The 230,686-nt window shown below is 54.4% G+C and carries 197 protein-coding genes (2 of these 197 only partly in view); 91 read left to right on the top strand and 106 right to left on the bottom strand.

The window, feature by feature from the left end:
• Together cysC and DTL42_RS12825 are read left to right on the top strand one after the other, a co-directional pair.
• A protein-coding gene (gene cysC, locus DTL42_RS12830) for an adenylyl-sulfate kinase (protein ID WP_114369115.1) crosses the window boundary here: on the top strand, nt 1-513 show its 3' portion. It extends 156 nt beyond the left edge of the window; only the last 513 of its 669 coding nucleotides appear in the window; the start codon falls outside the window, past its left edge; the stop codon is at nt 511-513.
• Between the two features lie 181 nt (nt 514-694).
• Nucleotides 695-916: a BON domain-containing protein gene (locus tag DTL42_RS12825; protein WP_114369114.1), complete on the top strand. Its 222-nt coding sequence runs from the start codon at nt 695-697 to the stop codon at nt 914-916.
• Nucleotides 917-923: 7 nt separating this feature from the next.
• Here DTL42_RS12825 and waaF read toward each other — a convergent pair whose 3' ends face one another.
• The 10 genes from waaF to DTL42_RS12775 form a co-directional block, all read right to left on the bottom strand.
• Nucleotides 924-1,991 carry a lipopolysaccharide heptosyltransferase II gene (gene waaF, locus DTL42_RS12820; protein WP_114369113.1) on the bottom strand — a complete coding sequence of 356 codons (1,068 nt, stop codon included), beginning with the start codon at nt 1,989-1,991 and terminating at the stop codon, nt 924-926.
• Between the two features lie 9 nt (nt 1,992-2,000).
• The gene (rfaE2, locus tag DTL42_RS12815) at nt 2,001-3,503 is read right to left on the bottom strand and encodes a D-glycero-beta-D-manno-heptose 1-phosphate adenylyltransferase (protein WP_234824191.1); all 1,503 of its coding nucleotides are present in this window, start codon (nt 3,501-3,503) and stop codon (nt 2,001-2,003) included.
• Between the two features lie 140 nt (nt 3,504-3,643).
• Nucleotides 3,644-4,009, bottom strand: a complete 366-nt coding sequence (locus tag DTL42_RS12810) for an amidohydrolase (protein ID WP_114369111.1) — start codon at nt 4,007-4,009, stop codon at nt 3,644-3,646.
• Nucleotides 4,010-4,023: 14 nt separating this feature from the next.
• Complete coding sequence (locus DTL42_RS12805) at nt 4,024-4,608, bottom strand: hypothetical protein (RefSeq protein WP_114369110.1); 585 nt, start codon at nt 4,606-4,608, stop codon at nt 4,024-4,026.
• A 112-nt stretch (nt 4,609-4,720) separates the two neighbouring features.
• The gene (locus DTL42_RS12800; protein WP_114369109.1) at nt 4,721-8,281 is read right to left on the bottom strand and encodes an ABC transporter permease; all 3,561 of its coding nucleotides are present in this window, start codon (nt 8,279-8,281) and stop codon (nt 4,721-4,723) included.
• Between the two features lie 21 nt (nt 8,282-8,302).
• On the bottom strand, nt 8,303-8,995 hold the full coding sequence (locus DTL42_RS12795) for an ABC transporter ATP-binding protein (protein ID WP_114369108.1): 693 nt from the start codon (nt 8,993-8,995) through the stop codon (nt 8,303-8,305).
• Between the two features lie 6 nt (nt 8,996-9,001).
• Complete coding sequence (locus DTL42_RS12790) at nt 9,002-9,946, bottom strand: prenyltransferase/squalene oxidase repeat-containing protein (RefSeq protein ID WP_114369107.1); 945 nt, start codon at nt 9,944-9,946, stop codon at nt 9,002-9,004.
• 25 nt (nt 9,947-9,971) lie between these two features.
• The gene (locus DTL42_RS12785) at nt 9,972-10,391 is read right to left on the bottom strand and encodes an acyl-CoA thioesterase (RefSeq protein WP_114369106.1); all 420 of its coding nucleotides are present in this window, start codon (nt 10,389-10,391) and stop codon (nt 9,972-9,974) included.
• Nucleotides 10,392-10,641: 250 nt separating this feature from the next.
• Complete coding sequence (gene rpsR, locus DTL42_RS26780) at nt 10,642-10,911, bottom strand: 30S ribosomal protein S18 (RefSeq protein ID WP_105329446.1); 270 nt, start codon at nt 10,909-10,911, stop codon at nt 10,642-10,644.
• 208 nt (nt 10,912-11,119) lie between these two features.
• Complete coding sequence (locus DTL42_RS12775; RefSeq protein WP_234824190.1) at nt 11,120-15,544, bottom strand: PVC-type heme-binding CxxCH protein; 4,425 nt, start codon at nt 15,542-15,544, stop codon at nt 11,120-11,122.
• Between the two features lie 341 nt (nt 15,545-15,885).
• Here DTL42_RS12775 and nagB point away from each other — a divergent pair, with 341 nt between their 5' ends.
• Nucleotides 15,886-17,775, top strand: coding sequence for a glucosamine-6-phosphate deaminase (gene nagB / locus DTL42_RS12770; protein WP_199590129.1), 1,890 nt, complete (start codon nt 15,886-15,888; stop codon nt 17,773-17,775).
• Here nagB and DTL42_RS27150 read toward each other — a convergent pair.
• Both DTL42_RS27150 and DTL42_RS26775 read right to left on the bottom strand, forming a co-directional pair.
• Complete coding sequence (locus DTL42_RS27150) at nt 17,772-18,017, bottom strand: helix-turn-helix domain-containing protein (RefSeq protein WP_199590128.1); 246 nt, start codon at nt 18,015-18,017, stop codon at nt 17,772-17,774. The two genes, nagB and DTL42_RS27150, sit on opposite strands and share 4 nt — an antisense overlap.
• Before the next feature lie 262 nt (nt 18,018-18,279).
• Entirely contained in the window at nt 18,280-18,468 is a 189-nt protein-coding gene (locus DTL42_RS26775) for a Flp family type IVb pilin (protein ID WP_234824189.1), read from the bottom strand.
• A 246-nt stretch (nt 18,469-18,714) separates the two neighbouring features.
• Here DTL42_RS26775 and lexA point away from each other — a divergent pair, with 246 nt between their 5' ends.
• Nucleotides 18,715-19,326: a transcriptional repressor LexA gene (lexA, locus tag DTL42_RS12755; protein WP_114369104.1), complete on the top strand. Its 612-nt coding sequence runs from the start codon at nt 18,715-18,717 to the stop codon at nt 19,324-19,326.
• 134 nt (nt 19,327-19,460) lie between these two features.
• Here the strand turns inward: lexA and DTL42_RS12750 are convergent, their stop codons facing one another.
• The 4 genes from DTL42_RS12750 to DTL42_RS12735 form a co-directional block, all read right to left on the bottom strand.
• Complete coding sequence (locus tag DTL42_RS12750) at nt 19,461-20,852, bottom strand: sigma-54-dependent transcriptional regulator (protein ID WP_425305522.1); 1,392 nt, start codon at nt 20,850-20,852, stop codon at nt 19,461-19,463.
• Nucleotides 20,827-22,416, bottom strand: a complete 1,590-nt coding sequence (locus tag DTL42_RS12745) for a sensor histidine kinase (RefSeq protein ID WP_114369103.1) — start codon at nt 22,414-22,416, stop codon at nt 20,827-20,829. Before DTL42_RS12745 ends, DTL42_RS12750 begins: the two co-directional genes overlap by 26 nt.
• A 236-nt stretch (nt 22,417-22,652) precedes the next feature.
• Nucleotides 22,653-24,026 carry a DUF1552 domain-containing protein gene (locus DTL42_RS12740; RefSeq protein ID WP_114369102.1) on the bottom strand — a complete coding sequence of 458 codons (1,374 nt, stop codon included), beginning with the start codon at nt 24,024-24,026 and terminating at the stop codon, nt 22,653-22,655.
• Nucleotides 24,027-24,098: 72 nt separating this feature from the next.
• Complete coding sequence (locus DTL42_RS12735) at nt 24,099-26,066, bottom strand: DUF1592 domain-containing protein (protein ID WP_114369101.1); 1,968 nt, start codon at nt 26,064-26,066, stop codon at nt 24,099-24,101.
• 299 nt (nt 26,067-26,365) lie between these two features.
• On the opposite strand from DTL42_RS12735, the gene DTL42_RS12730 reads away from it, so the two are divergent.
• From DTL42_RS12730 to DTL42_RS12715, 4 genes are read left to right on the top strand one after another with little or no spacing between them, the layout of a single operon-like run.
• The gene (locus tag DTL42_RS12730) at nt 26,366-27,112 is read left to right on the top strand and encodes an ABC transporter ATP-binding protein (RefSeq protein WP_234824188.1); all 747 of its coding nucleotides are present in this window, start codon (nt 26,366-26,368) and stop codon (nt 27,110-27,112) included.
• Entirely contained in the window at nt 27,109-27,888 is a 780-nt protein-coding gene (locus tag DTL42_RS12725) for an ABC transporter permease (protein WP_114369100.1), read from the top strand. The genes DTL42_RS12730 and DTL42_RS12725 overlap by 4 nt, the downstream gene beginning before the upstream one ends.
• A gap of 2 nt (nt 27,889-27,890) precedes the next feature.
• Nucleotides 27,891-28,862 carry an ABC transporter substrate-binding protein gene (locus DTL42_RS12720; protein ID WP_114369099.1) on the top strand — a complete coding sequence of 324 codons (972 nt, stop codon included), beginning with the start codon at nt 27,891-27,893 and terminating at the stop codon, nt 28,860-28,862.
• A complete protein-coding gene (locus DTL42_RS12715; protein ID WP_158545353.1) occupies nt 28,859-29,503 on the top strand; it encodes a histidine phosphatase family protein in 645 nt (214 codons plus the stop codon). The genes DTL42_RS12720 and DTL42_RS12715 overlap by 4 nt, the downstream gene beginning before the upstream one ends.
• Here the strand turns inward: DTL42_RS12715 and lpxK are convergent.
• The 3 genes from lpxK to DTL42_RS12700 all read right to left on the bottom strand — a co-directional run bounded on the left by lpxK (nt 29,497) and on the right by DTL42_RS12700 (nt 33,550).
• Nucleotides 29,497-30,579, bottom strand: coding sequence for a tetraacyldisaccharide 4'-kinase (gene lpxK / locus DTL42_RS12710; RefSeq protein WP_114369097.1), 1,083 nt, complete (start codon nt 30,577-30,579; stop codon nt 29,497-29,499). The two genes, DTL42_RS12715 and lpxK, sit on opposite strands and share 7 nt — an antisense overlap.
• Before the next feature lie 80 nt (nt 30,580-30,659).
• A complete protein-coding gene (locus DTL42_RS12705; protein ID WP_114369096.1) occupies nt 30,660-31,760 on the bottom strand; it encodes an isocitrate/isopropylmalate dehydrogenase family protein in 1,101 nt (366 codons plus the stop codon).
• A 518-nt stretch (nt 31,761-32,278) separates the two neighbouring features.
• Nucleotides 32,279-33,550, bottom strand: coding sequence for a PQQ-binding-like beta-propeller repeat protein (locus DTL42_RS12700; protein ID WP_114369095.1), 1,272 nt, complete (start codon nt 33,548-33,550; stop codon nt 32,279-32,281).
• 200 nt (nt 33,551-33,750) lie between these two features.
• On the opposite strand from DTL42_RS12700, the gene DTL42_RS12695 reads away from it, so the two are divergent.
• From DTL42_RS12695 to DTL42_RS12680, 4 genes are all read left to right on the top strand, one after another.
• Nucleotides 33,751-34,041 carry a DUF4236 domain-containing protein gene (locus tag DTL42_RS12695; RefSeq protein ID WP_114369094.1) on the top strand — a complete coding sequence of 97 codons (291 nt, stop codon included), beginning with the start codon at nt 33,751-33,753 and terminating at the stop codon, nt 34,039-34,041.
• A gap of 13 nt (nt 34,042-34,054) precedes the next feature.
• Nucleotides 34,055-34,351: a hypothetical protein gene (locus DTL42_RS12690; RefSeq protein ID WP_114369093.1), complete on the top strand. Its 297-nt coding sequence runs from the start codon at nt 34,055-34,057 to the stop codon at nt 34,349-34,351.
• A 218-nt stretch (nt 34,352-34,569) separates the two neighbouring features.
• On the top strand, nt 34,570-35,583 hold the full coding sequence (locus DTL42_RS12685; RefSeq protein WP_114369092.1) for a sugar phosphate isomerase/epimerase family protein: 1,014 nt from the start codon (nt 34,570-34,572) through the stop codon (nt 35,581-35,583).
• 103 nt (nt 35,584-35,686) lie between these two features.
• Nucleotides 35,687-35,920 carry a hypothetical protein gene (locus DTL42_RS12680; RefSeq protein WP_114369091.1) on the top strand — a complete coding sequence of 78 codons (234 nt, stop codon included), beginning with the start codon at nt 35,687-35,689 and terminating at the stop codon, nt 35,918-35,920.
• 130 nt (nt 35,921-36,050) lie between these two features.
• On the opposite strand, the gene DTL42_RS12675 is transcribed toward DTL42_RS12680, so the two are convergent.
• From DTL42_RS12675 to DTL42_RS12665, 3 genes are all read right to left on the bottom strand, one after another.
• The gene (locus DTL42_RS12675) at nt 36,051-38,039 is read right to left on the bottom strand and encodes a HAMP domain-containing methyl-accepting chemotaxis protein (RefSeq protein WP_114369090.1); all 1,989 of its coding nucleotides are present in this window, start codon (nt 38,037-38,039) and stop codon (nt 36,051-36,053) included.
• Between the two features lie 327 nt (nt 38,040-38,366).
• Nucleotides 38,367-39,557: an LptF/LptG family permease gene (locus DTL42_RS12670; RefSeq protein WP_114369089.1), complete on the bottom strand. Its 1,191-nt coding sequence runs from the start codon at nt 39,555-39,557 to the stop codon at nt 38,367-38,369.
• Nucleotides 39,558-39,653: 96 nt separating this feature from the next.
• Nucleotides 39,654-40,934 carry a PP2C family protein-serine/threonine phosphatase gene (locus DTL42_RS12665; protein ID WP_158545352.1) on the bottom strand — a complete coding sequence of 427 codons (1,281 nt, stop codon included), beginning with the start codon at nt 40,932-40,934 and terminating at the stop codon, nt 39,654-39,656.
• A 454-nt stretch (nt 40,935-41,388) separates the two neighbouring features.
• Between DTL42_RS12665 and DTL42_RS12660 the strand changes: the two genes are divergently transcribed.
• From DTL42_RS12660 to DTL42_RS12650, 3 genes are all read left to right on the top strand, one after another.
• Nucleotides 41,389-42,018, top strand: a complete 630-nt coding sequence (locus DTL42_RS12660; protein ID WP_114369087.1) for a PEGA domain-containing protein — start codon at nt 41,389-41,391, stop codon at nt 42,016-42,018.
• Nucleotides 42,019-42,277: 259 nt separating this feature from the next.
• A complete protein-coding gene (locus DTL42_RS12655; protein ID WP_114369086.1) occupies nt 42,278-43,270 on the top strand; it encodes a DUF1559 domain-containing protein in 993 nt (330 codons plus the stop codon).
• 90 nt (nt 43,271-43,360) lie between these two features.
• On the top strand, nt 43,361-43,813 hold the full coding sequence (locus DTL42_RS12650; protein ID WP_114369085.1) for a carboxypeptidase-like regulatory domain-containing protein: 453 nt from the start codon (nt 43,361-43,363) through the stop codon (nt 43,811-43,813).
• 213 nt (nt 43,814-44,026) lie between these two features.
• On the opposite strand, the gene DTL42_RS12645 is transcribed toward DTL42_RS12650, so the two are convergent.
• From DTL42_RS12645 to DTL42_RS12635, 3 genes are read right to left on the bottom strand one after another with little or no spacing between them, the layout of a single operon-like run.
• Complete coding sequence (locus tag DTL42_RS12645) at nt 44,027-45,103, bottom strand: MlaD family protein (RefSeq protein ID WP_114369084.1); 1,077 nt, start codon at nt 45,101-45,103, stop codon at nt 44,027-44,029.
• A gap of 18 nt (nt 45,104-45,121) precedes the next feature.
• Nucleotides 45,122-45,949 carry an ABC transporter ATP-binding protein gene (locus DTL42_RS12640; RefSeq protein WP_114369083.1) on the bottom strand — a complete coding sequence of 276 codons (828 nt, stop codon included), beginning with the start codon at nt 45,947-45,949 and terminating at the stop codon, nt 45,122-45,124.
• Nucleotides 45,950-45,952: 3 nt separating this feature from the next.
• Complete coding sequence (locus DTL42_RS12635) at nt 45,953-46,801, bottom strand: MlaE family ABC transporter permease (protein WP_114369223.1); 849 nt, start codon at nt 46,799-46,801, stop codon at nt 45,953-45,955.
• Between the two features lie 423 nt (nt 46,802-47,224).
• Between DTL42_RS12635 and DTL42_RS12630 the strand changes: the two genes are divergently transcribed.
• Complete coding sequence (locus DTL42_RS12630) at nt 47,225-47,683, top strand: hypothetical protein (protein WP_114369082.1); 459 nt, start codon at nt 47,225-47,227, stop codon at nt 47,681-47,683.
• A gap of 60 nt (nt 47,684-47,743) precedes the next feature.
• Here the strand turns inward: DTL42_RS12630 and DTL42_RS12625 are convergent, their stop codons facing one another.
• Complete coding sequence (locus tag DTL42_RS12625) at nt 47,744-48,244, bottom strand: fasciclin domain-containing protein (protein WP_114369081.1); 501 nt, start codon at nt 48,242-48,244, stop codon at nt 47,744-47,746.
• A 187-nt stretch (nt 48,245-48,431) separates the two neighbouring features.
• Between DTL42_RS12625 and DTL42_RS12620 the strand changes: the two genes are divergently transcribed.
• Nucleotides 48,432-49,145 (top strand): DUF1559 domain-containing protein, encoded by a 714-nt coding sequence (locus DTL42_RS12620; RefSeq protein WP_114369080.1) that lies wholly within the window; start codon nt 48,432-48,434, stop codon nt 49,143-49,145.
• Nucleotides 49,146-49,168: 23 nt separating this feature from the next.
• On the opposite strand, the gene DTL42_RS12615 is transcribed toward DTL42_RS12620, so the two are convergent.
• The gene (locus DTL42_RS12615; protein ID WP_114369079.1) at nt 49,169-50,305 is read right to left on the bottom strand and encodes an aspartyl protease family protein; all 1,137 of its coding nucleotides are present in this window, start codon (nt 50,303-50,305) and stop codon (nt 49,169-49,171) included.
• Nucleotides 50,306-50,566: 261 nt separating this feature from the next.
• Here DTL42_RS12615 and DTL42_RS12610 point away from each other — a divergent pair, with 261 nt between their 5' ends.
• Complete coding sequence (locus DTL42_RS12610) at nt 50,567-51,280, top strand: carbonic anhydrase (RefSeq protein ID WP_114369078.1); 714 nt, start codon at nt 50,567-50,569, stop codon at nt 51,278-51,280.
• A gap of 32 nt (nt 51,281-51,312) precedes the next feature.
• Here the strand turns inward: DTL42_RS12610 and DTL42_RS12605 are convergent, their stop codons facing one another.
• Nucleotides 51,313-51,753: a GNAT family N-acetyltransferase gene (locus tag DTL42_RS12605; protein WP_114369077.1), complete on the bottom strand. Its 441-nt coding sequence runs from the start codon at nt 51,751-51,753 to the stop codon at nt 51,313-51,315.
• A 109-nt stretch (nt 51,754-51,862) separates the two neighbouring features.
• Here DTL42_RS12605 and DTL42_RS12600 point away from each other — a divergent pair, with 109 nt between their 5' ends.
• The 4 genes from DTL42_RS12600 to DTL42_RS12590 all read left to right on the top strand — a co-directional run bounded on the left by DTL42_RS12600 (nt 51,863) and on the right by DTL42_RS12590 (nt 55,300).
• Nucleotides 51,863-52,636, top strand: coding sequence for a class I SAM-dependent methyltransferase (locus tag DTL42_RS12600; RefSeq protein WP_114369076.1), 774 nt, complete (start codon nt 51,863-51,865; stop codon nt 52,634-52,636).
• Nucleotides 52,637-52,687: 51 nt separating this feature from the next.
• Nucleotides 52,688-52,873, top strand: a complete 186-nt coding sequence (locus tag DTL42_RS26005; RefSeq protein WP_147274261.1) for a hypothetical protein — start codon at nt 52,688-52,690, stop codon at nt 52,871-52,873.
• A gap of 340 nt (nt 52,874-53,213) precedes the next feature.
• The gene (locus DTL42_RS12595; protein WP_114369075.1) at nt 53,214-53,621 is read left to right on the top strand and encodes a BlaI/MecI/CopY family transcriptional regulator; all 408 of its coding nucleotides are present in this window, start codon (nt 53,214-53,216) and stop codon (nt 53,619-53,621) included.
• Complete coding sequence (locus DTL42_RS12590) at nt 53,618-55,300, top strand: M56 family metallopeptidase (RefSeq protein WP_114369074.1); 1,683 nt, start codon at nt 53,618-53,620, stop codon at nt 55,298-55,300. The genes DTL42_RS12595 and DTL42_RS12590 overlap by 4 nt, the downstream gene beginning before the upstream one ends.
• Nucleotides 55,301-55,457: 157 nt before the next feature.
• On the opposite strand, the gene DTL42_RS12585 is transcribed toward DTL42_RS12590, so the two are convergent.
• From DTL42_RS12585 to DTL42_RS12570, 4 genes are all read right to left on the bottom strand, one after another.
• Nucleotides 55,458-55,655 carry a hypothetical protein gene (locus DTL42_RS12585; protein WP_114369073.1) on the bottom strand — a complete coding sequence of 66 codons (198 nt, stop codon included), beginning with the start codon at nt 55,653-55,655 and terminating at the stop codon, nt 55,458-55,460.
• 310 nt (nt 55,656-55,965) lie between these two features.
• Nucleotides 55,966-56,547 carry a hypothetical protein gene (locus DTL42_RS12580; protein ID WP_158545351.1) on the bottom strand — a complete coding sequence of 194 codons (582 nt, stop codon included), beginning with the start codon at nt 56,545-56,547 and terminating at the stop codon, nt 55,966-55,968.
• Between the two features lie 66 nt (nt 56,548-56,613).
• Nucleotides 56,614-57,201, bottom strand: a complete 588-nt coding sequence (locus DTL42_RS12575; protein WP_114369071.1) for a hypothetical protein — start codon at nt 57,199-57,201, stop codon at nt 56,614-56,616.
• Nucleotides 57,202-57,422: 221 nt separating this feature from the next.
• Entirely contained in the window at nt 57,423-58,502 is a 1,080-nt protein-coding gene (locus tag DTL42_RS12570) for a thiamine phosphate synthase (RefSeq protein WP_234824187.1), read from the bottom strand.
• Nucleotides 58,503-58,760: 258 nt separating this feature from the next.
• Between DTL42_RS12570 and DTL42_RS12565 the strand changes: the two genes are divergently transcribed.
• The 5 genes from DTL42_RS12565 (at nt 58,761) to DTL42_RS12545 (ending at nt 67,425) form a co-directional block, all read left to right on the top strand.
• Nucleotides 58,761-59,384 (top strand): tetratricopeptide repeat protein, encoded by a 624-nt coding sequence (locus DTL42_RS12565; protein ID WP_114369070.1) that lies wholly within the window; start codon nt 58,761-58,763, stop codon nt 59,382-59,384.
• Between the two features lie 71 nt (nt 59,385-59,455).
• Nucleotides 59,456-62,035: an ATP-dependent Clp protease ATP-binding subunit gene (locus tag DTL42_RS12560; protein WP_114369221.1), complete on the top strand. Its 2,580-nt coding sequence runs from the start codon at nt 59,456-59,458 to the stop codon at nt 62,033-62,035.
• A 439-nt stretch (nt 62,036-62,474) separates the two neighbouring features.
• Nucleotides 62,475-63,545 carry an HlyD family secretion protein gene (locus DTL42_RS12555; protein WP_114369069.1) on the top strand — a complete coding sequence of 357 codons (1,071 nt, stop codon included), beginning with the start codon at nt 62,475-62,477 and terminating at the stop codon, nt 63,543-63,545.
• Complete coding sequence (rbbA, locus tag DTL42_RS12550; protein ID WP_114369068.1) at nt 63,542-66,301, top strand: ribosome-associated ATPase/putative transporter RbbA; 2,760 nt, start codon at nt 63,542-63,544, stop codon at nt 66,299-66,301. The genes DTL42_RS12555 and rbbA overlap by 4 nt, the downstream gene beginning before the upstream one ends.
• Nucleotides 66,302-66,303: 2 nt before the next feature.
• Entirely contained in the window at nt 66,304-67,425 is a 1,122-nt protein-coding gene (locus tag DTL42_RS12545; protein ID WP_114369067.1) for an ABC transporter permease, read from the top strand.
• A 14-nt stretch (nt 67,426-67,439) separates the two neighbouring features.
• On the opposite strand, the gene DTL42_RS12540 is transcribed toward DTL42_RS12545, so the two are convergent.
• Entirely contained in the window at nt 67,440-68,198 is a 759-nt protein-coding gene (locus DTL42_RS12540; protein ID WP_114369066.1) for a suppressor of fused domain protein, read from the bottom strand.
• 343 nt (nt 68,199-68,541) lie between these two features.
• Nucleotides 68,542-69,606, bottom strand: a complete 1,065-nt coding sequence (locus DTL42_RS12535; RefSeq protein ID WP_114369065.1) for a hypothetical protein — start codon at nt 69,604-69,606, stop codon at nt 68,542-68,544.
• 289 nt (nt 69,607-69,895) lie between these two features.
• Here DTL42_RS12535 and DTL42_RS12530 point away from each other — a divergent pair, with 289 nt between their 5' ends.
• Nucleotides 69,896-70,351, top strand: a complete 456-nt coding sequence (locus tag DTL42_RS12530; protein ID WP_114369064.1) for a nucleoside deaminase — start codon at nt 69,896-69,898, stop codon at nt 70,349-70,351.
• Between the two features lie 102 nt (nt 70,352-70,453).
• Nucleotides 70,454-71,113 (top strand): hypothetical protein, encoded by a 660-nt coding sequence (locus DTL42_RS12525; RefSeq protein ID WP_114369063.1) that lies wholly within the window; start codon nt 70,454-70,456, stop codon nt 71,111-71,113.
• A gap of 155 nt (nt 71,114-71,268) precedes the next feature.
• Here DTL42_RS12525 and DTL42_RS12520 read toward each other — a convergent pair whose 3' ends face one another.
• A complete protein-coding gene (locus DTL42_RS12520) occupies nt 71,269-71,790 on the bottom strand; it encodes a hypothetical protein (RefSeq protein WP_114369062.1) in 522 nt (173 codons plus the stop codon).
• Nucleotides 71,791-71,859: 69 nt separating this feature from the next.
• Nucleotides 71,860-72,243: a preQ(1) synthase gene (queF, locus tag DTL42_RS12515; protein ID WP_234824186.1), complete on the bottom strand. Its 384-nt coding sequence runs from the start codon at nt 72,241-72,243 to the stop codon at nt 71,860-71,862.
• Nucleotides 72,244-72,533: 290 nt separating this feature from the next.
• On the opposite strand from queF, the gene DTL42_RS12510 reads away from it, so the two are divergent.
• Complete coding sequence (locus DTL42_RS12510; RefSeq protein ID WP_114369220.1) at nt 72,534-73,220, top strand: 7-carboxy-7-deazaguanine synthase QueE; 687 nt, start codon at nt 72,534-72,536, stop codon at nt 73,218-73,220.
• Nucleotides 73,221-73,245: 25 nt separating this feature from the next.
• Here DTL42_RS12510 and DTL42_RS12505 read toward each other — a convergent pair whose 3' ends face one another.
• On the bottom strand, nt 73,246-75,615 hold the full coding sequence (locus DTL42_RS12505; protein WP_114369060.1) for an FHA domain-containing protein: 2,370 nt from the start codon (nt 75,613-75,615) through the stop codon (nt 73,246-73,248).
• 597 nt (nt 75,616-76,212) lie between these two features.
• Between DTL42_RS12505 and DTL42_RS12495 the strand changes: the two genes are divergently transcribed.
• Nucleotides 76,213-76,617, top strand: a complete 405-nt coding sequence (locus DTL42_RS12495; RefSeq protein ID WP_105329373.1) for a TraR/DksA family transcriptional regulator — start codon at nt 76,213-76,215, stop codon at nt 76,615-76,617.
• A gap of 154 nt (nt 76,618-76,771) precedes the next feature.
• Nucleotides 76,772-77,869, top strand: coding sequence for a S1C family serine protease (locus tag DTL42_RS12490; protein ID WP_114369219.1), 1,098 nt, complete (start codon nt 76,772-76,774; stop codon nt 77,867-77,869).
• A gap of 99 nt (nt 77,870-77,968) precedes the next feature.
• On the opposite strand, the gene DTL42_RS12485 is transcribed toward DTL42_RS12490, so the two are convergent.
• The 4 genes from DTL42_RS12485 to DTL42_RS12470 all read right to left on the bottom strand — a co-directional run bounded on the left by DTL42_RS12485 (nt 77,969) and on the right by DTL42_RS12470 (nt 82,404).
• Nucleotides 77,969-79,207 carry an MFS transporter gene (locus tag DTL42_RS12485; RefSeq protein ID WP_114369058.1) on the bottom strand — a complete coding sequence of 413 codons (1,239 nt, stop codon included), beginning with the start codon at nt 79,205-79,207 and terminating at the stop codon, nt 77,969-77,971.
• Nucleotides 79,208-79,465: 258 nt separating this feature from the next.
• On the bottom strand, nt 79,466-80,005 hold the full coding sequence (locus DTL42_RS12480; RefSeq protein ID WP_114369057.1) for a DUF6790 family protein: 540 nt from the start codon (nt 80,003-80,005) through the stop codon (nt 79,466-79,468).
• A gap of 55 nt (nt 80,006-80,060) precedes the next feature.
• Entirely contained in the window at nt 80,061-81,425 is a 1,365-nt protein-coding gene (locus DTL42_RS12475) for an APC family permease (protein WP_114369056.1), read from the bottom strand.
• Between the two features lie 31 nt (nt 81,426-81,456).
• A complete protein-coding gene (locus DTL42_RS12470; protein WP_114369055.1) occupies nt 81,457-82,404 on the bottom strand; it encodes a nucleoside hydrolase in 948 nt (315 codons plus the stop codon).
• Nucleotides 82,405-82,644: 240 nt separating this feature from the next.
• Here DTL42_RS12470 and trpD point away from each other — a divergent pair, with 240 nt between their 5' ends.
• The 8 genes from trpD to trmB all read left to right on the top strand — a co-directional run bounded on the left by trpD (nt 82,645) and on the right by trmB (nt 91,059).
• Nucleotides 82,645-83,658 carry an anthranilate phosphoribosyltransferase gene (gene trpD / locus DTL42_RS12465; RefSeq protein WP_114369054.1) on the top strand — a complete coding sequence of 338 codons (1,014 nt, stop codon included), beginning with the start codon at nt 82,645-82,647 and terminating at the stop codon, nt 83,656-83,658.
• Complete coding sequence (locus DTL42_RS12460) at nt 83,655-84,857, top strand: MFS transporter (RefSeq protein ID WP_114369053.1); 1,203 nt, start codon at nt 83,655-83,657, stop codon at nt 84,855-84,857. The genes trpD and DTL42_RS12460 overlap by 4 nt, the downstream gene beginning before the upstream one ends.
• 163 nt (nt 84,858-85,020) lie before the next feature.
• Entirely contained in the window at nt 85,021-85,416 is a 396-nt protein-coding gene (locus tag DTL42_RS12455; protein ID WP_114369052.1) for an STAS domain-containing protein, read from the top strand.
• A gap of 320 nt (nt 85,417-85,736) precedes the next feature.
• Complete coding sequence (locus DTL42_RS12450; RefSeq protein WP_114369051.1) at nt 85,737-88,577, top strand: MMPL family transporter; 2,841 nt, start codon at nt 85,737-85,739, stop codon at nt 88,575-88,577.
• Nucleotides 88,578-88,763: 186 nt separating this feature from the next.
• Nucleotides 88,764-88,862: a 50S ribosomal protein bL37 gene (locus DTL42_RS27145; protein ID WP_425305521.1), complete on the top strand. Its 99-nt coding sequence runs from the start codon at nt 88,764-88,766 to the stop codon at nt 88,860-88,862.
• Nucleotides 88,863-88,975: 113 nt separating this feature from the next.
• Nucleotides 88,976-89,470, top strand: coding sequence for a 3-hydroxyacyl-ACP dehydratase FabZ family protein (locus DTL42_RS12445; RefSeq protein ID WP_114369218.1), 495 nt, complete (start codon nt 88,976-88,978; stop codon nt 89,468-89,470).
• Between the two features lie 66 nt (nt 89,471-89,536).
• A complete protein-coding gene (locus DTL42_RS12440) occupies nt 89,537-90,394 on the top strand; it encodes a rhomboid family intramembrane serine protease (RefSeq protein WP_114369050.1) in 858 nt (285 codons plus the stop codon).
• Between the two features lie 20 nt (nt 90,395-90,414).
• Complete coding sequence (gene trmB, locus DTL42_RS12435; protein ID WP_114369049.1) at nt 90,415-91,059, top strand: tRNA (guanosine(46)-N7)-methyltransferase TrmB; 645 nt, start codon at nt 90,415-90,417, stop codon at nt 91,057-91,059.
• Nucleotides 91,060-91,062: 3 nt separating this feature from the next.
• Here the strand turns inward: trmB and DTL42_RS12430 are convergent, their stop codons facing one another.
• Entirely contained in the window at nt 91,063-92,679 is a 1,617-nt protein-coding gene (locus DTL42_RS12430; protein ID WP_114369048.1) for an amidophosphoribosyltransferase, read from the bottom strand.
• Between the two features lie 259 nt (nt 92,680-92,938).
• Here DTL42_RS12430 and proB point away from each other — a divergent pair, with 259 nt between their 5' ends.
• Nucleotides 92,939-94,081, top strand: a complete 1,143-nt coding sequence (gene proB / locus DTL42_RS12425; RefSeq protein WP_114369047.1) for a glutamate 5-kinase — start codon at nt 92,939-92,941, stop codon at nt 94,079-94,081.
• Nucleotides 94,082-94,155: 74 nt separating this feature from the next.
• Here proB and DTL42_RS26770 read toward each other — a convergent pair whose 3' ends face one another.
• Nucleotides 94,156-96,177: a sodium:solute symporter family protein gene (locus tag DTL42_RS26770; protein ID WP_114369046.1), complete on the bottom strand. Its 2,022-nt coding sequence runs from the start codon at nt 96,175-96,177 to the stop codon at nt 94,156-94,158.
• Complete coding sequence (locus tag DTL42_RS12415) at nt 96,177-96,401, bottom strand: DUF3311 domain-containing protein (protein WP_114369045.1); 225 nt, start codon at nt 96,399-96,401, stop codon at nt 96,177-96,179. The genes DTL42_RS26770 and DTL42_RS12415 overlap by 1 nt, the downstream gene beginning before the upstream one ends.
• A 308-nt stretch (nt 96,402-96,709) precedes the next feature.
• On the opposite strand from DTL42_RS12415, the gene DTL42_RS12410 reads away from it, so the two are divergent.
• Nucleotides 96,710-98,104 (top strand): FAD-dependent oxidoreductase, encoded by a 1,395-nt coding sequence (locus DTL42_RS12410; protein ID WP_114369044.1) that lies wholly within the window; start codon nt 96,710-96,712, stop codon nt 98,102-98,104.
• A 125-nt stretch (nt 98,105-98,229) separates the two neighbouring features.
• Here DTL42_RS12410 and DTL42_RS12405 read toward each other — a convergent pair whose 3' ends face one another.
• The 3 genes from DTL42_RS12405 to DTL42_RS12395 form a co-directional block, all read right to left on the bottom strand.
• Nucleotides 98,230-98,775 carry a hypothetical protein gene (locus tag DTL42_RS12405; protein WP_234824185.1) on the bottom strand — a complete coding sequence of 182 codons (546 nt, stop codon included), beginning with the start codon at nt 98,773-98,775 and terminating at the stop codon, nt 98,230-98,232.
• A 130-nt stretch (nt 98,776-98,905) separates the two neighbouring features.
• On the bottom strand, nt 98,906-100,753 hold the full coding sequence (locus DTL42_RS12400) for a polyprenyl synthetase family protein (protein WP_114369042.1): 1,848 nt from the start codon (nt 100,751-100,753) through the stop codon (nt 98,906-98,908).
• Between the two features lie 17 nt (nt 100,754-100,770).
• Nucleotides 100,771-102,633: a prenyltransferase/squalene oxidase repeat-containing protein gene (locus DTL42_RS12395; protein WP_114369041.1), complete on the bottom strand. Its 1,863-nt coding sequence runs from the start codon at nt 102,631-102,633 to the stop codon at nt 100,771-100,773.
• Nucleotides 102,634-102,901: 268 nt separating this feature from the next.
• On the opposite strand from DTL42_RS12395, the gene DTL42_RS12390 reads away from it, so the two are divergent.
• Nucleotides 102,902-104,203: a radical SAM protein gene (locus DTL42_RS12390; RefSeq protein ID WP_199590127.1), complete on the top strand. Its 1,302-nt coding sequence runs from the start codon at nt 102,902-102,904 to the stop codon at nt 104,201-104,203.
• A 103-nt stretch (nt 104,204-104,306) separates the two neighbouring features.
• Nucleotides 104,307-105,197 (top strand): tyrosine-protein phosphatase, encoded by an 891-nt coding sequence (locus DTL42_RS12385; RefSeq protein ID WP_114369040.1) that lies wholly within the window; start codon nt 104,307-104,309, stop codon nt 105,195-105,197.
• Here the strand turns inward: DTL42_RS12385 and DTL42_RS12380 are convergent.
• The 8 genes from DTL42_RS12380 to DTL42_RS12345 all read right to left on the bottom strand — a co-directional run bounded on the left by DTL42_RS12380 (nt 105,194) and on the right by DTL42_RS12345 (nt 113,948).
• Nucleotides 105,194-106,276 carry an ATP-binding protein gene (locus tag DTL42_RS12380; protein WP_114369039.1) on the bottom strand — a complete coding sequence of 361 codons (1,083 nt, stop codon included), beginning with the start codon at nt 106,274-106,276 and terminating at the stop codon, nt 105,194-105,196. The genes DTL42_RS12385 and DTL42_RS12380 overlap by 4 nt on opposite strands.
• 4 nt (nt 106,277-106,280) lie before the next feature.
• The gene (locus DTL42_RS12375; RefSeq protein ID WP_114369038.1) at nt 106,281-106,736 is read right to left on the bottom strand and encodes a glycine cleavage system protein H; all 456 of its coding nucleotides are present in this window, start codon (nt 106,734-106,736) and stop codon (nt 106,281-106,283) included.
• Nucleotides 106,733-108,043, bottom strand: coding sequence for a coproporphyrinogen-III oxidase family protein (locus tag DTL42_RS12370; RefSeq protein ID WP_114369037.1), 1,311 nt, complete (start codon nt 108,041-108,043; stop codon nt 106,733-106,735). Before DTL42_RS12370 ends, DTL42_RS12375 begins: the two co-directional genes overlap by 4 nt.
• Before the next feature lie 84 nt (nt 108,044-108,127).
• Entirely contained in the window at nt 108,128-109,252 is a 1,125-nt protein-coding gene (locus tag DTL42_RS12365; RefSeq protein WP_114369036.1) for a PQQ-binding-like beta-propeller repeat protein, read from the bottom strand.
• Nucleotides 109,253-109,332: 80 nt separating this feature from the next.
• The gene (locus DTL42_RS12360) at nt 109,333-110,490 is read right to left on the bottom strand and encodes an iron-containing alcohol dehydrogenase (protein WP_114369035.1); all 1,158 of its coding nucleotides are present in this window, start codon (nt 110,488-110,490) and stop codon (nt 109,333-109,335) included.
• Between the two features lie 164 nt (nt 110,491-110,654).
• Entirely contained in the window at nt 110,655-112,097 is a 1,443-nt protein-coding gene (locus DTL42_RS12355; protein ID WP_114369034.1) for an aldehyde dehydrogenase family protein, read from the bottom strand.
• A gap of 50 nt (nt 112,098-112,147) precedes the next feature.
• Nucleotides 112,148-113,275 carry a hypothetical protein gene (locus DTL42_RS12350; RefSeq protein WP_114369033.1) on the bottom strand — a complete coding sequence of 376 codons (1,128 nt, stop codon included), beginning with the start codon at nt 113,273-113,275 and terminating at the stop codon, nt 112,148-112,150.
• Between the two features lie 208 nt (nt 113,276-113,483).
• Complete coding sequence (locus DTL42_RS12345) at nt 113,484-113,948, bottom strand: hypothetical protein (protein WP_234824184.1); 465 nt, start codon at nt 113,946-113,948, stop codon at nt 113,484-113,486.
• Between the two features lie 229 nt (nt 113,949-114,177).
• Here DTL42_RS12345 and DTL42_RS12340 point away from each other — a divergent pair, with 229 nt between their 5' ends.
• Nucleotides 114,178-114,759 (top strand): hypothetical protein, encoded by a 582-nt coding sequence (locus tag DTL42_RS12340; RefSeq protein ID WP_114369031.1) that lies wholly within the window; start codon nt 114,178-114,180, stop codon nt 114,757-114,759.
• Nucleotides 114,760-114,840: 81 nt separating this feature from the next.
• Nucleotides 114,841-116,610: a DEAD/DEAH box helicase gene (locus DTL42_RS12335; RefSeq protein WP_114369030.1), complete on the top strand. Its 1,770-nt coding sequence runs from the start codon at nt 114,841-114,843 to the stop codon at nt 116,608-116,610.
• Between the two features lie 43 nt (nt 116,611-116,653).
• Here the strand turns inward: DTL42_RS12335 and DTL42_RS12330 are convergent, their stop codons facing one another.
• The 7 genes from DTL42_RS12330 to mnmG form a co-directional block, all read right to left on the bottom strand.
• Entirely contained in the window at nt 116,654-116,977 is a 324-nt protein-coding gene (locus DTL42_RS12330) for a hypothetical protein (protein WP_114369029.1), read from the bottom strand.
• Between the two features lie 172 nt (nt 116,978-117,149).
• Nucleotides 117,150-118,001 (bottom strand): hypothetical protein, encoded by an 852-nt coding sequence (locus DTL42_RS12325; protein WP_147274260.1) that lies wholly within the window; start codon nt 117,999-118,001, stop codon nt 117,150-117,152.
• Between the two features lie 310 nt (nt 118,002-118,311).
• On the bottom strand, nt 118,312-120,006 hold the full coding sequence (locus DTL42_RS12320; protein ID WP_114369027.1) for a Na+/H+ antiporter NhaC family protein: 1,695 nt from the start codon (nt 120,004-120,006) through the stop codon (nt 118,312-118,314).
• A gap of 20 nt (nt 120,007-120,026) precedes the next feature.
• On the bottom strand, nt 120,027-120,758 hold the full coding sequence (locus DTL42_RS12315; RefSeq protein WP_114369026.1) for a sensor histidine kinase: 732 nt from the start codon (nt 120,756-120,758) through the stop codon (nt 120,027-120,029).
• A 94-nt stretch (nt 120,759-120,852) separates the two neighbouring features.
• On the bottom strand, nt 120,853-121,425 hold the full coding sequence (locus DTL42_RS12310; protein WP_114369025.1) for a hypothetical protein: 573 nt from the start codon (nt 121,423-121,425) through the stop codon (nt 120,853-120,855).
• A gap of 305 nt (nt 121,426-121,730) precedes the next feature.
• On the bottom strand, nt 121,731-122,309 hold the full coding sequence (locus tag DTL42_RS12305; RefSeq protein ID WP_105350268.1) for a response regulator: 579 nt from the start codon (nt 122,307-122,309) through the stop codon (nt 121,731-121,733).
• A gap of 428 nt (nt 122,310-122,737) precedes the next feature.
• Nucleotides 122,738-124,576 (bottom strand): tRNA uridine-5-carboxymethylaminomethyl(34) synthesis enzyme MnmG, encoded by a 1,839-nt coding sequence (gene mnmG, locus DTL42_RS12300; RefSeq protein WP_114369024.1) that lies wholly within the window; start codon nt 124,574-124,576, stop codon nt 122,738-122,740.
• Nucleotides 124,577-124,758: 182 nt separating this feature from the next.
• Here mnmG and DTL42_RS12295 point away from each other — a divergent pair, with 182 nt between their 5' ends.
• Nucleotides 124,759-125,631 (top strand): hypothetical protein, encoded by an 873-nt coding sequence (locus DTL42_RS12295; RefSeq protein ID WP_114369023.1) that lies wholly within the window; start codon nt 124,759-124,761, stop codon nt 125,629-125,631.
• Between the two features lie 13 nt (nt 125,632-125,644).
• Here the strand turns inward: DTL42_RS12295 and DTL42_RS12290 are convergent, their stop codons facing one another.
• From DTL42_RS12290 to hpnC, 4 genes are all read right to left on the bottom strand, one after another.
• Nucleotides 125,645-126,043, bottom strand: coding sequence for a hypothetical protein (locus DTL42_RS12290; protein WP_114369022.1), 399 nt, complete (start codon nt 126,041-126,043; stop codon nt 125,645-125,647).
• A gap of 83 nt (nt 126,044-126,126) precedes the next feature.
• Nucleotides 126,127-127,557: a hydroxysqualene dehydroxylase HpnE gene (hpnE, locus tag DTL42_RS12285; RefSeq protein ID WP_114369021.1), complete on the bottom strand. Its 1,431-nt coding sequence runs from the start codon at nt 127,555-127,557 to the stop codon at nt 126,127-126,129.
• Nucleotides 127,554-128,441 (bottom strand): phytoene/squalene synthase family protein, encoded by an 888-nt coding sequence (locus tag DTL42_RS12280; RefSeq protein ID WP_114369020.1) that lies wholly within the window; start codon nt 128,439-128,441, stop codon nt 127,554-127,556. The genes hpnE and DTL42_RS12280 overlap by 4 nt, the downstream gene beginning before the upstream one ends.
• Entirely contained in the window at nt 128,438-129,388 is a 951-nt protein-coding gene (gene hpnC / locus DTL42_RS12275) for a squalene synthase HpnC (RefSeq protein ID WP_114369019.1), read from the bottom strand. Before hpnC ends, DTL42_RS12280 begins: the two co-directional genes overlap by 4 nt.
• Before the next feature lie 253 nt (nt 129,389-129,641).
• On the opposite strand from hpnC, the gene ispH reads away from it, so the two are divergent.
• Nucleotides 129,642-130,580 carry a 4-hydroxy-3-methylbut-2-enyl diphosphate reductase gene (gene ispH, locus DTL42_RS12270; RefSeq protein ID WP_114369018.1) on the top strand — a complete coding sequence of 313 codons (939 nt, stop codon included), beginning with the start codon at nt 129,642-129,644 and terminating at the stop codon, nt 130,578-130,580.
• Between the two features lie 24 nt (nt 130,581-130,604).
• Here the strand turns inward: ispH and DTL42_RS12265 are convergent, their stop codons facing one another.
• The gene (locus DTL42_RS12265; RefSeq protein ID WP_114369017.1) at nt 130,605-131,828 is read right to left on the bottom strand and encodes a 3-keto-disaccharide hydrolase; all 1,224 of its coding nucleotides are present in this window, start codon (nt 131,826-131,828) and stop codon (nt 130,605-130,607) included.
• Nucleotides 131,829-132,014: 186 nt separating this feature from the next.
• On the opposite strand from DTL42_RS12265, the gene DTL42_RS12260 reads away from it, so the two are divergent.
• Nucleotides 132,015-133,931 (top strand): cation:proton antiporter, encoded by a 1,917-nt coding sequence (locus DTL42_RS12260; RefSeq protein ID WP_114369016.1) that lies wholly within the window; start codon nt 132,015-132,017, stop codon nt 133,929-133,931.
• Here DTL42_RS12260 and DTL42_RS12255 read toward each other — a convergent pair.
• The 3 genes from DTL42_RS12255 to DTL42_RS12245 all read right to left on the bottom strand — a co-directional run bounded on the left by DTL42_RS12255 (nt 133,885) and on the right by DTL42_RS12245 (nt 137,277).
• Nucleotides 133,885-134,283, bottom strand: a complete 399-nt coding sequence (locus DTL42_RS12255; RefSeq protein WP_114369015.1) for a hypothetical protein — start codon at nt 134,281-134,283, stop codon at nt 133,885-133,887. The genes DTL42_RS12260 and DTL42_RS12255 overlap by 47 nt on opposite strands.
• A 77-nt stretch (nt 134,284-134,360) precedes the next feature.
• Entirely contained in the window at nt 134,361-135,932 is a 1,572-nt protein-coding gene (locus tag DTL42_RS12250; RefSeq protein ID WP_114369014.1) for a PulJ/GspJ family protein, read from the bottom strand.
• A gap of 364 nt (nt 135,933-136,296) precedes the next feature.
• On the bottom strand, nt 136,297-137,277 hold the full coding sequence (locus tag DTL42_RS12245) for an NAD-dependent epimerase/dehydratase family protein (protein WP_114369013.1): 981 nt from the start codon (nt 137,275-137,277) through the stop codon (nt 136,297-136,299).
• A 437-nt stretch (nt 137,278-137,714) separates the two neighbouring features.
• Here DTL42_RS12245 and DTL42_RS12240 point away from each other — a divergent pair, with 437 nt between their 5' ends.
• The 4 genes from DTL42_RS12240 (at nt 137,715) to DTL42_RS12225 (ending at nt 145,686) form a co-directional block, all read left to right on the top strand.
• Complete coding sequence (locus DTL42_RS12240; RefSeq protein WP_158545350.1) at nt 137,715-140,915, top strand: tetratricopeptide repeat protein; 3,201 nt, start codon at nt 137,715-137,717, stop codon at nt 140,913-140,915.
• Between the two features lie 29 nt (nt 140,916-140,944).
• Nucleotides 140,945-141,868 (top strand): MotA/TolQ/ExbB proton channel family protein, encoded by a 924-nt coding sequence (locus tag DTL42_RS12235; RefSeq protein WP_114369011.1) that lies wholly within the window; start codon nt 140,945-140,947, stop codon nt 141,866-141,868.
• 77 nt (nt 141,869-141,945) lie between these two features.
• Nucleotides 141,946-142,368 carry an ExbD/TolR family protein gene (locus tag DTL42_RS12230; RefSeq protein WP_114369010.1) on the top strand — a complete coding sequence of 141 codons (423 nt, stop codon included), beginning with the start codon at nt 141,946-141,948 and terminating at the stop codon, nt 142,366-142,368.
• Nucleotides 142,369-142,407: 39 nt separating this feature from the next.
• A complete protein-coding gene (locus DTL42_RS12225; RefSeq protein ID WP_114369009.1) occupies nt 142,408-145,686 on the top strand; it encodes a prenyltransferase/squalene oxidase repeat-containing protein in 3,279 nt (1,092 codons plus the stop codon).
• Between the two features lie 30 nt (nt 145,687-145,716).
• Here the strand turns inward: DTL42_RS12225 and DTL42_RS12220 are convergent, their stop codons facing one another.
• Nucleotides 145,717-145,965 carry a winged helix-turn-helix domain-containing protein gene (locus DTL42_RS12220; protein WP_199590126.1) on the bottom strand — a complete coding sequence of 83 codons (249 nt, stop codon included), beginning with the start codon at nt 145,963-145,965 and terminating at the stop codon, nt 145,717-145,719.
• A gap of 116 nt (nt 145,966-146,081) precedes the next feature.
• Nucleotides 146,082-146,507, bottom strand: coding sequence for a hypothetical protein (locus DTL42_RS12215; RefSeq protein WP_114369008.1), 426 nt, complete (start codon nt 146,505-146,507; stop codon nt 146,082-146,084).
• Nucleotides 146,508-146,766: 259 nt separating this feature from the next.
• Here DTL42_RS12215 and DTL42_RS12210 point away from each other — a divergent pair, with 259 nt between their 5' ends.
• Together DTL42_RS12210 and DTL42_RS12205 are read left to right on the top strand one after the other, a co-directional pair.
• Nucleotides 146,767-147,633 (top strand): tetratricopeptide repeat protein, encoded by an 867-nt coding sequence (locus DTL42_RS12210; protein WP_158545349.1) that lies wholly within the window; start codon nt 146,767-146,769, stop codon nt 147,631-147,633.
• Nucleotides 147,634-147,819: 186 nt separating this feature from the next.
• The gene (locus tag DTL42_RS12205) at nt 147,820-148,053 is read left to right on the top strand and encodes a hypothetical protein (protein ID WP_199590125.1); all 234 of its coding nucleotides are present in this window, start codon (nt 147,820-147,822) and stop codon (nt 148,051-148,053) included.
• Nucleotides 148,054-148,091: 38 nt separating this feature from the next.
• On the opposite strand, the gene DTL42_RS12200 is transcribed toward DTL42_RS12205, so the two are convergent.
• Entirely contained in the window at nt 148,092-149,171 is a 1,080-nt protein-coding gene (locus DTL42_RS12200; RefSeq protein ID WP_114369005.1) for an App1 family protein, read from the bottom strand.
• 321 nt (nt 149,172-149,492) lie between these two features.
• Between DTL42_RS12200 and DTL42_RS12195 the strand changes: the two genes are divergently transcribed.
• Both DTL42_RS12195 and DTL42_RS12190 read left to right on the top strand, forming a co-directional pair.
• Nucleotides 149,493-150,932 carry a YeiH family protein gene (locus DTL42_RS12195; protein ID WP_114369004.1) on the top strand — a complete coding sequence of 480 codons (1,440 nt, stop codon included), beginning with the start codon at nt 149,493-149,495 and terminating at the stop codon, nt 150,930-150,932.
• Nucleotides 150,919-151,134, top strand: coding sequence for a hypothetical protein (locus tag DTL42_RS12190; protein ID WP_114369003.1), 216 nt, complete (start codon nt 150,919-150,921; stop codon nt 151,132-151,134). Before DTL42_RS12195 ends, DTL42_RS12190 begins: the two co-directional genes overlap by 14 nt.
• A 1-nt stretch (nt 151,135) precedes the next feature.
• Here DTL42_RS12190 and DTL42_RS12185 read toward each other — a convergent pair whose 3' ends face one another.
• The 3 genes from DTL42_RS12185 to DTL42_RS12175 all read right to left on the bottom strand — a co-directional run bounded on the left by DTL42_RS12185 (nt 151,136) and on the right by DTL42_RS12175 (nt 153,962).
• Nucleotides 151,136-152,149, bottom strand: coding sequence for a cytochrome-c peroxidase (locus DTL42_RS12185; RefSeq protein WP_114369002.1), 1,014 nt, complete (start codon nt 152,147-152,149; stop codon nt 151,136-151,138).
• A gap of 75 nt (nt 152,150-152,224) precedes the next feature.
• Nucleotides 152,225-153,007: a deoxyribose-phosphate aldolase gene (gene deoC / locus DTL42_RS12180; RefSeq protein ID WP_114369001.1), complete on the bottom strand. Its 783-nt coding sequence runs from the start codon at nt 153,005-153,007 to the stop codon at nt 152,225-152,227.
• A 7-nt stretch (nt 153,008-153,014) separates the two neighbouring features.
• Nucleotides 153,015-153,962, bottom strand: a complete 948-nt coding sequence (locus tag DTL42_RS12175; RefSeq protein ID WP_234824183.1) for a sugar phosphate isomerase/epimerase family protein — start codon at nt 153,960-153,962, stop codon at nt 153,015-153,017.
• A 357-nt stretch (nt 153,963-154,319) separates the two neighbouring features.
• Between DTL42_RS12175 and pgi the strand changes: the two genes are divergently transcribed.
• Both pgi and DTL42_RS12165 read left to right on the top strand, forming a co-directional pair.
• The gene (gene pgi, locus DTL42_RS12170) at nt 154,320-155,963 is read left to right on the top strand and encodes a glucose-6-phosphate isomerase (RefSeq protein WP_114369000.1); all 1,644 of its coding nucleotides are present in this window, start codon (nt 154,320-154,322) and stop codon (nt 155,961-155,963) included.
• Entirely contained in the window at nt 155,960-156,847 is an 888-nt protein-coding gene (locus tag DTL42_RS12165) for a fructose bisphosphate aldolase (protein WP_114368999.1), read from the top strand. Before pgi ends, DTL42_RS12165 begins: the two co-directional genes overlap by 4 nt.
• A 140-nt stretch (nt 156,848-156,987) precedes the next feature.
• Here DTL42_RS12165 and DTL42_RS12160 read toward each other — a convergent pair whose 3' ends face one another.
• The 8 genes from DTL42_RS12160 to DTL42_RS12125 form a co-directional block, all read right to left on the bottom strand.
• Complete coding sequence (locus tag DTL42_RS12160) at nt 156,988-158,433, bottom strand: YcjF family protein (protein WP_114368998.1); 1,446 nt, start codon at nt 158,431-158,433, stop codon at nt 156,988-156,990.
• Complete coding sequence (locus tag DTL42_RS12155; RefSeq protein ID WP_158545348.1) at nt 158,417-159,973, bottom strand: YcjF family protein; 1,557 nt, start codon at nt 159,971-159,973, stop codon at nt 158,417-158,419. The genes DTL42_RS12160 and DTL42_RS12155 overlap by 17 nt, the downstream gene beginning before the upstream one ends.
• A gap of 245 nt (nt 159,974-160,218) precedes the next feature.
• Entirely contained in the window at nt 160,219-160,710 is a 492-nt protein-coding gene (locus DTL42_RS12150; protein ID WP_114368996.1) for a Spy/CpxP family protein refolding chaperone, read from the bottom strand.
• Between the two features lie 70 nt (nt 160,711-160,780).
• Complete coding sequence (locus DTL42_RS12145; RefSeq protein WP_114368995.1) at nt 160,781-162,082, bottom strand: DUF1501 domain-containing protein; 1,302 nt, start codon at nt 162,080-162,082, stop codon at nt 160,781-160,783.
• Nucleotides 162,083-162,167: 85 nt separating this feature from the next.
• Nucleotides 162,168-164,921, bottom strand: coding sequence for a DUF1549 domain-containing protein (locus DTL42_RS12140; protein ID WP_114368994.1), 2,754 nt, complete (start codon nt 164,919-164,921; stop codon nt 162,168-162,170).
• Nucleotides 164,922-165,015: 94 nt separating this feature from the next.
• Nucleotides 165,016-165,693: a hypothetical protein gene (locus DTL42_RS12135; protein WP_114368993.1), complete on the bottom strand. Its 678-nt coding sequence runs from the start codon at nt 165,691-165,693 to the stop codon at nt 165,016-165,018.
• 49 nt (nt 165,694-165,742) lie between these two features.
• Nucleotides 165,743-166,351 (bottom strand): hypothetical protein, encoded by a 609-nt coding sequence (locus DTL42_RS12130; protein ID WP_114368992.1) that lies wholly within the window; start codon nt 166,349-166,351, stop codon nt 165,743-165,745.
• Between the two features lie 20 nt (nt 166,352-166,371).
• Nucleotides 166,372-166,902, bottom strand: coding sequence for an RNA polymerase sigma factor (locus DTL42_RS12125; protein WP_114368991.1), 531 nt, complete (start codon nt 166,900-166,902; stop codon nt 166,372-166,374).
• Between the two features lie 273 nt (nt 166,903-167,175).
• On the opposite strand from DTL42_RS12125, the gene DTL42_RS12120 reads away from it, so the two are divergent.
• The 4 genes from DTL42_RS12120 to DTL42_RS12105 are packed head-to-tail and all read left to right on the top strand — an operon-like array spanning nt 167,176 to nt 172,278.
• Nucleotides 167,176-169,062: an ABC transporter permease subunit gene (locus DTL42_RS12120; RefSeq protein WP_114368990.1), complete on the top strand. Its 1,887-nt coding sequence runs from the start codon at nt 167,176-167,178 to the stop codon at nt 169,060-169,062.
• Nucleotides 169,063-169,120: 58 nt separating this feature from the next.
• Nucleotides 169,121-170,377 (top strand): CNNM domain-containing protein, encoded by a 1,257-nt coding sequence (locus tag DTL42_RS12115; RefSeq protein ID WP_114368989.1) that lies wholly within the window; start codon nt 169,121-169,123, stop codon nt 170,375-170,377.
• A gap of 4 nt (nt 170,378-170,381) precedes the next feature.
• Nucleotides 170,382-171,359 carry a CNNM domain-containing protein gene (locus tag DTL42_RS12110; RefSeq protein ID WP_114368988.1) on the top strand — a complete coding sequence of 326 codons (978 nt, stop codon included), beginning with the start codon at nt 170,382-170,384 and terminating at the stop codon, nt 171,357-171,359.
• Between the two features lie 22 nt (nt 171,360-171,381).
• Nucleotides 171,382-172,278 carry an extracellular catalytic domain type 1 short-chain-length polyhydroxyalkanoate depolymerase gene (locus DTL42_RS12105; protein ID WP_114368987.1) on the top strand — a complete coding sequence of 299 codons (897 nt, stop codon included), beginning with the start codon at nt 171,382-171,384 and terminating at the stop codon, nt 172,276-172,278.
• Nucleotides 172,279-172,353: 75 nt separating this feature from the next.
• Here DTL42_RS12105 and DTL42_RS12100 read toward each other — a convergent pair whose 3' ends face one another.
• Together DTL42_RS12100 and DTL42_RS12095 are read right to left on the bottom strand one after the other, a co-directional pair.
• Complete coding sequence (locus DTL42_RS12100) at nt 172,354-172,752, bottom strand: hypothetical protein (protein ID WP_147274259.1); 399 nt, start codon at nt 172,750-172,752, stop codon at nt 172,354-172,356.
• 455 nt (nt 172,753-173,207) lie between these two features.
• Nucleotides 173,208-173,774 (bottom strand): hypothetical protein, encoded by a 567-nt coding sequence (locus tag DTL42_RS12095; RefSeq protein WP_114368985.1) that lies wholly within the window; start codon nt 173,772-173,774, stop codon nt 173,208-173,210.
• 211 nt (nt 173,775-173,985) lie between these two features.
• Between DTL42_RS12095 and DTL42_RS12090 the strand changes: the two genes are divergently transcribed.
• Entirely contained in the window at nt 173,986-174,966 is a 981-nt protein-coding gene (locus DTL42_RS12090) for a hypothetical protein (protein ID WP_114368984.1), read from the top strand.
• Nucleotides 174,967-175,133: 167 nt separating this feature from the next.
• Nucleotides 175,134-176,705: a serine/threonine protein kinase gene (locus DTL42_RS12085; protein WP_114368983.1), complete on the top strand. Its 1,572-nt coding sequence runs from the start codon at nt 175,134-175,136 to the stop codon at nt 176,703-176,705.
• Nucleotides 176,706-176,715: 10 nt separating this feature from the next.
• Here DTL42_RS12085 and DTL42_RS12080 read toward each other — a convergent pair whose 3' ends face one another.
• The gene (locus tag DTL42_RS12080; RefSeq protein ID WP_114368982.1) at nt 176,716-177,786 is read right to left on the bottom strand and encodes a peptidase M42; all 1,071 of its coding nucleotides are present in this window, start codon (nt 177,784-177,786) and stop codon (nt 176,716-176,718) included.
• Nucleotides 177,787-177,990: 204 nt separating this feature from the next.
• Here DTL42_RS12080 and DTL42_RS12075 point away from each other — a divergent pair, with 204 nt between their 5' ends.
• Complete coding sequence (locus DTL42_RS12075; protein WP_158545347.1) at nt 177,991-179,088, top strand: tetratricopeptide repeat protein; 1,098 nt, start codon at nt 177,991-177,993, stop codon at nt 179,086-179,088.
• A 189-nt stretch (nt 179,089-179,277) separates the two neighbouring features.
• Nucleotides 179,278-179,778, top strand: a complete 501-nt coding sequence (locus DTL42_RS12070) for a hypothetical protein (RefSeq protein WP_114368980.1) — start codon at nt 179,278-179,280, stop codon at nt 179,776-179,778.
• Between the two features lie 90 nt (nt 179,779-179,868).
• Here DTL42_RS12070 and DTL42_RS12065 read toward each other — a convergent pair whose 3' ends face one another.
• The 3 genes from DTL42_RS12065 to DTL42_RS12055 all read right to left on the bottom strand — a co-directional run bounded on the left by DTL42_RS12065 (nt 179,869) and on the right by DTL42_RS12055 (nt 184,737).
• Entirely contained in the window at nt 179,869-181,794 is a 1,926-nt protein-coding gene (locus DTL42_RS12065) for a c-type cytochrome domain-containing protein (protein WP_114368979.1), read from the bottom strand.
• Nucleotides 181,795-181,993: 199 nt separating this feature from the next.
• Complete coding sequence (locus tag DTL42_RS12060) at nt 181,994-182,707, bottom strand: hypothetical protein (protein WP_199590124.1); 714 nt, start codon at nt 182,705-182,707, stop codon at nt 181,994-181,996.
• Between the two features lie 389 nt (nt 182,708-183,096).
• The gene (locus DTL42_RS12055) at nt 183,097-184,737 is read right to left on the bottom strand and encodes a serine/threonine-protein kinase (RefSeq protein WP_114368978.1); all 1,641 of its coding nucleotides are present in this window, start codon (nt 184,735-184,737) and stop codon (nt 183,097-183,099) included.
• Nucleotides 184,738-184,997: 260 nt separating this feature from the next.
• On the opposite strand from DTL42_RS12055, the gene DTL42_RS12050 reads away from it, so the two are divergent.
• Both DTL42_RS12050 and thiO read left to right on the top strand, forming a co-directional pair.
• Nucleotides 184,998-185,282, top strand: a complete 285-nt coding sequence (locus DTL42_RS12050) for a glutaredoxin family protein (protein WP_114368977.1) — start codon at nt 184,998-185,000, stop codon at nt 185,280-185,282.
• A gap of 59 nt (nt 185,283-185,341) precedes the next feature.
• Nucleotides 185,342-186,493: a glycine oxidase ThiO gene (gene thiO / locus DTL42_RS12045; RefSeq protein WP_158545346.1), complete on the top strand. Its 1,152-nt coding sequence runs from the start codon at nt 185,342-185,344 to the stop codon at nt 186,491-186,493.
• A 77-nt stretch (nt 186,494-186,570) separates the two neighbouring features.
• Here the strand turns inward: thiO and DTL42_RS12040 are convergent, their stop codons facing one another.
• Nucleotides 186,571-187,701: a protein-glutamate methylesterase/protein-glutamine glutaminase gene (locus tag DTL42_RS12040; RefSeq protein WP_114368975.1), complete on the bottom strand. Its 1,131-nt coding sequence runs from the start codon at nt 187,699-187,701 to the stop codon at nt 186,571-186,573.
• Nucleotides 187,702-187,923: 222 nt separating this feature from the next.
• Between DTL42_RS12040 and DTL42_RS12035 the strand changes: the two genes are divergently transcribed.
• Both DTL42_RS12035 and DTL42_RS12030 read left to right on the top strand, forming a co-directional pair.
• Nucleotides 187,924-189,231 carry an FAD-dependent oxidoreductase gene (locus tag DTL42_RS12035; protein WP_158545345.1) on the top strand — a complete coding sequence of 436 codons (1,308 nt, stop codon included), beginning with the start codon at nt 187,924-187,926 and terminating at the stop codon, nt 189,229-189,231.
• A 277-nt stretch (nt 189,232-189,508) separates the two neighbouring features.
• Nucleotides 189,509-190,534 carry a hypothetical protein gene (locus tag DTL42_RS12030; protein ID WP_114368973.1) on the top strand — a complete coding sequence of 342 codons (1,026 nt, stop codon included), beginning with the start codon at nt 189,509-189,511 and terminating at the stop codon, nt 190,532-190,534.
• 11 nt (nt 190,535-190,545) lie between these two features.
• Here DTL42_RS12030 and DTL42_RS12025 read toward each other — a convergent pair whose 3' ends face one another.
• From DTL42_RS12025 to DTL42_RS12010, 4 genes are read right to left on the bottom strand one after another with little or no spacing between them, the layout of a single operon-like run.
• The gene (locus DTL42_RS12025; RefSeq protein WP_147274258.1) at nt 190,546-192,069 is read right to left on the bottom strand and encodes a glycosyltransferase family 39 protein; all 1,524 of its coding nucleotides are present in this window, start codon (nt 192,067-192,069) and stop codon (nt 190,546-190,548) included.
• 49 nt (nt 192,070-192,118) lie between these two features.
• On the bottom strand, nt 192,119-192,940 hold the full coding sequence (locus DTL42_RS12020) for an ExeA family protein (RefSeq protein ID WP_114368971.1): 822 nt from the start codon (nt 192,938-192,940) through the stop codon (nt 192,119-192,121).
• A 33-nt stretch (nt 192,941-192,973) separates the two neighbouring features.
• On the bottom strand, nt 192,974-194,233 hold the full coding sequence (locus DTL42_RS12015; protein WP_114368970.1) for a hypothetical protein: 1,260 nt from the start codon (nt 194,231-194,233) through the stop codon (nt 192,974-192,976).
• Nucleotides 194,233-195,600: a hypothetical protein gene (locus tag DTL42_RS12010; protein WP_114368969.1), complete on the bottom strand. Its 1,368-nt coding sequence runs from the start codon at nt 195,598-195,600 to the stop codon at nt 194,233-194,235. The genes DTL42_RS12015 and DTL42_RS12010 overlap by 1 nt, the downstream gene beginning before the upstream one ends.
• A 320-nt stretch (nt 195,601-195,920) precedes the next feature.
• Here DTL42_RS12010 and metH point away from each other — a divergent pair, with 320 nt between their 5' ends.
• Entirely contained in the window at nt 195,921-199,631 is a 3,711-nt protein-coding gene (gene metH / locus DTL42_RS12005; RefSeq protein WP_114368968.1) for a methionine synthase, read from the top strand.
• 22 nt (nt 199,632-199,653) lie between these two features.
• On the opposite strand, the gene DTL42_RS12000 is transcribed toward metH, so the two are convergent.
• From DTL42_RS12000 to DTL42_RS11990, 3 genes are all read right to left on the bottom strand, one after another.
• Nucleotides 199,654-200,484, bottom strand: a complete 831-nt coding sequence (locus DTL42_RS12000) for a CBS domain-containing protein (RefSeq protein WP_114368967.1) — start codon at nt 200,482-200,484, stop codon at nt 199,654-199,656.
• 492 nt (nt 200,485-200,976) lie between these two features.
• A complete protein-coding gene (locus DTL42_RS11995; RefSeq protein WP_114368966.1) occupies nt 200,977-202,059 on the bottom strand; it encodes a leucine-rich repeat domain-containing protein in 1,083 nt (360 codons plus the stop codon).
• An 83-nt stretch (nt 202,060-202,142) separates the two neighbouring features.
• A complete protein-coding gene (locus DTL42_RS11990) occupies nt 202,143-203,396 on the bottom strand; it encodes an NAD(P)/FAD-dependent oxidoreductase (protein WP_234824180.1) in 1,254 nt (417 codons plus the stop codon).
• Nucleotides 203,397-203,591: 195 nt separating this feature from the next.
• On the opposite strand from DTL42_RS11990, the gene DTL42_RS11985 reads away from it, so the two are divergent.
• The 5 genes from DTL42_RS11985 to DTL42_RS11965 all read left to right on the top strand — a co-directional run bounded on the left by DTL42_RS11985 (nt 203,592) and on the right by DTL42_RS11965 (nt 209,515).
• Nucleotides 203,592-204,947: a c-type cytochrome gene (locus tag DTL42_RS11985; RefSeq protein WP_114368965.1), complete on the top strand. Its 1,356-nt coding sequence runs from the start codon at nt 203,592-203,594 to the stop codon at nt 204,945-204,947.
• Between the two features lie 175 nt (nt 204,948-205,122).
• Nucleotides 205,123-206,457 (top strand): phosphomethylpyrimidine synthase ThiC, encoded by a 1,335-nt coding sequence (gene thiC / locus DTL42_RS11980; RefSeq protein WP_114368964.1) that lies wholly within the window; start codon nt 205,123-205,125, stop codon nt 206,455-206,457.
• 155 nt (nt 206,458-206,612) lie between these two features.
• The gene (locus DTL42_RS11975; RefSeq protein ID WP_158545344.1) at nt 206,613-207,935 is read left to right on the top strand and encodes an MFS transporter; all 1,323 of its coding nucleotides are present in this window, start codon (nt 206,613-206,615) and stop codon (nt 207,933-207,935) included.
• Nucleotides 207,936-207,947: 12 nt separating this feature from the next.
• Nucleotides 207,948-208,553: a D-sedoheptulose-7-phosphate isomerase gene (locus tag DTL42_RS11970; RefSeq protein ID WP_114368962.1), complete on the top strand. Its 606-nt coding sequence runs from the start codon at nt 207,948-207,950 to the stop codon at nt 208,551-208,553.
• On the top strand, nt 208,553-209,515 hold the full coding sequence (locus DTL42_RS11965) for an ROK family protein (protein WP_114368961.1): 963 nt from the start codon (nt 208,553-208,555) through the stop codon (nt 209,513-209,515). The genes DTL42_RS11970 and DTL42_RS11965 overlap by 1 nt, the downstream gene beginning before the upstream one ends.
• 7 nt (nt 209,516-209,522) lie before the next feature.
• Here DTL42_RS11965 and DTL42_RS11960 read toward each other — a convergent pair whose 3' ends face one another.
• From DTL42_RS11960 to DTL42_RS11950, 3 genes are all read right to left on the bottom strand, one after another.
• Entirely contained in the window at nt 209,523-209,882 is a 360-nt protein-coding gene (locus DTL42_RS11960; RefSeq protein ID WP_114368960.1) for a hypothetical protein, read from the bottom strand.
• 143 nt (nt 209,883-210,025) lie between these two features.
• Nucleotides 210,026-211,384: a PAS domain-containing methyl-accepting chemotaxis protein gene (locus tag DTL42_RS11955; RefSeq protein ID WP_114368959.1), complete on the bottom strand. Its 1,359-nt coding sequence runs from the start codon at nt 211,382-211,384 to the stop codon at nt 210,026-210,028.
• Nucleotides 211,385-211,609: 225 nt separating this feature from the next.
• Nucleotides 211,610-212,989 carry a sulfatase gene (locus tag DTL42_RS11950; protein WP_114368958.1) on the bottom strand — a complete coding sequence of 460 codons (1,380 nt, stop codon included), beginning with the start codon at nt 212,987-212,989 and terminating at the stop codon, nt 211,610-211,612.
• Nucleotides 212,990-213,486: 497 nt separating this feature from the next.
• Here DTL42_RS11950 and DTL42_RS11945 point away from each other — a divergent pair, with 497 nt between their 5' ends.
• Entirely contained in the window at nt 213,487-214,443 is a 957-nt protein-coding gene (locus DTL42_RS11945; protein ID WP_158545343.1) for a DUF1559 domain-containing protein, read from the top strand.
• Between the two features lie 62 nt (nt 214,444-214,505).
• A complete protein-coding gene (locus DTL42_RS11940; protein WP_114368956.1) occupies nt 214,506-214,982 on the top strand; it encodes a hypothetical protein in 477 nt (158 codons plus the stop codon).
• 117 nt (nt 214,983-215,099) lie between these two features.
• On the opposite strand, the gene DTL42_RS11935 is transcribed toward DTL42_RS11940, so the two are convergent.
• The 4 genes from DTL42_RS11935 to thrC form a co-directional block, all read right to left on the bottom strand.
• Entirely contained in the window at nt 215,100-215,753 is a 654-nt protein-coding gene (locus DTL42_RS11935) for a hypothetical protein (RefSeq protein WP_234824179.1), read from the bottom strand.
• Between the two features lie 852 nt (nt 215,754-216,605).
• Entirely contained in the window at nt 216,606-217,325 is a 720-nt protein-coding gene (locus DTL42_RS11930) for a DUF6338 family protein (protein ID WP_114368954.1), read from the bottom strand.
• 85 nt (nt 217,326-217,410) lie between these two features.
• Entirely contained in the window at nt 217,411-218,205 is a 795-nt protein-coding gene (gene dapB, locus DTL42_RS11925; protein WP_114368953.1) for a 4-hydroxy-tetrahydrodipicolinate reductase, read from the bottom strand.
• A 219-nt stretch (nt 218,206-218,424) separates the two neighbouring features.
• Nucleotides 218,425-219,825: a threonine synthase gene (thrC, locus tag DTL42_RS11920; RefSeq protein ID WP_114368952.1), complete on the bottom strand. Its 1,401-nt coding sequence runs from the start codon at nt 219,823-219,825 to the stop codon at nt 218,425-218,427.
• A gap of 452 nt (nt 219,826-220,277) precedes the next feature.
• Between thrC and DTL42_RS11915 the strand changes: the two genes are divergently transcribed.
• The 9 genes from DTL42_RS11915 to gatB all read left to right on the top strand — a co-directional run bounded on the left by DTL42_RS11915 (nt 220,278) and on the right by gatB (nt 228,191).
• Entirely contained in the window at nt 220,278-220,688 is a 411-nt protein-coding gene (locus tag DTL42_RS11915) for a TraR/DksA family transcriptional regulator (protein ID WP_114368951.1), read from the top strand.
• A complete protein-coding gene (gene lspA / locus DTL42_RS11910) occupies nt 220,681-221,229 on the top strand; it encodes a signal peptidase II (protein ID WP_158545342.1) in 549 nt (182 codons plus the stop codon). Before DTL42_RS11915 ends, lspA begins: the two co-directional genes overlap by 8 nt.
• A gap of 592 nt (nt 221,230-221,821) precedes the next feature.
• Entirely contained in the window at nt 221,822-222,328 is a 507-nt protein-coding gene (locus tag DTL42_RS11905) for an RrF2 family transcriptional regulator (protein WP_114368949.1), read from the top strand.
• Between the two features lie 86 nt (nt 222,329-222,414).
• The gene (hisN, locus tag DTL42_RS11900; protein ID WP_234824178.1) at nt 222,415-223,233 is read left to right on the top strand and encodes a histidinol-phosphatase; all 819 of its coding nucleotides are present in this window, start codon (nt 222,415-222,417) and stop codon (nt 223,231-223,233) included.
• Nucleotides 223,234-223,365: 132 nt separating this feature from the next.
• The gene (rpmB, locus tag DTL42_RS11895) at nt 223,366-223,641 is read left to right on the top strand and encodes a 50S ribosomal protein L28 (RefSeq protein ID WP_105350374.1); all 276 of its coding nucleotides are present in this window, start codon (nt 223,366-223,368) and stop codon (nt 223,639-223,641) included.
• A 70-nt stretch (nt 223,642-223,711) separates the two neighbouring features.
• Entirely contained in the window at nt 223,712-224,005 is a 294-nt protein-coding gene (gene gatC, locus DTL42_RS11890; RefSeq protein WP_114368947.1) for an Asp-tRNA(Asn)/Glu-tRNA(Gln) amidotransferase subunit GatC, read from the top strand.
• Between the two features lie 306 nt (nt 224,006-224,311).
• Nucleotides 224,312-225,850: an Asp-tRNA(Asn)/Glu-tRNA(Gln) amidotransferase subunit GatA gene (gene gatA / locus DTL42_RS11885; RefSeq protein WP_114368946.1), complete on the top strand. Its 1,539-nt coding sequence runs from the start codon at nt 224,312-224,314 to the stop codon at nt 225,848-225,850.
• A gap of 220 nt (nt 225,851-226,070) precedes the next feature.
• Nucleotides 226,071-226,523 carry an IS200/IS605 family transposase gene (tnpA, locus tag DTL42_RS11880; protein WP_114368945.1) on the top strand — a complete coding sequence of 151 codons (453 nt, stop codon included), beginning with the start codon at nt 226,071-226,073 and terminating at the stop codon, nt 226,521-226,523.
• Between the two features lie 195 nt (nt 226,524-226,718).
• Nucleotides 226,719-228,191: an Asp-tRNA(Asn)/Glu-tRNA(Gln) amidotransferase subunit GatB gene (gene gatB / locus DTL42_RS11875; protein ID WP_114368944.1), complete on the top strand. Its 1,473-nt coding sequence runs from the start codon at nt 226,719-226,721 to the stop codon at nt 228,189-228,191.
• Between the two features lie 8 nt (nt 228,192-228,199).
• On the opposite strand, the gene DTL42_RS11870 is transcribed toward gatB, so the two are convergent.
• On the bottom strand, nt 228,200-228,613 hold the full coding sequence (locus DTL42_RS11870) for a hypothetical protein (RefSeq protein WP_114368943.1): 414 nt from the start codon (nt 228,611-228,613) through the stop codon (nt 228,200-228,202).
• 146 nt (nt 228,614-228,759) lie between these two features.
• Here DTL42_RS11870 and DTL42_RS11865 point away from each other — a divergent pair, with 146 nt between their 5' ends.
• From DTL42_RS11865 to DTL42_RS11855, 3 genes are all read left to right on the top strand, one after another.
• On the top strand, nt 228,760-229,575 hold the full coding sequence (locus tag DTL42_RS11865) for an SAM hydrolase/SAM-dependent halogenase family protein (protein ID WP_114368942.1): 816 nt from the start codon (nt 228,760-228,762) through the stop codon (nt 229,573-229,575).
• A 110-nt stretch (nt 229,576-229,685) separates the two neighbouring features.
• Entirely contained in the window at nt 229,686-229,973 is a 288-nt protein-coding gene (locus DTL42_RS11860; RefSeq protein WP_114368941.1) for an SAM hydroxide adenosyltransferase, read from the top strand.
• Between the two features lie 16 nt (nt 229,974-229,989).
• On the top strand, nt 229,990-230,686 hold the 5' end (the start) of the coding sequence (locus DTL42_RS11855; RefSeq protein ID WP_147274257.1) for an APC family permease. Its footprint extends 803 nt past the window's final position; 697 of the gene's 1,500 nt are visible here — the first part of the coding sequence; its start codon is at nt 229,990-229,992; its stop codon lies beyond the right edge, outside the window.

Genomic DNA, 230,686 nt, shown 5'->3' with positions numbered 1-230,686 from the left:
TTGGGGATTCACACGTTTCTCTTAGATGGCGATAACGTGCGGCATGGACTTAATGCTAGCACAAAAATTCTCGAACAATCGTACGAACCAGAGTTCGCCAAGCGGTTTGGCTTGGGGTTTGGCGCGGAAGATCGCACCGAGAACATTCGCCGTATCGGGGCCGTGGCCGAGCTGTTCTGCCAGGCAGGTGTCTTGGTGCTGACTGCGTTTGTGAGTCCCTATCGATCTGATCGCGAGGCAGTCCGGAAGATCGTTGAAGCAAGCGGCGGCACGGGGGATTTTATCGAGGTGTTTGTTGATACGCCGTTAGATGTATGCGAACAACGCGATCCTAAAGGGCTATACAAGAAGGCTCGTGCTGGCGAGCTGAAGGGGTTTACGGGGATTGATGACCCGTACGAAGCACCGGCCAGCCCGGAGGTGCATCTTGCCGGTGGCGAGGCCTCTCCAGACCAACTGGCCGATCAAGTGATTGCCTGCTTGCGTGAACTTGGCAAGCTGCCAAAGGTTTAGCTTGACCATTTCCTGACCACCTTCTACAACTACCGATAGCACCGCTGTCCATGAGGAACATGCCGCAAAGGAAATGCCGCAGCGTCTAGCTTTCAAGTTTACGAGTCTTCCTGCTTGTAGACTTCATCTGCGTTTTATGCCGAGAGGGATGAAACCCGGCTTGGTTACAAGAGGATATAGGATGATTAGTTCCTCGGAGAAAGATATTCGTTCGCGCGTTGTAACGGCCTTGGAAGAAAGTTCGATTCAACGACTACGCTTCATTCAGGTTGAATTTGAAGACAACACCATCTGTCTTCGCGGCGAGGTAGGTTCGTTCTACCACAAGCAGCTTGTCCAAGAACTTGTTCGCGCAATTGATGGCGAAGTAAAAGTTCGTAACGATGTGACCGTGGACGCGTAGGTTTGCCTTAGGCTGCTTTGGCTTGATCCGCTTCCCACGACAACTGCTGCTGGGCGGTTTTCAGAACGTGCTCGACCGATACCTCGCGCATGCAGCGATGATGCTTCAAGGGGCATTCTCTTTGCGCACATGGGCTACATTCGATTCCTGCCCCTACGATCAATTCGTGCGGGTTGTAGTTTTCAGCCCACTTCGGATCGGTAGGCCCGAAAATAGCCACCGAGGGAACATTAAAAGCGGCTGCAAAATGTCTTGGCCCAGAATCGGTTGTGATCATCAGCGACGCGTGGCGAATGACCGCTTTGCTGAGACCAATCGAAGGTGTCTCAGCGGCTAGGCTCCGCACCATCGGGTGATTCACTTCCCGTTCAATCTGAGCGACAGCCTCGCGCTCGCTGGGGCCGCAGATCAGCAGCACGGCATTGCGTGTGTCTTGCACTAGGCGACGGGCGAGTTCGGTGTAGTATTCCTTCGGCCAATGTTTGGCGCCGCCGTAGGCTCCACCGGTGTTAAAGGCGATCACCCGTTTATCGAAGAAACGGAAGTCGCGCCAAATACGTCGCGCGATCGAATCATCGGCAGGCGTCGTCGCCAGTTGGCATTGTCGCGAGCGAACTTCGTACCCGGCAAGTTCTGCCAAGGCTACGTAGTAGTCGACTGCCGAGACCGGCACTCGCTTGCCAAGTTGTGTTGGCGGAGAAAGCTTGTGCGTTAACAGAGGTCCACGTCCGTAGCGTTTATAACCGATACGCTGCTTCGCCCCGCCCAGCCAAGCCAGCCCAGCGGAACTGAGCGAGTTGGGCAGCAGAATGGCCTGATCGAAACGTTGTTGGCGAAACGTCTTCACCACGTTCCAAAAACGTTGGCTGGGATCGCTTGCTTTTTTGTTCCATAAGATGACATCATCTAAAAACGGAGTCCCAGCCAGAACATCGGCCACATAGGGACGCATGATGCCAACCAACCGATCGCCACGCGTCAGGCCTTCGCGTATCGCTCGTAACGCTGGCGTGGCCATGACGACGTCCCCAATCCAATTGGGCAAAACGACCGCGATGTTTCGAAAGTTAGCCATCGTCGGTCCTTAGGCGGCCGTGCGACGAATTGTTTCGTTCGCGGCGACTTTTTGGATGATGTCAGTTGTCGAAAAGCCGCCCACGATATCGACCAAGCGAACTTCCCCACCGTACTCTTGCAGCACGTCGAATCCGGGGATCTCTTCTGGAATGTAATGTCCACCTTTGACCAGGACGTCGGGGCGAACCCCCTTGATCAGCTCGTAGGGGGTGTCTTCACCGAAGACCACCACGTAGTCGACGCACGACAGGGCGGCCAGCATCGCGGAGCGTTCCGTTTCGCTGATGACAGGACGCGTCGGCCCTTTCAGCTTGGAAACACTTTCGTCGCTGTTCAAGCCGACAACCAGGACTTCCCCCATCTTCGAGGCTTCGGTCAGGTTGGTCACGTGCCCAAAGTGCAGCAAATCGAAACAGCCGTTGGTGAAAACAATCTTCTCGCCACGACGTCGATGTTCTTCGGCTAAGGTGGCGATTTGCTGGTGGGTGACGATTTTCTTTTGGCCAGGCAGCAAGTCGGTGCGGAGTTCGGCTTCGATTTCCGCCAGGGGAATCACTGCTACGCCTGACTTCTCGACTTCCAAGCCTGCGGCCACATTGGCCAGGCGAACCGAATATTCTTTGTTGAGTCCAGAGCCGAGGCAGGCCCCCAGCATCGCCAAGACCATGTCACCGGCCCCGGTGATATCGTAAACACTGCGGGCTTGGGTGGGGAAATGAGACGAACTACCATCGCGATGAACCAATGCCATGCCGTCGCGATCGAGCGTCACGATTACGTCTTGCAGGTCCAATTGTTGGCATAGCTGGCTACCAGCGGCTGAGGCATCGGCTACGCCGTTCAGTGGAACACCGGTCGCCATTTCGGTTTCGATCCGGTTGGCCTTGAGCAGTGTTGCGCCACGGTATCGCTCGTAGTCGTGCCCGCGCATTGGGTCGACCAGAGTCGGGATGTTATGTTGGTTGGCAAGTTGAATCACTTGCTGCAGCAGCTTTGGCGTGCAAACTCCTTTCGCGTAGTCGGAAATGAGGATGACGTCGAAGTCTTCGATTTGATTTTCGATACCGGAGTAGATTTTCTCGACTAGCCAGTCAGCAATCGGAGCCGTTTTTTCGTGATCGACACGCAAGATTTGGCTGGGGTGCCGCGATCCGGCTCGACCGACAAAACGTTCCTTGAGCGTCGTTGGACGCGAGGCATCGCACGAGATCAGAGAAGTATCGATGCCGAACTTCTGAGCTAGTTCAATCATCTGCGAGCCAGATTCGTCTCGTCCGTGGACGCCAGCGGCAACCACATGACAATCGAGCCCCTTAAGCATGTTGCAGACGTTGGCCGCTCCGCCGAGGCGAAGTTCCTGGTCGTCGGCGTGCAGGACAATTACTGGCGATTCTTGGCTGATACGCTGCGCGTTACCGTATGTATAGCGGTCGAGGATCATGTCGCCCAAGACCAAAGCCTTGGCGGGACGCATCGATTTGAACGCTTGCAAGAGCGGGGGGAGGCTCACGGCTCGTCTTCCTTGACGCGGCGGAAAATCGAAAAATACCAGGCTGCTTCCATCCATGGAGATATGCCTAGTCGGACGGTCGGACGTCAGTTATAGCGAGGATTGATAGCGAGGCAAATAGCGAACCTCGCCCGCTAGAATTAATTTGTGCTAGCACTCAACAGTGCTTCGACCCGCTGAACCACCTGGCGGCAACTGACGACCGCCATTTTAAAGTTGGTGTGGTCCGAGATTTCAGGCTGAATTTCCTCGAACAGCTCGTAGGCCTGACGTAGCTTGCGGAATTTCTTCTTGGCTTGTTTCAAATAGGCGGTCGGATCGTTGGCTTGAACCGCCGGACCAAGGGCAAGCATGTAGTCGTAAAGAGTCCGCGCAACCTCCTGCAGTTCGTCGTCCTCTTCCGTCTCTTCGGCGTGCTTCAGAAAGGTACGCACCATCCATAGATGGGCCATCTCTAAATCGATGGCCTGCATCTGGGCTTCCGGAGAAAGGGGCGTCTCGCTCATTGCATCCACAACGGCTATTCAGTCTCGGGCTTGTGAGATTCTTTAGCTGCTTTGATCAGTGGGTTTTGGGGCTCTTCTGATTGCGAGACTTCTTTGCTGGCATGCGCAGTCTTGGCAGGTGGGCTCGGCTTCGGCTGGAAGATCAATACCGTCACAGCACCAGCCACCACCATGATCAAACCGGCATAGAAGATCGGGTGTGCTTGGCTCCAAAGGTTTTTCGAGAACAACGAAATAAACGTCGTCACCACCGGGGCAAAGCCGAACACCAGTGGCATTACCACCCACGGCTTGCCGCCGTTGGTCAGGGCCAGAATGATGCCGAACGCGCCAAAGGTTCCGGCGGTTCCGGCGGCGAAGCTCCAAGTGAAGCCAGAGAACGTCCAGTCGCCAGAAAACCGCCCTTGGGCAATCAAGATGATGGAAGGAATGATCACGGCGACCACCAAATAGGCCAAGCCGACACAGATGAGCGGCTTAATACGGTCGTTGCCCAGGTGATGTTGTCCTTCGTGCAGCACCGGACCGTAACTTCCCCACGACAACGCCGTCAGGGCGATACCACCGATCACGAACAGGAATTGTTGCAGGGTGAGCATTTAGGACATCTCCGGTTGGATACGAAGGGGAAATACTTGTTAGAACGACTTTTGCCCATTCTAACGGTCGAAGCGGGTGTTGGCGAGGTCTGGCTGATAAGCAGGCGGCGAATCAGTCTCCTCTTAAGGCCGAGACGATGTTGCCTTTCAAGGCAGAACCGACCGCCCAGCGACTGCTGACGATCCCTACCAGCAGGATCACACCCAGCATGCTTGCCAGCGAGGAAAACGGAATAGACGCGTTGCCGAAGACCATGTGGGGGATTACCGTCACCAAGGCCGCTACTACCCCAGTCAACAGTCCACCGAGTAGCAGTAGCAGCGTCTCGCCCAGCACCAACCAGCGAAGCCGCCCGTTGGGAAAACCGGCTGCGCGTAAGAGGGCCAGTTCTGCCCGACGTTCCAAAATGGTGCGTAGCTGTACTGCGGCCAAACCAAACGTGCCCAAGAGTAAGCCCAGGGCTCCCAAGCTTTGGAAAGTTGAAAGGTATGTGTTCTGCACCGCTAAGAGGCTGGCTAGTTTCCGTTGGGCAGAAATCGTGTCGAAACCTTGATCGGCGAGACGGTTTTCCAACACCTCGGCAACCTCCGTCGATTTTCCTTTCGGTGTATGGATGAGAAACATCTCGTAACCGCTGACGTCGGGATAACGCTGCAGGAAGTTCGCTTCTCCGATCAGCAAGTTTCCTTGGAAGATGCTATTAGAAAGGAGCCCTGCCACGACGTAGTTTGTTTCTCGCCCATCGTCATCGTGGGTAGTGAATGATTCGCCGATTCCGCCGTACAAGTGCAGCGCGTACATGGCCGTGTTTTTGTCGAGAACAACAGGAATCGGTTGCGTCACGCCATCGGCTGCGTGATCGAGGACATGCCACGGGTTCTTTTGGGCCTGGTCGCTCTCGGCTGCCGAGCCTGCCCACTCGAAGCTGGTGACGTCAGCTTGGTCGTAATAGGCGATCATGCTCGGCGTGATGCCCAGCACGCGGGGGCTGGTCGATTGGTACAAGTTCAAGCAACTAGCGTCGTCCCCTGGCTGCACGCGAAGGGAAAGGATCGTTGTGTCGGCCAGTTGTTTCTCTTCCTCGGCACTGAAGCCCGTTTCTAGGCGTCCTGCTTCGGTATTCAAATCGTGGAACAGCGGCTGCGAGCTCTCGGCAATTAGTTCCATTCCACCAGATCCGGAATCGGTTGGCGCAAGGCGAAAAGCACCAATCGCGACAATCAGAAACGCCGCTGAACCGATCAAGCCAATCGTTAGCGTGCTGCGGCCAGGATTGCGGGCCGCGTTGCTTAGCGAAAGCTGGCCAAGTGTGAACGAGCGATCATTCCCTGAGCCCAATCCATTCCGCAGCGTATGCCAAAGGAGCATGAGGCAAGCTGTGAGCACCAAAGCCCCGGAACCGAAAAACGCACCCGCTTGGGCTTCCCCGCCGAGACCGGTCGCCAGAAGCGAAAGTCCCACCGCTCCGACGGCGCTGGCGATGCCGGCGTAAAGGGCCCAGTGGCTACGACGGCCAAACGTTTGCTGCGTATCGGTGGTCGAACCGGCCAAGAGGCTGCGAACGGACAGCTTCTTCAGGCCACGCATTCCGAAGTAAATCGTTGCCAAGCAGACCAGCGAACCACTGAGCAGGCCAATGATCAAGCTGCTGGGGTTGTCCAAATGCAAAAAGAGAAACGGCGTGACAACCGCCCCGAGCCACCACGTGCGTAGCCCCACCAGCATCAGCCAGGCATAGCCAATCCCGATAATCACTCCGGCGATACTGCCGCTTAGTGAAATGAGACCTGCCTCGCGCATCAGCAGCCCTTGGGTAACCTTACGGTTGAGCCCGACGGCTTGGAGCAAGCCAACTTGTTGGCTGCGCTGTTCCAGGCCAAGGCGAAACAAAAGCGAAACCAACATCAACGCCGACGCGATGATAAACATCGAAAAGCCCATGAACAGCACATTGAACGGTGTCGTTCCTGCTGCCGCACGCAGGGCGTCTTGTCGCACGGTGATCAGGCGAAAGCCAAGCTCATCTCGATAGGGAGCCAAGGCTTCTTCGATTTGCGATTGCAGGGCGTGCTCGTCGTACTTGGTGCCAGGAAAGCGAAACGACGTGACGTCACCGAAGCGGCTACCCCATAGCTCTTGCCCAGTTGCCAGCATCAAAAAGGCCTTGGGGGTGGTGCGGTAGTTGTCCCAGTAAGCGTCGTCGTTGCCATCGATGCGGCTGTTGTCGTAAGGGAAGGGGGGATCCCAGTCGTCGATCGATTCTTGATCGGTGATCCCCTCGACGACCGGCGTATAATCGGCATCGTTGGCGGTTGTCGGTGCTTGATCGTATTGGGCCGGGCGATTGCGGCGGAATGCTTCGACTGGTTCGGTCAGCGGGGTAATCGCGGCCAGGCGAAACGTCTTGCCGGTTTCCTTGGCCACCCCATGCGAGCTTTCTGGCTCGAAGTATTTCAAGTAGATCGAATCGCCAATCTTCAGCTTGCTTTGCCGAGCGGCCTCTTCTTCACTGAGTCCCGGATTGTCGCGGCGGAGCTGGGCGGCGGTATCTTGCTCGAGGCGTTCAACCGTCCACGAATTAAGGACGATCTCGTCGGGGCCAATCTCTTGGATGGCTTCGCCGTTTTGGTCTTTCAGCGGGTAGTCGAGATCGCTGAAGTTGAGTGCCGTGACGGTAGAGTAGGGGACCGCGAGGGCATCCTGCTCGGTGGGTAGTTCTCCGCGACCGATCGACGTGGCCAGGTAGGTGAAAATTCGGTGCGCGTCGGCTGGCATGGCGTCGTGAATAGCATCGGCGGCCGCATGGCTGAAGATCATACGACTGCTAGTCAGTTGCCAGTAGTCGTAGATCGTTTCTTTTTCGCCACCTTTCGGCTGGAACTGCTGCTCGACCTTGTTAAGCGTAAAGTTGTAGTCTGCCAGTGTTAGGTACAGCTTGCTCAGGTCAAGCTCTTGCCCGTTGGGGTGACTAACTAGCACAGCGTTGATGCGGTCGTCTTGCTGTAGGGCTTCTTGTAGAGCGATTCGCGAAGCATAAGCATTGAGCGGCAATTGCTGCGTTGGGTACATGCCAAACCGGCCGAGCCCTTCAGCCGGGATGATGGCTTTGACCTTGAGGCGTGGAAGGCTTTGCGTTTCGGCATTCTTGCGACCGAGTGGGCTATCGGAAGGAACGTCGTTTCCGCCTGGCAGACGCAAGGTTACTTCATCGCCGACCTTCACGCCCAGCTCTTCAGCCAGGGGCTGGTTCAAGACGATTTCGTCTTCCTTGATGGCCGTGGGGGACCAGCCTGGGACGCTGCCTAGTTGCCAGAAGTTTTCCTCGACGCCAAACACAGCCAGGTTACCGGCGACTTTCGTGAGATCGCCTGGCCGATCGGTGACCGTTTGCAAGGTACCTTGCATCAGGACGATGGGCACGCTGGTGGTGTCGGCGTTTTGTTGAGCGATTTGCTCGGCAACCGCTACGCGGAAGAAACGATCGGCCAGAAGTACTTCCTGCACACTGCCCAGCCGCGAAAGGGCTAGGTCGCGGAGGCTGCCGCGGACTGAGTCTCCAATGATCAAAGCCCCGGTCAGTACCGCCGTAGCGGCAGCGACGCCCAGCAGAACGGCCAGGTTCGTTTGCCAAAATTGTTGGGCGCTTCGCACTACTAACCGCCAGCGATTCATCGGTATGGAGCCTTTCTGCGGTTAGGTTGTTGGTGTCACGTTTTGCGGCTGCAACTTGCCATCGTCCAGTTGGTAACGTCGCTGGAAGATGTCGGCCAGATCTTGGCTGTGGGTGACCACAATCAAAAGCGAATCTTCTTCCTTTTGCAGTTCCAATAGCAAGTTGCCAATTGCCTCCGCGTTGGTTTTGTCGAGATTGCCGGTTGGTTCGTCCGCCAGAAGAAGCAGCGGTTGGTGGATCAAACTGCGAGCAACCGCCACCCGTTGCCGTTCCCCTCCGGACAGTTCTGCCGAGCGATGTTCGATCCGCTGGGAAAGTCCAACTCGATCGATCAACATTTTGGCCCGCTCGATCTGCTGCGGCGTAGCACTTCCTTCGGCGAGTGTCGGAACGAGGACGTTTTCCAGCACGGTTAGCTGTGGCAGAAGATGATGATCTTGAAAGATGAAACCAATGTTCTGACTGCGAAATCGGGCCAGATCGGGTTCGTTGAGGGAGAACGGTGCCTGCCCGTTCAGCTTCACGCTGCCAGAGGTGGGCTGATCCAGCGTTCCGATGCAGTAGAGCAGGGTACTCTTGCCGCAACCGCTGGGGCCGAGGATCGCGGCATTGTCCCCTTTGGATAATTCCAGAGAAATGTCTGTAAGTACCTGTAGCGATTCGGCTCGCGTGGGGTATGCCTTCGACAGGTTCTCGATTTCCAGGTCTGCCATGATCGGTTATTCCAGTTGGAAGTCGCTTGGGGTGTGCAAAAGGGCGAGGCTACCCAAACCATAAAACGTGTATTCCACATCCGCAACCTCGTCCCAGGCCGCGCCGAGAAAGCCACCGGTGGGTAATTCGAGGCTGCGAACATAGCGCAGGGCCGCGTCCGGGGCGATCTCGTCGAGTGCTTTCAGGTCGGTCAGGGTCAGCATTCCTGTGAACGTGCTCAGCACGTCGGCAATTGGAATGCGCGTGTTGGCCCGGAGACCACCTTCATCGTTCTGCATCTCGACCAAGAAGTCGAGCGTTCCTTCGATGATTTCTTCGGTTAGTCCATTCAAAATTCGCAAGGCCCCGATCGCGGCAGCAGTCGGGTTGGTGCCTGCTCGTTTGCTGGCTCGGATTTCGCGAAAGCCTCCCTCTTCCGATTCTTGCGAAAGGAGGAACTTGACCATGGATTGGGGATCGGGGATGGGCTGCTCAATTAATTGCAAGCATAACAGCACCAGAAACGTGTGGTACGTGCTGCTGGCCATTCCTTCCGGTCCCTTGGCATAGCCGCCGTCGTCGCGCCGCAAGCTGTGCAGCGTTTCGGCAACCGTTTGCTGCCAGCCTGGCGAGGCTTGGGCGAAGATATCGATCCCGGCAGCCGTTTCCAGCAGCTTGGCTCCGTAGATCAAAGAAAGAAAGTCGACGACCGATTCATGTCCCAGCAGTTTGGTTTGCAGGTAGTCAGCGCTGCGCTGGGCCGTGTCGCCATGCAGCTCTCCGAGGATGGCCAGGCTGCGCAGCCCGAAGCTGGTGTAGTAGAGATCGCTTTCTCCTTCGCGCCCGGCAAAGCCGCCGTCTGGTTGCTGCTTATTAAGCAGAAATTGGGTATGCCGCTGGCGAACGTCTTCGTCCAATTCTCCGATACCGGTGGCCAGACGTAGGGTAAGTTGTTCGTGGTAAGAAAGCATGCGGGCCCGTTTAGGTTGGTGGGGTCTAATCGACGAAAGGGAGCAGCTTCTCTTTGAACCAGCCTGGGATGTCCATGCTCTTGGGAGGCACCCCAGGGTGAACCTGGCAACAAACCGCCGTGATTGTTCCTTCAGCTAGACGCTTGCCTTCGTGCTCGAAAACAACGCGATAGGTTACGCTGCGGCTGCCAAGTTGATCGATGGTAAGCGAGACGTCGAGAACTTGTTCAAACTTGGCAGGGCTGCGGAAGTCGCAATGAACGGAAACGCGTGGCCAACTCATCGAGGCGTCTTCTAGTTGGTGGTGTACGCTGAGCCCCAATGAACGCAAAAATTCGTGCTCAGTTTGTTCCATGTAGAACAGGAAGGCCGAGAAATGAACAATTCCGGCAGCATCTGTATCTCGAAATTCAACGCGGCGCGTGGTTTGAAACGATTGCGACATGAAGGTCTCCTTGGCCCCATTGTTGGCAGTTGGCGACGGTAATCAATACGAGGGCCACGTTTATTGATGTCTGCGCTTGTAGTCCAACATAGCAACAGGCCGATTTGCCACGAATCCGGGGGTTCCGTTGGTCACTCCTACTTGATTGATGACGCAGACCTCAATAGGGGACGTAATAGCGCATAGAAAAAGCCTGCTTCGCGCGAAAGCAGGCTTTTTGTGTCTTTAGTTTAGACTGTTCCTCTAGGAACTAGTCTTTGACGTAAGCCAATAGGGCCATGAAGCGAGCACGCTTGATCGCTTGGGTCACCGCGTGTTGGCTAACTGCGGTGCAGCCGCTCTTGCGACGACCGACGATACGACCATGGCGGTTGGTTAGCTTCTTCAACAGCTCCACGTCCTTGTAGTCCACGAACATCGGACGCGGACGTTTGCCATCGACGAAAATCGGATCCTTTTTGGATACACGGGCTTTAGTCTTGGCACGCTTGCGAGCTTTGGAGCGGTTGGCTGGTCTCATAATTCTCTTTCGGGCGTTTTCATTCGGCCACATTCTGACGCGGCCAGACTCGATATGACTGAGGTTTTCGGGCTGCAAATGCCCTTAACCTGGGATTTCCTGCTAGTGGAAACTCAAGATTCTATAGCCGCCTGGGCAAGGTCGCAACCCCCAAATGCCTTGGGGGCCACGATGTTTGCCACAAAGCTTGCCATAATAACGATTTACGTTACTCCGGAGCTTCTAGAGTTACGGCCATCACCACAGGGGCCGTTTGGTCGTCGCCTTTGATCAAGTCGATCGACTTGATCATTTCCTGACGCTCAGGATGAACCGCAAGGTAACGAACCTGGCGACCTTGGAGATCGAAGGCGAACTTCGATTCCGGCACATCGATCCGACGAATGTAGTCGGCGATGTGTACCCCATTCTTAAGGGGGTGGTCTTCGGTCGTGCCGTCTTCGTAGGTCAAGCGGACGATCATCGAGGTCGATCCGGTTTGTCCCAGGGGAGAAGCCCAGCCACCCACGCCACCCAGGATATGCACAGCCTTGACGGGCATATTGCAATCGAGGGAGACCTGCTTAGGCATCTGTGGTGGAATGCTTCCTTGTGGTCCATTGAGCAGGATAACGTTCGGCTTCTTGGTTCCTTCGGGGTCAACCAGTTGGAAGGGAACACCATCGACCGTTTTAGGCTTCCAGTCGTCAAACACCATACGTTCGACGGGAGAGTTCTTGGTGTTGAACATCCCTTGGGTGCTGACGATGGTAGCCACCTTTTCCAGCGGTACCGGCACGTATTTGCCACGCTGGGTGAGGAAGGCCAACAGGTCGGTGAACTCTTCCGGTTTGATCTGTTTCTCGAAGCCGACCGGCATCAACGACTGCGGCGTGCCGCGGAGTTCGTCGATGTCTTCCCGTAAGATCGATTGTTTCTTCCCTTCGGCGTCAATCAATTCGATCGCGGTGCGACTCTCGGAAGCGAGCAAACCGCTCATCACACGGCCATCGACCGTCGCCACCATATAGGTGCGATAGTTTGATTCGACGCTCCGATTTGGGTCGAGGATTTCGGTCAACAGCTGCGACTTCGGATGGACGGCCATGCCGGTTAGGTCAGGGCCGATCTTCGAGCCTTCACCGCTGTGCACGTGGCACTTCGAACACTCTCGTTTGAAGATCAATTTGCCCTGAGCAGGGTCTCCCTTTTGCTCGGTGGTGGTCCAAAGCTCTTCAATCACTTTCTGGCGATCAGCATTCGGCAGAGCACCACCTCGCATGAAGAGGGCTTCCGCGTGCTTGCGAATATCGCGATCAGGATGCTGGGAAAGAGCCTGACGTTGGTCTAGGGCCAACTCGTTAAGTTGGATCTCACCAGAGTCCATGGCGCTTAGCAAGTTGTTGGTCCAAGCTGGGCGTCCCAGCAGCAAGCTAATGGCATCCTTGCGAGCAGCCGGAGTCAGGGTTGGTAGAACCTCTAACACGTAGGTGCCTAGTTCGTCGTTCTCGCTTGTCCCGAGTGCTGAGAAGATTGCACTGGTCACTTCTCCCGGGGTTTGTGGCCCAACGATATTGAGCAGTTCCACTTCAACCGGAGGATCGGTCTTCACGTTTAACTGCACGATTTCGCGAGCTAACTGCTGCACCTGACGGGCGTTCAGGTCTTCGTTTTCCAAACGCTCCAGGGAGGAGGCAACGAGTTCCTTGAGCTGCGAGGCCAGCTTTTCGCTTCCCCAGTTCACCGCCAGGCGAACGAGTTGACCTCGTGTCGACGGGGGCAACTTGGCGGAAAGTGTGGCCAGCGATTCATCTAGTTCCGCAGTGATTTCTGGCTTCTTGTCCTTCGGCCAGCCGTTCGACAGACCATTGACAATGGCGTCAGCGATTTGCGGCTGAGCATTCTGGATCGAAGGGATTAGGTCGGCCACGGTATCGGTCGGGCCGCTACGGGCGTAGTTCTCGGTGACAATGGCGACGAGTTTCAGTAAGGCATCGTCCACTTTGTCGGTCTTGGCAACCGCTTTGAGGAAGCTGGCACCTTGGTTAGCAGCAGCCGAAGTGGCTGCGTCTGGAATCCAGCGATCGCGGAAGTTCTCTGGCTTGCTGAGCATGGCCAAAATCTCGGCCCCTGCGGCATCGCTTGCCGGTTGATCGGCTAACGCCAGGAGGGTCATCAAGCGAACTTGCGGATCGACATCGTTCAGCACGCCACTGTTGAGAATGGCAGCCGTGCTTGCCGGAGAGATCGGGAGAACTTGAACGGCATTGCGTCGGACACCAGGGGCTTTGTGCTTCAGCGAAGCGTAAGCGGCTTGGGCGGCGTCGCTGTTGGGGTCTTCCAGGGCTCCCAGGCCTTTCAATGTCCATAAAGCGTGGATTGCTCCGACGTTCAGGCCAGCAGAGTCCATCGCATCGTTGCTCAGCAGATCGATCAACGCAGGCACAACATCCGTTTCGCCCCGTTCGACGAGAAGTTGTTGTGCGTGACGACGCCACAGCAGATTATCGTTTTTGAGTGTAGCAACCAGTTCTTCGGGCGAAGCCTTGGTCAGGTCTTGCTGCCAGCCGTTGTCTTCTTTGGCACCTTCGCCGGTGTAGACAATGCGGTAGATGCGACCGTGGCGTTTATCGCGAAGATCGGTTTCGTAAGCAGCACCTTTACCGGTTTGAAAGCCGTGCGGAGTTGGGTTGTGCTGCACGATGTAGTTGTACCAGTCCAGCACCCAGACGTTGCCATCCGGACCCACTTCGGCTTGGATCGGTGCCGTCCATTCGTCGTCGGAAGCAACTAGGTTGAAAGAATTGGTCGAGGAGAAATCGCTACCATGACGCGAGATAACGAAGGCCCCAGTCAGGTGACCCGTGGGGCCGTTCACGAACGCCACACGATTCCAGAATGGCTCTGGATAGTTACGAGCAGTGTAGAGCGAATGCCCGGCACCTGCGGTGTAGCCACCGTGGTGATCGACTTGACGAACCTTATCGGTAACGGGATCGAATTTGTTGGTGTCGGCCATCGAGTGCAGGGTCAAGCTGGCCGTCCAACCACGGACGTTCTCGTAGTAGCGATTTGGGATTGGCATGTAGACGCTGGGACAGCCGTTGGCGGTCGAGCCAAAGATGATTCCTTCTTCGCTGATCCCTAAGCCCCAGGTATTGTTGTCGGTCGAACGGATAAACTCCAGCTTGCTGCCGTCTGGCTTAAAGCGGAAGAAGCCGTTACGGAAGCCTGGCTGTTCTTCGCCTTGGACAACAACGTGCGAATCGTTGTAGCCTTGCATGCCCCAGATCCAGTTATCGTGACCGTACTGGAAGTTGCTCACGCCACCGTGAGTATCTCGCATGTTCCAACCGGTGAAGATCACTTTCTTTTCATCGGCGACATCGTCGCCGTCGGTGTCTTTCAGGAAGAGGGTCTCGGTTCCGTTTTGCACGATCAAGCCGCCATCGTGGAAGGCGATGCCAGTCGGAATGCTGAGCCCTTCGGCGAAGGTAGTGACCTTGTCGGCTTTAAGATCGCCATCGGTGTCTTCGCACACGACAATCCGGTCGCGGCCAGGGCCACTGCTGTGCAGTTCGTTCGGATAGTCGAGCGTCATGCACATCCAAAGACGGCCCTTAGCGTCCCAGGTCATCGCAATCGGCTTACCACCATCGAAAATCTCTTCCGAGGCAAACAGCTTGGCTTCAAAACCTTCCGGCAGAACGAGGTGCTTTTGCGACTCTTCTGGTGAAAGGGGCTTCTGCATCAAGCTCATCGGCTCTTCTTGCGTACCCCAGCGAGCGCCTGCGGTGTAGTTCGGGATTTTGGCTCCGACGTCCACGTAGTCAAACGGTTTGACATCTTTGTTAGGTTTCTGCGTTTCGGGAACGTCCATCGGACGATCGAAAGCCGTGACTAATCCGGCCTGTTCCGGAGGGAAGTTCGGAGCAATGCCAGGGTCTTTACCGACCGCCCAGCGCACGCCGCGTTCAACCAGGTTTTGGAAGCCAGGGTTCGTCCAAGTACGCGAGTCATGCCCCCAGGCGGTGTAAAAGACGCGTCCGTCACCTTGTTCGCGAACCCAAGTCCATGGCTCTTTGCCTTGGTCGCTGACGCGATAGGTCAGCACGGTACGGTTCTTTTCGTTGTGCTTGGTATGAACATACGTTTCGTCCCAGCTCTCGAAGCCTTGGAAGCCCTTCATGATCGGGTGTTTCGCTTCGGCGATCTTCGTACGGAAGGTGCCGGTGCCATGCCGTTGGAACTGAGCCCCGACCAAATCGACGTACTTCGGTGAGTTCAAAAAGCAGTACGAAGCACAGTGCAGCGGAATGAGCCCGTGCCCTTGCTCGACGTACTCGATCAAAGCCTTCTCGGTTTCAGGATCGATCTGCTCGGAGTTGGCGTAGATCATCAGGCCATCGAACTGAGCGAGCGTTTCTGGGTTGATGTCTTTCAGCGAGTCGGTGTACTTCAGATCGATTCCTCGGTCTTCCAGCGCTGGCTGCAGTTCCACGAACCGCTTGGCCGGTTGGTGATGGCCATTGTCCCCCAGGAAGAGGATCGAGATCCGCTCTTCGCTGGGCTGTGGTTCGGCGGCTGAAACGGTTGCCGATGTGGCTAGGTTCAGGTACATCGCCAAGGCCAAGCAGCTAACGGCTAACCGCATGGTCGAGGAAACTATCGGGGTAGAACGCATGGCTATTGAGGGGGTAGGAGGAACGAGCTTGAGAATTATTGGTCGGATGAGGTCCTGGACGTAGAAGTGCATGGGGGCACGAACAGGCGAAAAGTTAAATTTCCCGACTAGTTCAAATATAGTGGCCTTCGTCAATAAGTCCTCTTAAATAAGTCTCGTGGATTGTAGTTTTTTTGCACAGATTTCCAGAATCAGCGGGCTTCGCTACCTATTCAACCCCTTGGGGATCGTTCATACTTGCCGATTCGGTTCGAGATTTTTTACAGCTGCGAGGACATCTTCGCTTTCCTACAACCTGAACAACGAGAATTATGACTGAACGAACCGCTGATCGACCTGTAATGTCGATCCAGTCAACTGCTTTACCGTGCTCTGTTTTTTCCTCTAGTGAAGCACTCTCCCGCCATGTCGCGGAAATCGTTGCGACGATTATTCGCGAACGCCAGGCCCAAAAGGCTACCGCTGTGCTGGGGCTTCCGACCGGTTCGACACCGATGGGTGTCTATCGAGAACTGGTTCGCATGCACCAAGAAGAAGGATTGGACTTGTCCAATGTCATTGCCTTCAACTTGGACGAATACTACGGGCTCAAGCCAACTCAGCTGCAAAGTTACCATCGTCAGATGCACGAGGTCTTCTTTCAGCATGTGAATATTGCTCCTGAGAATATTCACATTCCCGACGGTATGATTCCGCTAGATCAAGTGGACGCCTACTGCGAGGAGTACGAAGCCAAGATCCGTGAAGCTGGCGGCATCGATTTGATGTTGCTGGGGATCGGTTCCAATGGACACATCGGCTTCAACGAGCCATTCAGTATCCACAATAGCCGGACTCGGCTATGTACGCTGGACCCAATTACCCGTCGGGGGGCTGCCTCAGACTTCTTCCACGAAGAGAACGTCCCGCATCAGGCCATCACCATGGGTTTGGGGACGATTCTGGAAGCCCGCAAGGTCTTGCTGTTGGCTTTGGGGCAAGGCAAGTCGTCGATCATTCGCGAACTGCTGGAAGGTCCCGTTACCAACCGCGTTCCGGCAACTTGTTTGCAAGGTCACCGCGACGCCTCGGTTTTCATCGACTCGGCGGCCGGCATCAAGCTGACGGCGGTCGATACCCCTTGGGTAGAGCACGAAGTCGAGTGGGATCAAACCATGATCAAACGGGCCGTGCTGTGGCTGTGCGACCAAGCCGGCAAAGCCTTGTTAAAGCTCGACGACGATGACTTCCGCAAGTTCAACTTGCACCAATTGCTGCGACACCACGGCCCCGCACCAAGCCTGGCTCATAAGGTGTTTCGCTGGATGATGGATACTATCGAGTATCATCCCGCTGGCAAGGAAAAGAAGAAAGCGATCTGCTTTAGTCCTCACCCAGACGACGACGTCATCAGTATGGGCGGCACGCTCATTCGCTTGGTCGACGATGGCCATGAAGCCCACGTGGCCTATATGACCAGCGGTAATATCGCGGTGTTCGATCACGATGCCCAGCGATTTGCCGATTTCGTCACGCAATACAATCGCCTCTTCGGAATCGATGAAAAGAAGTCGTTGGAAGTCGAAGGTCAGGTGTTTGAATCGCTGAAGACCAAGCCTCCCGGCGAGCCAGACATTGACGCGGTGCTGACCATCAAAGGGCTCATTCGCCGCAGCGAGGCGATTGCCGGCGCCTTGAAGGCGGGCTGCCAGGAAGAAAACCTACACTTCCTTGATCTGCCGTTTTATCGCACCGGTAAGGTTGCCAAGAACCCGCTAGGCTCTGAAGACGTGCAGATCGTCAAAGAGCTTATCCTCAAGGTTCAGCCTGACCAGGTTTACATTGCCGGCGATCTTTCCGATCCGCACGGAACGCACCGTGTGTGTGCAATGGCGATTTTCAATGCCCTGCTCGAGATCGAAGCCGAGACCGGTAGTCGCCCCGAGGCTCTGTTGTATCGCGGTGCCTGGCAAGAGTATCCGTTGCACGAAATCGAGATCTGTGTGCCTCTTTCGCCGAACGATATGTTCAAGAAACGCCAGGCGATCTTCATGCACGAAAGCCAGAAAGATAGTGCCTTGTTCCCAGGAACCGACCCACGCGAGTTCTGGGAGCGGGCAGAAGATCGCAACATTGGTACTGCCGATTCCTATAACAAAATCGGCCTGCCAGAATACTTCGCGATGGAAGCGTTTGTCCGCTGGAACGGCCAACCCCTTTAAGCCTTCGCGGTAGATTCAATTGACAAAGAGGCTCGGCACCAATCGCTGAGCCTCTTTTTTTGTGTCGTTGTTTTACTTTGGACAAACGGGCAGCCATATTTGATAGCCGCCGAGTCCCGTACATATCGCATCAAGGAGACCCCCGTCGTGGCCGCAAAAGCGCGGGTTAGATGGTAGGGGGAAACATGGCAGGCCGCTGCAATCGTCTCTAGCGACAAGTCATTCTGAAGGTGGCCTTCCACAAATCACAACGCTTTCTGAACGGGATTCATGAGGTTCTCCTGAGGTCGATTTGCCCCAGCTTAGAAAGTACCGGCCAGAGCTCGCTTGATCGTTCTTGCGGTTTGGCAACGAAGTTCTAGCGGAGAAACTTGAGAAAGGCGAGCATCGCTGGCAGAGCGTGCCAGCCTGGGGCGAGAAATAAAATGCGCAAGAGGTAACGCGATAAACACATTGAATGAAGCGTTGAAGCAAGGGCGGAGATGCTAACAGGCAGATAAAGGGTTAAACGCCAAAATCAGGGAAGGTCCGTTCGATCTCGCTCTTCGAGTAATTGAAGCTCTCTTGGGTTATCGTGCCAATAACAGCAATTGACCCAATGATAGCCATCAGGATCAGGCCCAATAAAATGGCATATTCTACCGAGGTAGGACCGTCCTCGGAGCGGAGGAATTGGAAGATGTGCGAGAGCATGGAACCGTTCCTCTGATCATGAAAGGAGCGACAAGAAAAGCGTAAACGTGAATTCCTTGCCCAAGCTGGGTGGTTCCACGGGGGTAGTCAGCACAAACATACGTCGATTTCGGCATGAGTGCAAAAAATAAGAATTCCCGGTATATTATGTGAGTTGACATATGTACAGCGTCTGGCTAGGCTGTACTGCAATAGAACCCTTCCATACCGGAAGGGGAGAATCGCGACGGATCAGGATCCTTGAACATGGCAAGTTCCCCATCGGCGACCGACCAACTCACAAAACGTCAATGTGACGTGTTCCATTTCATTCGCGAGAAAATACAAACGCGCGGATATGGCCCCACGGTACGCGAAATTGGTGAGGCATTCGAGATTAGCTCTCCCAATGGGGTTGTCTGCCATTTGAAGGCCCTAGAACGCAAGGGGTTGATCTCGCGGGAAAAGAACATGTCCCGGGCGATTCAGTTGCGGGCGGAAGTGGAAGAAGAAGTCGGTCTGCCTCTCGCAGGCCGAATTGCTGCTGGCGTTCTGCACGAAGCCATCGGCCAGGACGAACGGGTCGACTTTGGCACGATGTTCAATCGGCACGATCATTTCGTTTTGGAAGTCACCGGGGACTCGATGACCGAAGCCCATATCGACGACGGGGACTATGTCGTCGTAAAGCAGCAAGATTCGGCCAGGCCAGGGGATATTGTCGTCGCCGAGACAGACGACGGTGAAGCGACGCTCAAGTATTGGTACCCCGAAAAGAATCGCATTCGGCTGCAGCCAGCCAACAGCACCATGCAGCCCATCTACGTGAAAAACGCCAAGGTGCGCGGCGTGGTGATTGGTGTCGTACGGAAGTTCTAAAGAGTCCCGCTTTTATCCCGCAGTCCCCGCATGATTGCGTCTAGCTGGGCATGCGATGCAGAAAAGCCAGCTCACCAAAGGGATGAACTGGCTTTCTAATATACGGCTTGAGCAAACAGACGTCGGGAAACGTTCTAAGCAGTTCGCTCGCTGGCGGTGGCTTGATTCAGCTTGTTGTAAAGCGTTTTCAAGCTGATTCCCAGATCTTCCGCTGCTTGCGGCTTATTTCCTTCGTGTCGCTCTAAGGCTTCATGGATTGCTTGCATTTCCAGTTCGCGTAGCGACATGGGCCCCACGACAGCCCGGAGTTCGGGCATGCGCGCGGCCGATTGTTCGCTGAACCGACGTGGCAAGTGTTCTGGCTCAATCGGGAGTTGCTCGCACAAAATGGTGGCGTGCTCGACCACGTTGGCCAGTTCTCGCACATTCCCTGGCCAATGATGCGACTTCAGCGCACGAATGGTTTCGTTAGCGAAGACGGTGTGCGTCATTGGAATGGTTGGCCAAAAGCGTCGGCTGATATGTTCGGCGAGCAGCGGGATGTCTTCGGTTCGTTCTCGCAGCGGGGGCAATTGAATTTCAAAGGTGTTGATGCGGAACATCAAGTCTTCGCGGAAATCGCCATCGCGAACCATGTCTTCAATGTGGCGATGCGTCGCGCTGATAATACGAACGTCGACCTTGATCGAACTGTTTTCACCCACGCGGCGGATTTCGCCTGTTTCCAGCACACGCAAAAGTTTGGCTTGCAAGGATTTCGGCAACTCGCCGATTTCGTCCAGAAAGAGGGAGCCACCATGAGCGACCTCGAACAGGCCGATGCGTGTTTCTTCCGCTCCGGTAAATGCGCCTTTGCGGTGACCAAACAATTCGCTCTCGATCAGGTTCTCAGGCAACGCGCCGCAGTTCACGGCAACGAACGGTTGGGCGTGGCGCAGGCTTTGATCGTGAATCGCCTTAGCGACGAGTTCCTTGCCGGTACCAGTCTCTCCTCGAATCAGCACGGCCGAATTCGAGGGGGCAACTTTTGAAATCATCTTGTTGACGACTTCCATCGGCCGTGAGTCGCCAATGAGTTTCGACTTCCCTTCGATCCGATCGAGGCGACTGGTAAGCGCTTTGATTTTGCGATCTTGTTCCCGTTTTTTCGCAACACCTTCCAGCAGCGTCTTGAGTTCCATCAAGCGGCATGGTTTGGTTAGATAGGCAAAAACCTTGAACTTTACCGCCGCGATAGCGCTTTCCGTCGACGATTTACCGGTTAGGATGATCGCTTCGGTATCTGGAGCCGAGCTTTTCGCTTTCTCGATGACGTCGATTCCGCTCTTGCCTGGCATGTCGAGATCGACCAGGAGGCAGTCGAAATCTTCCTTTTCGAGCACCGCGATCGCTGTGACGCCATCGGGACAAACCGTAACGGTATGACCCAGTCGCGGTAGTTCGAGGCTCATCAGCTTTTGGAGCGATTTCTCGTCGTCGGCAAATAAAATCTTCAGCCCTTCAGGCTGCTTGGCGTTTTCGCTCATTGTGCTTACTTGCTTCCCTGCATGGCAGCGTAAAACTAAACTCGCTTCCGAGGCCTGGTCCTTCGCTCTTCGCATCGATCTGACCTCCATGGTCGCTCACAATACGGTACGAAATGGAAAGCCCCAGACCCGTCCCTTGGCCATCCCGGCGTCGGGTGAAAAATGGCTCAAACAAGTGACGACGAACTTCGTCGGACATGCCACAGCCGTCGTCTTTGACGGTAACTTTGACTTGGCCTCGTTCTTCGCCGATCTTTACCAGTACGGTTCCGCCTGGATCGATACTATCCAAGGCGTTCGTAATTAGGTTCAGCACGACTTGCTTGATTTCCGGCCCATTGACCGGAGCGAGGGCGACTTGGTCGTCCTCGAAAATCAGGTTTTTCTCGCGGTACTTGCCCAAGTGGCGAACCATATCGATGACGCCTTGGACGAGTTCACGGATGTCCGTTTCGGTTTTCTCGACATCTCCTAGACGTGAGAAATCGAGCAAACGTTCGGTGATTTCCTTACAGCGAAACGCTTCTTCCTCGATCATGCCGAGGTAAGTCTGTAATACGGTGACATCGCAGTCGCGGAACTGAGCTTCTTCCCCTTCGCTCAGACGCGAGCGAAGCGATTCAGCGCAGAAGGCGATCGAGGCCAGAGGATTGTTGATTTCGTGGGCGACCCCAGCGGCCAGGAAGCCGACGCTGGCCAATTGTTCGCTGCGGACGACTTGATTGGTGCGGTCTTTAACTTGCTCGTTTAAGTTTGATTCGATGGCCTGAAATCGGTGGGTCATCGCGTTCATGGCGTCGGCTAGGATGGCTAGTTCTGCGTGCCCTTCCAGTTGAATACGGTGGTCGAAGTCACCATTTGCCACACGACGCGAGCCATCCATCAAAATCTTTAACGGACTGAACAGCCAACGCCAGCTTGCGTAAACGGCAAACGCGATCGCGCACGCGGTTAGGAACATGACCAACACCGAAACCGTTATCCAGGTTCGGTATTGCGAACGGACTTCGTCTTTGAGTTGCTGCATGTCCTCGATCAGAAAGCTCGGCAGCTTTTTAGCCAGTCCGTGGAGATGATCTGCTTCACTGGAAAGCTGATCGAGTTTCATCTTGTTCGAGAACCAATCGGAGCCGCGATTCAAATCGGATAGCTTTTGCAGGGAGCCATGGATCTCGCCGATCGTGTTTCGTTCGTCGGAATCGTCGCCGATATCACTATCGCCGGCGCCACTCCGGTCAAGCTGGTCTTCGTAACGCCGCAAGGCTTCTTGAGCGGCGGAGAATTTGATACGGAATTCCTGCGTCAAGAGTTCGTCGAGGGCAGAATTGTGGAAGACAAAGTCTTCCGAATGCTTGGCTTGGTTTAACGCGTGCCGCAAATCGGTTACGGCCAACGAGAAGTCGATCGCCAGAGGCAATTCAACCGACCGGGCGCTAATATCCCGTGCGACCTGACGATACGAGAGTCCGCCGGTGAAGGTCGTGGTGAATAAGGCAACGACCAATACGGCCAGCACAATGCCGCCGATGATCAGTTTGTGTCGAAGTGGACGTCGGTTGAGCACCGCGACCTCCTTGTCGCAGAAGCACTATTCAGCCGGCGGAAATCGGAGCCGGTTGATCCAATACGCACACGATAGGTAATGAGTGCGTGGAGAGAGTCTAGCAGCCGCTTTGCAAAATTTACAAGAGCGATGTGCCGGAAAACTATGGAAATCGATCGTTCCACCATGCTGTCATCAAAAAAGGGGATCACTCACATGCGAGCAATCCCCTTGGAATTGATAGCTAAGAAGCAGGCTTAGATCACGCCAAGCGGGCCGGTTGAGTCACCAAAATCAGGATCTTGAATGCCCATTTTATGCATCATCGAGACGAACAGGTTCGCCATTGGGGTGCGGTCTTCCGCTTTGAGCTGAACGTGGCGATCGGTTTCTAACAGGCCGCCACCTTTGCCAGCTAAGATAACCGGCAGGTCGTCGTGTCGGTGACGATTGCCGTCGGACAAGCCGCTGCCGTAGACAATCATCGAATTATCTAGCACCGAGGCGCCAGAAGGATCTTTCATGCCACGTAGCTTTTCTAAGAAGTAGGCAAGCTGTGTGACATAGAATTGATCGATCTTGGCCAGCTTGTCGATCCATTCTTGGTTGTCGCGGTGGTGGGATAGGCTGTGATGCCCTTCCGAGACACCAATGTCTTTAAAGTTGCGATTGCTGCCGTCATGAGCCAGCATGAACGACGCGATGCGAGTCGAGTCGGTTTGGAACGACAACGCTAGCAAGTCGAACATTAAGCGAATGTGCTGAGCATAATCTTGCGGAATGCCTGCGGGGACTTCCATTTCGGTCTTCGGCAGATCGCGGAACTGCTCCGACGTTTCAATGCGACGTTCGATTTCGCGGACGCCGGTTAGGTACTCGTCCAGCTTGTGGACATCGTTTCGGCCCAGTTGCTTCGACATCGACTTGGTTTCTCCCATGACGAAGTCAAGCACCGAGCGGCGTTCAGCCATACGGCGATCGAAGTTTTTTTGGCGGTCTTGGTCATCGCCACGGCCAAACAGACGCTCGAAGACCAAGCGAGGGTTCGATTCTGCCGACATCGGCGAGTGCTTCGTCCGCCACGAAAGGTTGAACTGATAGGCACACGAGTAGCCAGAGTCGCACGAACCCGACTTTCGTGCCCCATCGCAGGAAAGCTCAAGCGAAGGGAGACGAGTTTGGTGTCCCAAGTGCTTTGCCATTTCTTGGTCGATCGAAATGCCAACTTCAATATCGGAACCGGCCGTTTTGCGAGGACGGGCCCCGGTCAGGAAGCTGGCATGGGCCCTGGCATGGTCACCGGCGCCATCCCCTCCGGCAAACCCGTTCGAGTGAGCCAAGCCGCTCACCACTTGGAACTCGCCACGCAGCCCTTCCAGCGGCTTCATGGTTTGATTCAGCTTATAATCTTTGCCGGTTCCTTCGGGGAACCACTTGGGCAGGATCACGCCGTTGGGCACATACAGAAAGGCAGATCGCAGCGGGTCTCCGCCAGGTGTCAACGCAGGGCCTGAAGCTGTGCTTTTGGTGGCCGCTTGCAAGCTCGTCGGCATCCAACTTTCCATCGCAGGTAGAGCGACAGCTAGTCCCAGACCTCGCAGGAAGTGGCGGCGGGAAGGCTTCATGGTCATGGCATCATATCCTTCTGAAATGCTCGGCTGGCCGGTCCGTTGGTGAACCGGCAGGAAGGTTGTCGGGCAGGATCAGCGGGCGGACGACAAGAGGTTGCCGTCACCGCGACGTTTCTGGAAGGGGGCTGTTTCTACAATGGTGTGAATCGTGTCGCGAAGCTTGCCATCGTTGGCCAGCATCCGCTCGACGATTAAATCGACGGTGGGTGTGTCGTAATACTCTAAACCCCGCCCGAGGGCGTAGGTAAGCAGCTTTTCGGTTAAACAGCGATAAAAATCGACTTTTCGTTCGGTGGCAAGGACCTTCGAGAGCTCGCGGACACTGGTAAACTCTTCGCCAGTGATCAACTTTCCCTTGGTGTCAATCTCTTGCCCATTGTCATCTTCGCGGTATTGGCCAATATAGGTGAACTTTTCCAAGGCCAAACCTAAGGGATCCATTCGGGAATGGCACGACTTGCACAAAGCTTCGCTACGGTGAAGTTCCATCTGCTCGCGCATCGTCAGCTTGCGACCACGTTCTCGCACAGCTTCCAACGCGGGAACGTTGGGCGGAGCAGGGGGAGGGGGCGTGCCCAGAATGTTATCCAAGATAAACAGCCCTCGCTTCACCGGCGAAGTCCGCGTCGGATTCGAGGTGACTACCAGAACGGTGCCTTGCGTGAGAATGCCACCGCGGACGCTGTCCTCGGGGAGGTCAACTTTGGTCATGCGGCGATCGTCCAGACCCTTGATATTTTCCAGGCCGTAATATTTGGCCAGGGGCTTGTTGAGGAACGTATAGTCAGCCGTTAGCAGTTCGCTGGCCGAGCGATTCTCTTTTAAAATGTACTCGAACAGCATGTCTGTTTCTTCACGCATTGCACGACGGACAGTGCGGCTGAACACGCGTTGTGCTTCCCCCAGGTCTGACAGCTTCAAGGCCCGACGAGCGTCGATGCTGATCCCTTCGACATCTTGCGATTGAAGCCATTGGCCGACAAAGCGGTGGATAAACCGTTCCGACTTTTTGTCGGCCAGCATGCGATCGACCTGGGCATGCAGGTTCTCGCGCAGTTTTCCCTCTGCGGCCAGCTTCATCAGTTCGTTGTCGGGCAGCGAGCACCACAGGAAATAGGACAAACGCGAAGCAAGTGCGTACTCATCGATGGGCACCACTTGGCCAGGGTTGTTCGGTTCAGGCTGAATTTCAGCACGAAACAGAAACTGCGGCGAAATAAGCATCGCGGCAAAGGCCTGGGCGATTCCATGTTCGAACTTACGTCCCTCCAGCAAGTCGATCTTGCGTTGGATATCGACCAAGCGGTCCAGTGTCGCTTCGTCGACGGGGCGACGGAATGCTTTGGTAGCGTAACGCTTCAAGATCTTGCGAGCGTACTCGTCTCGTTCGGCCCGGTCGTTGGTCGGGGGGCCGTCGAAGAAAATACGTTGGTACTTCTCGCTCTTCTGGTCATCAACCGGCACGACGGCTGCCACGATCTCTTGGGCCGCATCGAAGTATTTTTCCGTCATCAATGGCGAGATAGTAAGCACGTCGCCAATCGTATCGAAGCCGTAGCCGGTGTCGTCCGGTGGAAAGGCTTCGTCGACGTTATACTCGTAGCCAAACAGGTCTTGGATCGTGTAGCGGTATTCGTCCCGGTTCAGCCGGCGAATGGTCACCCGGCCAGGGTCCGGCTTGGAGGGATCAAGTTTGAAGACCTGCGATTCTATCCAACGCCCAACGAGGTTAGCTTCTTCCTGGGAAGGCTGATCCTCATCCGCCGGGGGCATGGTTTGGGCTCGCAGATTCCGCCATACAGAGAGCCACGTTTTATGGTCGGAAATTCGTTCCTGATCGGAAGCAGCGTCGAGGCCATCGAAATTGATGTTCCCCTCTTCCGCACCATCGGCATGGCATCCGTAGCAGTAGTTTTCCAAGATTGGCTTAACATCAGCGAACGAGAGGGCCTGCGTTTTTTCAGCAGCACTGCTATCGTTGACAGCAAAGCAACTCAGCGCGAGCGTCAGTACCAACACCTTAGTGATAAAACGAAGCATGAAAATTCTTAAGGAGGGACGAAGCGTAAATCTTCGTTAGGTGGCAAGTTGTCGGCGGCGGGTAACTACGGGAGGGGCTATTGCCGCGACTATATAGGAAGGCTGTAACTATCTATCGTAGGAAGTGTTGTCTCTGAAGTAAAGATTTATTCGGCAATCCCAATAACGCCTCCAGAGGGTGGTAAGCTTGCCAAGTGCAAGCCCCAGCCGCAAATGGGCCGTTTTGTGAGCAAGAATCTCGTAAACGTCCCCTTGGTCGGTGTAAAACCCCTTTGATCCCGGATATGGATTAGACGTCGGTGAGCGCAATTCAGTTTCATCAAATCGAAAAGCGATTCTCTCCCGAAAGCTTAGTGCTGTCGGTGGATTCGCTGGAAATTTCCGCCGGGGAATTTGTCTCCCTTGTGGGGCCTTCCGGGTGCGGTAAATCGACTTTACTTCGCCTGGTGGCTAGTCTCGATTCACCTACCCAGGGGGAGCTTCTTCTGGATGACGGGGCCGACATCGAACGTGCATTCGTCTTTCAGGATGCCAATCTGATTCCCTGGCGAACTGCCTGGCAGAACGTGCAACTACCGTTAGAGCTTCGGCGATCGCTAAACTCTGCCGACCGCCAGAATATTACCGCTGCCTTGCAATTGGTCGGTTTGCGGGAGGAAGATTTTGAAAAGTATCCTCGAATGCTTTCTGGTGGGATGCGAATGCGGGTTTCACTTGCCCGCGCATTGGTGACCGAACCGAGAATCTTGCTGCTGGACGAGCCATTTGCGGCGCTAGACGATTTACTACGGAACCAACTGAACGAACAGCTGTTGGAGATCTGGCAGCGACAAAAGTGGACGGGGCTTTTTGTGACCCATAATGTGCCGGAGGCGGTCTTTTTGAGCCAACGAATTTTAGTGATGCACGCCAGGCCAGGACGAATTGTGGCCGACCTGAAAGTCCCCTTCGAGTTTCCGCGAACGAGCGAACTGCGGGCCGATCCAGCCTTTGCCCGCTTCTGTGGCGAGGTCGTTGGTCACCTCGCAGGAGTTGCCCACGCATGAGCGAAGACCGCTTTACCTGGCGTTCGATCGTACTGCCGGCACTTGTCTTTGTATTGACGCTTGCCGTGTGGGAGGGGATTGTCCTAACGGGTGTTCTCGAAACGTATATCTTGCCCAGCCCCTACAGCGTGGCGCAAACCATGTGGCAGCGAAGCGAGGACTTGGCAGGCTACACTTTTCGCACCGGCGTAGTGGCGATCAGCGGATTCCTTACTTCGGTGGTCTTGGGGGTGGGCGTCTCGCTGGTCTTCTCGCAATCGTCCCTCATCCGACAAAGTGGGTATCCCTACGCTATTTTCTTTCAAACGGTCCCGATCGTTGCCGTCGCTCCGTTGGTGATCGCAATCTTCGGTTACGGCATGCTCAGCGTCGTGGTTGTCACCACGATGATTAGTCTCTTTCCGATCATCACTAGCACGACCACCGGACTGGTAACGGTCGACCAAGGGTTGCTCGATTTGTTCCGTCTGAACAACGCCACCCGCTGGCAGATCTTGTGGAAACTGCAGTTCCCCGGGGCGATTGGTTATCTGCTAACCGGGATGAAAACCAGCGCCGGTCTGGCTGTGGTAGGAGCGATCGTGGGGGAATTCTTTGCTGGGTATAGCAGTGGCGGGCAAGGGCTGGGATACTTCATTCTGATTTCGCAAAATCAAACGAGCACCGCCAATCTGTTTGCGGGGACCATTTGCAGCACACTGTTGGGCGTGATCGTTTTCGTGTCGATATCGATTCTCGGACGCGTGTTGCTACGGCGTTGGATTGGAGAAAGTTAGCCATGCTTAATCGCATGATTTTCGGACTGCTACTAGCCGCGATGCTACTCGTTGTTGGTTGTGGCAAAGCCAAGCCGGCGACAGAAACCGTCGACGGAAAAACATTGCGCAAAGTTAGGTTGGCCCTCAACTGGTTTCCGGAAGCGGAGCATGGCGGGTTTTACACTGCGCAGCTTAAGGGCTATTTTGCCGAAGAAGGGCTCGATGTCCAAATCATACCAGGCGGGCCAGGGGCTCCGGTGATTCCTCAAGTCGCTCGTGGGGCGGTGGAATTTGGCATTGCTTCGGCGGATCAAATTCCTCTGGGGCGGGCCGAAGGGGCCAAAGCCGTTGCCTTGATGGCGGCAATCGATCAGAGCCCACGCTGTTTCCTCGTGCACGAGGCATCCGGCATTAAAGCATTGGAAGACTTGCAGAACTGTACCCTCGCGATGAGCAGTGGTCGGGCTTTCGCTGAGTACTTGAAGAAACACGTACCGCTGAAAAACGTCCGCATCGTCCCTTACGATGGCAGTATCACCGCGTTCCTGCGCGACCCCAACTTTGCGCAGCAGGGATACGAATTCAGCGAACCGTTTCTCGCGACCGAAGCCGGGGCAAAGGTTCGCGTGCTGCCGATCCGCGATATTGGCTTTAACCCGTATACGAGTGTCTTGTTTACCTCCGATAAACGCAAGCAAAGCGACCCGGAGCTCGTTGCCGCCATGACTCGGGCGTGCATCCAAGGCTGGAAAGCGTACTTAGCCGATCCGCAGGAAACCAATCAGCATCTGCAATCGTTAAACCCAGAGCTTTCACCCGGGGTGCTGAGTTTTGGTGTTCAAGCCATTAAGCCGCTGACCAATGTGGACGAGCCAAGCTATGGTCAAATGACGCTCGAACGCTGGAAGACACTTACCGACCAGTTGGTTGAAATCGGCATGTTAAAGAAAGACATCGTCAAACCGGAAGAATGTTTTTACGAGGCAAAATGAGCGATACGATATCTGACGACCAATGCACGATGTTCCTCGTTCGTCACGGGGCGACTGAGTTGAACTTGAAGGTCCCGACCGTGTTGCAAGGCAACGGCATTGATGGGCCGTTGGCCGCGATTGGTCGCGAGCAAGCTGCGCTGACGCATCAGTTTTTAAGCCCCTATGCGTTCGATGCCGTGTATGCCAGCCCGATGGTTCGGGCTCAGGAGACGGCCAGCATCATTGCCCCTGGGCATGCCGTATCGATCGTGCCAGAGATCATCGAAGGCGACGTTGGACGTTGGTTGGGGAAGAACTGGGATGAGATCGCCGCCGAAGATCCTGAAGAGTACCGCAAGCACTTGGAAGACCCGGCGGCTAATCCTTATCCCGAAGGGGAATCGGCCAACGATATCGCCCAGCGAAGCGTCCCGGCCATCACCAAGCTAATGCAAGAGAACCTCGGCAGGCGAATCTTGGTGGTAGCCCATAGCATCGTGATTCGCGTGGTGCTGGCTCACTTGTACCAGATTCCGCTGAAGTCGTACCGCGCGATCGAACTCGATAACTGTTCGGTCAGCCGATTGCATTACCACCAAGAGAAATTGAAAGTGATCGTCGCCAACTCGAACTTTCACCTCGATCCGCTATGTCAATAGTCGGCGTATGGATCGTCTGGGATTCGCATGACGATCTCTTCCAGCCGCTGCTCTAGTTCGGCCTGACCATCGACGATGTTCGCTTCGATGATCAGTGCCCAAAGTGGCTTTTCGGCCAGGCGATCGACGCCGACTTTGACTAGGTCCTTGTGCGTGCAAATCACCGCCGCGATGTCATCGTGCTGAGCGACCCACTGCTGGAGGTTGCTGACATCTTCGCCATCAAAGTGGTAGTGATCGTCGAATTCGCGCAGCTCGACCACTTCCATGCCAGCTTGGGTAAGCGTATGCCGAAATCCGCTCGGGTTGCCGATGCCGCAGAATGCGAGCACCTTTTGGCCACGCAGTGAATCGATGTCGGCGGATTCGCTGCTGGCGCTGAGTAGGCGACTTGGTTGATGTCGCATCTCGACCAGCGTGGCGTCGAGGTCGAGCTTCCTGATTTGCTCCCAGATGGCCTGACGTTGCCCGTCGCTGACCATGTCACCTCGGGTTAACGCAATCACATCGGCCCGGCGTAAGCTGGTGGTGGGCTCCCGCAAGGTGCCACGAGGGAAGAGGTAGCCGTAACCAAACGGCGCAGTGGCATCGATCAGCACAATATCGAGATCGCGGGCAATCCGCCGATGCTGAAACGCATCGTCCAGCAGGAGAACCTGAGCGGCCAGTTCCTCGGCAGCCACCTTTGCGGCAGCCACGCGATCAGGGTTTTGCAAATGGGGAACATCGGGCAGCAATTGTTCGAGTTCCAGGGCTTCGTCGTTCTGGGTCCCTTGTTCGGCACCATAGCCGCGACTAATCAGCGTAACGCGAAAATCTCGTTCGCGAAACCAACGGGCCAGCCAGGCAACCAGCGGGGTTTTGCCGGTTCCGCCAAGCGTAAGATTGCCGACACTGATGACCGGCACGTCGATCTTCTCGCTCGGCTTGGCTTGCGAATCGTAACGACGGTTGCGAACCGACATGCCGATCCCGTATCCAAGTGAGGCCAGCCAGAGCGTACCACGCAGCAGCGAGGCGCCAATTCCCTTGCGCTGGCCGCTAACAATCTCTTTAAAGTCTCGTGCGGTAAGCATGGTTCTTAATATGCCAATAAGAAAAGGACAGGCCTAGCGGTAGACCTGTCCCTTGGTTGATTTCAGCTTTCCAGCTTAGGTTAACCTCTCAGCTTGGCACAAATGGCATCGGCCATTTCTTGCGTGCCAACGGCCGTTGGGTCGTCGCGGTGTGGCTTCAGGTCGTACGTGACGTCCTTGCCTTCTTTGATCACGTCGGCCACGGCTTGTTCCAAACGTTTGGAAGCATCGACTTCGCCCATGTGCTGTAACATCAGCATGCCAGACAAGATCAATGCGGTTGGGTTGACCTTGTTCAGGCCTTTGTACTTCGGAGCCGAACCGTGGGTGGCTTCAAACACGGCCCCTTCCGGACCGATGTTGGCACCTGGGGCAACACCCAAGCCACCGACCAGGCCAGCACCCAAGTCGCTCAGGATATCGCCGTACAGGTTCGGCAGAACGATCACGTCGTACAGTTCTGGCTTTTGAACCAACTGCATGCACATGTTGTCGACGATACGTTCTTCGAATTCGATATCTGGGTAGTCCTTGGCGATTTCCGTGGCCGTGGCCAGGTACAAACCGTCCGAGTACTTCATGATGTTCGCTTTGTGAACCGCCGTCACCTTTTTGCGACCGTTCTTCTGGGCGTAGTCAAACGCACAGCGAACAATCCGTTCAGTCCCGCTCACGCTGATCGGCTTAATCGAAACGCCGGTTTCCTCGAAGCCGGTTTTAATCTTGCGATCGGATGGCAGGTTGTTGATGAACTCGATCAGCTTTTCCGTTTCCGGCTTGCCCTTCTCGAATTCGACGCCAGCGTACAGGTCTTCGGTGTTTTCACGGACAATAACAATGTCGACACCGACTTCGCTGAAGTAGCTGCGAACGCCGGGGTAGTACTTGCAAGGGCGAACACAGGCGTATAAGCCCAGTTCCTGCCGCAAGTAAACATTGATGCTGCGAAAACCAGTTCCTACGGGGGTGGTGATTGGGGCCTTCAAGGCGCAGCGAGTGCGGCGAACGCTATCGATGGTCGAATCAGGAATCGGCGTTCCGGTTCGTTCCATGACGTCGATGCCCGCTTCTTGGACATCCCAGTTGATGGCAACACCAGTCGCATCGACACACTTACGGGCGGCTTCCGCCAATTCAGGACCAGTACCGTCGCCGGTGATGAGGGTTACGTCGTAGGCCATGAGGTTTTCCTGGCAGCAGGGGGGAGAATCTTGGTGGACTAGCTAACATTGGCGAAATAACGCCTAGCAAAGAGCCCAAGTTAGCAGACGAAAACCCCCCGGTAAACCTGGCGCCGTGGTTTACCGCCTAGAGAACTGACCGAGGAAACTTACCGAATCGTTGTTTCCGGCAGCAATGCAAACGGATCGGCGACTATCTGTGGAAGGGCATTGATCAGAAATATGCCTATTGGGGCCTGCCCGCTTGACTCGAAGCTTAATAGCCTGTTGAATTTTTCAGATCGGCTGCGTTATTGAGATGGTGCCGATCGTGGCAGTGTGAATTCCTCGACATATCTCGTGGATATGCCTGCGGATTGACGCCTTACACTCGCACCAATTTCAATCACTCGCTCACGAAGCAGAAAATCAACAAGCTGCTAGGATTGAAACCCTGAACGCCTAAAAAGCAAGACCAACGACCGGCAATTCACCAGTCATTGGTCTTCCAGGTTTTCAAATACGTTGCTGCGTCCGCTTTACTGGCCGATGCAGTACAGCGACTTGTTCGTTCGCAGGTAAATCTTATTGTTCACCACGGCGGGGCTGCCGTTGGCGATTGAGTCGTCGAATTCAAACTTGTTGATGGCGATCAACTCGTACGATGGGGCGGCGGCTAGGACATAGGTTCCTTCTTCCCGGGTGACGTAGTACAGCTTGCCGTCAGCTACCACGGGTGAAGCGTAAATCAGGCCAGGGCGGGGCTCCATCCGTTCTTGATAGATCAGTTCGCCGGTCTTGGCATCGGCACAGTAGGCCACCCCTTTGCTTTCGCTGGCCCAGTAAAGGTAGCCTTCGTGATAAGTGGGGGAGGAAACGTTCGAGCCTTTGTCGAGTTCCCATACAACGTTGGTTTCGGTCACGTCGCCGCTGCCGCCTGGTTTGATGGCAATCGCCGAATTCTTACGGGCTCCGATCGCCACGACCAGTTCCCCTACCGGAATCACGCTAGGGCAGATGTAGTCGTCGATCCCAGTGCAGTGCCACAGCTCTTTACCGGTGGCAGGGTCCAAGGCACGGACGAAACCTTGTTCGCTGTAGATCAACTCCGGGCGGCCGTTCGCTTCGATTAGGATCGGCGTGTTCCATGAACGGTTTACACCTTGATGCCGCCACACTTCCTTGCCGGTCTTTTTATTGAGGCCGACAATCGCATCTCCTTCGACGCCAGCGTTCAAGATTACCAAGTCCTTGAACAGCACCGGCGAGTTGGCTGTGCCGAACGCGTGGATCTTGTCGCCGAGGTTTACCGTCCAGCGGTGCCGACCATCTAAATCGTAAGCCGCAGCGCCGGTGGTGCCGTAGTAAACATAAACGCCGGTGTCGTCAACGATTGGCGTGCTGGAAGCATAGCCATGCAGGGCCACGAAGCCAGAGAAATCACTCTCGTGCTCGACGTTGGCCGGGAGGGCTTCGTCCCAGATGATCTCGCCGCTTTTCTGGTCGAGGCAGACCAAGTGGCGTTTCAGATTCTTTTTGTCGCCTGGGTTTTCTTCACTGAGGCCGTAACCGCTGTAACAGGTCACGTAGATTCGATCGCCGAAGATCACCGGGCTCGATGCCCCAGGGCCTGGCATGTCGGTCTTCCATACGATGTTCTTTTCGTCGTCCCATTCGGTCGGAACGTTTTCGACCTGGGCGATCCCGGCTTGGCTAGGCCCACGAAAACGAGGCCAGTCGGCGGCTTGCACAGCGGCTGTCACTCCGAGCAGAGTGACGACAGCCAAGAGAGTTCCAAAGTTACGATGCATCGACCAAATCCTTTATGGGCGGGTAGTGTTTTTTGGCGAACCGAAGATGGGTGTTCTCCGGATTATAGACTTTGCCAGAAAGAGTCAAAACTACCAAGCCGAGACTGGGACTGCGGCATTGTTGTGAGCGACCCTCGCTCGGGCTATGCTGAGGCAAGGTGGCATGGTTCGGGCTTTCCGTGTGTTGGGAGAGATTCGATATGGGATTTTCGTTTCGCAAATCGTACACATTCGGCCCGTTGCGGGTGAACTTGAGCAAGTCTGGCGTGGGCTTTTCGTTCGGCGTGAAGGGGCTGCGAGCCGGGATGAATTCCACTGGACGAAAGTACGTTTCAGCCGGTGTGCCTGGTACTGGGGCTCGGTACTACAAATCGACCAAATCGCTCTCAGGGCTGTGGAACTCGTGGTTCGGCGGCGAAGACAAAACGGAAGAAGCTGAGCCGAAGAAGAAACCGGCCAAAAAACTGAAGAAAAAAGAATCGTTCTGGTAAAAGGCAATCATTGATGAAGGCTAAGTTTATTCGTATCTTTCGCACCGCCAGTTCGGAGCGTTTCCTGCTGCACGACGACGTCGACCAGGAACTGGGAATGATCGATCTCCACTTTCTGGCCAACGGTACCGTAGCCGGCAATTTGTTCCTCGTTGCCGAGAAAGTCGACAACGAAGCAGGTATTCGTGAGTTGCTGGAACAAATCGACGAACAACTAGTCCCCGCCGCCAGCTTCAAAGACGCCAACCTCTCGTTCACCGTCACCCAAGGAGAGCTAGTTGGAACGTTCTCGAGCGAGTCAGACGAGTAGCAGAGAGGAAGGGCTTTTCCTACGGATATCGCGGATAAGAACCATCAGCCGATTCGCTTGAGGCGAAGCAAGCCTTGGCAGCGATAACGGTATCATGCGTGGTTCGTCTTCCCTCTGGGCACTTGCGATCCCCAGGCGAGGCATTCACAATACGACTTCCCGCTCAGGGAATATAACTTTATAGAGATTTTTTACGCGACTTTAGCTGGACCAGCGAGATGACCTCGACGCCCCAAGTGATTTTGACCGGTTTTGCGGATGAATCTGCGAATCAGAAAACCGCCGAACAGCAGTTCAGTGCATTTGCCGCGCTGGGGCTGGAATATTACAGCATCCGTTTCATCGATGTCGGCAACGGCATTAAAAACGTGATGGAGCTAACCAAGGCCGAAATTAACAAGATTCGGACGCTCGAAGGGGAATATGGCTTGAACGTCTCGTCGCTCGGTTCGCCGATCGGCAAGGTCAAGCTGTTGGATATCGAAGACGGTACCAAGAACCGTTTCGTCCCGTTTGATAAGTACCTAGCTAAAGATGTTAACAAAGCCTGTGAGCTGGCCCATGCGTTTGAAACGAAGCTAATCCGTGGCTTCTCTTTCTATCATCCTAAAGGAACCGACCCGCGCGAGCACATCTCGCAGGCGGTTGATCAATTGGGGCAAATTGCTGAGGCCTGTCACCGGAGCGATCTAACCTTTGGCTTGGAAGTCGAAGCGAACCTGATCGGCCAAAATGGCGACATTCTGGCCGAGATTCACAAGAAGGTGAATCACCCGGCCATGATGCTGATCTTCGATGCCGGCAACCTGGTCTGCCAAGGCTACACGCCTGACGAAGTGTACGATCAGTACATGGCCATGAAGCCAGGCATGGGCTGGATGCACGTTAAGGATTACAAGATCACCAAGCCGGTCGGTGAAAAGGGGCACATCGACGAAGACGCCCTGAAGAACTTTGTGCCAGCCGACTTGGGCGATAGTGCTTACGAACGAATCATGCGTGACTTCGCATCCTCGATTCCAAAGCTAGAAAAGAAGCTGAAGAAGCGTGGCATCCCTGGCGTCTTCTGCGACCTGGAACCGCACGTCAAAGGTGGCGGACAATTTGGTGGCTTCAGCGGACCAGATGGATTCGGCGTGGCATTGCGTGGCTTCTGTCGTGTTCTCGATTTCGCTGGCGTCGGCTACCACCTCCGCGACTACGACGACATCATCGCCGCTCGCGGGTTTTGATATGCAATAACTCGCAAAGCGGAAATGTCTAATATTAAGGCAGGTTTGTTCCTTGGGATGGCCTGCCTTTTTGCTTGATTGGCCCACGCATAACTGAAATGTCATGTCCCGCGAAAGAATTACCATCGGTGGCTGTCCCAAGTGCAAGTCGGATCTGCTGACTTGCCAGCACAATCATTTCCAGAACGATGAACTGGAAATCCACTCGTGGGAGCACAAGTGCCCTGATTGCGGCTTCCGCCAAACCGAAGCGTTCCGCAGCGACGACGAAGACGAACCATTCGATCCGATCTTGGCCAGTAAGTGCCCTTTTTGTGGCCGTCCGGCGAACGATTGATAGCGAGGGGAGCTACCAAGATCAAAGGGGAGCCCTATAGCAGTTCCCCTGCGGTGACAACAAAGCAGCGGGCATCTTCTCGCTGCTTTGGCTTTAACCTGCCAACTTCTTGGCAAACACCCTTAGGCGGTTAGACTTGAAATTGTCCGACGAGTGTTTGCAGTTCGCAAGAGATGCCAGTGAGCGCTCCGCTATGCGATTGGGTCTCGCTGGCTCCCTGCGAAACGCGGAGGGCCCCTCCATCGACCGAAGTCACGGAACGGGCGATTTCTTCCCCTGCCGTAGCGGACTCGCTGACCGAGCTGGAAACGTTTTGGGCAGCAGAATTTGCTAAGGCAACGCTACGGGCAATCTCTTGAGTGGTCGCCGATTGCTCTTCAACCGCAGCGGCAACATCTTGGGAAATCTTATTTAATCTCTCGACAACTTCCCGAATTGATTCATTCGACTGGATCGATTCCGTAGAAGCAGATTGAATACGAAGTACTCGGTTTTCGATATCCTCTGTGGCGTCTCCGGTTTGGCGGGCAAGTTCTTTGACTTCGCTGGCCACGACCGCAAATCCTTTTCCCGCTTCGCCTGCCCGGGCCGCTTCGATGGTCGCATTCAAAGCCAGTAAATTGGTCTGTTCAGCAATGTCTTGAATCAGGATCACCACATCACCAATCTCGTTGGCTGCCGAGTTAAGCTCATTCAATAGGCTCCTTCCTGAGTCGGACAAGTCGTGCGCTTCTGTCGCGATGTGGCTAACTTGGTCCATGCTGTTGGCAATCTGGCTGATGCTGATTGACATCTCTTCCACCGCACTGGAAACGGTCTCCATGTTGGCCGACATGTTCATGGCGTTCTCCGAGAGCTTTCGCATGTTGATCGAAAGTTCCTCGGTAGCGGCTGCAGCGGATGTCGATTGCGACTTCGTTTCGCTAGAGACGGTCGCCATGCTTTCAGCGGTTAATGTCATATCTTGAGCCGATTGCGAGATTGCTTCACTGTTTCGGGCCAGGGCCTGCATGGCGTTCTGCAAGTTCTCGACCATGTGATTCACCGATCCGGACATTTTTCCAACTTCATCCTGGCTCGTAATTTCTAATCGCTGGCGGAGATCCCCCTCTGAGATCGCCCCCAGAATGGTCATCACGCGACGAATGGGTAGCACGATCGAACGGCTTTGCAACACCGAAATCGCCAAGCCCAGCACAATTGCTCCGAAGCTGACCACCGCCACAGAAATAAGCGTGGTTTGGTTCGACGCTTCCACGATCGGTCCGAGGTTGTCTTGCTCGGCGGTGATTTTGCCATTGAGCGTGCCAGCCAGATTCGCGACTTGAGGCCCAAACACATCCAACCTTTGTTGCACCAACTCGCGTTCCTGCGTCAAGGCCGCTGCCATTTCGCTGTAGGCTTTTTGGTAGACTTGGCTTTCTTCGCTTAGGTTGGCCAGCAATTTCCGGCGTTCGGGGTTTTGTAGCTCAGAGTCAAGCGTGTTTAGGTTCGCGGATAATTCGTCGATTGCGCGATGGGTTGCTGTATCGAATTGGGGATCTTTCGAGGTAATCAACTTAAACACATTCAAGCGAGCGTTCATCAAATCGTTTAACGCGACGCCAGCCAGACTTGCGGCAACGACATCTTGATCGGCTTGAGCGGAAGTAATAATAGACTTCAACTGCTGGACCATTTTGGGGCCCTCTTGATCAAGAACCTCACTACGTTTCGCGTCTCGAATGCGCCGATACTCGACGATCTGAGAGAATGCCTGGTAATATTCATTCGCCGCGTTGCGTATCTCGTCTAAGATCTCCTTCAGTTCCGGTGCAGAAATACGTTGATCCGCTTGGGCTATGAAGGCATCGATTTCTTCTCTTTTGTTGGCGAACTCGGCGACAAACTTCGGGTTGCCGGAAATGTCGAAGTTTTTGGCGAGCAACCGCATCTGCATGATCCGGTCTGTAATGTCAGAACAGAAATTAGAGTCACGGGCCAAGCTTCGATAGCGACGAAATCCAGAGGAGGCATCACTAATTCCGTACCACGCCACGCCCGTCGAAATTGCCATTAGCAACAAGATAATTGCGAAACCTGCCACGGTTTTTTGCAAGATACTAAGACGACTCAACATTTTGTTCTTCCCCGCTTGAACGTTTATCTTGGATCACCGTCGTTACTCATTGGCCGCAGGAACCAAGATTTCAATTCCAAGAATGCTTGAAAGCACTTCGCAGTGCGTAACTAGGGTTAAGTAGGATAAACTTGACAATCCCTCTGTAGAGAGTGTGAGTTTCAAGCTATATTGCGGAGAACCACACCCGCATAATTAGTACATCAGGTACAGAGTCTATGCAGATGATGTGTTTTGGGCCTGTTGTCATCGTGGGCGACTTGGGGCAGAAATACCTTCCTGCTGCGATATTTGGCGATTCGCCAGATCACAAGATGTTGTGTCGTATCAATGTCGCAAGGTACGCAGCAGCAGCCAGCCACCGGCGACTAAGAGGGTTAAATTACCCAGCCAAACAGCCACCGCTGGCCAATCGCCATCTTTAGCGCGGTCGACCCCCAGGGCCATAAGCGGGTAATAGACCAACAGCACCGGCACGAATGCAGCGAAGAAGCTCGACACGAAGTCGGCATTGCGTTGTCGAATGGCCAGGGGAATGCCAAGTAGGGCGAAGCAAAAGCAACTAAAACCATTGGCCCAACGGCGGTGAGGTTCCGTTTTCAGGCGGTTAATCTGGGACGCAGACCAATTCTTTTCTTTTATCCAGTAGGACCAAGTCGGATCATCCTCGTGGGGGACTTGGCCGGTCACCAAGCAGGCAGCTCCTTTGGCGGCCAGCACTTGGGCTACTTGGCGATGGTAGGTTTTCATCTTCCCACTCCACATGGGAATCTTGCGCATTGGCTGATGCGCCGCGTCGCGAATTCCTTCGACGGCGGTGGGGTCGACCAGAGGAATCGAGGTGGTGAACTCACCAGGGTGCTCGAATACTTTTCCTTCTGGCCCCGTCGAACGAATCCGGCTATCGGTCAGCGTTATGAGAACCTGGTTATGTTCTGGATCGGATTCGAGCTTGGCCGTTCTGGCCGAGATTGTCACGATCCCTTGTTCACCTGATTTGACGATCGAAATCTCTGGGCGGATGAGTAGGTCGCCTTCGACGTCGCGCACCAAGATCGAGAATTTGTCGTTGTGAAACGATTTCTTCGTTTTCAGCACGCTGTAAACAATGTCGTCGACCGATTGCATCACCACATGCCGCAAGCCGCGATGGCCCCAACTAACGGCGATATCGTTCAGCCAGACACACGTGACCGAGAAGATAAACGCGATAACCAAACCCGGCATGATCAACGTCATAGGGCTGATGCCGGCGGCTTTGAGGGCGTTTAGTTCGTTGCTAGCACTCACGCGACCGTAAACATTGCACACCGCGAACAACATCGTTCCCGGCACAGCAAAACGGAGAGCGTTCGGCAGTAGATAGGGAACGGCCTTGATCAGGGCGAGAAAGCCCAGACCTTCCTTGAGTGCCTGCTGACCGAGTCCCACGAACAGCAGAAGCGAAGTCAGGACGAACAGCGACAGAAAGAAAACTTTCAGTAGCTCTTCGACGATATAGCGTTGCAGAATGCCCATTCGCGATCGAAATCCATTTCGACCCGATCTCAGCACCGTGCCGAGAAAAGAATCGGCTGATACTGTAGCAGCAACGTGAATCTGAGGGAACGTCGTTCAGCTAATATCGGGGCGGGAATCTTCTTCCAAGGGGTTTTTGGCCCCGTTCTGCCCGCGTATTTGTGCCATCAACGAACCTACTCCCAGCAGATAATGACGCGAGGCTTGGTAGTAGTCTCCCTTTTTCATTTCGGTGTCGGCATGACTACCAATCTGATGGATCGCTTCCCAGTCGATCGTCCACTTATTCGTTTCGGCGGCTTCACTGAGTTCGTCGTATAGAATCTTCAAATTCAGGGCCACCTTCGAGTCAGCATGGCAGGGGGTCTCGGAGTAAGGCCCTTTGCCAAAACGAAATTTCTTTTTGACCGGTAGCTGGACCAATTCGCCGGTAAAGCGGTAAACCAAAGCGAAGATCAGAGAGAAGATGGTGATCAACACTCCGCCCAGCGTAATAAGCGGTTGATGCAGGTAATAGGCTAACCCGCTCGCTAACAGTATCAACAGCAACCCAATCCACAGTGCCCGCGGAATGGGACGCATGACCCGCTCCACTGGCGGCGGAGGAAGGTCTTCTTCGTTGATGAGAGGGTCGTTTTTGCAAGGATCGTTGGCGAGCTTCTCACCGGTCACCTTCACCACGATCACCGTAATATTGTCTGGCCCTCCTCTTAGGTTGGCCAAATCAATGATTATTTGCGCTGCTTTGGTCGGTTCCAGGGAATGCAGGATCAGGGCGATTTCCTCATCGCTGACCGGGCCAGAAGCCCCGTCGCTGCACATCAGGAACGTGTCTCCGACTTCTAGCGGGAAAGCCCCTTCCAAATCGACTTCTACTTCTGGCGAAGGCCCCAAAGAACGGGTGATCACATTTTTGGGGATCGCGGCGTAGACTTCCTCGGAATACTCTTTGCCTTGCGTGGCCGCTTTGATTTCCCAGGCCATGCTGTGATCGAAGGTGAGCTGCTCTAGCTTGCCGCGCCGCAAACGATAGATGCGGCTATCCCCCACATGCCCTAGCACAGCTCCTTGCGGTAGCAGTAGCAAGCAACTGCACGTGGTGCCCATCTTATGAAACGCGGCGTTCGACTCACCTCGGCGATTGATGATCGTGTTCGCCTCTTCAATGGACGCCGTTAGGGCCATTGCCGGTTTCTTGTCGATATATTTCTTATAGAGATGTCGAATCTGTTCGACCGCGATTTCGCTTGCCAGCTCTCCGGCTGCGTGCGCGCCCATCCCATCAGCCACGATGAACAAATGTCCTCGCCGCTGCCAATCCTCCCACGACGGCGTAAGCGCCACGCCGTAGTGATCTTGATTGTTAGAGCGTCGCATCCCCACGTCGCTTAATGCGGCGACCTGAAGACATCCTGCCCATTCATGCTTTTCGCTCTGGGCCATACTGGCGGAAACCTACTCGATCCTCATGCTCCTAGGGACAAGTCGACGGCGACTTGATCGCGATATCGACTCGCGGAGTTTCCCTGCTTCCCTTAATTATCGGTGCGTCCCCACAGGGGGCCTCATCGCGTAAACGATATTTTATGGGAAGCCCTCGATAATAAACCGGGCCGCTAGCAAGTACAACTCGCCGTTGTTCCCGAAATTTGCTCGTCTTGCGGGGAATTTCCTGCGAAAGATCACCCATATAATCCTGGGCCAGTGGCATGGTATGGCTACCTTTTCGCCTAATTTCTATACCCAGGAAAACTATCTGGCGGCAAATCGACACGATCGCTACAATCCCGCCCCACGCGAAGTTTCGCGGCCTCTGGTTTCAGGATAGCTCATGGGTCCATTTTTCCCACAAAAATCGACCGTTTTTCATCGCATTAGCGTGCTGGCGTTGTTGGCCATCTTGCTGGCAAGCCCAGGCTGCGTCCGGCGACGTTTTACCGTGCGCACCAACCCGCCAGGGGCTGTGCTGTATGTCGACAATCAAGAAATCGGCGTCACTCCGGTAGCGACGGGCTACACCTACTACGGCACGCGCGAAATCCGCCTAGAAAAGGATGGCTACGAGCCGGTCGTCCAACTGCATGAGTTTAGAACGCCTTGGTACGAGTATCCTGGCCTCGACTTCATTTCCGAAAACATCGTTCCTTGGGAAATCCGCGACCAACGCGATCTCGACTTCGAGATGGTGCCGCTTCGTATTGTGCCTAAGGAAGAACTGCGTGCCCGGGCCGAGCAACTGCGGGCCAACGCGCAAGCTGGCTTCACCACGCCACTTGCCCCGCCGCAACAATCGTATGTCCCTTCTGCGGTTGTCCAGCCACCAGCGCAACGCATTCCCTATTGGGACGAACTTAATCAACCTCAGCCGACTCCAGCCGAGATGTTGCCGAATCCGCCTTCTTCTGGCATGAACAGCTTGCCTTCCGGGGGGTATGAGTTGCCTCCGCTGCCGGCAAGCTAATAAGGCAGTCGTTGCCATTCTCTGAGAAAAGCTGAGGCTTTTTAGCTAGCATATTGCTTCGCAGTGATCTTTTTGCATCCTGTCAAGTTTTTTCTGCTCCGCGCAAACGATTAATTATCTTGCGCATCTAGGCATTTTTTCCTAGGCTTAGACCGCTAACCTAGGAACTACCTCAACAAGATGCCATGGAAAAGTCGTCGAGCCCCACTCATACGCAAGGACCCATCTTTCATTCATATTACTGCGTAATGGAGCGATTATGCCTTCCTCTTGCCTTATTCGTCGTGCCCGAGGGTTTACCCTTGTCGAACTTCTAGTGGTCATCGCGATTATTGGCGTGTTGATCTCTTTGCTGTTGCCAGCCGTCCAGCAAGCTCGAGAAGCTGCTCGGCGGATGCAGTGTTCTAACAATTTGAAGCAAATTGGATTAGCACTGCACAACTATCACGACACCTATCGCTGCTTTCCAGCAGCATTCTATCGAAGCGACAATCCAAAACTTTCGTCGCGTTACGGACCGGGCTGGGGCTGGGGAACGATGATCTTGCCACAGTTGGAGCAAAACAGCCGTTTCGATAACCTGCCGGTGAGCACGGCGAATGCTTCGGACGCAGCCAGTATTCTGCAATATTCTCAGCCATTCATTCCCGCGTTTCGCTGTCCGAGTGCTCCGGGAGGGAATCTAAATGAATCGTTACCGAGCTCTTCCTCATATCCTGCTCACGGCATATCAACCTACAAAGCAGTTTTTGGTACGCGTAACATGCAGTCCACCTACAGCGATGATGGTGATTGTACTTTCGTTGCCGGGAGTTGTCCGGGCAACTACGAGAACGGTTTCTTTGGTCCGAACAGCAAGGTCAAGCTGCGCGATATCACCGACGGAACGACGAATACTTGCATGATTGGCGAAACGCCTTACGGGATCACCGGGCGAAAGCGTGATGACAAACTAGTCGATTACCGTGCCTCGGTGTGGATTGGCTTGACGAACAACGGTAGCTCGAGTGCTGGCTCACCGAGTGTCTACCATATGATGAGCACGCTCCGCGGTGTCCAGGCCAACGGTTACAAGAGTCAACTTTATTTGATCAACGGCGTCAGCATCTACGCTTTCGGTTCGCATCATCCAGGCGGTGCGATGTTTGCCATGGGAGATGCCAGTGTTCGTTTCATTACGGAGACGACCGAGCACTCGATCGTTAACAACCTTGGCCAGCGAAACGATGGCAACGTTCTGGGCGAGTTCTAATCGCCAACCGTCGTTTCTAAATGCTGCCCGTCGGTTAACCTGACCACCGACGGGCTTTCCTCCTTACACAATTCAAGGTTAGCCAACGCCATGATTCGCTACTTCTGTTTGACCCTGCTCGCGGCAGCGTTAGCTACAACAATGGGTTGCTTCGGTCCGCAACTCGACAAAATTCCTGTGACCGGGGTGGTTAAGCTGGAAGGGCAGCCACTACCCAATGTGGAAGTCACATTCGTCTCCGATTCCAATCCGCTGGCTTTTGGTATTACCGACGAAAACGGTGCCTATACAATGGCCACCCGACGCTATGGTGAAGGGGTTGCCCCTGGCAAGTACATGGTCAAGATCCTGGAAATACCTGCCGGAGCCAACGGCAACCCGGGTACCAAAGTCAAATTTCCCAGCGTTTACAGTCAGAAGGGAGTCGAAGTCGTTACCGTCGCTCAAGATGGCCAAACGGTTTTCGAATTCGATCTGAGTAGTAAGCCACCGAAAAGCAAAGGCAATCACGACGAGACCCAAATTGAGGCGGCTGAAGAATAAGCAACTTCACAGCCCCTGGCGATGCTCGAAATATCTGCCCTGAAGGAAACGGCTTAGCTCTTCACTTCAGGGCTTTTCATTTTCTGGGGCAACGGCGGCCGCCGAGTGGGTGTCGTCATCATCAAGAGATGGGATGGCGAGCACGCAAACCTGTTTGCGAATGTCTGTTGTTCGCTGGGAATTGCAGGGCTCTTTTCGGTTATCATCCATCGCTTACTTGATGCCTGATCGATTCTTTTCGAAGACACCTTTTACGCCGAGGCGGCCTGGGTCGCGGGCGATTTTGTCGGCGAAGACGCGGGCATCTTCCACAATCGGACGCAATCGCAAGGTCAACTCACGAATATTCAAAGCCGCGTCGTTCAGGTTTTGATAGAGATGAGGGTCGTTGATCAGCTTGCCAATGGTTCCATTCTCTTCGTTCACGCGGCGACCGAATTGAGCCAATTGAGCGACCAAGATGTTTAAGTTCTCGGTGGCATTCTCTAGGTTGGCGACCAGTTGTTCGCCTCGCTCGCCCAGCGGCTGGGTGAAGCCTTCCAGGTTTTCGAGATTGGTGTCAGCCCGGCTGGCGACGGACTTCAACTGTTCGATCAGTGCACGTGATTCCTTGATCGTTTCCGGCAACCCGTTGAGGGCTTCTTTCAACTGTTGATTTAGCTGTTCGTCTCCCACCAAATTCTGCACCGCGGCCAATGTTGTATCGAAACGAGTAATCGCTCCGTCGGTCTTGTGTAGAATGCTGCTGAAGCTTCCCTCGTTGTTAACAATAACCCGATTGGCGTTTTTGGTCAAAGTGCTGATGTTCGTGCCGGCTTGTTGCAGGGTGTCGAGCGATGCGTTGAGTTTCTCCTGCAGATTAACCAGGACAGCCAGCGGATTTTCGGCGACAGAGCCTTCGATTTGCGCAGCGTTGGGAAGGGGCTCGTTGGGCAGGCCAGGCCGGTCTGTCGGAACGAATTCGAGGGCCGCGTCTCCTAGTAGCGATTCGGAAACAATACGACAAACTTCGTTGTAGTGGGGCATGTATTCCTGTTCGACCTTTAAGGTGACGAGCACCTTTCGATCGTCGCGCAGTTTCACATTGCTCACTCGCCCGATCAAAATACCGCTGGTCCGCACCGGAGTATCGACCGTTACCCCAGGGGCCGTATTGAAGACAACATACAGAGTCTCTTTGTCCGACAGAAACTGTGGCTGTTCTCCTAATAGGAAGAACAGGATACCTGTTAGCAGTATTGCCACTAGCATCACAAAACCGACTCGAAATTGTAAAACGCGGTCGTCCATGCCACACGTTCCTTCCGGCTAGTCGCCAGCGAAGGCTCCCATCTCTTCAATCCGTTGCCCTGCTTCCCCATGGACAAACTGCGTCACGCGTTCGTCTGGGCAATCCTCGACCTCGTCAGGCCCACCGTCGTACAAAATTTGCGGCTCGGCTTCTTTCAACCGTGGGGCAGGGTACATCATGATCATCCGGTCTGCCACCTTATGAGCCGTACGCATATCGTGAGTAACCACGATACTAGTCACAGGGTATTTACTGCGTGTTCGGAGAATAAGTTCATTGATTACGTCGCTCATGATCGGGTCGAGGCCGGTGGTTGGCTCGTCGTACAAGATGATGTCTGGCCGCAAAACCAATGCCCGCGCCAGCCCAACTCGCTTACGCATCCCGCCTGAGAGTTCCGCTGGTTTCTTCCAGACGACAGACTCCGGCAGCCCGACTTCCTTCAAGTGCTGATAAACAATGTCACGGATCTCGGACAACGGTTTGCTGGTATGCTGCTTCAACGGAAACGCAACGTTCTGCCCAATCGTCATACTGTCGAACAGGGCCGCGTTCTGGAACACAAAGCCAAATCGAATTCGCTGCGCGGTCAATTGCCGATCGTTCAGGCGATTTATATCCTGGCCGTCGAAAATGACTTCTCCCCGGGTAGGTCGGACCAAGCCGATCAACGATTTGAGAAGCACGGTCTTGCCGCAACCACTTTCGCCAATTAGGGCTAACGTTTGCCCCCGAGGAATGCTCAGGCCGATATCGCGCAAGATGGTTTGTCCAGCGAACTGCACAAGCAAGTCGTTTACTTCGATAATTGGTCTGGCATCGTCAGCTTCCAGGCGCGCGTGCATGGCTTAGCCACCCCCACTGATCGAAATCATTTGGTCGGGCCACAAGGTCATGTAAACGCGATCGAGGCCAATGTTGAGCACCAGGTCGATTACCAAGATCATGACAAACGAATAGACGAACGCCGCCGTCGCCGCCTTGCCAACTCCTTCGGCCCCGGCGGTACAGTAAAACCCTTGGTGGCAGCTAACCAGTGCGATCACGCCGCCGAAGAAAATACTTTTAAACAGCCCGCAGAAGATATCCCACGAACCGACAAAGATCTGAGAATTGTATAAGTAGTAGTGTTTGTCGATGCCAATAATGATGACCGAGTAGAAGTATCCACCGACAAATCCCATGAAGTCGGCCATCACGGTCAAAGCTGGAATCAGTAGCAACATGGCCAGCACCCGGGGGACCACTAAATAGTGGATCGGGTTTGCACCCATGGAAGTAAGGGCATCGATCTGCTCAGTTACCCGCATGGTTCCTAGCTCTGCTGCCATGGCACTACCAACGCGGCCAGCCAACATGGTGGCGGCCAGCACCGGTCCCAGTTCGCGGACCAGCGACATATTAATAACCGCTCCTAACCGGGTCTCGAGTCCCAGTTCACGGAATTGGTAATAGCTTTGCACGGCCAGAACCATACCAATAAAGGTGCCCGTCAGCGCAACCACCGGCAGACTCATCACGCCGACCTGGTAAAAGCTGGGCAACAATGTTTCTCGGCGAGGCCAACGTCCGAATGTCCAGACAATCGTGCGCCAGGCGAACAAGGTCAGCACGCCGATCGAAGTAACCGTGTCGATCGCGACACCGCCCCAATCGGCTAACCAATTGAACAGCGCCAATTGCACGGACGACAACATCGAGACCGGTGCGTCTTCGGTTGGAAGCTGGGGGTGTTCGTCCCCATTCGAATTTGAAATCGTCCCTGTCGACAAAACCGTCTCGCTTTTGTGCTAGCACTTTTTCGCAGCCATCCCATGCCGCTTCGTCTCTTCTTTCATCGACCACGTCGGGCGTAAGGCTTCAGTAAGTTATACCGATTAGAGAGACTATTCATGTAAAGTCGCTTGGGAATGCTAGCACGTCGCTGGGTATTTCACGTGGTTCCCCTCTCAGAAGAAGTTAGCGCAAAGCACATAAATGCCCTTATCGTAGTGAGAAAAACCGACGATAATAGGCGGACATCTTCCGACCCGTTTGTGCGGCGGTGGGTGCCTTTCCTTACGATTTCCCCCCCCTCTCTCAATTCGAGGTCACTACCCGCAACCGGGGTGGCAACTTGCATGATGGCAACTTTACGGGCCATTGCGTCGATTCCGTTAGGCGTTCTCGCCGGCATGGCAGCTATGCTGTTGCTGCTGACTCCCTGTTTCTTGATGTACCCGCTCCCTGCGGGCATCGATCTGAACAATCCGGCTGATGCCGAGGCATTTGGGCGTCACCTGGCCTCGCTACCAACATCGGCATTCGTGCTGGTGCTGATTGCGCACGCAGGCGGAGCTGGCTGCGGGGCGGCGTTTGGCCGCTTGATCGAAGGGGAGCCGATTTGGCGCGAGTCGCTAGTAATTGGGGCAATCTTTACAGCGATGGGCTTGATCAACGCAATTTCGTTGGGGCTTCCCTTATGGTTCACCCTTATCGACCTGCCTCTGTATTTGCCGGCAGCGATGCTGGGAGGCTTGGCGTTAGATGCCGTGCTGAATCGGCAAACGGTTCCGCAAATGAAGAAGGTTAACGCATAAAAGAAATTGGGGAGCCCAGATCGAGCTCCCCAATTCGCTGTCAGAATCATTCGTCAGCGGTTAGGGCATAATGACCTTGTCGATCACGTGGATGACCCCATTCGAGGTCACGATGTCAGCCTTAATCACTTTGGCTTCGTCAATCATTACGTTGCCATCTTTCACTTCAATATCGATGGTCGATCCTTCCACCGTTTTCGCTTCCTTCAGCTTCATCGCGTCCTTGGCCATCACTTTGCCAGGCACAACGTGGTAGGTCAGGATTTTGACGAGCTTGTCCTTGTTCTCTGGTTTCAGCAACGAGGCAACCGTGCCTTCTGGTAAAGCGGCAAAGGCTTCATCTGTGGGGGCGAATACCGTGAAAGGGCCGTCGCCTTTCAGGGTTTCGACTAAGTCGGCGGCGGTTACTGCCGCGACCAAAGTCTTAAACTTGCCAGCGGCAACTGCGGTGTCGACAATGTCTTTCGCACCGGTCGCTTTCTTCGCATCCTCGGCGAAAGCAGAAGACGTAACGAGTGCAAACGCAAATACAGCAGCAAGAGCGAGTCGTCGGAAAGCCATGGGGAATTACCTTCTTCTAATAAATAGAATCGTGGAACTAGGTGATCCTCAGCGAAGCCGGCAGCGCATCAATGCGGTTGCCAGAACTCTTCACCTAAGGAAACTTGCAAGGCGAGATCTCGCGTCTGACACAGCAACCGGAAAGACGTTGAAACGATTAACAGATGTTTTTTGAGAAATCGATTGGATGAGTTTGTTGATTCCAAAACGCTTGCCAAGTCTTGGTAGATTCGCCCTAGCTCTGATTCTGGGTTGCTTCGCCTCGTGTAACTCATCCAATAGCGAGAAGCTAGAGACCATTGCCTTGGCGACATCAAACTACCAAGACACCTTCAACCAGCGTCCGCCCATACTCGTGACCGATGCGGATGGCAAGCCGCTGCATAGTTGGCGGGTTCTTATTCTGCCATTTATCGAAGCAAACAGTTTCTGGGATGAATACGACAACAAGGCTGCCTGGAATGATCCGACCAACGACGATTTGGTCGACGGCAAGCGGCATCATCCTGGCGACAAGTTCCCTTACCCCGCTAACGTCGGCAAGTTCTACCAATCAGGCAACTCCTCCCATTCTCAGGAAACTCGCTTTGTGGTCCTTGTTTCAGGACCGCTCGAAGCAAAGCCATATCAAAACGATCAAATTGCCTACTATGTGCCGGATAGCCAGCCGCTGATCGTTCTGGAAGTCGAATCCTCTGGCATTCACTGGATGGAGCCCCGCGATATTGCCGGCGCAACTGCCGACCAGCCCACTTGGAATACGTTGGCAGATGTGAAACCAAAGATCGTTCGTTCGATTGAAATCAACTCCGACGAGACAACCATTCGTGAGCGAGAAGAAACTGCCTCGTTTTTAGATGCGTTACCGGGGTTGGGGGCTGTCGACAGCAACCCTGCGTAAGGTCAGCCGTGTGGCAAAGGCGGTTACGGCAAAAGGTCTTTCAGTTCGACTTCCACCTCTTTCACTTCGCCAGCTTGCTGTAGCTTGAGCTTTAAGCGTGTGCCGGCTGGTTGAAAGAATTGATGGTTCACGGCGCCTTCATCTAGCGAATCGAGTCCTTCCACGGCGATCAGGATGTCTCCTTTTTTGATACCAGCGGCATCGGCAGGAGTCCCCTTAAGGACATGAGCGATAAGTTTGCCTTGTTGATCTTCGTCGGCCACAAACACAGCACCCAAGCGGTTTTGAATATGAGCTGGTGCGATCGATTCGGTGTAGACCGAATTGGTTTCCCGGTCGACTAAAACTCGCATGTTGCGCAGGGCTTGGATTCCGATGGCAGCAACAAAGTCATCCCCGCCGATTTTTACTTCTTCTTCCGAGAAAGGACTCACGGCAACATCATAGAAGACCAAATCTCCCAAGTGAAACTCTTTCGCCCAGGCCATTTCATGGACTGTCGTTTTCCCTAAGCCATATCGAAACGTTTCGAGCGTAAGGCCAGCGTCAGGGTTTTTCTCGCGCCATTTTTTCCACAGTGCTGGCTGAACGCGCAAACCAAAAACCGCCCCTGTATCGAGAAACACACGCCCTAATGGTTTTTGATTTTGAGTGACTTCAAAGAACAGTTGCCCGCTTCCCTCTTGCATCTTCCATTTCTGCCAGCGATCGTTCTGCGGAATCGTGGTAAGCGGGGCTACCACACGTTGATAACCATCGATCAGCAACAAACTGGCTCCCAAGTTCGTCCAAGAGAAAACGCCAGCAATGGGTTCCTGCGGCGAGAAATCGAGAACCGGCATCCGCATCTTGGCCTGCTCGCCAAACATGGCGATTTGAAACTCCTCGGTCCAAGGTAATGGCGGTGTGCCGGCGAGCATTGGTTTATCGCCGAGGACTCCCAATTGCTTGGCTGCGGGCAGAAACAAAGCAGAATGGGTTGCTCCGGTATCTAGCAGCATGCGTATTTGCTTGCCGTTGACAGCACCTTCCACGAAGATTCGATCGCCATGAAAGTAGGGCAACGAAGCCTGATTGGGTTGAGCTGAAAGGTTTCGAGGATTCGTAACCAGCACCAGTAATCCCAACGCAATGAATATCGGAATCGACTTGGAAGACATCGTTAGGCTTTCAATTGGATGATTCCACTAAGGAGTAAGCGGGAATTGATTTATTCTCTTGAACTTACCTTTCGATTGCAAATGCGCAACTAGGGCCGAAGATTTCTCAAGGATTCATCACGGTTTCGCTCAGGGGACCGGTTTCTATTACTCAAAAAAGGATGCGCCTGGCTACCGAAACCGTGCTAGAGTTCGGTGGAGGCCAAGGTCTCCGATCCTCTTGAACCTACCCCAATATCGCCTCGCTGGAGACCTTCCCAGATGTGTGATTCCCGCTCAAACTCGCGTCGCAAGTTCATGCGCAATACGGCCCTAGCTGCGGGGGCATTTAGCCTGAGCCCTCTTGCCTCGCTCTCTGCCGAGACCAAACCAAGCTCCCTCGTGCCGGACGATATTTTGTCGGATTTGGTGGCTGGGAACATTCGTTTTGCCAGTGGCAAGCCGACCGTTCAACCTCGCACACCGGCCGATTTCGCGCGAGACGCGCAAGGCCAGGCTCCCCCAGCGATTATCCTCGGTTGTGCCGATTCGCGTGTTCCGCCAGAGATTGTGTTTGATCAACCGGTTGGTGGGCTATTTACTTTGCGAGTGGCTGGCAACATGGTCGGTTCCGGCCCGATTCTGCTGGGCAGCGTCGAGTTTGCCGTGGCCGAGCTAGGGGCCCGCTTGATCGTGGTGATGGGGCACAGCTCGTGTGGTGCCTGCCGGGCAGCGATCGATCACATCGATAATAACGACACCTTGCCAGGGGCAATCGAAGGGATGGTCGATTACATTCGTCCCGTCGTTCGCCAAGAGCAAGGCAAACCAGGCAATAAGCTGGTCAACGTGACCAAAGCCAACGCCGTTTACAACGCCAAGAAGCTGGCCAAAACCGGCAGCATCGTGCCGGACTTTGTTCAAAGCGGCAAAGTAAAAGTCGTGGGGGCTTACTACGACCTGTCGACCGGTGTGGTCGATTTTCTCGATACCTAACAGCTCGCGGAACTGACCGCTGGGGAACCGATTTAAGCGGTTCCCCAGTTGGTCATCCTGCGATGCGGAATATCGCATTCATAGAAAACTTCGCCATAGGCAGCAAAGCCATGCTTGGCGTAGAAACCGATCTTGTCTTGCTGCGAGTTGAGAAAGACCTTGTCGTGCCCTTGCTGGCTTAGGTGCTGCATAATGAATGCCATTAGCTGGGCCCCCACCCCAGTACCCCGTTCTGACTTGCGCACGGCAAAACGTGAAATCCGAGCGACTTCTTCCCCGTAAATAACTCGTCCCGTTGCCACCACATTGCCCTGCTTAATGGCTACGAAGTGCTGGGCCTTCGGATCGAGTTCGTCGTATTCGCCATCCTCTGGCACCCCTTGTTCCAGCACGAAGACCTCGCGACGAAGTCCCATCGCCAGGTTGGCCAGGTCACTAAAAAACGGAACCGGTAGAATCTCGACGGTGCTCATGAAAATGGTTTTCAAACAGGACGAAAGGATGGTGCCGGATTTTGCTTCTAGTATATTGATTCGTTACCCAGACACCCACCCCCACGGCCCTCGCTTCTGAGATCCCAAGATGCCTGAAAAAGATTTTGCACCGATTGAAAATGACTATGCCTTTTTCATGGCCCATGCCACCGAAGCGGAAAGCGATATTGCGGCCTATCAGCGAGAACTAAATGGCTTTCTTCGTGAACATCCTTCGCTGCGGTTGCTTGACTTTGGGTGTGGTAATGGAGACTTTTCGGCTCCGCTACTGAATGCGTTGAATCTTCCGCCAGAGACATTGCATCTCACGCTTTGCGAACCGGTCACGCATCAACTTACCCAAGCTGCCGAGCGGGTTGCCCGCTTCAGCCAGCATTCGGTCGAAACGCTGGAACACCTCTCTGCGGCACAAGATCAACAGTTCGATTTGATTCTTTCCAACCATGTGCTGTACTACGTTCACGATCTAGTGCACACCATCGGCGAGATGCGACGGGCCTTGCAGCCAGAAGGCAAACTGGCCTTTGCGATCGCCAACAGCGACAACACGATCATCGAGTTCTGGAAAGCCGGCTTCGCCCTGATCGATCAGCCGGTCCCGTATTACATGTCGGAAGATGTCCAGCAGGCCCTGGCCGAAGCAGGCTTTGACGTGCAGAAGTCGGAAGCCAAGTTCCAGCTTCGCTTTCCTGACACAGAAGAGAACCGCATGAAGATCTTACGCTTCTGCTTCGGCCACCACCTGGAGGCAATTCCCCTGCCACAACTGGTCGGCCAGTTCGATCCGTACAGCCAGGACGGAACAATTGTGATCGACACGTACAGCGATCACCTGGTGGCGGAACGGAAGTCGGAAAACTAAAGGCCGATATCGCCTTAACCATTTCGAGTTCCCCCCTAGAAACAAAGAGTCTTGGCAAAGCTTACTGAATTTGAAGGGCTTACTCGATTTGAAGGTAATCTCCCTATGTCGACCATCGAAGAAATCGATCACATCCTGAATGACTTGGGTGCGTTCATTGCAGGTTGTCAGCCTGAAGTGATGGTAAGTGATGCTGAGTCCAAACTTGGTGCGTCTTCTTTTTGTGCGATGGGATAACGCTAGCTGGGACGACAACGAGTACTATGGGCTAACTCGCAATGGCGACTTTGACAATGGCGATGTCCCGAACTGCGTATAGTTCACCATAAGATAGAAAACGACCATCGGCCTGCCTTATCGCCGAGTTGTTTTTCGCAACAGCCCGCCGTCTGCCCCGGGATTCGCCCCTTCGACCGCGCGGTAGACCGAGGTAGAAAAGCTCCCAAACAAACAGTGAGTCTTGTTTTCTTCCCGGGGCCCTTGGGAATTCCTCTAATTCTCATCCAAATCAGTTGACTACCTGTGTAGTCAGTCGCTATATTCCGACTACACGAGTAGTCACACAAGGCGAAAAGCAATGCCGAAGCGCAAACCTCTAGGCAAAGTTGAACTCGAACTGCTGCAAGCAGTCGAAGACCTGCAACCTGTTACCGTTCGAGCGTTAGTAGAACATCTGGCGGACAAAACAGGTCAGGCTCGCACGACCATCCTGACAACCCTCGAACGATTGCGGGCCAAGGGATGTCTGACGCGACGTTCAATCAATGGGGTCAACCACTACTCTCCCCGCGTCTCTGTATCTGAGCTATTACCTCGAATTGTAGATGACTTTGTGCAGAAGATGCTCGGTGGATCCGTTTCTCCCTTTGTTGCTTATTTGCAGGGCCAGAAGGAAGTCGATCCAGATGAGTTGGCTCAATTGAAATCGTTGGTGGAAGAGCTCGAGACAAAACAGGCCAAAAAGGATACGAGGAGGAAGAAATGAATGATTTCCTGACTCAATACCTTACGATTTGGTTCGATGCTATCTGGAGAGTAACTTGGCAGGGAACCATCGTGGTCCTGATTGCCTTGCTGATCGACTTCCAATGGAAGTCCATGCCGCCCATCTGGCGAAATTGGCTGTGGCGATTAGCCTTTCTCAAAATCGCCGTCGCAATACTACCGCTCTCAATTCCCCTTCCACTGCTTCCAGCATCGGCCGAATCTAACGTATCTACGATAACAAGCGAATTCGTAAACGTTACGCTTTCAGCTTCTCCTCCCGAATCTTTGCAGTCATCCTTGCCGCTATTGAAGTTTCTCCTGTTTTCAGTCTGGCTCATCGGCTTCATCGCTTGCGCGATTTCAATTTGGGAGTGCGGCAGGCAAGTCCGAAAGAAATTGCAGAAATCGACCTCCACCCTCGCGAGTAGCCTGCTCATGCAGAATGTACGGGCGATTAGTCGCAAGCTAGGCCTGACCGTTATTCCCGAGGTTCGGTTGGTACCAGGATCGAACAGTCCCTGTGTACTTACCCGAAGAAAACAATCGATCATACTTCTCCCGGAGCAGTGGCTTGAATCATGTTCAATGTCAGAGCTGCGATTATCTCTAACCCACGAACTGGCGCACTTGGCACGTGGCGATTTAGCATGGAATCGTTTTTTCGTTTGGTCGCGAGCGGTACTTTTCTTCCATCCTTTGGTTTGGATTGCTATGCGGAGATATCTCCTGTCTCAGGAAATGGCCTGCGACCGTATCGCGATTGCGAAAACTGGCGGAAATCGCGGCGAATTCGCCCGTCTTCTCTTACAACTTGCGGAACATGCTACGGCAACTCCAGTTAGTACCGTGGCAATGATAGGCTCGACTTCTAGTCTCAAGGAAAGGATCGCATCCATGTACCAGGCACACTACAAACCCACGATGTTTATCGCTTGGGCGGTGACGGCAATGGGAGTTTTAAGTCTCATGCCATTTGCAATTGCCCAGCAGCGAGAGCAAGTCGTGGTGAACCAAGATGCCGGCGGGCCGAACGTGTCCGTATCTGCGAACGCATTTTCTCGAGGGTCAGGGTCTGCCGACGGCTTGGGTGCTGGAGCAGGTATGGGAAGAGGGAATTCGGACGGGGATTCACGGGGCTTTGGTATCGGTGGCGCTATGACGCGTACAAAGTCGCAATCGCGCGGTGGAACTTCGATATCGATCAACACGAATCCTGCGCAAGTCGCCCCAAAACCTGCAGCTCTGTCCCAAATGAATCTTGAGAAACCTTCCAGAATGAAACAATCGATGATTTCGGGAAATACAGGTGCCAACGAGGCGTGGACACGCACAACGGAAGCAACTCTTAATGGCAACAACATAACGATTGTTGAAAAGCCCAATACCATTTCGCTCACGCTCGAGCATCCAGACGGAACGGAAGAGGTTTTTGTCGCGAAGGACCTACGCGATTTGGCGATTCAATCGCGCACAGCAGCCGCCATCTATCGTAAACTATTGAACCCAAAATCGACTGCCGGCAACAACATGGGAATTGCCGCCAATCCGGGAAATAACATGCCCCTTGACGCTTCTGTTCTGCTGCGGCAACAAATTCAATCAATGAAAGACGAACAAGGTTCCCAAGGTGGTGTGTTCGACCTTCTTCTCAATGAATTAGACTCACTTGCGAAGTAACAGCACGTATTATCGGATGACCCTTATGGCCTTCCGCGAAAGCAGATTGCGCAAGGCCTTATCTTGAATCTGGGTGTCTCAGATCGCGGGCAAATTGCTTACTTACAAAGTAAACGTGAACCCTCACCAAAGTAATCTACCAAAACTCGACTTGCCATTACTCTTGCGAAACGGTCTGTAGATAAGGCAGGCAACCGATCCAGAGCATCCCCCATTGGCCGACGAGAAAATACCAATCGAACTGCAACGGCATGGCCAGAAGTGTCCGCCCGCCGTAATTCAGGGTAACATTTGCTGGGGTTGGTTCGACGCGTAACGTCTCCCCCGATCCATCGATAGCTGGGGATGAAACCATACCATCCGCGATCACGCTCCGAAATCAACGGATCGAAAGGTTCGGCCGGGGCCACTCGCCAACCTCGGCTAGGGGCGGAAGCAACAGCATCGCGGTCATCATGAACACGAGAAAGATCCAGGCATTTTTTTGCGCACTTGTCGCGGGTCTTTCTTGGTACGATGCCGGAAGCGAAATGCGGTCCAGAAGCGAATCCAAAGAACGGCGACCAGGCCTATCGCCAACAGGCCGAATAAGAAAAAGAATTCGACACGTACAGCGATCACCTGGTGGCGGAACGGAAGCGTGAAGAGTAACTGCGATCAATCAACTAGCGCAGGCGAAACATGGCAAACGCAGCGAAGAGAAATGCTCCGAGGACCAAAACGCCTGTCAGCCTGGTAACGTGGGATGCTTGGTTGAAGCCAAGGTAAGCCAACACATGTTCCCGGAACAGATACAACAGGCACACAACGCTAAAAATCAAACCAAGGCCACTATGTACCAGATAGTAATCCGGATTATGACTGACACTACCCAGTGCAAAGGTGGTCATAAAGACCCAGGCTAACAGTGTCATGTGGTTCGCTACCCCATAAACGTATTGGATCGCTCCCAACCACCAGCCCCATCTTTTTCCCTGCCACATCCCAATCGCCGCTCCTGTTCCGAGCGTGCCGAGCAGTAAAATTCCCCAAGGAAGAGTTGGAGAAATCACCAACGCGCCATTCGTCGAAATGAAGGGTATCGGCCCCATAAAGAACATGAAGCCTGCCTCTGCCAGGTAAAAAAGCCCTCCAAGCAGACTAGGAACCGCAAGAATCGAAATCCCGATCGGACGATTCATCCTCGGCAACGAGGCGGAACCTGCTTCCGGTTCTACTGCCGGAGAGTCAAATGGATTCTCGTTCACAAGCAGAGCTCACCACTACGAATTTGCATTGGCCAATACGGGACAAGTTTTATCAGTCTGTTGTGTCTACTCACCAGCAACACCAAACATCAACACTTGGACAACCCCACCGATGATGGCCAACACAACACAGCACCCCAGGGTAACTCCTGCGAGAACGCCAAACAGCTTTCCCTTCCCCCAATCTTGCAAACCAAAAAAACGCAGCACGTGGCCTTGAAATAGGTAGGCGACAATCAGCAGGGCGAAGAAGCCTCGCAGGCCATGTTTGGTGTAGAGGCTTCCTACGGCGCTATTTTGCTGAGACATAATAGCGATTGTGATTAGGTTCACCCCGTTCACAACAGCACTAATCGCATAGCCAACCGTCCCCAACCACCAGCCCCACTTCTCACCGGTGGACATTCCAATGGCTGTAGCCAAAACGAGGCCAGCCAAAAGAAACATGAGCCCGCCCAAAGCGGCACCAAGAACTTCTAAACCAGACGCAGCTGAGACAACCTTCACGCCAGTAGCTAAGCATACCAACGCGGTTACGCCCAACAGTACCATTAAAATGGTAACTCCGAGAGGCCGCTTCATCGGCTTGCTGGGCGGAGTTTTCACGTCTTCGGTTGTATCAAGAGTCGGAGAGTCGAACGGATTTTCAGTCACAGAAATCGTGTCGCAGTCAAGAGTGATGGATGCCAAGGGATATCAAAGCTTAGCTCTTGCTTATGGTATCCGCTACGGATTTATTGAGGTCTGCGCTGCCAAATCAATAGGGGTGACCAACGGAAGCCCCGGATTCGTGGCAAATCGGTCCATTGCCAGATTGGATTACCGTCGCAGACATCAATAACATCTAAATTCTTTCCACACGAATCAGGACGCGATCAAATGGCTAACTGCTTTTTCAGAGTGACGACGACCTGTTGCGGATCACTCGCTTGGTTCACACAGCCAGAAACGGCCACGCGGTGAATCCCAGCGGCGGCTACTTGCGAAACGTTGGTTAATTCGATCCCACCGATCGCAAACGCAGGCAAGGTGATCTCGTCGGCCACCTCGCGTAAGAAGTCGAGGCCCGGGAAGTGATCGAACGACTTGGTACCGCTGGGGAAGGTCGGCCCGATGCCGATGTAATCGGCTCCGTCACGTACTGCTTGGCGGGCCTGATCGATATTGTGGGTCGAGACGCCGACCAACTTACTGGGGCCAAGCACCATACGGGCCTGGGCAACGGTTAGTTCCTCTTGCCCGACATGAACCCCGTCGGCAGAAACAATCCGGGCGATGTCAGGTCGGTCGTTAATAATCAGTTTGGTGCTGGTGCCGGCAGTTTGCTGGCGAAGCAGTTGAGCACGGGCAACCAGCGTGCGGTCGTCGAGTGTTTTATCGCGAAGCTGAATGACATCGGTCTCGGCTTCGATCAATTTCGCGGCGAGTGCTTTCAATTTTGCTTCGCTCTCGCAACCATCGATCAATACATAGACCGCCCCAGCTGCGAACATGGTGCTAGCAGTGATGGTGGTCATGACCATCTTTTCGAGGGAGTACGTTCGATAGCGGGCCTGTTCCAACGCTGCAGCAGCCTCGCCGTCGATTAGCTTGGCATGTTCCTCCAAGCTGCGAAGCGCCTGCTGCAATCGTTTGAAATTGGCGGTCAGCAAATCAGCCCAATTGCCACGGGCTTGCTCCAATTTGCCCTGAACGGTCGTACCGACGTCGCCGAAGGTGTCACGAGCATGGATCGAAGCACGCCGATCAAACTGTTGGAGGGTACTGTCTAGTTGGTGGCGAAGCGATTTCAGCTCGCTCGTCAGAAATTTATCGTTCTGGCCGTAGCGGACGAAATCTTCAAGGACACGTAATCCTTCACTCGCCCGATTAGCAGCGGCATCGAGCGTTCTCCAGAGCGAAATGTCCATTCCAGGCAAGTTATCAGTTTGGTTGGGGTTATATGGATCAAGCATGGCAATTTCGATTTGGGGAACTGGTTACCCGGTAAAGATCATACCGATTTAGCGGTATTTAAGGGGCCAGATGGCAGGGGCAGCCCGTGGAATGAGCGGTTGGTAACGATTGCCGGATGGACCTAGTTTATCTAAGTGAAAGCGGTCTGCCGACTTACCTTGCTCCTGTTGGAATCGGAAGTTACAATTCCCCGGCGTTTCCTCGCGGGAGGTCTGTCGACGCACAGCGACTTTTCGCACATTTCAGGAATAGTAAGGATGCTATCAACGCCATGGATTACGTGCTTGTGGCCAGGGCTCAGCGAGCTTTGGCTGCGGGGACGGTGGACAGGACTGGTTTGGGCTCTAGGATTCACGTTGCTATTGAATGCGGCGCTAGTTTCCAAGGGGGTTTGGCCAGAGCTAGGAAACGTCTGGATCCGTAGCGGACTCTGGTATTTGGTTCTCGGCTTCTGGCTGGTCAACAGTATTTGGATGGGGGCTCGACTCGCTTCGGGGAGTTGGGATGCCATTGATGCCACGATTGATCAGCTTTTCCAGACTGCCCAGTCCTCCTATTTGAAAGGTCAGTGGTATCAGGCCGAGGCCGTTTTATTGCGGCTATTGCGGCGCGAGCCTGACGATGCCGAGGCGTTGTTATTATTAGCGACGCTAAAGCGACATATGAAGCAATTTGAAGAAGCGCGAGAGATCCTCGACCGGCTCGAGCGTCTCGATGCCAGCAGACGCTGGTGGTTTGAGATCCACCGTGAGAAGCAGCTTCTTTCCGAGCGAGAAGAAGGGGAAACGGAGGCCCAAGCTGTAGCATCAAAGACTACAGCAACAAACTTGGGTGAACAAAACGCGGAGAGTGGCAGACCCAGCCTACCGGAAGCCGCGTAATTGTGAGACAACATAGAGTTGGATAGACAGTAGCTGAAGCAGTCGCCAACTCGATATGAGGACGGATGACCATGTACGAACGATTTACTGATCGTGCTCGCAAGGTGATGCAGCTGGCCAATCAAGAGGCCCAGCGGTTCAACCACGAATACATCGGAACCGAGCACATCCTTCTGGGGCTCATCAAAGAAGGAAGCGGTGTGGCCGCCAACGTATTAAAAACGTTGGAAGTCGACCTCCGCAAAATTCGCCTGGAAGTCGAGAAGCTGGTCCAATCGGGTCCCGATATGGTGACCATGGGCAAGCTACCGCAAACTCCACGGGCTAAGAAAGTCATCGAGTATTCGATGGAAGAGGCCCGTAATCTAAACCATAACTACGTCGGTACCGAGCATATCTTGCTGGGGCTCTTGCGCGAGCAAGAAGGCGTTGCCGCCCAGGTACTGATGAACTTGGGTTTGAAGCTGGAAGATGTCCGCGAAGAAGTGCTGAACCTGTTAGGGCACGGCATGGAAGGGGACAGCAGCCGCGAAGGTCGTGGCGAGCCTGGGGGTGTTTCTGACCCCAGTGGCGCTCCTGGCAAAGGCAGCAAAAGCAAGACTCCGGCCTTGGATAGCTTCGGTCGAGACTTGACCGAGTTGGCCAAGAAGGGGAACCTCGATCCGGTCATCGGTCGCCAACGCGAAATCGAACGGGCCATTCAAGTGCTTTGCCGCCGAACCAAGAACAACCCGGTTTTGCTGGGGGAAGCTGGTGTCGGTAAAACGGCCATCGTCGAAGGTTTCGCCCAACGCGTGATCGACGGCGAAGTGCCGGAACTGTTGGCCGACAAGCGAATCGTTGTGCTCGACTTGGCGATGATGGTTGCCGGTACCAAGTACCGCGGTCAGTTTGAAGAACGTATCAAGGCCGTGATGAACGAAGTTCGTCGCGCCAAGAATACGATTCTGTTCATCGACGAGTTGCACACTCTGGTCGGTGCTGGTGGTGCTGAAGGTGCGATCGACGCGGCCAACGTCTTGAAGCCAGCTTTGGCCCGTGGCGAAATCCAGTGCATCGGTGCGACTACCCTCGACGAGTACCGCAAGTACATCGAGAAGGACAGCGCCTTGGCTCGTCGTTTCCAAGAGATTCAGGTCGACCCGGCCTCGAAGGACGAAACGGTCGAGATCCTCAAAGGGCTGCGCGATCGGTACGAAGAGCACCATAACGTGCAAATCACCGACGACGCTATCGTTGCCGCAGCTGAATACTCGGATCGATACATCACCGGACGCTGCCTACCAGACAAAGCGATCGACGTAATCGACGAAGCTGGTGCTCGCGTGCGGCTTCGCGTGATGACCCGTCCGCCGGATCTAAAAGAGATCGACGAAGAAGTCGAGAACCTTAATCGCAAGAAGGAACAAGCGGTCGCCGACCAAGACTTTGAAAAGGCGGCTTCCCTTCGCGATCAGGCTGACAAGCTTAAGAAAAAGAAGGAAGACATCGTCAAAGAATGGCAGGCCAAGAGCCGCCAGAAAGATGGCGTTGTCGACGAAGAAGTGATTGCCGAAGTGGTCAGCAAAATGACCGGCATTCCGCTGACTCGTATGAGTACCGAAGACAGCATGCGGCTGATGCAGATGGAAGACGTTCTGCATAAGAAGGTGATTAGCCAAGACGACGCCATCAAGGCGATCTCGAAGGCCGTTCGCCGTAGCCGTAGCGGTTTGAAAGATCCCAAGCGTCCGACCGGTACGTTTGTCTTCGCCGGGCCTACCGGTGTGGGTAAAACGTTATTGGCCAAGGCCTTGGCTGAATTCATGTTCGGTGATGCCGACGCCCTGATTCAAATCGACATGTCCGAATACATGGAGAAGCACAACGTCAGCCGTCTGATTGGTGCCCCTCCGGGATACGTTGGTTACGAAGAAGGTGGTCAGCTGACCGAGAAGATTCGTCGCCGTCCTTATGCGGTTGTCCTGCTGGACGAAATCGAAAAGGCGCACCCCGATGTCTTCAACATGCTTTTGCAAGTGATGGAAGAAGGCCGCCTGACCGACAGCTTCGGTCGCAACGTTGACTTCCGGAACGTGATCTTGATCATGACCACCAATGCTGGTGCCGGCGCGATCAAGAACGAATCGGCCTTCGGCTTCCAAGCCCCTGATGAAGGTGCTGAGTACGAAAGCATGAAGGTCCGTGTCGAAGAAGAAATCGGCAAGGTCTTCCGTCCCGAGTTCATCAACCGTTTGGATCAGGTCATCATCTTCCATCACCTGACGAAGGAAGACTTGAAGCAGGTCATCGACCTGGAACTGGCCAAGGTTCGCGAACGCTTGGAAGAACGTGGCTACAACCTGACCCTAACCGACGCTGCCAAGGATTTGATCATCCGCCGCAGCAACCAGTCGGACAAGGGACAAGATTTCGGTGCTCGTCCATTGCGTCGCGCGATCGAAAATTCGATCGAAGATCCACTTTCCGAAGAACTGCTCAAGGGTGAGTTCCAGGGGATGGATACCATCACGGTCGATGCGATCTTCAACGACGAAGGCAAGCCCATTCGTCTCGACTTCAAAGGTTCGCTCCAAGAGCCCGCTGCGGAAGAAGCCGTTGGCGCCGGTTCCGGTGGCGAAGGGAGTGAAGGGGGCGGCGACGAAGCTTAGTGCTTTCGCTGCTTACCCGTTTCCTGAAATACAAAAAGGCCTCGCTTTCATGCGAGGCCTTTTTCGTTGGGATGGATATATCATGAGAGAATGATTACTCGGCTGTGCTGGGGTTCCTCGTACATCCCCCCCATTTCTCTCTAGCGGCAAGCGCAAGGAAAGCGCAAATTGGCTTATGCGGCCTAAATTACTTACGGTGACCCGTGAAGTTCCTTATTCCGGTTTGCTCTTGGGAAAAGTAAGACGTTCAATTCTCAGAGGCCTGCGCAAATGCCATGCTTGGCCTCGTGATGGTCGCGTCCATGACGCAACCCACACACTTGAATTTCACGCCCCTAGAAGAAGCGGTTGCGATAAACTGTGCAGCGTTACTCTGCATGGCAGCCGAGGATTCAGGGGCTCATGCTGAGCGTGCCGTAGCACGCAGGAGAGAGAACCAATGAGCCAAAATCAATGGACGATTATTACGCTTGTGCTAATCGCCGCAGGAGGAGGGCTCGCCTACTGGGCATGGCAATCCTCTCAAACGCCTCCGCTGCCTCCTGGCTTCGCGGCAAGCAATGGCCGCATCGAAGCCGTCGAGATTGACGCCGCCACAAAAACGGCTGGCCGGTTGGTACAGGTGATGGTCGACGAAGGAGATTTCGTCATCCCTGGCCAAACGCTCGCCGTGATGGACACCGACGTGCTGAACGCCCAATTGCGTGAAGCCCAAGCCGATCTTAACCGAGCCAAGACCGCCGTCGATACGGCCAAGAGCGCCGTTAGTCAGCGGGAAAGTGAAAAGCTGGCAGCCGAGTCGCTAGTCAAGCAGCGCAAGGCCGAGCTTAATCTGGCCGATCGCAAATACAAACGAGCCCAGGCTCTGATCGAGAAGGACGCGATTTCCGCAGAGGAACTCGATACCGAACAAGCGGGCTTTTTCGGAGCGGAAGCCGCCGTCGAAGCGGCGAATGCCAATGTCGCTGGCGCGGAATCTGCCATCAAAACGGCTCAATCGCAGGTCATTCAGGCCGACGCTTCTGTTAACGCCGCCCAAGCCAAGATCGAACGCCTGGAAGCTGACATCAAAGATTGCACTTTGACCTCACCTCGCAATTGCCGCGTGCAGTATCGAATTGCCCAGCCAGGCGAAGTCCTTTCTTCCGGGGGAAAAGTCTTGAACATGGTCGATCTCGAAGACGTGTACATGACCTTCTACCTACCGACTCTGCAGGCTGGTCAGGTTTCGCTCGGTGCCGAAGCTCGGATTATTTTGGATGCCGTGCCGCAATATGTCATTCCTGCGAAGATCACGTTTGTCTCGGATGTCGCTCAGTTCACGCCTAAGACGGTAGAAACCGAAGAGGAACGCCAAAAGCTGATGTTCCGCCTCAAAGCTCAGATCGATCCTGAGCTTTTGAAGAAGCATATTCGCAGCGTCAAAACTGGCCTGCCAGGCATGGCCTACGTTCGTCTGGATGAGACAAAGCAGTGGCCAGAACGTTTGCAGGTAAAGGTTCCTGAATGAGCGAGCCCGCAGACAGATTGCAACCGCCAGACGATTTCGTCGCGCGGCTAGGAAATGTCAGCTTGCATTACGGCGAGACCTGCGCGCTCAACTCCATACACTTAAAGATTCCAGCAGGCAAGATGATCGGCCTGATTGGGCCTGATGGTGTCGGTAAGTCGAGTCTCTTGGCGTTGGTATCTGGCGCACGAAAGGTCCAAACCGGCAACGTGTCGGTTTTGGGGGGCGACATGCGGAGCGCCGATCACCGACGGGCCGTTTGTCCGCAGATTGCATACATGCCTCAAGGGCTGGGTCGCAATCTTTACGCTACGCTGTCGGTGTTCGAGAATGTCGACTTCTTTGGTCGCTTGTTTGGCCAGCGGCGTGCCGAGCGTTTGCATCGAATTCAGTCGCTGCTCGCAAGTACGGGGCTCTCACGTTTTCAAGATCGCCCCGCTGGCAAGCTCTCTGGCGGGATGAAGCAGAAGCTCGGTCTTTGCTGCGCTCTGATTCATGACCCTGACCTGTTGATTCTGGACGAGCCGACCACCGGTGTCGATCCTCTTTCACGCCGACAATTCTGGGAACTGATCACCCGTATTCGGGCAACGCGACCAGGCATGAGTGTGTTGGTGGCCACCTCCTACATGGACGAAGCTGCCGCTTTCGACCAATTGGTGGCCATGGACGACGGCCAGATTCTCTCGGTAGGGACCCCCGACGAGCTGCTAAAAAACACGGGTTCGACCAATCTAGACGAAGCGTTCATCCAGCTTTTGCCCGAAGAGAAACGCCAAGGTCATCAAGCGGTTGACATTCAGCCACGCCAAGCCGATCACGATCTTGTTGTTATTGAAGCACAAGGGCTTACAAAGCAGTTTGGCGATTTCGTCGCGGTCGATCATGTCGACTTTCGGATTCAGCAGGGAGAGATCTTCGGCTTCCTTGGCTCGAATGGCTGCGGCAAGACGACGACGATGAAAATGCTGACCGGCCTGCTTCCGGCGACCTCTGGTCAGGCCAAGCTGTTAGGCAAGACGATCGACGCGCAAGACATGGCCGTTCGCCGTCAGGTTGGCTATATGTCGCAATCGTTTTCGCTGTATAGCGAACTTACGGTCAGGCAAAATCTGGTGCTGCATGCGCGGCTTTTTCAGCTCAAACCTTCCGAAATTCCGCAGCGGGTCGCCGAAATGGTGCAGCGGTTTGGCCTGGAAAATGTCATCGATCAATTGCCCAATTCGCTGCCACTGGGACAACGTCAACGTTTGTCGTTAGCGGTTGCTTTGATTCATCGCCCGGCTATTTTAATTCTCGATGAACCAACCTCTGGGGTAGACCCGATTGCACGGGACGACTTCTGGCGACACCTAGCCGAACTCTCACGGCGAGATCGTGTCACGGTGTTCATTTCGACTCACTTTGTCAACGAAGCGGCTCGTTGTGATCGCATTTCGTTAATGAACGCAGGAAAAGTGCTCGTTAGTGATCCACCTGCTCAGCTTATCGCTGCGCGAGGGGCCGATTCGTTGGAGGAAGCATTTATCGGCTACCTGGAAGATGCGACCCGCCAGGCTGACAGCCAAGAGGCAGATCCCGACACGATTGAACCCGAAGAGACCCAGTCCTCCAAGCCTGATCGCCGCTCTTTTAGTTTCCGCCGCATGGCCAGCTATAGCATGCGTGAAGGCCTGGAAGTCCGCCGTGATCCGATTCGCCTGACGATGGCACTGGTCGGCACTGTGATTCTCATGCTGATCATGGGATACGGCCTTAGCATGGATGTCGATGACCTGTCGTTTGCTGTGCTTGATAGAGATCAATCAGTGACCAGCCAAGAGTACGTCGAGAATATTTCGGGCTCTCGCTACTTCATCGAAAAGGCTCCGATTACGGACGACGCTGAATTGGAGCGACGCTTGCAATCAGGCGAGTTGAGCCTGGCAATCGAGATTCCACCTGGTTTTGCTCGGGACGTAGCCCGGGGGGACAAAGCCGAGATCGGGGTCTTCATTGATGGTGCGATGCCCATGCGGGCCGAGACGATTCGTGGTTATGTTAGCACCATGCACGCACAATGGCTGGCCGAGAAAGCACTTCATGCTGGTACCGCAGACAGCCTTGTTCAGCCCGCCAAAATCGAGTTGCGGTATCGCTACAACCCCACCGTGGAAAGCTTGTACGCGATGGTGCCTGCGGTGATTCCCCTTCTGCTGCTTTTGATTCCAGCAATGCTCACGGCGTTGTCAGTGGTTCGAGAAAAAGAACTCGGCTCGATTACCAATTTGTTCGTTACGCCGGTCACTCGCCTCGAATTTTTATTGGGCAAGCAGTTGCCTTACATCGCGGTTGGGATGTTCAACTTCGTGGTTTTGTGCTTGCTATCGATTTTCCTGTTTCGTGTGCCCATCACAGGGAGTTTTCTGGCATTGTCGCTCGGTGCGCTGTTGTATGTCGGGTGTGCAACGGCGATGGGGCTGTTCATTTCCAGCTTCACGAAAAGCCAAATTGCCGCCATCTTTGCGACTGCGATTGTTACCATTTTGCCGGCAGTGCAGTTTTGCGGTTTGCTCGACCCCGTTTCTTCTTTAGAGGGAAGCGGTGCGTGGATTGGTGAGATCTATCCAACCACATACTTTCTGATCATTGCTCGTGGGGCTTTCTCGAAAGAGCTTGGGCTCTACGATTTGCAAAACGCCTACCCTCCTTTGCTGCTGTTCATGGTGGCCATGTTGATGCTTAGCGTCACTTTTCTCCGGAAGCAGGAGGCTTAGCGATGAACATTGGTAATATCATTCACTTAGGAGTCAAAGAGCTGTGGAGCGTGGCTCGTGATCCGACGCTGCTGTTACTGATACTCTTTGCATTTACTTTTTCGGTGTATGCCGGTGCGACCGCTCAGCCAGAGACGCTGAATCAGGCACCTATCGCGATTGTCGATGAAGATCAATCTCCCCTTTCGACTCGGATTGTGGGGGCCTTTCTTTCTCCTTATTTCCTGCCGCCCAACATGGTCACACAAGATCAGATGGACACAAGGATGGACGAGGGGCTCGATACTTTCGCGCTAGATATCCCCCCCAACTTCCAACGCGATGTCTTGGCGGGTCGGCAGCCGGTGATTCAGCTGAATGTGGATGCAACGCGGATGAGCCAGGCATTCAATGGAAGTGGCTACATTCAGACGATCGTCGATGCCGAGGTGAACAAGTTTGTCAGTCGCTATCGCGATAACCACGAACTGCCGATCGGCCTGGTGGTTCGCGTGCGTTTCAACCAAGAGCTGCGCAAATCGTGGTTTGGCGCCGTGATGAAATTAATCGACCACATCACGTTGCTTTCGATCATCTTGACCGGGGCAGCGCTTATTCGCGAACGTGAGCGAGGAACCGTCGAGCATTTGCTTGTCATGCCTGTCACGCCGCTGGAAATCATGGTCAGCAAGATTTGGTCGATGGGGTTAATCGTTTTATTGGCCAGCATGGCATCGCTGCTATTCGTTATTCACTTGGCACTAGAAACACCGTTGCATGGTTCGCTGGTGTTGTTCATGATCGCCACGGCCTTGCAGCTTTACGCTACGACCTCTATGGGAATCTTCCTGGGGACGTTTGCCCGCTCGATGCCTCAGTTTGGGCTCTTATTGATCTTGATCTACTTGCCGCTGCAATTGCTTTCCGGTGGCACGACGCCGCGTGAAAGTATGCCAGAATTTGTGCAGTATGTGATGCTGTTGGCCCCTAACACGCATTTCGTGATCTTGGCCCAGGCCATCTTGTTTCGCGGGGCAAGCCTTAGCATCGTTTGGTGGCAGATGCTTGGGCTAGGGGTAATCGGAACTGTGTTTTTCAGCTTCGCGCTATTCCGCTTTCGCAAAACGATTGGCAGTATGGCCTAGCGGATTTCGCTGGGTTACACGCGCTCACGCACACTCGTCTGTCCAACTCCAGCTTCCGCTAGTCGGTCGAGCAAAGCGGCTCGACCGTTTTCCATGCCCCATTGCATTTCTTCGTTGGTGATGACGGTGGCGATTAGAAGGTCCATGTTGCCGTTGGGAAGTTGAACGCCAGCAGGAAGCGGCTCGCGGGCCTTGGCGATCAGCAGATTCGCTTCGTCGCCGCAACCAACTTGAATGCCTTCGACCGTCAGTCCGTTGAATTCTTCCACGCGGCCAAGAATACCGGCATCGCTCAGCAACTCTGCTCCTACCGCCCACTGCAATACCCAAATCGGCCACTCGGCGTTTTCCTGGGCGACGATCATCAATTCGTAACCATACCCGGCTGCTCCTTCCGGCGTCTCGGCTGGCTGCTTCGGGCCGAGACTAGTGGTCGTCTGGTTTGGCCTTCCTTGCTCGTCACAGGCTTCGTCGCACTCGATCAGTGTAGTCGTGGTTGGCATGTCCGGGTTGGTCAGGCCGAACGTAGTGTACGCGTACATTCCTTCGCCCAGCTTGCTAGCCGGAATCACGTAGAGCCCGCCTCCTGGCCACACACCGAACAGGTGCCCGAGCTTCAGGATGTCGTCTGGCAACGGGCCGAAGTGCTGCTCGTAGAACGCTGCCCGTGCGTCGTAGACTTCTTGCCAATGGCGGTCGGCCGCTTCCTGCTGCGGAGCGGCGGCGCTGCCGCTGGCGGTGAAGAACGATTTGATTTTCGCAAAGAGACTCATGAAAGCTTGGCAGGTAAAAAATGGGAACGTACAACACAAGAACAGGCTATTATACTGGCCCAGCGTCTCGTAGGGTGCGCCTCGACGTACCTAGCCTTGCCAGACGAAGATCAAGCGATGAAAGCGTAGAAACGCAAACTGGCGGCGGGAAAACCTGCCAGCCGCCTGCCGGAGATCGCCTGAGTTACCATACATTGGTGGCTGGTAAGCGTTAGAACAAACTCGGGTGCGTTAAGAAGGCACCGCACGGCTTGTTTGTTGTGTTTCACAAAAAAACGTTCCCTCTCCCCTGCGAAGGGAGGGGGAACGGGACGATGAAGAAGCTATTGCGACTTGCGATGCGTTACGGCAATTCGACCGTTTTCAGTACGGTTGGTTGGCCGTCGGCTTTGGTGATGATGACGGCGGTCGTATCGTTCAGCTTGTCGAGTTGAACCACGCCTTGCCAATCGTCGATCGATTCGTACTTCTGACCAGCTGCTCCGCCGCCACGGACAGGCTCGGTGAGCCCTTCGTTCCGTTCGATGTCGGCAGTGCTCACCTTCATCACGCCACGGGCGCTGTTAGCCATTAGTAAGAACTTGTCGCCATCCTTTTCGTACACAATCATGTCGAGCGGTTGGTTGCGGTTGCCTAGCTCGGCGACGGTGGTGCCACGGTAAGTCGACGTCGCTTTGGCAATTTCGCCCAGGGGAAATTTCACCAGCGGCGTGCAGGTGAAACCAGCAAGCAAGTGTGGCTTGCCATCGATGGTGAACGGCACAAACACGCGAGCCACGGCACTGTCTTCGTAACGGCCATGGGCAGCGTGATAGATTTCAATCGACGTGGCGGAGCCTTCCTCTTGGAAGGGGTAAGGAATCGCATGCACGCCAGCCGAGGCTTCGCCTGAGGTACGTCCGGTGACGATCACTTGGTTGTCGACATATGCCAAGTCGGTGATCGATTCGTTGCGAGGGTTGCCCCGACGGCGACCTTCGCCGACCACTTTGTCTTCGGGGGCGTTTGCCAATTGCGCCGAAGCACGCGAGACCTTATCGAGTGCGACCGGCGACAGTTTCTCGCCGTCAACCCGCATGATTTTGCCTTCGCCTCCTTCGTTGACCGAAAGATAGATGACGCCGGTGTCCGGGCTAACGGCCAAGTCGGCCACTTGCAGATCGTCCGGCAGGGTCATTTCGAGCTTGGCTGGGGGCTGAGCGGTTTCTTTGCCTAGCTGAATCGCATAGACCATCGCGGCCTTCGGATCGCCGACGATCAAGGTATTGTCCGGGGCGAAAGCCAAAGGCCCAGCCGACTTCAATTTCACTTCACCAACCGAAAAGCCAGGCAAGTCGATCGCATAAACCGAACTCGCACACAGCAGCAGGGCAAAACCAGCCGCAGCAGCCAAAGACGAACGTCGCATGAGGTATCTCCTCGTATTCCAGACAGGGGGAACGGACAAATCCAAAATCCGCGCACAGTCTAGTTGAACGGTTATAACAGCGCGATGCAAGGAGATTCGGTAGAGGTTTTCTGGATCGTTGGGTCGGATCGATAGACTTCAATTGGTAACCTTCCGCTGTGATATCTTGTGATTTAAATACTTTTCTTTCGGTGTGCTTTAAAGGCTAATTTTCTTCGGAATCGAAGTCAGACGCCGCCAAAACAAAGGTAACCTTCTACTGGCTTGGCATCTGTGAAAGGCAAGACGTATGACACCGGAAGAGTTGATGGCATTGGCGATTGATATCTGCCGACAAGGCATCGGCAAAGGACAAACACCGTTCGGCTGCGCGATTGCATTAAACGGCGAGTTAATTGCTGTTGCCCATAATACGGTTTGGGAATCGATCGATATCACCGCCCATGCCGAGGTGAACGCTTTGCGAGAAGCGGGCAAGATTGTGCGGAGCCCGTACTTGGAAGGCGCAATTGTGGCCACGACATGCGAACCTTGTCCGATGTGTACCGCAGCGCTTTGCTGGGCCCGGGTAGAGAAAGTCTATTTTGGGGCCACAACTGCCGACGCCACCTTGGCAGGCTTTAGCGAGTTAAACTTTCCCACGTATCAGCTGCCAGAAGCAGGGGAGGGGAGCCCTACGCTGGTACCGAATTTGATGCGGAACGAATGCTTAGAGTTGTTCGCTCATTGGAATGGTCTTCAATAAAGCAGACATCCCCCACTCGTACTGAATGAATGGTCGTTTCTGACCGATAAAACATACGGCCTGGGTGTTTTCTACGATCGGTTTCGCGCAAGGAGAACAAGGATGTTCTGTTCCCACTGTGGGGTTAAAGCGAGCGGTAATTTTTGCTTTCAATGCGGTAGCTCGCTTCATGGGGAAGCGGAAGTGGTTACGGCGGATGAAGATTCGTTGGTATCCGCCACGCTCGCCTGGGAGTTCGATCCGAGCTACGAGAATGTGGTTGCCGTGAAGGAAGTACGTGCTGTCATTGCCAGCCATGCGAAGCAAGCATGCCCAGGGCTTTCAGCCGAACAGTTTTTCGATATCGTCGACAAGGTTGTTCCGGTCGGTGTGTCGTATTCAGGCCTAGCTGCAATTGCTCAACCGTTGTGGGCTTCGTGGGGCGTGCGAACTGGCAAGGAGCGTAGCGAAGTATTACCGGTGCCGATTGGCGTAGCCATTGCTCGCACGATGTGTTCGCTGGCACGCAATAAGCAGAATCTGGAAGAGGTCGAACAGCATCGCGATGGCTGTGCGATCGCAGCGGAACTTCCATCGTCGGTCTGGGCGATGAAGGGAGAGTTGAAAGTCCGGCTTGTCCAACAAGAACAAGGTACCCTCGTCACCGCCGCCACCAACATCCCTGGTCAGGCTTTCGACTGGGGCAAGAGTGTCCGTTGTTTGGGCGTCTTATTCACGGACTTACAAACCGACCAGCGGCTGCCGCAATTGAAAGCGGCTTAAATAAACATTCATCTGCGTTCCTTGCATGGCACAGTGTATGGATGTCTGCGCCGAAAATCCAACGTGGCAACGGACTAATTTGCCACGAATCCGGATGCTTCCGTTGGTCGCCCCTATTGAATGGATGGCGCAGACCTCAATAAGCCAATAGTTGCTTAGTGTTGGATAGACGCACCCATGGCTCTCGCTTGGGCATTGATTTCGCGCTTCCTCGCCCTCTCATTGTCATTCATCGTGATTAATAGTTCCATCACATGCTGCCTGGTGGCAGGGGAGGCGGGATTCTCTTGCTTGATTAAGTCGGCGACTTCTTGGAAGGCGGGCAAAGCGACGTCAATTTGCCAATCGATGTATTCTCCTACAAGCTTCGAGAAGTGCCGAGACTTTGGCGTATCTGGAACGCTAACAAGTTCGAATTCTTTTCTTACTTGCAGGATATCTTGTTTTCCTTTGGCTAGTGCTTGATCAAGCTCGGCGAGATCGATTTTCTGGCCCTGGAACCAAGGTTGGGTTACGACCCCAGTTCGCTCGCCTGATTTGGTTAGGCCTTGCGAGATGCGCAAGAGCCTCTTGGCATGGGTAAGTTCCTCTGACTGTGGTTGGCAGCCAGGAACCACCCATGCGAGAAGTACCAGAAGAAGTAGACGAAATACAAAATCGTGACGCAATGAAGTCATCCTGCGGCTTTGCTTCGGCGAACTACTTGGCGAGGCAAGCACCTCGTATTCAAGGCAATTTTCGTTGAACTAAATCACCTGCAGTTCATCCGGGGGCGTCTCGTTGTAATGTTCGACGGTGATGGTCGAACTGATACCGCCACGCGGGGTGAATTCAGCGCGAACTTGCATCCAGCGGGGCTGCATGGCGGCGACGAGGTCGTTTAGGATTTCGTTGGTTACGTTTTCGTAGAAGATCCCCTGATTGCGGAAGGCCTGCATGTACATCTTCAGGCTTTTCAGTTCCACGCAAAGCGATTCCGGGATGTACGAAATGGTGATGGTGCCGAAATCGGGTTGGCCGGTCTTGGGGCAAACCGAGGTGAACTCAGGCACGCTAATTTCGATCTCGTAATCTCGCTGCGGGTGTTGGTTCTCGAAGGTTTCAAGAATTGCACGAAAGTCTTCTGGCACGGTCCGAAACTCCTTGCTGGATGGTAAACTGTTATTTTGGGGTGTCCTAGCGCTTATGGCTAGGCCAGACATGGACATCGCTGGGAGGAAAGGGACAGCTGAAATGCGGAAAACCGAGTGGTTTAAGCATCTCGCCTGGCCTGTCCCGAACCTATTTCTGGGCAATTCGGTCTAGGAACCAACTGCCAGATCGATCGTGATTCCTCGCCGTGATCTTGCTTGGCCTTTGGGCGAATCCCCACCGATTGCCTGGTTGCGGCCCTGCTGACGGACTTTCAGAGTGTTCTGCTGTGCGTATTGCTGAAATCTATCCATCTATTCAAGGCGAAGGCCTGCTTACCGGCGAACCGAGCACGTTTGTGCGGGCGAGTGGGTGTAATCTGCGCTGTTGGTTTTGCGATACGCCGCATGCTTCCTGGAACCCGGAAGGGGAAGATCTTTCCGTAGCAGAAATTCTGGGACGTATCGAACTGCTAGACGTTTCCAACGTGGTGCTGACCGGCGGCGAGCCGATGTTGTTCGCGGAACTCATTCCGCTGTGCGAAGGAATTCGGAAGTCCGGGCGGCACATTACGGTGGAAACTGCTGGTACGTTGTATTTGCCGTTGGTTTGCGATTTGATGTCGCTGAGCCCGAAACTCTCTAACTCGACTCCAGATGCGGAAACTTATCCCCGTTGGAGCCGGCGTCACGAACAAACCCGCCAGCAAATGGATGTCGTCCAACGCTTGCTGGACGAGTTTCCCTACCAGCTGAAGTTTGTGATCGATCGGCAGACCGATTGCGATGAAGTGTTGCAATACCTGAGCTTGCTACCCGGCGTGGAACGGGAACGGGTGTTTGTCATGCCGCAAGGGATCGAAGTTTCCCAGTTGGAGGCCATTGGAACTTGGTTAGAGCCATGGGCCAAAACGCATGGCTTAACCGTGTGTCATCGTCGCCAAATTGAATGGTTCGGCAACGTCCGTGGCACTTAAACGTTGGGTTTCGTTCTTTGCGTATCTATTGGGAATCGCTTGGCACGGAGTTATCTGAGAGCCCGTGTGCGGTGATGATCTCGTCTTGAAATCGCTTTTCGAGTCGTTCCTTGCGATGGTTCTTGACGTGTTGATAGATGACGGCTGATTGCAGCCACCAGAACACGGTCACAACATAGGCCAAGCAGGCACCGGTAAATTGGATGCTAAGATAACTGGGCGACATGTAATTCAGCACCAGCCCAGTGGCCAGGGCCAGCAGGGAAACCCCGAGCTTCGAGCGACAGAGAAGCTCCCAACGGTTGACGGTGGCCGAGTCGATTGCAGCTTGAGCGGTTTCGTTGGCTAATTCTCGCAGCTTGCGGATATCGGACGTCTGTTCTGGCGCGAAACGAGAGGGGACAAATTCTTCGTGCGAGATGGGCGTCCTTAGCTCCGGCTCCGGTTCCACTGGCGGTTGGGCGGGAGAAGCTACGGAGCTTGAAGCTTTCTCTTCGGAATGCGGTTCGCTGCCGGCGTGCTTGGCTCGCATTCGCTGCAAGAGACTCTGCATGTACGAATCGATTGCTTCCCGGTCGTCGGCATGGGGGTCATGGTCGGCGAACGTTGGAGGCGAATGCACGGTTTCGTGCGAAGAGCTCACCGGCTCTTCTTCTGGTGTCACCTCGTCCTCGTCAAATTTAAAGTTCGGAAAGCTGCTTAATCCCGTACTCGAATGGGAAGAAGCCGTTTCAGCAGCATCCGGCTCATTTTCTTCTTCGGGGGAATTCTCAGAGGATGATGGGGCAACGTCGTCTTCTTCTTCAACCGTCGTATCCCGCAAGATTCCCATCGAGCGGAGATGTTCCAGTGCCGAGCATTCGTCTTCCTCGGAGGGTGTTGATTCCAATTCGGACGGTTCGGTTTCTGCTGGTTGTTCTTCTCCGAGTTGGCGCCGTAGTTCTGCCGAGGCTAGCTGAGCCTCTTCCAGGCGTTGCTGTAGGTCTTCTTCGGTGGCGATTTGTGAGGAGATCGTTTGTTGTAATTCAACGTTCTGCTCACGTAGTTCGTCTAATTGAACCTGCAAGCGATCGCCCAATTGTGTTTGTTCTTCGAGCTGCGTACGTAGACGATCGATTTCTTCTTGTTGGGCAGGATTGGGCTGCGGAACGGAAGGTGTGGCCGCCAACGTTTGGGCGACTTCGGCCTGCTGTTGACGGGCCGCAGCCAGCTCTTCTTCCAGTTCGCGGATCTTGCCGGTCAGTTCGTCAGCTTGTTGTTGACTCTGTTCCAATTCCGCTTGCGACCAAGCCAACTCGCTTTCGGCTTCTTTCAGCGAATCTCGATTTGCCTGCAGTTCTCGCAGGGCATCATCATAAGCCAAGCGAAGCTCTGCTAAGGTTGCGTCCTCGTGCTCATCTGCGTTGGCCTGCGATGAATCGAGTTGCGAAAGATGGTCGCGCACCGTGCGTAAGTGCGATAAGATTGTCTTGACGCGCGAACGTCCATTGTGGCGAGCTGATTGCCAACGCTTTCGTAGTAAATCGGCACGCGATTGAAGTTCGTTGGCTTGCTCTTTCAGGTGCGTAACGGTCTCTTCCGTTTCACGTAAATCGACTTCCAGCAGACGGCGTTGCGAACGTTCGGCTTCCGTTTCGGCGGCGGTCGAATTCAGTTCGTGACGCACTTCGTTGAGATGGTTTTGTTTGACTTCCAGCTGTTCGCGCAGTTCGTCCTGCAGTTGTTGGTTGCTACGAACCAGCTCGCGTACATGATTAACGACACTGCGGACACGTTGGTTCTTGCGCTTGCGGGTTTCGCTATGTTGTTGACGCAGACCTAGTTCTACTTCCTTAATTGCTTCCGAAGATTGTTCTTCACGCGAAAGAAGGGAATCGACTAGTTGTTGCGTTTCGTCGAGCTTGGCTTGTAAGCTGCTAAAGCTTGTCTTGTGTTGGCGGACAATATCGAGCAGGTTTCGAATCCGTCGATGCGCTCGCCGCCGCTGTTGGCGGTTCGCTCGATCGCGTTCCGCCGTGTTGAGTGTTTCGGTTTGCGGAGCATCACTCGGGATGCCCAAAACTTCAAAACTCAAACTCCCCAGGCTGAGGTGATCGCCGATCCGTAGCCAAGCTTCCGAAATGGTGCTGCCGTTGATGCGCGTATCGCGTGTCCATGATTTAACAATCATGCCACTTTCGCCGCGATATATGACACAGTGCTTGGGCATGATATCCGCGGCAACCAAGCGTAATTGACAATCCACGCCGGAACCGACGAGGCATTTAGGAGAATGAACCCGAATGACCTGCCCGTCTCGTTCGGTACCTTCCACCTTTAAAACCAACGGCGCAGTAGCTTGGCCAAGTAGCTTGGAAGCTTTGTGCTGGGTTGGCGTGGTGTTGTTTTTGACCATGGTTTTATTTCAAGAAGTGGGGGCTTAGGCCGGCCTGAAGTCTTGGAATACAAACAAAATTGCGCAAGAATTTCAGGCAAGTACCTATCTGACTAAGGCATATAGGTCACAGGAGCCCGGTGGTCAAAAACCGAAAAAGAGAGATTTTCAGCCTTAAAAAGAACTAAACGGAGCAGTTTCGATAGGCTTTTTTGTGGAAAATGTCGATCTACCGATTGCGCCGAAAGTGCCCTTTTTCACCCTCTGGAAGTTATTTTTTCATGGGGGGAAGTGTCTCAAGATCAAAATGCGACCGTCGTACGTATCACTAAGAGAGACCACCGTTCTGCTGATAGAACTTCTTAAGGTGATTTCTGGGAACGAGTTAGCCGAATTCCCAGTAGTCAACTTGAAAACGTAAAACGGAGGAAAAAATTTCCAGATACTATTCCTACGGCGTACTATAGTTTCGTTACGTCAATGAGAAGAAGGTTTGCCCGCCACTAAGGGGGGCAAGGTCAAGACTGAGAATCAAAGACTTTGCATTCCATTTTAAATACTAGGCAGGGGCGACACGAATCGCTAAAAATACGACTTTCCTGCTCCTAAGGTGACATCATGGCACGTTCACGAGACGAGTTCATAAGCAAGATAAAGGAGATTCTGCTCCGCCGTCGCGATGCCTTGCGAAAGGCACTCGCGGGAGACTTGAGTCTATTAAAAGAACTTGAGCAGACCTCTGGCGACGTGGTTGACTTCGCGCTCGACTCGGTCCAGGACGAACTAAGTTCGCAATTGGCCGAAGTTGAAAGCCGTGAGTTGGCTAGCATCGACACGGCGCTCGAGCGAATCAAAGAAGGCAAATACGGCGAGTGCGAAGGTTGCAACACGACCATTCCGATCGCACGTCTGCAAGCGCTGCCTTATGCAACGCTTTGCATCAAGTGCCAACGTGAACTGGAAGAACTCGGCCCCGATGGCGTCAGCTGGGCTCAGACAGACGACACCCAGGCCGTCAACTAATGCACAGCCGGCACAATCCGCATACTTTCCACGGGACGAAGTCAAACTCGTCCCGTTTTTCTTTTCTCGGCCCGGCTGCTAGCACGATCTAACTGGTGTGATGGGATTCATGACGAACTCATCCCAAAACTCCCCCGGTTATGGTATTGATGCGATGCGCACTCTCGTAACTCTTACGCTCTTGTTGATCTGCGGTAATATCGCGGTTGCCCAAGACTTGGCCACAACCCAGAAGAATCGGGCTGAGATGCGGCAAGAGATTTTGGCGGAAGCCGACTTGCTGCAACGCGAGCTCAACCATCTGAAACGCGTGGTGAAGTATGTGCGTCCTTCGATTGTCCATATCGAAACGACCACCGCCAATCAATCAGGCTACGCTTCAAGCAATCAAGTCGATGAAGCAGGGGCTGGGGTTATCTTCCAGCATAACAACAGCTATTTCGTGTTGACCAATCGGCACGTGATTAACCAAGCCCCGCTGGAGCGCATCAAGATCTATTTGGAAGATGGACGCGAGATTAAGCCGAAACGCGTCCTGACTGACCGGGATACCGACGTGGCCGTGGTCGAGGTCGAGGCCGATCGACTAATACCAGCGGAAGTAGGTGATAGTTCGCGCGTGGAAGTCGGCGAGAAGGTGTTTGCCGTGGGCAGCCCTTTCGGTTTGAGCCAAACGGTCACCTATGGAATTATCAGTGCCGTCGGTCGCCGGAACTTACAGTTGGGACGACAAGGTTTGAAGCTGCAAAACTTCTTTCAAACCGATGCTGCGATCAATCCTGGCAATAGCGGTGGTCCGCTGATCAATCTACGCGGAGAAGTCATCGGGCTGAACACCGCGATTGCCAGTAACTCAGGCGGAAACGATGGAATCGGCTTTGCCATTCCGATTCATGCCGCGTTGAGCGTCGCTCAGCAGTTGCTAGAGCATGGCCAAGTGGCAAGGGCCTTCTTTGGTGTCCGCATGGATGCCGATTTCGATGCAGTCGCCGCCAGCAAGATTGGTTTGTTCCGGGCCCATGGAGCGAAGGTCAGCGGAATCACGCCTGGCTCACCAGCGGAAGCCGCAATGATTGAAGTAGGAGACGTGATTACCAAGTTCTACGGCCAGGAAGTGGAAGACGACCTACAGCTGATCAACATCGTCAGCCTTTGCCCGCTGGAAGAAGATATCCGCGTCGAAATCTACCGCAACGGCCAGTTCATCGAAAAGACCGTCCGTCTGGCCTCGCGAAAACAGTTCGAGAACTAACCCACGGCATCGTGCGAAGTGACCGGGAAGAAATACGCTCGTTTGCGTAAGCTTGCCTAGCAGACGAAAGCAAGCGAACCAGTCCTGCTCCTGCCTCTGCTAGTTTTTCAGATGGCCATACAGCCACTGGCCGATGTAGACCAGAATGGCCAGGCCCATGAAGATGCCGCCGCTAGTGCAAACGCCTAGCCAGCCGAAGCGGCTCCAAGCCCACACGCCAACCGCCGAGCCAATGGTGCCTCCCAGGAAATAGACAACGATGTAAATCGTGCCGAGGCGGTTTCTGGCTTCCGGGATCAAACTGTAGATTTGAGCCTGGTTGCTGACCTGAATGGCTTGAATGCCCAGGTCCATTACGATCACTCCGAACGAGAGAGCCCACAACGAATAGCCTCCTAGCCCGAAGATGGCGAACGAGACGAACGTGAGCAACATCGAGGTGGCAAGAATCCGCTGGGCGCCGTACATGTCGGCCAGCTTGCCCACTGGTCCGGCGATCAATGCTCCGACCACCCCGAGCAGACCCAGCATGCCGACTACATCGCTACCTTGTTCCAGGGGTGGTCGTTCGAGATGGAAGGCCAGCGTGATCCAAAAGGCATTGAACGAAGCAAACGCCGCCGCACCATAAGCACACGATAATCGCAATACCGGCTGGGTGCGAAGCAAGTTGACCATCGACCAAAGTAACCGCGGATACGACATCTGCGACTGGGGAACCGAGTTGGGTAACTTCACCCACAGCAGAAAGAACAGCACGGTCAACACCGATGCCCCGACATAATAAACCGGTCGCCAGCCCCAAGCCGAGCCTATCATACCGCTGACGGTTCGCGATAAAAGAAGCCCGGTCAAAAGCCCGCCGAACACCGTGCCGACCACTTGGCCTCGCTTCGCCGGATGGGCCAGGCTGGCCGCCAAGGAGATCGTCATGTGGGTGCCGAACGTCGACAAGCCCAACGCAAAACAGGCCAGCGAGAACCAGACAATCCCATCAGAAAACGAAACCGCCAACAGAGCAATGACGGAGGCTGCCACCGAGGCCAGGATGAACGGACGCCGATTATAGACATCGCCCAAGGGAAGCAAGAATAACATGCCGATTGTTTGGGCCAGCATACCGAACGAGGCCGCTCCGCCCACTTGAGCTTCGGAGAGACCCAGGTCTTCCGCAATCACCGCTAACAAAGGTTGCGCATAATAGAGATTGCCCACCACCAAGCCGACGGTCGCGGCGCATAGAATCGTTAGCGGAAGGCTTATGCCCGCTTCGTCTTCAGTAGGATTAGGACGAACTTGCTCGAATTCAACGGCTTGCGTCGTCGAATGTTCTGACATATTGAGGGCCTGCTTCTCTCTTGATTCTAAGTGCGGCTTCCAGCACGAACCGTGCAAGAAACCATCTTAATTAGCAAAGCATATCGTCGTCAGACACCACAACCCACCCTGTGGTTCGACTTCGGATAACCGCCTGAATAGCAGGGGGTGGAGGCTGGTGATAATAAAAAATCTTTGCGCAGAATCCTGCTTGCCAAGGCCGGTTGGCCTGGCAATCGCGTGGGGTAACTTATTTTGATGTAAGAACCATGCCAGTGGTTACGAGCTGGGCGAAGAATTGGAAGGGGCGGTGTTCGTCGCGGCGTAGCGATATTGAAGCCAGAGCAGCACAAAGCCGAGGATCGGAATTCCGATGTCGGTATAGAAGATGATGCCGGCATTGCCTGGGGCAAAGTTGTGCGACTCGACCATCTGCACTACGTGCCCAGCAGCTGCCCCCAGGAGAAAACAAGCTGGCCCAACGATTGCCAACAGTCGCATGCCCAGACTGCCACGAAACGCCAGAAAGCCAACCACCGCATATCCCAAACTGGCCGTACCGACTTCTGTTTGAAAAGGGCTGGGCTGCCAGCCGATGAACCGAGCACTCATCTCACCGAAGAAGACGTGCATGACGAAGTTGTAAAAGAACGACACTCCAATCGAGAAGAAGAGAAACCAACGCAAAAACAGCTCTACCACAACAGCACCGGGCCAAGGACGAGGGCGAAACGCCAATGCAGCAAGCGAGACCAGCAAGCCAATAACTAGGCAGGTCAGCGTAAAGTTGCTGAGCACAAACCGAATAACCGCCGCCATGGCTTATTCCTGTGTGGATGTATCGTTGAAATGACGTTTCAATAACGAGGAACTTCTAATCCGTTTCGGTCGCGGGGGCTTGGCCTTGAGAGCAAAATTTGTGATGGAGATGTCGTTTCTGCCGTTTCGCAAAACGCGGGTAAATTAGCTCGAAAAGCGTTGCCGATACAAGCAAGCCACCGAACACGAACAGGGCCTTGGGATCGGTTTGGTAGGTATTCAGGAGCAAGGCCGCGAGTGCTGCCAGGCAAGCGATAGCGGCCAAGGCCACGATCCAGCGATTGGCTTGGGTTTCGTTGGCTAGGCGAAAGGCCGCCATGTTGACAAAAGCAAAGATCACCAAGAACCCGGCGCTGCCGAGAATGGCGATTGCTTGTAGGTCGATCAGGTTGACGAGCAATAGAGAGAGACCCGAGGTAAGCAGCACGCCGGCGACGGGACGATTCCACACGCGATTCTCTAATAACTTCGGCAGATCGCCATCTTTTGCTAACGAGAAACCAAGCCGTGCGTTGCCATAGATCGTCGCATTAATGGCAGAGAACGTTGCCAACAAGGCGGAAATGGAAACGAGGACAAAACCGGTGTTCCCCAACGACGGTTTGGCTGCTGCGGCCAAGGCATAATCTTTGGCTTGGGCGATTTTGTCAGGGCTGACCGAGCCTACCGTGACAATCGAAACCAAGACATAAAGCAGCACCACGAAGGCGACACAGCCGAGGTAAGCACGGGGCAAAGTTTGGGTAGGATTCTTCACATCTTCGGCCGCGTTGGCGATAAGTTCAAACCCTTCGTACGCGACGAAGATTACCATTCCACCCATGACCAGCGAAAGGGGATCGGCCCAGGTCGAAGGTTGAAGTCGTTCTGGATCGATATGTGTCACCCCAGCCGCAATCACCAAGGCCAACAGCGAAAGCTTGATCACTACGACAATCGTCTCTGACTTACTGATGATATCGGAGTTCAATAAGTTGATCGCTGCGGGTGCTAAAATGGCAACACTTGCCAAAATGTGCTTTAGCAGTGGCGAGGCGTCACTGAAAAACGTTGCCGCATACGATCCAAACGCTGCCGCGTACAAGGCGATCGTTACCAGGTAGCTCAACCACAACGTTGTGTTGAGCGTACCGGTAAGCAAGTTCACGCCGAACGCTCGGTCGAGAAAAACGAGCGTGCCACCGGCCGAAGGAAACGTGACCGACAGCCGCGCATAGGAATACGAGGTCAACAAAGCAATCGCCCCAGCCAACAGAAAAGCCACCGGCGTGCCACCTCCGGCCAAGGCGACGGCGGTACCCAAGACGGCGAAGATTCCTCCGCCGACCATGCCACCGATACCAATTGCCGCCGCGCCAAGCACACCAATTTTTGGGCTTGGCGGGCTGCGGTCGGCTGATTTCGGGCTGGAGGATGTCATGCGATGCTGCGGCAAAATTGGCAGTTGAGGGTTACGACGCCGTTTCTTTTGCTGCCAAAATAATCCCGCGCAGGATGCAGTCTTTCACGCTGGCCGAGTCGACGCTGGCCATGACTTCCATGTTCTTCGTCCACGTTCTCACAGTGCGTTGATCGAAGATGGTTGCCCCCAGGGTCAAATCACCTTGTGTTTCGACATCGCCGGCGAGGGCCACGGCCTCGAAAAGTTCTGGCTGCAGCAATGCCACCAGTGCCACGGCATCGTTCAGCAAGATTCCTTCCTGTGCCAAGTGGCGTCGGTGCGAGCGAAAGGAGAAAGGGAGAATGTGATTCAAAATATGTGTCGCACGCGATTCCGCTTTCGGAATGTGATCGAGCAGGTCGATGCTAAACGTGACCTGGCTGGTAATGTCGATCGGAACGAGCGTCTTGGTGGTCTTCGAGTGGAAGACCCGGCGGGCGCTCTCGGCATCGAAGTGACAATTGAATTCGGCACACGGTGTCACGTTGCCGACCCCATTCAGCGAACCTCCCATCATGACAATTTGTCCGACTTGCGAGGCGAAGGTTGGATCGCGTTGAAGGCAGTTGGCGATGTTGGTGAAAGGACCGAGGCAGAGCAGGGTGATCTCTTCGGGAAACTCACGTACCTTGTCGCTAATGAGCTTTTCCGCCGGATGGGTCTGGTGAAGCTTAGCGGCGGCCAGGTTCAACTCGGCTAGACCATCGCTGCCATGCAGGAAGGTGGAGTCGACAGGGGGAGCCGACCGTGGCCCAGGCCCCATCCCAATGCGAGGACGACGTGGTGGATCGAGAAACTCGATCAGAGCCTGCAAATTGGTGTAAGCCTGTTCGGCATTCACGTTGCCGGCCGTTGAAGTGACTGCGACCACGTCCAAGCGTGGATCGAATAAGGCGATCATGAGCGCAATTGCGTCATCGATCCCCGGGTCACAGTCGATGATGACCTTCCGTGACATAGGAGACGGGACCTCCTGCCTTCCTGAATTTAAGGATCGAAACGAAGCGACCGAGCTAACTTCTCAATTGTTTCAGCCCTGCTGCCAAGGCGATTTAACGAGAAGATAACATGCTGTCAGCTAAATTGTATCAGAATCCTCGCGGCCGTGTCAGAGAGATCGTGGCTAGGACCGTGGGGCAAAGGGGACTAAAATGCCGGTTTGTTTCAGGTTGGTTCCCATCACGCGGGGAGATGTCGGTTGTCCCATTTAGAAGTCATTGCCAAAGTTCAAGCCGGAAACGACCTCTCACTCGCAGAAATGTCCCAGGCAATTAGCCAGATGATGGATGGGACATGGGCGGATGATGATATTGCCGCGTTGTTGTTGGCCCTGAACCAAAAGGGGCCTGTTGTCGACGAGATCGCTGGTGCGGCAACTGCGATGCGGAACCACATGATACAGATTAACGCTCCCGGCGAGCGGTTTATCGATACATGCGGAACAGGGGGAGACCAAAGCGGAACCTTCAATATCAGCACCGCGACGGCCATCGTCATTGCAGCGGCTGGGGTAACCGTCGCCAAGCATGGCAACCGCAGCGTGACTAGCAAGTCGGGCAGCGCCGATGTGCTGGCCCGCTTGGGGGTCAATATCGAAGCGGATGCCACAACGATTGAGAAGTCGTTGGAAGAAGTGGGGATCTGCTTCTGTTTTGCCCCCTTAATGCATGGTTCGATGAAGCATGTTGCTCCTGTGCGAAAAAAACTGGGGGTTCCGACGATTTTTAATCTCTTGGGCCCGCTTTGCAATCCAGCCAATGCCCCTTATCAGCTATTGGGTGTGGGCCAGCCGAAATATCGCGAGCTATTGGCCAGTGCCCTGCAAAAGTTAGGAACCACGCGAGCCGTGTTTGTGACTGGTCGTGATGGGATGGATGAAGTGACATTGAGTGACGCGACCGATGTGATTGTCGCCTCGGAAGACGGGCTCGTGCCCTTTGTCTGGCAGCCAGAAGAATTCGGGCTCGAGCGACAGGGCAAAGAAGATATGCTCGTCGACGGACCGGAAGAAAGTGCTGCCATGATTCGGGGAATCCTGTCAGGCAACCGCGGAGCTGCCCGCGATATTGTGGTGATCAATGCGGCAGCCGCTCTTTGGACGATTGGTGAGAGCGACTCCCTCAGCGAGTGTGCCCGCCTGGCTCAGAATGCGATCGACAGTGGGGCCGCCACAGAAAAGCTGGCGAAGCTGGCCGAGGTTAGTCATTCGTGAAACGGACCGGTACGACACTGTTAATTTTAATTCTGGCGGTTTGCTCGGCGCATGCGATGGTGCATGTGCTAGAGGGCTCGCTGCCTTGTGTCGAGCAATCGATTGCCGCTCAGTACGACGTCAATCAAGAGACCACCGGCTGGCTACAAACGATGTGGCGTTTCCCTTGGGGTGTCGGGGCGTTGCTGGCCGGATGGTTAGTCGACCGGGTGGGGGCTAAACGAATGTTAGCCCTCTATTTATTAGGAGCTGGCGGTGCGTGTATCGCCGCAGCCACTCTGCCGGGGCTCGACCTGTTGTTTGTCTCAATGTTCGTGATGGGCATCATGGCCAGTATTTATCACCCCGCTGGTCTGGCGTTGTTGTCGCATGAAATGACTCCAGATACGTTGCCGAAAACGCTCGGTTGGCATGGTGTGTTCGGTTCGCTGGGCATCGGCGGCGTGCCCTTGCTGGCCGCTGGGGTTTTAGCACTGACCCACTCGTGGCAAGCATTTTATCTTGTGCTGGCGGTGATGTCGATTTCGCTTGGGCTGGTATTTGTTTACCTGACCCGGCAGTCGCCAGAACGGGTTTTCCTCCGCGTTGGTCGAGCCCATGCCGAAGACCGAGGAGATTGGATCAGCTTTGGGATCTTGCTGGTCATGTCTAGCTGCATTGGCCTGTCTTATCACGGCGTGACGAGTTTCTTGCCTCGATTCCTCTCCGACGCCTCGGTGCTGGGTTGGCAAATGGACAGCGAGATTGGGGGCAATGTCGGCGCGGCGAGTGCGCTTATTTTGGGGTGTTTTGGCCAATTCCTGGCCGGCCACTTTGCTCGGCCTAAGCGGTTAGAGTGGCAATTGATGCTTATTTGTGCCGGTACGATTCCTTTTTTGATAGGAATGAGTTTCGCTTCGCCAGAGTGGAAATGGTGGTTCGTAGCGGCGTGGGCTCCGACGTTCTTTATGCACCAGCCGGTGTTCAATAGCTTGATTGCCAAGTACACGCCCCGCTCGCGCCGCAGTCTTTGTTATGGCGTTTCGTTCGCGGTGGGAAACGGAATCGGAGCGATTTCTGCTGGCTTAGTCGGCGAAAACACAGATTTGCAGTCTGCCTACTTGGGCTTAGCTGGCTGCGCGTTTGCGGCTGCGGTGAGTGGGGGAATTTTGTGGATTCGCGCGCTTCGTACCCCTCCAATCGGGCCGGAAAACGGCTGAGTGGCAAGATTATCGTTTGCTTTCCGCCGCTTGGTTGAGATAATCAACGATTCTGGAGTGGGCTGGCTCCATCCGTGTCTCTGGGGAATACTATTCATACCCTAGCAGAAATCATTGTTTTTCATCCAAGCCAACCGCCCGATTTCTAGAAAGCCGACCCCCGATGGCAATCAAATACCATTATCTTAAAGTTCGCGACGTGAAGGATGTCGTGGTGGCCGAATTCATTCAATCGTCGATTCTGGACGAGACTGCGATTGATCGCGTGGGAAAGGAATTCGAGCAACTTGTCTTGGAAGCCGCGACCTCCAAAAAGTTGTTGTTGAACTTTCACGCAATTGAATACATGTCGTCCGCAATGATCGGTAAGTTGATCTTGCTGAATAAGAACTGCAAGCAGGCCAAAATCAAATTTAAGGTCTGCAATGTGAGCGGCAATATCTTGGAAGTTTTCCAGATCATGAAGATCGGCAAGGTGATCGAGATTCACAAAGACGAAAAGTCCGCGATCGATACCTTTAGCGGTCCGTCGATTTCTCGTTGGCTGGGATTGGGCTAAGCTCCCTAGCGATAATCAATAACAACGGCGCCTAACTTATTTTACTAAAATAGGTTAGGCGTTTTTCTTTTGTTGCCTCCCTTTTTTCTGAGGAGGGGGTGGCTAGTCTTTCTGGGGCTGGCTGAAGGGGGCCTATTCGGCTGGATTGCCTCGATTCAACGCTTCGAAATAAGCGCTTTCGTGCTAGCATTGCTAGGTCGATGGTTCGCTCTTAGCGCCGACAAGGCGTTTGCGTAAGATTCCCCAACCTCCACCCGGTCTCAACTGAAAACATAAAAGGTGGCTGCGCGCCGTTTTGCGTTGCGTGGCGAACTAGGCGAATGCGGCCCCACAATACCGAAACGACGGAAGAAAAATCGCTCCTTTCCAAGCCGTTGGCCTACGGCACGCGGCTGATCGTGCGTTATCCGATCTTGGTGCTGCTGATTGCGTTTACGGCGGCCGGGGCGTCGGTCTTCTATGCAGCGAATCATTTGGGATTCAAAACAAGCCGACTTGATTTGATCAACCAGCACAGCCACTTCAATCAATTGTGGCGTGAGTACCTTGATCAATTCGGCGCGGACGATGACGTGGTTGTCATTATCGAAGGATCAGGGCGAGAAGAGATCGTTCCGGCAATGGAAGATCTCTATACCCAACTAACCGCCGAAGATCAGTCATTCTACGCCGTGCTGCATGAACGTGGCTTGAGCAAGGTTCGCGAGAAAGGGCTGCATTTTCTGCCTGAGTCCAACTTGGTGAAGATCGATCAGCAACTGCAACGACTGCGCCCGGTCATGCAGGGGCAATGGGATTCGATCGGCGTCGGCCAGATGGCCTACAACTTGAATCAGCAAATGCTGTTCGCTCAGCGTCAGCCGGAAGCCCCTCAGTTGCAAATGATGGCCGCCCAGAGTCGCGAGCAGCTCGATCGACTGGCCAGCAATTTGTTAGCCGCCATGGGGCAGGGCGAACCGCAAGGCTCGGTCCTGGTTCCGCCAAGCGACGCTTTGAGTGCGATGAGTCAGATTGACTCGGATTATTTTCTGGCCAACGACGGTCAATTGGGCCTGATTTTACTGCGGTTAGTGAAGAACGAGGAAGAATTCGCCCAGGGCAAAGAGGCCATCGCTGAGCTGCGCCGGATCCTCGATCGTTTTCAGGCAGAATATCCAGGGCTCAAGTTTGGGCTCACTGGGTTGCCGGTCATGGAAAACGACGAGATGGAACGAAGTCAGATCGACATGACCAAGGCCAGCGGTATCAGTCTCGTCGGCGTGGCGTTTCTGTTCATGGCCGCGTTTGGTGGGCTGCGGCATCCTTTATTGGCTGTGGTCGCCTTGTTGGTCGGCATCGCGTTATCGGTTGGGTTCACCACGATCTTTGTGGGGCATCTCAATATCCTGAGCGTTTCCTTTGGGGTCATTTTAATCGGCCTGGGGATCGACTTTGGCGTGCATTATGTGGCCCGCTATTTGAAAGAAGCTGAGGACCGGGGCACAGACGATTCGTTAGTGCAGACCGCACGTGATATTGGTCCTGGCATTGTGACCGGGGGGCTGACGACTGCGGTGGCGTTCTTCACCGCCTCGTTGACCGACTTTACCGGAGTGGCCGAGCTCGGAATCATCGCCGGAGGAGGTTTGCTAGTCTGTTTACTGGCATCCATGACCGTGCTGCCTGCTTCGATCCACTTGGCCGACCGGCACCGCAACCGATACCAGTTGCCTAAGCCGCTGCATCTCGATTGGTGGATTTTGCCGCTATTGAAAACACCCAGAGTAACGTTATTTGTGGCGTTGTTGGGCGTGGGACTGTTAGCAATCGGAACCCCCAAGCTGCGCTACGATCACAACCTGTTGAACCTACAGCCGAAAGGGCTCGATAGTGTGCGGTGGGAAGAGAAGCTGCTCAACGACACGGACCGAAGTGTCTGGTTTGCCCTCTCGATTGCCGAAGATCGCGAGACTTTATTAGAACGGAAAAAGAAGTTTGAAGCTTTATCGACGGTTAACCGTGTCGAGGAAATTGCTTCGCTGATGCCAGACAGTCCTCCGGAGAAGCTGGCGATTATTCGTGATTTGAACAATCGACTGGCCAAATTGCCCGAAAACGCCCCGACGCTCAGTATTCCGCCGGCAGCCCATTTAGGTCAGGTCTTGGCAGACTCACAGCGGCTTTTGCCCACCAACGACCCTGCTGCTCAGCATACGTACCGGCGACTGGCTCAGATTCGCGAATTATTGCGTGGCATGCCAGAACCACGTTACAACGCGATCATTTCCCAGTTTCAGCAGCGTTCGGCAGGCGAGCTCCTTCAATGGCTTCACTCGTTGGCGGCGATCTCGAACCCTGCTCCTCCGACAGCTGAGGATTTGCCGGAAGCTTTGGTAACGCGTTTTGTGGGGAAAGATAATCAATTACTGCTGCGGATTTATCCCAATGCCAGTATTTGGGACATGGATGCTTTGGCAGGGTTTGTTCGCCATGTCGAATCGGTCGATCCGAAGGTTACCGGCCAGCCGCTGCAGACATTTCATGCCTCGCGCCAGATGCAGCTAAGTTACATCCACGCGGCACTTTATTCGCTGATTGCCGTGATGATAATTCTACTGATCGATTTCCGCAGCTTAACGCACACGCTTATGGCATTAGCCCCGGTTGGTTTAGGTATGTTAATGCTGTTCGGGATTCAGGGGTTCGCTGATATCCCTTTGAACCCTGCGAACATGATTGTGCTGCCGCTGATCTTGGGGATTGGGATCGACGATGGAGTTCACGTGGTCCACGATTTCCGCCGGCAAGGACGTGGCTACTCGCTAACAGCTTCGACTGCCACCGGCGTGATCATTACCTCGCTGACGACCATGATTGGTTTCGGAGCGTTGATGCTAGCCGATCACCGGGGCCTAGCCAGCTTAGGACGCGTGCTGACGATCGGCGTGGCTTGCTGCCTGTTTACTTCGTTGGTCGTGTTGCCTTGTCTGTTGACGTTGTTGTCTGGCTTCCGTCGCCGGACGACCGATACCGAGAACGAACCTGCCCCAGTCCGGGAACGGCCTCGTGGGCGCAAGTTGGCAGCACTGCCGGATGACCCGGGGGCTCACCCCCATAAAGAACCGGTCTCTGAGCCACGCGAAGTGCGCGACTTGTTTCCGCATCACCCGTCCGATCGGTAACTCTTTTTTTAGACAAGAGTTACGTTATGCCTCTGAGTTGGTCGGATCGCTTCCCCAGCGGGCTTCATTAGGGCTTTCGTTGCGGCCCTAAATCGGTATACTGAATAGATTGTGCTCCAAAATCCGGCGCGGACTTTCCAGTCCGCCCTCCATATTCCGTATTTTCTCGTATAAGGTGAATGAACCATGGCCAAGCCACACCGTAAGTTGAAAAAAGCCAATCATGGTGCCCGTCCTGCGAATGCCAAGGCTCGTAAGAGCAAGCGTAAGTCGATCAAGACCTAAGCTTGGCGTTTGGCCGGTTCGTGTGGTGCTGACCGGCAACCGATGGCTTGGACGATCCAGGTCATTTGTTTTGTAATCTTCCAAGTTCCCAGACCGAAGCTGAAGGATTCACGGTGGCGCGAGAAGAGCTGATTCTCGACCCTGCGTCGATTGACTTTGATAATGTAATTTCGGACCTGGAAGCGGTTCGTAAAACGAATCCTCAGCGGTACGAGATGGAACAGCTTAGCGGGATCGTTTACGACGATGTCGAAGCTGGCATTTGTGCTGGTTACTTGGACATTGCTGAAGATGCCTTTTGGGTGCGAGGCCACATGCCGGGCATGCCCTTGATGCCTGGTGTGCTGATGTGCGAAATGGCCGCTCAGGTTAGCACCTGGTATGTGGTGACGCACGACTTGATGCCGGGCAAACGAATGGGATTTGGCGGACTCGATGAAGTCAAATTTCGTGGCATTGTTCGTCCTGGCGATCGGCTGCTGTGCGTGTTGAAAAAGACTCGCTTCAGTCCCGGGCGAATGCTAGTCTGCAATTTCCAAAGCTTTGTCGGCACGGCCATGGTGGCTCAGGGTGTCATTCGTGGCATCCCGCTTCCCGACGCAATCTGAGCTTTGCCTTAGGAAAAGCTGGGGAGCGGCTTGGTCAGTACGTCGATTCCTCGCCGGTGACTCCCCATGCTGTTCCCGCTTTTTGACGAAAACCCGAGCCGGCGCCTACCGGTGGTTACCGTCGGCTTGATCGTGGTGAACACGCTTTTGGTGTTAGCCATGCTTGGCTTTTCTTCGGTCGAACATAACCGCCTCTTCATTCACTATGGGTTTGTGCCAGAGCGGCTAACCTCGGCTCTGACGACGCACGATAACGTTGTCATCGATCTGCGAGAGCTCTTAGCTGACGATCCCAGGGCCCTCGAAGTCTTAGAGCGAAGTCAGCAAGATACTCGTATCGTTCTTTCAGGCAGTTTCCTGGCCGTAGCTGGTACCATCTTCACTTCGATGTTTTTGCACGCCGGTTTGTTTCATCTGATCGGCAACATGTGGTTTCTGTGGATCTTTGGTAACAATGTCGAAGATCGTTTAGGGCATGTGCCGTACCTGTTTTTCTATCTCGTTGGCGGTATCTTTGCGGCGTTAGCTCACTGGTCGGCGACGACTGGGCTAGGGGCCATACTGCCTACGGTTGGGGCGAGCGGCGCGGTGGCGGTGGTGCTGGGGGCCTACGCGGTTACTTATCCCACGGCCCAGATTCGCTGTTTGTTGTTCATCTTCGTTATCTTCTTGTTTGTCGATCTACCGGCGGTCGCGGTGCTAGGTGTCTGGATGCTTGGGCAGGTCGTCGAAGGGGTGGGGGCGTTGCATCTCGATATCGACGGCGGTGTAGCGTGGTGGGCCCACATCGGTGGTTTTGTTTTTGGCATGGCGGTCATGCCGTTGTTGTCTTTTTTGATTCCCGATACGACCTATAAGTTGATTTTGAAGCAGGAGCGAGCCTTTCAGTTCGATCCGCGCCGGAATAACGACTTTCATTTCTAGTTGATCCTCTGCGAAACATCATGGGCCGAAAAGCACTCCCCAAACTGAATCCTGAAGTCGATTTCTCGAATCACTTTTTCACTGCGGACGTTCTCGAGCAGAAGCCAGAGTTGCCGTCGTACTTTGCGAAAGAGCAGCCGCTCGAAATCGAAGTCGGCACCGGCAAAGGCTTGTTCATGAAGACTGCTTCGGGCGAAAACCCAGAGCACAACTTTCTCGGGATTGAGATCGCGTTCAAGTACGCTCGTTTTGCGGGTTACAAGCTGGCCAAAGAGGGACGCACCAACGCGGTGATGTTTCATGGCGATGGGCAAAAGATCTTCCCGCAATACGTGAAAGACGGCTCGCTGGAAGCGGTTCACGTTTACTTTCCCGACCCTTGGTGGAAGGCTCGGCATCATCGGCGGCGTTTAATGAACGAAACGTTCTGCCGCGAGATCGAACGGGCGTTGCGGGTGGGCGGGAAGTTGCACTTCTGGACCGACGTGCTCGACTACTTTGAGATGGCGGTCGAGACGTTGCATGCTCACACGAAGCTGGCAGGGCCTAATCCGGTCGAGGAGACCCCCGCTGAGCACGATCTCGATTATCGCACCCACTTCGAACGCCGCATGCGGAAGAACGATATGGATGTCTTCCGCAGTCAGTTCGTTAAAACCGCTTAGCCGCTAGGCACCAGTTGAGGTGGCGGCTTGCTCTTCAGCACGGCGTTCGTAAGTACGACCGCCGTCTCCTTCCGAGCCCTTGGTTTCGAGGGCAATTTGATAGAGGGCTTCGCCGCCAGCGGTTGGGTATTCGCCGGTGATACAGGCCTGGCACAGTTCGCTGCTAGGGAAATTCACGGCCCGAGCGATCGAGTCGACCGAAAGGTAGCGAAGTGAGTCGGCCCCGAGTTGTTCGGCCATGGCGTCCTGCATTTCCTCGGTCAACAGGTAGCTGTCCCCCATGAACTTAGGAGCGAACAATTCGCTGATGGTCGACATATCGATCCCATAGAAGCAGGGAGCGATGATCGGCGGACAGGCCACGCGAACGTGAATTTCTTTCGCTCCGCCTCGTTCTCGCAGACGATTGATGAGGACTTTCATCGTCGTGCTGCGAACGATGGAGTCTTCCACGAGGAAGATTCGTTTCCCTTCCAGCACTTCGCGCAGGGGCGTGTACTTGATCTCAGCGGCTCGGCGGCGTTTGTTGCCAGACTCGATAAACGTTCGGCCAGAATAGCGATTACGGATCAGGCCTTCGCGAGAAGGAACGCCAAGTTTAAACGCCATCGCGTCGGCGGCGGCTTTGCTGGTATCCGGGACCGGGACCACGATGGTATCGTTGTCCAAGGGAACGGTTTTCCGCTCTTGCTCGATCGCGGCTAGTTCTTCGCCCAGGTTGGTACGGCTAACATAAACGCTTTGCCCGTCCAGCGTGCTGGCCACGTTTGCAAAGTAAATCCACTCAAAGAAACAGTGGGCTTTGCGTTTCGATTCGATGAACTGATGCGTCTCGATCTTGCCGTCGACGATGGTGACGGCTTGGCCAGGTTCGACGTTTTGGATTTCTTCGGGTTCGAAACCGATGTTGATCAGGGCAACACTTTCGCTGGCGGCGGCGAACAGCGGACCTTGCACGGCATAGCAGAGGGGCTTGATGCCATAAGGATCGCGCGCCACCAGCATTTCGCCGTAGGCATTCAGCATGACCATGCTGTAGGCCCCGTCAAATCGCGGGGCGGCCTGCTTGAGGGCGTCGAGCATCGTGATGCGTTTGGCACCGGTCATCTCACGGCTTAGCTCGTGCATGATGATTTCGGTATCGGTTTCACGCGACAGATGGTGATCGTCGTCGGCCAGTAGGCGATCGCGTAGCTCGCTATAGTTGGATAATTGCCCATTGAAAGCAAAGCTGAACCACTTGTGCTTGACCAGATGGTGTCGCTCGAACGGTTGGGCATAACTTTTGTCGTCTTGCCCGCAAGTTGCATAGCGAACATGCCCAATGGCAGCTCGCCCGGCGTATTCTCGCATCAACGATTCGCTTTTACCCCGGTGCGAAAGCCGAAAAACTTCCTGCACGGTACCGATATCGCGATGGGTGGTGATCAGTTGGTTGCGATTGGGGTTGAATGTTGTGAAGCCAGCAGCAAGTTGTCCTCGGTTCTGGATATCCAGCAGCATTCGCGGCATAATCCGCGAAACTTCTTCTGGGCCTTGGTCGGGACAGAGCGGACTTTCGTCAGCATTGGGAAGGTGATAGATCGCCGCGATACCACATTCGTGGAAGAGTTCACTCATAGAATCTCAGTTCAATCCTGCCGTTTGCTGTAGATTTCCCCCTTTGGGGGAAATGTTCGCGTAGGAGCGTGGGCCGGGTTAGCAAGCACGTTCTCATTCTACGGACGACCTTGCGAATCCTCAACCGCTTGCGTCCTGCGATTCCCCGAAGTGTTTGATTCTGGCCCTCTTTTCCCGCTTGAACCCCATGGCAAGTGGGCCGTCAAACTCTAAGATATCCCTACGATCTGTCCCTTTTTCTCTTGAAAATGCTTTCATCATGACCGACTTGCTGCGGCAGGAAATCGCGACGTCTGCTCATACCATTGTCGTTAAAGTCGGAACCCGCGTTCTGACAACCGATCAGGGCGTGCTCAACGAAGAGCAGATTACCCAGTTGGGGAGGCAGCTTTCGCAATTGGCGGCATCGGGGCGACGTGTCCTTTTGGTTTCTAGCGGTGCTGTCGGTGCCGGTATGAGTCAGCTTGGGTTGGCTCAGCGCCCTTCCGACTTGGCAAAACTGCAAGCAGTTGCTGCGGTGGGGCAGGCAAAGCTGATCGAACTGTACGATATTGTGCTGCGAGACAACGGGCGACACGCTGCCCAGGTACTGTTAACCGCCGAAGACTTGGACGATCGTACGCGTTATCTCAATATCCGTAACACGCTGCACAGCGTCCTCGATTTTGGGGCGATCCCGATTATCAACGAGAACGATACTGTGGCTGTCGAAGAGCTGATGCTGACTTTCGGCGATAACGATCGACTGGCAGCTCGTGTAACGAACTTGCTGCGGGCTCCGTTGTTGATTTTGCTTTCGGACGTGCAAGGCTTGTACAACGGTTCGCCCGAGTTGCCGGAATCGAAGCTGCTGTCGGTAGTGCCTCGGCTGGATGACGAAGTTCTTTCGTATGCTCGCGACAAGAAGACAGGACACTCCAAAGGAGGTATGGCCAGCAAGCTGGAAGCGGCTCGGATGGTTACCTCGGCGGGCGAAAACATGATCATCGCCTCTGGCCGCGTGCCGGATGTGCTGCCGAAACTGATCGCTGGCGAAGATATCGGTACGCTGTTTTTAGCCCAAGGCAAAGCGGTCACGCCGCGTAAACGCTGGATTGGCTATTCGGTGCAGCCAAGGGGCGATTTGATTGTCGATGACGGAGCCGCCCAGGCGCTCGGCGAGAAAGGGAAAAGCCTCCTGCCGATCGGCGTGACGGAAGTTCGCGGCACGTTTCAGAAAGGGGACGTCGTTCGTGTTTGTAATAGCCAACAGCAAGAGATCGCCCGCGGGCTAACGAACTACGCGTCGGACGAAGTCGCCAAGATTCTGCGCTGCCGGACCGATCAAATCCAAAGCATCCTCGGTCAGCATCCGTACGACGAAGTGATCCACCGCGATAACATGACGGTGAGCCGCGTTTAATTCGTTTCTAGCAAATGCAAATAAAAAAGCCCCTCCGCCAAGTTTGGTTGAGGGGCTTTTTTTGATTGGGATAACTAGCTCTTCTTTGGGAAGAAGCGTTCCAAGTGTTCTTCGCTGGGTGGCTTGGTGATGAGCGAAACGATCACCATGGCAATTGCCGAGCCGATGACCATGGTCGCAGCCGGGTTCATGTGCAACACGGTGTAACTTCGATTCGCGGCAAAGTCGGAATCGTAGAAGAAGTAGCACCACATCGCGAACGCCGAGATTACGCAGGCATAGGCCCCGGCTTTCGTCAAGCGTTTCCAGTACAGCGAGGCCAGCACGAGCGGGAATAAGCTAGAAAATCCAGCGAACGTCCAGACACCTAAAGTGAAGACGCTGCGAGGTTCCAATAGGCTTAGGCCATAGGTAACGGCGACAATCGCGATGATAAAGCAGCGAGCGATCAGCACCACCTGTTTATCGGTGAAGCGATCTTTACCGCCGTAATGCACCACAATGTCTTCGGTGAACATGGTGCCAATGCAAAGGAACTGGCTATCGAGCGAAGACATGATGGCCGCCAAGACGCCGGCGATGAGAAGCCCAGAAAGAAAAGGCGTACTCATATCAGACACCATCTTCGGCAGAATGGCATTGGTGTTGAAGTGGGGTGGAATCATCGGCGCTGGGCCGTTCATTGCCGATGTCGCCCAAACACCTACCAAGACGCACGGAATCCAGACGATGGCAATGAACAGCGGGTGGAGAACGACCGGCAGCTTAAAGCTCTTGGCGTTCTTAGCGGTGAGCCAATGTTGGAATAAGTGGGGGAACATGCCAACGGAAAGAGGCACGAACATATACGAAACGAACTCGAGCATGGACATGCCATGCGGTTCTTCGGGCGACCATTTGGTGGCCTTGTAAACGCCCTCGGCACGTTTGCGTGTCCACTTCTTCCCTTTGCTGGGATCGTTCGGATTGAGGTCGTCTTCCGGATGTCCGACGTTTTTGTTGTAGATCGGATTGTTCGCCAGGGCACGCGTGGGGGCCCCTTCGTCGCGCGGAAGTTCGTTCAGTTGATGCCCGGACAGGATGGCCTCGCTCCAGGAGGTAGGAACTTCTTCCGGCAGGAAGCGGTCATCTTGCAGAACGTAGGCTTTGTTTTTGTCCAGAGTAGACAACTTAAGCATATCGTTCTTCGCAGCGAAAGTAGCTTCGGCGCGGGCTTTCCAATTGCCGATCTTAGGGCCTTTGTAAGCCGCCGCAGCTTCTGCTTTTTGCTCGTCGGTGAGCTTTAGTTCTTTGGTCTCTTCGGTGGCGTAATTATATTCTGCGAGAGTCCGCCATTTGGCTAAATCGGTCTCGAAGGTGTCGATATCTTGCTGAGCAACATTCCGGATGAGCTTGGAAGGGTGCTTTTCGGCAACCGCTTGCGACGCCGCTTGCAGGCCCCCCAGGTCACTTGAAATGATCCAGAAGGTGATGATGCCCAAGACCATGAAGATCATCGTTTGGAAGGCATTGGCCCAGGCCGTACCTCGCATACCGCCGAAGAAAACATAGATCAAAACGACAATCGAAATCACCAGGCTGCCAATGAACGGTGGGACTCCGTAATCATAGGCGGCAAAGGACTCGCTGCGGAACGCCCCAACGGTCACGGCACTTACGACCGTGCCGGACGACATCACACCGATCAGCAAATATGGAATCACCAAACCGACGAGAATGGGAAACAGCAGCACCCCAATCTTGTCGCTTTGCAGGCGATCGCGGAAAAACTGAATCTGCGTGGTGTAGCCGTACTTCTTGCCGAACGACCACAGCTTGATGCCTAGAATGAAAAAGCAAAGGGAATGGATGATCCCGCTGGACGAAGCCAGCAAGCCGTAGACACCGACCCCTTCGGAATAGGCTTCGCCGGTCGAGCCGACCAGGGCAAAGGCCGTCATCGTCGTGCCGAATAGGCTCATCAACAGCAGGAACGGACCAATCGAGTGGCTGGCCAGCATATAGTCTTGGCTAGAGCCGCGAAACAAGGTGCTGGCAAAGATGCCTAGCCCTAGCAGCAGTGAGAGATAAACGCAGATGACAATCAACGGTACCATTATTCGCCTTCCTCCGATTCACGCTGCACTTCTTCGATCAGATCTGTCGGCCAGGCAAAGATGGTTGCCAGGAACCAGACAATGGACGCGGCGATCGAGATCCCGGCTTGCCACAGCAAAGTAATCGGCATGAAGCCCCAGACGAGCGTTCCGTTGTTCCAAAGCCAGAGGTCCTGGCGAAGAATGATGAGGGCTACGACCAGTAGCCATACCACATATCTCATGGGAGAGCGGCCTTCGAGCTTGAGTGGGGCGGGAAAACACGTTGCAAAGACAGTTGGTTGAACAACTATCGGGCTCATTCTAAACGGCCTGAAAGCAAGTTACCAGACGATTATCGGCACTCTTTCTTCTGATTTAATCGCCGAGATGGTGCAAGTAAGCGGTGGAGAAAGGGGCGTTTGGCTTTCCAGCTTTTGGTGAAAATGCCTTGGAGATTCTCGCTCGACTGCGTTAGACTAGGGTGCCCCTCCGATTGAGGGTAACTGCCTATTCTTGCTGCTGACTCTTCCTTGCATTCGAGAGTTCATCCATGCCCCAGTCCGTCTCGCGTCGCCAAGTTCTTGCGGCTTCCTTGTCAGGCATTATGCTGCCAGCTGCGCTACGTGCGGCTGATACCGAAAAGAAAGATGGCCTGGATCAAGTGGCCGAAGCGGCACGAACGATTCCCGTGGCTGGGACTACGGATGTGCTGGTTTGTGGTGGCGGCCCGGCGGGGATTGCGGCCGCCATTAGCGCGGCCAGAACCGGGGTTTCCGTGAAAATCTTAGAGGCTCACGGTTGTTTGGGAGGCGTCTGGACGAGCGGGATGCTTTCGTACGTGATGGATGCCGAAAAACCAGGGCTGAATGCCGAACTGCCCCAGCGGCTGAAAGAAATGGACGCTCAGCGCCAAAGCGGGCCGAAGAACTATGTGTACGATGTCGAGAGCATGAAAGTACTGCTCGAGCAGATGTGCGACGAAAACAAAATCGGTGTGCAGTATCACACTCGCGTTGTTGCGGTCGAAAAAAATGCTTCCAATCGAGTGCGAGGCGTAATCACCGAATCAAAGTCGGGGCGTCAGGCTTGGCGTGCTAACACGGTGATCGATACGTCTGGCGACGGCGACGTCGGCGCTTTGGCTGGCTGCGAGTGGGAATTCGGTCGAGATCAAGATTGCCCCTGTCAGCCGATGTCGCTCATGGGCATCATCACAGCCAGTCCGGAAGCTCTGCAGCAGTTCGACCGGCTGAAGGGAGGGCAAACGAAAGATCGGTTCCGCGAGTTCATCCAGGCCGCTGGACGAGATCCATCTTATGCTAAGCCAACGCTGTGGTATTTGGGAGGAGCGGTCGCAGCCGTGATGATGAATCACGAGTATGGCGTGCGTCCCTTCGATGCCGCTGCAGTGACTGAAGCGACCATCCGAGCCCGCCGCGAGCTCTACGAAATTGCCCGAGGGCTGCGTAGCCAAGGAGGCGCATGGAAGGATTGCAAACTGGTGACCACTGCCGAGCAAATTGGCGTGCGGGATGGGCGACGCATCAAAGGACGTTACTTCGTGACGGTAGACGATGTCCGCTTGGGGGCACGGCACGAAGATGCGATTTGTCGTTCGGAATTCGGTGTCGATATTCATGCTGCCACCTTCGAGGCCAACAAGAAGGCGGCTTACCATAACGAAGGCGTCAAAGCGAAGCCGTTTGATATTCCGTTGCGGGCTTTAATCGCCCGCGATGTCGATGGCCTAATGATGGCAGGTCGATGTATCAGCGGCGATTTCTTCGCCCATGCCAGTTACCGCGTGACCGGCAACGCCGTAGCGATGGGAGAAGCCGCCGGCATCACTTCAGCACTTGCCGCGAAAAATGCCTGTCTGCCGCAAGATGTGGCGTGGAAAGAAGTGGAAGCGGAACTAACGCGGCAAAGACAGCCCGCTGCTTAGCTGGCCAAGCAGAGCTCAGGTGCCACATTCACGTCTTCGTGGAGCAGGCGAAACGGAAAAGACATGCTCAACTAAACGAGAGCATGTTACTTGGGGCACTGATGCACTTGTGTTGGTGAAAGTGACTAGTCGCGGGTGACGATCTCTAGCAGTTCGACCGCTGGTTCGCCGTTGCAGTAGATCAACGCGGTCCGGCCGTAGACGGTTTCCTGCGGCTGCAGGCCCATTAGTTCACGCAGTTCTGCGGCAGGCTGTACATGCCAGAGGCTGGTCAGTTGGACTTCGCGGAGCACGTTGTGTTGGATCAGCACGCGTCCCAGGGGAATGCGTTCGCTTTTGATTTCGTTGGCGGGTTCATCGTCGAGGTAATCGCAGTTGAGGCGGACAATTCCGTATTGAACGACCTTGCCGTCACGTTGTCGGGTGAGCAAGATTTTGCGTGAATAGAAGTTGCCGGCATTGCGTGTTTCTAAGACTTTGACGTCGACATTGCAGCCGTGGAACTTCTCGACGGTAACCGTCATGTGCTCGTTATGGGCGAGAAGCTGACGGAAGGGAGGGGGCGTTTTTTCTGCCGAGACTTCCTCGAATTGGCCGAGCTTTTCAGGCTGGGCGTAGAACAACGCAATCAATTGGCTTAACTCAGGCATCGTATGGCGAGAGGAATTCACGTCGTTTCCTTTGCTTCGGGAAAGTGGACGAAACTTGAGGTGGCCAACAGGTTGTTTGACGCTTCGTTGCCTGACGTGGGGTGGGCTAGGCGGAAGGTGAAGCGAGCTTTTTGTTGATTTAGCGAGTGAGCTACGAAGTCGGTGCGGCCAAGGGAAACTCCAACGTGGTGGTCGGAATTACGATGGTCGGTTTGTGGTTGTCTGTGGTTTCTAAAATCGAATCGACTAGATAATACAACAATCGGCGGAACGATTCGGGTTCGATACCGTCGGCAATTTCTTCTGCTTTTGCGCGATATTTTTCCACCAACTGTTCGGCGGCATCAAAAACGCCCCCTTCCAGGTACAAGCTGCGGACGCGTTGAATCTTGGCGTGGGCGGTCAAGTCTGGGGCGTTGGCAACTTGAATGAGTTCCGCTTTGCGATCGTCTTTCAAGTTTTGCAGGGCGAGTGCCCACAATACGGTTGGGCGTCCGCCGATGATGTCGTTGCCTGCAGAAAGCTTATTGTCCGAATCCCCCAGCCAGTCTTTCAGGTCGTTCAGGATCTGAAAAGCAACACCGACGTGGCGGGCAAACTTACGCATTTCTTCGCGATACTGTTCCGTTGTCTGTGCCAAGGCGATCCCGCAGTGCAGGGCCGCTTCAAACGCAGGAGAAGTTTTCAACGCATATATTTTCAAAGCATCGATCGGAGTCAACTCTTTGCTGGCGGAATCACGCCACATCAGTTCAGCGCCTTGCCCTTCTGACAACCGCATGTGGGCTTCGGCCAAGTGATCGACAATTTTAGCGACTACCCCAGCCCCGAGCGTTTTTACTTCGCGGCTGACCAGGCGATAGCCGAGTCCGATCATGTAGTCGCCCAGATTGATCCCCGTCGAAATACCAAACTGGCGGTGAACTGTGGGCTCGCCGTAGCGATATTCATCGTCGTCTTCGATGTCGTCGTGGACCAGCGAAGCTTTGTGGAACGTTTCGATTGCCAGGGCACCCCGTTTGACGGCATCCGAATACTCGGCTACGTGGGCAGCGCCATTGGCGGTGGTTCCGTGTCCGCCGGTCAGCGAATCGTATACGGCCAGCGTAGTGAATGGTCGGGAATATTTTCCCCCACGTCCGATGAAGTCGATTGCTAGTTGTTCGGTCGCGCCGATCGGGTCGAGGTTGGGCAGGTCGGCCAGCTTCGCATGGGCGGTGGCTTCGGTTTGACGTTGAGGAGCGATCAAGCGGGTTAGCTCTTCCCGCTCGAACATCTCTTGAGCGGCCCGCATCAGGTGAACGTAGGTCGCCGTTTTTTGCTGAGGTTCGCGATGGGGGAGGTGGATCATATCGAAGACCCACTGCTCGTCGACCGACGTGTTGCGGCAATCGCTGGAGTGGAGCGGCACGGCCATGCAGGGAATGCCGGCCAGCAAGATTTTGTCGAACGCCTTTTCCAGTACGTTTAAGCAGGCGACACCGACTACGGCATCGACATAGCCGCTGACCAAGATCTTCATTACGATAGGCGAGCCTTCGGCGACCAGCACGCGGTAGCCGAGTTCTTCGGCTTGTGTGCGATAATCGGCAATGCTGCAAGCGCCACACGTTTTGCAATCGAGCCCGAATTGGTCGTAATCGGCTGGGCAGCCCTCGGCATGTTTTAGGCAATGCGGCAGCAGAAATAAACGGCGTTCCGGCGGAATGGCAGAAACCTGATCGCGCCAAAAGGCTGAAGCCATTATCACCATCGTCCAGCCGACGTAAGACTCCGACAGCTCCATATCGGCCAGCAGGCGACGAACGATCTTCTCCATCTCATCCTTCGAGAGAGGACGCGACTTGTCGAGCTTCTCGCAGATCTGGTAACAACGATCTCGGATCTCTTCGCGCAGGGCCAAGCGATCGGGAACGTGTTTTAGATGGGCCGTTTTACGACGGCGGGAGACCCGCTTCGTGGCACCACCGTTGGTTTCAGGCTGAGAGGGGGAAGGCATAGGCAAAGTTGCTTAACTCAATTCTCTGTTTCCACTTCCGCTAAAGACGTTGCCGCCGGTGCGGCTTTCACCGCTTGGCAAGCATACGCCAACGCACTAACCGTCATGATTCGCGGATAGAGCTTTTCATAATACCACAGCTTAGAGAAGTAAAAACCGATTGGCGAACATTCGACATGAGAATTTTCTTCCACCCGGTGGCAAAGCCAAGCGAGGGCTTTTTCTAGCTCAGGGTGATTTTCTAAGCCTTTATTGTCGCAAAGTAGCCCTTCAATGGCCAATGCGGTCTCTTCGACGGTGCTCTCGTAGCGTCCTTCCGAGGCTGCGAGAATCGCTTTACCTCCTCCAAAGCCGCCATCTTCATTCTGCTGGGCCGCCAGCCAGCGGATGGCATTCTTGGGAACGAGCGAAGGTGGAGAAGGCGTTGTCAATTGATATTCGAACTCGTGGGTATCGCGGAAATAGTTGAGGACTTTGGCTGTGCCGTATATTGGATTGTCTTCTTCGGCCCGGTCTTGATTGCCAAACCACAAGGGGAGCCAAGATCCTTCCGCTTGCTGATTGAATAGGTACCACTTTCCTTTCAAGAGATGCGGGTAATCGTGTTGGTCGAGTTCTTCGTACCAGGCAAACAGGCCGCGAAGAACATGGGCAGTTAAATCGCACCCGCTGCGGTCGAACGGTTGCGTTCCCCAACCACGACAAAACGTGGGCCAGCCGCCATCGCTATTTTGAAGGTCGAGGAGCCAGCGGCAGCCATGCTTGGCCGCCGTGCGAATACGCTGGCGAACCGATTCATCGAAGTCGCCTCGATCGTAGAAGTGTCGCAACGCTAACAAGGCACCTGGGGTGTCGTCGGCGTCCGGGACACTGCCACTCAGATCGGTCCAGCCCCATGCCCCGGGCGCGGCCCCTGTGAACGGATGGACGTTTTTAGTCTGGCAAGCAAGCAGCCATTCGAGGCATTCTAGTGTCAGATGCGTGTTGTCTTCTGGCAGCACCGATAACGCATTGATCGAAAGCGTGGTAACCCAGGTCGCCAGGTTCGTATCAATCGGCCAACTACCGTCAGGGCGAACGCTCTCACGGATAAAGCGAAGGCCGTTTTGGGCGACTTGGCTGTTGGCTCGACCGGTCGCAGCGAGGCTCATAACAACGAAACTGGTGAGCGGAATCGCTTCAAGATAGCCACCACTATCAGGCTGCATTTTTGTTAGCACCTGAGCTGCCGGATGGAATGTAGCACCACGGATCAAACGAACGAGCGGGTTCCAAGGTTTGTCGTGGTAATACTTGGCCTGACCAATGCCCACCAGCGCCGGGATCGCATAGCTGACGACCGGCAGCTTGATGAACTTATAGAACGATTGTGGCAGCACGGCGGCTTCAAAGGGAAGGGGAGCGACCTCGCCCCAGTCGACCAAGCCAGCCAACGCATGATTGGTAAGAATCGGAACGGCAAACGTCTTGTCTTTGCCATAGCGTGCCCGCAACCCGGGAATTCCCCCTTTTTGCTCGATGTAGCGGTTCGCTGCTGAAAAGACACTTGGGTTTTTCTCGGCATCGCCAGTGATTGTCAGTGCTGCGACGGTCAGCATGGTGGTGGCGATGTTCGAGTAGCTTTGGTCGGTGTCTCCCCAACCGCCGTCTTCGTTTTGGTGGGAGAGTAGGTAATCGACACCCCCACGAATTAACTGCATGTCAGAGCCACTCGATTGTGAGCCATTTCGCAAAGCGAGTTGTAATGCGCTGACCGCAGTCGCTGTGGACAAGCTAGAGGTCGACAGCTGGCCAATCCAATGGCCAGTGGGATCTCGTTCTTTTAAGAGATCTTGTTTGGCGATTTCGTAAGCTGCGCGAATCCGAGCGGGGTCAATCATGAGTCAGGCCCGTCAAGCGGACCAAAAGCAGCGGGGGCAATGTCAGAGGGTGTGTCTCTATTATCAGCACAACGAGCGCCGACTTCCAACCCTTTATTGACAAGCAATACGGCAATTGAATAGGAGCCTGCTAGAGAATACCGAATGATGGGAAGATAGCTTTGCCGTTCCTGCTAACCCGTGGAATTGCTCTCTTTTAACTGACGTATACGATTGTTTACGTTAGAATAGATCGCTTGCCGCCCGTCTTTCCTCTCAAGGTTTATGCATGTATTTTCGCCTGGCAAAACGCGCTCTGCTGGAAACCGATAAACGTCTGGTCGCCAAGTTCCTGTGGTTGATGGGCTTTAAGGGGCTGCGTTCGGTTCAGAAGCACAAGGCCCGCCTCAAGCGAGGGGAGTTCTTTCCACCCTTTTTGTACATTTCGGTTATTAACAGCTGCAATCTGCGCTGCCAGGGCTGCTGGGTCGACGTTTCCGCGAAACAGGCCAAGATCGACCTCGATGCCATGGACCGAATGCTGGGGGAAGCGAAGGCAATGGGGAATACCTTCTTCGGGATTCTGGGGGGCGAGCCGTTTATGCACGCCGATATCTTGGAGATCTTTCGCCGCCATCAGGACGCTTACTTTCAAGTCTTTACCAACGGCCATTTCATTACCGACGAAGTCGCCAAAGAACTGCGCAAACTCGGCAACGTAACCCCTTTGATCAGTATCGAAGGAACCGAGATCATTAGCGACGTACGTCGTGGACGTGGGGGCGTTTACAGTAAGTCGATGGAAGGTATCCATAACTGCATCAATAACAAGCTGCTGACAGGTGTCTGCACCAGCTTGTGCCAATCGAACTTCGATGATCTGCTGCGGGAAGAATGGATCGACCGCTTGATTGAAATGGGGGTTTTCTATTGCTGGTATCACGGCTACCGCGTGGTTGGACCGGTACCGAACCCCGACCTGGCCCTTACTCCAGAGCAGCAGTTGGCTGTGCGAAAGTTTGTCGTCGAGATGCGCGTGAAAAAGCCGATCGCGATTATCGACGCCTATCACGATGCCGATGGAAATGCTTTGTGCCCGGCTGCCACTGGTTTCACGCATCACATCAGCCCTTACGGCGACATTGAACCTTGCCCGGTGATTCAGTTCGCCAAGGAATCGATCCACGACGAACGCCCGCTGCGTCAGGTCTTCAACGAGTCGGAATTCCTCAGCGATTTCCGGGAACTGGCCGCTAAGAATACGCGTGGCTGCATCATTCTCGAACGGCCTGATTTGCTGAGCGGCTTTGCCAAAGAGCACGAGGCAAAGGATACCACCGTGCGGCATGCGGCCTATGAAGAGTTGGACGCATTGGTATCGAATCCCTCGCAGTACAATCCCGGCAACGAGATCCCAGAGAAGAGTTGGGTTTATTGGTTGCTGAAAAAGTACGCTTTCCACGATTACGGTGCCTACTCGAAGCACTTCGACATCAAAAACTGGCAGCCTACGATTCATCCGGAAGGTAACCCTCCGGCCGCACCGCAGAACTTGGTTCAGCTCGACGCCGATTCGACAACGAAAACGTAGTCGATTCGCGCGCGAAAGAATTTGATTCCGATGACGGTTCTCACTAGACTGAGGGCGTTCGTCTGCTGATCAATTCTCTCCTTCGATTGTCCCCATAAAGCTCATGCGCTGCCTTGCTACACTGCTTTTCTTGGCATTTGTCTCGCTCTGTCATGCCCAAGACCCTTCCAAGCTGCCCCATGGCGAGCATTTGCCTGGCGTTGACAACGTGCTGAAAGTCTCGCCGCACGTGGTTAGCGGCAGCCAGCCCCATGGCGAGGAAGGTTTCAAGACGCTGCAAGAACTAGGCGTGAACGTGATTGTCTCGGTCGATGGGGCCAAGCCCGATATCGAAAACGCTCGCAAGCACGGCATGCGTTACGTCCATATTCCGATCGGATACGACGGCATCTCGGACGAAGCCCAAGCCTCGCTCAAACGCGTGATGGAAGACTTCCAGCAGGATAAGATTTTCTTTCATTGCCACCACGGCAAACATCGTGGACCAGCCGCTGCAGCGGTCGCTTGCCGTGAAGGAGGAATTCTGACCGAAGCCCAGGCCCTCGACTTCATGCGCAGTGCAGGTACCAGTTCCGACTACGCAGGGCTGTGGAAAGAGATCACCGAGTTTCGTCCAGTTCCGGTTACCACCCAGTTGACTATGCTGGTGGAGGTTGCCGAAGTCGAATCACTCGCCGCCGCGATGGCGAAGGTCGACCGCGTTTACGATCACCTGGTCCTTTGCCAGAAGGCAGATTGGAAAGCTCCGCCAGAGCACCAAGACCTCGACCCTGCACAACAAGCGTTGCTGCTGCAGGAGGGTTTGCACGAATCCGGCCGGCTGTTGGAAGACGATCAATACGACGCGAAGTACCGCCAGATGCTGGCCGATACTGAGACGTTGATCTTGGACATGAAGAAGCAGATTGAAACCGACAAGTCGGACGAAGCGACGGCTTCGCTGAAGAAGGTTAAAGCCGCTTGTTCCGCGTGCCATACGGCCTATCGGAATTAGATATCGAGCTCGTCGACGGCATCAATGAGATCGTCGAGGTCGTCTTTCTCGCGCGGGGCATTCTCTGCTTGGCGTTTCGGCACGCCGACTGCCGTGCCGACCGCTTCTCGGCCAGCGAGTAGCAATTGTTCGTCTCGCTCGCGGACGGCGGCATCGAGTGACTTGGCGTCCTCTTGGGGCTTGCCAAACAACTGCGAAAGGTCGATCTTCAGGCCGCCCCCAGCTACTTCGTCGCTGCCGGCGATGGTAGGCGTTTTGTGTTGTGGGAAGATGATTGCATTTTCAGGACAGACGCGGCTGCAAGCCGGGCAGCCTTTGCGGCAATTGTCGGGCATTTCGACCAAAATGGTCTCGACCTTATCGACACCGTAAACACCGAACAAACAGAAGTCGATGCACTCCATGCAATTGGTGCAGCGGCTATAGTCGATCACCGGATACCAGCGACGTTTGGCATCTTCTTCGATACGAAACGGTTCGATGGTTTCGATTGGCTTTTCAAGCTCGCCACCTTCTTTGAGGGCGGTATCGTTGGTTGGCTGCGCCACACGAGCGAGTTGTTGCGGCGTTGGACTGGGGGAGCTACTTCCGTTGAGCCCACCTAGCTCCACCACCGAGGTCGAGACTTCGCGGTGAATGCGTTTCACTTCATCGACGTACTCTTGCAGGTTGTTGGAAACCCGTAAGTCGATGCAGTAGATCATCCGGTTCGGGATCGGGCGGTTGTCGATTACCCGCAGCTTGTTTTCTTCTTCCGGCTCGTCTAACAAGTCGTCGTCATCTTCGTCCGACTCGTGAATCAAGAGGGAGGTGCCGGACTTGCCGTGGATGTTGTTGCGATCTAAGGTCCAGCGGGCGGCTCGTTCGTACAGCCAAGACAGAACAACAAAGTCGGTGGTGATTGCCTGCAGCCCCATGATGCCGGGGCCGTCCGGTTTCAGGTCGTACAAGTGCGGAACGATCGTAACCTCGATGCCGGGCTCAAATAGCAGCGCCGCCACGATGTCTTCTTCCAGCTTTCGCTTGGCTGGATTGTTGCTCTGACCTTGGCTGACGACAACCGTCAAACGTTTGGGCATGGGGTTACTCGTTCAATTGTCCCTTGATGGTCCGCTGGGTTACTTCCCAGACCGACGCGAGGTGCTCGATATACTCTTGCGGACTTAGCAGTGTGTCACTGCTTCCTTCCATCTCGTAAAGCCAACCCTCGCCGTACATATCGACATTAATCCGGGAAGGGTCACTCATCAAATCGGGGTTCAACCGCGCGAGAACACCGGCCATGGGAGGATAAAGGTCGCTTTCGGCTTTGCTGCTTTCAATAAAGCCTATCTCTTGACCTTCTTTGATTGTAGCACCTTCGTCAACCTGCCACTCAAGGAAGTAGACATCTTGGAGCAATCGGACCGCATAGGCCGAAAACCCGAAGCGGAATGCATTGCCGGTGCGGGTCGCCCAGAGGTGGTTTTTGGAGTATAGGCGGTCGGTAGGGAAGTTCGCCTCGAACTTCCCCATCATGAAGACGAGCGACTCGCTCATGTATACCGCACTCCCTGGAATTGCGGCTCGAAGAACGGTGGCAGCAGTCCGTCGGCTCGGAGCAGGCCGTCGCGGGTCAGTTCGATCCGATCGCCAGCGATGGTCACGAGACCTTCTTCCTGGTACTGCTTCCAAATGTCGCTCCATTTGTCGAGGATGTCGACGCCAAACTTCTGGCGGAAGTAATCGGCATCGAGGTAGCCTCGCTTGAGCAGCAGGATTGTTTCGCGAATCAGAAGCTGCTCGGGGGTAGGGCGATAGGCTCGCTTCAAGGGGAGCTCTCCCTTTTCCAGTAGCGAACCGGTGTAGTCGCCCCACTCGGTCTTATTCTGGTAGTGAACACCGCTGATATGGCCGAAGCTGGCGACCCCGGTAGCAAGCAAGTCGGAACCGCCGAACAAGTTGTCACGATAGCTGAAGTTCACCTTTTTCGGGTCTTTAACCATCGTATAAGCGCTGCTGACGACGTAGCCTTCTTTCGCCAGTTCGTCGAAGGCATAGCTAACCCAGGCCCGCTTCATCGGCCAGTCGGCGACCGGCGTTTCGATCTTGTTGCCCAGGATGTCTTGTGAATACACCGTGTTGAAGGGGAGTTCCATCTGATAGATGGTGACGCTTTCAGGCGAAAATTCGAGAACCTTTTTAATGTTCTCGCGCCACGTCTCCCACGTTTCTCCTACCATGCCGGCGATCAGGTCGATGTTGACGTTGGGGAACTGGGCCGCTTCGATCCAATCCCAAGCCTTATAGACTTCTTTGGAAAGGTGAGCGCGGCCGTTCTCTTCTAAGATGCTATCGAAGAAGTTTTCCACGCCCAGGCTCAAGCGGGTCACGCCCATTTCGCGCAGGGCTTTCACTTTGGATTCACTGAGCGTGCCTGGCTCGCATTCGAAGGTGACTTCTTCCGCTTGATCCCAACTGATGCTAGAGCGAAGACGGTCTTCTAGGCGTTTAAGCTGCTTCGGGCTGAGGAACGACGGTGTGCCACCACCAAAGTAGACGAAGCGAAATGGGCGACCCCCCATCGCTTCGGTCTGGCTGACCAACTCAATCTCTTTGGTCAGCGCCGAAACGTAAGTCTCGACTTCCTGGGCGTTTTTGTCGGTATAGACGCGAAAGTAACAGAACTTGCACCGTTTGCGGCAGAAGGGAACGTGCAGGTACAAGCCGAGTGGTACCCCATCGCGCGGAGCGGAATGCATCGCCGTGTTCAGCTGGTCGATGTAGTCTTCGCTCCACTGCGAAAAGGGAGGATAGTTCGAGATGAAGTAACTACCGACTTCGGTTTTGGTGGAATCGGTGGCCATGAGCTAATCTTGCTTTCTGCTAAAGTTAACGGGCCGAGTGGCGAGTACTAGCGAAAGGGTGTTTTTGAATTTGGTGATTCGTGTTTAGGTTTTCGGACCGAAGCAATACACAACGCCTCGTTCGCTGGCGATCAGCAAGCAGCCGTCGGAAACCGCAGGACCTGCGGGGAAGCCGCTTTTGGCCTCGTATTGCCAGACCTCTTTGCCGGTGGCCACGTCGACCGCACGCACGCGGCTGTCGGCCGATCCGAAGTAAACGCGATTGCCGGCAACAACCGGCGAACTATTGATTTTGCCTCTGGCCTTAAAGGTCCATTGGGGCTGCCCCGTCCTCAGATCGAGCGAAACGAGGTTCTTGCTGTACGAGCCGAAAATCACGCGATCTGGCAGCACAGCGGCACTGGCACGAATTTGCTGACGATTGCGAGCATCTTCGTACTGCCAGACTACTTTCAACTGTTTCCAATCGATTGCGTAGAAGGTTCCGGCCTCGGTGCCGAAGTAAGCGACCTCGCCCCGCACTGCTGGGGCGGAGCCGGTTGGACCGTCAATCGGAACCGTGCCGAGCGCTTTGCCAGCTTCTAAGTCAATAACGTGTAGTTTACTATCACACCCGGCCACGAAGCCTCGGTTCGCGACAACCGTGGGCATGCAGCGAATTTGATCGTCGATTTCCACTTTCCAGGCCAGCGTGCCATCGGCTTGGTTCAAGCAGTAGAGGGTGGCATCTTGCGAGCCGATCAAGATTTTGTCTTGATAAAAATTGACGCTCCCGTTGATCTCTTGGCCTGCTTCAAACTTCCACAACAGCTTGCCATTGTTTGCGTCAAGGCAGTGCAGCACGCCATCGATGTCGCCAACATAGATACGACCCTCGCGGTAAGCAGGCGAGCCCATGAAGCCTGAGAGTTGATCGACGTTGCCTTCATAGGTCCAAACCTTCGAGCCGTCTGCCAGCTTTAACGCATAAACACGACCATCGAGATCGCCGATGTATGCGATTCCATGAAAAACGACCGGCGTGGCCTCGAACGCCCCGTCTTTGACTTCTAGCTTCCACTTCAGTTCGAGGTTGTCCGCCAGAGCTTCGTCGGCTACCCCTTGGGCCAAGGCGTTGCCACGATACAACGGCCAGTCCGCCTGCGCGCTGAGTGTGGCAAGCAGGGCGAGGAAGGTCGCTGCGATTGCTTTTGCCAGGCGGTGCGTCATGGGGAAGCTCTCAGGTTTACGAGGTTGAGAAAAAGGTGCCTTCTATTCTACTCGAAGCACCTTACCGAAGCATGTTTGGTTTAAGGATCCATTGCCGTTTGATAAAGCTTGGAAAACTCGCTGGCATCGACTTCACGCGGATTAAAGCTGCCGGTCCACTGTTTGGCCGCGTCGAGGGACAAGTCGGTAAGTTTCTCGCCGTTGATCGACAGTTGACTCAAGTTGGTGGCCAAGCCTGCTTGATCGACCCACGATTCGACCAACTCGGCCAGGCCGCCAGCGCCACTCTCAACGCTGGGGTAATCCATCAGGTCGACCGGAATGCTAAGGATGTCTTTGTACAGCTTGTTGAACGCTTCGCCGTTGTAGCGAATAACCGTTGGCAGCATGACGGCTACGGCCTGACCATGGACTACGCCGTAATGGGCGGTCAGCGGGTTGGCCATCGCATGGGCGGCGCCGAGCATCGAGTTCTCGATCGCCAGACCTGCGAAGCAGGCACCTAGCTGCATTGCCCCTCGGGCTTCGATGTTTTCAGGTTCGTTCAAAACCTTGGTGAAGTTCGCCGCCAGCAGTCGCCAGGCTTCCCGGCTGAATGCCAGCGAGACTTCATTGCGTTTCTTTGTGACGAAGGTTTCCAGGGCATGGCTGATCGCATCGATGCCGGTCAACGCGGTAACCTTTTGTGGCTGGGTGACCGTTAGCGTGGGATCGAGCAGGGCAATTCGACAAGCTGCTTTTTTATCGCCACAGGCCATCTTGGCATGCGTTTCGGCATCGGTAATCAGGGCGAACGATTGGGCTTCGCTGCCGGTACCGGCGGTGGTGGGAACGGCAATCATGGGCAGCATCTCGTGCTGAGCTTTGCCGACGCCCCAATAGTCTTTCATCTCGCCGCCGTTGGTCAGTAGGAAGTTAATCCCTTTGGCGCAGTCCATCGCACTGCCACCCCCGAGACCAACAATCAGGTGCGGCGCGTGTTGCCGGGCGAACTCAACGCCAGTGGCGACGTTGTGCGTGGTGGGGTTTTCCTGAACGCCATCAAACAGAAAGGTCTGGACCCCGGCAGCCTCCAGATACTCGATTCCGCGCTGCGTATGCCCGGCTTGGATAATGCCAGGATCGCTGACCACCAGGGCGCGGGTCGCCCCTAGTTCTTTCGCGAGTTCACCGAGTCGTTGTAAGCAATCCGGGCCAAACACGATCCGTGTGCGTGGCTGGAAATCGAATGGAATCATGCCTCGGGATCCTGTTGCGTTCCGAATTCCCTCTTGAACTGTTGCCTAGCATAAAGAGGGAAGCGTGGTGGTGGCGATCCGTTTGCTGGGGCTGCCCCTCACCCTAGCCCTCTCCCCGCAGGCGCGAGGGGACCAGATAGAGAAGGCAAGCTTCCTCGGATTGTCTAGGTTGCGGCGACTTGCACAGGGGCAGATTGGTAGGCGCGGCTGCGGAAGAGGAACTCGATAATGTTCCCTTCGTGCGGCTGAAGCCAATCGACCTTGTGAGTTGGAATGGGGCCAATGTTCAAGCGATCGATGTGCGTGGCATTCACCAGTTCGCGTGCGAACTTTTCGTCACCTGTGATTGCCGTGCAAATCAACGAGTAACCCATCTTCTTGATCATCTGGTCTTGAGGGCATTCGACGACCGAAACGAACGGAAACATGTATTCTTTGCTGGCGACCTGCTTCTCTGGGGTTTCCGCATGGATGACCATTGGCTTCAGGTAGTCGCAACGTTCCATTTGCACCAGACGCTCGCCGTAAGGAGCGGTGTAGTCGGTGACGCCGTCTTCGGCCAGATCAGACTCGATCATGTTCCACACGGCTGGGGCCATGCCTGGCATGGTGAAAGCTGCCAAGGCGGCTTCATCGTCGGTGGGGTCTTTGATTTCGGTCGGACCAATCTTTTCGGCAATCGCCTGGGCGATTTCTTTGGTATGGCGCGAAGCCCAAATGCCGGAAGCATTGATGCAGCTCCGACCGCTGTTGGCGAACACGCTTTGCACCATTAGGTCTAGGTATTGCGGCCAGTCGTCAACCACATCGTCGGCCAGCAAGATCTTGCTGAAACCAGGGCCGTGTGGCTGAACTTTGGGATTGCCAGCGTACTGATCGATGGTTTGCTGGCCGCCAAAGACCATCGCTCGATCGACGGACGAAAGTAGGGCCGAACCCACATCGCCGCCAGCGCCTGGGTATAAGCTGAACGCTTCGGCAGGCAAGCCTGCTTCGACCATGGCAGAATAAATCCGGTACGGCGTCCATGGCTCCTTTCCACCTGGCTTGAGAACCAGACCAAGTTGAAGCGCGACGGCCGGAAGCCATAGGGTATGCACCCCAGGTGAATTGGAAGGCAGCACGGCGCCGAGAACCGGACTTTGAGCTTGATAGCTGAGCATGACGTCGCGGGCGGGTTCTTTGCCGTAGCCGCGCGCAAGAATGTTGAGATCCAGCCCGCGTGTGAGCGAGTCGAGGATCTGCGTCATGTTTTGCATGACGAAAGCGTTCTTCTGCATGTTTGCCCGGCACATATGTTCCGGCAAACCGGTGCTGGCGCTTTGGGCATGCACAAACGCTGCTGGAGTCTGCGAACCATCCCCGATTGGAAGATCTGCTTCCAGGTACAATTTGCCAGCGGTGGCCATCTTTTCCAAGATTTCCGCTGGGCTGAATTCCAGTAACGCGTCCCGAGCGGACTGCGCCTTTTTCATGTCTCGCTTGAGAATCCCACCGCCGACCTGACTGAGTTGAGCGATTGGTTCGCCGGTGCGGAAATGGACGACGTCTTCTTTTTCGAGCGAGTCGTAGGGCTTGCCCCAACGGATTGCAGGAATGTTCAACATAGTAGGCGTCCGTAATTTAATTAAGTGGTAGCGATGGGTTCTCGGAGGGCTTAGTAAACACCAACGGTCGTACTGCTGGCGAAGCCGTGGAAAGGACGAACTCCGCTCACACCTTCCCACGGATAGGTCAGGTACGGCTTTTCGCGTTCCCCTTCGTCTCGTTCGAGAAAGCCAGGGACGAAGAACTCTTTGGTCAGGGTGGTCAGCTTTACGCGACCTGTTTCCCCGAAGCCGACCAACTCGTTCGGATCGTCAAACGAAACGACCTCGGTAACCGCTCGTGGCTGCGGAGCGTAGTACGAGATCTTGTAGCCTTCTTCGGCCGTAACCGGCTTGCTGCAGGCCAAGCCCATCAGCGTGTTGCCGTAGGTTGGCGTCATGTAGATGCCGCTTTCTTCTGGCCCGCCGCCGAATAGTTCTTCAATGCAGTAACGCGTCCACTGGGGCGTGAACTCGGTGCCACCGCTGAAGATACCGGTGATACCAGCTTCGGCGAGCGTGGTCCCTTTTTCTTCCAGCCCGAGGCAAAGCGATTCGATCAGCTTGGGCGTGCCGAACATGCACTTCACATCGTGACCAGCAGTCAAAACGGTGATCGCTTGATCGATGCAGTGCTGCTTGTACGCTTCCAATTGATCCATCTGCCCCTTCTTAATCAGCTTGATCACCCAGCGTGGATCAAGGTCGATACAGAAGCAGATCCCGCCGCGAACTTGGGCGAGATGCTCGACGGCCAAGCGAAGACGGCGCGGGCCAGAGGGGCCGAGCATCAGCCAGTTGGCCCCTTTGGGGAAATACTTGTCCGGCAGCGTTTCGCTGAAGTTCGAGTAGTCGGTACGGAAATCGTCGATCGCGATACGACTTTTCGGGATACCAGTCGTCCCACCGGTTTCAAACACATAGATCGGTTTGTCTTGGTAAGCAGCCGGAACCCAACGGCGGACCGGGCCACCACGCAGCCATTCGTCTTCGAACAGCGGGAACTTCTTCAAGTCGTCGTAGCCCTTCACTTCGGTGAGGGGATCGAAGTTGAATTCCTTCTTCTTTTCCAGCCAGAAAGGGCAGCCGGTCGATTCGTGGAAATGCCATTGCACGATCTCGTACGCGTGTGCGTCGAGTCGGTCCTTTGCGGCCTTCACTGCCGCTTCGACTTCAGGAGTTAGCGTGTCGCTTGCCATAATTCCGATTCAAGCCAACAAAAGAGAGGGAAGGGAGGAACGCACCGCAGCCAATGACTTTGGCCGCTGATCGAACGTAGGGATGTGATTCTTTGGATGGTACCGAGAAAAACTTGTTCTGACAACCTTTGGTTGCCCGAGTAATTTTTGGCGCAATAAAAAAACCTGCGATCTAGCAGGTTTTAGGAAAGCTTGTACGACGCTTGAACTAAGAGTTCGTCTTCATGGCCTGAGCCGGTGCGCCCAGTTGGGCCAGCATTTGGAGTACGCCGTTGAGATGGGCGATGCGAGGCCCAAAGCGATCAACGAACTCGCTAAGCAGGTATTCGCTGTCGATCATATCTTCAGCCGTGTCATCGACTTCGCTGGCTAAAGTGCCCAGGAAGTCAGCGTGAACCTTGCTGAGGGCTTCAGCGGCCAGACGGCACTTCTCGGCCAATTCAGGATGAGCTTTCCGCCAGGCGTTCAGTTCTGCTGAGCGTTGCTTTTGCGTATGAACTTGTTGCTGAAGCAACTCTTCCAAGAGCAAAGCTTGGCGCTCTTGCAGTTCAATCATCCGTTTCAGCAAAGTGTTGGTTTCGTTCGACTGAAGAGATTGCTGCATAGGTGTTGGGTTGGAGGTTACGTCGACGTGTGTGAAGAGAGGGGACAGGTCTTTGGGGTCGAGCGACATCGTTTATTAAGTCTCCGGGTGAGGCGAGTAACTCAGTATAGTCACCTGGGGTATCAAATGTCGAGCATTTACCTTCACCAATAGCAGTGCTAGCGAGAAGGGATATGCCCTTACGATAGTTAAAGTCCACCTTTCCCAAACACCGATTCACATCATTGGGCCGTTCGCCCAGGCTGCCCACAACGAGTTGCGCTGTCACGATGATAAGAATGGGCAAGATGGAGAGTCTATGTCGAATCGGAACGAGAAAATGGTGCCCAGCCTCGGATTTTTAACCGTGGTAGAGCATACGCCAGGTGGATTGTTTGGTGGACTCTTAGTCCTCAATCTTGCTGGGCGTCCTCTTGAGTTTCATTGTACCGCCCCAGTGAAAGCAAACCGTGCCCAGGAAATCCTTTACGGACCTACTTTAAAACCTTATTTATACGGCGAACAAATCGGCGGAGCTTTGATAGCTAAGTTGAAATCTCCCACATTGGCGATCTGCACCGATAGCGAGCACGTGCTCTCGCTACGCGATCATGCCGATGTGCCGGTAGTTTTGCTCCCCCCTAGTTGTGTGGAAGAAGCTTCCCCAGCCGAGGCCAATGTTACTTCGTACCAGGGCGAAGCCACCCAAGTGGCGGTTGCGCCCCCACATATTCGGTCGTTCCAGCTTGGTAGCTATGAAGTTGCTGTCAGTGGCCAGCATGAAAGCGATTGCCAGCTGCTGGCAGATATTTGGCAAGAAAGATCGATTGATTTGGACTTAAACGAACCGTTCACACGGATCCGCGAAGCCATTGAAGAGGCGCACGGTGTGGGCAAATAGCTCATCACAAAACCGATCGTCCTTCACGCACTCCCCCCCAGGAAATGCCACCTCGCGACCCGAGGAGGTACGCAAAGCGACATGACAGAGCCCTTAGAAACGATTTCGCATAATCTCAATATCAAGTCCGAAGTGATTTCGCTCGGTTGGACGGCGGCGCTTGCGCGGGCTCCACAAATATCGATCACTTCCGAGCCATTTAAAACGCCTCGCCCCAAGGCGGTCTCGCTCATGTGCAAAGGGGCCAAGGTGGGCGTGAAGAGCTTTGTCTTCCCAGAAGCGCCCGCATGGCTGCAAGCTTTAGAAAAGAAAGCCCCGCCCAAGAAGGAAGCGGGGCAGCAGGCAGCCGAAGAGGATGATCCCGCCGCCCCCAAGCCACCGAAGGCGAAACGCGTGACGCACATTCGCCCGCCAGGGGATGTGATCAAATTGGAAGACCGGCTGTACTACTTACTTCAGCCGTCACTAGAGTCGCTTGTGACCAGTGGGGCGTTGGAGTTTCCCTTCGAGCCGTTCCCGTATCAATTTGAAGGGATCGCCTTTCTATATCCTCGGCATGCGGCGGTCATGGCCGATGAAATGGGGTTGGGCAAGACGATGCAGTCGATCAGCACCATGCGGATGCTACTGCGTGCTGGCGAGATTCGAAGTGTGCTGTTGGTTTGCCCCAAGCCCTTGGTCTCGAACTGGAAGCGAGAATTCAATCTCTGGGCGCCAGAGATTCCGATCAGCATTATTGAAGGGGACTCGGCCAAACGAAGTTGGTTATGGCGCGATAACCAAACGCCAGTGAAGATCGCCAATTACGAACTGCTGATGCGCGATCAAGATCTGGTAAGCGAAGAAAGCGGACTGCACTTCGATCTGGTGGTGTTGGACGAAGCCCAGCGGATTAAAAATTCCAATAGCACCACCGCTGAGATCACCAAGGGGATTCCCCGTACCCGCAGTTGGGCCCTGACCGGAACGCCGATCGAGAACAGCACGGACGACTTAGTCGGCGTGTTCGAGTTTCTTGCCCCAGGGCTGTTAACCAAGGGGATGGATATCAAGTCGATGAGTTCCACTGCCGGCGAATATATCATTCGGCGGACCAAAGACTTGGTGATGACCGACATGCCTCCGCGTCTCTATCGCGATGCCGAACTGCATCTTTCGCCTGCCCAGCAAGAGGCTTATGAGTTTGCCGAAAAGGAAGGCATCGTCCGGTTGGAAGAAATGGGGCAGGAACTGACCGTCCAGCATGTCTTCGAGCTAGTGCTGCGGTTGAAGCAGATCTGCAACTTCGATCCACGCACCGGCGAGAGTGCGAAGATGGATCAGTTGAAAGCCGATATGGAAGAGGTCGCTGCCAGCGGCAAGAAGGCGATCTTGTTTAGTCAGTGGACGCGTACGATTAAAGAGATTCGAAAGTATGTCGAGCCGTTTGGCCCGCTAGAATACCACGGCAAAGTGCCGCATAAGCAGCGGGAAGGGGTGATCGATCAGTTCAAGCACGACCCCACCAAGCACATCATCTTGATGAGCTACGGCGCCGGCAGTGTTGGTTTGAATCTTCAGTTCTGCGAGTACGTTTTTCTGTTCGATCGTTGGTGGAACCCCGCTATCGAAGATCAGGCCATCAACCGAGCTCACCGCATTGGCGCCGCCGGCGCGGTCACAATCAGCCGTTATTTGGCCGTGGGAACGATCGAAGAGCGGATCAACAAGGTCCTGGAAGAGAAGCGAGAACTCTTTGACGCTTTGTTTAGCCAAACAGGCGAGCCTGCCAAGGTTGGTTTCTCGAAGGAAGAAATCTTCGGCTTGTTCGATCTACGGAGCCCTAAGGGACCGATTCGCTTGGCGGCGTAAGGTGGAGATGCGAAGCGGCCTTCCGCGATTGTTGTTGGTTCCTTCACAATCGGCTTATCACATCGGCAATAAAGAAGCCCGCCAGATAGGTTACGCCTCCTAGCACAATCCCGACGGCAAACCATCGACGCCACGACCAATCGCGTGGCGCGAAGCTGACCGTGGCCAGGCAGAACATGCTAACCACCAGGCCGATGCGGGCAGCGATGCGCCAGATGCCCCAGGGACGGGCAAGTTCGTTGGGATCAAACAGTACCAGGTTTACCAAGCCGAGAAACATCGCGGCGATTCCGATAATTCGGTTGCTATGCTGCGTTTCGTAGGGAACCGACTTGTCGATGGTCTCTGGATCGTCAGGCGAGGTCATGGTGATGCCAAGAGAGGTTAGCAGGGGCCTTGGTATTGTACGCCTGGGTTTGGCTTGCGCAAACAATTCGATTGCCTCTTCGCTTGGACTTGCCTTGCCTCCGCTGGCAAGAAACAAAAAAAGGGCATTCCCCGTAAGGAATACCCTCCGTTGCCCTCCTGGGAACTGAGCGTTACGGAAAGATGTATCGCAGGGCGTTGCGGATCGGCTGGCCTTCGGTGTAAACCTCTGGCTGACCCAGCAGGCCGCGACCGACGTACGAGTTGTTACTCATGCCAATGATCGGCAGCACTGGGCGATAGGCCGTTTGATCGACCGGATAGACCGTGGCATTGGGGACGACAACTGGCTGCGAAACGACGGGAGGCGTCATTACCGGAACGCTATTTACCGGCGGATTGTTGTAAGCAATGGTGGTGGTCGGGCGATAAACGGTGACCGGGGTACCGGTCGTCGTGACGACGGGGGCCGAATAGGTCACCGGCGCGTTGTACTCGACCCGCTGTACCGTTTCGCCTACAGAGTGCCACGTGCCTGGCTGTTGAACTGGTTGCGCGTAGTAAGACGTTTGCGTTTGGTAGTTGGCCGGGTATTCAACTCGGCGAACTTGTTGCTGCACGATTGGTTGAGGATTGTCGTACACAATCGTTTGTGGCTGAGACGGATAGCGGGTGACCGTTTCGTCGACTTCGGTCTCGGTAAACACGCGTGTCTGCGAAGTCACCGGCTGGTTCGCATAGCTGCGCGTGTTGGGCGAAGCCGTTTGTTGTGCGATCTGTTGGGTAGTGCTAATCGGCTGCATTGCGGTTGTACGCTGCACTGCACCCACGCGATTGGCGGTGCCACGGGTCGAGGAGAACTCGATCGCGTTGGGATCGTTCCAATCTTGAGGGGCAGCCATTTGCGTCATTGGCCGAGGATCGAACTGGTTGCTGTTCGTGGCATTCCAGACGGGTTGTTGAGCGAAAACAAAACTCGGGGCCGCAAACATTACGCAGGCGGTAAGCGTGGTCGTCCTGAACATATTCTTGCTCCTCTTTGAGGCTGGTTGACTGGGGAACTAGCTACCTTCATCTTGCAAGTGATATGCCAGAAGGGCAAATAAGCAGCAAAAGAGAGCCACGATCTCTTTACGCCGTCATAGCTATCACAATCGCGCAACTTGATTGACGAAAAGAGGTTGCGTTGGCTTAAGGACTGCCAATTGGGAAGAGCTTTCCGCGCAGTGGTAGCAGCGAGCCACTTAACGCCAAGGTCGCAGCTTTGTAATGCTTACAAAAAAACTGGTGAAAGCTTGTTCGGCTGCCGGTAGCGTGGCGACCAGTTTGGGGCAACTACTGGTCACCTTCGACGAGGGGCTCGGCTGTTTCCGCAGCGATCGTTTCGGCATTGCGCCCGACCAACCAGAGCGTGCCAACCAAAACAACGATACCCAAAATGTGGCACGCGAAAACCGGTACGCCTAAGCCAATTGGCAGGGTGCCAGCGACGACGGACGCAATCGCCCCCAGAATCGCATACGGCATTTGCGTGCGGACGTGCGCCACGTGATTGCAGCCGCAGCTTTGCGAAGAAAGAATCGTGGTGTCGGAAATCGGCGAGCAGTGGTCGCCAAAGATCGCGCCGGACAAAACGCTTCCCACTACGGTCAGTAAAATGGGGTCATGCGGATCGAGCACGCCTCCGTCAGCGACCAGCATGCTGTGCGATAGCGAAATCGAAATCGGGGCTAGGATGCCCATTGTTCCCCAGCTTGTTCCGGTCGAAAACGCGACCGCAGCGGCCAGTAGGAAAGTGGCACTGGGGAGCATCTCGACCGAAAGGTTTGAGCTGATCATCGTCTTCAGGTATTCGGCCGTTCCGAGACCGTTTTCGCTTGGCTTCGCCGTTTCTGCCGACAATGCGGCGGCAAACCACAGGATGAAGATCGCGGGAGCCATCGACTTCATGCCCATCAAGATTGACCAGCCGAGTTGTTTGCCAGAAAGCAGACGCTGTGGCGCGATCAAGAAGAACGCCACAATCAGGCTGATGCCGGATCCGTAAAGCAGCGCTAAATTCGATTCGCCAGCCCCGGCAATTTGCAGAATCGAAGGTGATTCGGTGTCGAGCGAGGCCTTCTGATAGCCGGTATAAAACAGCACCAAGATGACCACCAGCAGCAGCGTTCCGACTGGAATCGCCGCGTTCACCCAGTTGGACGTCAAGGGCGACTCAGGCTTGAGTTGAAAGCGGTCGGAAAGAGACGAGGTGAATCGGTCGATCCAGTTCATCTCGTGGGAGTGCTGGTTGTTCGAGCCAGGGGTATCGGACTTGTTCCCCGTGTCACGCAGGATGTTCACTTCGGCGGTCAGCATCGGTCCGAAGTCGCGTTTCAATAAGGCGACCATCGGGACCAGCAGTAAGGCCCACCAACTGTAAAAGCGATACGGGATGCTTTCCAGAAAGAGCTGGAATGCTTCTGGTTTGGTGGCCGACGTGATTTGATCGATACCGTCTTGAATGTAGCCAATCTCAGCTGCTACCCAGGTAGAAACCAACGCTAGGCCAGAGACAGGGGCCGCAGTGGAATCGATGATGTAGGACAGTTTCTCGCGTGAGATCTTCAGTCGATCAGTGATCTCGCGCATGGTGCCCCCAAGCAGAAGCGAGTTGGCGTAGTCATCGAAAAAGATCAAGAGGCCCATCAGCCAGGTGGTGACCTGGCCGCGCACGCGAGTATAGGCCCAGGGGACAATCAAGTTAACCAGCCCACGAATTCCGCCAGATTCAGAAACCAGCCCAATCATTCCGCCAATCAGCAGTGTGAAGGCAAAGACCTGTTGCTTCGAGTCTTCCCAGAACTTTGCCCAGATAAAATCCTTCGCCGCAATCCAGCCGCCAGAAAGCGGATGGCCATCGGCCAGGATGATGCCACCGACCAGGATGCCCACAAAAAGCGAGAGAACCGTGCGACGAGTGATGATGGCCAGAGCGATCGCCGTCAACGGTGGAATAAGGCTGAGCCATCCAAAAGGGTGGTGATCCATCCGTTACTTATCTCATGCTCTTAGGTGTGCGGCGAAAGGGGAATCTCAAGGACGACCTTAGCCAAGGGGGTAACGCTTGAATCGACGTAGACGTTGCCGCCATGGGCTTGGGCGATGGTCCAGCACTTGGTAAGTCCGAAGCCAAGTCCGCGACCTGCTTCGCGTCCACTATGAAAGGGATCGAAGATCACGTCGATTGCTTCGGCCGGGATGCCAGGACCATCGTCTTGCACAGACATGATGGCGGACTGATCGGTCTCTGCCAAGGTGATCACGATTTGTCCACCCTTTTGGAGTGCTTCCAGCGAATTGCGAACCAGCGCACACAGGGCCAAAGTCAACTGATTGGCATCAGCGTGGAGTTCAATTTCATGCTCAGGAGCCGTCAGCTTCAAAACCGTGTGCTGCTGCCTGGCTGCAGGAAGCATTTGTCGCATCGTATCGGCGGCAATGTCACTCAAGCGACAAGGCTTGGGCTGCGGTACCGGTGGCCGGGCGAATAGCATCAAGTCGGCAATCATCTCGTAACCCCGCATCGCCTGAGCGTAGATCGTGGCAAGTTCGTGCCGTCGGTCAGGGTTCGTTTCACTGGCCAGCAAAGCTTGCGCACGGCTGGCAATGTTGGCCAGCGGGTTGTTGATTTCGTGACTGGCGCCGTAAGCCAGTCGCTTGAGACTGGCCAGTTTCTCATCGCGAAGTCGCTGCGACTCAGACGAGCCAGAAGCGGAAGAATCAGGGGGATCGGATGCCATGCGACGGAAGCTGTGACCAGGGAACGAGAGAGGGTAAGACGCTATAGGCTCCCCATCTTAACCTCTCGCCAAGAAATTCCTACTTGCCAACGGCTTAGGCAGATTGCCGAATGAAAGTCAGGTAGAGAAACGCCAGGATCAAGAAGATACCTCCCAGGAATAAAGGAATTACCCAGATGAGTGATGGAAAGGAACGGTCTACCTCGAATTTGATCGCATCGTCGAGCGATCCTTTCTGAAGCGACGCGGCCAGCTTTTGTTTGACGTCTTTATCGAGACCAGAGCCGATACTGGTAATCACACCGCGCAACTGATTGCTCCGTAAGACTTCGCCCATGTGATCTTCGTCACCCGAAATTTGGGCGATAACTGGTCGCTCCGTCGGGTTTGATTTCAAAGGATCTAGTGGGTCGTTCGCCGGAATTTCTAATAAGAACCAGCCTTTCCGGACCTTATCGGACTTTTCATCCTGTTCGACAATGTAGTCGTCGTTGACGGTAAAGTCGGTGATTTCAAAATGGATGTTTGAGAGAGAATCCGACGAACCGAGATCGGCTAGGGTAATTGTTTCTGGCTGGCTGGTGCCTTGGGACCACAGTCGAAACTCGACAGCGGCGAAGATGCAACAGGAAATACCACCGATGAGAAGTAAAAGCTTGATACGCATGGCGATTGGGCCCGACTGAGAACTTCGATACCTAATTGTAAGATGAGGTTTTCCCTCTGTTGTGTGGGGGGTAGTAACGAAGGTATCGTCTCATAAACACATGTCAATGAAAAAGTGCTATCAGAACCTTCTTTTCCAGAATGCGCAAGAGACCGCGCGACCCGAGGTTGGTGGGTTGATATTGCCAATGCATTGGACCTGCATGAGAGCCAAAAAAGGAACTCATGCCGCCAAGAGAAGCGCAGCCAGCGAATTCGCCGCAACTGCGCGAAGAGGTAGGAGTGTTGGAACAGGAAGGAGGCTCGTTAGGAATTTACCGATTCCATGTCGAGCATGTTGCATGCCTTGTCGACGAGGGCTTCCACCGAGAACGGCTTCTGCATGAACTCGTTGGCGCCACATGCCATCAAGTCGGCAACTTTGTCCTGTTCGATCATGCCGGAGATGCACAAGATTTTGACGTCTTCCATCGTCTTATCCATGCGCACTCGTTGGCAGACTTCCTTACCGTTGATATCGGGCAGCATGATATCGAGTACGACAATGTCTGGATGGAACTCTTTAACCAGCATGCCAGCATCGAAACCATTGTTGGCGGTGCGCAGTTCAAAACGGCCATCCCGTTCAAAGGCATCAACCAGCAGTTCCACGAGATCGACGTCGTCGTCCACGATCAGGGCCTTCCGCTTGCCACTTTCGAGGGCGTCGGTCGGAATGCCATTTTCACGCATAAAGTTGTAGAGCTGGTCGCGCGGGATACGTCGAAACCGGCTTCCTGGGACGCGAAATCCTTTCAATTGCCCTGAATCGAAGCAACGAATGATCGTTTGTTGGCTGACCTTGCAGATCTTCGCCGCTTCACCGGTCGTAAAGACTGTTTTCATGTGCTGTCATCCTATCCCTAGCGTGTTTGCCAACCAATGCGATAAGTGAGGTTGGAGGCCGCACGTCTTGAGCATCCTCGCGCTCTGCGCATCCGTGTCAAACGGGTACATCCCGTTTAAAACCCTAAAACTCTGGAAGGTGTGTAATTGTTCCACCCCTCAGTAAACCAAGCATTTCCGCTCATCATCCGGATATGCCCTATTTACCGAATTTGCCAGATGCCGGAATTATATCGTCCCAAATTGCCACGTCAAGATTGATGTGGAATGCGTAAGTTGAGTAAAGGCAACACGTTGCGATATAAAGTGGATCGTTGGCAAATATTTTGCCTAATCACAACAGACCAAAATACAAGAGTGACAGCAGATGAAAAAACTGCTGAAAGTGCTGCCAAGCTACTGATAGCAACCCCGCCAATATCCCCAACTTAGGAGGATTTAGGGGCCATCCTGCCATCGAGATAAACCAACAGAAGGGCAATGTCAGCTGGGGTAATTCCGCTAATTCGCTCGGCTTGGGCAACCGTGGTAGGACGAACTCGGACCAGCTTCTCGCGGGCTTCGTTTCTCATTTGATTAAGCCGCGTAAAATCAAACGATTCTGGAATTCGTTTGTGCGAAAGACGCTTTTGCCGTTCCACTTCGACCTGCTGCCGGGCAATGTATCCTTCGTAACGCAGATCGTAGGTTACCTGGAGAGCAACTTCAGGGGAGATTTCTCGCAGCGAAGGGGCTAGTTCACAGATTTGCTCCCAATCGGAATCGGGACGCCGTACCAGGTCGGACAGTAAAGTCCCTTGGTGACGGGTAGTTGTCAGCGTGGCCATGGCGGAGTCAATTTGTTCGACTTTGGCAGCATAGGTCTGCCATCGCTCGGACGTGATTAAGCCGCGTTGTTGAGCCAGGGGCGTTAAACGCCGGTCGGCGTTGTCTTGCCGTAGCATCAAGCGATGTTCGGCTCGGCTGGTGAACATGCGGTAGGGTTCATCAACGCCGCACGTTACCAAGTCGTCGATCAGCACACCGATGTACGCCTGATCACGGCCCAGGATCAGCGGCTCTTCGCCACGCCCTTCCAGGGCCGCGTTGATCCCGGCCATTAATCCTTGGGCACCCGCTTCTTCATAGCCGGTGGTGCCGTTGATTTGGCCCGCAAAATAAAGGCCGGTGACTTCCTTGGTTTGCAGCGATGGCCAGAGTTGATCGGGCGGGCAGTAGTCGTACTCTACGGCGTACCCATAACGCATGATCTGAGCGTTTTCGAGCCCAGGGATCAGCTTGAACATCTCGTCCTGAACATCGCGAGGCAAGCTTGTCGAGATGCCGTTCACGTAGACTTCCCGGGTGTTGTGCCCTTCCGGCTCTAGGAATAATTGGTGTCCATCCTTATCGGCAAAGCGGACAACTTTGTCTTCAATGCTGGGGCAATACCGTGGCCCACGCGATTCGATCTCGCCGCTGTACATCGGTGCCCGGTGTAGATTGGCTCGGATCAGGTCGTGAACTTTCTGGTTCGTATGCGTGATATGACACGGCATTTGCTCGCCAGAAAGCTTCTCCGTCAGGAACGAGAACGGCTGCGGATCCTCGTCCCCTGGCTGGAGTTCCGTCTTGGTGAAGTCGATCGAGTTGTAATTTAAGCGGGCTGGCGTGCCGGTCTTGAAGCGATCGAGCCGAAAGCCCAAGCGATGGAGGGCGCTGCTGATTCCGCTAGAAGTTCCTTCACCACCTCGTCCGCCAGGCGTCTTGGTTTCGCCCACATGCATAACCGCGGAAAGAAAGGTGCCGGTCGTTAATACGACGCGGCTGGCCGCGAAGACAACCCCACCATGAACGCTTACTCCGATGATTCGTTTCTTACCGTCCACTTCTTCCGTAAGTAGATCGCTGACGATTTCCTGCCGCAGGTCGAGATTCGGCTGATCTTCAACCGCCAGCTTAACCCACCACTGGTAAGCTTTCTTGTCGGCTTGGGCTCGCGGGCTATGCATCGCCGGGCCTTTACGGCGATTGAGCAGGCGGAATTGGATTCCGGTCGCGTCGATCGCTTGCCCCATGGCCCCCCCCAGGGCATCGATTTCGCGGACAATTTGTCCTTTGGCGATGCCGCCGATGGCTGGGTTGCAGCTCATTTGTGCTACCGTATCGAGATTAGTCGTCAGGAGAGCCGTTTTGGCGCCCAAACGTGCCGCTGCCAAGGCCGCCTCGGTCCCCGCGTGCCCCGCCCCGACTACTACAACGTCGTACTGATAACGAATCTCCGACATTCAATCACCTTGCAATCTACCTGCTTTATGAGCGAAGCTTGTATTGTAGAGCCCGCTCGGATGGATCGCGAAGGGCTCCAACCCGGTTTTCAGCAATCTGCGGTCGTTTTCAGTGCGAGAATAGGGGCGTTTTGTCCCTTTCTCAAAGTCCGCTGGTGGTTCTCTGACCCTCGAAAGTCCCTATGCTCTTACGCTATCTCGTTTCCAACTTCCTGCAACAGCAAGGCCAAAGTGTCGTGCGTGACATGGTTTCGCAGCAGATTTCAGGCCAAGCCAACGCAGATGTCGCCCCGGAAGATGTTCCCAAGCCTGAAGTTGTGGTGCTGTTCGCATTAGGTGTCGAATCGGCGGGCTTTAAAGAGCGGCTGCAGTCCGTGGCGACGGTGAAAATGGAAGGACGCAACGTCACCGTTGGCAAGCTCGGAGACCGCGTGGTAGGGGTACTTGAAACCGGGGTTGGGAGGAAAGCGGCTGCTGCGGCGACCCGCGATGCATTGGACATCATTGCCCCTAAGTGGGTTGTCTCGGCGGGGTTCGCCGGTGGTTTGGTGCCAGAATTGAAGCGGGGGCACGTGGTTATGCCCAACCGGGTTGTCGACAAGGAAGGATCGCTGGTTGAAATTCCCCTTAATCTGACCGAGCAGCAGATCGCCGCCACACCAGGCTTGGCAGTCGGGACGTTGCTTACGGTTGATCGCATTATTGGCGATGTGGAAGAGAAGCGAGCTTTGGGCGAGGCACACGCCGCCGTGGCGGTTGATATGGAGACCTTAGCGGTCGCCCAGGCCTGTCGTGAAAAAGATAGGACGCTGATCTCGGTCCGGATCATCTCCGACGCGGTTGATCAACCGCTTCCCAAAGACCTAGAGAAGATGATGAGCCAGAGGACAACCTCCGGCATGATCGGGGCCGCCGCTGCCACGATCTTCAACCGACCTGGCAGCATCAAGGATATGTGGAACTTAAACGCGATGGCCAACAAGGCGAGCGATAAGTTGGCCGGTTTTCTTTGTGGGGTTATCCCGCAGCTTGAGGTCGCCATGCGGGAAGACTAGGCTCTGAAAGTGCCTAGTTCAGGTTCGCTTTCCCTGGGGTTTGAAAGAGCAGCAGCCCCGCCGAGGCGAGAAAAATGGCCCATTCAACGCCAGCCAACACGTAAGTTGTAGTCCCCATGCCACTGAACAGAACGAGGCTGATCGCGCGGAAGACAACCGACAGGCCGTGAATCAGGACACAGGCAATCAGCAGCGGTTTGGTAAACTCGCTCCACAAAAGCGGCATGAGGAAGATGAGTCCCCAAGCGAACTCAACGCCGCCGTAAACGGTGAAGAACTCGGACTGACCACTTCCTTTTTGCAAATCGAAACCGACTGATTTCGAGGTCTGGGCAGGGGCCGAGGCACACCACACCCCCAAGGTCAGATAGCAAATCCCTACAAAGGCTAAAAAGTATCGGGCGGCTGGCATGGCGGATCCTCTCCGTGTTCCGGGGCGGAATGACTTATTGATCAGTGAAAACCGCAACCTTGCGGACAGGTTAACTCGCTTTTCTATTCTTCTTTTCCCAGTCCCCAGAGCCACTTCGAAATCAACGCTACCGGCAAGTCTGGGTCGCCAACAGGGTCGTGGTAGCCATATTTGCGCAAGATTGCTTCCGCCGCTAGGTATCCGCTGCGGACTGCTCCTTCCATGGTAGAAGGCCAGCCGGTTTTGGTCCAATCGCCAGCCAAGGCCAAACCAGGCAAGATGGTTCCTTGATTGGGACGCAGGCCTTCCAGGTCGGGCGTTGCTGCGAAAACCGCTTGTTTTTCGGTAACTACTTGTTGGTCGAGTAGGTAAGGTGCCGGATTCGCACCGAAGGCACTTACCAGTTCGCCAAACACCTGACGAGCCAGGTCTTCGTGCTTCAGGCCCGCCAAGGCTTGCGAAGCACTGATGACGACCTGGTAGTAGTAGCAAGTCGTGTCACGTAATAGACGCGAGCCATGGTTAAAAACCCACTGGCTCGTGCGATCAAGCAAGACCGCATGTGGGAGCTTGGTCAAAGGTCGGTCGAGCCATAGGTGAACGCTGGAAATCGGTGACGATTCAATCTCGTCCACCTTGTCGAGTTTCGGCATCAGGTTCTTCAGAATCGGAGAAAAGATCTTCGGAGATTGATGCCACGGAATCGCGGCGATGAAGTTCTCGAAAGTCTTTTCTGCTCCCTGACCGTACCGCACATTAAAGCGGGAATTGAAGTAAGCAACTTGCCGCACTGGGGACTGGCGATGGAAGTGGACCCCCTTTTCCCCTAGTCGTTGAGCGGCCTGGACGTCGAAGATATCCTGCAGCGGAAGCGTCGGCACATAAACCTGGTAAGCCTGACGATTGCGGAGAAAGCCATCGACAAATACTTTTCGGGCGGCCGTAAACGAGACTTCACTTAGCGGCGCACCAAGGGCGCTCACCAGGACGATCTCCCAGAACTGGGCAATGGCGGTCTCGCTTTGTTGTTTCTCAAGCAGCCAGTCACGCATCTTGTAACTGGCATAGGTCTGAGCCGCTTTCGGAGGGGCCATCTCCCAGAGGGCTGCGCGGATGTGTTGTTGGTCTGCTGTGGAGAGATACTTCTGGCGCTGAAACGCACCAGCCAAATGCAGCGGAGCAGGCAACCACTTATTGGATGTGAACGGATAAAGCTTGCCGTCGCGGTCGATGAAGTGCAGTTTGGTGTCACGGCGAAAGCAATTTTTCAGGTCGAGCCGTTGGCAAAGCCCGAGAAAATTTGTGCAGCAGCCCATCGCTACGTGTTGGCAACGATCGATCAAGGAGGGGCGGTCTGGTTCGCGAAAGGCACCTGCACGCCCGCCCAGGGAACGTTTCGCTTCGAATAAATGAATCTCAAACGGAAATCGTGACAACGCTTCCGCAGCGGCAATGCCGGCCAAGCCGCCTCCAACAATTGCAATTCGCTGGCCACGCATTTCCTTGGCGTTCACGAGCGGGCCTCCATGACGATCGGTTCACGCGAGCGAAACGCAAACTGGGACATCGCCAGCGAGGCCAGCAACTTTATTTTTCGCCACGATCCAACCTGGATCTTGCGATGAAGCACGGCATGCGGATCGCGCGAGATTTGTTGGAGCAGATCGTAGTAGGTCTGCGTCATGGCGTTGTAGATTCGGCGACCATCAGGATAAAGGTCGTCGCGGAGTCGCTTGGCTTGGTCAAACAATTGCTCGGCACGCTCGATTTCAAATCGCAGTAGCCCTTCAAAACCGTTGCTCGTTTCGCCCTTTAGCAACGATTTCTCTGAGACCTCGAATCTTCGTAGATCTTCCAGCGGCAAATAGATTCGTCCTCGCTGGCCATCCTCATGAATGTCGCGGAGGATGTTAGTTAGCTGAAATGCCACCCCAGCCGCGATGGCCGATTCGCGATTGAAGTCAGGTTTGATTCCCCAGACCGGCAAGCAAGTTAGGCCAATCGCGGAGGCGACCTGATAACAATAATGTTCGAGTTGAGCGAAATCGGTGAAACGGGACCGCGTTAAATCACTTTCGACACCAGCGATCGATTCCAGAAAATAGTGTTCCGGAATCTCGTATTGCTGAATCGTATCGACCAACGCTGGCAAACGGATATCGCGAAAATCACCTGCCAATGCCGCTTGAAAGTCGTCGCGCCACTTTTTTAGATCGGCAGCTTGATTGGTTCCTTCCGCGTCGGCCAGGTCGTCGGTATGCCGGAAGAAGGCGTACAAGGCAAACATGGCCCGCCGTTTTTCCCGGGGCAGAAACCAAAACGACATCAGGAAGTTCGAGCCTGATTGGCGGGAGAACTGTTGGCACTGGGCATAGCTTTCTGCGAGGCGGTCATTCATGCGGAGGCCTCGTCGATCACTTCTATGCCAAACTTCTTGCCTCGGACGTGAATCTCCCACCAAGCTTTCATTAACAGGCCCATCTTGGCTCGCTTGCTAACTTTGGGGCGCCGCTGCCAGGTGTCGTGGTTTTGGTGACGAATTTGCTGCAAAATCGTTTGCCCACCGCGGACAAACAGGGCGATATCGACTTTCAATTTCGACGGAAAGTAATCCACGATTGGCTCGCCGGCATCCAGCAGCTGCTGGGCTCGGCGCACTTCGTACTTGATCAACTCGCGGAAAGATTCTTCCTGAGTGCAGTGCGGCATGTCTTCGATCGAGAGGCCGAACTGTTGGAAGTCTTCTGCGGGAATATAAACCCGCCCCATGTCGTAGTCGCGTCGCAAGTCTTGCCAGAAATTGGCCAGTTGCAAGCCGGTTGAAACCCGATCGGAATAGACGACCGCCTCAGGCGAATAACAGCGTCCCAGGTACAAGACCAATCTGCCTACCGGATCGGCTGAGTTGCGGCAATAAGCAAGCAGTTCGCGGTAGGTGGCGTAACGTTTTTTGGTTTGATCCTGGCGAAAAGCGATCAGCAGATTGCGGAGCGGGGTAATCGGGATTTTAAATTCGTGAATTGTTCGTTTGAGCGCCACAAACACCGGATGATGGGCATCTTGCTGAAAGCACGATTCGAGCTGCTCTTCCCACCACGCTAGCAAGGTCAGCCCTTCCGCATCGCTGGCCGCTTCGTCGGCTAGGTTGTCGGCCCAGCGGCAATACGAGTAAATCGCCGCGAAGTGGGGATGGAGTTCCGTGGGAAGAAACCAACTGATGACCGAAAAGTTTTCGTAGGTCGCAGCCGTAAGATCTTGGCAATACGCGTAGGCATCGCTTGTGCTGGGAGTTTGCCAACTGGCTTTCGGTCCGAAGTTCGCCAGTTGATATTGAAAAGGTGTCACGCGTTATCCGGAGGGTTGGTTTACGGTTACGACGGCAAAAGGTTTCGCAAACTGCAAATTGTGCGGAATTTCGAGCCGAGGGAAAGTCCGATTGCTCGATCGGCATAGGTTAGCAGCCGGTTGAATTTCTCGGATCGGCAATAACTCGCTCTCGACGTAGGAAATCTACCACTTGTTAAGGGAGCTAACGCTGCTCTATGCCCTTGCCAGGGGTTGCGGTAAGATACAAAGCATAGAGGGAGGTTCCAACCCAATGAAAGTGATTCTAGCAAGCCCACGCGGGTTCTGCGCCGGTGTTAACATGGCGATCGAGTGCCTCGATCTGGCGATTAAGTCGTTCGGGGCCCCAGTCTACGTCTATCACGAGATTGTCCACAATAAGTACGTCGTCGAGACCTTCAAGAAGAAGGGGGCGGTTTTCGTGGATGATTTGCAGGAAGTTCCTCCCGAATCGATTCTGCTGTTTAGTGCCCACGGAGTCTCGCCAGAGATTCGCCAAGCGGCCAAAGCTCGGAATCTGACGGCAATCGACGCAACTTGCCCGCTGGTGACCAAGGTACACCTGGAAGCGATTAAGTTTGCCAAACTAGGATACACGATCTGCCTGATTGGGCATGAAGGGCACGACGAAGTGATCGGCACCATGGGGGAAGCCCCCGAAGCGATCGTTTTGGTCGAGACAGAAGAGGATGTCGATAAACTAGAAATTGCCGAACCTGACAAACTCGCTTATCTGACGCAAACCACCCTTTCGGTGGATGATGCCACGCGAATCATCAATCGCCTAAAGAGCCGCTTCCCAGAGATCAAAGGCCCACCGAAGGCCGATATTTGCTATGCGACCCAAAATCGCCAGGAAGCCGTGCGAATTTTAGGCAGCGAAGCCCAACTAGTGCTCGTACTCGGCAGCCAAAATAGCTCGAACAGCCAACGGTTGAAGGAATTGGCCAAAGAATCTGGCACCCCAGGTTATTTGGTGGACGGGGCAAAAGATATCGTCCCAGAATGGTTCCAGGGAATTGAAACCGTCTTGGTGACCGCCGGCGCCAGTGCCCCCGAAGTAGTTGTGGAAGAATGTCTCGACTACCTGGTCGAGCGGTTTAATGCCACCATTGAAGTCCGCGCGATCCGTGAAGAGGAAGTTCATTTTCCTCTTCCGAAAGAGCTGCGCAAGTTGGTTAGCATTACTTGATCGCTGGTCTCGCGAGCCCAATGCTTATTGGGTTCGCTTCACCGGCCAGCGTTCTGGAATCTCTTGAATGTGAAAATCACGGAACGAGACATCCGTGGTTGGGTCGTGCCCCTGCAGCATGATGGTGCCAGCTTCCAAACGTAGACCGCGTCGTGGATTTTCGTTGGGCTTACGCTGGTCGGTCCAATCGGTGACTTGGTAGCCGTTGACCCACACCGAGATATGCGCCCCTTCGGCAATCAGGGTCTTGATGAGCCACTGGTTATCTTGGCTGACCACACGACGAGCGACCGTGCGACGAAAGATCGCGCCGGTACCGGAATCGAGCGGCTTGGTTGGATCTTCTGCTTCAATTCCGTTATGAATCTGGCTTTCGTAGCCCATCATCTTGTCCCCCGGAATGCAGCGAAAGAAGACGCCAGAGTTCAAGTTCTCGGCGTTGGTTTTGGCCTGCATTTGTAGCACGAAATTGGCGTAGGCCTGTTCGGTTTCGAGTTGCCCAGGACCATTCTTGGCGTGGATTTCGCCTTCTTCGGTTACGGTGAACTCGGTTTCCATGTCGGGGTAGGTCTTCCAGCCGGTCAGGTCTTTGCCGTTGAAAATCGACTTCAGCCCAAGTGGTTTTAGGCTGATATTACGGAAGCGGATTTTGCCGCCGTTATGTTGCAAACCAATGAAACCTTTGCCGAGGTAATCTTTATCTTGCAGCGTGGTTACGACCTCGCCATCGAGTTTCACTTCGATGACGGGGCCTTGGCAGCGAATCTCAAACGTATGCCACTCGCCTGGCTTGCACTCTGGGGTGACTTTCTCGCGACTGACAAAACTGCCGGTTGGATAGGCATTCGAGGGGGGGGCAATATTCAGTTCGTAGCAATCGTAGTTCGGGCTTTTGGGGTTGGGTGAAGTCCGCAGAAAGATACCACTGTTCGTGTTTTCGTCTGCTTGAAAATCAACACGCAAGATATAGTCGGCGAACTGTGTCGTGGTACACAGGATGCCGATTTCGCCGGAGATCGCTTCGATGGTGCCGTCGACTACTTTCCAGTCGGTCTGGGACATCGGACGCCAGCCAAACAACGTTTTGCCATCGAACAGCGAGATCCAGCCGTCTTCGATTTCCTGCTCAGTAAGCCCTGGCGTATCTTGGCCGTGAGCTGGTGTCGTCAGTGAAGCAGCCGTGAAAACAATCAGCAAGATCGTCGCGGCAAGCAGCTTTAAGTTAGGTTGGCAGCGATTAAGCGGCATTTGACGAAGTTCCTGGCGAGAAATGAAAGGACCTTAGCGGGGCGATAGGGATATCTCTCTAACCTAAGGAAATCATTAGGGTTTGGGAAGATCTGCGGGGTTTGCTCTTGGGGTAGCGTAAGGTAGGTTAATGATCCATGGGGAAGTCGGCGCCCATCTTGCTCCGACGGTCGGGAGACGTATGTCGTGGAAGAGAATCTATATCTGATTTACTTTGCCGGGATTTTGGCTCTGGGGATTACTGCCCAGTGGCTTGCTTGGCGTCTCCACCTTCCCTCGATCTTGCTGCTATTGGCTTTTGGCTTTTTGGCAGGTTTGCTGCCGCAAAGCCCCGATGAAATCATCGGACGGCAAGTGCTTTTCCCGATTGTTTCTTTATCGGTCGCCGTCATCTTGTTTGAAGGTGGGATGAGCCTGCGCTTCAACGAACTGCGCGAGGTCGGACCCGCTTTGGGTGGCCTTGTCACCGTTGGTGCGCTGGTGGTGTGGGGCTTAGCGTCCTTGGCTGCCCACTATGTGGTGGGATTTTCTCCCGCGATTGCCACGGTGGTGGGAGCGATTGTGGTGGTTACCGGGCCAACGGTCGTGGGGCCGCTGTTAAGTCATATTCGCCCCGCGCGGAAGATCGGTTCGTTGGCGAAGTGGGAAGGAATCGTGATCGACCCGATTGGGGCGGTCCTGGCCGTTCTCGTATTTGAGTTCATCATGAAATCGGGCGAAGGGGCGACCTGGGTCTCTCCTTTGTGGTCGATTGGCATGACGGTTCTCGTCGGCGTGGTGTTGGGTGGGGTGACCGCCTACTTGATGGTTTTTTCGCTAAAAAGCTATTGGGTGCCCGACTTTCTACACAACGCGTTCATTCTAGCCGTATTGCTGACGGTGTTTGCCGTCTCGAACTACATTCAATCCGAATCAGGGTTGTTGACGGTTACCGTGCTGGGTTTGTTGATGGCCAATCAAAAGCAAATCCCCGTGCGGCATATTTTTGAGTTCAAAGAGAACTTACGAGTCCTGCTGATTTCATGCTTGTTCATCGTGCTGGCGGCCCGCGTGCCGGTCGATAATTTGGTGCAAGTCGGCTGGCAAGGTCTGTTGTTTGTTGCCTTTCTGATTGTGGTCGTGCGGCCAGCTTCGGTCTTTTTATCGACGATCGGTAGCAGCTTGAATTGGCGCGAGAAAACGTTTCTCTGCTTTATGGCACCGCGCGGAATCGTGGCGGCGGCGGTCGGTTCGATCTTTTCTTTCGAGTTGGCCCACAACGCTGAGACGCTCGGGTTGATCGAAATTGGGGGCACCTCGGAAGGCTCGTTAGTCGTGCCGGTTGTCTTTCTGGTGATTGTCGGCACGGTGACTTTTTATGGCCTGACGGCATCTCCAGCGGCGCGCTGGTTGGGGCTTTCCAGTCCGTCGCCTCAAGGGGTGCTGATTGCCGGTGCCGATCGTTGGATCCGAGATTTGGCCGTACTAATCAAGAATGCCGGGTTTCATGTGGTGCTGGTCGATACCAACTTCCGCAATATTACCGCAGCACGAATGCAGGGGCTTTCCGCCCAGTGTGCCAGTATCTTGTCGGACTATGTCAGCGAAGAATTGAACTTAGGTGGTATTGGCCGACTTCTAGCCGCTACGCCAAACGACGAGGTCAACTCGCTGGCCTGTATGGAGTTCACGCATCTGTTCGGTCGCAAAGAGGTTTACCAGTTGAGCCCCTGGGATTCTGGCTCAGGTAAACGGCAATCGGTTTCAGATCATCTACGAGGTCGTGTCATCTTTGGGCATGGTCTCGATTTCTACAAAATCGCACGCCGCGTCACGGCTGGGGCACAGTTTAAAAAGACCACCATTACCGATGAATTCACCTACCACGATTTTCAGCAGACCCACGGCGAATCGGCCACGCTGCTTTTTGTGGTGGCGGAAAATCGTTTGCGGATTGTGACGGCGGATGACAGCTTTGTTCCTAAGGCGGGGCAAACGATTATCGCTCTGATCGACTCTCGCCCCGAGCCTCCTCGGAAGCCTGCGAATGGGGCAGCCGAGGAAAACACCCAGGACGCTAATCCGGCGGATGAATCGCCAGCGAAATCTGCGGAACTGGAATAGCGTTGCCCAAATCGGCCAGCCGTTCGACCGAAAGGGTCAAGCAGCATCGCTGCGTGAGGTGCTCGCCTAGATGGATGGCATGTTCCTGCTGAGCTGGGAACGGGCCCAGGCTTGTGTCGTTTACCGAAGCACTGCCGGAGAAGGGCAGGTCGATCAAGATTAGTTCCACACGCGAGCCGTCGTCGATGCCGGTCGGGCGGTGGAACCAGCGTTGCAGCATCACGGGCCCTGCGTGCGAGGCGGAAACGATGTCAGGCCAACCTTGGGGCAACTTCACACGTTGCGGCTCGTCGGATAGGCCAGCAATCATTTCCCAGGGGCCGTTCAGGCGAATCGTATGGTGGTTGGTCATAAGTAAAAAAAAGCGGACACGCTTTGCGAAACGTGCCCGCCATCTGCTATTAAGAAAACAATGTTGCCGCGAACAAGTTAGTCTGGCAAAAAGTCGGCCATGATGGTGTCTTGCCGAACCTGCCGCGTCCCCTCTTCAATGGCCCGTATCGTAACCGAGATCCCACGCAGGGGAACTGGATAGGGAGGGGACGTTTCGTATTCATCCATTTCATCGACAATATTATTGCTGTTGTCATCAAACCCGTTGGTTCCTTCGTCAGTAACGCCGTCACCATCTTGGTTGAGGCCATCCGATTCGTACAGCAGCGGCCAGGTGTCGTAATAGGCGTAAGGAAGGTTTGAGTTTTGTGTATTAACCCCGTTATTCCCAGGCTGTCTTAGCATGGACGGCATTTGGTTGAATTGCCCAAATTTACTCGCGAGAACGGACTGCAAGCCAGACTTTGTATTGGCGGCTCCGGAAAATAAAGGAGAGCCTGGGATGGATGAGTAGCGTCCGCCAGCGGTCCAGTTCAAATCGACAAAAGCCCCGGTCATTGAAGTCGCTGCCGTGTAGGCTTCGTAGACGTTGGTATCGGAAGACCCAGGATAATAGAAATCACCCGGCTGTCCGGCGATGGTCCCACTGGCTTCCTGGCGAATGACGGCACCTGGGTCGAAGACTTTGACGTCGAACGCCAGCGTTTTAGAGAGGATGACATCCTCGCCGGTACGGTCCCGCAAGTTCGAAGCACCGATTGTGCTGTTCAATTGTTCAAAGGACAGCAAATTGGCTGGGTTGAGCGTGTCTGGGAAGCTTCTGGAAGCAGTCGCCAGAAAATGAGCGATGCGCCGTTCACGGCTTTGCAGGTCTTCTAGAGAATTAGTAAACCACTGATTCGTGCTGGTCGCATAGATCGAAAGGTCGTAGTAATTCCGCATCTCCGCGTCCGACAATGATGGTGTGGCGGGAGGCGTCATTGTTGCGTTGCCCAGGTAAATATCAGGGCGAATCAAGAAGGCACGGCGATATAGGGTAACCGTTTCGTTAGCGTCCCGGTAATCCGTCGTGGACCACTCTTCCAGGTTTCGATCGTCTGCTGGGGTTAGCTTGGTGAAGTAGACGATTTCGGCATATTGCGAAGTGATGACCGAGAAATTACCGCTCGATCGATCGACCGAATATTTGTAGGGAAAATTAGAATTGGTGTTGGGAACCAAATCGCCATAAATCAACCCAACAAACGGTTCGTCTTTGCTGTAGGCGGTGAAGCACAGGATATCGTCGGCGTCTCCTCCCATCGCACCGTTATGGGGATCGGTCGTCACGGTTGGATCGTCGCCGATAATATCGAACGCCGCGAAATCGACATCGCGATCGGGGCCTTCGATGATCTCGAAATAGCCTTGGTTGCTGCCTGGCTGGACCCACGGCAGCACGTCGACGGTGACGTTGTTCAGGTCGGTTTGCAGTTGATTGGCGACGCTGCGGAGATTGCCCGAAAGTTCGATCGTGGCGCGGGCATCGCGCATCGCACTACCCATCATGCCGAAAATCTGAGCCACAGCGGCAAACATGATCAAGCTTAGTGCGGTCGCCATCAACATTTCGACGAGCGTCAAACCGCGCGCTCGACGAGCGAAGTGCGGTGTGTGAATGTTCCACATACGTTCTGCGTCCTGTTGGTGTTACCTCGGCCAGCGTGCAAAATGCCCGCACGAAGAACCAAAGTCCCTTTTCTCGCTGAGCCGATGGGGCAGCCTGGCGAGCTATGAAAGATAAGTTGCGTGTTGATTAGCTGGCTAAGAATGCTGGAAACTATTGATATCTACGCATGCTATCGACGAATTTCAGGGCTTTTGCCGGTCGCCCAAATCGATAAGCAGGACGGTCTTCAATAAGCAATTCCAGACGTTTAAGTATATTGTGCCCCATCCAAACATTCCACCGCCAATCTGCCTTTCCGTCAAGCAATTTGCAGAGCAGTGGCCCCTCTTAAGGGGTGTTTTGTTGCTTGGATAGGCTGCGACGCTAGGCCTGCTTTTTGTCCGCGATCACGTCGTCGACGATGTCTTCCAGGGTGAATTTGGGGGTAAAGTCGATGCACTGGCTTAGCTTCGTTAAGTCAGGCACACGGCGGAGGATATCTTCAAAATTCGCGCTGTAAGCTTCTTCGTACGTTTGAAACTGGACCTCAAGACCTGGGTTGGCCTTACTGATCACCATTTGGGCCAGTTCTAGGATGGTCACCGGACGATTGCTTCCGATGTTGAAGACCTGACCGAGGGCGGCATCGGTTCGCATGAGCTTGATAACCGCTTCGACCACATCGGCCACGTGGGCAAAGCAGCGGATTTGGCTGCCATCGTGATGAACCAGCGGCGACTTGCCGGCCAGGGCGGCGTCGACAAAGCGGGGAAGGACCATGCCATAGGCACCCGTCTGACGGGGGCCTACCACATTGAAGAAGCGTCCGATGACGATGGGGGTCTTATTTTGATGCCAATACGCCAAGGCCAGGAACTCGTCGATCGCTTTCGAGGCACCGTAAGCCCAGCGTGGGCGAGTGGTTGAGCCAAAAACGAGATCATCCTCTTCGGTCCAAGTCGCCTTCGGGTTTTTGCCGTATACCTCGGAAGTACTGGCCAAGAACAGCCGCACGTTATGGCCTTCGGCGTTACGGCGCTGCACCTCTGCCAGGAGCAGCTCGGTGGGGTAGATATTGCGTTCGATGGTCTGAATCGGTTCCTGATTGATCAGGGCGACCCCGACGGCGGCGGCCAAGTGGTAAACCTCGTCAGCCTCGTTGACCAAGTCACGCACAAGGTCTCGATCACTCACCGTACCATGAATGAAACGGAAGTTCGGATCGGAGAGCAGCGGCTCGATGTTCTTTTGGGTGCCGGTCGACTCGTCATCGACCACAATGACCTGATTGCCGGTCTTCAGCAATGCTTCCGAGAGATGCGAGCCGATAAACCCGGCCCCGCCGGTGATCAGAGATGTTGCCATGGCAAGTACTTGTTTTGCTCAGGAACCCGCGAGGAGCGATCCTTCACGGAAGTGGATTCGTAGTGATTAGGCGAACAACGGGCTTTGCCTAAGAATGTCCGGTTTTGCGCGACAGCTAGTCATCCTAACGGATGTTGGCCCTGCATATCGGTCATCGTCTCTATCATGATCGACAATGCGGATAAATCTGCGGCAAAGTCCTTTCCGACACGAAAAAATAGCTCTAGAAAAGGATTCTCAAGGCAGAATAATGAAACTTCGTGGTATTTCCGTCACAATAAGATAGACGCATGCCGTTTGGCCGCATTCCTTTTTGCGGCTGTCCACGCTGAATTCGATGGGTGCTTTCCGCTGAACTATTGAACGAGGAACGTTGCTTGATGCAGTCTCTCTATTCCAGTCCTCTCCGACTCTGGCGAAAAAGCGAGCGAGAGAGAATGGTGGTATCTCGGTCAGCGTCCTTCTTTCCTTGGCTGCCGGCCATTTTTCTCCTGATTTTCGTCGGATCGGCAACAGCTCAGGAGTCGTCGCGCGAGGCAGCTCTCTTCTTTTCAGACGTGGTCAACTATCAAAACGCAGGCGAGTTCGATTTGGCTGCGGACGAATGGAAGAAGTTTATCGAGAAGTTTCCCCGCGACCCTCTCGCCGCCAAAGCCCAGAACTACTTGGCCGTCTGCCAATTGCAGCTCAAAAAGTTTGTCGATGCGACGACCAACTTCGAAACCGTTCTCAAAAAGTATCCCGATGCCGACTTTCGCGAAGAGGCCATGCTCAATCTGGCATCCGCCAACTATGCCTGGGCTCAAAGTGGCAACACGGCCAAGTATGGAGAAGCAGCGCAGCGATTTACGACGTTGCTGAAAGAGTATCCGCAAACCAAGTATGCCGACCAAGCTTATTACTTCCTGGCCGAGTCGTTGTACATGAACGGACAGCAGGAAGCCGCGATTGGCGTGTACGAACAGTTGGCCAACAAATATCCGCAAAGCCCCTTGGCCTCGGATGCGATCTACGCCAAAGGAGTGACACAAGAGGAACTGAAGAAATACGCAGAAGCTCAGCAGACGTTCGATCAGTTTCTGGCCAAGTACGCTGATAATCCCCTGGCGACGGAAGTTGCCATGCGGAAAGGAGAGACGCTGCTGCAGCAAAATCAACTGGAGGCGGCAGAAAAGTTGTTTCAGCAAGCGGCCGGTAAGCCTGGTTTTGAACTCGCCGATCATGCGATTTACCGGCTCGCCTTTTGTGCTTTGCAGCGCGACAATCTGGTTCAGGCCGGCAACGCGTATGCTCGGATTCCGCGAGAGTACCCCAAGTCGAGCTACGCCCCAGAAGCCACGATGCTGGCCGGACGATGCTACTACCGGGCCGGCAAGCTAAACGATGCCGCCAACTGGTTGGTTTCTGCCGGTCGCCAAGGAGGCCCCTACGAAGTGGAAGCCGGGCATTGGCTAGCGCGGGTTTACTTGCAGCAGGGGAAACCGCAAGAGGCCGAAGCGTTGGTCAAAGCGATCCTGCCCAAAGCACAAGGCAGCGAGTTCCTGGCTGCCTTGAAAATGGACTTAGCCGACGCCGTTTACGAGCAGCCCAACCGTCGACAGGAAGCGATTGGACTTTACCAGCGCATTGTCAAAGAGCACGCCGATACGCCTGAAGCTCCTCAGGCCCTCTACAACGCGGCATTTGCTGCGCTCGAAACCCGCGATTTCGCCCGGGCTTCTTCCCTGGCCGACGAGTTCGCTCAGAAGTACCCACAGGACGAAGCGAAGCTAGATGCCATGTACGTGGGGGCAGAAGCCAAATTGCAAACCGATAAGTTCGCTGAGGCAGAGCAATCGCTGCAGACCTTGTTGGCCGAAGGCAAAGATCGCCCCGAGTCGGCACGCTGGCAATTGCGATTGGCCCTTTCCCAGTACCTGCAAAACAAATACGCCGAGGTAGAAAAGACGGTGGGCAAGTTACTGGTGAACTTGAAAGACCCAGATCTACTAGCCCAGGCCAACTACTTGTTAGGGGCCAGTGCGTTTCAGTTGAACCAGTTCGAGAAAGCCCAGCAGGCCCTCGAAGCTTCTGTAAAGGCCTCGAAAACATGGCCACAAGCCGACGAGGCTCGCTTGATGCTTGCACGCACGCTGAGCCAACGTGGCCAGGTCGCGCAGGCCATTGAAGAGGCACGCGGTATTGTTTCCGCTTATCCTGCCAGTCAGATTCTCGATCAGGTGCAATTTCGTCTAGGTGAGTTTTTATTTGCTGCCAATCAATTCAGCGAGTCGGCGAACGCCTACCAGCAAGTGCTGGTGAATTCGCCTCAGTCAACGTTCGTGCCGCATGCGTTGTACGGACAAGCTTGGGCTTATTTAAAGCTGCCGGATGCCGCCAAGGCAGACCTGGCGTTTTCGCGGTTGATCGGTCAGTTTGGCCAGCACGAACTGGCGATCGATGCGTATACCGGTCGGGCGATCGCGCGGCGGGAGATGGGTAAATATCCTGAGGCGATCCAAGATTTGAATTTCGTAATTGCTAAGAGCAACAATCCAACGCAGAAATTGGAAGCCGAATATCTCAAGGGAGTCAGCCTGGTCGACAGTAAGAACCCTGCCGAGGCAGAAAAGGTTTTTGCTGCCCTGCATCAGCAGAACCCCGGTTTCGTCAGCGATGACAAAGTCTTGTACGAATTGGCTTGGACACAGAGGTCGCAAGGAAAAGACGACAAGGCGGCAACCACGTTCCAAAGCTTAGCCCAGACGCACCCTGAAAGTGGCTTGGCGGCAGAAGCGATGTACCACGTGGGGGAATCGATGTATGCCAAGGAAGACTTCGCCAACGCAGAAACGTGGTACGCTAAAGCAGCCGCTCAGGCCAAAAGTGAGGAGATCGGCGAAAAGGCGATCTACAAACAAGCTTGGTCCTTATATCAGCAAGACAAAACGCAAGCCGCTTTAAAAGACTTTGGCGAGCAGATTACCAAGTACCCCAACGGACCACTCGCCTCCGATGCTGTGTTCATGCAGGGAGAGTGTTTCTTTAAAGAGAAGCAGTTCGATAAGGCCCTCGAATCGTATCGACGCGCCGATTTCAATCGTCTCTCAAGCGACGAAATGCGTTCGCTGTTGTGGCTGCATGCCGGGCAAGCGGCCAGCCAGCAGAAACAGTGGGACGAGGCAAAGAAATGGTACACTCAATTGATCGAACAGGTACCCAGTTCTCCTTTGGTTGGCGAAACCTATTACGAACTTGGCTGGGCTAACTATAACCAGCAGAACACGCCAGAGGCGATTCGTTATTTCGACCAAGCGGCGGACGAATCGCGTGGCCTGGCTGGGGCTCGGGCTCGCTTTATGCTTGGTGAAATCTATTTCGAGCAAAAGAAGTACGACGAGGCTATCGGCCAGTTTAAACGAGTCGTCTATGGCTATGGTGGCGAAGATTCGTTAGAGAGTGTGAAGCCATGGCAAGCGAAGTGTGCCTATGAGATTGGCCGCTGCAGCGAAGTACAGATTCGAGGTGCCGATGCGGCGAAGCGAACGGAGTTCATCGCCGAAGCCAAAAAGTTTTATCAGCTGGTGGGCGAACGTTATCCCGATTCACCGGAAGCGAAACTCGCTCAGACTCGGCTGGATGCTTTGGCTCAACTTTAACGCAAGATGCTTAAGAAACGATCTTCGCCATGAATGATATCGACCAACTTGGTTATCAACGCTACCTGCGAAGCTGGGGCGTGGTATATGGAGTGCTGTTGCTATGCCTCGCAATTAACGCACCGCTGTGGGGCCAGACTGAAGAACCGGCGCCAGGTCAGCCGGTGGAAGAAGAGAAGCCAGCCCTCATCGAGCAGCGGCTTAACGATAAGGAATCGCTCACGCTAGTAAGTCTTGTGCTGCGGGGTGGCCAGATGATGATTCCCCTGGGAGTCATCTCGGTGATTGTGGTAGCGTTGACGTTAGAGCGGTGGTTTGCTCTTCGTAAGTCGCGGATCATTCCTTACCGGTTACGCCGCGAGTTGTCGCAACTTCGTTTGAGTGAAAAGGGGCTCGACCCCCGCGAAGCCTACAAGCTTTGCAAACAGTATCCTTCGGCGTTGGCCAACGTGGTGAAAGCAATGCTCCTGCGAATTGGTCGCCCCCAGTCGGAAGTCGAGCACGCCGTGGCGGAAGCGACCGAGCGAGAAGCGGACCGATTGTACAGCAACGTCCGTTGGATCTCGTTGATGGGGAGCGTGGCCCCGCTTCTCGGACTGATGGGAACCGTGTGGGGGATCATCTGGACGTTTTACAAAACCACGCAACTAGAGATCGGTGCCGACCGAGCCGATCAACTAGCGGGTGGTATTTTTGTGGCCTTGGTGACAACATTGGGCGGGCTGGTAATCGCCATCCCGGCGATGATTGTGGCGCAGTATTTTGAAAGCCGAATTATATCGCTCTTCCATGAGATGGATGAGATTTTGTTCGACTTGATTCCTGGGTTTGAACACTACGAAGGGAAAGTGCGTGCCAAGCATCGGACGTATGAAAACCCTTCGACAACCTCGTTCACCACGATGGTTCCTCCTAGCAAGCCTGGCCGAGATGCGGCGATCGACGGCCCGTGATGCTTGGTCTTGCCCTAAGGGGCGTAACCCGCTGACGACGAAGTCCTTACTAACCCACACAGCAAGCAGACAACCCATTGGCAGTCAAGTTTAAGAAAAGTCGCGCCCAGTCGATGCTCGATATCACCCCGTTGATCGACATCGTCTTCCTCCTGTTGATCTTCTTCGTTGTGATGACTCGCTTCGACGAAGAAGATTACAAGCTTGACGTCGTGTTACCAACGGCCAGCGAAGCCAAACCGTTGATTTCACAGCCGCGCGAGTTGTTCATCAACATTGATTTGGATGGAAGTTTCTTCGTGCGTGGTCAGCAATATACGATCGACGAAATCGACCAACTGCTATTGCAAACGGCTGCCGACAATCCGGAGAGCACAATCATTATTCGGGCCGACAAAGACAGCAAGCTTGAATTCAGTGTGCAAGTGATGAATGCCTGCAACAAGGCGAAGCTGAGTAACTATTCGATCAGCACGGCCGCGATCGAGCCAGCCCCGTAGCAACCGCTTCCCTTTTTTGAAGGAGCCTAGCTGATAGCGATGGCCCACGACCAGAGAACCGACGACGAAACGCCTTCTTTTTCTCCTCCGGAAAAAGCATGGCCGGTGTACGTCGCGTTCACTCTGTTCATGCTCTATTTCGGAGCGGCCAGCTATTTGCTTTTCGATTGGAACCACGAATTGTGGTACTTCGACGCCAAGGTTTATGTTGGCTTCGCGGTGGTGGCTTGGCTGGTCGGTATGGCCATGATTCCACTGTTGGACATAAGCAGTGTTCGCCGTGGAATCCAGCTTTCGCTCGTCTTAAGTTTGATGGTGCATCTCAGCCTATTCATCGGCATTGTCGCGATTCATGTCGGAGACATTGCCGATTCGTCGCTCAACCAAAATCAAGAGAAAACACCCCGGCGTCGCCAAACGATCGTGCCCGATTACAGCCCTGCCCAGATCAGCGAAGACCGTGAAGCAGTGCGAGAGTATGAACAACCGGTCGAGACCCGCGAAGCCGAAGCGGAAGTCGACCCGCTTGAACAAGAAAAGCTTGAACACGATCAGCCTGAGATGAACCGGAATGAGGTTGCCGAGAAGCTGCCGCGCGAGATCGAGCCAGAGGAAATCAACAAGAAAGAGCAAGAGACGCAGCCGCCGCAAGAGACCACGCTCGATCAACTCCCCTCGCAGTTAGCCAAGCAAATGCGAGAGATCGAGCGTCAGGCTCAGCAAGCTCAGCAGATTGAAGTGCAGCGGCAAGAGGAACTTCCTCCGGAGATAGCGGCTGCCCAAGCGGAAGCTCAACGGGCTGCCCAGGCATTAGAGATGCAGCGACAAGCAGCACGCGTGCAAGAGGCCATCCAGCGAGCGACCGAAATGGAACGCCGTGAGACAGCGCAGAATCTACCCGAACTTTCCGCTGCGGCCGCTAACCAGGTAGAGCGTCAGCGATTGAATAACGAGAACCCTGCCAGTACGCAAGCCGAAGCCGCTGCGGTTCAGCAGTGGGCTCCACAACAAGTTCAAGCCCAAGCTCAGACCGCTCAGCTGGCGCGGCAACAGTCACCGCAGCCAGCCAGTCAGCCACATACCGATGTCGCGCCAGCTACGAGCTCGGCGATGGCCAACAGCATGGCATTAAATCGCAACTCTGCAAACGTCAGCCAACCCCGTTTGCCGTCCTCTGCGCCTCGGGAGCTTGGCCGAAACGCTTCGGCGAATAACTTTCCTACCATCAACACGAACGTCGCAGATAACTTTCCTCGTCCGCTTGCCGGGGAATCTCGCAGCGCTCAACTGCGGCCTGCCACTGGAAGTGTTGCTCGCCAAGAAGTGGGCGGAGACGGGGTTGCCGCAAACGCCGTAAATCCTGGCCAGCTGTGGGCCAGACCTGCGACTGCCGGTCCGTCGGCGCAGATGGTCGAGCAGCATGGAGCCACACGCGGGACAGCTTCTCGGGAGGCGGGGATTGCGACGAGCGAACTGAGCAATCCGTCGCTGGGACGTAGCCCGGCGACCGGTTCGCAGGCCATGGTGGGCCCCGGCGTGAAGATCGAGTTTCAGGGACCAACCGGCGCCGGCCCAGCCGCTGCCGGTGGTTTGGCTGATGGTCAGTTTTCAGCGCCTTCGATGAATATTGGTCGTACGGCAGGAAATGGAGTCGAACAGTTCGGTGGTGGGCAAGTTGGTGGCGGCAATATTGGCGCCCCAGGCATGAACCTAGGGTCCGGTTTCGCTTCAGCACCTCCCGCAACGACAAGGCGAGGCGACAGTGGGCCTTCGCTACAAGAGGTGGCTGCTGGATCCGTAGGCCTGTCTAGTAGTCGTACGCCAGGGCGAAGTCCGGTAGTGGGAATTACGGCAGAGGCCGCCGGTACAGGGGAAAGCGGGGCTGCGATTCGCCCAAATGGGGCAGATACGGCGGGCGTTCCACATGGGATCGATTTGGTACCTGAACTACGCCGACGCAGCTTGGACACCGGCACCATGCCCTCGGCTCGACCAGGCGCCGGAGACTTGGCAGGCACTCCGCCGGGGACAGCCCCACAGCCCGGTTTTATTGGTCGGCGGCGGATGGCCGATGTTCCGCAGATTGGCGCCGGCGTGGCCAACTTACCGGTACGTTCGCCTGGACGACAAGGCCCATTATTGAGTACCCAGGCAGCCGTTCCGACAGAAGCGTTCAGTCGCCGTGCGATGCGGAAAGGGGGCGGAGCAGGGGAGGGAACGATCCGCCCAAGTCGCGAAACGGAAGAAGCAATCGAGCGAGGATTAGCGTTCCTCGCGCGGCATCAGTCCTCGGATGGACGTTGGAGCCTGCGAGGTTTCGCGGCCGTACATCCTGAGAATTATCCGATTTACGAACAAGAGCTTGACTCTCCCTACGCACTCAATTCCGACACGGCGGCAACCGGTTTGGCACTGTTGGCGTTCTTGGGGGCTGGCTACGATCATCTGAACGACAAATACCAACAGGAAGTCAACGATGGCATCCAATTCCTGCTGAAGCATCAGAAGCCGACCGGTGATCTTTACATCGAGATGGATGAAAAGTCGAACGCCAGTTGCCGCTTGTACAGCCACGCGATTGCGGCGTTAGCACTCAGCGAGGCTTACGGCATGACTCAGGATGAAAAACTGCGTGAGCCTGCTCAGCGATCACTCGATTTTATTGAACTGGCCCAAGATCCTAACTTGGGAGGCTGGCGATATACGCCGCGTAATGGATCCGATACGTCGGTTACCGGCTGGATGACTTTAGCACTTAAAAGCGGCCAACTAGCGGGACTGCGAGTCGATCCTAAGACATTCGATGGCATACGGCGTTGGCTTCGTTCGGCAGAGTCACGTTTGGCAGGCCGCGCCGTCTATGTTTACAACCCTTATGCCCCAGATACCGATGCCCAGCGCAAAGGGCGTTTGCCGAGCCAAACCATGACGGCGGTCGGAGCTTTGATTCAGCTTTACACGGGGAATCGTCGCGATAGTCGAGTCTTACAAGATAGTGCGGACTATCTGAAAGCTAACCTGCCGCAATTAGGAACACGCCAGCAGCCGCTCCGCGATACGTATTATTGGTATTACGCCACGCAAGTGATGTTTCACATGCGGGGCGAATACTGGGAGGCGTGGGATAACAACCTGCACGTCATGCTAGAGCAAACGCAGGAACGCGAAGGGCCTGCGGCAGGAAGCTGGGACCCAAATGGGAGCATTCCAGATCGCTGGGCACCCTTCGCCGGACGCATTTACGTCACGACGATGAACCTGCTCTCGCTGGAGGTCTATCACCGCCACTTGCCGATTTATGACGATGTTGGTCGGTAGCGGTTCGCAGACTGTTGAGCTTGGCTACGGCTATTCGTGGGGAGGGACATGATCGATCAAGCCGATGAGCTTGTTGCGTCCCTTTTCAAAGAAGTACAGCTTGTTTTCACGAGCCAACCAGCCAACTGCTTGAAGGACCAAATCCTTCTTCTCGCCAATTTCTTTGGTGAGCTTGGTGATGGTGGCAGGGCCTTCGGTGGAAAGATATCCCCATACTTGGCCAGAGCATTCGCCGATCTTCTGCATGGTTTCTTCGTGCAGATCCGTGGATGTCGCCATCGCGAGTCACTCCTCTCCGTTGAGAATCGTCGTTGGATGATCCGCCATCACACGGGATTATAAAGGACAACGATGTCCCCTTGCCAGTCTTCTGCTTTGGTCCCTAGGACGGGCGTTTACTGGCGAATCAGATCGTGGGTTATGGCGTTAAAGACCGGGTCCAGTTCTTCGAATTCGCGATCCTCGCCCTGATACAAGATCACGCAAGGACGTACTCCCAACATTAGGGCGCGGATTTTGGCTTGGACGAGAAAATCGAGGCAGTAAAAGCTGAGATCGCAGCCAATCAGATCGTTCCCTTCAATGGTCTGCTCAGCCTCTACGGACTCAAAGTCGGTATATTCCTCACTAAGCGCATCGCGAACCGCGTCGACCAAGGCTTCGAGCTCTGTCCCCGGTTCATAGATCATCAGCGACCAGAATGCTTCGGTGGGGCTATGAACCGAGACACTGCGAGGCCAAGCGTTGGTTTGATCTTCGGTAATTCGCCAGTTCTCTGGGTACGAGAACTTGACGCCTAAATTGTCGTACGTGGCAACCACGGCGGCCTTCGATGCGTAAAAGAGAGCAAAGTGGAATCGAGCACAATTCCTCGTATTTTAACGGGTTTAGCCTCTTTGCCTATCGCCGGTTAAGTGGGTGTGCCGAGCCTGATATAGGCTGGAAGTGGCCAGTTTGGTAGTCTCTCTCGCTTGGCTACCCCTAGCGAACGGAATCGCCCGGTTTTTTATGGCCAGAATGTTATTGACTCGTTTCGCGAATCATCGCGCATTATGCGCAAGCGGCTTCACGCTTGTTGCGATGCTAGCGTGCGCTAGCGGATGCAGTACGTTCAGTCAGGCACAAGCCTCTCACGAGCGGGTGATTCAGGCCCGACAGTTGACGCAGCGCGGGGTTCAGGCCATGCACCGCAACGACTGGGATAACGCCACCAAATACCTCGCCGAAGCCAAAGAACACAGCCCTTACGATGTCCAAGCTCGGATGCACTATGCCGAGACTTTGTGGAAGACCGGCCAGCGGAAGGAAGCCATTCAAGAGCTGGAAGAGATCCTGCAGTTGGCCAACGACGACCCCGCGATCCACACGCGACTGGGACGGATGTATCTTGATTTTGGTGAACCAACCCAAGCCCATCTAGCGGCGAATCGCGCTATCGAATGCGATCCTAAGTTCGCCGAGGCCTGGAAATTACAGGGAGACTTGGCTTTATTGCGCAACGACCTTGCTTCGGCCAAGCTATCCTTTATCCGGGCAGCCAATAATGTAGAAACAATGGACCGTGAGGTGCAAATTCGCCTTGCTTCGACTTATCGTCGGCTAGGTCAACCTAGTCAATCGTTGGCTTGTATTTCTCAGGTACATCAAACCGAGTTCGGGCAAAGATTGCCAGCGGAAGTCGGAATCGAACAGGCGTTGGCTTATCGCGATATGGGAAGAAACCTGGAAGCAGCCGATTGCCTGGCGGAACTGGCCGATGCCAACGAACTGTCAGAGGAATTGCTTTATGCTTGGGCCGAGTGCGAAGTCGCCGCCGGTCGCCTAGCCCGGGCCGAATTCGCCGCCAACTCGGTCTTACAGGTCAATCCGCAACATGGGCCTGCGTTGCAACTTGTGGGACGTTTGCCAGCTTACCGCCAGCAAGCCGAGCAGGCATGGCGACGCTAAATACTTCTCTACTTGGTAGTTTGTAGGGGTTGTGGCGATTGTCGTGAATACTGCTAACGGCACGGCATTTTCGAGATGTTTCGGTTGCTGGCCGGGTTTGACTTGGCCAGCACACGATCTAGGTTTTCAAGACCCGTTCTAGATTATCACGGGTGCTAAAGATGTAGCCAACCGGAGATGTCTACGATGAACCAACCTGCGACAACAACTCCCTTCGTGGATCGCCGAAGCCCTCGAAAACAGGGTGAGAGTCCGGTGTTTGAGCGGCGGCAGTTTACCAATAGCCACGAAGATTTGTCCCCAGGGGCTCAGCAGTTGGCATTGGCAATCGACGAGTACAAGTTGCGCAATCGCCGACGATTCATTACCTACGAAGAAATGTACGAAATCATTACTGGCCTAGGATATACAAAGCGTTAGTTCCTTTGGGCAGAGGGCGTACTTCCTCGACGGCGAGGTTATCTGCTCTCAGACGTGTCGACCTCGATGGGTGGCAAGTCGTACGCGTGCAGCTGAGAGGCACACGTGAACCGTTCGCATTTTTCAGCGGGCACATGCCGGAACGCCTTGGTGTAACGCTGGTCGTTCGATTTCTTTCCCCCTAGATCGCGAATAAAGATTTTCAGAATCTGATCAGGGTATCTTCGCGCCATAACGCCGTAAGTCTCAGGGTCTTTCTCTCCGGAATCCCCGACCAATACGAACTTTCGCTTAGGAAAAGTTCGCAAAATCTGCTTGATCGCTTTCCGTTTTCCCCACCGCCGGGCAATAAAAAGTTGCAAGACGGTTGGGTCGCGAAAGCGGACACTTTTCATGTGGAACGAGCCACCTGGCAAGCCTTTTTGGTGGAAGAGCTCGGACAGCGGCTCAAACAATTGCCAAGGGCTGCTGGTTACGTAGTGAAACGCGGCCCCTTGTTCGTGCCACTTCTGGTAGAGTTCGACCATCCCCGGAACGGTTGCAAATTCATGCAGGAAGGTGTTGGCGAGCATATCTTTGCGGGTAGAGACATGCGTGTGTTTGACGGTATCGTCAATGTCAGAGATGACTGAGATGCCTTCATCATCAATCAGGCGAACCAAACCATCCAAAGGGGTGGCGACATCAAACTCGGAGTGAATCGCGTAACGAACGTGACGCGTCGCACCGACCGTCATGGCGATGGTATCGACGTCTTGATGGGGAATGAAGATAGTGCCCCGGAACTGGCCATTCTTCTTTGATTTGTCTTCTAGCTGGTAGACTTTTTCCCCGATCTTTACGGCGATTTGCTTACCACTGTGCTGGTGCACCGTGAAGCCAAGGATGCGTTGCCGAAAGATGCTCGTTTCGAGTTGTTCCTGAGTCGCCCCCATTAGGCGGGCCAGCAAGCGGATCATGATCTTGCGCGGAAGGTTCTCCGGAACTGCCTCGAAGACACTCCCGTGTACCAGTAAAACCCAGCCGCCGCGATCCGGATCTGGATAGGCGTAGGTCGGATAGAGCAAGACTCGCTCGCTATCCTTCAAGTTACTGAGGGCAGTCTCATCAGGAACCATGCGCTGCCTACGACGGGACCTCCAGATGGGGGAAGTTCAGGGAGTTACGATTCGAAAGGTGTGCTACTTCACACTTTCCTGCAGTTGGCCATTTCGCATTCTAACCCATCTGGGGCTGATGGTGCAGCGATCTACCCCAGAAACTTTTCCGCGAATCCCAACAAGATTCTCATTCAACCGCGTTCTGTTGGCTACTTCACACTGTTCGGATTCCTCTCGGTAATCTTGCGCAGGTTTCCCTTGGGGCGCAATGGCGATTGGGTTATATTTCAAAGATGCATTGTTTTGCCCGCCCTCTGGATCCTGCCTGATTGACCGCTAATGACTGACGAGCCTGCTTCGGAATCGAATTCTGATACTGTTGAAATTCTACCTCCTCCGCCTGGACTTTCTGAAGACATAATCGCCATTATCGCTGGCATCGCATTGCTGGTGTTTTGCTTTGCTTTGACGATAACCTCCGGCGAACAAAAAGTGGAAGGTGACAAAGTCACCGCGATTGTGAATCCACTGAAAGCCTGGGTCGGTAAGCCTGGGGGATGGAACGACAACCCGGTGGACTCGTTTCTGGGCAGCGGCGAGAAGCCGAAACCAACCTGGCAAGGGACACTTGGCGTCATGGGCATCCTAGGGGTGTGCTTATCGCTGCTGGCGCCTGTCATGCGCCCGAAAGCAAACCCGCTTCATTTCCTCATCGGTTTCTTGTTGATGTTTGCCTTAGCCACTTTGTCGTATGTGTTGGCAGGGCAAGATTTTATTAAAAGTTACAACCTCGAGTACGCCTTGTGGGCCCTGGTGGTTGGGTTGGTGATTGGCAATACGATCGGCAAGCAGGCGTTCGGTGCTTTTGGTGAAGCTGCCATTCGAACGGAACTGTACATCAAGACGGGGCTGGTCTTGCTCGGGGCCGAAGTGTTGTTCAGCAAGTTAATGACGTTGGGGCTGCCGGGGATCATGATTGCCTGGGTGGTGACTCCGATTGTCTTGATCACTACCTTTTGGTTTGGGCAAAAAGTACTGAAAATGAAGTCCGCCTCGCTCAATATGACGATCTCGGCAGATATGTCGGTATGCGGTGTCTCGGCGGCTATTGCGACGGCTGCGGCTTGTAAGGCGAAGAAAGAAGAACTATCGGTTGCGATTGGTCTCTCGCTTTGTTTCACTGCCGGGATGATGGTGCTTATGCCAGCGATGGTCAAAGCGATGGGGCTCGACGAAGTCGTCGGCGGTGCTTGGATCGGCGGAACGGTTGATGCTACGGGGGCGGTTGCGGTTGCAGGTGGGTTGCTCGGAGATAAAGCGTTAGAAGTCGCGGCGACCGTAAAGATGATTCAAAACATCTTGATTGGTGTAATTGCTTTCGGAGTGGCCGTTTACTGGACGACTCGGCAAGATAACGAAGAGGGTGCCAAGTCGAAGGTCGACATTAGTGAAATTTGGAAACGTTTTCCCAAGTTCGTGTTGGGCTTTATTGGGGCATCGATTGTTGCGTCGTTGCTTTATTCTTATGCCGATCAAGGCGAATTGCTGGTCAGCGGGACCACGGCGGTAACCAAAAGCATGCGTGGTTGGCTGTTTTGCCTGGCATTTGTCTGCATTGGCATCGACTTGAACTTTCGCCAATTGTCTTCACAGTTTCATGGCGGTAAGCCGTTGATCTTATATCTTTGCGGCCAAACGCTGAACTTGATTCTTACACTGGGCATGGCTTACTTGGCTTTCAAGGTCTTATTCCCCGGAGCTGAAAGTGCCGTTCCCTAAGCAAGCACGGGGTTGGATCGCCCTGGCAATTATCTCCCTGGGCGTAACTGTCGTTTGGGGATTCGTGCTGCCGCAGTTGGCCGATACCGAGATGGTGCGTCAACGCCAAGCGTTTTTGAAGCAGCATCGAATCAATCCTGCCGCGATGTTTTACACCGAACTTGAATGTCTTGAGCCAGAGCAGGACAACGAGTCCGAGTGAATCACTCCGGCAATAGCGGCTTCTCGACGTGGGGGTAATCGCGACTGCGGAGCCCCTCGCGTAGAAACGTGACGAGGGCCTGTTTCTCTGCGGCAGTGAGATTCAGGGGAACGATGTGCGGGTCAAGGTTTGGATTCTTGCCGCCCCCTTCGTTATAGAAGTCGACCACGTCTTCCAGTGTGGCTTTGCTTCCATCGTGAAAATAAGGCGCCGTTAACGCCAGATCGCGGAGCAGGGGAGTGCGGAACTTACCGACATCTTCCTGACGGCCGGTACGCTCGGCCAGGCCACGATCTTTCCCGCTAGTTTCTAGCCCACTGCCGATGTTGTGGAATTGGTGGTCGGTATAAACCTTGGCGATGTGGCAGTTGCCGCAATGAGCTTTGCCGAAGAAGAGCCCGTTGCCGACGCCGATTTCACCATCGAGGGCATCAGCATGCCCTCCGCGAAATTGGTCGTACGGCGTTTCGCCAGCCAATATCGTCCGCTGAAAGGCCGCGAGTGCTCGACCGACATTCTTAGCGGTGACTCCATCAGGAAAGATGGCGTCGAACTGGCGACGGTAGCCTGCGATGTCGTGTAGTCGCTGTTCCAATTGATCGAGTCGGATGTCCATCTCGGCCCGGTTTTCGAGCGGGAACAACGCTTGCTCTTCCAGAGAAGCCGCACGGCCGTCCCAGAAGAAGGTGCGATGCAGGCCAACGTTCACGATACTCGGAACATTGCGCGAAGTTTTTTCCCCACGAACGCCTTGGCTGAAGCGTTGCTTGTCGGCCCAGCCGTGGTTGGGGTCGTGGCAAGTTGCGCAACTGACGGTTTGATCACCGGAAAGTCGGGGGTCGAAAAAGAGTTGTTTTCCTAGTTCAATTTTCGCGTCAGACATCTGGTTGTCGTCGGGGATGATAATCCAATCGATCCCCAGCGGAACATCACTCAGGTAGGTTGATTGCGCCGGCAGATGAGCAGGCTCGATCAGCAAAAAGAACCAGGCAAACAAAAAGACAAAGCGAGGCATGGTCTCAAACAGGCATATGGGGGAGGTTGGTTGCCTTGGTTATTCTACGTTTGATTGACCTCAAAAGGGCGAATTTTAGTAACCACCTTGCCCCAGGGTACCACGAGTGTCGCTGTTTGTTTCCCCTGATGCGTGAGTTGGATAGGCGTCGAGAATGGTCTTCGTCGCGCTGGTACCGCAGCGAGAGGCCCCGAGTTCACGCACACGAATTAGGCCAGCCAGATCGCGGACTCCGCCAGAGGCTTTGACCTGAATGTTCGCGGAACACGCTTCCCGCATCAATTTCAGGTCGTGCTCGGTGGCTCCTTGGTAGTTGTAGCCGCCTCCCTCTTGTTTGACGAAACCGAATCCCGTTGAGGTCTTCACCCAGTCAGCACCAGCCGCTTCGCAGATTTGGCAAAGCTTGATTTTCAGCTGATCGGCAGCTAGGCCGGCGCCGCCACTGTCCAAGTAATCGTTCTCGATGATTACCTTTACTTTCGCCCCATGTTGATTCGCTTCCTGACAGACGAGGTGAATTTCCTGATAGACATAGTCCCAGTCGCCGCTCAGGGCTTTGCCAATGTTGATGACCATGTCGATTTCAGCAGCTCCATCGCGACAGGCCTGCTCTGTTTCGTACCGTTTTACCTCGGTCGTGTTGCTGCCGTGCGGGAACCCGATGACGGTACCGACCAGCACGTCACTGCCGGCCAGGATCTCTGCGGCACGTTTCACGTAGTAGGGTTTGACGCAAACCGAAGCAACTTGGTACGTGATCGCAGCCTGGCATCCTGCTTCCAACTCGGCGTCGGTCAGCGTGGGATGCAGCAGAGCGTGATCGATCATCTTGGCCAGGTCTTCATAGCGATATTGCATGAAAGCTTTACTTTCGCGAGGGATTCTTAGGGTAGCGGCGAGGGATGAAGTTTCTCAGGTAGTGGCTACTGTGCTTAAGCGCCAAGTAGCGGTCGTCGAGTGAGCCTTCGTAGGTGGCGTCTTCCACTTCCACACAGACCGGGCCCCGGTAGCCCACATTGCCCAGCGTGGCAATAAAGCTGCCCCAGTCGACGTCCCCAAGGCCGGGTAATTTGTCGGCGTGGAAGTGGGGAGGCAAGGCAAAGATGCCGGCGTCCTTTAGTGCGTGCCAATCAACGCGGGTATCTTTGGCATGCACATGGAACAGCCGAGAAGCGAACTCGCGCATGGGGTAAAGATAATCAATTTGCTGCCACACCAAATGGGATGGATCGTAGTTGAGTCCTAAATTGGGGCTCGGCAGATCTTGAAACAGACGTCGCCAGATAGCCGGCGTCGTTGCCAGATTTAAGCCCCCTGGCCACTGCTGATCGTTGAATAGCATCGGGCAGTTCTCGATGCCGATTTTCACTTCGTGCTGCGCGGCGTACTCGACCAGTGGTCCCCAAGTATCGAGCATGCGGGGCCAATTGGCGTCGACGGTCTGAGCAGGATCACGCCCGATGAAGGTGTTCATCTGCCCGATTCCCAGTACGGCAGCGGCCACAATCACTTGGCGTATATGCTCGGAAGCTACCTTCGCTTCTTCAGGGTTGGGCGAAAGAGGATTCGGGTAATAGGCCAACGCACTGATTTGCACCTCGTACTTGTGGATCAGATGCTTGATTTCTTCTCGATAAGTCGCGTTGAGATTCGCGACATCGATATGGGCCGTTCCACCGAACTTTTGATCAGGCCCCGAAAAAGGCCAGCAAGCAACCTCGACGCAGTCGTAGTCATAAGCGGCGGCTGTGACAAAGACTTGTTCCAGATCGGCTTCGGGGAGGATTGCGCTAACAAAACCGAGTTGCATCATAATGACCGCCCTCACAAAGAATTAGCCAGCATCAAGTCGTGTTGGTCGTTTGCCCTCAGTTTAGCGGATCGTCAGAAAAGAGAAGTCCCCCTCATTTACCACCGCAGTGATGGGGAAAGCAGAGAATTGCTATCGTTGCTGCTATGGTATGTGCCGTGTGAGGAATCTGGCTTCGCTGAATATTCTTAACGTTGCCCTGGTTTCGGAATGTTTTCCTCAAACCGTACAATATCAGGTATCACTGCCAGCCTCTTGCCGGATAAATTCGCAAAGGGCCGGAAGATCCCCAAAATAAAACAAGCCGCCTGGTGACGATACCTCGTGCGTGCTAGAGATTTGCCTACTCAGGAGAATACTGTGAACGCTCAGACCCAATCCCTTTCGGATCGTCAAGCCTGGAAAAAGCTTACTGCTCATTACGAAGCGATCCGCAACCTGCACATGCGGCAGATGTTCGCGGACGACCCGCAGCGTGGCGAGCAAATGTCGACCGAAGCGGTAGGGCTTTTTCTCGACTACTCGAAGAATCGCGTCACTGCGGAAACATTGAAGCTGTTGGTCGAGCTGGCCGAAGAATCTGGCCTGCGAGAGCGAATCGATGCGATGTTCGGCGGCAAGAAGATCAATCTCACCGAAGATCGGGCCGTGCTGCACGTGGCACTGCGGGCACCCCGCGATGCGAAGATCGAGGTGGATGGCGAAAACGTTGTTCCCGAAGTCCATGCGGTTCTCGACCGTATGACCGATTTCGCCAATCGCGTTCGCTCAGGCGCGTGGAAGGGGCATACCGGTAAACGCATTGTTAACATCGTCAACATTGGTATCGGTGGTTCCGATTTGGGGCCGGTCATGGCCTACGAAGCCCTCAAGCATTACGCACAGCGCGATCTGACCTTCCGCTTTGTCTCGAATGTCGACGGAACCGACTTCGCGGAAGCCGTGGTCGATCTCGATCCGGAAGAAACCCTGTTTATTGTCGCATCCAAGACCTTCACCACGCTGGAAACGATGACCAATGCCAACACGGCTCGCGAGTGGTCGCTGGCGGCGTTCGGTGGTGATACCAGTTCGGTGGCTAAGCACTTTGTGGCCGTCTCGACCAATGCCGAACAGGTGACCGAGTTCGGTATCGACACGGCTAATATGTTTGGCTTCTGGGACTGGGTTGGCGGTCGCTACTCGATGGATTCGTCGATTGGTCTTTCCACGATGCTGGCCATCGGACCGGAAGGCTTTCTGGAAATGCTCGCTGGTTTCCACGAGATGGACGAGCATTTTCGGACGGCACCGTTCGAGCAGAACCTGCCTGTTTTGATGGGGCTATTATCGATCTGGTACAACGATTTCTTCGGGGCCGAAACGGTTGCCGTGCTGCCCTACGATCAGTACCTCAAACGCTTCCCCGCCTACTTGCAGCAGTTGTCGATGGAAAGCAACGGTAAGTACATTACCGTCGACGGCAAGCGTGTCGATTACGCCACTGGACCAATCTTGTTTGGCGAACCGGGGACCAACGGTCAGCATTCGTTCTATCAGCTGATTCACCAAGGAACGCGGCTGATTCCGTGCGACTTTATCGCCTTCGGTAAATCGCTGAACCCGCTGGGACGTCATCACGACATGCTGCAGGCCAACGTCTTCGCCCAGGCCGAAGCCCTGGCGTTTGGTAAGACGGCGGAAGAAGTCAAAGCCGAAGGAACTGCCGATTGGCTGGTTCCGCACCGCGTGTTCGAGGGCAACCGGCCATCGAATGTGTTACTGGCGGAAAGCCTGACACCGGCTCTTTTGGGTAAGCTGGTGGCGTTATACGAGCACAGCGTCTTCACGCAAGGGATCATTTGGAACATTGATTCGTTCGATCAATGGGGGGTCGAACTCGGTAAGAAGTTGGCCCAACGTATTATTCCTGAGTTGGAATCTTCGGAGCAGCCGGAACTTGAGCATGATAGTTCCACCAACAACCTGATCCGGATCTATCGCAAAATGAAAGGGATGCCATGAACGAAGAGCAACTGAAGAAGATGAAGTCGAATCCAGGCTTCGTCGCTGCCCTGGACCAAAGTGGAGGTAGCACGCCGCACGCTTTGGAATTGTATGGGGTTGCTGCGGATGCTTGGTCGAACGAAGAAGAGATGTTCGACCTGGTGCATCAGATGCGTACCCGCGTGATCACCAGCCCTGGCTTCACCGGCGAGAGGATTCTCGGCGCGATCTTGTTCGAAGGAACGATGAATCGTGAAATTGAAGGTCAGCCGACCGCCGATTACTTGTGGGGCGTGAAAAATGTGGTTCCTTTCCTGAAAGTGGACAAGGGCCTGAAACCAGAAGAGGACGGCGTGCAAATGATGAAGCCGATGCCTCAACTGGCCGAACTGCTACAGCGGGCCAACGCCAAGAACATCTTCGGTACGAAGATGCGCTCGGTGATAAAACAGGCCAGCGAGAGCGGAATCACTGCCATTGTTGATCAGCAGTTCGAGGTGGGCGAGCAGATCATCGCCGCCGGCCTGGTGCCGATCATCGAGCCGGAAGTTGACATCCATTGCCCTGAGAAAGCGAAAGCGGAAGACCTGCTCAAAGCGGCAATCTCCGCCAAGCTCGCTGCCCTGGATGAAGGCAAATTGGTGATGCTGAAGCTTACCCTGCCCGAAAAGGCCGACCTGTACGCCGATTTCGTTAAGCACCCGGCGGTTGTGCGGGTAGTGGCCTTATCAGGCGGTTACTCGCAGGAAGAAGCCGATGTGAAACTGCGTGCCAACCATGGCGTGGTCGCTAGTTTCTCGCGAGCCTTGCTCGAAGGGCTTTCGGCCAAGCAGACCGATGAAGAGTTCAACGCGATGCTTGATGCTTCGATCCAAAAGATCTACGACGCGTCGATCACGTAAGAACTAACCAAGAAAAACGGACGCGACTTGTAGCATAGAGCCGTAGCTGTTGGGCTACCCTCGAAAGGTCTGCAAGTTCGCGTCTTGGTGCGAGAGGGGGGACTTTTAATGTTCCCCCTCGTGGGCTTCACTCGGCAGGCTTACTTTTCTTCCGAGTGGCGATTGAGGTGCAGCTTCTTTTGGATCTCTTGCTTTAGATCTTGCAGCACCGACTTCTTATCGGTTTCGGCAAGGATTCGTTTGACGACGGTCTTGGGGCCTTCGTCTCCCCAACTGGCGCCATGTTCAAAGTAATACTTGGCCGCTTTACCGACGATATAGGAACCATAGCCAGCGGCGGCTCCTTGCGGTAACGCGGTGAGCACGGTTCCCCAGCCCAGGGTCGCGGCTTTAACAAGGGAACTAAGGGCATGCGTGCCGAGTTCCGCCGTAATGGTCCAGCCAGCCGCTTGCAGAATGCTGGTGGCCAGCTTCTCGACGTTCGACCAAGTCATGTCGATGCCGTAGATGTGCGCCAGGGCACGTAGCATCGCCAGGTCGACAGCACTTCCGCCAAGCACATCGAAGAACGCGGCCGGGTTCGCGCCCACAGCAACCGCTTTGGCAACTGCGAAACTCCAGATCGTTTGATTCGCCCGGCGATCGCGGATTTTCACTTTCAGAGAAGCAACTCGGTCTGATTTATCGGCGGCATACATGGCCGCATTCAAGGCCAATAGACCGAGGCCGTCTTCTTCCAGCACTTCCAGTAGCCGCAGTTTTAGGTCTTCGACCTTAGGAGGTGGTGTGCGCCATTCGCTCCGCTCGGTACCGTCGGTTTGCTGGATGATGTACTCGACTTCCTTCGGCTGGGCAGCCGTTTCAACAATGCTTTCTAGCGGGACAATGCCTTCCAGACGTTGGGCTAAAATCTCGTCGAGGCGTTCTCGTTCTTTCTTTGAGTAAAGATCGACTTTGTTCAGCACCACAATAATCGGCTTGTTAACCGAAGCTAATGCGACCAAGGCCGAGTATTCTGTCTCGTTCAGGTCGGAATCGATGACAAACAAAATCACGTCGGCTTGGCGGGCCGTATCTTGTGCCATTTCTCCACGATCGGCTCCGCCCACTTCGTTGATGCCTGGCGTATCGATGAGAACGACTTCGCTGTTGGCTAAGCCAGGAAGACGGTAGCCAGCCCCTTCCCAGGCAACATGCCAGATTTCCTTAGTCCAGCCACCTTGAATATCGACTTGGGTGACTGCTTTGCCGACCAAAGCGTTAATCAAGGCCGACTTGCCGGTGCTGATTTCACCGAAAACGACAATCTCGACCCGGCCATTGGTCAGCTTGGTTTCCATGGTTTGCAGTTGGCTCAGGTCGTGCCGCAGCAGTTCCTTTTCCTGCTCGCTGCAACCACGGAAGCGATCGAGCGTATGGCGGACCGATTGCAACGCTTCGAGATAGCGGCGATCGTCGGAGATGTCCGACTTTTCGCTCGATTCAATCGTGCCCAAAACAGCTTCCTCGCTCGCTACTTCGGGCGTGGAACTGCTATTCGGCAGATCGGAATCGTGATCGCTCGGGGCGTTACTTTCGTTCGGCATAGCGTTGTCGGGCTTCTTGAACCAATTTTCGCAGGTACTGGGTATCGGTAACGTTCGCCCACTCGCGGCGGGCGAGGGCGGCTAAACCACCTTCCGGTTCCTGCATTCCGTGTTTGAAGTAGACCATGAAGACGTTTCCGATCCAACGGGTGACCAGCGCCATCACAATGCCTTGCAGGGCCCCGCCGGTGATCGTACCCAGGCCCGGGACACTTTTCAGCAGCGAGGCAACCGCCATGGTAATGATCGGGGCGGCCAGTTGAACCCCAAGGAAGCCCAGCAGTTGCTTCCCTAATTGCCCCAATAGGCTCACCGCCACATCAAGATCGACATCTTGGCGATAGATCTTCGCCAGGTCGACGACCATTTTCGTGGAAATGGCCACGCCAGCGGCAATGTCGACCACCGGTAGGGGGCTGGTCAACGCACCGGTGCCGCCGGCAGCCCACATATAACGGTTGATCAATTGGTTGGCCTGGCGATCGATCGAAGCTTCGACCTCTTTACGGGCCTTTTCAACCAGGCCACGCGATTGCATTAGCAAGTTGGCCAGCAGCAGATCGGTGCCGTCCTTTTTGATGACTTGCATCATGCGTCGGGCCAGCGGTTCGATACTGAGGGGGACGTCGACTTCCTCGTCGATTTCCTGGCCATCGGGAAGCACACGAATGCGACGACGCTTGGTCATACGAGAACGCACCGAGAGGATATCTTCCGGCTCAATGAAGTCTTTTGTTTGCTGGGTAATCTGCTGCAAAAGCTTAGCTTTGTCGCTATCGGTGAACCAGTCTTCTTTGTTGAGGCAAATTAAAACTCGTTTGTCCATCTTGGCTAGAAGTTCCAGCAGTTGGAACTCGCTATGTCGCAGCGGACCATCGACAACCAGCAGCACGATGTCGGCATCTTGGGCCGAGTCGGTGGCGATTTCCTGGTGCAGGGCGCCATCGACTTCCCCCAGCCCTGGCGTGTCGATCAATTGAACGTTGTTGTTGCCTGGCCACTCGACCTGATTGCGGCGTACGGTCGTGCCCCCGACGATGTCGGTGCTGAATGTATCACGGCCAGCGAGGGCGTTTAGAAGCGACGACTTGCCGCTGCTGATGGTGCCAAAAGCGATGATTTCGAGATGGCCACCTTCGAGCTTCGCCTCGATCCGATCGATCATGGGATCGACCTGATCGCGGAAATCACCATCAAACATCTCGCCTTGCAGGTCCGAGATATTGCGGAGGTTCTCTTCCAGTTCGTTACGTCGTTCGTCTGAGGAGAGCTCGTGCGGGCTACGGTTACGAATTTCTCGTCGCTTCTCCTTGCGGAGCTTAGCTACGTAAAGCGTCCAGAGAAGGTACCCGAAGGTTCCCAGAACCAAAATCGAGCCAATCCCGACAATGCTGAAATAGACCCATTTGCCTACCGGGCCAAGTTCGTTTCCTTCGCGAATGATACTGGCGACCCAACTCGGGACGTAAATCAGCCCTGCGCCCACCAGAACGAGTAGCACGACCAGACCAAGTCCCTGGTTTTTCCACGGCTGGGGCATTCGGTTTCGATTCAATAAGTGACGCAGGAAGTTCATGGCATAATTTAGGTTACGCGTTGAACCAGATCATCGCCAACGGGGGGCATTTAAGGCAAGCTCGGATTAGGCTGGTTTTGGCCGATAAAAACAATTTTAACCCCAAGAAATGAAAAAAGCGGACCGAATGGAACGGTCCGCTTCTCAGATCAGAGCTGCCGCAGGAAGGTGCTGGGTGGTGCGCGGCAGAAAATGATCGCAGAAAACGCCTATTCGGCCTTCTTCTTTTTGTTCGCCCCTGGCTTCTTTTTATTGAGGCCGAGCTTTTCTTTTTGTTCGTCCGTCAGAATGCTAGCCAACTTGGTCCGGATCTTACCGTTGAGCTCGTTCACTTCTTTTTGAGCTTCTTTTTGTTCGTCGGTTAGCGGGGCTTTGGCGTTGACATAGTCACGCAGTTCTTTCCCTTTCAAGCCTTTTTCTTTGGCTTCTTTTTGGGCGGCCATACGGGCTTCGCGGTCTTCCTTGGTCAGGCCAACGGCTTTGGTCAGTTCAGCCAGCTTAGGGCCGAATTCTTTGCGAACTTCGGCCACTTGGGCTTTTTGTTCGTCGGTGAGATCGAGCTTGGCGACTTGGCCAAAGATACCAGGATTGGCGTTCTTCTTTTGGTTCTTCTTGGGTTTCGCATCGTCGGCGCCCATGGCGGTTCCCAACGAGACAAAGGCCACCAAGGCGAACATCAACAGGGTGCTGCAACGAGACATAAAACAGGGACTCCGAAAGGGGAAGGGGAAAAGGAACGAAGTTTGAAAACGGGAATTCGCTACTTAGCGACTACGAAAAGAGCTGGCGAATAACCTTGCCGTCGCGCACGATAGTGATCGGTCGGCCGGTGTTGGTGTGATATTCTTTGGTGTGATCGATGCCCAAGTTATAGAAGAAGGACGCGGCAGCATCGTCTGGCTTGATTCCTTCGCCATCTTTGGGCAGCGTTGCTTTTTCATCGCTTTCGCCGATTACCTGGCCACCTTGAATGCCACCACCGGCCATCAACATGGTCATGCAGCGAGGATAGTGATCGCGACCCCCGCGACCGTTGATTTTCGGCGTTCTGCCAAATTCACCGGTCACAAACACGCCGGTCGAATCCAACAAGCCGCGGGTATGCAAGCCGTTGAAAAGTGCGGCCAGGCCGTTGTCGAGTTTGGGCAGAAGGGTGTCTTTCAACCGAGCGAAGTTATCGGTGTGGGTGTCCCAGCCGCCGTTGGTGATGGTGACAAAACGGACACCACTTTCAATCAAGCGAATCGCCAGCAGGCAGCTCATGCTGAACTCGTCTGCTGCAAACGGTTTAGCAAATTTGGGATTTTCCTGCTCGATATCAAACGCCTCGCGAGCTCGTTTCGAGGTGATGATCGAGTGGGCCTGGTGACTGAAGCGGTCGAGCCCATCGAGCAGTTGATCGTCTGATTCAAAACCGGCGAACGTTTGATCGAGTTCCGCGAGTAAACGGTGCCGCCGCTCGACCGTTTCCACAGTAAGCCCACCCGACAGGCTGATTCCGCGCACCGAATAAGCCTGACCGGGTTTGGGCGTACTGTTGGTTGCTAAAGGCGCATATTTCACGCCGAGATAACCGGCGGAATGAGAGCTACGAGGAATCGCCACGAACGGTGGCAGATCCTCAGGGCCGCCCAGTTCTTTGGTAACCACCGAGCCGTAGGCCGGATACTGCAGCGAAGCCAAAGGGCGGGTGCCGGTATTAACGTATTCGGTCCCCAGGTTGTGTGCGGCCAAGGTATGCGAGACGCCCCGCAGAATGACATATTTGTCGGCTTGCTGGGCGAGCTTAGGCAAGTGCTCGCTGATCTCGATTCCTGGGACATTCGTTTTGATAGGAGCGAACTCTCCACGGAATTCGCTTGGTGCGGCTGGTTTCGGATCGAACGTGTCGATGTGCGTCGGGCCGCCGTTCAAGTTGATGAAGATCCCTGCTTTGGCCTTGCCGCCTGATTGAACCTGACCGGCTTCTGCCATGGACATATAGGTGGCCAGGTTCAAACCAATGCCGCCCATGACGCCGACTTTCAAAAAGTCGCGCCGACGTACTCCGTCACATGTTCGATTGCTGGGCATGGGAAGATCCTTGAATCGTAATTTGTCTGGAAGTGGTCTGGGTGAAAGGAGGTGGCCGGAGCAAAGGAGATTCTCTTGCTTCGGACTAGTGATTAACGATGAACTCTTTGGTGTTCAGCAACGCCCACATCAGGTCGTGCAGTCCCGCCACCGGGTCTTTCGCTTCGTTGATATGGGACAGTGAGATGTTCATCTCTTGGTCGTTGGGCTTGCGGCTGAGAGTTCTCAGGTAAGCTTCTTCCACCATCTCGGCCGGAGAGTCGAAGTTAACTTCTTCGACCGGCTTTTGCTTCTCCGCTGCTTTGGCTTGGGCAAGTTGTTCCCGCAATTTTTCCAGCCGCTTCTTTCCGGCGGCCAGCTTTTGGCGAACTTCCTGGGCGCGCTCTTTTTTACCGTTGGCGGTAAGGCGTTCCACGGCATCTCGCCCGGTGCCTAGCTGCTCGTAGAGTCGCTTGATTTGAGCTTGAATTCGCTGGGTTTCGGTCGATTTCTTATCGATCTCAGTTTTCATCGAACGTCCGACCTCGCCGACCCAGCTTTGGTTGTTGCCGATCGCAGTGTGCAGGCTAAAGTCGTTTTGTAGGAAAACGGTTTGCAATAACGTGGCTTCCATGCTGCGGTCGCAGTCGCAATTGCTGGCCCGTTCGCTGCGCCCGAAGATTTGCAACGGATACGACGAATTGCCCACCAAGCGAGTGCCAGGAATGGCGATCGCCCGTTGGTCGATGTCCGATAGGTAAGATCCCATCGAATCGTTGCCAGCGGTGGCCTGTTGGATGATGTCGTAAGCGACTTCCGCAGGCAGGCGGCGGGGCACCGCTCGGCTGAAATTGCGGACATCGAAACGATTGGTATCGTTTGGCAACCATGAAAGCTGATAGGTGCGGCTGTTGGCGATCTCGCGATGCAGCCACTTCAAATCGTAGTCGTGCGCGACAAACTCTTGGGCCAAATAGTCGAGCAGCGGCGCGTTGCTGGGTGGGTTGCCCAGGCTCAGGTCATCGGTTGGATTGACGATGCCTACACTAAAGTAGGTTGCCCACACGCGGTTGACGATCGCTCGGGCAAAGTAAGGATTGTCCTTTTCGCGTAGCCACTGCATGACCGGTTCGCGAACGTCTTCGTAATCGCGAAGGTCAATCGCTTCCTCCCCCAGGACACGTGCTTCGGGGGATCGTGATGGCAGCCCTTTGCCTTTTTTGTTCTTCGTGTTGCGGGTGGAATTGGCCCGAACCGGAGTAACAACCAGTTCTGGGAAGGGAACCGTTTTCCCCTTTTGTAGTTGCTTCGCGAACTCGCGACGCTGCTGGTTGCCACGTAGGCTCTTGTCGATGTCAAGGCTGTTAAGCATGGCCTCGTATTCGTTAAACGCGTCTTTGTCCGAGCGGATCGGTTGGGCCGCGAAGCGAGCACCAGTGAAGAAGGTTTTGAATTCATCAAAGTCATTCTTCGACCAGACATCGAATGGGTGTTTGTGGCACTGGGCACATTGAATGCGTACGCCCATGAAGGCATAGGCGAAGGCAATCGCACGTTCTTCTGGCTGGCGGAATTCGCGGCGCGCCCAGTAATGGGTCATGTATTTGCGATCAGCGAACGATTCCCCTTCGCGGTACATGTCGCTCATCTCTTCGCAGTATTCGCGATAACTTTCTCCTTCCAGGCGGCTGCGTGCCAGGATGATACCTTCGGCAATCTGATCGTAGGGCGTGTTCTTTTCAACGCGGTCATAGATCCAGTCGTACCACTCTTGAGCAGGCCCGACGCGCATTGGCGAGACGTTGACAAGCTGCTGATCGTTGTTGCCGGTAATATCGCACAGCAGCGTGGTCATCTTGGCGACGTACGCGGGCGTTTCCAGCAGTTGGTCGATCTTCTGGCTACGTTTGTCCGGGTTGGTGTCGGCCACGAACGAGCGGATCTCGGTTGGTGTCGGGAGGGTGCCGGCAATATCAAGGCTAACACGACGAAGGAATTGCTCGTCGGTCGTTAAGTCGGAAGGAACGATGCCCATCTTGCGTAGTTTTTGCACGACCAATTGGTCGATCTTGGTCGGGGTGGGAACCTCCGGGTAATTCTCGCCAATCAGTTGGCTAACCGGACGAAGCACGGGCACGGCGATAACGGCCTTGTCGTAAGCAATCACGACGTGCGTGTCGCCAGACTCGTTTGAGGTAACCAAGCCATCGCGGTTGATCTGGGCGACTTGATCATCGTTGGTGGTGAAGCGGCATAACGGCGTAACATCTTCGCGACTACCGTCGGCCCAAACGGCAATGGCCGTAAGCTGCTGAGTTTGGTCTTTTTCGGAAAAGACAAGTTCCTCGGGCGTCACTTCCAGGCGATCGAGCACGGCAACCTGATCGGCATCGAACTGGGCACCTGCTTGGATCCAATTTTTAAGGACGCGATGTTCCCAGCTACCATCTTCGTAGATCTGACCTCCTTCGTGCATGTCTTCATCGGTGGGCTTGAAGATGATCAAGCTTTTATCGGGCGACTTCAGATCGACACGCGGCTCGTCACCAGCCGTGATTGCGCTATGGTCGGCTTTGAAGTCGTAGCCGAACAGTGAGAGCATGAAACCACCCCGGCCTTGGAACGAGCCGTGACAGGCACGCCCATTGCAACCCATCCGGCTCATCAGAGGAATGACATGCTTTTGGAAGTCAGGCGTCTCGCTAACATCCTCAGGCGAAAATCGCTCGATGATCGTGGGAGCGACTTTGATGTCAGAGTCCGAGTTGCCCTTCCTTTCCGCCGAAGAATTACTCGGCAGCATGGCAGCCAATGAAGTGGCGAAGACCATCAACCAAAGGCGATGCGAGATGATGTTCATTGGGCGGCTATCCTTCGCGGAGCTAAGAACGTGGGATGTGTCCATGAAAGTCCGTGACTCTGATTCTTGAAACGATGGCTGTCGTAAAAGTTACTTACTTGCCTTCGCTTGGATTGGCTGGGCTCTTCTTCGCAGGGCGAGTTGGCGCTGCTAATTGACGCATCTGACGATCGATGGCCGTTTGGCTGTCTTCCTCGAAACGCTCCAGGTTTCGTTCGAGGCGTTCGACCCGAAGCTTGGTACGTGCGAGTTCTTCCTGCATGAACCGGAGTTGTAAAGCCCGTTTGTGCGTTAACGCCTCGCGCAGTTGCTGCCGAAGCTGGTCGTTGTCGGGGTTTAATTGCAAGCGAGCGGCCAGCAAGGTGGCGTTGCTGTTCGCTTTCCATAGTTCTAGTTGCGTTTCGTAGGATCGAGGATTGCGTTCCTTCAGCATGCTCAGCCGTTCGCTGACGCGATAAATTTCGCGTATCGCTCGGCCGTATTCTTTGGGATCCATCCCACGTAGTTGGCGGAGCAGTTTTTCCAGAGCGGGGTGGTGCTCTTTGGCGAACTGGATCGCCGCTTGCTCGCGTTGTTGTCGCTCTTGTGGGCTAACTTTGTTGTCGGTATCGCTTGCTTGGGCTAACTGCTGCGGGCCAGTCCGCACCGAAACCGTCCGTCGCTGCGCGGTGCCGTTTTCCTGGGCGTTAACCGGTGTGGCTACGCAGAAGGTGGCCACCGTAAGTAGGACGGCAAAACTGGGCCAACGAGTTGGAAGCAAAGCAAAAGTCATTAGCAAGTCGCGAATCTCTAAATTCAGAAAAAGTGGAGTTCGTTCGGGGCTACATGGCGGGACGAGAAGCCGATTTCTCTTGTTCAGCTGCCAGGGCTTTAAGCATCCAAGCAGGCGGCGTGGAAGGAGAGCTTGCCAGCAAGGCATCGTCGGCGTTTTCTTCCAGGGGAATGTCCCCTGCAGGTAGTGTTAGTAGCTCGTCATCCCAAAGAGCCGATGTTTCGCCAGTTTGGGCTTCGAAGTGATCGGCCCAAGCCGAGGCCAGTTGAACTTCTTCGTTGGTGGTGCTGGGCAAAGCAATCTCTTGGTGGGGGGCGTTTTGGTAAAGCCAAAGTCCACCCACCACGGCAACCAGCAACGATGCCGCCAGGGCCAGGAAGAGCTTGGCCTTCGTATTCCCGTTCCCTGGAGCGACCGTACTAGGCGAGGCAACCGAGGTACGCTCCGAGGGAACGGAAAGAGGCACAAACGCTTCGTAGGTTGTTTGTGTCAACTGAACCGCTTCGGCCAAGATTTCACGCAGGGATTGATCTGTGGCCAGTTGTTCTTCGAAAAGGCTTGATTCTTCGGGACTCATTTCGTCCAGCAGGTAACGCACAGCTTCAAAGAACCGATCGTCATCGGAATCGCCGTCGGCGCTGTCAACACTACGGATCATAAAACAAGTCTTCTTAATGCTTACGTGTCTCGCTGGGTCCAGGCCAGCTTGCCACGTAACTTGTGCATGGCGTTTCGCATTCGTCCCAGGGCCGTTCCTAGTGGAATGTCGAGTTCCTCGGCAATCTGGATGAATGTTTTGTCTTCGTAAATTCGCATTCGCAAGACTTGCTGTAAGTCGGGCGAAAGCTGTTGGATTGCTTCCCGGATCGAAGCGGTCATCTCGGCGCGAACCAGTGGATCGTCGTTCACGCTGGTAGGTTCAGGTTGAATTTCCTGCAGCTGACCAAGGACTTTCTTCTGGGTTCCTTTTTTCCGGCGATCAGCCAGAGCTTCGCGGTAGGCGACTTGAAATAGCCACGCCTTGCGGCTTTCCGGCTGGGTTTCGTGTCCCACTTCCACCAGTTTGTGAAATGTGGTTTGGATGATGTCTTGAATCTGGCTCCAATCGCCTACGACTCCCCAAAGAAACCTGCGCAGCTCTTCCCCGTGCTCTTGGTACAGGGCCGCAATCTCGGCTTCGGTAAGCCGGTGTTCAGTGGGATGTGTCAACGCCTTGGAATCCTAAATACCGCATCGCCATCGCGGCATCTATTGAGATAAGAGCGAAGAGAGGGGTGGATTATTGTGATAATTTGGAAGAAGGAAGAAAAAAACATCGGGTTGGCCGGCGTAGTCCGCCTGGCAATCGAGCGAGGTGGGCATGTATCGAACGAAGTTTCGTATAAATTGAACTCGAAAAACAGCTTGAGGGTTCCGTAAGAATCGTTCGTGATATAATGGGCTGTTTAGCGATTTCACCGTAAACCGTTTGGGAGTCTGGACTTGTTTATTGGTCCGGTTTTTACTCGCGAGGCGGCCGTAACTCCGCGTCGTAGCAAGTTTTATGTCTATCGCGCGGTCTACGTGGCGGCTTTGTTCTTGCTGATGTGTACGGCCTGGCTGGTGCTGGCCGGTACGCAAGTCATTGCCAGCGTTGGAGATATGGCTCGTTTTGGGGCGAGCATATTTCAGATCTTGGCCCCGATTCAGCTTTGTTTGGTGATCTTCTTCGCGGCGTTCAGTGCTGCCGGGGCGGTGGCCCAAGAGAAGGATCGCAAGACGCTGATTCTGCTGCTGATGACTCGGCTGAATAATTCTGAATTGGTGCTAGGCAAGATGCTGGCCAGCCTGATCAATGTATTTGCGCTGATTTTGGCGGCGACTCCTGTTTTCTGTGCGCTGTTTTTGTTTGGTGGCGTCTCGGCGGCTCAGGTCATCCGGGTGCTGGTGGTCACGTTGATTTCGGCCCTCGCAGCCGGGACCATTGGTAGCACCATGGCATTGTGGCGAGAAAAGACATTCCAAACCCTGGCGCTCACCGCCATGTTGATCATGGTTCTGCTGGGGATGAGCGGGCTGGTCGCAGACCGCGTATTCTTTGATCGGTTGTTCGATATCTCGGCGGCTCACTGGGGAACCGCCATGAATCCGATTTGGGCGGTGATGGAAGCAGCGAACCCGTTTCCGGCAACTGAGGGCAACTTGGCGGCGATTGGCGGCGTGACTGGCCTGCACGTTTTGATCATGGCGGTGGGGATTGTCCTGCTCAATGGAACGGCGATCGCCCTGGTGCGGGTTTGGAATCCTTCACGAGAAACACGTCGCGGTAAGGATATGCAAGCCCAGCAGCAAGAAGAGAGCATCTGGGGGGCCGAGCATGATATGGCTCAGCTCGAACAAGCCTCGACCAAGGAGGGAGCCGCCAAGCCAGACAACGAATCACTGCGGGCTGGCCATGTTGATGCACGTACGACCAAGGTGACGCAAAATCATCGCCAAGTTTGGGAGAACCCCATCTTGTGGCGTGAAACGCAAACGTGGGCGTACGGCCGCAAGGTGCTGATTATCAAGTTCGTCTATCTGCTGCTCGCCGCCGCCGCTGCGTACCTGTTGTACGATATGGTCGCTAGTGGCACGGCCGTTTATCGAGGAGACCAGCTTGGTACCTCGATTCCGCCGGTGGCCTGGGCGATGGTGCCGTTGTACCTGATTAGCTTGGTCATTGTGAACGCGCTGGCGGTAACCTCGGTGACGAACGAACGTGATGGCCAAGCGTTAGACTTATTGCTGGTGACCGACATTAGCCCCAAAGAATTCACGTTTGGCAAACTCTGGGGCGTGATGTGGGTAACTCGCGAAATGATCCTTGCTCCCTTGTTGGTGAACGCCTACTTGTGGTTTGCCGGGGCAATGAACGGCGAGAGCTTTTTCTACGTGAGTTGTGGCTTGGTGGTGATGTACTTCTTTGTCACCATGCTTGGTTTGCATTGTGGTATGGTCTATGCCAACAGTCGCACGGCAATTGGCGTGAGTCTAGGCACGGTCTTCTTTTTGTTTCTCGGTGTGATAACGTGTATCTTGCTGATGATCAGCTTTACCGAGTCGTTCCACTTCCAGTTGTTCCCGTTCCTGGGATTCATTGCTGGGGGCGGGTTGGGATTGTACGTAGCGATTGGCTACCGTAATCCTTCTCGGGCGATAGGGATCGCAGCAACCGCCGTCCCGGTGGGTACCTTCTTCGCGATTGTCAGCTTTTTGCTGGGCAATGGGATGGAAGTGTTTGTCGTCACCGTTATGGCGTATGGTTTTACGATGATTGCCATGCTGATGCCGGCAATCACTGATTTTGATATTGAAGTCGGACATCGCTCAGGGGCCGACGACGCGTAGCTTAGCTAACCGCTCGCGCGTGATACACAGATAAATCCGTTCGGAAAGGAGTCGCAGGTTGGACGTCATTGTAGCCATTGCACCGTGGTTGGTGACAATGCTGCTGTTGGTCGCCTGCTCTGGGATGTTCTCGGCCTCGGAGGCGGCCTTCTTTTATTTGAAGCTAGAGGATCGCAAACGTTTTCGTAAAGGAACGACGGCGCAGCGTGCTGCCGCCGCTTTGCTGGCCGATCCAGATCGACTTCTCTCGGCGATTCTGTTTTGGAATCTGATGATTAACGTGGCCTATTTCGCGGTCGCTTCGATCGTGGGAATCCGCCTTCAAGATAAAATCGGGGCTACCTATGCTACGGTTTTCTCGACGGTTTCTTTGTTGGTCATTATCTTCTTCAGCGAAATGCTGCCGAAAAGCCTGGCCGTGTTACGGGCACCTACGTTGGCAGCGTTATTGGCGGTGCCGATTGCATTCGCGGTTCGTCTGATCGATCCGATACGACCATTAATGCGTGGCGTAAGTACGATTTCGCAGCGACTGATTTGGCCACGCTTTCAGGCGGAACCGTACATGCAAGTTTCGGACTTAGAACGTGCCATTCAGATGTCGATGCAAAGCAGTACGGTCCTCGAACAAGAAGAAATGGCCTTGCGCGGCATTGTTAGTCTTTCCGATTCTTTGGCGGTCGAATTGATGCGGCCAAGAATGCGTTTCAAGATGTTTCAGCAACCGGTATCGCTGAAAGATTTAGACTGCGAAATGACCCCGAGCGGTTATTTATTAATCGCCGACGAACAAGGCGACGACGTGGGCAGTGCGATCAATCTGATCGATGCCACCGAGTTGCCAAGCACAAACCTAGAGGAAATCGCCCAAGAAGTGCTGGTGTTCCCTTGGTGTGCCCAAGCGTCGGAAGTGTTTCAGCAGATGTTGTCCAGCGAGAACGAAGTGGCCGCCATCGTGAATGAGTTGGGGGAAACGATCGGGGTCGTCACGCTGCGAGATTTAATGGAAACCATTTTCTCGAACTCGCACGGTCGCAGCGAACGTATTCTGCAGCGAAAGACATTTGAAGAAACCGAACCAGGCGTGTTTCTGATCTCCGGTATGACCAGCGTCCGGCGGATGGCAAAACACTTTCAACTAGAGCTTCCCGAAACGCGGCATGCGACTATCAATGGGATTTTGCAGGAAGAGCTTGACGGCATCCCTGAGGTAGACGACGAAGTTGACTGGGGGCCGTTTCACTTTTTGGTAGTCGAGCAACTGAGTGAGGGGCATATATTAGTTCGCATGACCTTGCGGCACGAGGAGGAATAACGCGATGCTTTTCGTATTCCTCATCTTTACTATCGGGGTTTTGTTAAGTGCGTTTTTTAGCGGTTCGGAAACGGGCTTCTATCGGGTTACCCGCGTGCGTCTGGTGCTGGATGGGCTAGGCGGCGACTGGTTATCTCGCTTTCTGCTATTCCTGACGAATCACCCGGCGCTGTTTGTCGCAACAACCCTGATTGGCAACAACGTGGCGAACTATATGGTTTCGCTGGCGATTGTGTTGTTCTCGCACGAGTTTTTTCCAGACAGTTCCGCGGCTGAAATGGCGTTGCCGTTGATTATGGCGCCGTTTCTGTTTGTTTATGGTGAACTGCTGCCCAAGTATTTCTTTTATCGTGCTCCGAATTTGCTGCTGCGTCGCACCGGCTGGTTCTTTTTTCTGTTTACGGTTTTGTTCGCTCCGTGTGCCGCTTTGTTGTGGCTGTTGGGTAGAGCATTGCAGCAGCTATTAGGGGAATCGCCCGAAACGGTTCGCTTAGCTTTGGCTCGTACCGAATTAGAAGACTTCTTAGAGGAAGGTGGCGAATTTGGCATTTTGAATCGAGCCCAACGTCGCGTTGCTCAGGGGGTTTTTGGGGTCTCGAACCGCCGTGTGACCACCATCGCCACGCCAATCTCGCGTGTCTGGACGGCGAAGATTGGTTCGAAGGTGAATAACATTCTTCGTGTCGCCAAGCGAAAGCAGCTCTCGGTTATTCCGATTGTGCAGCAGGATGGCAAGCGGACGATTCCGGTTGGTTACGTTCGTGTTTGCGACCTTTACATGGGAGATGGAGAAGAGATCCTCAACTACCACCCACTCCCAGAGATCACCGCCAACGATAGTTGCATCTCCGCGCTTACGCGGCTGCAAGGTACCGGCGAACTTATGGCCAAGGTCGTTAGCCGGGCTGGCGTGGTGGTGGGGATCGTCACCATGCAACAGCTGCAACGATCGATTCTCGACGCCAAGAAGCAGCCAGCTTAGTTGTTCCTAAGAATTGACATTCATGAGCACCACACCCATTAAACTTCTGACATCCGGCCGGCATCGTTTAACGTTGGACGTGGATGACCGTGAACGCGAACTGTGGGTTTTCGTCCCGACCCAGGCAACCGAGCCTAGCGATGGCTGGCCGGTGATTTTGACGTTTCATGGTGGTTTGTCGAATGCCCCCACCATGATGCGATTCTGTGAATTACAAGAACTCGGAGAGACGGCTGGCTTTGTGACCGTGTTTCCCAATGGCACCGGCCGAATGCCATCGATGAAGACCTGGAACGCCGGCATGTGCTGTGGTTATGCGCAGCGTGAAGATGTCAACGACGTTCATTTTGTCGAAGAGCTATTGGCCGATTTGTCACAGCGAATCCAGATCGATCCCAGCCGTGTTTATGCCACCGGGATGTCAAACGGTGGGATGATGGCCTACTTGCTGGCAGATAAGCTCTCGGATCGTTTTGCCGCCGTTGCCCCGGTTGGCGGTACGATGGGAAACGAGGCTTGTCAGCCGAAGCGACCGGTCCCTTTGATGCACATGCATGGAACTGAAGACCAGTTCGTCCGCTGGGAAGGAGGCGTGGGGGCACGAAGTAAGTCGAAGCTCGATTTCCATTCGGTTGATCATGCGATGGCCAATTGGGTAGCCGCGAATCGGGCCAATCCTCAGCCGCAGATCGAGAAGTTCGAGCCCCAAGTGGACGATGGAACTTCGATCGAAAAGTACACTTACGCTGCTACCGGGACTGGCTCGGCCGAAGTGATCTTGTGGAAGATTTACGGCGGTGGTCACACTTGGCCAGGAAAAGAAAGCCGGTTAGATATGCTGGGGCCAACGACGCACAATCTGGACGCAAATGCCGTGATCTGGGACTTCTTTCAGCGGCATCGGCTGCCCAAAGAATAGCCGAGCCGCACTAACCTACGAGTGCTCGCCGTTGGCCAAGGGGCAACAGTACGTTCCCCTTGGGGCGATCTTGGATTACGAATCGTTCGCTGCGGCAGCCTTTTCCGCAGCACGCTTGGCTGCTTCATTCTTTTGGCGGCGAAGTTCGTCCTCTTGGGCCAATTCTTTGAGACGTTCCAGTTGTGGCTTGGTTAGGACTGCTTCCATATCTTTTTTCATTGCCGTTTCGAGCTTCTCGATCTCGGCTTTGAGTTGATCGATCTTCGTGCTATAGCCACTTTGAATCTCATAGATCTTCAAGCGCTGGTCTTGGGTGACAATCTCTCCGTAATAGGTTGGCAGCCGACCGCTTGGTTCTGCTGGCTTGGCGGTTGCTTCCGCAGCATCCTGTGCGGAAAGTTTCGAGAAGGTGGTGACTGCTCCGAGAAAACCAAACAAAGCGATCAAAGTCACGGCAAGAGTTTTCGATGTCATTTCCCGTTTGCGCCCAATTTCAAAAAGTTGGATTGGCGCCATCATGGCTCAACAATGGGGTGATCCGGCACCCGTTTTAATGTGTTTGATTATGTTTCGTCTGTTGGGGGGTATCAAGCCTTTTTCGCGCAGGGAAAGGTCGGCGCATAAAAAAAAGGCCGAAAGTAGCCGTTCCGTCGTCTACTTTGGCCTTTGATCTCACGGTCCACATCCTGCGGCCCGTCCTCCCGGTGTTCGATCAGTAATAAATATCGTCCGGTGGTTTACTCGTTCTCTAGGGAAAATCAGGTATTTTCGTGCTAGCACTACCCTATCTGGTGATAAGTTATCGCGGCTAGCAAAAAAATGCGGGCGGATCCCATCCAGGATCCGCCCGCAAGACGCTTTGGGCTCATAGGCAAACCACACTCCCCAGGTAGCTTGATCGAGCCAATCGCGTGTTTTCAAGCAATTTGCTAGTTGCGTGGCAGCAAGGCGTGCAGCGAAGGGAGCAGACGAGCTTCTTTCGGTTCAGCCTTGGGGGCAGCGGGGGTTGGTTTAACCTCTGGAGCAGCCTCAGGAGCGTGGTGTTCCTTCATCGATTCTTCGATGCTGATGATGTCAGTCGCACCGCACGAGTCGCAGGCAGGGGCTCCGCAGCCGCAATCCATGCCATGACCGCAATGGTGCCGGAAGCCTCGCACGTGAAGTCCCAAGCAGCTTGGGCAGTCGTTGCCACAACCTTTGAGCATGGACGAGCCGCAGCAAGGAGCTGGGGCAGGTTGGCAGCCACACGCAGGGCGGGCAAACCAGTGGTAGCGTGTATGAATTTTCGGGCGGCAGCAGCGTGCTTCCGAGCAGTAGCCAGCCCAGACATTGTCGCAGCAGCCTGCGGTAGCGTATCCAGGAGCCGAGCAACCGCAATCGGCGGCAGCGTATTGAGTGCCGGGATAGCTAATCGTTGAAGCTTCCCAGAGGCCCGCCGAGGCCGATCCGGCAGCGGTCATCACAACGAAGCACGAAGCAATGGCGATACGAAACATGGTAAGTCTTCCTTCTGTTTGGGGAGTTGAGTGAGGGAGTATTTGTTGCACTGCCGAAACATGCCACGCAAATAGCGTTGTGCAAACGCAACATCGAAAAATTTTGCCTCATTCGCTCCTCTTTCGCAGGTGGTGCGCCTAACCTAGCCGAAATAATCGTTATGACTGGGCACTTCGCATGCGTCGCCAACGATTCGTTAGAATAAGGCCTGTGAAGTTTCCCATTGATGTTTCCCTTGAAGACCAGGTCTTGGTTCTCGTGTTGCATTTTCCGCTGAATCCCGGATGGATCACGGCTACGGTGGCATTCTTGCTGGGCATCGTCGGCATGCTGCTATTGATGCGTGGACGCGGTAGCTTGCAAGGAACTACGCTGACGGCCGCTTGGGGGTGGGCGATGGTGGCCTGGGTTTCGCTAATGGGGTGCGAAATCGCGATTGCTCTTTGCCATGAAATGCAGTGGCCAATTGCTGATAACCACGGGCGTTACTTAGCTGCGATGAGCTTATTCCTGCCGGTCTTGGCTCAGATTGGCGCCAAGCGACGGCATCTCGTGGTGGGGCAGTTGTTGATGGTTGCGTTTTGGTTGGTGCTGTGTATCCCCGTTTTCCGTGTGGGCATTTTGGATTCCGCTGGCAAGGCCGATCCTGGTTGGGTCTGGGGAAGTTTTCTCGCGCTTTTGCTCGTGGCAGAGCTGTTAAACAACCTAGGTACCCGATTTAGCCCTGCCGCTTTTTGTTTGGCGGCTGCTCAAGGGGTGATGGTTTACCCCTATTTGCCTTGGGCCACTGCCGAGGTCACGACCGGCGGTGCGTTGCTGGCGATGGGAATATTGCTGCTGGGAATGGGATTGGTCGCTTTTTATTGGCCGGTTAGGGCCGAGGCTGTCAGGCCGGAAGATCGAGCTTGGCTGGACTTTCGCGATCAATTTGGCAGCTATTGGGCTGCCCGCGTAATGCAGCGGGTGAACGACGCAGCCGTACGCTACGAATGGGGGCTGTGGTTAGGCTGGGATGGATTTCACCAAGTAGAAATTGTTGGTTCGGACCCCGAATTTCGGGACGAGGTACGCCAAGGTCTCGTGGCCTGCCTACGAAAACTACTAGGGGACTTTGTCGACCAGCAATGGCTTGACGATCGCCTACCCAAGGGGAACCCCAAGAAGAATGGGATGGAAGATCTTGAAGCATAAGCGGCTGGTCCATAGCCTGGCTGCAGGAAAGATCTCCCGAAATTATCTAGCCACGCCTGAAACAGTTTGGTTGCCAAGTGGGTAGTTGCCATCGATACTGGAAATTGGGTCGCTCTCCTTTTTGATTGCCCTCACCGACTTTTGAGATTGCCTCACTGAGAAACTTGATGACGGAACTGACCAACAATCAGAAAGATGCGCCCACGGAACTGGAACTGACCGGTCGCGTCGTTGGCGACTACCGCATCTTGCGTCGGTTGGGTCGGGGGGCTATGGCCGAGGTCTTTCTGGCCGAACAGCAAAGCCTGAAGCGGAATGTGGCGGTCAAAATCTTGCAGCCAGAACTGGCCAAAGATCAAGCTTACGTCCGACGTTTCCATCGCGAAGCCCAAGCGGCGGCTGCCCTTACACATGCCAACATTGTTCAGATCTACGAAGTTGGCAATTCTAATGGGCTCCATTTCATTGCCCAGGAATATGTCCCTGGGCAAAACCTCAAGCAGCTACTCAACAAACAAGGGACGCTCGAGGTCAAACTGGTCGCCGCGATTATTCGCCAAGTTGCCGCCGCGCTCTATAAAGCGGCCGAGCAGGGGATCGTCCACCGCGATATCAAGCCAGAGAACATTCTCATCACGGCAACCGGCGAAGTGAAAGTCGCCGACTTTGGCTTGGCGCGTGTAATTGCCCAAGATGCCGATGGCATGAATCTCACCCAGATTGGTGTCACCATGGGAACACCTCTCTACATGAGCCCAGAGCAGGTCGAAGGAAAGCCGCTGGATCAACGGAGCGATATTTATTCCCTGGGGATCACCAGTTACCAGCTTCTCGCGGGGCGGCTTCCTTTTGAAGGAGATAATCCGCTGACCGTGGCGGTGAAGCATTTAAACACCGAGCCAGAGCGTCTCGAGAAGGTACGCGGCGGCGTGCCGTTACCGTTGGCGCAGATGATCCATAAGATGTTGGCCAAGAAGCCGGACGATCGCTACCAGAACGCGTCAGAGTTGCTACGCGACCTGCGAGATGTGCAAAAGGCACTCGGTAGCGATGCGTTTGGCAGCGATCCCGCAGATTGGTCGATTGTCGAGCTGGCTTCTTTGTCGTCGGTTCGTAGTGACGGCTTGAAAGAGCTTTCCACGGTAATGAAAACCTCGGCGATGACCGTCTATCGCAAGCCTTCCTGGGGCAGAAGTATTTCGCGTTTTGCGGTTGCCGGGGTGATTTGTTTGCTTGTTGGCGGAGGCTTAGCCCTGGCATCACGGAGCCCTAATTTGTTGGATGGAGTAGCCGAGCCAGAAGTGCCTCACCTGCCAACATCGGAAGAACAATTCTTGTTCGCAATGTTCCGGACCAACGATCTCGATTTAGAGCAGCGGCCCCGTTACTTTGCCAGCGTGGTTCGCTATTTCCCGATGGAAAACAACGAAGAGAATCGGCTGTGGGGCTTACGGGCGATGCAGCAAGAGGCAATCATTCTTCTGAAATTGAAACGCTATGAAGAATCGCTCAGCATCTTTCAAAAGTTGGCGGAACAGCGCGAGATCGATGTCGAAGCCAAGGCGTTTGGTTATGCGGGGCAAGCAATCTGCTATCAGGAGTTGGGACGCCGAGATGCCGCTGACCAGGCATTTGCGACGGCACACAAAGAAGAATACTTGTCCATCATTCGTGGTACGGACGAAGAATTCCTGCAGCAATTTCTCAAAGCCTACGGGCAGCTAACAAGCAAGACGTAATCGCAGCCAGTTAGCTTTCCAGAGAGACTTCGCACAGAACGTCGAGCATGGCTTCAATCGAAGATAACGCCGCCGATTCTTCTGGGGTATGGTAGCCGGTTGTCGGTACTTGTAGTGTCGCCCCTTGAATGGTCCCTTCCGAAGCCGAGGCCACACGACCTAGCTCGGTGCTTCCTAGTGAGGTCGGGTTCTTGCCTTCGGCCACTCGCTGCTCATTTTGTTTGGCCAGCATCTCGTCTTTAAACATGTAGCGGATGCCAAACTTTTGACAGGCCGTTTCTAGCCGAGTCACCATCTGCGGGTTGAACACGGCATTGGCATCCCGTTTTCGCAAAACAACTTGTTGGGCATCCGCTGCAGGAATGTCTGGGAAAGGGCTGGTGTCGAGTACCAAGAGGTCTTGCGTTTCGATACCGCAGCGGCGGAACCATTCGAGCAGGAATCGCCAGCTACGGCCTGCTTCCTCTTGGGCCGTAAACAGGGCCGTCCCTTGAAAACCTTGGCGGAAGAGGTAGATCAGCATTGCGGTCGTGAGGACGTTATCGAGCTGAGCCGAAGCGCGACCGTACGAAATGGACAACCGGTCTTGATAGGCAACCGGGGTGCCTGGCAGAACGTGGTCGAGCCCTTCCACTTCAAACACAAGGTTCCCGCGTCGTTCGCAGAGGTACGATCGTTTGATGGTCCCCTTGCCCAGATAAGTGCCGCTCCAAGGAACATACGCTTGAACGAAACGCTCGTGAAACCGTTCGGCAATTGTCTGGAAGGTTTGTTCCGAGACCGAGTCTCCTAGCAAGTCGCCTCGGTTACGGGCCACAAAGGCCGCGTACTGAAACTCGTTGGGACCGGTGCAGATTAGCCCGTGCCGATCGACGTGGGCAGAGATGTGCATTCGGTCAGGCTGATCGCCGCTGGCAACCAATAGCCCTTCGTACAACGTGACCTTGGCATGTGTTTCTTCCAGCTCGCGCTGCAGATAACGGAAGAAAGCGTGCTCCGATCCAACCACCGATGGGTGGCGAACCAGTTGTTTCAGGATGTCGAGGAATTCCTCAAGGTCGAGTTTGGTCACGGCAGGCATCTAACAAACAAGAACGAGACTCAACAACAGAATCTCTGCCCTAAGTTTAGTTAAATCCTTGCCTAAAAATAAAGAGCGGACCTCAAAGAGTTTCCTCGGTTTCCGGCAGAAACATCGTTGCGATTTTGACAAATCTCTTTGCCCATTCCGCAGAATGACCTGATAATAGAAATGTATCTATCTAGTTGCTTGAGGAGTCTTGCCGTGCGTTACGTTAGCATCTTGTCCATTCTGGCATTCCTTGCGGCAGGAAGCTTTGCTCAAGCACAAGGTTTGGGGCAGTATCATTACAAGAGCCGCAGCAATATCACGGTGGGACGAGGTGGCTATGCCGATGTCACCCGCCCTGGCGGTTACTCCGGAAATTATTCTCACGGGAACGCCAACTACCACCACCATAATCACCATCATGGCGGGGGCTTTGGATACCGCTATCCCAGTTACGGCGGTTTCTGGGGCGGATCGGGGATGTCGATCGGAATTGGTTTAACACCTTACGGATACCCTTATTCAACGCCTTACGTGTTTAACTACGGCGGTGGGTATCCGTTCAATTATTCCAGCTTGTATCCGTACGGTACGTATTACCGTCCTGGAGATCAGTACCTGGAATATTACTTGCCGCCAACCCAACCTGCCGAGCTTAACTATGGCCCGCAAGCGATGAAGCAGTTTATGGGGCTGCCGCGAGATTTCGCGATTCAACCGCAGCGTCAACAAGCATTCAGCGGCTTGGCATCTCCGCTCGTGATACCGGAAATGGTGGCCAAGCCAGTCATGCCGATCGAGCAGCCTAGCCCGCAAGCGGTGGAAAGAGCGGCCCGATTTATCCAAGCGGGGGATGCTTTATTCCGGCAACAGCGCTATAGCGAAGCTCTTGGGCGGTATAAAGATGCCGTGGCTGCTGCTCCTGGGGATGCCCAGGGCCACTTGCACAAGGCCTTGGCCTACTTGGCGCTTAATCGATCTGAAGAAGCGGTTAAAGCACTGAAGCTTGCCGTGCAGCAAGATCCTGATGTCGCCGAGTCGAATCTAACCTTGAATGGCCTGCTCGATAGTAACGCGGCTGCGAAAGCATCGATTATTGAAGCCAATGCCCGCCGCGCGGTGGCCGATCCACAAAATGCCGACTTGCTGTTTTGCGTGGGGGTATTGCTCCATTTCGATGGCGAAGACGCTCAGGCCACTAAATTCTTCGAGGCCGCCCAGCGCAACGCAGGTGGCGGCGATCTCTCTTATATTGACGCCTTCTTGAAAGACAACCGCCCACCGGCGAACACCGGAAGTGGGATCGAACTGTAAGATAGCTCACTCTAAAACAGCTTCTTCTCGGCGAGGACTTTTGGGCCAGGATTGGCGCCGGTGATTTCCTGTCGAATAATCGAAGGTTTCCCACGAAAAACTGGGGATGGCGGAGTTCGTTGTCGGAGAACTGACAACGTTCCCTTTTTCTATCTGATGATGAAATGCCCAAAGAGGAGTCTTGGCACAATGAAGATTGGTAAGCTGCTGTTGCTATTGTGTGTATTTACGGTCCCCGTTTCGTTGGCTGGTTGCACGTCGGAAAAGACCGACACGGCCGGGCACGAGGAAGGCCACGATCATGATCATGATCACGATCATGGAGAAGCAGGCCCGCACGGTGGGCATTTGATTGAGTTGGGAGAAGAAGCTTATCACTTGGAATGGACCCACGATGACGAAGCGAAGGCGCTCACCTTCTATGTTCTCGATGGAGCTGCGAAACAAGAGGTCAAAATTCCTGCCGAGAATCTGCAGATCAATGTGACCGTCGGAGACGAGACGAAGTCATGGAACGTGCCAGCGGTTCGCGCAGACGGGGAAGACACAACGGCATTGTTTGAAACAAACGATCCGGATGTGTTCGCTTTGCTGAGTGACGACGAAACCAAAGCGACCATCGATGTAGAGATCGAAGACAAGCCGTACCAGGGTGAGATCGAACACCATCATCATGGTCATTCTCACTAAGCGGTTTCACCTGCTTCAAGCAAGAACCAATAAAACGCGATGCTATACGGCATCGCGTTTTTTTTATTTCAAGGCGATCAGCGATTCATGCTATCGACCGCCAGAAGCTACCCAAGCGGTTGCTACTTGGGAAGGTGTGCCGCGGAAAGCCGCTTGAAAGGCTTCATCGAAGTCGGTTCCTTTGCGTAACGCGTTCATTAACGCATCGAACTGATTCCCGCGGGCCATGGCGGCTTTCATGAAAGCGTAGCTGACAATCGCATTTTGTTCTGGCGACAATCGATTGTTGACGAAATCGTCTGGTTTGCCCATCGAGGCGACCGAGGGGCCAATTTGACTTTCCCAGTCCTGCACACGCGGATCGCTCTTGTTCATGCGGTAGGCAAGCACTCGGCCCACACCTTCGGAGAACCAATCCGGAACCGTGCCGTTACCAAGGGAAGCAACATGCGCCGAGCCGATCAACTGACCGAGCAGGACGTTCATGTCGTAATCTCCGTCGCTGGGAACCTGAACGGCACCATAAGCGTCGGTGATGTCAAAACGATAGTGCCCTTTCCAGTTGCCCGGCAAGTCGCGACGCTCGATCATGTTGCCGAACTCGGCGTAGTCGTAACGTTGCTTGAAGAAATAGAGAGTCATCTTCCCTTTGATCAGCGGCGAAGCGGAAGGGATCTTAAGCAGGGAACGGACTTTTTCAGCGGCCTTGTCTGCTACGGCCACGTTCTCTTTGAGCAGGTCTTCGCCCATGGTCCCATAAGCCAGGAACAACGGAGTGTCGAGCTTCGCCGTTTTGACATCGGGCATGCTCAATTCCCACTTTTGCTGACTACTGGCCGCTCGCAGCTTGGCCAGTTCTTCGTGCGTCGCTTTCTTGGCCACAGCTACTTGGTTCATCCGACGCATCGACTCATCGCGAGGTGAGGTTCCATCGAACTTACCTCCTTCGCGGATCCAAGTCTCGATCTTGGCAATTTGATCGGCGCTCAGCGGTGGGCCGTTGCGCGGCATCCGTTCGTTGCCACTCGCTTTGAGCATCCGGACGATCATGCTTTCCTGCGGTTTGCCTGGGACAAAGGGGGCGCCGCTATCGCCTCCTCGAATAAACTGGGCAAAGCTGTCCATGCGGAGACCACCACCAGGGTTCTGGCCACCGTGGCAATTGACGCAACGGCTTGCAAACACGCCAGCGACATCCAGGCTGAAGCTAACTTTTTCGTTGCCACTCGCGTTGACCACGTCCAACCGCACCATTTCCGTGGGATTCGGGGCAGGCGTTGCGGAAGGTTGATTGATGGAAGCTTTGGGGTCGGTTCCATCGAACTTGGCCCCTTCTTTGATCCAGGTTTTCAGGGCGGCCAATTCCGGAGCCCGGACTTGTTGTCCGCCACGTGGCATGTCGCCAGATTCGATTGTTTCAATCAGGCGGCTACCGATATCATCGTTCGGAAAAATAACGACTCCTTCCGGAGGCCCCTTCATCAACGCCTCGAAGGTGCCCGCATTGAATCCCCCTCGGCTGCCGGTTACGTGGCAATTGCCGCAACGTGCGATCAAGATAGGGGCAATATGCTTGGTAAAGCTAAGATTCGCGGTCGGAAACGTTGTGGGCAGCGGAGCAGGGGGCGTTGCTGTCGGCGGTGTGCCAGGCGTGGCGGACATCGCCATCGCGTCTGCTGGACGGTTAACGTGTCCTAACAGCGGTTGAAGGGTGTAGCCATCCAATTCTAAAGAACCATGAGAAACGGCTAGCTGTTCCGTTAGTTCTTCGAGCGCTGCGGCGATTTCCGCATCTTGAGCGTCCGCCAGAGTTTGCATGCGAGTTTGAATACTGCGAACAAGCTCGACCGAATCCGGTACCATGTCTCGTTTTAAAAGGTTCGAGGTTCTCCGAATGTCGAGCTTAATCGCTTGAAGCTGTTCCCGCTGCTCTGCAGTCGGAGCGGCCAGGATGGGCTCCGCCATCAAGGCAATCGAAGAAAGGACGAGGGCAGCCGCAGCAAGGGGTCGGAACATGGTCAATTTCAGGCCCTATCAATTTCGTGATCGTGGAAAGACGAGGGAGCGCACTCGGGAAAATGTTTATCCTAACAATAGCCCAGGTTCGCTCCACATAATGGAACGAAATTCGCTCGGATTTGTATCCACATTACCAGAGGAGCGTTGGCCCAATAACGCTCAAGTCATTTAACCACAATGGTTTGTTGCTGTGCCGTTAGGTTTTGTGGTGACGGCGAACCACTTTTTTGGCTGCTTGGGCGGCGAGGGACTGGCGACGGGTTGGACGATAGCCGTATTCGATGGCGAACCATTCTGCGTAGCGTTCACGGGCAACGTAGTTGTTGTTTCGCGTGTCGAGCAAATGTCCCAGTTCATGAACCAGAACGTTGTTTAAATAAAAGTCTTTGATCGTTTCTTCGGTCCATTCTAGCCGCCAGAAACCATCTTCATCTTCTTCCCACACGGCTCCAAACATTTTGGCTTCGACCAATTGCTCAGGGCGGGGCGGGTGAGGGAAATACTCGATCAGCGATTCATCCATCGGGTAGAGATAAATCGCCGCGCCCCACTGCATGCCGTAGCACGGAAAGCTGAGCTTCTTGCGAGTAAGTCGGCTTAGTTGAACAACTTCAAGCCCTTCCAGCATCCACTCCGGCAGTTGAGCCAAGCGATCGCGGATCTCTTGTTCGGTGAGAATATGGCAGAAGCCTTCCCCAGGTGACTGATAGATGAATTTGTAATCAAGCCCGGTATTGTTGGTTGGCTCGTGCCAATCTTCTGGCGGGGCGAAGTAATCAGTCTTGGTAGTACGAGCCGCATTTCCTCCACGACGTCGGGACGCCTGGGTGGGCAAACGAAAATCTCGCGACGCGACTTTGGTCTTCGCGACTTTCGTGTGCGTAATGCCTCGATACGACATGCGGCTCATGGAACTCTCTTGGTTTGGCCTGCCGGGCGACGGGTTGGGTGTCGCTCGTAGAGTTGATCGTGTCGGTCGTCCTGCGACTTGCGATACCACGAATTCCATTTCTGGCTGGGATTGCCAAGCGGCCTCTGGGGCCGTTTGAACTTCTACTTTATCCTACGTCGCATCCAGAGGAGTTTTCAAGCAATTTGCATAAGTTGCATCTGTTAAATAGGTTAGGTGTGTCTTTGACAAGGCTGCTAGCCCGAATCGGGGCGGCAATTGAGGCACGAGCTGGCCTGTCAGTATACCTCTGTAGAGGTGCTTTTGGCCGTGGTGTGGGCGCTTATCAAGGCGGGTGACGGTTGCTGGGTGAGCCATTTTCAACCGGAAACACAACCGAAGAGCGACGCCTAGAAGCTGAATGCGATAAGGGTGCCGACTGATAGCACAAACGCAAGGATACCAATCCAAATCAGAACCGGTGCCCCCAGGAGCTTAGGACCGAAGTAGGAAGACAGGCTGGTCTCCGCAGGGGAGGGAGTGGGAAGGCTTGGCAGTTTCCCCACGGTGTCATCAAGGGCTGTGGCACTTGGATCAAGCGCCGACGACGAAGGGGAAAGAAGAGAATCGATTTCAGAGGGACAGCCTTTCGCATCGAGCGCAGCATCCACGAAATCTTGAGAGTCAAACAGAGAAGAGCCAGACGAAGTTCGTCGCTTGCCAGGGCGGAGGCTACTGGGCGAACTCGGCGACTGGGGATTGGTATCGTTCGTGCGGTTGGCAATGGTGTCTTCCAGCGCGGGATCGAACTGGCTAGAAGAAGCAGAATCTTTGCGATCGCGAGGAAAAGAAATGCCGGCATTGTTCAGGTCGGCACTGCGAGACGCCGAAGCGCCGAGTTTTCGGTCGTGTCCCCTTTGTTGCTCGGCATGCGCTCGGTTGGCTGCTGCCTGGGCAGAGACCGACAAAACCGCGTAGCCTGGCCTTTCGTCGCTGATCGTTGGTTCTTTTCCCCGCGATTCAAGCCAATTTCGCAGCTCAAGGGCGACTTCTTGGGCCTCCGAGTATCGCTCGTCAGGATTCTTGGCGATCATCTTTTCGCAAATTCGCTGCAACTCGGCAGGGCAGTTGGGGCGTGACTTGCGAATCTCGTCGGGCATCACGCTGCGGTGTTTCGCCACACGCTGGGCCATGCTCCCCTCAGGGAAGGGGGCGTGTCCGGTAAGCAAGAAATAGAGTGAGCAGCCGAGGCCATAGATATCGACGCGGTGGTCGGCTTTGTGGCAATTGTCGGCTTGCTCTGGAGCTAAGTAATCGGCGGTTCCTAAGAAGTTGTCTTCGCGAGGAATGGGGGCCGCCGTATTCTGATCCGATTTAATACGGGCCAAGCCCATATCAAGAATCTTGATGATCCCACGCTCGTCCAGCAACAGATTGGCAGGCTTAACATCACGATGGATGATGCCGGTATCGTGAGCATGCTGCAGGCCGTCCGCCGCTTGAGCAATATAGTCGGCGGCTGCTTCAAAGGGGACGGCACCATGTTCGCGAACAATTTGCCGCAAATCGCTGCCGGGGACATACTCCATGACGATATAGTGCGTGCTGTCTTCGTTGTCGATATCGAAGGCACGCACAATATTCGGGTGATCTAATAGGGCTGCGGTTTGGGCTTCCATGTGGAAGCGAGCCAGGTAGGCAGGATCGTTGACCCGGCTGCGAGGCAGAACCTTGATTGCAACCTTGCGATTCATCACGGTATGCTCGCCCAAATAGACACTGCTCATACCGCCAGTGCCTAAATGTTTCAGTAAACGGTATTTGGAAAGGAAGAACCCCTTGTATTTGCCGTTTTTTAGCTTTTCACAGTGCCAGTCCGACAGCAGATTCTGCTCAACAAAAAATGCTTGGAGCTTTTCCAGGTCAGCCGGAAGTTGACCGTTATGGGTTGCGCGTAGGCGCTCTAAGGCCTGTTCTAAGACAGGTTCAGCAACGAGCTTGCTCTTACGAACCAACTCGATAAACCGCAATGCATCCACAACAGGTGGCATGGTTGCCTACGCTTGAGAGTGAAGTGAGCGATCCACGCCAATTTCAGGCGGCCTGAGACCTTCACCTCGGCTCCCGCCAGAGTGAAAATTCCCTATGCTAGGGAAAGATGACAAGTTAATTCACGATATAGCGTACCAGAGTTCTCGCTCAGGAAACAACATACAATTCCAAAATTCCTCTAACAGGCCAGCCGACAGAGCCCAGCCACGTTAGGGCTTTATTCCTGGGGATACCAAGATTCAAAAATCAGGATGCTTTGATGAACGCCGAACCAACTCGTAAGTATGCCTCGCGCGTGGTTATCTATACGCGACAAGGCTGCCACTGTTGTGACAATGCCGCGAAATTGATTCAAAATTTCGTATCGGATATTTCGTTCGTGGATATCGACCAGGACCCTAAACTCCGCCAGAAGTTTGATACAACGGTCCCGGTTGTCGAAATTAATGGGAAAATCCGCTTTCGTGGAAAAGTCGAACCGCTGCTCTTGAAGCGAGTTCTTGCCGCTGAGGAAGAGGCTAATTCCCCCTCGCATACCTCATAACCGATAGTCACTTCGTACTTAGGTTGACCCTTGTTGTTTCTTTTTTAGGCGCCCTCCCATTGTCTCGTGACACTTTGACGACTGACTTCTTAATTATAGGTGGCGGGGTAATTGGGCTATCGATCGCCTACGAGCTTTCTGGTCACGGGAATCGAGTCGTATTGATTGATAAGGGGGAAGTTGGGCGCGAGGCATCTTGGGCCGGAGCGGGTTTATTGCCGCCAGCCAATCAACAGCATGCATGGGAACCGACGGAACAACTGCGTGGCTTGAGTCACCACCTCTTTCCTTTGTGGTCGCAGCAACTTCAAGCCGAGACTGGGCTCGACAACGAATTTGAAATCACAGGTGGTTTATATCTGGCTCGTGATCCGGGCGAGGCCGCTTCGCTGAGGATGGCTTGTCTGCAATACGAAGAGGAAGGGGTAGAAGTTGTTCGGCTCGACGGCCAGCAAGTTGCCCAGCAGTTTCCTCATGTTCAGGCGGGGGACGCGATCTTGGCCGCCTGTTTTCTGCCGGGAGAAGCGGTGGTGCGTAACCCACGTCATTTGCGGGCATTGGAAATGGGATGTCGCCGACGGGGCGTCGAAATCTTCCCGCAGACCGAGATCAAACGTTGGAGTTTCGACGACGATCGCTTAACTGCGGTAGAAACGGAAACCGGCAAGTTCGCCGCTCAGGCCGTTTGCATTGCGGCGGGGGCTTGGTCGCAAGTCTTGGCAGATCGTCTCTTAGATCAGGAACATTTCTCTGGGCGAATTCAGCGGCCAGAGATCGAGCCAATTCGTGGTCAGTTGGTTCTTTTGGATGCCGGAAAGCGTTTCTTCATGGCGCCGATTAACGAAGGGATACGGTACATTGTCCCGCGCCGTGATGGGCATGTACTTGTGGGAGCCACCGTCGAGGAAGCTGGCTTTGACAAATCGACCACCCCTGAAGCAGTCGACGACTTGGACCGTTTTGCGCGACAGTTAGTGCCTCAACTAGCTACCGCCAAACACGTTCGAGCTTGGGCTGGTTTGCGACCGGCAAGCGTTGATCGGATACCTTACCTGGGTAAGCTGCCTCACCTGGCGAACGTTTATTTGGCGGCTGGTCACTTTCGTAGCGGCCTACATCTTTCGCCAGCGACGGCAGTGGTAATGGCGCAGCTAATGAGCGGCCAAGAACCCGAAGTCGATCTAACACCGTTTCGAGTTAATCGCGCGTAGCTAGGCTGGATTCTGCCTCGGCAGGCTGGCAACGAAAGCCCAGGAGCTTGCCGCTTTCAAGCTGCCTAGGGTGTGCCTTAAGTCGACGCGCAGGCCGCTCCCCAAAGGCGACGAACCTGGCTTGCAAACAGGGTTGCCGCTTCGTCGAGCGAAAACTGGCGATCAACGTTCCCTTCCTGGAATGCGACCTTGTTCATGCCGTAAACATCGGAACTGGATTCATCCTGGCCGAGGACATAGCCACCGGCATCCCGAATTGATTTGCAGCCGTCCGAACCATCGCGACCCATACCGGTCATCACGATACCGAGCAGCCGATTGCCATAAAGACTTGCGGCACTGCCCATCATCACGTCGACCGAGGGGCGATGCCCGCTGACCGGATCACCGTCGCGGACGAATAACTTGGCGCCATTACGACCGTTCTTGCGGAGTTCCAAGTGGCGTCCGCCTGGGGCCAGATAAGCATGGCCAGGCTTAATGACATCGCCAGTTTCTGCTTCCTTCACGTTGACTTTCGAGAGCGAGTTAAGACGCATCGCGAAAGCTTTGGTGAAGTTGGCTGGCATGTGTTGCACAATAACAATCGGCGGCAGTCCGGTCGGAAGCAACTCGAAGATCGAGGCCAAAGCTGGGGGACCGCCTGTTGAAATTCCCAACGCAATGCATTTGTCGGCGACTGGAATATCACTGACTGCAGCGGAGGAATTTGCTAACTTCTTTTCGAGGGCAGAGCTTGGCTTGTCCAACCGCTGACGCCGTTTCTCGGCGCGTTCGCGACGCATCTTTAGCACGCGTTTCACATCGGTCGAGGCAACCGCACGGATTTTGCGAGACAGCTCGGCACGCAGTGTCGTTTCCGCTTCTTTGAGTCCTTCTGGCTTCGCGATATAGTCGAGAGCACCCCGGTCGAGGGCTTCCAGGGTAATCTGGCCACCCAACTGCGTTGTCGCGCTGACCATGAGAACTGGGATGGGTTGCTCTTCGAGAATTTTCTCTAAGGTTTGCAGGCCATCCATTTTGGGCATTTGGACATCAAGCGTAATGACGTCTGGCTTCAGGCTGCGAGCCATCCGCACCGCTTCCATGCCATCGGCTGCCGTCCCAACGACTTCGATATCCTCTGCTTCTTCAAGCAGATCGGATATTAACGCGCGGATGAGCTGCGAATCGTCGACAATAAGAACACGAATGGTTCGTTGATACATTTTGCCTGCCCCAGTCGAAGTAGCTTCGAGGGCGCCTAGCGGCTTGGTACACCATGCGCAGGCGCGAGTCGAGTACGGAATTGTCCCCGAAAATCTAGGTTGAATTCAGGGCCTGAGTGGCAAAATTCCTCCTGGAAAGATGGTGTAAATCCCACTCCCTGGGGAAGACGATAACGCATACGTGGAATCTTCCTTATAATTGGAGCAAGCGAACGCTTCCGTTTGCAATCTTTTATTACTGAGCACCTTTCTGCAAAGTTATCTTGGATGGCAGTTGATACCCCAGCACGAATCGTCATTGTGGGCGCCGGCCCTATCGGCATTGAAGCCGCTCTTTATGCTCGGTTCCTTGGTTACGAGGTCACCATTTTTGATTCGCAAGAAGTCGGATCGCATCTCCTGCAGTGGGGCCGCGTGCCGATGTTTACTCCGTTTGGAATGAACAGCACACCGCTGGGGTTGTCGGCATTGGCTGCCCAGGACGAAGGTTATTCGGCTCCGGCGGAAGATGCCATCCTGACTGGTAGCGAGTTCGTGGAGCAGTATCTTTTGCCCTTGGCCGAAACCGACTTGGTTGTCGACGGCTTGAAGCTGCAGCACGAAGTAATCTCGATTGCCCGGAAGTCGCATCTCAAGCACGACTACGCCAGCCTCGATTCACGCGGAAACGCACCATTTGAAACGCTGGTAAGAGACGCCGAGGGACGCGAGCATCTTTTTGAAAGTGAAATCGTCCTGGACTGCAGCGGCGCCCAAGGCGAGCCGAACTATCTTGGAGGCGGGGGGAATCCCGCTTTAGGAGAGTTGGAAGCTCGGGCGCATTTCCGGTTTGGTGTAATCGATGCCAGCGGGACAGATCGAGAGCAATTTGCCAACCAGCAAGTGCTTGTGATCGGTTCTGATGACACGGCGGCGACCAATATCTGCGAGCTTAGCCAACTGGCGCGTGAGTCGCTGGAGACCCACGTGACTTGGCTTACACAGCAAGAGCTTCCCTCGGGCCAGCCAGACCCCTTGGCCATCGACCAGAACGATCCTTACCCTTCGCGACGTCGCGTGCTGGAACAAGCGAATCAACTGGCCGGCCACGAAGATGGCCACATCGATCATTGGCCTGAAACGCAAGTGCAAAGCGTTCATTATGAACCGCAAAACGATCATTTCCATGTGACATTATCAGGCAAGCATGAAGGCGTTCATACATTCGATCGCGTGTTAGTGAACGTCGGGTACCGACCTAACCTGCGAATGTTGCGAGAACTGCAAGTGGCTACGTGTTGTATCTCGGAAGCTCCCCGAAATCTGGCGGTAAAGTTGGCGGCGAAAGAAGATGCTGCGGCTTGCCAAATCGACGCGACCACATTATTTCACCCGGAACCAAATTTTTACATCTTGGGGGCTAAGTCTTACGGACGGCGATCAGACTTTGTCCTTGCCACCGGTTTCGAGCAAATTCGTCAGGTGTTTGCCGTGATTGGTGATCGAGAAAATTTGAATCTTTACGCCAAACCAATGACGAAATCAGAATAGGAAGTCGAACGCTGTGTCTTTTGGCGAAAGGTGCTATCACCCTTGAAAGGTGATCAATTTTTGGTCATGCGTTGAGCAGACTTTGGTGAAGATCGCATGGTATCGCCTATCTTTCCGGGGAAATTTAAGGATCTAGGTGCTGGCAGCCGACAACCATTTCTTTCCAAAATGCGTACTGGCTGTGGTGCGTTAGACGTCGCGATCCCCTATAGTTTCGGGATTCGCTCTGTTGATGCACCTTGATTAGCTCCTGCAACCGGCACCTGAGAAAACGATAATGAGTTTGCCTGCGGCACTGAAAACTTCTTTCGCAATCCTTTTCACGCTTCTTGTTCTTGTGGGAACAGGGCAGGCGGAACCAGTCGTTGAGCCAAGTCCGCTCGATCACTCGCTAGAGCAAGAGAAAGCCATTTCGTTGCTAATTCGGCAATTGGATGCCGACCAATTTGCTCAGCGGCGGAAAGCTACCGAGGAACTAGCCAAGTTCGGCAAACAGGCAATTCCGGCGATGGAGCAAGCCGCTCAAATCGGAAGTGGGGAAGTGGCCAGCCGGACGATCGACTTGTTGAAAACATTGGCCGTCTCGCCCGACGCCCAGACCGCTTCGTCGGCCTTGTCCGCTTTGCAACGTTTGGCGGCCGGTGGAAATAAGACGGCCAGTTCAATGGCCGCAGGCGCGATCGCGCAGCTCAAACGGAAGCTCGGCCCCTATCGAATTGTTGAAACAGAACCGAACCCGCCCATGCAGCCTGCCGCCGGCTTTCAGCGTTCGGTGAGGATCTCCAATACCAATGGAAATCGTGAAATCGATGTGACCGAGAACGGCGAGCGAGTCGTTGTGCGGACCTCGCTTGACGGCAGTGTGCGTGTGACATGGCACTTGCCCGACGGCCAAGAGAAAACAGTGCAAGCGGACAGTGCCGACCAATTGAAGAAGCAGGATCAAGCTTCGTTTGCCAAGCTGCAGGAATTGATCAAGATTGCTGATAACGGCCCGGGACGTTTCCCCGGTATCGAGAACCGCCCCCGCGATCGCATGCCAGCGCCACGCTTCGGCAATGATTTAGATCCATTCACGCGGGCCCCTCAAGATGCTGCCAAGCAAGCTCCGCCTGAAAGACCAGCTCTTCCTCAGCAACCGCTAGAAGAGGCCGAAAAGCCTGATTTCAACGCTGTTAAGCGACGTCTGGGGGAGATGCTTCAGCGAATGGATCAACAAGGAATGAAAGGGATTACCCCCTTAGAGCTAAAGCGATTGGACGACGCTTTACGTCAAATCGAGATCACCGATCGCGATGCATAAGTGGTGTGCAGCTAGGGGGAACTAGCTTGAGGCGTTAGGACGCGCCATTGAACCCCATAAGTTTGCGGTTGAGGCGTTTCTATGCGGTAGTCTCGTTCTGGAAACGCGGCTTGTAAGCGACGGGCGACTTGGTCCGCTTTCGAATCTCTGCCACGAACAATCAGAATCACCGTCGCTTGATCAGCCGACTCGGCTTGATAGCGAGGAGTCGGCTGGCCTGCGTTGGTATACGTTAAGCCGAATCGCTCGGTCGCTTGAGCGGGCAGGCGATAGATCGACTCCAGCGGCAGTCGGGCAAACTCGTCCCACGGTTGGTCTTCTGCCTCGTCGGTGAGCAAAATATCGGTTTCAATCAATCCCGCAGCGATGACGATCTCTGGCGGAAGATCCAGCGAGTTGATCCGGTCGGACGCGGCTTGGACGACCTGAGGCCAGTTTTCTCCCCGCATCCCTTGCCAGGGCGAATGGAAACGTCCAAAGAAGCTTAGTAAGACGGCTAGGGCAAGCACGCCACGAGCCACCCACTTCCCTGGCAGCATGGCCACGATGCTTGCTAAAAGGAGCAGCACGCACGCTTCCACCGAAAAGAGATAACGCCCAAAAAACAACGCCGCAACACCGGTTGCCGTGGTAAGCCAAGCCGTCGCCAGAGGTAGCAGAACAACCAACGTCAGGAAAAAGAAACGACGCTTCTGTAGTTGAGGAATCGCCGTCTGGCGAAGCCATGCGATCAATAAGGCGATGCTGGCCGGTATCAGGAAAGCGAACACGGTGCCCCAGCGCGTCCATTCGTTTGAGGAAGTGGCACTGATAAATTGGGCCCAGTTCGCACGTCGTTCAAAGATCGACAGCAGGTGCGGAACGCTGACACCAATCCCGAGCAAGAGGACAATACCTGCCAACAACAGATGCTTTCGGACAGGGCGATTGGCAGCCGAGATTAGCATCGCCAAGCCCACGCCACCGGTGAACAGCAGCGTGCTGTAGTGAAGGTAGAAGTTGATCAGTGAAAGCGAGATCAGCCCCAGCCAGGCGGCAACGCGGTCGTGCTGACAGGCTTGCCAGGCCACAATCACTTGAGCGATCGCTACGGCTTGAACCAGCGCGTACGTGCGGGCCTCGGTGGCGAAGAAGATCCAGTCTTTGTCCATCGCCGCGATCAAACCAATACCGAGCGCGATCCACCCATCCTTCGTCCAGCGATGGGTGATGACCGTGACAAGCCCTACCGCTAAGACACCAGCCAACAAAGAAGGCAAACGGAGCGACCACTCGTGCATGCCGCTGGTTTGGAGCCAAGCCCAGACGCCAAGAAAGTAGAGCGGTGATTGATTCCCCATCGCTGCTCGTTCAGGAATTTCCTGCGGACTGTCTGCCACTACCCAGGCCGTATGCAGTTCGTCGACCCAGAGGCTTTCTTCAAGCAGCGGCAGACGAAAAAAGAGCGAGACACCCATCATACCGAACGCGAACAGCGCACTGGTCCACCAGCGGGGTAGGGGAGGGGACGGGCTTGGCTCGGTGGGATTACTCACGCCGATTGATTCTAATTCGCCAGAGCGATCCCGCTAGATGTGTCGCAGACTATTCTGGCACGACAGAAACAAGTTCTTCGTGGATCGATTCGACCTGAGGGGCGTCGATCTGGCGGAGTTCTTCCGCATAGCCAATCAGCAAAGCGAGGTCACACAGGCGATTGATTTCACGAGGATTGCCTCGCGTCAGCTCAAATAGGCGTTCCAGGGCCCCACCGGCGAAAATTTCTTGCTCGCAACCGGCAACTCGCAGGCGATGCGTGACATAAGCGGCTGTTTCATCCGGAGTGAAGCAACGCATCAGCGACTTTACGCCGACCCGACTTTCCAGCCCTGGGAAGCGTTCGATAGCGGGGATGATTTGTGTTTGACCAACCAGAATTAGCGTTAGATCGAGCTTGCCGTCCGTCTCGAAGTTGGTCAGCAGACGCAAGGTTTCCAAGGAAGCGTGGTCCGCTAGTAAGTGGGCATCGTCAACGATAACCACCGCGTGATTGCCGGCGCGAGTGTTGGTTTTGAGATACTGCTCTAACTGCCAAACCGCACGACTAGGGTCTGGGGAGGTGGTAGCCTCTTGCCCTTGCCCCAGGTTTAGCAGCAGGTACGGAATCAAGCTTTCGCTGGGAAGCTTGGGGAAAACGAGGTGTACCTTGGGGGCAAACTGATCGGGCAGTTGAGCCATCAAGGTGCGCGCTAAAAGGCTTTTGCCTAGCCCGCAAGCGCCTCCTAAGATGGCGGCGCCGCGTCGATTTTCCACCGCATATCGCAGTTTCAAAAGGGCTGCCTGAGCCGACTCGGACGGGTAATAAGACGCTTCCGAGTAGGTGTTCTCGAACGGACGAGTTTTTAAATTCCAGTACGCTTCGTACATCGCGTTTCCCGTGTCCGCCCCGAGGTTCGTAGGTTATCGCCAGAAGTTTTCGGCAATTCCGATCACGTTGATCTTGCGCTGCTCCAACTTAGGAAGGATCTGGCCAAGTTCGTGGTCGTGCGATCCACGTGCATCGCGGACAACCAGCACGCTATGGATTAAGGCCAGGCGTTGCCACACTTCAGGGCGATTGCCGCCGTCCCACAAGACAATATCAAAGTCTTGTGTGAACTGCTGCAATTGGTTGGCGGTCAGATCGGTGAGTTGGCGGTAACCAGTCGGAAGGATGGCAATCGGCTGATCGGCCGTTTCAATCATCGCTTCGTACAGGGTATCGACCTTTTCCTGCGGGGTGACCGGCAGGGTATCGCTCAGGCCAATCCGAACCGTGAGCGAGTCGGCCCCGGTTCCTTCGTCGATGATTAGCACGCGGCGATTGGCTTGGGCCATCAGCTTGGCTAAGCAGATGGTCAGAGTCGTGCAGCCGCAGCCTTCGCCTAAGGCGACTACCGCCAAGGATTTGACGTTTGCCGATAGCCCGTCAACGACCGTTTTCCATTCGCTACCGCACAGATCGAGGATCATGTCGGTCTCTTCTGGCCAGGCGATCGTATCGGCTTCCCACTTGGGGTGAGCAAGGCTACGTTGGCGATATGGTTTTGCTACCGGCGCGGCAACCGCTTGGCGGCTGGCGGCTGATTGCGATGGTGCTGGTTTTTCGTCTGCTTGTGCCGCTTGGGGGGCCGCTGCTGCGGGTTCTTCCACGGCACCAGGCTTTCCGGCCACGAAGACGATTCCATCTTCCTCGGCGGTTGGCTCTGATGGTGACTTTGATTCCCACTTTTGGATTTCAATCGTCGGATTGGGGAGCTTCGATTCCCCCTCGGTCAGCGGCTTTTTGGCCGATATGGGCTGAACCTTCGGAGCTGGCTTCCCACCAACGCGATTCATCAAGCGATCGAGCGCTTCAGCCACGGCGGCTGTATTTTGACTGGCCAACTCGAATTCGTCGTGCTTTTTGGGCGAGATCAGGCCTTCGGTCGCAGCGGTCTCGTCGAAAGATCCGACCAAGGGAGAGCCTGGCATATCGATGCGAATCCCTTGATTTTTCCAGTGCTGCAGTTCGCTGAGAGTCGGCTTACGCGTCATCGTGCGAATCTTGGCTTCCGAAGCTTGCTGCGTTGTGTTTGGATTGTTCATGGGCACGTCCGACGTTAAGGCCGCTCCGGCATGAGGGCGGCTGGGGGTTTCCGATGTGTAGGCACGGATAAACGCTCGATCAAGCTGACTCATTAGCGAATTCCCGATTCGAAGCGGGTATCAACTTCACCGCTTAACCTGGCAGCACGAATGCTATCCTGAGGAGAAGCTGGCGACTGGGGCAAGCTGCCAGCATGGTTGAAGCTGTAGCCATAACCATCTTGCGGAGCTGGTTGCGAACTTTCCGGCGAACTAGCGAATCGCGAAGCGTTGTATGGTTGCGTGGATTCAATTTGCGGCATGCCTGCGCCTTGTTGCGGTCCGTTGATAATGTTAGGCAATCGAACTTGAGAATTATCAGGCGTGTTGCCACTAGGCATCGAGTTCTGCTTGCCTTCTTTCATCCAATGCAATGAACCGTTGCTCCCCAGGTTGGGATCCGAATATTGAGAGCTACTAGCGGGCATCGCAGGACCCTCGTAAGAAGGTGCTGCTTCTTCGTAGGATGGGCGATTCCCTTGGAAGCTTGGTTGGTAGCTATCTTGTCCGCCGTAGCTTGGGGCGTTGTCGAAGTTGGGAACAAGAGGAACTTGCGGACCAGAATCTGATTCGAGCGAAGACGAAGGCTGGCTAGGTGCCGGGTTGCCAAGGTTGGCCGGGCCAAAGCTGGGCGAGTAATCATCTTGCGGAGTGCTGGCAGGCGAGGCCGGATTTTGTTCCCAGGCAGGGTTGCCGTTGATGTAGTTCGCAGGCTCTGCGGTATCGAAGTCTGGAGTGGAAATCGAGGTTAGCTCCATCTGCGACGAGGTTTGGGCTGGCGTGCCCATAACGTTTTCGCGCGGCGGCACACTTGCCATCTGCGAGATATTCCGAGAAGCTGGTTCGATCGTCGTTGTTTGGCTGTCAGACGCAACCTCCGGGCCGGGCCAAGCCGGAGCGTCACCAAGGCTGCCGTTATTCACAATCAAATCTTGTTGAGGATCACCAACAGGTGAGCTGTCTGCTCCTTCGCCACTAAGCAGCCAGTAAGTAGCGACAAACAGGGAGATGGCCATACCGCCCATCATGATCCGGTTTTTCCACTGACCGGTGATCAGCGATTGGAGACGTTCGCGTCGACCTTCGTTGCCATGCTTCAAGTAACCTGGCATGGTCGATGCGGGTTGAGGCTTGGAATCGGCCTGGGCCAGCGGTTGTGGCGGCAACTCAGCCACCGGCGCCTGGTAAGCAGGCATTTCAGGTGCCGGAGCAATATTCGCCAACAGGCTTTCTTCGGCACCGGTTTCTGGTGGATCTTCGCCAAGTAGGTTCGAGACCCACGTTTCTGGCTCGGCTGCCGCCTCTTCGACGGGAGGTTCCCACGTCAAGTCCTTCACCCGCACGACGATCGGATGACCGTAAAAGGTGCGGTGGCTGTCTTGTTGGTCTTGTGATGTTGGGGAACCCAGTGGTTTCGTCATCGTTTCGGCTTCCTTGCCTGACGTTGAGATCGACGTTTTGTGGCCACACGCTGATTGCGGCCCGTTATCGTTAAAATCGGTTCCGTTTGTAACGGTCTTTAGCTTTAGATAAGAAAAAGTGAGGATTCGGGCTAGGTAAACTTTGTGGATTATCGAATCTTGCTCGCCGGTTGTGGCTAAGCCGGAAATCTGGGATATTTAGAAGGTTTGAAATCGAGCATTTCCCTTGTCTGGGGCTGCTATCGTCGCTGCGAATGCACTGCTTGCTGCCAGCACGATCTCTGGCCTACGACACGACTTAAGTCCATCGGAAACGACACATGCCAGGTCCCCGTTTCGCCGGTCGCCAGCACCCGGTTTTCCAAGACATTCAAAAGCGAATTCTGATTCTCGATGGTGCCATGGGGACCATGATTCAGAAATTCAAGCTATCGGAAGACGATGTGCGAGGGGCTCAGTTTGCCGATGCGACGAAGGATTTGCGCAACTTCAGCGACCTGCTTTGTTTGACGAAGCCAGAGATTATCGAGGGAATTCACCGCCAATTCCTGGAAGCAGGGGCTCATATTATTGAAACGAATACCTTCGGAGCGACCCCGGTTGCCATGGAGGAATTCGGCCTGAGCGAGCAGTTGGCCACCGATATCAATGTGGCCGCGGTGAAATTGGCGAAGAAAGTCGCCGACGAGTTTAACGATCGCGATCCCGATAACCGCCGTTATGTGGCTGGTTCGATTGGCCCCACCAGCAAGACCGCATCCATCTCGCGACGTATCGAAGACCCCGGTTTCCGCGATGTCACCTTCGACCAGTTGGTCAACTCGTACCTTGTGCAGATTGATGCCATGGTCGAGGCCGGCGTCGATATCTTGTTTCCGGAAACGACCTTCGACACGTTGAACTTAAAAGCGTGTCTCTTTGCGCTCGAGAAGTATTATCGTGAACAGGGAATTGAACTGCCGGTGATGACATCGGTCACAATCACCGACGCCTCGGGACGGACTTTGTCTGGGCAAACGGTCGAGGCCTTCTGGAATTCGGTTTCTCACTTCCCGATGCTCAGCGTGGGGATCAACTGCGCGCTTGGGGCCGAACTGATGCGGCCTTATGTGCAAGAGCTTTCGTCGATTGCTGGTTGCTATGTCAGTTGCCATCCGAATGCCGGCTTGCCGAACGAGATGGGGGAATATGATCAAACGCCTGATCAAATGGCCGCTACACTGCGTGATTTTGCCGAGCATGGCTGGCTGAACATTGTGGGCGGTTGCTGTGGCAGCACGCCGCAGCATATTCAAGCGATCGCGGAAGTGATGCGTGACTACGCACCTCGACCGCTTGCTCATCCGGAACCGCTAACCCGACTGAGCGGACAAGAACCGTTTACCATTACGCCGAATACCAATTTTGTGATGATCGGCGAACGGACCAACGTGACCGGTTCGCGACGATTTGCTCGTTTGATTCGGGAAGAACTATTCGAAGATGCGGTTGAAGTCGCGCGGCAGCAGGTCGCAAGTGGTGCCAATGTGATCGACGTGAACATGGACGACGCTTTGCTCGACGGCGAAGCGGCCATGGCACGCTACTTGAATTTGATCGCGGCCGAGCCAGACATCTGCAAAGTGCCGGTCATGATCGACAGCTCCAAATGGACGGTCATCGAATCGGGACTGCGCTGTGTGCAGGGGAAGTCGATTGTCAACTCGATCAGCCTCAAGGAAGGGGAAGAAGAGTTCCTCAAGAAGGCTCAACTTTGTCGCGACTACGGGGCGGCGGTTGTCGTGATGGCGTTCGACGAAGTAGGCCAGGCTGTGGAGATGGACCGCAAAGTCGAGATCTGCAAGCGGGCTTATGACTTGTTGGTCGAGAAGCTTCAGTTCAACCCGACCGATATTATCTTCGATCCGAACATTTTGACGGTGGCCACCGGCATCGAGGAACACAACGACTACGCGATCAACTTTATTGAAGCGACCCGGAAGATCAAACAGGTTTGCCCCGGGGCGAAAGTTTCTGGCGGGGTAAGCAACGTATCGTTTTCATTCCGTGGAAATGATGTCGTCCGCGAGGCCATCCATGCTGTTTTCCTGTATCACGCCATCAAGGCGGGGCTCGACATGGGAATTGTCAACGCTGGTCAATTGGCGGTCTACGACGAAGTGCCCAAGGAACTACGCGACCTGATCGAGGACGTTTTGTTCAACAAACGCCCAGATGCCACCGAGCGGCTGGTCGATTTCGCCGAGACAGTTAAGCACCAAAAAGGGGCCGGGCCGAAAGCCGAGGATCTCTCGTGGCGAGAAGCCCCCGTCGAGCAGCGGCTATCTCATTCGCTGGTGAAAGGGATCGATCGGTTTATTGAGGAAGATACCGAAGAAGCTCGGCAAAAATTTGATCGCTGTTTGCGTATCATCGAAGGGCCGCTGATGGACGGCATGAACGTCGTTGGCGATCTATTCGGTGCCGGCAAGATGTTCCTGCCTCAGGTCGTCAAAAGCGCTCGCGTGATGAAGAAAGCGGTTGCCTACTTGCTTCCTTACATGGAAAAGGAAAAAGAAGAACTAGGGACCACCGAATCCGATGCCCGCGGCAAAATCTTAATGGCCACCGTGAAAGGTGACGTGCACGATATTGGCAAGAATATCGTGGGCGTGGTGCTGGGGTGCAACAATTACGAGATCATCGATCTTGGTGTGATGGTCCACTGCGACAAAATCTTGGCGGCCGCCAAACAACATGGAGTCGACGTGATTGGCTTATCGGGGCTGATTACGCCTAGCTTGGACGAAATGGTTCACGTGGCCGAAGAGATGCAGGCCGCCGGAATGAAAATTCCGCTGCTGATCGGCGGGGCCACAACCAGCGCTAAGCATACCGCCGTAAAAATTGCTCCTGCTTACGAAGGCGCCGTCGTGCATGTCCTTGATGCTTCGCGGAGCGTGGGGGTTGTGGATCAACTGCTGAGCAAAGAAAACTCGCCAGCGTTTCTGGAAAAGAACCGCAACCTGCAAACCGAGTTGGTCGAATCTTATCGCAAGCGCCAAGCCGTTTCCTTGGTGCCTCTTCGGACGGCACGCGAGAAACGCTTTCAGACCGATTGGGCAACCGTCGATATCCCGACGCCTGACTTCACCGGCAGCAAGACCTTTCGTGAGTTTCCCCTGAAAACGCTACGGGAATACATCGATTGGTCTCCCTTCTTCAATTCCTGGGAATTGAAAGGCAAGTATCCCAAGATCTTTGAAGATAAATACGTCGGCGAAGAAGCGAAGAAGCTTTTTCACGATGCCAATGTACTGCTCGACGAAATCATCGAGAAGAAGCTGCTGACAGCCAATGGGGTCTTTGGCTTCTGGCCAGCGGCCGCCGATGGCGATGATATTGTCGTTTACGATCCGAACGACCCAGAGAAAGAAATCGAGCGTTTCTTCACGCTTCGTCAGCAGTGGGAGCGGAAGGGGCAAAACGATTTCCGGGCACTGTCCGACTACATTGCCCCGGTGGAGAGTGGCCGACGCGATTACCTGGGGGCGTTCGCGGTGACGACCGGGATTGGTTGCAACGAATTGGTCGCCAAGTTTGATGCTGACCACGACGATTACAACTCGATCATGGCCAAGGCCCTAGCCGATCGTTTTGCGGAAGCGTTTGCCGAGCGTTTGCACCAAGAGGCCCGACAGCATTGGCGATTTGGCCAAGACGAAGAACTTAGCAACGAAGAGTTGATCAAGGAATCGTATCGTGGGATTCGTCCCGCGCCAGGTTATCCGGCGCAGCCAGATCACACGGAAAAGTGGACGTTGTTCCGCTTGCTGAATGCCACGCAAGAGACCGGCATCGAGCTAACCGAGAGCTTGGCAATGATGCCGGCAGCCAGTGTCAGCGGTTTATATTTCGCTCATCCGGCAGCCCGTTATTTTGCCATTCATCAACTTGGACGCGATCAGGTCGAGGACTACGCCAAACGCAAAGGCATGCCGCTGAAAGACGTAGAGAAGTGGCTGGCCCCGAACTTGTCGTACGATCCATAACGACCTAAGCGATCGGATAACGCTAGGTCGTCCCCATGGCATTGACCGTCGACGACGAAGTGCTTTTGGGGGAAAGAACCAAGAACTTGCTTTGGTTGTGGTCGGAAACCTCAAAAGCGGCCACTTTGCCGATCAGGCTAAAGTGACGCACAAAGCCTTGCGCGGGAATGATCAAGTTATCGTCCTGGATCTTGGTCGCGATGGCTTCGTCAGTGGTCGAACGCACGAACTTGATCAGGATGCGGCCGGTGGGCGGATCGTAACCCAAGACAGCGTAGTCCATCCGGGCCCGTTTGTTCTCGATATTCTTCAGCGGAATGACTAGGTCGCCATTCATTTTGCGCACATAGGCCGGCATACGCGACTTGGCGTCATTCTTCGGAGAATACATCTCGAAGGCTGTTTCCATGCCTTCCACGTTGTCTTCCGCCAAGAACTGAATGATATCCGAAATGGAAAGTACGCCGATCAAGCAGTGCGAAGAATCGATCACCGGGAGGCAGCCAATTTTGTTGGTCGCTAAGACGTAGGCGGCCCGCGCTAACGGGACTTCAGGGCCGACGGTGACCGGGCGGTCGACGGTAATCAATTGCTCGACTCGTAGCGGTTCGGCATCTTCGCCTTCGGGCGTTGCATTGGGGTTAATCAACGCGCGAACGATATCACGCTGCGAGACGACCCCAATCACCTTTTTGGTGTTATCGACAATCACGACTCGTCGCAGGGCGTAGCGGGCCATTAGGTCGGCCACGATGTTAACGTGAGTGCCCACCGTCGCGGTATGCACTTTGACCGACATCAAGTCCTTGACGTTTCCTTGGAGTTGCCGCGAGATCGTTTCGATAGCCGTCATGCTTCCCTGATTCGCCCAAATGAATCGTCGAGCAGATGCGAGCCACACAAGATGGACGTCGCTGTCCCGACGAAGTCTTCAATCTGCTTGTGATGAGTTTTTACTAGAGCCGTAGCGCCCAAAACGCTGCCGCTTAGCAGGCAGTTGATTTTCAGCTTCGAAAGCGTGTTAGCGAGATTGGGCCGAGTACAAGGCGTGAATTCGCAGCCATCTCCTCAAGAGACATAAACGAATTCACTGCGCTGCAGTCGGCTCAATCTCAGTAACGTAGCCGATCCGAGTAATTCAAAAGCCAGTTAGTCGCGTACGACTTGTTTGTGAAACTATAGCATTGATTCTTGGAATTGGCGGAAGTCGCTTACGATCCAGAGATTGCGCAAAGTGGGAACCGCATCTGTTGCCAAAGAACTGCAGCGATTATGCGGAACGATACGATTAAAAGGGGGCGTGCACCCGCATTTTCAGCGATCATGGGGGGCGTGGAAGAGAAGATCAGGACTCATTCTTCTCGGGTTTGTAGATGTGTTGAATCTTGGTTTTGGGCAATTCGTGAGCCAGTTTGGCGGCTCCTTCGTCGGTCACTTCCGTGCGGGTAACAATTAGCGTTTGAAGTTGTTTCATGGGGGCTAACTGCATGAGCCCATCGTCGGTCAACAAGGTTGATCCCAGGTGCAGCCAAGTCAGGTTGGGGAGCTTGGTGAGGTCATGAATGTTCTTATCGCCAATCGAGTTGCGATCGAGATTTAGCCATTCCAGTGAGTTGAACTCGGCTACGGTGGGAACGGCATTGTCGCCGATTTTGGTTGCCCATAGGTTTAAGCGTTTGAGCTGGGAAAAAGGCTTAAGATGATCAACCGAAGCATCTTTAAAACCCGTTTCGCTCACATCGAGGTCTTCCAATGCGGTAAGTCCCGCGAGATCAACGAAACCGTCTCCCGTAATCAAGGTGCCACGCAAGCGGAGCCGCTTTAACTTGGTGAAAGGAGCCAGCTTCGGCAGGTTGACTTCAAGAAACGGGGTGCCGAACAGGTACAGCTCTTCCAGTTGGGCTAGGCCAGATAGCTCGCCGAACGCATTGCCATCGACCGCCGTTTCATCCAGGCCCAGCACTTTCAGCTCGGTGAGATTGGCGAGATGTTTGAGGTCGTTGTCGGTGATCGCGTTGCCTCGGAACTGCAGATTTCGCAATTTCGCGCACTTGCCGATTTGAGACAAACATTTTCCGGTCAGGGGCGTTTCTCGCAGATCGAGGACTTGCAGATTGCTGGGGGCGGCAAGCTTGGTGAACATTTCATTCGAAACCGTACACCCGCGCAGGAGAAGTTTTTGCAGATTGGGGAGAGTACCGATGCGACTGATCAGCTTTTCATCCAATGGCTTGCCTGAAAAATCAACGAGGGTAACCGCACCGCTTTTGTCTTTCTCAATCCGCCCACCAGCATTGACGACTAACGCTTCGGTGGCGAGGTCGTCTTGCGTGGGGGCAACGTTTGGATGGTCACTCTTGGCGGCATCTGTCGCGCTGCCACAACCCAGAAGAAAAGCGAGTAAGGTAAGGGTTAGCAGAAATCGCATGGAAAGGAAATCCTCGTGAGGAGATAGCCAGGTAGGAGGAAGCCTATTCTAGCATTGTCAGGCAGAAACCGGCACCTCGATTTCTAGAGCGATGTCCCCACGACGTAGCCGCTAGACCAAGCCCACTGGAAGTTGAAGCCACCAATACGCCCGTCGACATCACAGACCTCGCCACATAAGAACAGCCCTGGGACCAGACGCGATTGCATCGTCTTTAGGTCGATTTGTGACAAGGGAACGCCCCCGGCCGTCACCTCGGCCACTTTAAATCCTAGCGTGCCGGTGATGTTTAAAGGGTAAGCGCTCACTGCGGTGCCGATTGCTTTCCGCTGGGGCTTGGTGAGGTCGACGCCTGTTTGGTCTGGTGGTACGGACGCCGAGAGAAGCAAATGGTCGACCAGCCGATCAGGCAAGCGTTCCCGCAGATAGTTGCGAACAGAACGTTTGCCCAGCGAAAGTAGCTCCGCTTGTATTTGCTCGGCTGGAACGTCCGGCAACCAGTTCGCACAAAGCCGGACTTCTCGTTGCTCGGCGGCGGTTAGCCAGTGGCGGCTCATGTCGAGCACGGCCGGGCCAGAGAGTCCTTTGTGGGTTAGCAGTAAGTCTCCCTGAACCTTTTCCAGGCTTTTGCCGCTGGTCTCGGCCAGTTCCAGCTTGGCCGGCAGCGAAATTCCAGCAAGTTGGGTTAGTGGGTCACTACTAGAAAGCTGAAGGGGAACCAGCGCCGGCAAGATGATTGGGGTTAATTGGTGCCCTAATCGACGTGCCAGCTCGAAGCCGTGCCCGTCGCTGCCGGTCTTGGGGACGCTTTTGCCGCCGGTTGCTAAAACGGTTTGGCGACTAACTAAGTGTCCCCAGGGGCCGGTGATCTCGAAAGACGATTCCCCAGATTCATCGGAGACGGGTTTGATGTTCTCGACACGATGTTCCAAGGCAATCTCAACACCCAGGCGGCGCACCTCGCTCAGCAAGGCGTCTAGGACCGTTTTGGCTTTGTCGGAAACTGGGAATAGCTTGCCGGTTGGTTCCTTTTTCAGCTTGACCCCTAGCTGAGCGAAAAATTCGACCGTTTGTGGTTGGGAAAAACGATTGAGAACCTTGCGAATGGCATTGGGCGAACTGCCGCAATAGTCTTGTGGGGTGATCTTTTCGTTGGTGACATTGCAACGACCACCGCCAGCGATCAAGATTTTGGCCCCAATGCGTTTGGCACCGTCGAGAATCACGATACGTCGTTGCGGGTTCGTACGAGCCGCCCAGATGGCTGCCAGCAGGCCAGCGGCGCCTCCCCCCACAATGGCCACGTCAGTTCGGTTGTTGGCTGCGATATTGTTCAATCCTTGCTCCCACTCGGTTGCCCTGTAATTTGCTTGGCCAGGTGATAGCTGACAAGTGGGTTGGGCTTTTATATGGCCGAGAGTTCCCTCGATTTCCTATAATCGAGGTCGCGGTTGCGATATCTGCTTGAACGCGGTTCAAAAAAGTAAAGTCGCACTCGAATTCCCTGGTTGGTGATAAGCGTACGAGAGCCCATGATACGGCGAACTACTGTTTGGATATGTGGCCTGCTTTGTCTGTTGAGTGTGGCGAGTGCTTGCCATGCCGGCGAACCTGATCCGGCCGCTGGCTACGATCATCTGATCAACACAACCTATCTACCCCCCTATTTCGATCAGGAAACCTTCGACAACGTCTGGCGAATTTGGCCTGAACCGCTCCGTAGTCAGGCCGAAAAGAGCACGCCGGACGAGCGTCGCCAGATGGCCTTCGATCGCTATGGGCTGACCGGACGCCCGGAAGCCCCCACCAAGCCGCTGCAATATGTGGTCGATAAAAAAGGGAATTGGACCCTTAATTGTTTCTCGTGCCACGGTGGAGAGATCGATGGGAAGCCGCTGCCTGGTTTACCGAACAACCGCTTCGACTTTGCCGGGATCACCGACGATATTCGCCTGACGAAAGCCTTGTTGGGTAAGAAAATGGTCGCTACCGATTACAGTTCGTTGGTTTTTCCGCTGGGCGAAAACAAAGGAACGACCAATGCCGTGAACTTTGGAGTGGCGTTGATTTCGTTACGCGATGCCGATCTCAACTTCGTGCCAGGGGCTCGATTTCCGCGGATGCTGCACCACGATATGGAACCACCTCCATGGTGGCATTTCTCGCGGAAAGATAACCTCTACATCGATGGATTTGCCCCGAAAGGGCATCGTGCTTTATTGCAATTTACGATGGTTCGCGAAAATGGCGCTAAGTCGTTTCGCGAGCGAGAAGACGACTTCCGCGATATCTACGCCTATTTAAATTCTCTGGAGTCGCCAAAGTATTCTGGCCAGATTGACCCACAAAAAGCAGAAGCGGGCCGGATTGTTTTTAACAAGCACTGTAGTGAATGTCACGGAACCTACGGCGAAAACGCCACTTATCCGCAGCGAATGGTTGCGATAGATGAAATTAAGACCGATCGTGCCCGGCTCGATGCCCTCTCGCCAGAGCATCGCGAAGTCTATGGCAAAAGCTGGTTCAACGAGTATGGCGAGAAAGCCGGCCTGATTGCCGATCCGGCAGGCTACGTTGCCCCGCCGCTGGATGGCGTTTGGGCCACGGCTCCCTATTTTCACAATGGTTCGGTCCCAACGCTGTGGCACGTGTTGCACCCAGAGCAGCGTCCTCAGATTTGGCAGTGGGCTGGTAAACAATACGACCATCAGAAAATGGGGATCACCGTGACAGAATTGTCGGAGATTCCGGTGGGGCTCCCGGCGATCGACAAACGCGAGGTCTTCGACACGTCTCGATTCGGCAAGAGTGCTGCTGGACACGACTTTCCTAACTCGCTCAGCGAAGAGGAAAAAGACGTTGTGTTGGAGTATCTGAAAACCCTTTGATTTTGGGCCGAAAACGTCCCTTTACCACTAAGGTTTGCCCAGATGCCAGATTGACATGCAGGGGGGACGCGATACGATGAACCGAGAAGCGAAAGGCTTTGATAATCCAGCGGTTACGCACACGCGCCGCGCTACGCGAAACAGGCCGGCGGCCTGAACGAGGACTCTGAATTTCATGTCGACGCAACTGCTTGCAGCAAAAGAGGGGACAATCACCCCGGAAATGGAGTATGTCGCCAAGCGGGAGAATCTTTCTCCTGAATTGGTGCGGGATGAAGTGGCTGCGGGCCGCATGGTGATTCCGGCAAACAAGGTTCACCTGCAAGGCGTGCTCGAACCGATGGGCATCGGCCTGGCTGCCAAATGCAAGATCAACGCCAACATCGGCAATAGTGCCGTTACCAGCGATCTTGGCGGGGAACTCGAAAAGCTTCACGTCGCCGTGCATCACGGTGCGGATACGGTGATGGACTTGTCGACCGGCAAAAACATCGACGAAATCCGTAAGCAAATCATCGAGAAAAGCCCGGTGCCGATCGGTACGGTTCCGATGTACCAAATGCTGGAAGAACTAGGTGGCCGCATGGAAGACATGCAGCCGCAAAACTTCTTGGATATGGTCGAGCATCAAGCCAAGCAGGGGGTCGACTACATGACGATCCACTGCGGCATTCTGCTAGAACACCTGCACCTGACGACCAACCGTATAACCGGGATCGTCAGCCGTGGTGGTTCGCTGATTGCCAAGTGGATGATGGCCCACCGCAAACAAAACCCGCTGTACACGCACTTCGACGATTTGTGCGATATCATGCGTCAGTACGACGTCACGTGGAGCCTGGGGGATAGTCTTCGTCCTGGCTCGCTAGCCGACGCTTCCGACGCGGCTCAATTCTCGGAATTGGATGTCCTGGGTGAACTGACTCATCGTGGCCGGGCCAACGGAACGCAAGTCATGGTCGAAGGTCCTGGCCACGTGCCGATGGATCAGATCGAAATGAACATGAAGCGTCAGCAAGAAGTTTGCGATGGCGCTCCGTTCTACGTGCTTGGCCCGCTCGTTACCGATATCGCTCCTGGTTACGACCACATCACCAGTGCGATTGGTGCTGCGTTGGCTGGTTGGCATGGGGCTGCGATGCTGTGCTACGTTACGCCGAAAGAACACCTCGGTTTGCCCGAAAAAGATGACGTTCGCCAGGGTGTGATCGCCTACAAGATCGCCGCCCATGCTGCGGATGTTGCCCGGCACCGCCCTGGGGCTCGTGATCGGGACGATGCTTTGAGCAAGGCCCGTTTCTCGTTCGATTGGAACGAGCAGTTCCGTTTGTCGCTCGATCCTGAGACTGCCAAGGCGTACCACGATCAAACCTTGCCGCAAGACACCTTCAAAAGTGCTCACTTCTGCAGCATGTGCGGTCCTAAGTACTGCAGCATGAAGATCACCGAAGAAATCCGTGCGATGGCCTCGCAGGATGAGTTGATCAGCTTACAAGGCGATCAAAGCTAAGGGATTTAGCTCTGCTTTCCCCTCCCGTTGCGGAGGGGAGGGATTATCGCTCGGCAGATAACTTTTCAGAAAATATAACGCGGTCAGCCAGTTTGACCGCGTTTTCTATGCGCACTCGCCTAGGATCACTTCCTGCAAAAGTTGATAATGCCCCCATGGACGCGAAAACCAATCCGTACGAATCGCCCCAGGAAACGGCTCTTGTTTCCGAATCGATACCGAACCATCTCAGCGGGGATTCCTCGTTCTGGGCGAGTACGTCTACCCAGTTCTTCGGGGCTTTCAACGACAATATCTTTAAACAACTGCTGTTGTTAGTTGCGGTGAATCAAGCTCTGCAGGACAAAGACGCCGTCGACTATCAAGGCCTGGCCATGGTAGTGTTTGCTGCTCCCTTCGTCTTGTTTGCAGGGCCAACCGGTTTTCTGGCAGACAAGTTCAGCAAGACGCATATCATCATCATCTCGAAGGTGATGGAGATTATCGCGATGGCGCTAGGTGTCGTTGCTTTCTTCTGGTACGACCAATTTGGTATGGCGGGTCTGTTGGCCGTGCTGGCGTTTATGGGCTTTCAAAGTACGCTCTTTGCACCAGCCAAGTATGGTATTCTGCCAGAGTTGTTTCATGGTCGTGACTTACCCAAAGTCAACGGCGTATTCCTGATGACGACCTTTCTGGCAATCATTTTCGGAACGGTATTGGCCGGTTTTCTGAGCGACTGGCTGCCAGGCCATCTATGGATGGCTTCGTTGGTTTGCGTGGGGGTGGCCATTGTCGGCACACTTACGTCGATAGCTATCCGCCGCACACCTCCGGCAACCCCCAAGGCCAAGTTCACATTGCAGTCGTTTGGAATTCCGAAGAAGACGCTGCACCTGTTCATGCAAGATCACTCGATCTTAAAGGCGCTCTTGGCGTCGTGCATGTTCTGGCTGTGTGCGGGAATTGTGCAGCAAGGTGTGAACTCGCTAGGGAAAGTGCAACTCGAGCTCTCCGATGCTCAAACCAGTTGGCTCGGCGGAGCGATTGGGCTGGGCATTGGCATTGGTTGCATGTTGGCCGGGGTGCTTTCCAGTGGCAAGATTGAATTTCGCTTGGTGCAAATTGGTGCCTGGGGAATCTTGTTCTGCTTGGGGCTGATGGCCACGCCTGGGAGCAATCATGGGCACATGCTTGGGCTGTGGGGTAGCTTGCCGGTACTCATTTTATTGGGTATTTTCACCGGCATGTTCTCTGTTCCGATTCAAGTTTATCTTCAAGCCAAAGCCCCCGAAGATCAAAAGGGACAGGTCATTGCCGAGATGTCGCGCGCCAACTGGCTGGCGATCTTTCTTTCTGGCCTCTTGTACTCCGCTTTCGATTGGATACTTATCTGGGGAGGTGATCTACCCCGGTGCTATCTATTCGGATTTACCATGTTAATCATGCTTCCGGTCGCTATTTTGTATCACCCCCATTCGGAAGCATTAAACGACTAAGGACGAACAATCATGCTCGGAGCTTCGCTCGACATTGCCTCGTATATCGATCGCTTCAAGGCTGAACTCGATAAGCTGGACCATGCCCAAGTCCAGAAATGGGCTGATCTGATCTATGACGCGTACGAGAGTGGCAACTTTGTCTACATCATTGGCAACGGCGGCAGCGGCTGTAATGCCAGTCATATGGCGGAAGACCTGGGGAAAAGTTCACTCCACGAAAAAGACCTCGGCGACGAATCGCTCCGCCGTTTGAAAGTGCTGAGCCTGACCGACAACGTTGGTTGGATCATGGCGGTTGGCAATGATGTTGGTTACGACCAGATCTTCCTGCAGCAGTTAATGAACTACGGACAGGAAGGGGACGTGCTGCTGGCGATCAGTGGCAGCGGTAACAGCGAGAACATCTTGAAGGCAGTCGATTGGTCGAACCGGCACGGCCTGAAAACCCTTGGTCTCACCGGCTACGGCGGTGGCAAGCTGCGCGACATGGCCCAGCACAGCTTCCATGTTCCGCTGGATGACATGGGGATGGTCGAAAGCATTCACCTGGCCATCTTTCACTGGGTGTTGAACGATGTGTTTGCGCGGATTAACAGCGAAGGACGCCACGCCTAATGAAAGTGATTGGTGTCGAAATCGGTGGCACAAAGCTACAAGTTGCTTTAGCGGATGCAGAAACGTTAGAGCCAATTTGTAGCCTCCGTGAGAGCATTGTTCCCGCAGACGGGGCGGCTGGAATCCGCGAACAGTTAGAAGCTTTAGTTCATTCGCTTTTAGCGGAGCATTCCGCCGATGCGATGGGCGTTGGCTTTGGGGGGCCCCTTGATGCCAAGACGGGTATCATCACGACGAGTCACCAAGTCGAAGGTTGGGATCAGTTTCCGCTCGCTCATTGGTGTCGCGATCGCTTCGGCTTGCCGACCACCATTCGTAACGACTGCGACACGGCCGCTTTTGCGGAAGCGACGATGGGGGCAGGAAAAGGGCATCAAAGTACCTTCTACGTGACTGTTGGCAGTGGAATCGGTGGTGGCTATGTGGTGGATGGCCAACTGCTGGGAACCTCGCGTCCGGCTTTCGCCGAAATTGGCCACCTGCGGCCTGGCGTCGGCTACAAAGAAGCGGATGAAACGGTCGAGGCCGAATCGAGCGGGTTTGGCATTGCCCAGCGACTGAAGGATTGGCTTAAGAACCTGGATGAAGAAGATCACGACGACGAGTATCGCAGCTTGCTCGATCGTTGCGAGGGGGATTTCAGCCAGTTGACCACACGCGACATTGTCGAAGCAGCCCAGGCAGGCAGCAGCATGTGCCGGACGGTGCTGGCCGATGCGGTTGAAACGTTGGGCTGGGCAATCGCTCAGGCCATCACGTTCATGGCGCCGGAAGTGGTCGTCATCGGTGGTGGCGTGGCGATGATGCCGGAAGAACTCTTTCTGACGCCGCTTAAGCGGCATGTGGCGGAATTCGTGTTTCCTCCGCTGACTAATAGCTACCAGATTGTGCCGGCAGCCCTCGGCGAAGCGGTGGTTGTGCGAGGCGCTTTATTGTTGGCGAAGCAGTCGCTGACACACTAACAAAGCTTTACCTGGCGAATTTGCCACGAAATTCTGGCAGCGGGTAGTCAACAATTGGCAGATCAAGTCGTGCCAGTTCACGCAAGCGTTCGTAGCCGCGTGTGACGAGCTGTTCGCGCTGATGGACGAACGCCGCATCGAGATTTCGCTTATCGAAGTCACCGACACACTCGACGGGCGTAAACTTCTCGTGCACGATGAACTGAGCCAAGGCCGGGTTGCACTTTGTATGGCGTTCTGGGGTGGTATGCAGTACCTCGGGATCGAGCATGCCGATTACGTACCGCAGATAAAGATCGCTTTCAAACAGCCGCTCGACCGGTTGGCCGCAAACGTCGCACAGATAGCCTTCGTCGCACTTTGCCATGTTGTGGGAGTCTTGCTCGAAGAAGTGAATGGATTACGAACTTATTGATCTCTGCATGCGGAATCGCAGTGCTTTATTGTTCGCAATCCATTCTACTCCATGGCGTCCTCAACTGGTGACATGATGTGGCCAGGTGCGGGCGTTTAGAGCTTCTTGAGTTCTTCCGCCAGTTGAACCAAATGATCGGCGGTTGATTTCATGCCGTGGACGATGGTGCCTTGTTCTTCAATTGCGGAAGCGACCGTATTGGTGTTTAAATTCACTTCCGCAACGCTGGTGGTGATGTGATCGTTGGCCGAGACAACCGACTCGATGTTGTGTCGGATGCGCGACACACGCTCCGCGATATCCTTGGTGGCCGTGGAAGTGCTTGTTGCGAGTGATTTCACTTCCGAGGCAACCACGGCAAAGCTGCGGCCTGCTTCTCCGGCACGGGCCGCTTCGATGGTGGCATTCAATGCCAAGAGGTTCGTTTGTTCGGCCAATTCACGAATGGCCAGCACGATTCCATCGATCTCTTGGCTGCACTCCGAGAGTTGCCGAATAGATGTGCCGGCGGAAACAACTTCCTCGTCTGTTTCGCGTGCCAGCTCGGCATTGCGACAGATCGAGTGGCTGATTTCTTCGATGGCGGAAGCCATCTCCCCAACGCTATTGGCAACCATGTGCCCCACATCGGCTAGCGAGCCAACCTGGCCACGGATTCTGGTTTGTTCCGTGATGATATTCCACGAGGCCATCGGCCCAATGTAGTTGCCCGATGGATCGTAAATGGCACAAACACACAATTCGATTGTCTCGCCGCCAAGCTGAAATTGGGTTTGTAGAGGAAGGTTTTGCGGGTCGCTGAGCACCCTGACTTGATGGCTGGGGTTTTTGTGGAAAATGCCAATCGAGGAACCAATGATCTGATCGATTGCAACCGGCAAAAGATGACGAATCTCTTGAAAAGTCCGTAACGACTTCGGGTTGATGTACCGGATAATCAGATCGCGATCGGCAAACATAATATTCAGCGGCAGATTCTCGATCATGTTCCGCAATCGCGACTCTTGCTCGCGTTCAGCCAGTTGATGACTGATATCGGTGGCAATTTTCAGAATCTTGGTGGGCTTCCCCTCTTCATCGAAGACCGGATTGTAAGAGGCTTGTAGCAGGACGGCAGAACCATCCTTAGCGACTCGCTGGAAGATGCCGGTATGAAACTCGCCAGATCTTAACTCTTGCCAAAACTGGCGGTACTCGTCGCTGTTGGCATACGCTGCATCGACAAGCATCCAATGGGGCTTCCCCTTGAGTTCAGAGAGCGTGTAGCCAAAGGCATGCAGAAAATTATCGTTGGCCGTTAGCACCTTGCCGGAAAGATCAAGCTCGACGATCAACGCCGAGCGGTCGATCGCCGCAAGCATCGCTGCCTGCTGCTGATCTTGCTCGGTCGGCTTTGGGCTAGTTTGTGAATAAGAAAAAAACGAGGCAAAGGATGGGGGGGCAAATCCAAACATGGTTCTTCACGAGAATTCAAAAAAATGGGGGCAAATTGCGCTGCTTATGAAAGCTTAGAATGCGCAATAACGGCTGGCTGCAAAAACACATTGAGTTTGTGTGGATTACAACTAGATCCCACCCAAGTGGCGTGTTGTAACGCATTACAACCGTTACAACACGAACATTTTTTGAAGAATCGATCAGCAATTAGAGCAAACTTTGGCCGTTGCAGCGACCAAAAGTTACTTGCCCTTATGTTTCCGCAGGTTGCTAGAGAGCTGTTCTACGTCTTTTTTTAAGGTTGGTTGTTTGACAACATTTTTGTCTTCAGCGGGATCTTGCTGATGGTCGTAAAGCATGGTGGCATGGACCTCGCTTTTAGGATTCGAATATTCGGTATAGCGGAAGTTCTCGGTGCGAATGGTATCGCCTGCTTGGAATCTTCCAATCGCGAATGGCTTGCCAGGAGCAGTCGGATCCTTTAACAGTGGGACGAAGCTTTGCCCTTGGCAATGCTCGGGAGTCTCTAAGCCGCAAAGCTCGCACAGCGAAGGATAGACGTCGATGAACTCAGTAAGAGCCGCTGTCTTTTGGCCAGCATACTTGCCAGGTACTTTCACAATAAGCGGAGCGTGCATCGACGTTTCAAAGCAGGAGTGTTTACACCACAACGTATGTTCGCCCAGGTTCCAGCCGTGATCTCCCCATAGCACCACAATGGTGTCATCGGCAAGTTCGAGTCGCGTGAGTTCATCCAGCACCTTCCCAATATTGGCGTCGGTATAGCTGACACAAGCATAGTAGCCGTGAATCATGTTTCGAGCCGTTTCTTCGCTAACCGGTCCCTTGGCCGGAATGCCTGCGTAGGCACGCAGTTCGCCAGAGTTGTGAATTGCAGCATCCGGGACGTTTTCGGGGCGATGATACGTTTCTGGGAGCTGGATCGTTTCATGATCGTAGAGGTCCCAGTATTTCTGTGGGGCGACAAACGGAAGGTGAGGTTTGAAAAAGCCGACTGCCAGAAAGAACGGCTGACCTTCCTGTTTTAAACGACGAAGATCTTGGATCGTTTTGTTCGCTATTTTTCCATCGTTGTAAAAGTCGTCGTCAGCATCAGCCGATTCGTAAGCGGGGCCACGTTTCTTGGGAGTCGTCTTAGCGGCGGCAAGGCTTGCTTCGAGTTTGTAGGTCGGACCCTTTGGCCGCCATGCCGGCTGCGACCAGCCCTCTTCACTGTCGGTAGGGTGATGGAAGATTTTCCCGTTCGAAATGGTGGTATAGCCGTTCTCTTTGAAGTGGGTATTGAGCGTAGTAATCCCCGGTGCGTCTTTCTCTGCCCAGGTCAAATGGTTGATGAAACGAGTGCGATGAGGGCGAATGCTAGTCATAAGTGCGGCCCTTGATGCACCACAGGTAGGGACCATGCAATAGGCTTTTTCGAAGACCGTTCCCTCCGCCGCCAATCTGTCGATGTTGGGGGAATAGATATGCGGCATTCCGTAGCAGCCAATTTCTGGGCGAAGGTCGTCAACCGCGATAAACAGCACATTTGGTCGCTCGGCTGCTTTTGCTACGCAACTGGCTGCGCAGAAGCAAATCAGTCCTAGGTAAAGCCAACGCATGATGTATTTTCCGTTAGAGGAGTATGGGGAGAAATAGAGGAGGAATTTCGGTCATTCTGGCTTGGGGTGCGAGTGCAATGCAAGCGATAAACGCAGAAACTTGCCAACACGCCTAATGCCAAGTGTCCGTGATGGGACTTTTACTTACGTCTAGCAGAAGTGGAGATGTAGCACACGTGTTGTTGTGAATTTACATGTGAATTCATAACGTTTGCTTGAACAATAATTCATGGAAAAATTTGTCATGTAATATTAACTTGATAGAACCGCTCGAAGCTCTTGGGCTTTGCAGGGGTGCCGCCCTCAGGCTGGCCGAAAGAGTTTTCGGTTGGTCGAAGGCAAACAAGTACGATCCCAGGTCAGCTGGCTCTTCATTTTCTCCTTCTCCCTAGTTTAGTTTTCCTGAGATCCAGAGGCAGTACCCGCTTCGATCGACAAGCTACTACGGTTGCTTGTTCCCCTAATCTCAATTGTTAAAAAAAGGATCCCTCATGCTCGTGTCCCAGATTGATTGCCGCCGTTCGCGTTCCGGCTTTACTCTCGTCGAATTGTTGGTTGTGATCGCTATCATTGGCGTATTGATCGCACTTCTGTTGCCGGCTGTGCAACAAGCTCGCGAGGCTGCTCGTCGGATGCAATGCACCAACCAGCAAAAGCAACTAGCCTTGGCCTCGCACAATTTCCACGATACCTACGGAAATCTTCCCCCCGGAAGCTACGGTAACGGAAACCCACACAATTACGGCCGCGACTCTTGGTCTTGGTATGGGTTCATTTTGCCGTTTATCGAACAGAATGCCATGTACGAGCAGCTTAACTTTGAAGAGAAGATCAACGGCAATGCAACCCGTGGTGGTGCAGCCCGGAAGCAGCTTCTCGATGCAATGCTTTGCCCATCGGACGATACCAAAATTCAGGAAGAAGGCGTCACTAGTTGGCAAAATGCCTTGCATAACTACGTGGTGTGCTACGGCGATGCCAATTTCAATTCTGGCCTGGCGCCGTGGAACGAGGTTGATGGCTACGCTGGTACAGCCGGCATGTTCGTGCCGGAGAGAAAGGCTGGTTTGAAGGACTGCACCGACGGGTTGTCCAATACGCTGTTGTTCTCTGAGATTATTACTCCGGCTGCCGAAAATACTTGGGGATCGCTGGGGCGAACTCAGGTTGCTATGGGTGCGGGCTTTACGACCTATCTCACGCCCAACGCGAATGCCAATGACCGCCTCAATCGCTGCCATACCAATTTGGGAAGCAATTTGGGTGCGAAGTGTACACAACACTCTGATTGGGACTGGGGAGCGAACGTGGTTGCTGCTCGCAGCTGGCATCCAGGGGGTGTGAATGTGGCGTTGACGGATGGCTCGGTTCGATTTGTTTCCGAGACCGTCGCGCTTAATCCTTGGCGATCGCTTGGTGCACGAAGCGATGGGAAGGTAATCGGCGAGTACTAATTCGCTGGTATGGTTTTGCCGTTCTCGACGCTCGTTTCTCCCCATATAAAGGTAATTTTCGCGTGACAAAGCTTTATGGCCGTTGGTCTCCTTTTTTGCTAGTCGTTTTGGTTCTCTTTGTTGTTGGCTGTGACTCTGACGGCAAGGTTCACGTGAAAGGTACCGCCACGTGGAACGGGAGCCCAATTGAATCAGGGTACCTCGAACTGCAGCCGGTCGGCGGGCAAGGGCAGTTTGAGAGTGCCGAGATTGTAGACGGCAAGTTTTCGCTGAATACGCTTCCTGGGAAGCGCCGCGTGAAGGTTACCGCCGAGAAAAAGATTGGGGAAACCGCTCCGACGGAACGTATTCCAGAACCGGAACCGATTATGTTTCAGTTCATCCCGGCTGAATTCAACTCTAATTCAACGTTGGAAATGGAGATCGATGCCAGTGATCCCAACTTGAATATTGAATTGAAAGGGGATGAGTTGAAGCCCAACAAAAAGGCGAGCGCAGCCGAGCAGCAACGTAAGAAGTTGCAAGGTGGTGGCGTCTAGCAACGATTGGAATGCTTCTGTCTAAGAAGCAATCGATAGGCCTCGATAACGTGTCTCCTGAAAATGTTCTTTCGGGAGCTCACGTTATCGGGGCCTTTTTCTGCGCCTAAACGCAAGTTACTGCGCGGCTGGGGTGTTCTCGTTGAGGAAGTTGGCCAGCTTTTTTAAGTCGTCGGTTCCAATCAAGTCGACGCCAGCTTGCTGCAGTTCTGCCCAAACTTCTGGCTTTTCAGGCGTTGCCCAGAAGCGAACAAGACGCCCCTTCTGGTGAGCCTTTTGGACGATACCTTTTAGCTTCTCGCGTTCCTCTGGCGGCATCTCGCCGCTCCCTTTCCATTTGAAATGGCTGCTCCATTTGTCGCTGATAAGGGGCAGCAAGTCGCTGGGGGCTTCGCTTTCTAAATCCGAAATGCGACCGTCAATTCCAACATAGCGTGGGTTCGACTTCGCGATCTCTTTCTGGGCACGATCGCCACTGATGATCACGGTGACGGCCTTTTGCTCGTGCTTGCCATCTTGGGTGACCGAGAGGATGTCGTCGTATTTTGCTAAGAGTTTTGCGAGGGCCGCGTAAGCGTCAGCGCCATCTTCTTTGATATCGATCAACAGCACAAAGCGGCCAGGCTGAGGGTAGACATGCCCATCGTTGGCGGTGACGCGTTCTTTCAGAGGAGCCAGGTAAAGCGATTCGAGCGAACGATCGCGGCGCAATTCCCAGCGGAAGTGCCCCACGAGAAGCTGATCACCTACCAGAAAGACGTCCGCCTCCACGTTGCTAAAACCCTGGTCGAGTGCATCGAGCAAGGGACGCTGGTGGTAGTAATCGTTGTGAGCGTGGGCGGTGAGGAGAGGTGTCGGGAGTTCAGAAGCATGGATCCCCGAGTTACAGCTTGAGATGATTATTGCTGTTAGGGCAATGACAGACAAGTTGTATGAAATGAAGGATTTTATAATGACATTTACCATGGTTTTAGCCTCTGTCCGAAGGTCGTGGTGTGGGCTATAGCATGAAGGCAATTGTGGTGGGCGTGTAAATCTCGAAAAATAATCCGGAAGCCGAATCTTTGACATTTGTTATAGAATCCAGAGTTGTACAACTCTGGATTCTTCTAGGCGGCATAGATCTATTTTTTATTTTTGGGAGGTGGAGGAGGAGGTGGTGGTGCCGGGCGTGATTCATTCACAGGTAAACCGTTATGACCTGCCTGTTTAGTTGGAGAAGAAGGTGGCGGATTTGATCCTGGGGGCGGTTGAGGGGCTTTGCTTCCCATTGTTGAACTCCAAGTTATTTTACCAACAGACTTAAGGTTATTTTTTGTTTTTTGGCGGCGGAGGTGGAGGTGGAGGAGCTGGTCTTGAAGAGCTTTCCGGGGGGCCAGAATGACCGCCATCGACCATCTGAGGTGAATTAGGAGGTGGGCCGTTAGAGGAATTGTTGGTAATTGTGGGAGGCAGGCCGTTGTTGCCTCTCTCTCCTACATGCTTGCAGGAGGAATCCCCATTAGACATGGTTAAACTCCAAATGAAAAAGTGCTGGAATCATAGTGGGAAACCTGCAAATATGGAAAGTAATCATAGCTGAAATTGATAAGTCGGTCTAATGAGTTTTGCGAATGCAAATACTCAGAATTGACTATCTTGACTGTTTTGAGCATTGTCCTCTTTTTGTAGCTTAATTAAAGGAGAATACGCCTCTTTAAGATCATCGTCGGTGACGCGAAGCTCCGATTCATTCGCTAACACTTCGACGATTTCAACCTCAGCTGCAGGTATCAGCATTCGTTCAACCGAATATAAGTGTGCTTGTGTATTATCAGGTAATAGCCATGATGCATTCATAAGTACAAAATGTCCAGTATCCGGGGAGTCTGGCCATTCATAAGGCCAACCTTGAACGCGACGATTGTCTTTCAGGTGAAGGACCACAAATCGTCTATCTTTGTTAAACGCGCTGAACCATTCTGAGGGATATGATGTTCTCTTTGTAATGTCCTTGATTTTTCCATTGAAAAAACTGAGGTTGCGCAAAAAAACATGTATTTGATCGTTGTTGGCGAAATACGTAAAAATAAATCCAATGGCAGTGGCAAAAAGCATTGACCAGATGAACTCAGTGTCTGAAGTCCAGTGACCTAAGGGGAGTAAATTGCCAAATAGAAATAAGAGCCATCTGGTTGGTACTACGAAGAAGCGGACGATAGCAGTAAAGATAAGTGCTTGAACTACTCTCTCAAATGGGGTTTGTTTGGGGTGCGCTGTTAGGCCGTAAAAAATCCAACTAGCAAAGAATCCAGGCAGTAACGCATAAAGTACTCTTACGAACTCTGTGGCAAGGAAGTCCATTCTGAGTACCTATTTCAAGTGAACTGGAGCTTTATCAATTTGTATGCCGTTGTCATTGGTCTGTAGATCCAAGGGGATTGTTAACCTACAGTCCCAGCACGTCGTTCATATTGTACAGCCCTGGCGGCTTGCCTGCTGCGAACTTGGCGGCTTGGAGCGCTCCGCTGGCGTAGCAATCGCGATTGCTGGCGCGGACGGTCAGTTCCATCGTTTCGCCTAGCAGGCCGAAGATAATCGTGTGTTCCCCGGGATTATCGCCGGTTCGGATAGCGTGATAGGCGATTTCGTCATGCGGCCGAGCCCCGGGGCGTCCTTCGCGGCCATGAATGTGACGCGTAATTCCCATCTTATTGGCGATAAGTTCACCAAATCTTAAAGCGGTTCCGCTGGGGCTGTCTTCTTTGAAGCGGTGATGCCGTTCAAGGATTTCGACATCGGCGCCGCCAGGGACGTCCTTCAGGGCCTCTGCTGCGATCTCGCAGAGCTTCATCGTCAAGTTGACGGTGGTGCTCATGCTGGGAGCCCAAACCACGGGAATCACGTTGGCTGCTTCGCGGATCTTGGCTTTGTGTTCTTCTTTAAGACCAGTGGTGGCCATCACCAAGGCAGCTTTGGCGGTTACGGCTCGTTCGACGGCGGCGTGGGCACCTTCAGGGACCGAGAAGTCGATGATTGCGTCGTAGGATTCGTCCGTATGATCGACCAAGTACAAGCCAAGTTCACCCACCCCAGCTACGTTGCCGGCATCTTGGCCGAACTTGGGGTGACCAGAATATTCGAAGCAGGCAACCAGTTCCAGCGACTTGTCCTGGCAACCTAGCGCAACCAAGCGTTGCCCCATCCGGCCAGCGGCCCCATTAATAGCGACTTTGGTGGGCATGATTTTCTTTCTACCTTGAAGAGACTTCCTGCCCACACAGGCAAGGGCAGGGGACGGACTCAATTGGTTTGATCGGTGTGGATGGGAACGTTTTGACGCACCCTATCCTACGAAAACGCGTGAGCAAAAGCGTTTCCGCGCGTTCGATGTAAAGAGGATTTCAGGGGGCAGCGGTGCATCGAGACGCACCCTTCGGCCCCCTTTGCGAGGATCCCGGAGTTAGCCGTACAACTGAATGGCTTGCACGATGTCGTTCATGTCGTTCTTCACGGCAACGGCACGATTAGCAAACGTGGCTCGTTTGACGCCGCGACTTCCCAGAACACTATTGAACGTGTCCTGATCGGTTGTGTGATAGGCGACGGTGGCGGTCGGGTCTTTCAATAGGTGACCGGTCAGGATGCAGACCACGCGATCGCTGGGGGCGATGACCCCTTGTTCTCGCAAAATCTTCGCACCGGCTACGCTGGCGGCGCTTGCCGGTTCGCAGCCCATGCCGCCAGAGCCAACACGGCTCTTAGCGTCCATGATCTCCTGATCTGAAACCTGGCGAACTACACCATCGCAGTCGTGCAGCGCCCGCAGGCACTTGTGCAGGTTCACCGGCCGGTTGATTTCAATAGCGCTGGCCAGGGTGGAAGCCTTGCGGTTCTCGTCGTCCATCTTTTGGTAGTAGGCAGCGATGGTATCGCGTGGATACATCCCGCCGTTCCAACGAACTTCGTGCTGGTTATAAAGCTGATCGAGCGTATCGGCTCCGCTGGCGTTGATCACCGCTAGACGCGGAATCCGGTCGATCAGCCCTAGTTCTTTGAGTTCGGCGAAGGCCTTACCGAAGGCGCTGCTGTTGCCGAGGTTGCCGCCAGGAACCACAATCCAGTCCGGCGTTTCCCACTGCAGCGCTTCCAGTACGCGGAACATGACCGACTTCTGACCTTCCAGGCGAAAGGGATTCACGCTGTTGACCAGGTAGATCCCCATATCCTTGCTGACTTCCTTAACGCGAGCCATCGCGTCGTCGAAGTCGCCAGCGATCTGCAAGGTGAGTGCCCCGTAGTCGAGTGCCTGGGAAAGCTTGCCGTACGAGATCTTGCCGCTGCCGATGAAGATTACCGCTTTCATCAAGCGAGTTACGCTGCAGTACATGGCCAAAGAGGCACTGGTGTTGCCAGTCGAAGCACACGCGGCCCGCTTCGCACCGACCATGTGGGCGTGTGTGAAAGCAGCGGTCATGCCGTTGTCTTTGAAGCTGCCGCTGGGGTTCATGCCTTCGTACTGAAGGTGAAGTTTACCCGAGTCGAGCCCAACGAATTTGCCGACGTCGTCAGTTTGCTGCAGCAAGGTCTGTCCTTCGCCGAGCGTGACGATTTGTTCGTCCGTCGCGAAAGGAAACAGCGAGCGAAAACGCCATACTCCGCTGAAGTTGAGGGGGTTGGTTCGCTTGGCCCAGTTCGCTTCGATATCTTTCCAGGTTTTCGGCGGGGACAAGCGGTCCCAGTCGTAGGCAATATCCAGCAAGTCGCCACATTTAGGGCAAGCTACCAGGGTTTGGGAAAGATCGTAGGTCTGGCCGCATTCGGGCGAAATGCACCGCTGAAACGCGGCAGGTGTCGTGGTCACGCTTTGAAATGCTTATGGTCAAAGGGGTTCGGTGGTCACGGGAGACGCGTCGCCGCGCCGCAGTTTGCCCGAAAATGAGGGGTGTGTCCTTGGAGAGACGGTTAAGTCTAGGACACGAATGCGATTCTAATAGAGTTGGACGCCATCGGAAAAGAACGGTTCAGAAGGAAAAATCTACTGCCGACCCTAGCAAACGTGGTTCAACATCGTATCGAGTCGCGAGGATCTGCCGCAGAAGTACCTAAAATGCCTCCTTTCGCTCATAGAACCCCATTAACTTTCCATCAGCTCAGACATTATTTCAGCGATTCTAGGTTTAGGGGAGAAAAGAAGAGCTTGGTGAAAAAAAGTTGTTTGATTTGACCGCGTGAGAGTGATCCCTCTAAACTACAGTTTCTGCCCATTGGACGGGCTATTAAGGCAAACGACAGACCACCTTCGTGAGAAGCGCCATGGGAAAGACGGGACCAAGCAAAGGAGCTTACAAGACCGAGGAAGCTCAACCTTACCTAGAAAGACTGCGTGTGTTACGGGCGAGGCTTGTCGGCGACGCTACGCATCTGGCCGATGGTGCTTTGAATCGGACCGGCAGAGAGGCTGCTGGGGATCTATCGAAAATGCCGATCCACATGGCTGATATTGGGTCTGACAACTACGAGCAAGAGTTCTCGCTCGACTTGTTGGCTGCCGAGCAAGCTACGCTAGCAGAAGTTGATTCTGCCCTGGCCAGGATTGAATCGGGCGAGTATGGTGCGTGCGTTGAATGTGGACATCGGATCAAAAAGTCGCGACTCAATGCCATCCCCTACACCCACTACTGCATCGACTGTGCCACCAAGCGAGACGAAGAATCCCGTGGATAGCCACCCTTCGGCGGTTCCTGTAAGCCGTTATGTGTTGTTCTTTGGCCTTAGTATCGCCGGGTGCGGATTTGATCTGTGGAGTAAGGCAGCCGTGTTTGCCTGGTTAGGCGAGCCTGGGCAAAACCGCACTTTTTGGTTCATCGAGCCCTATGTGGGCTTTCAAACATCGACCAACGAAGGAGCCCTATTCGGCCTCGGGCAAGGTTACACTCCGGTATTTGCCCTCTTCTCGGTCGTGGCGGCCATTGGCATCTTGTATTGGTTGTTTGTGGCGAAAGCTGCTAATGATTGGTTGTTAACCACAGCGCTGGGCCTGATTACCGGAGGGATCTTCGGCAATCTCTACGATCGGCTTGGAATTTGGGGCAAAGCGGCCGTCCGCGATTTCATCCTCTTTCGCTACAGCGATGAGTATGTGTGGCCCAATTTCAACGTTGCCGATACGCTTTTGGTCGTCGGTGCTGGGTTGATGCTGTGGCACTCGTTCTTCATTGCCCAGCACGCGCCTGCGGAATCAGAGATTACTCAGGAACCTTCTTAGCTTCCTGCGTCTGAGATCCTGCATTTCTTTCTTCCCGAGCAGCTAAGGTTGGGGAAGCCAACCCTCTTTGAGTGCTGCAGCAAGCAAAGCCGTTTTGATGCTAGCAGCGGGTTTTGCCACAGTGCTTTGTGGCAAGTTCGGATTGAACCCCCAGTATTTAACGATACTTTGTTTGTGCCACTAACTAATTGATTAGTGTTCTTTGTATGCCATTAACCTCTTTTTTATTGTTTTTTTGTCAAAACGGTTAAACCCGCAGATATTTGTATTGAAAGCCGTATGAAATAGACGTATTCTCCATTTTTACCGCGTTTGGGGTGTAAGTAATTTTGTATTTGTTTTAATTGACTAGGTTGTCTTAAGACATTTGTTGTCGGTTTAGACGGTAGGTCAGCCGCAAACGGCTAGTTGTCTAGATTTCTGGGCCAAGAGAATCAACGTGCGTCAGCTTATGGCTAACGTTGCTCGCTAGGTCAAACGGTAAGAGTGGAAGAAGTATTTATTGGGTTTAGGGGATTGGTTGTCAGTTAATCGATAAGTCCCCTGCACGTTTTGAAATTATCATCGTTCCATAACAAAAGAGGGCAGTGGAATGAAGTTGTCGCGAACAGTTGCTTATGCGTTACAGGCAACCATGCAGTTGGCGGTATCGGATTCGGATACCCCGGTACCTTGTAGCCAGATTGCCTCCAAAGGCGAAATGCCAGAACGTTTTTTGCTTCAGGTTCTTCGCAGTTTGGTGAATCACGGAGTTCTGAGAAGCACTCGTGGAGTGGACGGCGGTTATATGCTGATTCGCTCGCCAGAGGAGATCTCTTTGCTCGACGTTATCGAAGCCATCGAAGGGCCGCTCGACTCGAAGTTACCGCTGCCAGCCGCGCCGGATGATATCACGCAAGTGAATCTACAGAAGGCCTTGCAGGATGTGACGGCAACCGCTCGAAAGCAATTGGAAGCCATTAAAATCTCGCATCTAATTATGGCTCCTTCGATCGAATCCGAAGAAAATGACACGGAAGATTCGCAAATGCCACTAGTACACAGTGAAGCAGTCGCGGCCCCCGTGTCGCCATCGGCAGATCGTGTTCATCCTCTTTAGAAGGGGACTTTGCCCTGAGGTGACCAAAATTGGGTTGGTGATGTCGAATCGGGGGCTTGTTCCGTTCAAGCGACCATTCTATTCTCATGTCCATGAACACCTCACAAAATAATCTCGAAAAGCGTTTAGAGACGGCCCGTCGGTTGGCCCGGCTCGCAGGTAAAAGCACGCTCGAACACTTTCAGCGTGCCGATCTTTCCTTTGAAAAGAAGGAAGATGCTTCCCCTGTTACTATCGCGGATCAAAACGCGGAAAAGATTATCCGTAAAGGGCTTAAGGAAGAATTTCCTGACGATGGCATCATCGGCGAAGAGTTTGGTAGCGAAGATGGGACGACCGGTTACAACTGGATTGTCGATCCCATCGACGGCACCAAGGCTTTTATCGCTGGCGTACCTTTGTTCGGCACGATGATTGGTGTCGAAAAGGATGGGAAATCACGACTGGGCGTGGTCTACATTCCTGGTCTGGATGAAATGATCTCGGCTGCCGAAGGTAAGGGAGCCTGGTACGAACGTCCGCACCACGACCCGGTACGGGCCCAGGTCAACAAAACCGCTTCGCTTGCGGATGGCGTGATGGTGACCTCGCAGGTCAGCACTTTCAACAAACGCAACGCCACGCAAGGCTTCCTTGAACTGGAAGAAAGGTCTTTCGTGACAAGGACTTGGGGCGATTGCTACGGCTATATGCTGGTGGCAACCGGCCGGGCTGTCGCGATGATAGACCCCATGATGAGCATCTGGGATGCCGCCGCATTGCAGCCAATCATGGAAGAATCTGGTGGTACGTTTACCAGTTGGACCGGCGAATCGACTATCTACAGCGGCGACGGAATTGGTACCAATGGCGTCGTTCTGGAAGAAATTCTGGAAGTCTGCCGTAAGTACCCAATGCCCAAGTAGCTGCAAGTGTAATGACTTGCGAGGCAAGTGCAGCAAGTTGCCTCGCGTCGACGCCTTGCCAGGGCAGGCCTCAATTGGTAAATTGGTCCGTTTCGTATCAAGCAATAGACGACCGTCTAGGAGTCGCTGGCAATGGCCAACGTGTGTGAAATTTGTGGCAAGGGCCACAGCATGGGCAACAAAGTTACCCTCCGCGGTAAGGCAAAGTACCTGGGCGGTGTCGGTACCAAAATCACGGGTATCACCCGTCGCAAGTTCAAGCCGAACCTGCAAACCGCCAAGGCCGTGATGCCAAATGGCGAACACAAAAAGCTGAGAGTTTGCACGCAGTGCATTCGTAGCGGTTACGTGAAGAAGGTCGTGCGTCATCGCCCCTTCAAGCTTCCTTCGGAAGAACGCGGACGCTAATTTGGTGTGATTGTGGCCACCTTGACGTGGTCATGGCACCTGTTTGAGTGCTGCTTGCAGGAGAAGTTCGATGTCATCTTTGACCCGAGAAGAAGTCGAAAAGGTCTCGTTGTTGGCCCGTCTTCGCCTTTCTGGTGAAGAATTGACGAAGATGACCGAGCAGATGAGCCAAATCGTCTCTTATGTCGAGCTTCTTGGCGAAGTGAATACTGATGATGTTGAGCCCATGGCTCATGCCGTCGAGCAGCACAACATCTTCGCGGAGGATGTTCCGCATGGATCGCTGCCACGCGATGCTGCTTTGGTGAATGCCCCCAAGCGGGACGACGAATGCTTTCGCGTTCCTGCTGTGTTAGGGGAATAGGGACGGCCTTAAGCGTCTCTCTCGCTGATTAGCTTATGACCTATCGATATCGGTGTGCATCGTAAGATGCTGCGTCTGATCGAGTTGGTCGCCATCTGGTTCGCTGAAATCGGTGGAATCTGTGTGCGTCCGCTTCTCTTTCCTGGGCTAAGTCCTTACTACGACTAGTCAAGTCGACTCAATTCCGGCATCATAGTCGGTTTGCAGACTGACCAGCCAATGGCGACTTAAACGTTGTCGGCGGCACTTCATCTGGCCGTTTCCTGGCTCGAAATAATCTGACGGAAAGAAAAGGCAAAACGCACGATGGCTTTGTACGAAGCGTCCGCCACCCAGTTGTTGTCTCAGCTTGAATCTGGCGAAGTCACCTCGGTTGAAGTGACCAAGGCCTGTCTGGATCGTATCCGCCAGCACGATGGCCAGATCGGTGCCTTTCTGAAGGTAATGGACGACAAGGCCCTGGCAAAAGCCGAACATGTCGATCAAAAACGCAAAGCAGGCCAGCCGGTCGGCAAGCTGGCCGGTGTTCCGGTCGCGGTGAAAGATCTGCTTTGCACTGAAGGGGAAGTCACGACGTGCGCCTCGAAGATGCTCGAGAACTTCGTCCCGCCCTACAGCAGCACGGTGATTAAAAAGCTGGAAGAGGCGGACGCCGTCATCCTCGGCAAGACGAACATGGACGAGTTCGCGATGGGGGGCTCGACCGAAAATTCTGCCCTCGGCAAAACACGCAATCCTTGGAATACCGAGCTCGTCCCCGGCGGTTCTTCCGGCGGGGCAGCGGCCTGTCTGGCTGCTCAGATGGTGCCTCTTTCGATTGGAACCGATACCGGCGGATCCATTCGTCAGCCAGCATCCTTCTGTGGCGTAGTCGGCTTGAAGCCAACCTATGGCCGAGTCAGTCGTTTCGGCTTGATCGCGTTCGCCAGTAGCTTAGATCAGATCGGCCCGATGGCTCGTACTGCCGAAGACACGGCTTTATTCCTGGAAGCGATTAGCGGCTATGATCCGGCTGATTCGACTTCAGCGAATGTGGCTTGCCCGCTGTTTAGCAAATCAGTTGATCAGCCGCTGGAAGGTTTGCGGATTGGCATGGTGAAAGAGCACTTTGGCGAGGGGCTCGACGGCGAAGTGGACAAAGCAGTCCGCGAAGCGGTCAAGGTTTACGAGTCGCTAGGTGCCAAGGTGGTCGATATTTCGTTGCCGCACAACAAGTACGGGATCGCAACTTATTACATCATCGCCCCGAGTGAAGCTTCGAGTAACCTGGCCCGTTTCGATGGTGCCCACTACGGACATCGTTGCGACGAAGCAACCATGCTGGCGGAGCTCGAAAAAGAGAAAGAAGCCCTAACCGCAGCTGGCGACGAGATCGGGCTCAAGCGAATGGATACACCACTAATCCGCATGTATCGTCAAAGCCGGGCCGAAGGCTTTGGACCGGAAGTAAAGCGTCGGATTATGCTCGGCACGTATACCCTCAGCGCCGGTTACTACGATGCCTATTACCTCAAGGCATTGAAAGTTCGTCGATTGATTCGCGAGGACTACGATAAGGTATTCAAGTCGGTCGATTTGATTGTCGGCCCCACCGCTCCAAACCCGGCGTTCGCGGCTGGATCGAAAACCAACGATCCGCTGGCGATGTACCTGGAAGACTTGTATACGGTAACCGCGAACCTGGCCGGTATCCCAGCGATCTCGGTTCCTTGCGGCATGACCAGCAGCGGCCTCCCGGTTGGCCTCCACATGCAGGCCCCCGCCTTAGAAGAAGACCGCCTCCTACGAGCTGCCCAAATGTTCCAAAAAGCTACCGATTGGCACACCAAGATGCCTTGTTTGTAAGTTGGATGAAGAACGTCCAGCGACGCTGCTGTACGTAATAAATTACTTTGTTCGGCATGCCTGAAAACTAATCAGGCCGCCCCCTAAGTAGAGCAGCCCTTGTGCTAGGCATCCTCAGCCCCAAAGGGGCGACATAAAATAGCCAGGGGCGTAAGCCCCTGGAAAAGGATCGAAGCAAACACAAGCCCCAACGGGGCGAAACAGACAAGGATGCCAGGAAATGCCTCAATCCTTCGCGTGCCTCTACGTTCATTTGATTTTCAGCACCAAGGGACGAATGGACTGGATTGGGGAAGATTGGGAGCGTGACTTGGCCAAGTATTTCGCCGGTGTCTTACGAAATCAAGGTTACAAATTGATCGAGTCAGGTGGAACTGCGAATCACGTACACCTTTTGTTTTCGATGGCCAGGCAAACCAACATTTCCAATTTGGTAAGAGACCTTAAATCGAATTCAAGTAGTTGGGTTCATCGCGAGTTTCATGCCTTGAAGGAATTTGCTTGGCAGGCGGGATACGCGGCATTTTCGGTGAGTTATTCCGCACTGGATGATGTGAAACGATATATCGAGAACCAAAAGGAGCATCATCGAACACGAACGTTTCAGGAGGAGTTTCTCTCGTTTTTGGAGAAGCACCACATTGAGTATGATCCGAAATATGTGTTCGAGTAGGAAAGACGATGTCGCCCCTTTGGGGCTGGCGATTGATTGACACAAGGTTCCAGGGGCTTACGCCCCTGGCTATTACATATCGCCCCTTTGGGGCTGGCTAAGAGGTTGATGACTTGTTTGCTGTGTAAGCGTGCCTCATCAAGAGACCACTCTTGCTCGCACAAGCTCAGGAAAAGAACGATTCCAGGAAAAGTCATGAGCGACGACTACGAGATCATTATCGGGCTGGAAGTTCACGTGCAATTGGCGACGAAGACGAAGCTCTTCTGTCGGTGTAGCACCAAGTTTGGGGCTGCCCCCAATACGCAGACCTGTCCGGTTTGTTTGGGGATGCCAGGTTCGTTGCCGGTGATGAATCGCGAGGCCTTTCAGCTGGGTTTGAAGACCGCCTGTGCGCTCAACTTGAACGTGCCCCGGTTTACCAAGTGGGATCGCAAAAACTACTACTATCCCGACTTGCCGAAAGGGTACCAGATCAGCCAGTTTGATCTGCCGATGTCGGAAGATGGTTATCTTGCCATCAGCGATCCGAAGCAGCAGTTCGAGCCCAAGAAGGTTGGGATCATTCGGGCTCACCTCGAAGAAGACGCCGGCAAGTCGATGCACGACGAAGCGGCCGGTAAGGCCGATACTCGCGTCGATCTAAATCGAACCGGCACGCCGCTTTTGGAAATCGTGAGCCAGCCTGATATGCGTTCGCCGTTGGAAGCGAAGGCTTACCTGAACGAGTTGAAGCTGATTCTCACCTACCTGGGCGTTTCCGACTGCAACATGCAGGAAGGAAGTTTGCGGGTCGATGCCAACGTCAATCTGCACATCAAGAACGACGGTCCAAAGAAGATTGCTACGCCGATCGTTGAAATCAAAAACATGAACAGCTTTCGCGCGGTTGAACGAGCGATCGCCTACGAAGCCGAGCGGCAATACGAAGCGTGGAAGGATGACGGTAAGACGATCGGCGATGCCCCCAAACAAACGCGTGGCTGGGACGATCAGGCCCAGGTGACTCGCCCGCAACGCGAGAAGGAAGAATCGAGCGACTATCGCTATTTCCCCGAGCCTGACTTGGCCCCGGTGATTACGACGCAAGAAGAAGTCGAAGCGGTGCAACAATCGTTGTGCGAGCTGCCAATGGCGATTCGCGAACGTCTGCACGATGGCTTCGGCATTCCGGAATACGATGCCGATGTGATCGTCAATCAAGGGCGTGTTGCCGTCGACTACTACGAAGCCCTCGCGCTCAAGTCAGGCGATCCCAAGATGGCCAGCAACTGGGTGCAGCAAGATGTGCTGCGGGTGCTAAAGGAACGTGATCTCGAATTCGAGCAGTTCCCGATTACGGTCGAACGCCTAGCTACGCTACTCAAGGCGATCATGGATAAAGAGATCGACACCACGCGTGCCAAAGATGTCTTCACTCAGATGCTCGATAGCGACAAAGATGCCCCTGCGATCATGAAAGAGATGGGGATCGAGAAGGTCGATGATTCGGCAATCGATGACCTGGCTCGGGAGGTCTTACTGGCCAATCCCAAGGCAGTCGAAGATCTGAAGAATGGCGTTCAGAAAGCGGTCGGAGCGCTGATTGGTCAGGCCAAAAAGAAGAACCCTAACATCGACCCCGGCACCTTCCGTGCGAAGTGCATCGAATTGGTGAAGGATATGTAGTTCGTCCGCTACGAATAAGCTGCTGTGCTAGACGATTTGTCGTGGCCAACACGCTGAAGTTCTAGCCAGTGGCCTGAGCGGAAGAGCACATAATATGAAGCGAGAAGGATTTTCCATCCTCGCAGGGCTCCGCGAACCTCCACGTCGATGGCTTCTCCCGGTTTTATGGTTACTAGCAGCGGTTGTGCCTTGGCCCAGTCAACCGATGCCCCGACCAGCACGTCGCCTGATTCAACCGGGATAGTCACGGTCTCGCGGACGCTTATCTTTTCCCGCTTCTGGCCATCGATATTGATCCAATATGCCCGCAGGTAATCTTGATACTGCGCTGGGCGGTGTACGCGAATCCAAGCATCGCCCGTAGTTGGTGACAGGGCAGAGGTATCTGCCGAGGGCGATTCAAAGGGATTCACATCGTTCATCTTTATCTCGAAAAGAAGTGTTTGCTAAGTGTACGTTAGAACGATATCCTCAGGCCCATGCCGGGATTCGTGAGTGTGAACTTTGGTTATCGCACGGCACGCTCCTCCTGTTGATAGCGAAACCCTTAGATACTTCAAGCTAACGTATGTTCATCCCAGACGGAATCATCGCACTGACAACCGACTTTCAGGCCGACTCGTTCTATGTGGCCGAGATGAAAGTGGCGGCTCACATGATTTCCCGCGAAGCCAAGTTGGTGGACGTGACCCATAGTATTGCTCCGCAAAACATTGCTCAGGCCAGTTGGGTGCTTCTGCGAGCCGTCGAGGCTTTTCCGCCTGGAACGGTCCACGTTGTGGTCGTCGATCCCGGAGTGGGAACCGCGCGGAAGATCGTGGCAGCGGTAGCTCATGGGCAAGTGATCATTGCGCCGCACAATGGTTTGTTGGATGTGGTGGCGGCACGATATCAGGTCGAGGACGTGTTCGAGATTTCCAATCAGGTTTACTTCGGCGAGCGATGGTCGAGTACTTTTCATGGACGCGACATCATGGCGCCTGTCGCTGCGCATCTGGTCCGAGGGGTTCCTTTAGAAAGCTTGGGGGATCGATTGGATGTGCCTTTGATAACTCAGGAGAAAGCCGCAAGCATCTTGGCGTCTTTTGAAGGAAATGAAATCCATGGGCAATTTGTCTACGTCGATTCGTTTGGCAACGGGGTAACGAACATCTTTGCGCGAGACATCCCTGAAGATTGGAACCCGCAATCGATTCATATTGAGGTAGCGGGACACGTTATTTCCGGCCTTGTTTCGACCTATGGAGAGCGTGAGCCTGGCGCGTTGGTGGCCTTGTTTGGTTCTTCTGGGCAATTAGAGATATCGATTGCTCAGGGGGATGCCGCCCAAAAGTACGGTATTCGGCCTGGGATGCCGGTGAAGATCGGGTGCGATTTCATGTGATTGGGAAGTTATCCCCCCTTAAACCCCACAAGATGCTTGGCGAACTGCGCAAAGGTGGATAGAATCGCTCCCAACATTCCTCCTCCTCCCCGCATTAGGAATAAGTCAACGTGCCGAGTCGCATCTCCGGAAAAGTTGTTTCGATATCCGATTCGGGCGATGCTATTACCGATTTGGATCATGCCCGGCTAGAAGATATTCCGAGAGACGATCGGACTTCGATTGAATGTGGGGGACATACGACGCTGGGCATTTATCCTGCCGACCATGAGCAGCCTGAGATGACTTATGTCGCGATCTTGGGCAAGAGTGGTTTTTTAGAGCTGTCTTTGATTGGGGATAGTGCTGCCAAGTTTCTAGGATTGAAAGTCGACGACGGCGTCACGATCAAGTGGTAAGCGAGTGCTCACCAGCGTGCGTCACGATATGCTGAGGAGCAACTCGTTTTATCCGATGACGCATAATCCATTTGAATCACCTGAAGAAGACAACGCCGCGCCCAACAATCTCTCGGAGGCTGAGGTTCTCCCAACCGCAAAGCAGCCGCGAAAATTTGGTTTCTGGTCGGCTTATTTTCTCGTAGTCGCCAGTATGGTAGGGGCGGGGATTCTGACCTCGTCCGGTTTCACGCTGAAAGATACGGCCAATCCGGCTGGGCTCATGGCGATTTGGACGCTCGGTGGCATTCTCGCTTTATGTGGCACGGTCACGATTGCTGAACTGGCAACAAGGCTTCCCAAAGCGGGCAGCGACTATCTGTTTGTCCGCGAGGCATTTGGGCGAGAGGCTGGCATTGTGGTGGGCTGGGCGACGTTCGTTCTCGGCTTCGCTGCCCCGACTGCGGTTGTGGGAAGGCTCGCGGCCAACTACTTGTTGATTCCGGTCATGCCGTGGCTGCAACGAGCGAATTGGGAACTACCAATAGAATACATCGAGCCGCTTGTGGCTACGCTGTTTATTCTCTTTCTGATGATCGTACATGCCCTGGGACATCGCGAGAGTTCTGGCATGCAGGTCGCGTCGACGTTGCTCAAAATCTCGCTGCTGACTGGCTTGGTCGTCTTAGGGCTTAGCTTCGGCCAAGGTGATTGGACGCACTTTGCGCAAAGCC

Origin of the sequence: Bremerella cremea, assembly GCF_003335505.1 — a bacterium.
Lineage (GTDB): Bacteria > Planctomycetota > Planctomycetia > Pirellulales > Pirellulaceae > Bremerella > Bremerella cremea_A.
This window is presented reverse-complemented; position numbering and strand designations above follow the sequence as displayed.

Excerpts from the sequence above, each read along its gene's own strand:
- DTL42_RS12825 (WP_114369114.1), top strand. The coding sequence starts at position 695 with ATGATTAGTTCCTCGGAGAAAGATATTCGTTCGCGCGTTGTAACGGCC.
- waaF (WP_114369113.1), bottom strand. The coding sequence starts at position 1,991 with ATGGCTAACTTTCGAAACATCGCGGTCGTTTTGCCCAATTGGATTGGG.
- DTL42_RS12810 (WP_114369111.1), bottom strand. The coding sequence starts at position 4,009 with ATGAGCGAGACGCCCCTTTCTCCGGAAGCCCAGATGCAGGCCATCGAT.
- DTL42_RS12805 (WP_114369110.1), bottom strand. The coding sequence starts at position 4,608 with ATGCTCACCCTGCAACAATTCCTGTTCGTGATCGGTGGTATCGCCCTG.
- DTL42_RS12800 (WP_114369109.1), bottom strand. The coding sequence starts at position 8,281 with ATGAATCGCTGGCGGTTAGTAGTGCGAAGCGCCCAACAATTTTGGCAA.
- DTL42_RS12795 (WP_114369108.1), bottom strand. The coding sequence starts at position 8,995 with ATGGCAGACCTGGAAATCGAGAACCTGTCGAAGGCATACCCCACGCGA.
- DTL42_RS12790 (WP_114369107.1), bottom strand. The coding sequence starts at position 9,946 with ATGCTTTCTTACCACGAACAACTTACCCTACGTCTGGCCACCGGTATC.
- DTL42_RS12785 (WP_114369106.1), bottom strand. The coding sequence starts at position 10,391 with ATGTCGCAATCGTTTCAAACCACGCGCCGCGTTGAATTTCGAGATACA.
- rpsR (WP_105329446.1), bottom strand. The coding sequence starts at position 10,911 with ATGAGACCAGCCAACCGCTCCAAAGCTCGCAAGCGTGCCAAGACTAAA.
- DTL42_RS12775 (WP_234824190.1), bottom strand. The coding sequence starts at position 15,544 with ATGCGGTTAGCCGTTAGCTGCTTGGCCTTGGCGATGTACCTGAACCTA.
- nagB (WP_199590129.1), top strand. The coding sequence starts at position 15,886 with ATGACTGAACGAACCGCTGATCGACCTGTAATGTCGATCCAGTCAACT.
- DTL42_RS26775 (WP_234824189.1), bottom strand. The coding sequence starts at position 18,468 with ATGCTCTCGCACATCTTCCAATTCCTCCGCTCCGAGGACGGTCCTACC.
- lexA (WP_114369104.1), top strand. The coding sequence starts at position 18,715 with ATGGCAAGTTCCCCATCGGCGACCGACCAACTCACAAAACGTCAATGT.
- DTL42_RS12750 (WP_425305522.1), bottom strand. The coding sequence starts at position 20,852 with ATGAGCGAAAACGCCAAGCAGCCTGAAGGGCTGAAGATTTTATTTGCC.
- DTL42_RS12740 (WP_114369102.1), bottom strand. The coding sequence starts at position 24,026 with ATGACCATGAAGCCTTCCCGCCGCCACTTCCTGCGAGGTCTGGGACTA.
- DTL42_RS12735 (WP_114369101.1), bottom strand. The coding sequence starts at position 26,066 with ATGCTTCGTTTTATCACTAAGGTGTTGGTACTGACGCTCGCGCTGAGT.
- DTL42_RS12725 (WP_114369100.1), top strand. The coding sequence starts at position 27,109 with ATGAGCGAAGACCGCTTTACCTGGCGTTCGATCGTACTGCCGGCACTT.
- DTL42_RS12720 (WP_114369099.1), top strand. The coding sequence starts at position 27,891 with ATGCTTAATCGCATGATTTTCGGACTGCTACTAGCCGCGATGCTACTC.
- DTL42_RS12715 (WP_158545353.1), top strand. The coding sequence starts at position 28,859 with ATGAGCGATACGATATCTGACGACCAATGCACGATGTTCCTCGTTCGT.
- lpxK (WP_114369097.1), bottom strand. The coding sequence starts at position 30,579 with ATGCTTACCGCACGAGACTTTAAAGAGATTGTTAGCGGCCAGCGCAAG.
- DTL42_RS12705 (WP_114369096.1), bottom strand. The coding sequence starts at position 31,760 with ATGGCCTACGACGTAACCCTCATCACCGGCGACGGTACTGGTCCTGAA.
- DTL42_RS12700 (WP_114369095.1), bottom strand. The coding sequence starts at position 33,550 with ATGCATCGTAACTTTGGAACTCTCTTGGCTGTCGTCACTCTGCTCGGA.
- DTL42_RS12695 (WP_114369094.1), top strand. The coding sequence starts at position 33,751 with ATGGGATTTTCGTTTCGCAAATCGTACACATTCGGCCCGTTGCGGGTG.
- DTL42_RS12690 (WP_114369093.1), top strand. The coding sequence starts at position 34,055 with ATGAAGGCTAAGTTTATTCGTATCTTTCGCACCGCCAGTTCGGAGCGT.
- DTL42_RS12685 (WP_114369092.1), top strand. The coding sequence starts at position 34,570 with ATGACCTCGACGCCCCAAGTGATTTTGACCGGTTTTGCGGATGAATCT.
- DTL42_RS12680 (WP_114369091.1), top strand. The coding sequence starts at position 35,687 with ATGTCCCGCGAAAGAATTACCATCGGTGGCTGTCCCAAGTGCAAGTCG.
- DTL42_RS12675 (WP_114369090.1), bottom strand. The coding sequence starts at position 38,039 with ATGTTGAGTCGTCTTAGTATCTTGCAAAAAACCGTGGCAGGTTTCGCA.
- DTL42_RS12670 (WP_114369089.1), bottom strand. The coding sequence starts at position 39,557 with ATGGGCATTCTGCAACGCTATATCGTCGAAGAGCTACTGAAAGTTTTC.
- DTL42_RS12665 (WP_158545352.1), bottom strand. The coding sequence starts at position 40,934 with ATGCGACGCTCTAACAATCAAGATCACTACGGCGTGGCGCTTACGCCG.
- DTL42_RS12660 (WP_114369087.1), top strand. The coding sequence starts at position 41,389 with ATGGGTCCATTTTTCCCACAAAAATCGACCGTTTTTCATCGCATTAGC.
- DTL42_RS12655 (WP_114369086.1), top strand. The coding sequence starts at position 42,278 with ATGCCTTCCTCTTGCCTTATTCGTCGTGCCCGAGGGTTTACCCTTGTC.
- DTL42_RS12650 (WP_114369085.1), top strand. The coding sequence starts at position 43,361 with ATGATTCGCTACTTCTGTTTGACCCTGCTCGCGGCAGCGTTAGCTACA.
- DTL42_RS12645 (WP_114369084.1), bottom strand. The coding sequence starts at position 45,103 with ATGGACGACCGCGTTTTACAATTTCGAGTCGGTTTTGTGATGCTAGTG.
- DTL42_RS12640 (WP_114369083.1), bottom strand. The coding sequence starts at position 45,949 with ATGCACGCGCGCCTGGAAGCTGACGATGCCAGACCAATTATCGAAGTA.
- DTL42_RS12635 (WP_114369223.1), bottom strand. The coding sequence starts at position 46,801 with ATGTTGTCGTCCGTGCAATTGGCGCTGTTCAATTGGTTAGCCGATTGG.
- DTL42_RS12630 (WP_114369082.1), top strand. The coding sequence starts at position 47,225 with ATGATGGCAACTTTACGGGCCATTGCGTCGATTCCGTTAGGCGTTCTC.
- DTL42_RS12625 (WP_114369081.1), bottom strand. The coding sequence starts at position 48,244 with ATGGCTTTCCGACGACTCGCTCTTGCTGCTGTATTTGCGTTTGCACTC.
- DTL42_RS12620 (WP_114369080.1), top strand. The coding sequence starts at position 48,432 with ATGAGTTTGTTGATTCCAAAACGCTTGCCAAGTCTTGGTAGATTCGCC.
- DTL42_RS12615 (WP_114369079.1), bottom strand. The coding sequence starts at position 50,305 with ATGTCTTCCAAGTCGATTCCGATATTCATTGCGTTGGGATTACTGGTG.
- DTL42_RS12610 (WP_114369078.1), top strand. The coding sequence starts at position 50,567 with ATGTGTGATTCCCGCTCAAACTCGCGTCGCAAGTTCATGCGCAATACG.
- DTL42_RS12605 (WP_114369077.1), bottom strand. The coding sequence starts at position 51,753 with ATGAGCACCGTCGAGATTCTACCGGTTCCGTTTTTTAGTGACCTGGCC.
- DTL42_RS12600 (WP_114369076.1), top strand. The coding sequence starts at position 51,863 with ATGCCTGAAAAAGATTTTGCACCGATTGAAAATGACTATGCCTTTTTC.
- DTL42_RS12595 (WP_114369075.1), top strand. The coding sequence starts at position 53,214 with ATGCCGAAGCGCAAACCTCTAGGCAAAGTTGAACTCGAACTGCTGCAA.
- DTL42_RS12590 (WP_114369074.1), top strand. The coding sequence starts at position 53,618 with ATGAATGATTTCCTGACTCAATACCTTACGATTTGGTTCGATGCTATC.
- DTL42_RS12585 (WP_114369073.1), bottom strand. The coding sequence starts at position 55,655 with ATGGTTTCATCCCCAGCTATCGATGGATCGGGGGAGACGTTACGCGTC.
- DTL42_RS12570 (WP_234824187.1), bottom strand. The coding sequence starts at position 58,502 with ATGCTTGATCCATATAACCCCAACCAAACTGATAACTTGCCTGGAATG.
- DTL42_RS12565 (WP_114369070.1), top strand. The coding sequence starts at position 58,761 with ATGCTATCAACGCCATGGATTACGTGCTTGTGGCCAGGGCTCAGCGAG.
- DTL42_RS12560 (WP_114369221.1), top strand. The coding sequence starts at position 59,456 with ATGTACGAACGATTTACTGATCGTGCTCGCAAGGTGATGCAGCTGGCC.
- DTL42_RS12555 (WP_114369069.1), top strand. The coding sequence starts at position 62,475 with ATGAGCCAAAATCAATGGACGATTATTACGCTTGTGCTAATCGCCGCA.
- rbbA (WP_114369068.1), top strand. The coding sequence starts at position 63,542 with ATGAGCGAGCCCGCAGACAGATTGCAACCGCCAGACGATTTCGTCGCG.
- DTL42_RS12545 (WP_114369067.1), top strand. The coding sequence starts at position 66,304 with ATGAACATTGGTAATATCATTCACTTAGGAGTCAAAGAGCTGTGGAGC.
- DTL42_RS12540 (WP_114369066.1), bottom strand. The coding sequence starts at position 68,198 with ATGAGTCTCTTTGCGAAAATCAAATCGTTCTTCACCGCCAGCGGCAGC.
- DTL42_RS12535 (WP_114369065.1), bottom strand. The coding sequence starts at position 69,606 with ATGCGACGTTCGTCTTTGGCTGCTGCGGCTGGTTTTGCCCTGCTGCTG.
- DTL42_RS12530 (WP_114369064.1), top strand. The coding sequence starts at position 69,896 with ATGACACCGGAAGAGTTGATGGCATTGGCGATTGATATCTGCCGACAA.
- DTL42_RS12525 (WP_114369063.1), top strand. The coding sequence starts at position 70,454 with ATGTTCTGTTCCCACTGTGGGGTTAAAGCGAGCGGTAATTTTTGCTTT.
- DTL42_RS12520 (WP_114369062.1), bottom strand. The coding sequence starts at position 71,790 with ATGACTTCATTGCGTCACGATTTTGTATTTCGTCTACTTCTTCTGGTA.
- DTL42_RS12505 (WP_114369060.1), bottom strand. The coding sequence starts at position 75,615 with ATGGTCAAAAACAACACCACGCCAACCCAGCACAAAGCTTCCAAGCTA.
- DTL42_RS12495 (WP_105329373.1), top strand. The coding sequence starts at position 76,213 with ATGGCACGTTCACGAGACGAGTTCATAAGCAAGATAAAGGAGATTCTG.
- DTL42_RS12490 (WP_114369219.1), top strand. The coding sequence starts at position 76,772 with ATGCGCACTCTCGTAACTCTTACGCTCTTGTTGATCTGCGGTAATATC.
- DTL42_RS12485 (WP_114369058.1), bottom strand. The coding sequence starts at position 79,207 with ATGTCAGAACATTCGACGACGCAAGCCGTTGAATTCGAGCAAGTTCGT.
- DTL42_RS12480 (WP_114369057.1), bottom strand. The coding sequence starts at position 80,005 with ATGGCGGCGGTTATTCGGTTTGTGCTCAGCAACTTTACGCTGACCTGC.
- DTL42_RS12475 (WP_114369056.1), bottom strand. The coding sequence starts at position 81,425 with ATGACATCCTCCAGCCCGAAATCAGCCGACCGCAGCCCGCCAAGCCCA.
- DTL42_RS12470 (WP_114369055.1), bottom strand. The coding sequence starts at position 82,404 with ATGTCACGGAAGGTCATCATCGACTGTGACCCGGGGATCGATGACGCA.
- DTL42_RS12455 (WP_114369052.1), top strand. The coding sequence starts at position 85,021 with ATGGCAATCAAATACCATTATCTTAAAGTTCGCGACGTGAAGGATGTC.
- DTL42_RS12450 (WP_114369051.1), top strand. The coding sequence starts at position 85,737 with ATGCGGCCCCACAATACCGAAACGACGGAAGAAAAATCGCTCCTTTCC.
- DTL42_RS27145 (WP_425305521.1), top strand. The coding sequence starts at position 88,764 with ATGGCCAAGCCACACCGTAAGTTGAAAAAAGCCAATCATGGTGCCCGT.
- DTL42_RS12440 (WP_114369050.1), top strand. The coding sequence starts at position 89,537 with ATGCTGTTCCCGCTTTTTGACGAAAACCCGAGCCGGCGCCTACCGGTG.
- trmB (WP_114369049.1), top strand. The coding sequence starts at position 90,415 with ATGGGCCGAAAAGCACTCCCCAAACTGAATCCTGAAGTCGATTTCTCG.
- DTL42_RS12430 (WP_114369048.1), bottom strand. The coding sequence starts at position 92,679 with ATGAGTGAACTCTTCCACGAATGTGGTATCGCGGCGATCTATCACCTT.
- proB (WP_114369047.1), top strand. The coding sequence starts at position 92,939 with ATGACCGACTTGCTGCGGCAGGAAATCGCGACGTCTGCTCATACCATT.
- DTL42_RS26770 (WP_114369046.1), bottom strand. The coding sequence starts at position 96,177 with ATGGTACCGTTGATTGTCATCTGCGTTTATCTCTCACTGCTGCTAGGG.
- DTL42_RS12415 (WP_114369045.1), bottom strand. The coding sequence starts at position 96,401 with ATGAGATATGTGGTATGGCTACTGGTCGTAGCCCTCATCATTCTTCGC.
- DTL42_RS12410 (WP_114369044.1), top strand. The coding sequence starts at position 96,710 with ATGCCCCAGTCCGTCTCGCGTCGCCAAGTTCTTGCGGCTTCCTTGTCA.
- DTL42_RS12400 (WP_114369042.1), bottom strand. The coding sequence starts at position 100,753 with ATGCCTTCCCCCTCTCAGCCTGAAACCAACGGTGGTGCCACGAAGCGG.
- DTL42_RS12395 (WP_114369041.1), bottom strand. The coding sequence starts at position 102,633 with ATGATTGACCCCGCTCGGATTCGCGCAGCTTACGAAATCGCCAAACAA.
- DTL42_RS12390 (WP_199590127.1), top strand. The coding sequence starts at position 102,902 with ATGTATTTTCGCCTGGCAAAACGCGCTCTGCTGGAAACCGATAAACGT.
- DTL42_RS12385 (WP_114369040.1), top strand. The coding sequence starts at position 104,307 with ATGCGCTGCCTTGCTACACTGCTTTTCTTGGCATTTGTCTCGCTCTGT.
- DTL42_RS12380 (WP_114369039.1), bottom strand. The coding sequence starts at position 106,276 with ATGCCCAAACGTTTGACGGTTGTCGTCAGCCAAGGTCAGAGCAACAAT.
- DTL42_RS12375 (WP_114369038.1), bottom strand. The coding sequence starts at position 106,736 with ATGAGCGAGTCGCTCGTCTTCATGATGGGGAAGTTCGAGGCGAACTTC.
- DTL42_RS12370 (WP_114369037.1), bottom strand. The coding sequence starts at position 108,043 with ATGGCCACCGATTCCACCAAAACCGAAGTCGGTAGTTACTTCATCTCG.
- DTL42_RS12365 (WP_114369036.1), bottom strand. The coding sequence starts at position 109,252 with ATGACGCACCGCCTGGCAAAAGCAATCGCAGCGACCTTCCTCGCCCTG.
- DTL42_RS12360 (WP_114369035.1), bottom strand. The coding sequence starts at position 110,490 with ATGATTCCATTCGATTTCCAGCCACGCACACGGATCGTGTTTGGCCCG.
- DTL42_RS12355 (WP_114369034.1), bottom strand. The coding sequence starts at position 112,097 with ATGTTGAACATTCCTGCAATCCGTTGGGGCAAGCCCTACGACTCGCTC.
- DTL42_RS12350 (WP_114369033.1), bottom strand. The coding sequence starts at position 113,275 with ATGGCAAGCGACACGCTAACTCCTGAAGTCGAAGCGGCAGTGAAGGCC.
- DTL42_RS12345 (WP_234824184.1), bottom strand. The coding sequence starts at position 113,948 with ATGTCGCTCGACCCCAAAGACCTGTCCCCTCTCTTCACACACGTCGAC.
- DTL42_RS12340 (WP_114369031.1), top strand. The coding sequence starts at position 114,178 with ATGTCGAATCGGAACGAGAAAATGGTGCCCAGCCTCGGATTTTTAACC.
- DTL42_RS12335 (WP_114369030.1), top strand. The coding sequence starts at position 114,841 with ATGACAGAGCCCTTAGAAACGATTTCGCATAATCTCAATATCAAGTCC.
- DTL42_RS12330 (WP_114369029.1), bottom strand. The coding sequence starts at position 116,977 with ATGACCTCGCCTGACGATCCAGAGACCATCGACAAGTCGGTTCCCTAC.
- DTL42_RS12325 (WP_147274260.1), bottom strand. The coding sequence starts at position 118,001 with ATGTTCAGGACGACCACGCTTACCGCCTGCGTAATGTTTGCGGCCCCG.
- DTL42_RS12320 (WP_114369027.1), bottom strand. The coding sequence starts at position 120,006 with ATGGATCACCACCCTTTTGGATGGCTCAGCCTTATTCCACCGTTGACG.
- DTL42_RS12315 (WP_114369026.1), bottom strand. The coding sequence starts at position 120,758 with ATGGCATCCGATCCCCCTGATTCTTCCGCTTCTGGCTCGTCTGAGTCG.
- DTL42_RS12310 (WP_114369025.1), bottom strand. The coding sequence starts at position 121,425 with ATGCGTATCAAGCTTTTACTTCTCATCGGTGGTATTTCCTGTTGCATC.
- DTL42_RS12305 (WP_105350268.1), bottom strand. The coding sequence starts at position 122,309 with ATGAAAACAGTCTTTACGACCGGTGAAGCGGCGAAGATCTGCAAGGTC.
- mnmG (WP_114369024.1), bottom strand. The coding sequence starts at position 124,576 with ATGTCGGAGATTCGTTATCAGTACGACGTTGTAGTAGTCGGGGCGGGG.
- DTL42_RS12295 (WP_114369023.1), top strand. The coding sequence starts at position 124,759 with ATGCTCTTACGCTATCTCGTTTCCAACTTCCTGCAACAGCAAGGCCAA.
- DTL42_RS12290 (WP_114369022.1), bottom strand. The coding sequence starts at position 126,043 with ATGCCAGCCGCCCGATACTTTTTAGCCTTTGTAGGGATTTGCTATCTG.
- DTL42_RS12280 (WP_114369020.1), bottom strand. The coding sequence starts at position 128,441 with ATGAATGACCGCCTCGCAGAAAGCTATGCCCAGTGCCAACAGTTCTCC.
- ispH (WP_114369018.1), top strand. The coding sequence starts at position 129,642 with ATGAAAGTGATTCTAGCAAGCCCACGCGGGTTCTGCGCCGGTGTTAAC.
- DTL42_RS12265 (WP_114369017.1), bottom strand. The coding sequence starts at position 131,828 with ATGCCGCTTAATCGCTGCCAACCTAACTTAAAGCTGCTTGCCGCGACG.
- DTL42_RS12255 (WP_114369015.1), bottom strand. The coding sequence starts at position 134,283 with ATGACCAACCACCATACGATTCGCCTGAACGGCCCCTGGGAAATGATT.
- DTL42_RS12250 (WP_114369014.1), bottom strand. The coding sequence starts at position 135,932 with ATGTGGAACATTCACACACCGCACTTCGCTCGTCGAGCGCGCGGTTTG.
- DTL42_RS12245 (WP_114369013.1), bottom strand. The coding sequence starts at position 137,277 with ATGGCAACATCTCTGATCACCGGCGGGGCCGGGTTTATCGGCTCGCAT.
- DTL42_RS12240 (WP_158545350.1), top strand. The coding sequence starts at position 137,715 with ATGGTGGTATCTCGGTCAGCGTCCTTCTTTCCTTGGCTGCCGGCCATT.
- DTL42_RS12235 (WP_114369011.1), top strand. The coding sequence starts at position 140,945 with ATGAATGATATCGACCAACTTGGTTATCAACGCTACCTGCGAAGCTGG.
- DTL42_RS12225 (WP_114369009.1), top strand. The coding sequence starts at position 142,408 with ATGGCCCACGACCAGAGAACCGACGACGAAACGCCTTCTTTTTCTCCT.
- DTL42_RS12220 (WP_199590126.1), bottom strand. The coding sequence starts at position 145,965 with ATGGCGACATCCACGGATCTGCACGAAGAAACCATGCAGAAGATCGGC.
- DTL42_RS12210 (WP_158545349.1), top strand. The coding sequence starts at position 146,767 with ATGCTAGCGTGCGCTAGCGGATGCAGTACGTTCAGTCAGGCACAAGCC.
- DTL42_RS12205 (WP_199590125.1), top strand. The coding sequence starts at position 147,820 with ATGAACCAACCTGCGACAACAACTCCCTTCGTGGATCGCCGAAGCCCT.
- DTL42_RS12200 (WP_114369005.1), bottom strand. The coding sequence starts at position 149,171 with ATGGTTCCTGATGAGACTGCCCTCAGTAACTTGAAGGATAGCGAGCGA.
- DTL42_RS12195 (WP_114369004.1), top strand. The coding sequence starts at position 149,493 with ATGACTGACGAGCCTGCTTCGGAATCGAATTCTGATACTGTTGAAATT.
- DTL42_RS12185 (WP_114369002.1), bottom strand. The coding sequence starts at position 152,149 with ATGCCTCGCTTTGTCTTTTTGTTTGCCTGGTTCTTTTTGCTGATCGAG.
- deoC (WP_114369001.1), bottom strand. The coding sequence starts at position 153,007 with ATGCAATATCGCTATGAAGACCTGGCCAAGATGATCGATCACGCTCTG.
- DTL42_RS12175 (WP_234824183.1), bottom strand. The coding sequence starts at position 153,962 with ATGATGCAACTCGGTTTTGTTAGCGCAATCCTCCCCGAAGCCGATCTG.
- DTL42_RS12165 (WP_114368999.1), top strand. The coding sequence starts at position 155,960 with ATGAACGAAGAGCAACTGAAGAAGATGAAGTCGAATCCAGGCTTCGTC.
- DTL42_RS12160 (WP_114368998.1), bottom strand. The coding sequence starts at position 158,433 with ATGCCGAACGAAAGTAACGCCCCGAGCGATCACGATTCCGATCTGCCG.
- DTL42_RS12155 (WP_158545348.1), bottom strand. The coding sequence starts at position 159,973 with ATGCCCCAGCCGTGGAAAAACCAGGGACTTGGTCTGGTCGTGCTACTC.
- DTL42_RS12150 (WP_114368996.1), bottom strand. The coding sequence starts at position 160,710 with ATGTCTCGTTGCAGCACCCTGTTGATGTTCGCCTTGGTGGCCTTTGTC.
- DTL42_RS12145 (WP_114368995.1), bottom strand. The coding sequence starts at position 162,082 with ATGCCCAGCAATCGAACATGTGACGGAGTACGTCGGCGCGACTTTTTG.
- DTL42_RS12140 (WP_114368994.1), bottom strand. The coding sequence starts at position 164,921 with ATGAACATCATCTCGCATCGCCTTTGGTTGATGGTCTTCGCCACTTCA.
- DTL42_RS12135 (WP_114368993.1), bottom strand. The coding sequence starts at position 165,693 with ATGACTTTTGCTTTGCTTCCAACTCGTTGGCCCAGTTTTGCCGTCCTA.
- DTL42_RS12130 (WP_114368992.1), bottom strand. The coding sequence starts at position 166,351 with ATGATCCGTAGTGTTGACAGCGCCGACGGCGATTCCGATGACGATCGG.
- DTL42_RS12110 (WP_114368988.1), top strand. The coding sequence starts at position 170,382 with ATGCTTTTCGTATTCCTCATCTTTACTATCGGGGTTTTGTTAAGTGCG.
- DTL42_RS12105 (WP_114368987.1), top strand. The coding sequence starts at position 171,382 with ATGAGCACCACACCCATTAAACTTCTGACATCCGGCCGGCATCGTTTA.
- DTL42_RS12100 (WP_147274259.1), bottom strand. The coding sequence starts at position 172,752 with ATGACATCGAAAACTCTTGCCGTGACTTTGATCGCTTTGTTTGGTTTT.
- DTL42_RS12095 (WP_114368985.1), bottom strand. The coding sequence starts at position 173,774 with ATGTTTCGTATCGCCATTGCTTCGTGCTTCGTTGTGATGACCGCTGCC.
- DTL42_RS12085 (WP_114368983.1), top strand. The coding sequence starts at position 175,134 with ATGACGGAACTGACCAACAATCAGAAAGATGCGCCCACGGAACTGGAA.
- DTL42_RS12080 (WP_114368982.1), bottom strand. The coding sequence starts at position 177,786 with ATGCCTGCCGTGACCAAACTCGACCTTGAGGAATTCCTCGACATCCTG.
- DTL42_RS12070 (WP_114368980.1), top strand. The coding sequence starts at position 179,278 with ATGAAGATTGGTAAGCTGCTGTTGCTATTGTGTGTATTTACGGTCCCC.
- DTL42_RS12065 (WP_114368979.1), bottom strand. The coding sequence starts at position 181,794 with ATGTTCCGACCCCTTGCTGCGGCTGCCCTCGTCCTTTCTTCGATTGCC.
- DTL42_RS12060 (WP_199590124.1), bottom strand. The coding sequence starts at position 182,707 with ATGAGCCGCATGTCGTATCGAGGCATTACGCACACGAAAGTCGCGAAG.
- DTL42_RS12055 (WP_114368978.1), bottom strand. The coding sequence starts at position 184,737 with ATGCCACCTGTTGTGGATGCATTGCGGTTTATCGAGTTGGTTCGTAAG.
- DTL42_RS12050 (WP_114368977.1), top strand. The coding sequence starts at position 184,998 with ATGAACGCCGAACCAACTCGTAAGTATGCCTCGCGCGTGGTTATCTAT.
- DTL42_RS12040 (WP_114368975.1), bottom strand. The coding sequence starts at position 187,701 with ATGTATCAACGAACCATTCGTGTTCTTATTGTCGACGATTCGCAGCTC.
- DTL42_RS12030 (WP_114368973.1), top strand. The coding sequence starts at position 189,509 with ATGAGTTTGCCTGCGGCACTGAAAACTTCTTTCGCAATCCTTTTCACG.
- DTL42_RS12020 (WP_114368971.1), bottom strand. The coding sequence starts at position 192,940 with ATGTACGAAGCGTACTGGAATTTAAAAACTCGTCCGTTCGAGAACACC.
- DTL42_RS12015 (WP_114368970.1), bottom strand. The coding sequence starts at position 194,233 with ATGAGTCAGCTTGATCGAGCGTTTATCCGTGCCTACACATCGGAAACC.
- DTL42_RS12010 (WP_114368969.1), bottom strand. The coding sequence starts at position 195,600 with ATGACGAAACCACTGGGTTCCCCAACATCACAAGACCAACAAGACAGC.
- metH (WP_114368968.1), top strand. The coding sequence starts at position 195,921 with ATGCCAGGTCCCCGTTTCGCCGGTCGCCAGCACCCGGTTTTCCAAGAC.
- DTL42_RS12000 (WP_114368967.1), bottom strand. The coding sequence starts at position 200,484 with ATGACGGCTATCGAAACGATCTCGCGGCAACTCCAAGGAAACGTCAAG.
- DTL42_RS11995 (WP_114368966.1), bottom strand. The coding sequence starts at position 202,059 with ATGCGATTTCTGCTAACCCTTACCTTACTCGCTTTTCTTCTGGGTTGT.
- DTL42_RS11985 (WP_114368965.1), top strand. The coding sequence starts at position 203,592 with ATGATACGGCGAACTACTGTTTGGATATGTGGCCTGCTTTGTCTGTTG.
- thiC (WP_114368964.1), top strand. The coding sequence starts at position 205,123 with ATGTCGACGCAACTGCTTGCAGCAAAAGAGGGGACAATCACCCCGGAA.
- DTL42_RS11975 (WP_158545344.1), top strand. The coding sequence starts at position 206,613 with ATGGACGCGAAAACCAATCCGTACGAATCGCCCCAGGAAACGGCTCTT.
- DTL42_RS11970 (WP_114368962.1), top strand. The coding sequence starts at position 207,948 with ATGCTCGGAGCTTCGCTCGACATTGCCTCGTATATCGATCGCTTCAAG.
- DTL42_RS11965 (WP_114368961.1), top strand. The coding sequence starts at position 208,553 with ATGAAAGTGATTGGTGTCGAAATCGGTGGCACAAAGCTACAAGTTGCT.
- DTL42_RS11960 (WP_114368960.1), bottom strand. The coding sequence starts at position 209,882 with ATGGCAAAGTGCGACGAAGGCTATCTGTGCGACGTTTGCGGCCAACCG.
- DTL42_RS11955 (WP_114368959.1), bottom strand. The coding sequence starts at position 211,384 with ATGTTTGGATTTGCCCCCCCATCCTTTGCCTCGTTTTTTTCTTATTCA.
- DTL42_RS11950 (WP_114368958.1), bottom strand. The coding sequence starts at position 212,989 with ATGCGTTGGCTTTACCTAGGACTGATTTGCTTCTGCGCAGCCAGTTGC.
- DTL42_RS11930 (WP_114368954.1), bottom strand. The coding sequence starts at position 217,325 with ATGGACTTCCTTGCCACAGAGTTCGTAAGAGTACTTTATGCGTTACTG.
- dapB (WP_114368953.1), bottom strand. The coding sequence starts at position 218,205 with ATGCCCACCAAAGTCGCTATTAATGGGGCCGCTGGCCGGATGGGGCAA.
- DTL42_RS11915 (WP_114368951.1), top strand. The coding sequence starts at position 220,278 with ATGGGAAAGACGGGACCAAGCAAAGGAGCTTACAAGACCGAGGAAGCT.
- DTL42_RS11905 (WP_114368949.1), top strand. The coding sequence starts at position 221,822 with ATGAAGTTGTCGCGAACAGTTGCTTATGCGTTACAGGCAACCATGCAG.
- hisN (WP_234824178.1), top strand. The coding sequence starts at position 222,415 with ATGTCCATGAACACCTCACAAAATAATCTCGAAAAGCGTTTAGAGACG.
- rpmB (WP_105350374.1), top strand. The coding sequence starts at position 223,366 with ATGGCCAACGTGTGTGAAATTTGTGGCAAGGGCCACAGCATGGGCAAC.
- gatC (WP_114368947.1), top strand. The coding sequence starts at position 223,712 with ATGTCATCTTTGACCCGAGAAGAAGTCGAAAAGGTCTCGTTGTTGGCC.
- gatA (WP_114368946.1), top strand. The coding sequence starts at position 224,312 with ATGGCTTTGTACGAAGCGTCCGCCACCCAGTTGTTGTCTCAGCTTGAA.
- tnpA (WP_114368945.1), top strand. The coding sequence starts at position 226,071 with ATGCCTCAATCCTTCGCGTGCCTCTACGTTCATTTGATTTTCAGCACC.
- gatB (WP_114368944.1), top strand. The coding sequence starts at position 226,719 with ATGAGCGACGACTACGAGATCATTATCGGGCTGGAAGTTCACGTGCAA.
- DTL42_RS11870 (WP_114368943.1), bottom strand. The coding sequence starts at position 228,613 with ATGAACGATGTGAATCCCTTTGAATCGCCCTCGGCAGATACCTCTGCC.
- DTL42_RS11865 (WP_114368942.1), top strand. The coding sequence starts at position 228,760 with ATGTTCATCCCAGACGGAATCATCGCACTGACAACCGACTTTCAGGCC.